We start from the raw sequence: 227,867 nt of genomic DNA on the forward strand, positions 1-227,867 counted from the left end.
ATATACGGCGGGTTTTCCGCGGAAATCTCCCGCCCGTTGATTCTCATTCCTTCTAACCCGGACATCCTTATGCTCCTAAATTGGTCATCCACTCGGACTCAAGTAGCCCGAACCCAAATGAGTCCCAGTACCGATCACCATCGAACTGTTGATCACGAAAACGTGCCTCTTCGCGGAAACCGAGTCGGCGGTGAAGCGCTAACGAGCGAGCGTTGCTGGCCAACACTTCGCCAGAGACTTTGTGAAGTGAGAGGTCCTGAAAGGCATACTCCAGCGTCCGCACACATAGCTGAAAACCTGTACCGTGCGGGGCCTCAGGCGCACGGTAAAATCCCCACTCGGCCCGCTTAGCAAGGTCGTCCTGAATACGAATGCGCGCATAACCTATCCTATCGAACCCGGATTCCAACACTAGGAGATGCTCGCGAGGCGACTCCTTCGCGCGTTCGAACCATGCCTTGTGCTCGGATAGCGATATCTCCTGCTGTGTGTACATGTGCCGCCGAATATCGGGGTGATTACGCCACCTAAGAACGACCGCAAGATCGTCCAAAACCATGGTCCGTAAGACACTAGAAGCTTGATTCAATTTCTACCCCTTCTAGGAGTGCGTCAGTGACCAGCACGGCCCCATCGCCCGTGACTAAATTTGAGGCATTCATACTCATTTGGAGCAATCGCTCCGGATCTTGGAGTTTTTTCCATGCTTCCAGGACAGAAGCAGTCAACGAGCTGGCATCGAGGATATACGCGACGTCCTGCCTTGCAAGGGCTAACACCACGTCTCGTTGATTACGCGCGAGTTCGAGCACCATGCTCGGGACTCCTAGACAGCATCGTTCCCAGCTTGTACCACCTCCAGCTCCAACGGCCACGTCCGCTAACGCCATTAGCTCAGCCATTCTGGCCGTGTTGACGTAGACCGTGGTGTCCAACTGGAGCATACGCGCTGTTCGTAGAACCGAATCCGAATGCAAGGCAGATCCACCAAGAACGATGTCAACCTTGATGTTGTTGGCCTCGGGCAGCCCGGCCAGCGCTTCGATCACGCGTGCTGTCATATTCCCTATGTCAACGCCACCGAGATTCACGAATATGCGCTCAGGGATACAGTCGGCGCGCCTACGGGCCAAGCTTTCCCCACGCAAGGCCCTAAACTCCGGCCGTAGGAGCGCGTACTGCGTCCCCAAAAGCATCGCACAATCGGGGGGAACGAGGGCGGTGTAGTCCTGGGGCCCACGGCCGAGATTCTGATCCACCAACAAGTCACAGTCATGCACTCGATCCGCAAGGTCGTCAATACACGCGACCCTAACCGCTGGACGGGCCGCTTTGAACTCCGACTCCCAATGATGGTCTATACCGTAGTGGTCTATGACCAACCAGTCGAATGTCACGTCGACCAGGACCTGCAAAGTTTCGTTCACATCGAAGTGCCATCCGCCCTCTAGCCAATCAGCGTGGTCTAAAGCGGAACCTGACTTCGTCGCAATGTCAGTGCCCACCATTCTCATCGGTATGGCGCTAAATCCCCTGCGTCGTATCTCTCCGAGTAGATCGCCCTCGTTTGCCCGGCACACGAACAAGCAATCGCCTCCTCGGATCCTCAACTCCTCTGCGAGGGTCAGACACCGCATAACGTGCCCTGAACCGATGACTGACGAGGCGTCGGCACGGAACACTGCCGTGAAATGCTGCAAGGATACGCCAATACTCCCCACATCAGTCCCAGGGATGCTCACACGTTCCACTTCCTAAATGCCTTGAACATCCATTCCGCGCGCACCCAATCCTCCAACGTATCGATATCTTGCACTCGGTGCCGCGGTAGGGCCACTGGGACGGCGCCGCTGCCGAAGATAGGAAGCTCATCACGCCACGCCCTAGCACGCCCCCAATAGAATTGGCCGGCGTCATGCCATGCTTCCTCCAAATCCTGGGAGCGAGCATTCTCGTACTCAGGGCTAAACAGTCTCAGACGTCCGTCCGCGTGAAACTTCAGCGCCCGTTGAATGGGGAAGTCGAAAGTAGTTACCGCAACGGAATATTCGGCCGCCGGAGAAGCCACTAAGGAATCTCGGCCAGCAATGAGATCCGAAGCCTGCACAAACGCCGCTGTCGCATACAAGCAACAGACCAAACCTGTATTCACGCCAAGCGCATCAATCGCATGTGCGACGACTGGGATGGTTGGGGCAAAGTCGTTTGAGTACTCCTGCGGTCTCACGAATGGAACCTCGGCACCGGCATCTCTCGCTATATCAGCAATTTCTGCATCATCCGTCGAAACGACCACGCGATCGAAGATCGCAGCGTCGCGGGCAGCTTCAATTGACCAGCACACCAACGGTTTTCCAGCGAACTCACGGATGTTCTTCCGGGGAATCCTCTTGCTACCCCCGCGAGCCGGAATTACGCATGTACTCATGAGATCTCCAGTGCAGCACCGCTGGGTGCGCTATAGCGAGAACTTTTGGTGATCCGCTTCATTCAGACTCCAATTCGAGGTGAGCAGGGTGGTGATGGCTCCAGGATGCCCGAGGAAAAGTCAAGGCTGCAAGAGGGGTTCGATTACGATGGCAGCCCTTACCGACTCAAGTGCACGTCTACTAATCATTTCAAGCTCTTGATCGAAACCCTCGAAGCGCTTGAAATTATCGATATAGTCCTGTTCTACCATACTCAGAAGCTGCTGAGGCGGTGACACCGATGCGCGACTCATCAGGAGTCGTTTATCGTCGTTCGCGCGAACTAATTGTAAATAGTTCGGAACGCTTATTTTTCGAGACAGGGTCAATCCGTAGTCAGCCCCACGCCCATCTTGCTCCAGCAGATATGAGACTTTCCGTAGTTTCAGAGCGGCGACATGACCATGAACCCTATACCCGACGTGCAAATCGCATCCCTCATAAATGGATAGCCCAGTCGCAGGATTCTCGTAAATCAAAGTAATATCCAGGCCTAGCACACTGCAAGCAGCCTCCACTTCCTGATTTCTGCCATGCAACGCGACCATCACGCTCGCCTGCGGAAAGAGCTTCTTTAACCCTGCTATCAAGCAGACAAAAGAATCCATGTACTGTGTCGCACGATGGGGGTCAGATACAACTATATTTCTCACGGAGGTTAAGGCTTTGAACTCGATACCGTACATTTCGGGCGCATAGAACGCTACGTCACCCGAAAACTGGGCAGCAGTAATCCCGGACAAACGGCAAAACGCCTGAGTCAAGACACCGCGGGTAGTGAATACTTTGGCACGCAGGGCAAGATCTTTCAAAAAAGTCAGGCTTGCCTCATCCATCATCTCAAGAATAGAAATATCATCCTTGACACGTAAGTCAGTGCCGGCAGCGTGAATAGAATAGCTTACGCTACTCTCCATAACCTTCCTCGCAAATGGGTAGACAACGCTCTCCATTTCCGGCCGGATAGCTAGACAAGCGAAAAAGACATGATCGGCTCCTAGAACAACCTCGGACACTTCCTCCCAAGGTGCGGCACGCCAGATAACATCGACATGTGCCTCGTGCCCGGCTGTCGCTTCGATCATCGAGATCAGCGACTGCGTGATGAGGTAGTCTCCGATGTTACGCGACCCATGAGCCGGGTAAGTAGTGACCACCAGGTATCGCTTCATGCAGGACCCAACGAGCTCTCCAGCGCATCGACAACAGCGGCTACAGTGCCGGCGCCCATAGTCGGAAACATCGGAAGCGAGATGGCTCGGCCATAGTACGCCTCAGACTCGGGGAAATCCCCCCACTTAAATCCCCTTTGGCGATAATACGGCTGTGTATGCACTGGTTTATAGTGCACGTTGACTCCCACTCCCAGCTCACGCATACGTCCAAAAACTACACGCCGCTGGTCAGACGATTCGACTTGTATCGGGTAAAGGTGAAGCGCAGAGTAGCTGTTGCCTCGCCTGTGTGGGGTCACAACGGGCAACGCAGCGAGTAACTCGTCATATCGGTCCGCGAGCGAATGTCTCTTACTAACGTATTCATCGAGACGCGCCAGCTGGGATACACCCAACGCAGCTTGGATCTCCGTCATGCGATAGTTGAAACCAAGATCAACTTGCTCATAATACCAGGGACCGTCGGGATCATTCCCCATGAGTCGTTCGTCTCGAGTCACCCCGTGACTTCCCAGCAGTCTCATCCGGCCAGCGAGATACGCACTATTTGTGACTGCCAAACCACCCTCGGCTGTCGTGATTATCTTTACCGGGTGAAAACTGAAGACGGTGATGTCACTGTATTGCCCACTCCCGATGTATTCATCACCATACCGCGCTCCGATGGCGTGTGACGCGTCCTCGAGGATTTTCACTCCAAATTCATCAGCCAGACTCTTTATCGCTACTAGGTCACAGGGCTGACCCGCGAAATGCACGACAACGAGAATCTTGGGAAGACGCCCGCTGATTGAGGACTTCCGAAGTTTCTCCTCGAGTGCTTCGACAGACATGTTATAGGTCACCGGATCAATGTCGACGAAATCCACATCGGCGCCGCAGTACAAAGCACAATTCGCTGACGCTACAAACGTGTTGGGAGTTGTCCATAGGGTGTCGCCGGCCCCGAGCCCCAGCGCGAGACACGCCAGGTGGAGAGCGGATGTCGCACTGTTCGCTGCGACTCCGTGTTTCGCCCCGACTCTTTCTGCCACTGCTCTCTCGAAGGACGGCACCACTGCGCCTTGGGTAAGAAAGTCTGAATTAAGCACCGAGACGACTGCTGCAACATCCTCGGCACGGATGTCCTGCCGCCCGTAGGGAATCATCAGATGGTTCCAATCTTGCCCCGGTTGGAGTCCATCCAATCGCGCAGTGCTTCGGCTGACATCCACTCTGGGTTGCTATCACTGGCGTACGTGAAGTCCGGGGCGACAAGTCGGCCGTCCTTGATCCGGTTGGCGTCCCTATCCCAGCTGTTTATTGCCGGCAGGACCTTAAAATGCTCATCGTACTCATAGGTGTATGCCGCATCCTCGGAGCCGATCATTTGTTCATGAAGCTTCTCTCCGGGTCGAATGCCAACGATCTCTTGCTCAACATCAGGAGCTACCACACTGCCCAAGTCTGTCACCCTCATGGAAGGGATTTTCTTGACGTAGATCTCACCACCCTCCATATCAGCCAAAGCGTGCCAAACCAGCTCCACGCCCTGCTCTAGAGAGATCATGAACCGGGTCATCTCCGGATGCGTTATTGGCAGTACGCCACGGTCACGCTCGGAGAGGAAGAATGGGATCACCGACCCCCGTGATCCCATGACGTTTCCATACCGCACTACTGAAAACCGCGTGTTGTGGCCTCCGGCATACGAATTTCCCGCGACAAAAAGCTTGTCAGACGTAAGCTTGGTGGCTCCGTAAAGATTCACTGGGCTGCTAGCCTTGTCGGTCGAAAGCGCGACGACTCGCTTGACCCCTTTATCGATGCAGGCGTCGATCAAATTCATCGCACCCATCACATTCGTTTTGACACATTCAAAGGGGTTGTACTCGGCTGTAGGAACGATCTTCGTCGCAGCGGCGTGTACGACGTAGTCGACGCCGTCCAGAGCCCGGTACATACGATCCTTATCACGAACGTCTCCAAGGAAGAACCGCACTCGGTCATCATCCTTGAACAGCTTTGCCATTTCCCACTGCTTCATCTCATCCCTAGAAAAAACAACAATTCTCCGGGGATTAAACTTATCTAGCGTCATTGGTATAAACGTATTACCAAAAGACCCCGTGCCGCCGGTAACGAGCATTGTGGAACCTTGTATCATCTTGAGTCTCCTCTTATCTAAAAAAGCGAATGAATGCCGGCTTTAAGCAACTGATCCATAGCGCTGCCTATGTCAAGCCCGACGCAACCTTCTCGTCTTGCAGTTCTTACAAACACCTTCCCCGCCACGCCAGCACCGACCAAGACCAGGTCTCCAGCACTCGCGACGCTAGCGAGCTGCTCATCAATCTCCTGATAAACGAAGGGCAATGGACGGCCCCCATGTTGGTACTTCGGATTCGACCGAGTCTTGTTATGCGTAGGCACAGGTATATGGAGCATTCCAGGGCAATCACCAAATACCTCAAACACGGATTCCCGTGAACCACTGGACACAACAATAAGACGATTCGCCAAGGCGGAGAGCTGGCGAATCGTCTCCACATCATTAAATAGTACGATGTTTGCTTTATCGTCAGTATACAGCTTCTTGCCATCATCGAAGTGCCGAATGCCCTGAAGGACAGATATCAGCCCCCTGCCCTGAATAGTCTGTGAAAGTGATTTCGTGCGATGCGAATGATCGCGAAGAAATCGGTAAACGCTAGGAATCCCCAGCATATCGGCCTCGCGCACACTATCCTGGAGATCAGATACGAGTCGATTCAATGTGCCGCTAGGAATCTCCTGTCCCCACCAGTGTCTTTGCCTATTCCGAGAGTCCTGGAGTGTGAAGAACGGGGAGAACTCGCGAAATATTATTCCTTCACCGTCACTCAGCCGAACAAAAGAAAAGCCCTCTCTATTTGCTAATTTCTCGATAATAAGCGCGAGGACTTCAGATCGCTGCTGGGAATCACGCTCAACATCCATAAATTCCGCACGGTGACCTACAGACCCATAGACCGATTGGACCAATTCCTGATACTCAACGGAGATCACAGGATGGGCCCGAAGGAATTCTTCCTCGACCGTCCGGTAGTCGTCGTACTCAAGCTCTCCACCAATACGACGTAGGCCCTGTACAGACACTTTCAACCTGTCCAGACTGGACTCAAGATGGGATTCTGGATCGTGCAGGGATCTGAGTTGCTGGTGCCACTCAGGGTGCTGGTTCATGTACCTGTAGAAGGCTACACTCTTGTTCGCGCGAATCGGATTCGTCGCTATATAGCTCGCCCGGCCCATAAAATCGATAAGTTCACCGGGACTGGCAAACCTCATCAGCAGGTCCAACATTTTCGATTCGAGCCACTTTTTTGCTTTAATATTCGAGTTATACGACAAAGCGAATTCGGTCAGGTGGCGCATACCTGCAAGGCTTGGAGTTCGTCCCGTCCACTCGATTGCTTTCGCCACCAGCCAAAACTCAACCACCGAATCAGCTGAGTCAACACTGACTCGATCATAAGCACCGGGTAAGTTCACATCTCTGCGGTCGAAGGCCGAATTCAGCACTCCGATGATCCACCAGTCGTCACCATACAGGTTGTCACGGCTCTTGCTGAGCTCTAAGAGTGATAGAGGATAGCAATAGACGTCGCGAAGAAAGCTCTCTTCGTTCCTCATCCGATGCTCATCTCTAACTTCAATTGGACCTTTTGTAGTATTCTCAAGGAGGAGTCGCTTGCTTCTGAGGTTGTCGATAACGCTCTCGGCGCTCTTGGGGTTCGGAAGATAGTCCTCTAACGCAGGCACTACTGCTGATGCATCCTTCCCTGGCCGCCAATCTGCTAATGAAATCTCCGCGCCCGTAATACTCTGAACTAATCCTCGCTGCACGAACCCGTAGTAGTCGGGAGTAATACGGTCAAGATCAAAACACTGGTATACGAGGCTTCCTGAAGCCAGAAGCTCAATCACGACCGAGGAGTTTCCACAGACTGCAAGATGAGCGAATGTCGGTGTCAACTTCTCGATCCGCATCCCCCTCTGCAAGTAAAGGCCCTCATCGTTGACGGACGGATGAAGTTTTACTGCAGTTCGCGAGACGTGCGGATTTGCGTCCAGCGACTCATAGAGCTTCGAAATCTCATCGATACTACTTACACTTGTGGGGTAAATATACGCAGGAACCGTGCCAGAACCTATTAAAGAAGCTCGCACCGTGGCAACTTCCGCTGGATCAAAAGATGACTGAGATCGCGGACTAATTAAGATCTTGCCACTCGGTGAGCCGACACTACTGTAGATTTCTTTGGAAAGACGATTACGCAATATTGAGAGATCAAAATCAAGGGCAGGAAAGTTTTTAGTTACCTCGGCATGCTGAATGTATATAACCCTCTTTTTGAAGTGGCTTGCCACCTTCGCGTAGGCCACTGGTGCCGGCGAGTGGTCATTCGCAACTATGAAGCCTTCGCTAGTGCTTTTTCTAAGAGTTTCATAAGCGGCCAAAAAGAAGCGACCGAAGTTTAGCAGTTGGTGCAGGAGACCTCTTGTTATGCATGTACGGGATGAAATGAATTCGTCGAACGCGAGACAAATCGCCCCACGAACTTCAAAGAGCTCCGCGTCGGACCTTACGTACTCAAGATCGCAAAGATTTGGAACCCTGAAAGGGAGCTCATTTCTTTCCAACAAATCTTCGAAATGCAAAATTTCCCGGCGGTTGTTTGCCGTCGAAGCGAACGCAAGCAAACGACTGCTGAGAAGCGCTTTCGAAGCCTTAAAGACCTTGGGACGGTGAGAATAGATGCTTTTGGCAAACAGCTCTACCATCGCGGGCTTATCGACTAACGCCCCCGAACTGTCCGTGGCAATGGTGAGATACTCCAATTTATCAAGCCGGCTCCCCAGAATGTCATCGTATCCAGCATTCGACTCAATGACGGAGGCAACCTTGTTCATGCCTGCGGCGATCGTCCCTAGCAGATCAGTCATATTTTCCCTCATTTTGCTTTTCGCCGAGTAACCGCGTGGAAGTCACCATTCTCAAAGAAGTATTGGTTTTCAGGTCTACTTGTATATTAAAATGGGTCGGCGCGAGAGCTAGTGACACGGACGAAACGATCCCATAATTTTTTGTCGATCGCACCACGGAACTCGGAAAAGACACCCCATGCTTTCAATTAGCCGTCGTTGCTTCCCGTAGACTATGGCTCCTGTTCGGGGAATCCCCTACTGGTGTTTGCGCTGCAGCACTCGACTCCAGGTCGGTTCGAATTTTAGGGCGTGCTTGCTTCAACTGACTGTCAAGGTCAGAAATGTGTCTTGACATCTTTTGAACTTCGAGCTCCAGTTCAGCCACTTTCGCTTTTCGGTAACGTCGGCCTCGCCGGAATGCCACCAGCTTTTCTTCTTGGGCACGATTGGCAGCTATGTAGTTGTTTAGTTCGATTTGTATTTCGTGCAGCTGGTGGAGCATAGCAACGTTTTCGTTCATGAGGTCCTGAGCCATCCCCGAGACGGGCACGTGGTCGGCGTGCATCGCCGATTGCGCAGCTGAATCTGTAGATACCACAGTTGTCAGAGGCGATTTCGCTAAGCGCTGCTGCATTATTTTGAAAGCTTCCCTGCGGTGACTTGCTTCCTTTCCGGGTATCCAAGACATACCCGTGGCGGCAATTCGATTGGTCACCGCAACTTCGTCAACCAGGAAGTTGGCAGCCAATGTGGCATTGCTGTCGCGCTTTGCTGTAGGACCGGAAGAGTAGTTTGACAGGATCAGTTCTGCCACCGCTCGATCGAGGCTGGGAACCGCCCGCTTCTGCAAATGGGCTGCCAGGATTTCCGGGTCTGAAGTCTGCTCCACTACTGAGACGCGCTCACCGAACTCTCGTCCCATACGTTCCAGGGTCTCGACCAGGACTTCGCACTCACGAATAGCTACCTCTGGTACGGCCCCAGTAGACATGGCGTGGGCTACAGTATCAACTAGGGGTTCAATGACCGCCACCGCATGCACATCTCGGTGATCTTTGAGAAGATCACTGAATACGCGGAGGTCATCCGCGACCAGTAAATGCAGACCGGCCTCTCCCCAATCACTATCGAAACGAGTTTCACGAAGCTTGCCGGTCAGGTTAATGAGGACGACTCCCCTTTGAGTTGCAAAGTTCTGGTCCAGGGTCATATTTTTCCTTTCAGTTTCCGCGGCGCCATCATAATCAAGGTTCCAAGCTTTTTTTAATTCCAGGAAACATGCGCTTCTGCGAAGACTTTGGCATCGGGGCCGACGGAAGCACCAAAACTTCCAGCTTGCTGAGAACGCTCTAATCCAAGACATGGCCAGCTTGGTCCGCGCTTCGTAACTGAGACACTCGGGCACGTCTCGAGCCAGTTGATCAGAGATTGGGAGACTTGAACCGCGGAGCTAATTGATGAGGGTCAGTATCTCGTCGAAAGTCTCTTGGTTTTCTGCTCCAGCATGACCTGACGCATCCGAAAAGATACGGCCTATGAGCTTATCCCCGTGACCTGCGGACTCAACGAACTCTTTGAATGGCAGGAAGTGATTCTCGTAGTGATCTGTATCCTGTTCGTTCTGTGCCAGGAATATGCTCCGAGCGTTGCGCGTCACCTCGGAATCAAGTGCCGAAAACTTATACCAATGTTTCTCTGGGACTGCGCCCAGCTTGGCAGCGCCGTAGGCTGCCCGCGACATGCGGTTGGTCCACTTGACGGGGTACTTCCGAAGGTCAGTCTGGGGGTTAATCGCAATCACTCGCACTCCCTCGTAGTACCGGGCGAATCGCAGAGCTGCGAATCCGCCGCCACTGGATCCGTAAGAGAACACCCGGTCCTCAGCAATGCGCGCCTTCTCAGCCACGGACCTTACGATCTGCGAGATGTGTTCCAGGTAGTCTCCCTGGCTGTTCCCGGCATACCAGGCGAGCCCGAGATTACTGTCGTGGTAGAGCGCCGGGTCTGAAAAGTACAGGCAGCTGGCAGGGAACTTACTCGCCCAACTCCAGCGCTGGAATACTGGCGGCTCAAACATGCTTCGTCTCGCGTCTCCCGAGAAAAAGACGATCAGGCGCCCCGTCTCGGGCTTGGGGGCGAAGAGGAAGTCGTACTGCTCACCCTCGAAACGCTCGGTGTAGAGGCCCCGCCCCTGGACGACGAGGTCTGCCGGTCCCGCCCAGTTATGGCGCGGAACGCTCTCCAGATGCTTGATCGATGTCTTCTTAGCCTTCATGCTGCTCAACTTCCACGCCTAGACCGGACAAGCGCCTCAAGTAGGCCTCCGGAGTACATTCCTGCTCGATGAAACGGACTGCACGCTGCTGCTGTTGTGCATAGCGCTGCGAATCCCACAACTCGTTGACGACATTCCTGACCTGGTCGGGCTCTGCATATACCGCCGCATCTTTGAACACGGGTTCAAAATGGCGTGGCAGAACACAGACCACTCCGTAGCTCATGGCCTCAAGGATGGCCATACCGAAGGCTTCGAGCCAACCGTCGCTGTGAAAGTAGACGAAGAAGTCGATCTTCTCCGACAGGTACTCCTCCACGCTGATCTCATTGAAGGCATAGATCTCCCAAGCGGGCGGGTTCCGCGAGAGGAAGCCTTTCTGCACAGGCACCTTGGTGCCGCCAAGAATGCAGACTCGCGTTGAGCCATCTGCCGGATAGACGTGCTTGAAAACCTTTCGGTCCGAGGGCCATTTTGCAGCGTCGTCGCGCGCGTGCCGGCCAATGGTTGGCCCCCCTGCCCGGTAGCGGTTTCGGCTCGCCTGCTCTTTGAGCTCGATGATGCCCTTCCAAGAGAAGCTTGTCAGATCTGACGCGGGCATTAGTGGTGCGATCATGGCCCCGATCTGCTCACTCTGCGGGGCCCAGAGCGGCCGCACGCCGAAGAGGCTCTCGATATTGCGGGTGACGACGCCGATGTCATAGCTGCGCCGCTCTCCGCTCGGTTCGAACGGCGGATGGTTGGAGACTATGACAGCCTTCTTGGTCTTCAATCCGGCTTTCACATCCGGCACAACCTGCACCGCTGTGGGCCACCGCACGACGAGAAGGTCACTCTCAGCTGCGGTGTCCAGAGACAGCCGGTCCACCTGACCAGTAAGTACCAAGTCATCAATTTTACGGCTGAACTGCCGTTTGGAAGCCGAAGGGATCAGACCGTTCTGAAACGGGATCACACCTACCCGGAGGCCCGCGTTTAGACAGACCGAGATCTCATTAAAGAGTGACGTAGAGTTTCCGGCGAGGAAGCCGAACTCGGAAGCGAAGACAACGTCATACCGGGCTGGGCCTTCGGGCCGGGATCCTGGCAGGTATGCGGCCGGAGCGACAAAGCGACGTTCTTCCAACGTCTTAGGCATATAAGGGGATTCGCCCGATTCCCGAATTTCGCGATGCCAACTCTTGTAGCCACGCAGGTACGCCCGGCGTTCCGGTGCGAGATAGCCGACACCCATGTCATCACGGGTGAGGTTTGCTCCATCCATGAGAGCGAACGCCATGGGTACTCTAGTGATCGGCTCCACGGTGATCCCGTAGTAATTCTCGATGCGGCTCTTGAACTCTGAGTCTCCAGATTTGCGGATCGTGTCCCAGTAACCGAGGTCCTTCATCACCGGATCACGTCGGAACATCAACGAAGCCATGGAGGGGTAGAATACCCGTCCCGTTGCGGACCGCAGCATCAAGGTCAGCTGCTCGTCCACGCGTACCCAGTTGGTCATATTCGCAATGCGTTCAGGACCCGCCATGAAGTCGCGAACCTGCAACTCGATCTGCTGGGGGTGGTGCCAATCGTCCTTATCCGCCACGGTGATCAGGTCGCCTGTGGCCAGGTCGAGGGCATCGTTGCGCACAGAGTAGGAGCCACGGTTTACGTCGTTGAGCACCAAACGGATGCGAGGGTCACGTGCCGCAAGTTCCTGTAGCTGTTGCCTGAATGGCGTCGGGTGACCCTCAGCGTCCTGCTCAGGTGAGCAGTCGTCGATCATGATGATCTCAAGCCTGCGCCAGGTCTGCCGCAACAGGGAATCCACGGCCATGTTGGTGGCGGCGCTGGGTTCGTATATTGGCATGATCACCGTCACCAGCGGGGCTCCCGGATCCTCCGGGGCTGGGGGCAGGTCCGTGGTGACGTTGTAGAAACCGATCTGGTCTCGCTGCATCGAGATCGGAGCGATGCCGTCTCCTTCGAGCATCTCGTTGAATCCTGCCAACCAGGCTCCCGAGTAGCTGGGGTTGCCCGTCACGTGCGGGTTAATCGCGTTGAGCGCCAGCAGGTTCTGCGAGAAGTCATGATCAGAATCAGGATCTTCCGCGATGAGCACCCGGGCGGATTCTGCGAATTCCCCGCGCCACCGAAGGAGGTCCCCATAGAAGGCGCGGTCGGCGGCGGTGATGGCCTCCAGCCCCCTCCACGCCTCGAGCATGGAGTACAGAGTCAGCGCATCAAGCTTATCAGTCTCGTCCCGAGGCGCGGCGAAGAGAAACCGGGCCAAGGCGAGCACACCGGATTTCCAATGCTCGTCTACCAACATCTCGGCAGCGGACTCTCGAAAGAGCTCTGTCCGGTAGGACTCGAGAATCCCATGAAGCTGGCCAAAGTCATAGCGTCCCTTGGACGCGGCATATGCCAGCACGTCGCGGGCGCCACCGTTGCGGTTGCGAATCGCGTTGGTGGTGAACCACTGGAGACGACCTGGATTCGCACGCAACTCCTGAACCCAGTACCAGATTGCGCCGCGAGCTGGTTCGAGCGTCGCGCCCGCGCGCTGCTTCTGCGAGGCTATGGCAGCTTCCAACTTCTCTAAGCTGATTTGAGCCCGGGAGTGCTTATACGTCCCTAGGAACGCCTCGACGAAGTTCTTACGTCCGGCCCGGCGTGCGCTTCCCAGAAGGTCCAGGGCGCGGGATGACGAGGAGGCCTGGAGTGCCTGTGCGAGCAGGAACTGGTCGGTGGCGCAGAAGGACCGATCCTCCCAGAGCACCCTCTCCCCCCGGGCGTGGACGGCGAGCAGTCGCAAATGCGCGCTTCCGGGCACTAGAACAGAGGAAGGCAGAGCGAGAGAGTATCCCGCGCGCGGGATGCCGTGCAGCAGTTTCGCTTGATTGTTCTCAAGGGTCGCGCGGGCCCGGCGGATCTCGGCTGGCCCTGTCTCGGTGACCTCACAGAGGACCAGCTCCACAGGAAAGTCGAGTCCCGCCGTGTGGAAAGCCCACCCGGTGAAAGCCCCCCCATCAAGGGCGGTCTCGGAGAGCAGGAACTCTCCTTCGTTGTCCTGCACGATGAGCTCGGGCAAGCCCTCGGGCCGACGACCGGTAAAGTCTCCCAAACGGAGATCATAGGTGGCGCCGACTTCGGCTCCCGGCGTATGCAGGGCGATAGAGTCGGTGAACCTGCCCTCGAGCGGGATTGCCCCGGCATACCGCTGGGTCCCCGCGGCCCCGGGGTCGCTCTCAGGTGGCCCAGTCCGTGCCGTTAGGATCAGCTCGGCCTCGCCCACACGCAGGACCAGCCGACGGTACTGGGACTCCCCCGTCAAAGCGATCGAGGCATAGCTATCCGTCAGTGCCATGTGAGCAACGCGGATCTCGGAGCGAATCCGGGCAGGCTTGAGCCACGTGGAGGAGGTATCGGGTGCATCATGTTGCAGCCGCTGCGCTTCGCGACCGGCGGCCTCCCTGTACTCCGCCGCTAGCTCCAGCATTTCGTCCAGCACCAGCACCGGCGCGGACGGCTCGCCACCGGCGAACACCTGGACCCGGTGGACCTGTCCGTCGAAAAAATCCGAAGGAATCTGGGTGCCGTGCATGTAGCCCATGGGGGCGTTGAGCTTCACCGCCTCACGCTTCCACGGAAGGACTCGTCGGCCGGTTCTCCCTTGGTCGATGACCTGGCCGTCCACGGCCACCCGCGCGTATGCCGGCCGGTTTTCGGCGCTGGCCCATCCGGCCACTTGGCCAAGCGGTGTAACCATGAAGCCGGCGCTAAGATCCTCCGTGCCCGCGATCCGGAAATCAGTGGTAGTGATACCCTTCTGGCCAAGAATATCGCCCGTGCCGCGGTGAATGAGGGCCACGTCGTGCTCATCCCCGGTCCAAAACTGGGGAGGCAAGCTGCCAAGGAAACCCACGTTTCGGGTGCTGAACTCCTCAGCCGAGAGCTCATCTCGGAATATGTTGCAAGTAAGCGAAGTGACTGTTTCCCCGTTGACCACGATATCGAGCACAGCCGTTTCGTGACCGGCGTCGGGCTCGTACACCCAGCCGCTGATCCGGTGGGCCTGGTAATTGACAATCTTGAACTTCATAGACCTGCGATCTCGTGAGGAGCCATAAGCGGCAAAGGAACCACGGGCGGGAGGTGCCACACGGGGGCAAGACCACAAGCGCGAGGTGCCAAAGGGCGAGGGAACCACGGCTATGATACCAAAGCCGGATGGACCCGAGAGCATCACCCGAAATTCTGTGCGTTTCCTCAGCTGACCGTACTGAGCCTGTCTCACATTCTTTAGATTGCCCAAAGGGGCTTTATTCTTGGTTTCTTCAATTGCAATTCTTGAAGCCTCCGGTGTCACCACCCACGCCTAGACGCGCAACCTCCCAATGGCTCAGTTTCCGCCCTAACCGACAGCCAAGCGTTGATTCAATGGCATCTAGTTCGTGTAGGTAAGAGCCAAGATCAAAATTGCGCTATTCCTGCGCCGGATCATGTGTTGGCCTGATCCAGCCGTGCTAACTTGTCACACGACCTATCCGTCTCCGTGTAAAGCAGCACCGGAGATCTACCGACGCTTTCTGGGCCAAACTTGACCAGCTGCCAACTATTCCTGAAAGGTCGTTATGGAACGCCGCAAGTTTCTCTCGATCCCCCTCGCTGCAATGGCGGCGCCCGGTGCTCTCTTGGCAATCAACGCTGGCCCCGCGGGCGCCTCCGGTACGCAGCCTAACGTGGCCCTGGCTCCGTCAGTGTTACCGGCAGTCAAGGCACTGAAGGGCGTGAGCCACGCCGGTACTGATGCGCTGGCACTCCAACAAATCAAGGCTCTGAACCTCGGCTGGTACTACTCTTGGGGCTCCAAATACACCGTGACAACGACGCCCGGCTTCGTACCAATGATTCGAAGCGCCAAGGCGCTGGACCAAGGCGCCATTAACTACGTGGCTAGCCAACTAGCGCTGACCAAAGCCAAGAACCTCCTGGGTTTCAACGAGCCTGATGTCAGCGCTCAAGCCAATATGACGGTGGACCAAGCAATCAGCCTTTGGCCAAAGCTTCAAGCAACCGGGTTGAGGCTGGGTTCACCCGCTACTGCGAAGCCCTCTAGCCTGTGGCTCGAGGAGTTTATGGCAAAAGCCAACAAGCGCGGACTCCGCGTGGACTTCGTCACCATGCATTGCTACGCGTGGCCAAACGTACAGGACTTCCTTGATAAGGTATCCGCCTTGCACGAAAAGTACGGCAAGCCTGTTTGGGTGACTGAATATGCAGTGGCCGACTGGAACGCATCCTCGACCCGGCCCAGCCGTTACAGCAGGTCGCAGACCAATGACTTTATGCGCGCCAGTGTAGCGGGTATGCGGCAAATGCCATTTGTTGAGCGCTTTGCCTGGAAGACCCGGTCCATCAGCGACCCAGTCATGGGCTCGTCTGCCTTATACAACGCTGACGGAACCCTGACGAGCACCGGCCGGCTCTACGCGTCGCTCTAAGCGAGGCGAGACCCTTGGCCTAAGACTCGAGGGCCTTCAAGGCCGGTGCCAGCCGCAGGGTGGCCTCTTCGAAGGCCGCCCTGCTGGCCCTAGCGTCCTGCGGCAGGGCCATAAACGTCTTGTAGAGGTTTCGGGAGTTGTATCCCACCATCGACGGCATTGCCAAGTCAGCCTCCGACATCGACACACTCCCCCACGTCCCCATCCGGTGTTCCCAGTAGAAAATGTCATTTGGGTCGTAGCCCATGACGGATTCGGAGGTCAACGACACCCGCTCCATCATCTCTGCGAAGAAGTTTCGGGTGATATGAGAACCGGCGTTCACGTCGTAAGCGTTGGAGAACTGCTGTACGTTGACCTCGCTAATCCTCTTGTCTTGGCTTTGGTAGAAGCCGCGCATTATTTCACCGCCGAAGCCACGGATGAAGATGCCGCCTTTTACCTTGTCCCCGGTCAGGGCAAGGCGTCCGAGCCACGGCGAGCCGGGCCCGCGGTAGTAGGCGGTGGAGCGCCGGAACGCCTCAGACAGGGCGTCATTCGTTTGGTTGAGTGTCAGGCGGTTGTGGATAGGCCAGACCTGCGATTCCAGTCCGTAGGCCCCTGCGATCTCGGACGCCTTCCGAGCGTCCCCGGAACCGGTCATATTTGCCGATTCGCTGCGCACGTAGGTGAAGATGACCGGGTTATTGTCCTTGGTAGCGGCGAAGACGCCGCGGCTGTCCGTGCCGGCCGTCAAGCCCAGCACCGGGCGCCGTGCATTGATGGCCAGATACCAGCGAAGCCCGTGCAGATGGGCCTCTAGGGCCGCCGCCGCCTGGTCATTGGTTGCCTCGCCCCCTCGCTCTTCGCGCGGCCAGAACCTTTCCACAGTCTGTTCCGGCATGATCAATTTGGTGTTCGGTGTCAGCTGCACCACGTGGTCGTACGGCGTTGCCACGCCCGGCAAATACTTCACGTCCCGCTGCAGGTAGTTGCGGGAGGTTATGAAGGGTACAAAATAGTCGGCGAAGCTTGTTCCTATGAGGTGGGCCACGATTTCCGCGTGTGAAGCGGCGACGGCAGCGCCGGCGGTGGAGTAGAAGACGGACCTTGATCCGATTGCGTCCTGGTATATCTCGGTTTTGCCCTGGCGGTGCACAATTAGTGCAAATCGTCCCGCCAGACGGTCGAGCGCTTCGTAGAATTCGTGTTGGCTGGCGGACGCGGCCACGAGCTCCGCCAGGACCTCGTCCTCCTGGTAGATTCCTCTTTCGGGGTCGAAGGCCAGGCCCACCAGAGCCATGTGGCCTCCGTGGGCCGCGGCAATAACGCACTTGGTTTCAGGGTGCAGCGTGAGGATGACGCCACCCAGTACTGAAGACCTCCAGCCAGCCAGCACGCCGGCCGTCAATGGGGAATCGGACACGACGAAGCCGTTCCTATACAGCAGCCGGTCCAGGTCTGGGCGTCGAGGAGGCTCGGGCAGTAACGTCATCGGGGTCCTAGTTCTGCTTCGCGCACCGGATCGGACGGCAACAGAGGGAGCTCCCGGCCGTAAACGTTCCAGTGTGCCTGTTGAATGTGGGAGACAAAATAACCCCTCGAGGGGGGCGCATGTTCGTTCTCGTAGCGTTCGGCCACGAAGTTAATCTTCCGGCGTCGGATGAACCCGCCTTTATCCGGGTCGGCACCATTGGCTAGCGCAAAAGGTACGTAGTGGGCTTCGAAGTGGTATTGGTCACCCGTGTTTTGGACGAAGTGGACGAAATTAACCGGGCGGAGTGCCTGGTAGAGCTTGCGCAAGTTGACTCTCGTTCCAAACTCAGCCTCGACACGCTCATACGACTTGTACCCGGGAAATGCCGCGGCCGCTAAGGCCTTTCGTTGGCTCAAGTGGTATCCACTGATCGTGGTTTGGGGCGAGAAGACGACGGCGACCGAGTTGGGAATGAGCCGGGACAGGGCCAGCGCGCCAAATCCTCCGGCACTGCTCCCGACGCAGACGACGTTCGAGTACCCGCCGGCAGCAACGACCTGGCGCACCACGGACGCATACTCAGCAATGAGGTCTTGACCTTCCCGGCCGATGTACCAGCCGATTTCGAGAGATTCGTTGATCTCAAGGGTGCTATCGGAAAGATAGAGCCGAGCCGCGTGCAGCCGGTTAAGGGTTCGGCGCCACTCGAACCGGGGCACCCGAAACCTAGTGCGGTCCATCGCACCGTGCAGGGAAATGAGCAGAGTGTCGCTGTCATTCGGCTCGAACAACATCCGTAGCGGCAACCGATCGGGCGAAGCCGACTCAAAGACCACGTGCGTGTCCTGTGCCGGGAGCGAGGTGATGGAGGAACCTGACGCCACGGCGAGCTTCGCTACGCCGTTGTCTGGATCCCACCCGACATTTTGGTTCCAGTCGATGGGGAGAGACGTCGTCGCATCGGCGTCGCGCGGCTCTGGGCCCGTAGCCTCCCGGCTAGTCCCGCCCGGCAGCGGCCACCAGCGCCAGCCCTTCATTGTCAACGGACGGCGCCTCGGCCGGGCTGGTGAGCGTCCGTTCCAGGACGGCGGCCACGTCAGGGTCCTCCGACGCCCACTGGACCACTCCGCCAAAAATCGCACCAAGGTGTTGGGCGACAGTCGTGACGGCATATGCGTGTTCTCCAGTTAGCGGGTGGATGGGCGGCTCGGAAGCTCGAACCATTATAGTGTCCGCGGTGTGCCCACTCGGCAGTGCGCGGGTGAACTGGAAACTTGTGGGATCGTACACCCGGACGATTCGCGAACGGACGTCGTCGGTCACCTCCACCCGTGTGAGACTTCCCGCTGCGAATTCGTCCATGACTTCGTCAGCAAAGGACGACTGAAACGAGACGGAGCGGAGGATGCTCGGAACATGCATCAGCCCGATGCGGCGTCCCGCGGATCGGGCTTGCTCGATGTCGCGCCACATGGTGGGATCGTTCTCCTTGGCGGCACCGAAATCTCCAACGAAAAGCTCGTCGATTTCGCGCGGTTCGGACCGTGCGGGCAGAAAATTGGCGGGAGCCGGGAAGGCGCGGGAGCCTTCCAAACGGAAATCCAGGTGGCCGGTGTGGCGACCGGCCTTGATCTGCCGGTGCCAATGTTCGTAGGCGGCCCGGTAGGCCACACGGTCCGGCGAGCGGTATCCCATCCTGAAGTCCTCCATGGACAGGTTGGTTGAAGTCACCAGCGACAACGTCAAGGGTGCCTGGGTGACTTCCAGCACTTCCTTGTCGTTCACCAAGAGCTGGTATCTAAGGATGAACTCGGTGTCAGCTGCCTTTCGGACCGTGTCCCAGTAGCCGAGGCGCTCCCTAATAATTTGCACAGGAAACAGGGTGGAGACGTGAGCAGGGGTCACGTATGCTCCTCTCCAGCCCCGGTAGTGGAACATCAAATCTTCGCCGACGCGTGACCACGGGGCTGAAACCAGTCGGTGGTCTTCCTGCTGACCCGCGAGAGCAACCAGCATCTCGACTTTCTGGGGGTGTTGCCAATCGTCCCCATCGAAAATGGTGATGAACTGGCCGGTCGCGAGCGAATACCCGATATTGCGGGACGTATAGGCACCGGAGTTTCGCTCGTTGCGCACGACCCTGACGCGGGGATCCGCAACTTCCCACTTGTCCAGCCGGCCCGCATAGGCGTCCCCGGATCCGTCGTCGACGATAATGACTTCGATGTTCCGGTAGCTTTGAGCCAGCGCAGATTGAATAGCGAGGTCCGTAAATGCGTCAGGTCGGAAAACCGGCATCACGATTGTGACCAGAGGCCCGTCGGTCACGGCGGGCACGGCATCCGTGGCTAGACGAAGAAAAGCCGGTTCCGCGCCGTCATTGAGGCGAATGAGCGCCAGCCCAGCGGCCTGGTACAGGGCATTGATCTCATCCATCCACTCTTCCTGAGAACGGGTCGGGTAGCGGAAGGGGTTCTTCGCGTTGGCCCTGTACAGGTGCAGATCGTTGGGGTTCCTGGCCTCGCTGTCGTATAGCCCCTGCAGCCTCAGCATTTGGTCTCCGCGGCCCGTCTGCGCCAAGGCATCCAGAAAATACTCGCCGCGACGTTTGCTCTGGAAACTCTTCGGACCTAACCTGCCGTAGACGTACTGATAGATCGTCGCAGCGTTGAGGATGTCATGCTTGCGGAGATTCTGCCGGTAGCAGGTATCCGCCAGAAGGAGCAGTCGGTTTTGAATGGTGGAGTCAAAGACTCGAAGGATCGGTTCCTGTGCACCGCCGCCTATCCGCACCAGCTCGAGAGCATGTTCCATTTGATACCAGTCCCAGCGGCCTGACGTCGCATTGCGGGTAAGTATGTCGCGGCCGTCTACCGAGCGGAATTGAGTCAGCCGCTGGACAAGTCTTGCGGCCGGAATGTTTCCTTTCGTGCCCCACCAGTAGGCCGGCCCTAACGCCCCCGATTCCGGCCCTTGCAAGGCGGAGAAAGTGGACGGCGCCAGCGCCTTGGCCCCGATACGGGCTCGCATGAGAGCAGCGTCAATCTTTGCCAGCCCCGCCAGCCCGGCGGCAACCATCAGCAGCAGAGCCGCTAGAAAAACGTAAACGGCTTGGAAGTAGGCTGATGCAAGGACTCCGAAAAACAGCACGCTAAAGGCAGTAGCGGCCACCTTTTTCTGTAATGAGAGCCTCCGGAACCTGCGGATTAGACGTGTGAGGGGCAAGATATTCCTAGGGCGATCGAGTTGTTCATTGGCGTGGCAGTGCCTCCTTGTCGAAGGCACTCGAAAAGTGGCTGCGGAAAGCCTCCCCGCGGGCGCCGCCAGCGTCCGTGGTCGCATTGAGTTGCGGGGGTGGCTGGAAGCCGTCCCATTGCTCGGCCACGCTTTGCAGGAAGATGCTGTCCTCCGGGTTCCAGGTATGGCCGCCGTGCGAATCGGTCCCAGTGTGGCGCTGCATCATGTAGTTTTGGCCGTGCGACCGGTAAATCAATCCGCCCGCGGCCTGGACTGCCTGCAGGAGGCAGCGGTCCACGGCGCGGTGGACCGGACGCCATCCGCCGAGCTGACGAAGCTCGTCCCGGCCGAGCATCATGGTGCCACCTGCCACGTGGTCCGAGTACTGTTCGCCGAGCGGCGGCCTGCGGGTGGTGATATCCAGGGTCTCTAGATACACGAATTCAACTTGTGCCCCCACTAGGGTGGCGCCGCTGAAGTCCTTGGCATGGACCAGGTCGCGCAGGTGGTGCGGGCCGTACCAGTCATCGTCGTCCATCTTGCAGACAAGATCCCCGCTGGTGGCTCGGATGCCAGCGTTCAGCACGTCGCCGAAAACCATGTCAGCAGGCACCGAGAGGACCTGCAATTCGCCGGCGTAGGACTCAACGGCGCGCCGGACCTCGGGCAGGTCGGCGTCAAAACCGTGCAGCACCACCACCACTTCAAGTGCTGGCCAGCTTTGGCGCGAGAGCTGGTGCAGCGCGAAGGCCAGCTTCTCGGGCCGGCGGGTCGCTAAGACCACACTCACTGAGGATAGCGGGAGCAGCGGTTTCCCCAGCCCGCCCAGTAGTTTGTTCCACCGGGGCCTGGGGCTGTAAAGATCCAGAGCCGTCCGCCGCATCCCGATCGACTTTGCTTCCCGCAGCACCGGAGGGTCACCGGCGTCGAACGAATCAATCTGTTGCAGGAGCTCATCACCGAGCAGGGAGCGCGCCTCGGTGGGCAAAGCCCGCACCAGGAGCGGGACCCCGGCAACGGCCAGTTGGCTGAGGCGGCGCGCCAAGTCCCAGTGCAAACCCTCAAATCGTGCGCCGTCCACCTCGAGGTAGCTGTGTTCACGGAGCGCCGCGAGGTCCGCTTCGTGCAGGAGGCCGCCGGTGCCGAGCTCGGCTGGCTCGAGCGTCCACACCTGTTTGGCCGGGTACGGGAGAAAACCCATGGGCGAGATGACGGTGGTGTCAACAGGAGGCAGCACTGTTCCCCGAGATGTCCAGACAGGCGGCGTCGCCCGGGCCGGGTTGACCGATGCCTGTTCGCCGAGCTCCACGGCGAGCTCACGGCGTCCGATCAGCACATCCACCGGGTAGATGTCGTCCGGCTCCGGGTGCAGGAGCTGCACCGTCATGAAACTGCCCAGAGCGTCCCCCGCCAACCAGCAGCTGTCCGCAGCGTCGGTGAAACCGACCCGCAAGCCTCCGAGCACGGGCGGGCGCGCAGCAGGCGCGGCGCACGCCAAGGCAGCGACAGCCGCAGCGTGCACGTTCACCCACTTGCCTCCGGTCACTTCCACCGCGAAGCCAACGCCCGGGGCTGTCAATGCCGCATCGAGCGCCTTGACCTGCAGAGCACGCGGCGTCCACACCGGAAGATCCGCCCGTGGAAGGAACCCGCGGATGACGAGCACAACACGTTCCGCCCGTCCTTCGCTGCGAAGCAGCGGAAGCAGGGCCCGGGCCTCGGCCAGCGATTCTGCCTTTACCACGTAGTTGCCCCACCACAACTGTTCCGCCGGAACGCCGTGATCCCAGTCCGCACCGCGGGAAGGATCGCGGTGCTCCCAGTCGGTGCGGGCGTAGTCCAGTCCCAGATCCAAGGCCAGCTGGGCTATGCGGTTCGCCGCGGCGCCCACGGCCACGCTCTTAAGATGCATGCCGCTAGCTCCTGCTCCGGCCGGCGCGGGCCTTGAGCCGGACCAGGATGTAGGCGGGGCCCTTGCGGGCAATCGCCCTGGCGCGGGACAGCCCGCGGTTGGGGGCGAGTCCCATTTCCAGCCGGCGGCGCTCAACTTCGGATTTCCTCAACCGTGACTCGAGGTGCCGGATGCGCTGCTCATAGTCCACGCGGGTCGCCCTGTCTGACAGATCCCTGACCACGATGTTGAGGTCAAGGGCGGCCGCGGCGCCCTTGCGCAGGTGCAGCTTCGGCTTCGGGCGCCGAAAGTGATGCAGGCCGAGGGCGTTGCCCGAAACCCACCGTTCGCCGCCCGCGCTGCGTGCGGCCCGTTCCGGATCCCCGGTTTCGGAGAGCTCTCTTAGGGTGGCCGTCGGCCACAGCTCAATCGCGCCGGGCTGGCCATCGACCAGCGCCCGCAGAACCAGTGCCTGCGTCTGTTGCAGGCTGTCGATCATCGCCTCGAGCGAGTGCTGCCCTAGAGCCGTTCCCGCGCTCAGCACCAAGGTGAAAACGGCGTCGCCAATCTGCTGGGTGTTCTTTCCAGCGAAGGAAAAACGCTCGTCGGTGGCGAGCCACTCCTGTAGCCTGGGCCGGCTGCCGGCCTCCGCCAAGATCTCGACGGCAAAGTCTTGGCCGGCCGAGCCGAACAAGGACCCAACGGTCGCGGCAACCTCCAGATCCGAGGCCTTCTCGGTCCGAATCAAAATCCGGACCAAGGGGGTCTTCCGCCGCGGCCTGTGCAGGCTTTTCAGGGTGAGGCCGGCCGATCGAAGTTCCGCTTCTATGGCCCCCGGCAGGGTGCGGCTGTCCTCACCCACCGACGCCGGCCCCCACGGGGTGCAGCAGGCTGGCGTCCGCAGGGAGCTGGCGGGTCCAGACGCCCTTGGTGTCGATGACGTGCTTGCCCTCGAGGGATTGCGGATCGAGGGTCAGGAATTCATCGTGGTCCACCAAGAGCATGACGAGGTCTGCCGCGGCTACGGCCTCTTCCATGCCATGGAGCCGGGCAAGTCCCGAGTCTGCCAAGGTCGCGGGGATCTTCTCGACGTTCGGGTCCACCACCAGAATCGCGCTGTCCGGCAGCTGCCGTGCCAGTTCCTGCACGATCGTCACCGCGGGCGATTCACGTACGTCGTCGATGTTGGCTTTAAAGGCGAGGCCCAGGACCGCCACAGTGGCGCCCGGCTGGTCAGCGAGTGCCTTCACCGCCTGACGGACCACGTGATGTGGCTTGGAATCGTTGACTTCTCGGGCGGTGCGGATCAGGGCGGAGTGTTCCGGCGCCGCGTCCACAATGAACCAGGGGTCCACTGCAATGCAGTGGCCGCCGACACCCGGTCCGGGACGGAGGACGTTGACGCGGGGGTGGTGGTTCGCCAACTCGATCAGCTTCCACACGTCGATGCCGAGGTTGTCGCAGATCAGCGAGAGTTCATTGGCAAATGCAATATTGACGTCGCGGAAGGTGTTTTCCACCAGCTTGGTCATCTCCGCCGTGGTCGCGTCCGTCAGCAGGATTTCGCCTTGGCAGATCACCTCGTACAGCCCTTTGGCCAACTGGGCGCCCTCCTCCGTAAGGCCGCCAATCACACGGTCGTTGGTGAGCATTTCGATCATGATCCGGCCGGGAAGGACGCGCTCGGGAGAGTGCACCACGTGCACTTGGCCGCGTCCGGGGGCAGCATGGAGAGTCAGGTCCGGCCTGAGGCCCATCAGGAAGGCGCCAAGGCGTGCCGTGGTCCCAGGCGGCGAGGTGGATTCCAGGACCACCAATTCACCGCCCCGAAGCATGGGCGCGACGGCCTCCGCCGCGCTGCGCAGGAACGAGAGGTCTGCACCTTTGCCCTCGGCCAGCGGCGTGGGCACAGCGATGATGTAGGCGTCAGCCGTCGGCACCGTGGTCATCGCCACCAGATTGCCCAAACTTACGGCCCCGGAGACCACCACACCCATATCGGGTTCCACAAACGGAACCTCACCCCGGTTTACAGCGTCAACAGTAGACTGCTTCACGTCGACCCCGGCAACGCGCTTGCCTTTCGCGGCGAAGCTGGCCGCCGTCGGCAAACCGATGTATCCGAGTCCGATGACCGCAACGTCGAAAGCCGTCTCGTCCATGTCTCCCCCTAAACTAAAATGTGGTCTTCGGGCGAACCGAAGAACTGGATCTTCGAAGAAGCCATGAGCTCTTCATTTGTTATGGACCAGGTGTGCGAAGCAGCATCCGCGTCGCGCATCTGGCAGTAATTGAAGCGGTCAGCCGAGTAGATGCGGCCACCAGACTCTCTAACGGCCGCTAAGAACCTCGAGTCTTCGCCGCGCGCCAGCGGCTGAAAAGGAATGCCGCGGAACGTTGTGGTTTCGGCGAAGATGGTAGGCCCGGCGACGGCATCAACGTAACGGTGCTCGAGCTGCGGGTTGCGAAGAATGGTCGCGTCCGGTCCGGCCAGGTGCATGTAATGGGCCCGCTTTCCGACCACCACGGCCTCCGAATACATCATGGCGTGCACTTGGTCTCCCAAGTACAGCGGACTGTACATATCATCGTCATCCCACTTGGTGGCGAACTCGCCGTCGGCTCGCGCCACGAGGCGGTTCAGGCACTCCCCCAACGGTGTCCCCTGCGGTTCCTGGAGGAGAACGACGTCGGCAATCCCGGCGTCGTGGCACCGTTGCCGGAATGTTCTGTCGTCCAGCCCAAAACCGTGGGCAAGAAACACCAGCTGGACGTCCACGCCCTGTTGGGCGGCAACGCCGGCCAGGACGTGGTCGACTTGCTGCGGGCGGAAGCTGGACACCAGCACCGAAACCTGGGCCCGGCGTGGCTTCACCGCGAGTGCCGGCTGGGCCACTTCGACTATGGACCGTGCCCGGTGGCTGTAAGTGTGCTCCGCCCAGATCTTGCGTTGAGCCCGGTGGACGAGGCGTTGGGCGTAGTCCGGGTTGGCGGTCAGGGCCCTCAACAGGCTTGCCGCCTCCATGCGGGTGTCCGCGGTGGGGATCTCACCATCGGGAAAAAAGGCCTCGATGGCGGCGCTGGGCGTTGAAACCACGCAGGTACCGGCCGCCGTGATCTCAAAAATCCGCCGGGCGCACATGGACGGCGAGTCGGTCACGGAATTGACGTTCAAAAACACTTTGTAGGCTTTGTAGGCGGTCAGCATCTGTTTGTAGGACAACGAGCCCACCACGTGCTTTTTGAGGCCGTCCGGGAACTGGTACTGAGGCTGCTTGCCCAGCTGTCGGGAGAAAATTTCGAAGCCGGGGCGCTTCCCCGCGGTGGCGTCGACTGCAGCGCCCAGCAGGTACTCCATTTGACGGCGGCGGTCCTCGTACTTGTGGGCAAAGTACATGCCGGCGAATGCGATGTCACGCGCGTGCCAGCCGTGCCGCGGTCTGGCCGGGTTGTGGATGCGGGGCTGGGCCGCGAAAGGCAGCACGGAAACCCTGCTGTGGCCGAGATCCGCGTGGTAGCGCGGCAGCATGTTGGCGTCAGTGGTGAAGACGTGGTCGAACAGCCGCGCGGCGGGGAGAAAGTCCTCGTAATGCGGCGGGTCCTCTTTGTTCCAAAAGACCGCGGGGATTCCGGCGGCGCGGCAGCCCTCGATCAGCTCGCGGAAGGCTGCCGATGGCCCCGCGGGCCCGGTAATTTTCCCGCGCCAGCGGCCCCCGTTGCCGGCCCAGGCGGACTCGACAACCACGAAGTCCAAGGGCTCTTCCCGCAGTTGCCGGTACCAGCTGTCAGGGTTGAGAACCACAACAGTCCATTCGGCGGCAAAGGCCGCCGCGGAAAAATCGTCCATGATGATGCCGACGCGCAGCTGCGGAATGCGTGGCTGCGCAATGTCTACTGCGGCTTCCCGGAAGATCAGGTGGCGACCGCGGCCGAGCCCTCGCCACGCGCCTTCCGCTCCACGGACGCCGGACAGGCTGGCCTCGTCGCGCTCGGTGGTGCTGCGGCTCAGGTAGCTTCTAACCTGCTTCATGCCACCCTGGCGAACGTGCCACAGTGCCCGGCGCCAGTAAGCTGCCTTATCTCGTAATCCCATCTGCTACCGGGACCGCTTCCAACCGTTAGGCAGCAACGTAGTCCGCATCTCCGGAAGGCTGGCCATCAGCTCAGCGCGGATCTTGCGGCCATAATCCGCGTTGCCCTCGTTGATACGCCAGATGAAGTTTTTGTACTCCTTGGCTACGTCTGCAGGGGTGCCGTCCATGATGAAGTCGCCCTTGTCGATCCAGATGGCGCGGTTGCACATGTCAGTAATCGTCCCGAGGCTGTGGCTGACCACAAAGACCGTACCGGCTTGCTCGGTGACCTGCTCCATCCGCTTCTTGGAGCGGTCCTTGAACTGGGCATCTCCCGTGTTAAGGGCCTCATCAATCAGGAGGATCTCGGGGTCCACGGCAGCTGCGATCGCAAAGCGCAAGCGTGCCGCCATTCCGGAGGAATACGACTTCATCGGGTGGTATATCTCGTGTTCCAGGCCCGACATCTCCACGATGTCATCAAACTTTGCGTCCACCTCCGCGTGGCTCATGCCCATTGCCAGGCAGCCTAGACGGATGTTCTGGGCGCCCGACATCGATGAGATCAGGGCAGCGTTGACACCGAGCAGAATCGGGTTGCTCGCGGCATAGACGCTGCCTTGGTCCGGGATGATCAAACCGGCGAGCACCTTCATTAGCGTGCTCTTACCAGAGCCGTTGCGGCCGATGACGCCGATGGAGTCGCCCTGATTGGCTACGAAGGACACCTTATTCAGCGCCGTGGTGCGCACGGCGCTGTCGCCCCGGCGCGACGCCCGCCACGCCTTGAGGGCCGACGTCGGGGCATTAGTCCTGCCGCCAGCGTGGTTTTTGGTGCGGTAGACCACCGAAATGTCGTCCACAACAACGGTGGGATCGGACAAGGCTGCTTCTGACACCCGATAAACCTCAGACACGTCCATACCGTTCCTCCCCACGCCAGAAGATGACGAGTCCCGCCGCGACCGAGGCCAGGGCCCAAATGGACAGCACGGCCCAGCTACGGAACGAAGGTGTGGTGTCATAAAGGACCGAATCTCGAATGATTTTGATGACCAGGAATACCGGATTGAAATCCATAATCGAGCGGAGCACCGGATAGTTGTCGAAGCGGTGCTCCGAGAAGAACACAGCGGAGGCATACATCCACAGGCGCGTGACGAATGAGAGCAGCATGCCAACGTCCGGAATCCTGAGAATTAACGGCGCCAGCACCATCCCGATGCCGAGATTGAACAGGAACTGCAGCAGGATCGCCGGGATGATGAGCAACCATTTCCACGAGATTACCTCGGCGGGGGCCGTGAAGATGATCAGAAGCAACATCACGATGGTCACCGGGATGTTGGACAACAGTTCCCGCACATTGACGGAAATAGGGAGCGCCGCGCGGGGAAACTGGAACGCCCTGATCATGGACGTGTTGCTGGAGAGGGATTTTGCCCCACCGACGACGGACCGCGTAGTCATCTGGAATGTGAACACTCCGATGATCAGGTATCCGATGAAGTTCTCGATGCCCTTACTGGTGTTCAGGAGCAGCCCAAAAATGAGGTAGAAACTCAAGCCGTTCAACACCGGGGTCAGTACCAGCCATGCGATGCCAAGGTTGGTGTTGTCATGGCCGCTTTGAACACGAGACCTAGCGTCAAAGTAGATGAAGCTGCGACGGTCCCAGAGTTGAACCAGGTAGTCGAGCAAGTCGGGACGCTGACCCACCTTATTGAGCCGGGTGAGGTTCACAGGTACCGAGACAGCGTGGGCCTCGGCTCGTTCCTTGATGCTCATCAGATTCTTACTCCCAGCTTTTCCAAGCGTGCTGCCCAGGCCGCCGTGTTGGCGGCCCATGTTCGTTCTTGTAATACCCGGCCCCTCCCGGCCCTTCCCATCTCCTGCGCCAGCCCGGGGTTGGACAAGAGTTGGCCGATAGCCTTGGCGACCATTGCCGGATCGTCCGCCGGAGCCAGCAACCCGTTGATGCCGTCAGTGACAATCTCCTTCAAAGCTGGCAGCCTGCTTGCCACTACCGGCCGCGCGCTGGCAAGAGCCTCCACCGGTTTGAGCGGCGTCACTGAACGAGTCACGTCCAAGTCCTTCCGCGGCACCACAAAGACGTCCAAGGCTTGGTGGTAGCGTGCGGCTTGTTCCCGTGGAACTCGCCCGGTGAAGATGATCCGATCAGCGTAACCGGACCGGCGGGCTTGATCTTCGAGGGCGGGGCGGGAAACGCCGTCGCCTACGATCAGCATGGTGAGCGTCGGGAAGCGGGGCGCCAGCAACTCAAACGCCTCGATCAGACAGTCGAGGCCCTCATAGGCTACCAAACTGCTGACCGTACCGATGTACGGGCCGGCCCCACTGAGGCCAAGCTCACGGCGGGCCGCGGCCGGCTCCATCGGTTCCTCGAGGAAGGCGCCGCCCACGGCGTTGGGAGCGACCAGCACCTTGTTTTCCGGGATGGCGGCAGCGACGATGTTCGTGCGCATCGCAGTCCCCAGGGTGACCACCAGGTCCGCGTCACGCATGACCTCGGCTTCGCGTTGCTGGAATAGTCGGTAGTACTCGCTGCTCTTCGCATCGGCACCCCGGGTAGAAGCCCAGGTGTCTGCCAATTGCCCGCGTACCTCGTACACCCAGGGAATGCCAACAGCTTCCGCCACTGCCCTGACCACCAGTCCGTTGACGTAGTGCGTTGTGGTGTGCAGCACGCTGGGCCGGAATTCCAGCACGATCGCCAGAAGTTCTTCGGCCTGCTGCTGCAGCCGCGCGTCGAGGGTAGAGGCGAGCTTGGCCGGAAGGAGCCGACGGTAACGAACCCCGTCCACCACATCCTCAGACTTCGCAAAGATCTTGCCCACTTGGACTGGATAGCCGAGCCGGGTTACGGCCAGGACGTCCCAGCCGGCTGCCTGCTGGGCGGTCAGGATGGAATGGGTCCGCTGCGCATAACCGCTTGCGGTGTGCGGCAACGAATTGGTGAGCAGGTGCAAGACCCGGCCCGGCAACGCCTGGTAGCTCCTGCGCTCCAGCACGGGCGATGCGGCGCCGATGAGGACGCGCAGCTCGGCTGCCAGCCGCGACCGCTGCCCCCGGTTTCCCCGGTTACCTCGCTTCTCCGCGTCGAGGACGGCGACGGCGGCGCTTACGGCACCCTCGAACCACCGCCGGCGGGCCTGGGTGCGGGCCACGCCTGACGCGTCGCCGGCATGGGCCAGGAAAGCGTCGGCTACTGCCGGCAGTTGGGCGGCCAGGCCGAGGTCTGCCAGGCGCCGCGCCCGTTCTCCATCCACCCCGCGGCCGGCGGCCCACGCCAGCCGCCGCCGCAAACCGTCCTCATCGCCGGCCACCAAGGCAGCCAGCAGAACCGGGATAGCCCACGAGTTGCTCGGCGCAAAACTCAGCACCGCCGTCGAGAGCGGACGGGTCAGCCGTGCCGGCAGCCTCCGGCTGAGCTGGAGCAGCAGGAGGAAAGGGTCGTCCGTGAGGTGGCGCGCGGCTACCCCCGCGGTCAGTCGAACATTGCGGAGGAGCTGGGTCATCGCGCGGAGACCGGCTCCCGGCCCAGCAGCTCGGTGATCAGCCCCATGTAGCGCTCCGCCAGCTGGGCGTAGTCGGCGTTTTCCTTTACCCACTGCCGGCTGCTGCCGTCACGGATCAACCGCGTCCGGTCTGCGGCCAGTTCCCGCCATAGCTCGGCGACTGCTTCCGGGCCGCTGGCCACGATGTCTCCGGCTTCCGCGTCCTCGATGATGCGTGCAGCCTCGCCGATCACGATCGCCGTGACGTGGCGGCCTAGGGACAAGACTTCGTAGGTCTTGGAGGGGATGGTGGTTTCAAAGGACTTCCAGTCATCCCGCAGCGAGATGATGCAGGTGTCCGCCGACGCGTAGCGGTCCAGGACGTCCTGGCCGTGCTGGGGCGGGTGGAACGTGACCGGAGCGTCGAGCTCGGCGGCCAGCTTCTGCAAAGCCGGCAGCCGCGTCCCGTGTCCCACCAGGTGAAGGTGCATGCTATCCCCCACCAGGGCGCTGGCGCGGATCACGACTTCGAGACGCTGGCTGGCCCCGTGGTTGCCGAGGTAGAGCGCTTCAAACACCTCACGCTCCGGTTCCGGCGGGGGAAGGAACGGAATGCTGTCCACATGCAAGCCATTGCTCACGGTCGCCACGTTTTTCAAGCCGCGGGAGCGCAGGGTCTCGGCGAAACCTTCCGTTACGGTCACCACCAGGTCGGCATGGCGTTGGATGAAGTCAACGGCTAGCTCAATTACGCTCTTGAAGCTGCCCTTGACCATCCGGGAGTCGCGGGCCAGGTCCGGCCAGGCGTCCCGCATCTCAACAATCAGGGGAACCCTGCGCGCCTTCGCCAACAGGTAGCCAGCAGCGAGAATCGGGAGGCTGGGCGCCGTCGCGAGAACGACGTCGGGCTTGCGGGTCAGTAGCCCGAGCGGCACGCTCATGGCCGCCGAGAAACAGTGGTCGAGGAACTTTGCCAACTGGGAGTTCCCGTGCGGCAGATACGGGACGCGGCGGATTTGTTCGGTGAACTGGCCCTTTTGCCGCCTGAAAGCACGTCCGGCACGCTCGGCGGGAAGCTCACGCCGGCCCGATGGGGCATGGGCCACCGGGGTGACGACGTCAATTCCCCAGCCCGAGGCGCAAAACTCCTTCAACAGCGCGGTCCACCGGCGCTGCGGCGGGCTGCTCTCCGGCCAGTACGAGTGCACCAGGAGGCTTACCCGGATGGGCCGGCCCTCCACGAAGGCGCCGGTGGAGGGATCCGGAGTGGTTTTCCGGGCCATGCTACTTTCCGGCCTTCGGCGTGGTGTGGGTACCCTTCGCCCCTAGGACGCGGAAGTAGGCAAAGCCTGCGCCCAGCAGGATCAGAACGGTGACTAGCTGGACGGCGAAGGGGCTGCCGGTTGCGGCAACCACTGCAGCCTGGATGACCGGCGCGGCTTGCCCTATGGGACCGGCCAAGGTCGGCTCAGGTGCGGGCGTGCTGGCGGGCGCCGCAGCCGCGGTGCTTTCCGAGGGTGTCGGCTCTGGCGACGGCTCGTTAAACGGCTCTGCGGGCGCTACCGGAACAGCCGGTACCACTGCCTGGTTCGGGGCCGGGTTAACACCCGCCGGCGCAGCCGGGACGGGCAGCGGCGCCGCGGGCGCTGCCGGAACCACGGCGCCGTCTGAGGGGCCGGCGGGCGCTGCGGGCGGAGCTGCCGGGAAGGTCGGTATCGTCGGCTCCTGGACGGGGGGCAGCTGCGTTCCGGGGTCCGGCGTTCCTGGCAAGGTTCCGCTGTCGGATCCGTCACCGGGACCTGGGGTTGTCGGCGTCGGTGCGGAAGGCGCGTCCCCGGGCAGTGGCGGGAGCCCAATGCTCACACCGGGACTGGGCGTCGGCGTAGCGTCGCCCTCCGCTCGAGCCGGCGCAGCACCGAGGCTGAGGGCGAGGATCGTAGCGGCGCCGAGTGCCGCCGTCGTGCGTCGAATCATGGCCGTGCGGCCGGCGCAGCGTGACGAGTCCAAGTGTTCCCCCAAAAGCGAGTTCTAAGTCCTGCGCGTCGTTTGGTTCTCCGCCGCACGGTCAGTTGCCGCCCATTTTCGCGGCAGCACTGAGAGTATTCTACTGGTTTACTCCCAATTCCCTGAACATTGATCGGTCAGTTCCCAGCGGCCAAGGACTTGATGATATCTGCCAGCGTGTCGTCGCGCAGGGCAGCACCCACTTTTGCAATGGCAGCATCATCGCGCAGAACGATGGACTGGCCGTCCGTGGAAGTCCCGATCCCCTGGGTGGGGAGGGTGAAGCTGCTGACGTCCGCCGAGCGGACGTCCCGCAGCCCGATGGCAAGGCCGGCCACGGCTCCGGCATCCAGGGACTTGTCCACGGTCAGGTAGGGCGAGACCTCGTTCACCAGGCCGCTAATCCGTGCCGGATTGGTCAGCGTCTCCGCAGTGAGGAACTTGGACATGAGTGCCTTGAGAAATAGCTGCTGGTTTTTGACCCGCTGGTAGTCGCCGTCGCTGAACGCCTTCCGTTCGCGGACAAAAGCCAGCGCTTCGTCGCCGCTGAGCTGCTGCTTGCCGGCCGGGAAGGAGAACTCATGGGTGTTGAACGCCATGGGCACGTCGACGCTGACACCACCCAGGGCGTTGGTCATCGCCTTGAATCCCTCAAAATCGACGACGGCGACGTGGTCCAGCCTGGTGCCAAACATCCCCTCTAGGGTCTGCACGGTGAGCGGGATGCCGCCGAACGCCATGGCGGCGTTCATCTTCGCCTCGCCGTGGCCCGGGATCTGCACCCACGTGTCGCGCATGATGGACATCATGTAGATCTTCTTCCGGTCCGCCGGGAAGTGCACCCACATCATGGTGTCCGAGCGCTGGTCCGATGCGGCTCCGGCTTCGGCCGAGTCCACGGCGGCGCCACGGCTGTCGCTGCCCAGCAGCAGCAGGTTGGTGGCGCCGGTAGTGGTCACTGCCGGCCGGGCCGCCTCGTCCGGGAAGGCCTGTTCGATTTTCTGGGACTTGGACGTGAAGCTGTTGGCCAGGTTGAAGGCGAAGACGCCGGCCACTGCAGCCGCGGCCAGGAAGAACGCCAGGACGCTCAGGAGCACCTTGCGGCCGGTCCGCTTCGTCTTCGCCCGGGACCGCAGGTGTTCCTCGCTGTGTGCATCGAAAACGGTGTCAATCGGCATGTGCTTCGGTCCCAACTCTTGTAGTGGCCAACGGAAATCGCTCGGCTCATTGTTTCATGCGGGCCCGGCGCCGCCGGTTCGGGTCCGCCGCGAGGCCCGGGATAGGCTGGATGGATGCAACAGCTCCGCCGGCCCGGTTCCCTACGTTCGCTTCGCCTTCTTGCCACCGCAGCCGCCGCCGGGCTAGTGCTCAGCGCCTGCTCCCCCACCGTCGACGTCGCTCCCGCGAAGGACGCCGCCAACGCCGGCTGCGCACCCATGATGGTCGCCCTGCCGGACAGCATCGGGGACGCGAAGCTGCGCAAGACCAACAGCCAGGCCACCGCGGCGTGGGGCGATCCGTCCCTGGTGATCCTGCGCTGCGGCGTCAACGTCCCCGGCCCTACGACAGACCGCTGCGTGAGCGTCAACGGCGTGGACTGGGTGATGAAGGAGGGCAACCCGGTGTGGACGCTGAGCACCTTCGGGCGCGACCCCGCCACGGAGATCCTGATGGACCCGAACAAGATCAGCTCGGCCACCGTCCTGGCGGAGCTTTCCGCGTCGGCTTCGAAGATCAAGGCCACCCGGAACTGCGTGGGCCAGGCCGACCTGAAGAACCTGCCGACCGGACAGTAGCGAGGTTAGCGCAGGCCGGTCCTGCGCTGCAGGGCCAGCTGGATCAGTTCATCGATCAGGTCCGCGTAGTCCAGCCCGGAAGCCTTCCACATCTGCGGGTACATGCTCTTGGGCGTGAAACCCGGCATGGTGTTGATCTCGTTGATGATCAGCTCGCCCTCGGGCGTGTAGAAGAAGTCCACCCGGCTCAGGCCCTCGGCGCCCACCGCGTCGAAGGCGACGGCGGCAAGCTCGCGGACCCGGGTGATCGCCTCGTCCGGGAGGTCGGCCGGGCAGCTGAGCGCGGCGGCGTCGTCCTCCACGTACTTGGCGTTGAAGTCGTAGAAGATGTGGCCACCGCCGGCGACGGAGATCTCCCCCGGCATCGAGGTCCGCGGCGCGTCCGTGCCGCGGCCTTCGAGCACGGCGCATTCGATTTCGCGGCCCACGATTCCGGCCTCGATCACCAGCTTCGGGTCGTGTTCGCGGGCGGCCTCAATCGCGGCGTCCAGCTCCTCCAGCGACTCCACCCGGGAAATACCCATGGAGGACCCGGCCCGGGCAGGCTTGACGAACACCGGGAAGCCCAGGGCGTCCACGCGCTTGCGGACCTGCTCCGGGTCCGTCAGCCACTGCCGGTCGGTGACGGCGATGTACGGCCCCACCCGCAGACCGGCGGACTCGAAGACCACCTTCATGTAGTGCTTGTCCATGCCGACGGCGGACGCCAGGACCCCGGCGCCCACGTAGCGGGTATCGGAGAGCTCCAGCAGTCCCTGGATGGTGCCGTCCTCGCCGAACGGGCCATGCAGCAGCGGGAAGACCACGTCCACCGAGCCCAGCTCCTGCGGGACCTCGTTGGGCGCGGCCACGATCAGCTGGTGCTCCCCGCCGATCTCGGCAAGTGTCACGGTCTTCTCCGACGGCGCCACCTCAGGCAGCGCGGCGGCGGACAACGACCAGGCCGCAGTGTCGCCGGAGGCCAGGACCCACTGCCCGGTCTTGGCGATGCCGATCGGGATGACCTCGTACTTGGCCTGGTCGATCGCACCGAGCACCCCGGCCGCCGTGACACAGCTGACCGCGTGCTCGCTGGAGCGGCCGCCGAAGAGCACGGCCACCCTGGGACGGGAGCGGGCGGAGTGGGCCTCTGGAGTCATGTGTTGTTCGGACACTCTTAGTAATCGCCTTCGGGTTTAAGGTCCCGGGACAGCAGCAACGGCCCCAGTTCGTCTACGGAAAGTTTTCCGGCCAGCACCGCGACGACGGCGGCGGTGATCGGCATCTCGACGCCCCGCTTTCCGGCGAGCTCGTGCACGGCCTGCGCGGACTTGATGCCCTCCGCGGTCTGCGTCATCTCCGCGGTGACCTGGTCCAGGCTGAGGCCGGTGCCAAGGAGCCTTCCGGCCGTGTGGTTGCGGGACAGCGCCGAGGAACACGTGGCCACCAGGTCACCAAGGCCCGCGAGGCCGGCCATGGTCCGGGCCTGGCCGCCGAGCGCAAGCGTCAGCCGCGAGGTTTCGGCGAGCCCGCGGGTGATGACCGAGGCCTTGGTGTTGTCACCCATCTGCTTGCCCTCGCAGATACCCACGGCCAGGGCGATGATGTTCTTGACGATGCCGCCGATCTCGACGCCGACGACGTCCGACGTCGTATACGGCCGGAAGTAGGGCGCCGTGCAGGTCCGGGCGATCCAGCCGGCAGCCTCGGCGTCGGAGCACGCGACCACCGAGGCCGTCGGCTCCCCCCGGGCGATTTCCATCGCGAGGTTGGGCCCGGACACCACGGCGATGCGTTCCGCAGGGATGCCGAGTTCCTGGCAGATGACTTCGCTCATCCGGCAGTCCGTGTGCAGCTCCAGGCCCTTCATCAGCGACACCACCAGCGCCCCCGGCCCGACCAGGTGCTTCCACTCGCGCAGCTGCGGGCGCAGGGTCTGGGCCGGCACTGCCAGCACCACCAGCTCGGCGCCGTCGAGGACCTCGGCGACGTCGGTGGAGGCGGTGATGCTGGCCGGCAGGGCAATGTCCTTGAGGTACTGCTCGTTGCGGTGCTCGCTGTTGATCTGGTCCACGACGGCGGCGCGGCGCCCCCACACCCGGATGCTGCGGTCGACGCCGGACGCTGCGGCGGCGTCGGCCAGGACCTTGGCGAAGGTCGTCCCCCAGGAGCCGGCACCAAGCACGGCAACGCGCAGGGCCGAGCCCCCGCCGTCGCCGGGGAGCTGGTCTGTCACTTGGTGCCCTCCGTGGCGCTGGGTGTCCCGGCGTCGCCGTCGTCGGTAAACCGGCCGTGGCTGGATTGGTTGTGCTCCGCCGGGTCCCACCGGACCAGCGGCGGCTGCCCGCCGCGCAGGGTGGCCAGCAGCCCGGTGATGGCGTCCATGATCACGTTCGTGGCCTCGGTCAGGGTTGCCTTGTCCAGTGGACGGCCGGTGAAGGCGCTGAGGTCCACCGGGTCGCCGATGAGCACGCGGGAGGTCTTCCGCGGGAAGACGTGGAACCGCTTGGCGTAGCGCGGAAAGACCTCATGCGCCCCCCAGTGGGCCATCGGCACCACCGGGATGCCGCTCTGTAGCGCCATCCGTGCGGCGCCGGTGTGGCCCTTCATCGGCCAGAGCTCCGGATCCCGGGTCAGGGTGCCCTCGGGGTAGATCACGATGGCACCGCCCTCGTCCACGATTTCCTTGGCGAGCTGCAGCGAACGGTTGGCTCCTGCCGTCGAGCGCTCCACCGGGACCTGCTTGGTGTTGCGCAACACGGCGCGCAGCACCGGGACCTTGAAGAGGCTGCCCTTGGCGAGGAAATGCGGCATCCGTTTCTGGTTGTAGAGCATGTGGCCGATCACCAGCGGATCTATTTCCGTGCAGTGGTTGGGCGCGGCGATGAAGCCCCCGGCGGGCAGCTTCTCCAGGCCCTCCCACTTCTTGTTCATCAGCAGGTTCATCACCGGCCGGACAATTCCGGCGGCAATGACGAAGGTGATGTGGCTCTTGGCCGTTTCCTTCACGTGGTGCCTCTACCCGGCCGTGGTGATGTCGAAGTCGGCGCCGAGGCCTGCAAGCTTCTCGGTGAACCGCTCGTACCCGCGGTTGATGATGTCGATTCCGGTGACCCGGGAGGTGCCGGTCGCGGCCAGGGCAGCGATCAGGTGGCTGAAGCCGCCACGCAGGTCCGGCACGTCGATGTCGGTGCCCTTGAGCTGGGTGGGGCCGGAGATGACGGCCGAGTGCAGGAAGTTCCGCTGGCCGAACCGGCACGGGACGCTGCCCAGGCACTCGCGGTGCACCTGGATGTTGGCGCCCATCCGGATGAGGGCATCGGTGAAGCCGAAGCGGTTTTCGTACACGGTCTCGTGCACGATCGACACGCCTTCGGCCTGCGTCAGGGCGACCACCAGCGGCTGCTGCCAGTCGGTCATGAACCCGGGATGCACATCGGTTTCCAGCACCAGCGGGTTCAGTTTGCCACCGGGGTGGTAGAAGCGGATGCCGTCGTCCGCGATGTCCATGCCGCCGCCGACCTTGCGGTAGGTGTTGAGGAACGTCATCATGTCCCGCTGGGTGGCGCCTTCGACGAAGATGTCCCCGCGGGTCACGAGGGCGGCGGAGGCCCAGGACGCGGATTCGTTGCGGTCCGACAGGGCCCGGTGGTTGTAGCCGCCCAGGTCCTGGACACCCTCAATCCGGATGGTGCGGTCGGTCTGGACGCTGATGATGGCGCCCATCTTCTGCAGCACGGCAATCAGGTCCACGATCTCCGGTTCGGTGGCCGCGCCGGTCAGCTCGGTGATGCCCTCGGCGCGGGTGGCGCTGAGCAGGACCTGCTCGGTGGCGCCCACGGACGGGTAGGGCAGCGCGATCTTGGCGCCCTTAAGCCCGTTGGGGGCGGAGATGTGGATGCCGCCCGGGCGCTTCTCCACGACGGCGCCAAACTGGCGCAGCACGTTCAGGTGGTAGTCGATGGGGCGGTCGCCGATCTTGCAGCCGCCGAGGTCCGGGATGAAGGCCTCGCCGATCGCATGGATCAGGGGCCCGCACAGCAGGATCGGGATCCGCGAGTCCCCGGCGTGGGCGTCGATGGCGGTGTGAGACGCCGTCTTCGCACTGGTCGGGTCCAGCGTGAGGTCACCGCTGATCGGGTCCTTCTCCACCGTCACGCCGTGGAGCTGAAGCAGGCTGGTGACAACCTCGACGTCCTTGATTTCGGGGACGTTCCGCAACACCGAGGGTTCATTGCCCAGCAGGGCAGCAACCATCGCCTTGGGGACAAGATTCTTGGCCCCGCGGACGGTGACGCGGCCGGTCAACGGGACGCCACCACGGATTGTCAGAACACTACTCATATACCGGTTTCCTCACGACTACTCGCCCCCACATCCTTAAAAAGGCTCCAGCTAAGCATAGGAGCAAGCGTTACCGATCTGAAATGCGGGGGTCGCGAAACGCGGGCCCGGCCGGCGTCACGCCCGCCCCGCCACACAGATCCTGCTGTGCTGGGAAGCCTGCCAGATCCGGCGCGGCGGCGGTAGTGTGGCCGCATGGAGATGCGTCTGGAAGTCGTGCAAGTGCCCGTGGCCGACGTCGATCGGTCAAAGTCGTTTTATATCGAGAAAATGGGTTTCGTCCTGGATCACGACGTCGAGTACATCCCCGGGATGCGGGTGGTGCAGCTGACGCCGCCCGGCTCGACCGCCTCGATTGTCATCGGCACCGGAATGACCACGATGGCGCCCGGCAGTCTCGAGGGCCTGCAGCTCGTCGTCCCGGACATGGAGGCCACCCGATCCGAGCTGCTGGGCCGAGACGCGGAGATCAGCGAAGTCCAGGACATGGGCGGGGTGCAGTTCGCGTATTTCGCCGATCCGGACGGCAACCGCTGGGTCATCCAGGGCGCGACGGCACCGGCGGTCAAGGAAGCCCACACCGGGGCGTAGGTGTGAGTCAACGCGAGCTACCTGTTGCCTCATGTCAATACCTCCGGGAAGGTGCAGTCGTTGCCTCAGATGAAAACCTCCGGTTGTCGCGGTGGTTCCATCGTTCGTTCACGGCGGGTTTGATCGGGGCCGGTTGTTTGGCGGTAGCGAGGGTTTCGAGCCGGCCGGTGAGGGCCAGGATCTGCCGGGAGAGGGCGGCGGGGCGGATCTTCTTGTACTGGGCGTTCATCCGGATCACGGGCATCCGTGACAGGGCCGGGTGGGCGGCTGCGCGCCGGTGCGGGGTGGCTGCCCGGTCATGGGTTTTGCTGACTTTGGCTCCGTGGCGGACCTTGGCGATGAGTTTTTGCTGGGGCAGCAGGTAGTTGGTGAAGATCCGGTCCAGCTCCCAGATCTGGTTGAGCAGATCCAGTTCCGCGGCGGTGTCATAGCGGAGGTAGCCGACCAGCTCACGGACCCGGGACCAGTTCTTCTGCTCCACGTGCGCGCCGTCGTTCTTGTTGCCCGGACGGGACCGGGTGAAGGTGATGCGCTGCTGCAGGCAGAACTCGAAGAGCTCGTTGTTGATGAACTCGCTGCCGTTGTCCGAATCGATCCCGGCCACGGGAAACGGGAAGACCGCCAGGACATGCTGCAGGGCTGCGAAGACGTGCTTCTGCGCCTTGTTCGGCACGGACCGGTTCACGGTCCAGCCGGTCGCGATATCCGTGACCGTGAGGGTGAAGCAGAACTGGCCGGAACTGTTCGCTCCGTCGTGGCCGACCAGATCGATTTCCACGAAACCCGGCACCGCGCCGTCCCACTGGGCCCAGGTCCGGACCGGGATCTGGGACTTCAGCAGCGATCCGGGCTTGGTATGGGACCGGCCGTGGGGCAGCAGTTTCGCCCGCTGGCCCGCCAGCCGCCGGTCGATGGTCGCCGCGCTCATCCGGGACAGCAGCGCCGCCTGCGCGTCGGTGATGTCCAGGGCCTTCTCAGCCCGCAGCATCGGGACGAGATCGGGCAGCATCGGTGCCAGCAGCTTGCCCGCCGGCCCCCGCAACACAGCCCAGCACACCACGAGCCCGGCCTGCAGGTCCGCCCCGTACACCGGGGCGCGCCCGGGCCTGACCGGCCGTGGCCGCGGCGGATCGAGCGCATGCCGCAAGACCGCCCGCGCATGGTCCCGATGCCAGCCGGTCAACTCGACCAGTTCATCCAGGATCCGCCCCTTCCTGGCACGGTCACCGGCCCGGTAAGACTCAGCCAAATGCTTCGTCACCGCCTTGCGCTCACCCATCGTCAATCCCATCCCTCAAGGATCTCCGCCCCAGCCCGCCCCTGCCGGAGGTTTTCTCCTGAGGCAACGTATCCGGCTACGCGGAGGTTATTTGTGAGTCAACGCGAGCTATGGACAGGCGAAGAAGGGGAGCCTACGCTCGCAGCATTGGGGGTCGATAACCGATGGTCTGAGGAGAAGAAGCCATGACCGACGCCGACCAGCACGAGACCCATCACACTGTCGCCGAGCACGAACACGGCCCTGGATGCGGTCACGACACCGTCCAGCATGGAGATCACGTTGACTACCTCCACGACGGGCACCGCCACGCCGTCCACAGCGACCACTACGACGAGCACACCGACTGAACCCGTCAGGGCGCCCTAAATCAACAAACGAAAGAAGCAGATCATGTCTGACGACAAGGTTGAAAGCAATCTCAAAGGCATGGATGACCTTGACTTCCAGGGCTGGAACGGCGCCGACTGGAACGGCGTCTTCGCCCACCACCACACCGACGACGTCCTCGTGGACTGGAAAGGCCAGCCGCCGACGCACGGGATCCAGGAACACATCGACGCGATGAAGGCCTACGTCGAGTCCGCCGGCGGGACCCCACCGCAGATCACCTCACACCCGATCAGGTTCGGTTCCGGCGACTGGACCTGCGTCATCGGGGAGTTCGAAGGCGGCGGCCGCATGGTGACCGTGGCCAAGTGGAAGGACGGGGCCATCGCCGAGGAATACATCTGGGCGTAACCGCCGTCCGAGCAGGCGACCGGCGGTCAGGGCGGGTCAGCTACGCGGTCACGTTTGCGCTGTCGCCGGCCGTTGCGGCAAACGACGTGCCACTGACCATGCGGGCTTCATCGGATGCCAGAAAGACCACCAGCGGAGCTACGTCTGCCGGGTCAATCCAGGGCAGGCCCAGCGGGCTTTTCGCCCTTAATAGCTTTTTGGCTGCCGCCTCGTCTTTCGCCTCGTCCCCCGTGGCCTTGCTGCCGCCGGTCGTGATTGCCTGCGCGTAGCGGTCCTCGTGGCGGGTGAGCGCGGTGTCCACCAGACCGGGGATGACTGCGTTGACGGTGATGCCGTGCTCCCCCAGTTCCAGGGCGGCGGACTTCATGAGTCCGATGATGCCCCACTTCGAGGCGGAGTACGAGGACCCCCACTTCGTCCCGTGTTGGCCCTGCGTGGAGGAGGTGACGATAATCCGGCCACCGCCACGACGCACCAGGAGCGGCGCAAAGACGCGCAGCACGTTGGCGGTGCCGTTGAGGTTGTTCTCGATCTGGTCGAACCAGTCAGCGTCGTTCATCTCCAGCAAGGGTTTGAAGGCCTGGATGCCGGCGTTGGCGAAAACGATGTCGACACCGCCCCATTCCGTTTCCAGCCGCGCACTGATTTCCCGCAGCCCGGTGATGTCCCTATGATCGGCGATGAACTGCCGCCAGCGCGCGCCACTGGCAGCCACCTGCTCACCGGTCTCGGCCAGCTCGGCCGGCGAGGCCGGGGCGAAAGTGTCGATCGGGCTGACTTCGGCCGCGATGTCGAGGCCCACTACGTCTGCCCCGGCCCGGGCGAGAGCGACAGCGCTGGCCCGTCCGATGCCGCGTGCGGCACCCGTGACCACTGCGATCTTCCCGTCCAGACGGCCGGTCGTCCACCTCTTCTTCTCGGCCACAGCGGATGCTCCTCTCCCGATCCAGCAGATGAACGCCTGGCGATGGTGACCCAGCCCAGCCTACGCCGGATCCGGTCGAATACGCCCGGGCGACGGTGTCGCACGAGCACCTGAAAGGGACCCCCTTGCGGGTTGCCAGCTGACAACTGGCGCTGCGAAAAGACCGCCAGTTATCGCTGCGAGTCGCACGCGACGGTACCGACGGTCGAGCAGAATGCCCTCCCTCGGACAGGCATCAACTGCGGAAGTTAAATTGTCAGTGGTCCACGCCACACTTGAACCATGGACGATTACCAGGGAGCCAGCCAGAAAGGCAACCAGAAAAGCAACAGTGCCGAGGCGGACCCGGGGATGGCGCATACCGTGACCATCGCTGACCTGCCCCGACTGCTGGCCGGCCTCTCGGCTCCGGCGAATTCAGCCGCCCTGATCACCGAAATCCGGGACCTGGAGGACCTGAAATCGGCCCTCGCTGCCCGGCAGGCCCGGCTCGCCGTCGCGTTCGACCTTGCCCAGCGCCGTGAACAGGCCGACGCCGGGATCCCCGCCGACCAGCTCGGCACCGGCGTCGCGGCGCAGATCGCGCTGGCCCGGCACGAATCCCCCGCCACCGGCAGCCGGCTCCTCGGCCTCGCCAAGGCCCTCGTCACCGAAATGCCGCACACCCTCACGGCGCTGGAAACCGGGCAGCTGAACGAATGGCGCGCCACCCTCCTGGTCCGCGAAACCGCCTGCCTGGCCGCCGCCGACCGGACCGCCGTCGACGAAGAACTCGCCCCCGACACCGGAACCCTGAACGGCGCCGGCGACCGCGCCCTTGTGGCCGCGGCCCGGGCCGCCGCCTACCGCCGCGACCCCCGGTCCGTCACCCAGCGCGCCGCGCACGCCGAAACCGAACGCCACGTCAGCCTCCGCCCCGCCCCCGACACCATGTGCTACCTCACCGCCCTGCTCCCCGTCGCGGCCGGCGTCGCCATGCACGCGGCCCTCACCCGGCACGCCGACACCCTGCGCTCCGCCGGAGACACCCGGTCCCGGGGACAACTGATGGCCGACGCCCTCGTCGAACGCACCACCGGCACCCCCGGCGGGATCAGCAGCATCGAAATCCAGCTCGTCATGACCGACCGCACCCTCTTCCAGGCCGACAGCGAACCCGCCCGCCTCCCCGGCTACGGCACCATCCCCGCCGGCTGGGCCCGGACCCTGCTCCGTCCCGAGCGCGCGCAGCCCCTGAACGTCTGGCTCCGCCGGCTCTACACCGCCCCGGGCACCGGCGACCTCATCGCGATGGACTCCCGCGCCCGGATCTTCCCACCCGGGCTCCGCCGCTTCATCCAGGCCCGCGACCACACCTGCCGCACCCCGTACTGCGACGCCCCCATCCGGCACATGGACCACATCGTGCCCTGGCGCCAGGGCGGCACCACCAGCAGCGGCAACGGCGCCGGACTCTGCGAAGCCTGCAACCACACCAAAGAAGTACCCGGCTGGACCAGCAAACCCCGCACTGGACCAGGACCCCGGCCCGGAAGCCCGCCCGGCAGACACACCCTCCAACTCACCACCCCCACCGGCCACACCTACCACTCCACCGCACCACCCCTGCCCGGAACGGGCCCGGCGCCAGGAACACCTCACCGTGCGGGACCGGAACCTGACCCCGCCTACGCGGATGCTCCCCAGGGACCAAACCACAGCAAAGACCTTCGCCACCAGGCACGACTCAGCAAACGCCAGCGCCGTGTTGAACTGCCTGCCGCCTAGGCCAGAACGGGCCCCGGTTAAGGTGGGCCGCGTCTGCCCTGGCCCGCGCCGCCGGAGACGGGGAGGTGGATCCGGCGTCCGCGGGGACCGGCACCGCTTAGGGTTCGACGTCGGCCTCGGCAATCGCCTTGTCGGTGAGGATGGGCATCAGGCCGAGGAGCGCGAGCGTCAGCACACCCATGATGCCGAACATGACCTGCAGGCCCAACCATTGCGCCAGCAGGCCGCCGGCCGCCGCGCCCAGCGGCATGGTGCCCCAGGCCAGCAACCTGTAGGCGCTGTTGACCCGGCCCAGCAGGCGGTTGGGCGTAATGCGCTGGCGCAGCGAAACCGTAATGACATTCCACAACACGATCAGGACCCCTCCTACAAAGAACGCAGGCCCCAGCACGTACGGGTTGTCGGTCAGGGCCGGCGCCCCGACGAACAATGCCCCACCGAAGACGGTCAGCGCCAGGGACTTGGACCGGCCCAGCCAGGCTTCCGCGCGTTCGGCGACGAATGAACCCACCAGCGCGCCCAGGGCCGAGGTGGTCAGCAGCACGCCGAAGCCTACTTCGGAGAGCTTCATCTGCGACGTCGGCCCTACGGCAAAGAGCACCAGCAGCGCGAAGGCCGCACTGGAGGCGAAGTTGAAAGTCCCCGTCATGAGGGCCAGCGTCCGCAGGATCTTCTGGTTCCAGAGGAACCGCAGCCCTTCGCCGATGTCGTACCGCAGCGTAGTTTTCTGCTCCCGCTCGACGGCGAACGCCCCCGGCACTAAAAGCAGAACTCCGACGGCGGCAAGCCAGAGCGCCGCCGGAACGGCAAAACCCGCCACAACGCCGGCCGCGACCAGGAGACCGCCCAGTGGTGGCCCGACAAACTGGTTGGTGGTGAGCTCCACCGCGTAGAGCCGGCCGTTGGCGCGTGAAAGCTGGTCCCGGAGTACCACCTGCGGCATGATCGACTGCGCCGACGTGTCGTACAGCGTTTCCGCCACCCCCACCGCCAGTGCGACAAGGTAGAGCACCCAGATCGACCCCAGATCGAGCAGGATCAGCGCCACGAGCACGGCCGGCAGTACCGCCCGGCTGACGTTTGCCCAGACCATGAGCTTGCGCCGGTCCAGCCGGTCCGCCAGCGCGCCGGCCGTCAGGGCGAAGAGGAGCCAGGGAAGTGTCGCGGCGACACTGATTCCGGCTACCAGCGTGGGTGATTGCGTCAGCTGCACGGCCAGCAACGGCAGCGCAATTTTGAAGACCCCGTCCGCCAGATTCGACAGCCCTGAGGAAGACCAAAGCTTCCAATAGGAGGCGCCCAGCGGCGCACGGTTTACGTCCTGCAGCCGCGTGGATTGTCCCGTCATAGCTGGACCCTGCCACAGCGGTGAAGCGTTCGTCTATCCGGACACGCGCAAAGGCGCCCAGCCAGGCCCGGCCCGGCCAGGCTTAGGAGGAAAGCTTGGCCGGAAGCGTGGTGGGCTTGAACGCCGGCCGGGTGGCCTCGTAGGCGGTGATGTCTTCCTCATGCTGCAGGGTCAGGCCGATGTCATCCAGGCCTTCGAGCAGGCGCCAGCGGGTGTAGTCGTCAATCTCGAACGGCGCCACCACGTTGCCGCACTCCACCGTCTTGGACACCAGATCCACCCTGACTTCGGTGCCCGGCGCGTTCTCCAGCACCTTCCAGATCAGTTCGATGTCGTCCTGCGCCAGTTCGGCGGCCAGCAGGCCCTGCTTGCCCGAGTTGCCGCGGAAGATGTCGGCGAAACGGGAGGAGAGCACCGCCTTGAAGCCGTAGTCCTTGAGCGCCCAGACGGCGTGCTCGCGCGAGGAGCCGGTCCCGAAGTCCGGTCCGGCAACCAGCACGGAGCCGGCGCTGAAGGGGTCCTGGTTCAGGATGAAGGCCGGATCCTTGCGCCAGGCCGAGAACAGGGCGTCCTCGAACCCTGTCCGGGTGATGCGCTTGAGGTAAACGGCGGGGATGATCTGGTCGGTGTCGACGTTGCTCTGGCGCAGCGGGACACCGATTCCGGTGTGGGTGGTGAACTTTTCCATGATGTGTCCTAGGCTGCGTGGCTTGCGGATGGGGTTTCGACAGGCTCAACCACCGGTTCGGGGGCCGGTTCCAGGTCCGACGGCGAACTCAGGGTGCCGCGCACCGCCGTCGCCGCGGCCACGACCGGGGAGACGAGGTGGGTGCGGCCGCCCTTGCCCTGCCGGCCCTCAAAGTTGCGGTTTGACGTTGAGGCGCAACGCTCCCCCACCTCGAGCTGGTCCGGGTTCATGCCGAGGCACATCGAGCACCCGGCGAAGCGCCATTCGGCGCCAAAGTCGGTGAAGACCTTGTCCAGGCCTTCCGCCTCTGCTTCCAGCCGCACCCGGGCGGACCCGGGCACCACGAGCATCCGCACCTTCGGGTCCTTGGTCCGCCCGCGGATGATGTCCGCGGCGGCCCGCAGGTCCTCCATCCGGGAGTTGGTGCAGGAACCCAGGAAGACGGTGTCGACGCGGATGTCCTTCATCGGCGTGCCGGCCTCAAGTCCCATGTACTGCAGTGCGCGTTCCGCGGCAGCCTTGGCGTTCTCGTCGCCGAAGTCGGCCGGCGCGGGCACCTTCGCGGACAGCGAGACGCCCTGGCCCGGGTTGGTCCCCCAGGTCACGAACGGTTCCAGCGTGTCGGCGTCGAGGTCCACCTCGGCGTCGAAGCGGGCGCCGTCGTCGGTGCGCAGCGTGTTCCAGTACTCGACGGCGGCCTCCCAGTCGGCGCCCTGCGGGGCGTGCGGACGGCCCTCCATGTAGTCGTAGGTGATCTGGTCCGGCGCCACCAGGCCGGCGCGGGCACCGGCCTCGATGGACATGTTGCAGATGGTCATCCGGGCTTCCATGGACAGTGCCCGGATGGCCGAGCCACGGTACTCGAGCACGTAGCCCTGGCCACCGCCGGTGCCGATCTTGGCAATGACGGCCAGAATGATGTCTTTGGCGGAGACCCCGGGGCGCAGCGTGCCTTCGACGTTGATCGCCATGGTCTTGAACGGCTTCAGGGACAGCGTCTGGGTGGCCATGACGTGTTCAACCTCGGAGGTGCCGATGCCCATCGCCAGCGCACCGAACGCGCCGTGCGTGGAGGTGTGCGAGTCGCCGCAGACCACCGTCATGCCGGGCTGGGTGAGGCCGAGCTGCGGGCCGACCACGTGCACAATGCCCTGTTCGGCGTCGCCCAGGGAGTGCAGCCGGACGCCGAACTCCTTGCAGTTGTTGCGCAGCGTCTCGATCTGGGTGCGGCTGGTCAGGTCCGCGATGGGCTTGTCGATGGCCAGCGTGGGCGTGTTGTGGTCCTCGGTGGCGATCGTCAGGTCCGGGCGGCGCAGCTTCCGGCCGGCCAGCCGCAGGCCCTCGAACGCCTGCGGAGAGGTCACCTCATGCACCAGGTGCAGGTCGATAAAGAGGAGGTCGGGCTGGGCATTGGCTCCTTCGCCGTCGCCCTTGCGCACCACGTGCGCATCCCAGACTTTCTCGGCCAATGTCTTCGCCACGGCCTGCTCCCTTCACTGCTGTCTTCACTGCGTGTCTGTTGTCGCCACTCAGCGGCCGGTCCGCTGTGCCGGGCCGATGGTCCCACTGAACCAGCAGGGCCGCCATCTGCGCCAGCGTAATGATTTGCATCTCAGATACTGAGACGGCAATATCATTACATGGACAATTCTAGTGGCGTCGGCGTCATCGATAAAGCGGCGCACGTACTCGACGCGCTCGAGGCTGGGCCCACCACGCTGGCCCAGCTGGTGGCTGCTACCGGCCTGGCCCGGCCCACGGTCCACCGCCTGGCCCTGGCACTGGTCCACCACCGCCTGGTGAGCCGCGACATCCAGGGCCGCTTTGTGCTGGGCAGCCGCCTGGTGGAGCTGGCCTCCGCCGCGGGTGAGGACCGGTTGATCGCCTCCGCCGGGCCGGTGCTGATGCAGCTGCGCGACGCCACCGGCGAGAGCGCACAGATCTTCCGCCGGCAGGGCGAATGGCGGGTCTGCGTGGCCTCCGCCGAACGGCCCATCGGCCTCCGCGACACCATCCCGGTCGGCACCCAGCTGTCCATGAAGGCCGGCTCGGCAGCGCAGGTGCTGCTGGCCTGGGAGGACCACGACCGCCTGCTGGAGGGCCTCCAGTCGGCCCGCTTCACACCCACCGTCCTGGCCGGTGTACGACGCCGCGGCTGGGCCCAGAGCCTGGGCGAACGCGAGCCGGGGGTCGCCTCGGTTTCGGCGCCGGTCCGCGGCCCGTCCGGCCGGGTGATCGCCGCGGTCTCGATTTCCGGCCCGATCGAACGGCTCACCCGCCAGCCCGGGCGGTTGCACGCCGAGGTGGTGTGCAACGCCGCACGGACGCTGACCGAGGCGTTGCGCAAGACCAACGACTAAACCCGTCGCACCGGTCCGGCGTTGCGGCGCACGGCACCAGGGCAGGGCACGGTTAGGCTGTGCGCATGAACTGCTATGCGGTCTTCCTGCGCGGGATCAACCTCGGCGGCATCAACATCAAGATGGCCGCGCTCAAGGAGGCGCTGACGTCGCGTCCCTTTTCGAACGTGAAAACCCTGCTCGCCAGCGGCAACGTGGTGCTGACCAGCGAACTGCCGGCCGCCGAAGTGAAATCCGAGTTCGAGTCCTGCCTGCGGGAGGCGTTCGGCTATGACGCCTGGGTGGTGGTACTGACCGACGACCGGGTGGCAGCCCTGGTGGACGCCTGCCCCTATCCCGCCGATGACGCCGCCACCCACAGCTACGTGACGCTGTCCTCCGACCCCGCGGTCCTGACCGAACTGTACGACGGCGGCGCCGCCCTGGGCGGGGTGGAACTGACCCGGCTTGGCCCCGAAGCCATGGCCTGGCTGGCTCCCGCCGGCGGCACCCTGGAGAGCCCGTTCAGCAAGCTCTCCGCCAAGGCGCGCTACAAGGCCGCTACCACCACCCGGAACCTGCGGACCATGATCAAGGTCCGGGACGCCGCGGCGCAGCTGGGCTGACGACGGCGGGCCCTGGCTGCGTGTCAGCGCGCCGCCTGCAGCGCGGCGTTGAAGGATGCCAGCCTGCTGACTTCGAGTTCCACCGGCTCGACCACCAGGTCCTCCGCGACGACGGCCACCGCCGCCCGCAGCCGCTTCCGGGCGGCCGCGGCACGGGACCGGGCTGCGGCAGCTGCGATGAACTTCGCCGCCAGGGCCAGCACCACGCCCAGCAGCGCCCCGCCCGCCACCAGCACGGTAGGGACCGGCCAGCCCTCCACCCAGGGCGCCTCGGGCACCGGCAACTGGAAGTAGCCCAGGGCAGCCAGCACGCCAAGCCAGGCCAGGCCGCCGAGGGCAAGGAGCAGGCCCAGCCATTGGAGCACATTGAACGCCGTCCACCACCAGGATCCCCGTCCTGCCTTGAGGTCGGTGCCGGCAATCGCCTGGTCCAGGGCGTCGGGCAGCCTGTCCCGTCCCTCGCGGGCGGCGCCCCGGATGGCCGCGCGCCAGGGCCCGGGAGCGCCGTCGGACGCGGCGTCGGCAAACTCCCGCACCGCGGCGTCGGTCCGGGCCCGCTCCGGCGCGCCCGCGGGCGGCAGCGAGGTCCGGTTCAGCTCGGGCCGCTCCCCTGCCCAGCGCAAGTTGAGCCGCCGCAGCGGATCGGGACGGAACCTGACCAGCCAGCGGGTCACCGGCCAGCCGGTCCGCCGGCTGGCTTCCTGCCGATAGGAGCGCCGCACGGCATCCACCACCAGCGGGACATTCGCTGCCGCGGCCAGCTCCGCGGCCAGCCGGTCCTTCGTTCCGGCCCGGACTCCGGCGGCTTTCCCTGGCCCGGAGGCGGCCTGCAGCCGCTCGGTGGCCCGGTCGACGTCGGCTGCCAGCCGCTGGGAGAGCGCACGACGGCGGGTGGCAACCTGCCGGAACGCAGCCCGGACCTTGTCCACACCGGTGCCAGCCACCGCCGAAGCACCCAGGACCTGCACGGCGCCGAGGCCGTCGCGGGCCAGGATGGCCTTCAGTGACTCCAGCACCGGCCCGATATCGCGCTCCGGCAGCCGGTCCACCTGGTTAAGCACCACCAGGGTGACGGCTGCGTGCGAGGCGAGCGGGGCCAGGAAGTCGTTGTGCACCGCGGCGTCGGCATACTTCTGCGGGTCCAGCACCCACACCAGCACATCCACCAGCCCCACCAGCCGCTGCACGATCTCGCGGTTTTCCAGCCTGGTTGAGTCGAAGTCGGGCAGATCCAGCAGGATCAGTCCGGTACTCTCGTCCGCGAAGCCCGGAACCGGTAGGGCGTGGTGCCGGTTGCTCACGTCCAGCCAGTCCAGCAGCGCTTCGCTGCCGTCGGCGCCCCACACACCGGCGAGCGGTTCCGACGTCGTCGGGCGGCGTGCGGCCGCCGTCGCGATCTCGGCGCCGCTGACCGCGTTGAAGAGGGACGATTTCCCGCTGCCCGTCGCGCCGAAAAAGCCCACAACGGTGTGGTCCGCGGAGAGCGACCGGCGCGAGCTGGCGCGTTCCAGCACCTCGAGCACCTCGGTCAGGGCGTCGTCGGGCAGCACGCCCTCAGCCAGCTCCCGGGCGTCGTACAGGGCCTCCAGCCGGCGCTGCAGCTGGGAGCTTTCCGCGGTGGCGCCGTGGCGGTTCACGCTGACGCCGCCAGCCGGCCCAGGGCCGCGGCCCGGCCGGTGAGGTCAGCCGGTGCCGTCCCGGGCCCGTTCGGCCCGCCCGGCCCGGCCGCGCCGTTCGACCCGTCCGGCCCGTTCACGCGGTCCAGCCGGTCCAGCCGGTCCAGGAAACGCTGCCGTTCCGAGGCCAGCAACCGTTCGCAGCGGGCCTGCAGGTCCTCCCGCGCCGTCTTGGCCAGCCGGCGCACCGCGTCCTCGCCGAAGACGGCCTCAAGCACCCGCTGGCCGACGACGGCGGTCCCGCCGGCGACCCCGATCTCCAGGCCGGTGAGGCCGGCGGTCATCGAGAAGACCACGATCATCAGGGCGGCCCCGAGACCGTTGATGCCGAAGGACAGCCAGCGGGCCTGGCTGCGTTTGTCCTGGCCCTCGGTCCGGATGAGTTCCATCAGGGCGCCCTGCCAGGCCCGGATCTCGGCCGCGGCGGCATCAGCGAAGCCCTCGCCGACGCCGGACAGGTCATCGGTGCCGAGCAGTTGCCGGCCGGCCGGGTCGGAGCGCCAGTGCTGGTCTGCTTGCTCGGCCGCATTTGCCGCTTCATCCAGGATGACGGCCTGCAGCCCGGTCTCGATCGCGGTCTCCACCCGGACGGCCGGCGTCGGTTCACCGCGGAAGAACGCCCCCAGCCGGTCCCGCAGCCTGCCGATGTTTTGTTCCATGGCCCGGAAGAACTCCCCGGTGCCCACAAAGTCCTGCCAGCGGGCCAGCACCTCGCCGCGGAGCAGGGCGCCGTCGCGGGTGGCGTCCAAAATCCTCACAGCGGCCTCCCGGTAGGCGTCGGTGACGTCCGCAGCCAGCAGCTCGCCCGCGTGCTGCTGGGCGGCCACCGCAGCCGCGACCGCCTCCACCCGGCCGCCCAGGGCCCTGACCGTGCCGTTGAGGGTGCGGCGGGCTATGGCGGCCCGGCCGGCGGCGTCGGCGGCCAGGTCGTTCAGCCATGCCCGCAGCGGGGCCACGGCGGCTGCCGGCAGCATCCCCTGCCCGCCCAGCGCGAGCTCCGGAATGACGAAAACCCTCGCGGAGCCCAGGCCTTCCCTGGCCAGCATCGACCGGAGGTCCGCGACAACTTCGTCCTCGGCCGCCGGCGGGACCCGGTCCAGCACCACCGCCACCGTGATGTCGCGGCCGGCGGCGTCCACCAGCAGCCGCCAGGGGACGGCGTCGGCGTAGCGGTTCGCCGTGGTGACAAAGATCCACAGGTCGGCGGCGGCCAGCAGTTGCCCGGCCAGCCTGCGGTTGTGATCGGAAATGGAATCGACGTCGGGGGCATCCAGCAGCGCAATGCCCTGCGGCACGGCGGGGTCGGCGGCCAGGACCAGGGACGTGACGGCTCCGGGCTCGGCTCCCGGGTGGGCGGCCGACGCCGGCTGCCGGGCGGGCAGCGGGGGCGTTGCCACCGTACCGCGGATCCGGCTCAGGCTCGGCAGCACCCGCTGGTCTTCAAACCAGGCGGCGTCGGCCGGATGGTGCAGCAGGACGGGCTGCCGGGTGGTGGGGCGGATCGCCCCGGCCCGGGTCACTGCGTGCCCCACGAGCCCGTTGACCAGCGTGGACTTGCCCGCGCCGGTGGAACCGCCGACGACGGCGAGCAGCGGCGCGTCCAGGCTGCGGTAACGGGGCAGGATGTAATCGTCCAACTGGGCCAGCGCCTGCCGGATGTCGGTCCGGGCAGATTCGGCGCCGGGCAGTTCCAGCGGCAGCGACACGGCGCGAAGGTCGTCCCGCACCGCTTCGAGCAGCGCGACGGCGGCTCCCGGGCGTTCGGCGGGCTGCTGCTGGTCGGCGGGGCCGGCACTTTCCTCGGTGCTCACAGCATCATCATGCCAGTTCGAGGGCGCCTCACCTTGCTTTCGGCGGCCTCACAGCTTGCGTCAAGGTGAGCCTGTCAAAGTTTTTCGGTGACAACAGAACTTAGCCCTCGGACGGGCGACAAGCTCGCCGACATCCACGCCTATGCGGTCGCGCTCATGGACTCAGACGTCCGGGAAGAGGCCACAGTGGGCCACAACCTGCTGCTGATCCTCAAGGGAAAGAACCGGTAGCTGGACGTCGGGCAGGCTGCCCGGGCAAACAAAAAGTCCCCCGGAAACCGTGGTTGCCGGGGGACGTTCGTGACCCCAGCGGGATTCGAACCCGCGTTACCGCCGTGAGAGGGCAGCGTACTAGGCCGCTATACGATGGGGCCGCGTACTTTCCAAACGGCACTTCTGCCGTTCAAGCTCAGAAAGTATTTCACAGACTGAACTCGTGTTCCAAATCGGCGGACCGCTTCGGAACGGCTGAATCCCCGCGGAAAACCGCGGCTTTTCAGAGCTGGGATACCAGGACTCGAACCTAGAATGACGGTACCAGAAACCGTTGTGTTGCCAATTACACCATATCCCAATGAACTTTCGGGCCGGTTCTGCGGGTTCAAACCCGCGCTCCCAGCGCCTCAGCACGAGTAATTACTTTACCGGAGACTTTTGCTGCGCACAAATCGGGAACCGGCTGCCGCGGCTCCGGCGCTCGCCCCCCACCCTTCGAGGGCTTCCGGCGGGGCGACCGCGCCGAAACCCTGCTATTCCGGGCAAGAGCGGCCGTCCGCCTACGCCCGGCCACCCGTGAGCGGCATCCTTTCCGCGTTGGCCGCGAGGAAAGCAGCGGCGATTTCGCAGTGTTGGCTGCATCACGGTTGGCTGCATCACGCCGGGGCGCGGCCTGGGTCAGGCCAGCAACTCCAGCAGCGAGGCAACCTCGCGGCCGACAAATCCCGGCGCCGGGTCGCCGCTTCGGTTCAGCCACACGCCCCGCAGGCCGGCCGCCGTCGAGCCTTCAGCGTCGAGGAGGCGGTTATCCCCCACGTAGAGCGTGTCGCCGGCGCCGGTGCCGAGCCGGCGCACCCCTTCGAGGTAGATCGCCGGGTCCGGCTTGGGCACGCCGACGGTGTCGGTCCCGACAAGGACACCGATCCGTTCGAGGCCGGCGGAATCCAGCTTCACCCGCTGGTAGTCGTGCACGTTGTTGCTGACCGCCCCGTACGGGATTCCGGCGTCGTCCAGCGCATCCAGCAACGGGACGACGTCGTCGAAGGCACGGATGTAGGTGTGCTGCAGGCTGGCGTAGGAGCTCACCCAGTGGTGGGCCGCGTCGCCGTCGTCGAGCTCGACGCCGAAGTGTCCCAGCGCAGCCCGGCCGCGCAACAGCCGTTGTTCGTTGAAGGTCAGCTCGCCGGAGAGGTAGCGGTCATAAAAGTGCGTGGTTTCCCGGGTGAAGATCCGGCCGAACTTCTCCCAGTCATCCTCGGCGAGCTGCGGCAGCAGATGTTCGCTGACGCCGCGCAGCGCGGTCGTCATCGCGAACTCCAGATCCACCAGGGTGTCGTCGATATCGAACAGGACCCCGCGGATCCCGTCGAATCCGGCGGCGAGAACCCCGGTGCTGGGGCCGGCTCCGCTGCTCATTCGCCGCGGAAGGCGCGCAGGCGTGCCAGGGAAGAATCCTTGCCCAGGATCACCATGGATTCGAACAGCGGCGGGGAAATCCGCCGGCCGGAGACAGCGGTGCGGACCGGGCCGAATGCGAGCCGGGGCTTGACGCCGAGGCCTTCCACCAGCGCCTCCTTCAGCGCGGCCTGGATGTTCTCCGCGGTCCACTCGCTCACCGGTTCAAGGGCGGCCAGGGCGACGTCGAGCACCTCGGTGAGGTTTTCCGGCAGGCCCTTGCGGGCGTCGGCAGCGACGTCGATCGCGTCGTCGTCCTTGAACAGGAAGGCGAGCATCTCCGGGGCTTCGCCGAGCAGCGAGATGCGCTCCTGGATCAGCGGTGCCGCCTCGGCGAGGATTTCTTCGTCGCGGCCGGTGAGGCTCTCCCCCACCAGGCCGGCTGCCTGCAGGTACGGAACCAGGCGGCCCCGGAAATCTTCGGGGTCGAGCATGCGGATATGCGTGCCGTTGATGGCCTCGGCCTTTTTGATGTCGAAGCGGGCCGGGTTGGCCAGCACGTCGTGGACATCGAAGTTCTCGATCAGCTGGTCCACCGTGAAGATGTCCTCGTCGGCGGAGAGGCTCCAGCCCAGCAGGGACAGGTAGTTCAGCAGGCCCTCGGGGATGAAGCCACGGTCCCGGAGCAGGAACAGGTTGGACTCCGGGTCGCGCTTGGAGAGCTTTTTGTTGCCCTCGCCCATCACGTACGGCAGGTGGCCGAACTCCGGCAGGTAGCTGGCCACGCCAATGTCCATCAGGGCGCGGAACAGCACCACCTGGCGGGGGGTTGAGGAGAGCAGGTCCTCGCCGCGCAGCACGTGCGTGATGCCCATCAGGGCGTCGTCCACCGGGTTGACCAGGGTGTAGAGCGGTGAACCGTCGGCGCGGACAATCACGTAGTCGGGGATGCTGCCGGCCTTGAACGTGATGTCGCCGCGGACCATGTCGGTGAAGGTGACGTCCGTATCCGGCATCCGCACCCGCAGCACGGGCTTGCGGCCCTCGGCCTCGAACGCGGCGACCTGCTCCGCCGAAAGGTTCCGGTCGAAGTTGTCGTAGCCCAGCTTGGGGTCGCGGCCGGCAGCCCGGTGGCGGGCCTCGACCTCTTCCGGCGAGGAGTAGCACTCGTAGGCGTAGCCTGCGGCAAGGAGCTTGGCGACCACGTCCTTGTAGAGGTCCAGCCGCTGCGACTGCCGGTACGGCTCATGCGGGCCGCCCACCTCGACGCCTTCCTCCCACGTGATGCCGAGCCACTTGAGCGCCTCCAACAGCTGCTGGTAGCTCTCCTCCGAGTCACGCGCCGCGTCGGTGTCCTCGATCCGGAACACGAAAGTGCCCTTGGTGTGCTTGGCGTGGGCCCAGTTGAAGAGCGCGGTGCGGATCAGTCCAACGTGCGGGGTTCCGGTCGGGGACGGGCAGAAGCGGACCCGGACCGGCGTTTGCTCGGTCACTTCGCGGGATACTTCACGGGTCAGTTCCGTGGTGGCGGTGCTGGAGACGGCGTCGGGCGCGGTGGGAGTAGTCATAGTGGTACCAACTTTACCGCGCGCCCGGCGTTGGCTTAGCGGCGGACCACCGCCCGCGCGAGGTAGTACGCAGCCAAGGCGAGGCCGGCCCCGAGGAACGCCAGGGCCAGCCAATCCGGACCGGCCAGCCATCGGACGGCGCGCGCCGCCATCGCAAACGTGCCGATCGAACCCAGGGCAAAGAGTAGGAACGACCGGCTACGTCGGGAACCCTGCCGGGGACCACGCCACCAGCCGTTGTTCATTGTCTGGGCCCGGAACCCTTAGCGGCGGACCACCGGGTTGGAGAGCCGGCCGATGCCCTCGATCTCCACCTCGTAGCGGTCGCCGGCCTGGACGAGACCCACGCCGGCCGGGGTGCCGGTCATGATCACGTCGCCGGGCAGCAGGGTAAAGGCCCGCGAGACGATGGAGACGAGCTCGCGGACGCCTCGGATCATCTGGTTCGTGTTGCCGTCCTGGCGGAGTTCACCGTTGAGCCGGCCCTGGATCTGAAGGTCCTCGGTGTCCAGTTCGGTCTCGATCCAGGGGCCCAGCGGCGCGGAGGTGTCGAAGCCTTTGGCGCGGGCCCACTGCAGGTCGGTCTTTTGCACGTCCCGGGCGGTGAGGTCGTTGCCGCAGGTGTAGCCGAAGACGACGTCGTCGACCCGCTCTTCCGGAACGTCCTTGCAGATCCGGCCGATCACCACGCACAGCTCGGCTTCGAAGGAGACTTCCTCGGAGAACTCCGGGAGGACGATCGGATCGTTGGGCCCCACCACCGAGGTGTTGGGCTTGAGGAAGAGCAGCGGCTGGGCGGGCACCTCGTTGCCAAGTTCGTGGGCGTGCTCCACGAAGTTGCGGCCCACGCCGATGACCTTGCTGCGCGGAATGATCGGCGCGAGGAGGCGCACGTCGTCCAGCTGGTGCTTGACGGCCGTCCGCTCCACTCCGTGGAAGAAGGGGTCGCCATTGATGACAGTGATTTCCTCACTGCCGGGCTGGCCCTCAACAATGCCGTACATGGGATCAGAATCGACTACAAACCGGGCGATACGCATGGTCCCAAGCGTACCGTCTCGGGTGGCGCGCCTTCGGACGGCTCAGCGTGCAGAGCGCAGGTAGTCCAGCTGCGCCGCGACGGACAGCTCGGCAGCCGGGCGGACCGACGGGTCGACGGCGGCATAGACCGCGTCCGCCACGTCCTGCACCCCGGCGTCCCCGCCCAGGCCTTCGAGCGCGGTGCGGATCTGCGCGAGGCGGTCCTGCCGGTGGTCGCGGTAGGCGCGCACGATCCTGTCCAGCGCCGGCAGCATGGGCCCGTGCGCCGGTAGGACCGTGGCCGCACCGAGCCGCTCCAACCGGTCCAGCGAGTCGAGATAGTCCGCCAGTGTCCCGTCGGGGTAGTCCAGCACCGTGGTCCCGACGCCCAGGATGGTGTCGCCGGTGAGGACCGAGCCGCGCGGCCCGTCCTCCGGCAGCAGAAAACAGACCGAGTCCGAGGTGTGGCCCGGCGTCGCCAGCACACGGATCCGGACACCGGCCGCCTGCAGCTCCTCGCCGTCCCGGAGCGGCTCCCCGCCGTGGCAGTGCGCCGGGTCCAGCGCGCGGACCGGGGCGCCGGTGAGTTCGGCGAAGCGGCCGGCGGCGGCGGTGTGGTCCGCATGCCGGTGCGTGATCAGGATCAGCTCCACGTCGCCATACCGGGCTAATTCCTGCAGGTGCTCTTCATCGAGCGGCCCCGGGTCCACCACCACGACACTGGCGGAGTCCGGGGCGGCGAGCAGGTAGGAGTTGGTGCCGTGCAGGCTCATGGGGCCCGGGTTGGGGGCCAGGCGGAAGCGTGTCAGCTCGGTGCTGCGGACCAGGGCGCGGGCATCATCGGGGATCACCCTTCCATCTTGCCATCGACGGGCTGGGACAGCCTAGGCGAGACGGGTCAGCCAGCCGTGCTTGTCTTCGACAGTGCCCGTCTGGATGCCGAGCAGCTGTTCGCGGATCGCCATGGTGGTCTCCCCTGCCTTGGCGTCTTCGGAGCCGATGAATTCGGTCTCGTCCTTAAGGACGCCGATCGGGGTGATGACCGCGGCGGTACCGCACGCGAAGACCTCGGCGATCTCGCCGGAAGCGACGCCGTCGCGCCATTCGTCCAGGGTGACCGTGCGTTCGCGCACCTCACGGCCCATGTCCCGCGCCACCTGCATCACGGAGGAGCGGGTGACCCCTTCGAGGATGGTGCCGGACAGCGCCGGGGTGGCCAGTGAGCCGTCCTTCATGACGAAGAAGACGTTCATGCCGCCGAGCTCCTCGACGGCGTTGTCGTTGAACGGGTCCAGGAACAGGACCTGCTTGCAGCCGTGGGCTTCGGCCTCCTGCTGGGCAATCAGCGACGCCGCGTAGTTGCCGCCGCATTTCGCGGCGCCGGTGCCGCCGCGGCCGGCACGGGCGTATTCGCGCGAGATCCAGATCGAGATCGGCTTCAGCTCGCCGCCGAAGTAGTTGCCGGCCGGCGAGGCGATGACGCGGAAAGACACCTCCCGGGCGGCCCGGACGCCCAGGAACGCCTCGGTGGCGATCATGAAGGGACGCAGGTACAGGGCCTCGCCGTCGCCGGCGGGGACCCATTCGCGGTCCACGGACACCAGTTCGCGGATGGCGGTGAGGAAGTACTCCTCCGGAAGTTCAGGCAGGGCGAGCCGCCGGGCGGATTTGTTCAGGCGGGCCGCGTTGGCTTCGGGCCGGAACGTCCAGACGGAACCGTCGGCGTGCCGGTAGGCCTTGAGCCCTTCGAAGATCTCCTGGCCGTAATGGAGCACCGCGGCGGAGGGGTCCAGGGCAATGGGACCGTAGGGTTCAATCCGCGCATCGTGCCAGCCGCCCTTGCCCTCGCCGTCGACGCTGTAGTCGATGACGGCGGTGTGGTCGGTGAAGTAGTCACCGAATCCCGGGTTCGCCAGGATGTCAGCTCGCTCTTGGGCGGACTTGGGTGCATCCGAGAGCCGCTGGGTGAATTCGACGCCGTGGGCAGTCTGGGTCATGGTTCCTCCACAGTCGGCTGCCTGAGGTGGACGCGGAAACCGGCGGTCCATGGCAGCATGTTGGTGATTCGACACAAGCTTACGCCCGCGCCGCGTCCGCCGGGCTGGCGGATCCGGCAGCTAGAGAGCGGCCGCGATCGCGTCGCCGATGGCGGCGGTGCTGCGGACGCTGCCGTTCCGGCCTTCGACGTCGGCAGCTACAGCGGCTTCGATCTTCCGGGCGGCCGCGGCGTGGCCCAGGTGGTCCAGCAGCAGCGCTGCGGACAGAATCGCCGCGCTGGGGTCGGCCTTCTGCTGGCCGGCGATGTCCGGAGCGGAGCCGTGGACCGGTTCGAACATGGACGGCGCGGTGCGGTCCATGTTGATGTTGCCCGACGCGGCGAGGCCGATACCGCCGGTGACGGCGGCGGCAAGGTCAGTGAGGATGTCGCCGAAGAGGTTGTCGGTGACGATCACGTCAAAGCGGGCGGGGTCGGTCACCACGAAGATCGTTGCTGCGTCGACGTGCAGATAGTCGTGGCTGACCTCGGGGAACTCCTGGGCGACGGCCTCGACGGTCCGCTTCCAGAGGTGTCCGGCGTAGACCAGGACGTTGTGCTTGTGGACCAGGGTCAGCTTCTTGCGCGGGCGTTCATTCGCGCGGCGGAAGGCGTCACGGACCACGCGTTCGACGCCGTGGGCGGTGTTCAGCGACACCTCGGTGGCCACCTCGTGCGGTGTGCCGGCGCGCAGGTTGCCGCCATTGCCGACGTAGGGTCCTTCGGTACCCTCACGGACCACGATGAAGTCGATCTCGCCGGGGTTTGCGAGCGGGCTGCCGACGCCGGGGTAGAGTCGGGCGGGCCGCAGATTGACGTAGTGGTCCAGGCTGAAGCGGAGCTTGAGCAGCAGCTCACGTTCGATGATGCCGGAGGGGATGCGCGTATCGCCGGGCGCGGCCCCGACCGCGCCGAAGAGGATCGCGTCCCGGCCGCGGAGATCGGCGAGGGTGTGCTCGGGCAGGGTCTCCCCGGTCGCCAGCCAGTGCGCGGCGCCCAGCTCATAGTGCGTCTGCTGCAGCACGATGCCCTCGGCCGCGGCGGCCTTTTCGAGGACCTTCAGGGCTTCGGCGATGACCTCGGGACCAATGCCGTCGCCCGGGATTACGGCCAGGTCAATCGTGGATGCGCTCATGGTTTTTAGCCTAGCCAAAGCATCCGCATGCTGGGCAACATGTCTCAGCATGCGGACACCACGTTTCTAGGGTGCCGTGGCCGGCGATGCGACGACGGCTACGTTCTTGCCCCACAGGTCGCCCGTGTAGCAGGAAATCAGCACGAGCCTGTTCGGCACCACGGCCCAGATGGGGCTGTCTTTCAAGGTTGACTTCTCATAGGTGGTGACGGAATCGACGGTGTACTTTACCGTGCCGTTTTCCGTTTGGACCGTCAGTTCGTCACCGGGCGCGGCCCTGGTGCTGAGGTGGTTGAAGGGGGCATCAGCACCTTCCCAGCTGTGGCCCACGACGTACGTGGTATTGGTTGACCCCGTGCCGGGGATACCGAACGGCGCCAACCAGTAGCCGTCCATCGTCTCGGGAGGCACGATGCTGCGCGTGGCGGCTTCGCCCTGGCTTGGCTGCAGCGGGTGCACCACGACATCCATTCCCGCCGCCGGGTACACGATGCGCTGCGGTACCGCTGCAGCGGGGCCCTGCACGACCGGCGCTTTTGGAGGCAATTGCGTTGGCGTTGCCGTCCCGGGCGTTGCTGGCGTTGCCGTTGCGGCGGGTGCTGCTGGCGTTGCCGTTGGGGCGGGCGCCGGTACTGTCGCGGGGTCTGTGGCGCCACCTGCGCCAAAAGCCGCGTAGAAGAACCAAGCGACCAGGAGTCCCACGGTGCAGGCCAGCAGCAGGAGCTTGTCGCGCCGGGCCAGAAGCAGTCCCTGCCGGGTGGACACGACCGGCTGCCTGTCCCGACGGGAAGTTTCCACGGATGCTCCTAAGAAGGTCCTAGGTTGAGCAAGGTGCTGCGGGCCGGCCACCTTGGGCGGCCGGCCCGCAGCGATCTCTAGCTGTCAGCGTTTTTTGCCCTGCCCACGCCGTGCAGGAGCACTGCTGCGGCACCGACCGTAAAAAGCCCGGTCAGAAGAGACAACCACAGTGGAAGACCTGCACTTGCATTCCCAGCCGCCGCCGTCTGCACGTTGAAGCCGGCATTGACCGTCGGCGTCGGCGATGCGATGGCGGCGCCGACAGGCGGCGTCACCGGCTGCTCGACCGGCGGCGTCACCGGCTTCTCAACCGGCGGCGTCACAGGCTTCTCAACCGGCGGCGTCACAGGCTTCTCAACCGGCGGCTTTTCGGGACACCCACAGTCCCCCTTGTCGCCGTGGTCACCCTTGTCGCCGTGCTCGCCCTTGTCGCCGTGGTCACCGTAGTTGCCATGGTCGCCCTTGTCGCCGTGGTCGCCATGGTTACCCTGGTCGCCATGGTTACCCTTGTCGCCATGGTTGCCCTGGTCGCCGTGGTCACCCTTGTCGCCATGGTTGCCCTGGTCGCCGTAGTTACCGTGATCGCCCGGGCTGCCGTTCCCGCCGTTGCCCCACCCAGGCCCATGGTCCGGCTCGCCCCCGGTGCCCGGCTGCGTCACCGGAACCTCCGGAGTCTCGGGCTTATTCGAATTGTCCGGCTGCGTCACCGGAACGGTCGGAGTGTACGGCGAGGTAGCGGCAACTGAGCCGCCCTCGTGCACTTCAGCACCGCTGCTCGGCGGCGATGCGCTTGCTGTTCCTGCGGTTCCCAGCAGGGCGAGGCCTAAAATTCCCACCGTCGCGATAGTTCGTCTCATTTTGATCGCTCCATCGAGAGTCGTTTTCCGACCTGACGTAGCCGCGTGGAGTAACGGTCTTTAGGGCCCAAGCGCACTGCGCTAGCCGTAGGGAAGCGAAACGAGTGATGACAGTTACTCCCCAGCAGATTGGTCAGTCCGCTAACGGTGCCAGGCTAGCGCGGGTAACAGTCCTCGTCCCGAGTGGTGGCTGCCCGATTTCAGGAGCGAAAATACCCGTTCTTCAGGAGTGGCTACTTGGCCCGCGGTGCCGCGGGGCACGGTTAACGACCGCGCTCCCGCACCTGAGCGTTGGTGCGGGAGCGTTGGTGCGGGAGCGTCGGTGGTTAGGCGTCGGCGGGTTCTTCGTACTTCGGGAACACCGGTGCCGGAGCGGGCAGCGCCGTTCCGGCCTCGATCGGCGTGCCCAGGGCCGCAAAATCGCGGGCCTCCCCTGCCGGCTGGCCCAGGCTGTCGAGGATGGCGGACGCGGCTGTCGGCATCACCGGCTGGACCAGGATGGCGACCGTGCGGAGCACCTCCAGCGTGACGTAGAGAACCGTGTTCATCCGTTCGACGTCGGTCTTGCGCAGCACCCAGGGGGCCTGTTCCGCGAAGTAGGCGTTGGTGTCGCCCAGCACGGTCCAGATCGCTTCGAGCGCCCGGTTGAACTCCTGCTTCTCGAACGCGGCGCGGGCGATCTCCAGCAGGCCCTTGGCCTGGCCGAGCAGCGCGGCGTCCTCGGCGCTGAAGCCGGCCGGGGTCGGGACCTTGCCGTCGCAGTTCTTGGCCACCATGGACAGGGAGCGCTGGGCGAGGTTGCCGAAGTTGTTCGCCAGGTCCGAGTTCATCCGGCCCACGATCGCGTCGTGGCTGTAGTTGCCGTCCGCACCGAAGGGCACTTCGCGCAGCAGGAAGAACCGGACCTGGTCCAGGCCGTACTGGGCCACGAAGTCGGCGGGAGCCACCACGTTGCCGAGCGACTTGGACATCTTGACGCCGTTGTTCTGCAGGAAGCCGTGGATCATGACCCGTTTGGGCAGCTCCAGGCCGGCGCTCATCAGGAAGGCGGGCCAGTAAATGGCGTGGAAGCGCGAGATGTCCTTGCCGATGATGTGGACGTCCGCAGGCCAAAACTTCTTGAAGGACGCGGACTCCACGTCCGGGTAGCCGACGCCGGTCAGGTAGTTGGTCAGCGCATCCACCCAGACGTACATCACGTGCTGGTCGTTGCCGGGCACCGGCACGCCCCAATCGAAGCTGGTGCGGCTGATCGAGAGGTCCTCGAGCCCGCCCCGGACGAAGCTGATGACCTCGTTGAAGCGGTACTGCGGGGCACCGAATTCCGGATGTGCCTCGTACATCGCCAGCAGCTTGTCCTGGTAGGCGGAGAGCCTGAAGAAGTAGCTTTCCTCGGCGGTCCAGGTCACCTCGGTGTCCGTTTCGCGCGAGTAGCGGACGCCGTCGTCCTTCACCACGGTCTCGTCCTCGACGTAGTAGGCCTCGTCACGCACCGAATACCAGCCCTCGTACTTGGACAGGTAGATGTCGCCGTTGGCTTCCATCTTCTGCCAGATGGCCTGCGAGGCGGCGTAGTGGTCGGCGTCGGTGGTGCGGATGAACCGGTCATAGGAGATGCCCAGGGCCGCGTGGGTGGCCTTGTAGACCTCGGCGTTGCGGTCCACCAACTCCTTGGGCGTGATGCCCTCCTTCTCCGCCGTCTGCGCAACCTTCATGCCGTGTTCATCGGTGCCGGTCAGGAAGTAGACGTCGTAGCCGTCCAGCCGCTTGAACCGGGCCATCGCGTCGGTGGCGATGTACTCGTAGGCATGCCCGATGTGCGGCACGCCGTTGGGGTACGTGATGGCCGTGGTGATGTAGAACGGGGTTTTCGCTGAAGACGACACTCTTTGAATTTACCTTTTTCTGAAGCGGTGCAGGCCGGTGGAACGGGGAGGCTGCCCGGGAGCTAGATCAGCTCGGTCAGGGTATCGCTCTGGCGGACAAGTTCGTGGTCGTGCGAGGCGACCAGCACGGCGATGCCGTCCGACGTCGTGTCCTTGAGGATGCTGATGATCCGGTTGGCCGAGGTGCGGTCCAGGCTGGCGGTGGGCTCGTCCACCACCAGCACCCGGGTGCCGAGGATCAGCGCACGGGCGATGGCGACGCGCTGGCGTTCGCCGCCGGAGAGCTGGGCGGGACGGTGGCGCATCCGCCGGCCCAGGCCCACCAGGTCCAGCAGGTCCTTGGCCATGTCGCGGCGCTGTTCGACTTCGCCGTCGGGCACTGCCGGCAGCAGCACGTTTTCCAGCGCGCTCATTCCGTCGATCAGGGCACCGCCCTGGTCCACGTAGCCGATCAGCGCCCGACGGCGGTCCGCGATTTCGTCGTCGCCCATGGTTTCGAGCGAGTCGCCTTCCCAGAACACCCGGCCCGAGGTCGGCAGGGTGAGGCCGGCGCCGACCGTGAGGATGCTGGTCTTGCCGGAGCCGGAGCGGCCGGCCACGCAGTGCATTTCGCCGGCGTGCAGGGTCATGTTGAAGTCATCGACCACGTGCACGGCATCCGCACCGCCCTTGCCGCCGCCGTAGTGGATGGTGATGTTGCTCAGTTCCAGCGGCGTGGCGTGGTCCGTTGCCTTCACGATCGTGTTGGCGCGGGTCTTGTGGCCGGTTCCGGTGCTCTCCGGCATCCGGTTCCGGGCCGCCCTGGTCAGGTTCAGCTCGTTAGTCATTGGACCACTTTCGTTGCAATCGGAATCCAGCAAAGTACCGCGACGAGTCCGGCGAGCCCGGCCCAGAGTGCGGCGTAAGGGGCGAGGAGCAGGCCGATGCCGAGGGCGCCAAGGACGCCCAGCGGCAGTGCGATGGTCCCCACCATGGCATTTTCGAAGAAGCGGACCTGGCCCAGCATGTCCGGGTTCCAGCCCATGGCCCGCAGCGTGCCCAGGTATTCGCGTTTGGCGCCGAGTTCGAACCGGCCCGTGACCATGGTCAGGAGCAGGCCGACGGCGACCCCGGACAGGGCCAGGATCAGGCTCGGCAGTGCGATGCTGGCGGCGGCCAGGCCGCTGAGGGCGCTGGCGCCGGCAGCGCGCGGGATGTCGATCAGCAGCGCGGCCAGGCCGCCGACGGCCGCGCCGAAGACGCCAACCGCCACGGCCAGGGAGCCGGTGTTGAACTTGTTGGTGCTCAGCTGCCGGCTGGCGAACGTCAGCGGCGAGTCGACCGGGATGAGCCGCTCGTCGTGCTGCGGTTCCTGGTCGATGATTTCGCGGTGGCGCAACTGCTGGGCCGCGAAGTACGCAGCACCGCAGTACAGGACCAGCACGGCGGCGGACACGATCGCGGTGGCGGGGTTCCAGCTGAGCAGGCTCAGCGCCAGCCCGGCCACGGCCAGCAGGCCGGCCCCGACGCCGAACTCGGCCAGCACCCAGGAGCGGATCTTCCGCTGCGTCCAGCCCATGGCCCGCAGCGTGCCGGCCTCGCGGCGGCGCTTGCGGACGTAGCTGACGGTGGCGGCGCCGGTGAGCAGCGCCGCACCGCACAGGGTGAGGAACAGCAGGGTCAGGTTGGTGCCGGTCAGCGAGCCGGACACCGCGTCGGCGGCGTTCTGCCGGACCCACGACTGCTGCACGGTCCCCAGCGGCGATTCCTTGCCGGCGTCGTCCTTGGAGTAGCCGGGCACAAAGATGCTGGCGTCCTCGCGGGCGGAACCGGCCACGACGGTGGCTTCCAAGCCCATGTCGCGGATCTCGTTGGCCAGCTTCTCGACCTCCGGCTGCGCCTGCTTCCAGCTGCCGGGAACGTTGGCGCGGACGCGCACGGCGTCAATGACGGAAGCGTTGGTCTCGTAGCCGCGGGCGGCGGCCAGGCCGTAGTAGTCGGTGATCGCGCCGGCCGACTGGCTGACCAGGCCGGTGCCGCTAAGGCCGGGCTTGAGCACGGTCTGCTCGACGTCCTTGCCGGCGGCGTCCTTGGTCAGGGTGAACGGGGTGGGATCGTAGCCGCCCAGCGGGAGGCGGTTGACGTCGCCGGCCGCCTCCTCGACCTTGGCCGGGTCGAAGGTGCCGTACACCATGGCCAGCGGGGTGGCTGGTTTCTTGCCGGTCGCGAGGTTCTCCCGGTAGGCGCGCTCATCCACCGGAGTGCGTTGGGTCTGGTCGACGGGGGCACCGTTGACGCCCTTCTCCGGCAGCCGGTTGACGGTGACCCAGTCGCCGGGCAGCGCCGACTTGTCGACGGCGCCGTTGCCCGCGGACTTACCGTCCGCGTACTTGGGCGCGGCGGCAAAGTCGGTGCTCCAGGTCGCGGGGTTGTACAGACCCTGGCCGAAACTGCCGGTGTCCCCCATCAGGGAAGTGAAGTCTTTGGACCCGGGCCAGGCGAGGGCGAACGGCGACTTGGAAACGAACGGCAGGTAATCCTTGTCTAGTGAGCGTGAGACGGTGCCGACGTCCTTGGTGACGTTGCCGGCGTCGTCGATTTCCTCGATCTTGACCGAGTACTTCAGGTCCAGGGAGGTGCCCGAGCGGACGATCAGCGGGATCGCCTGCGAGTCGGCGGTCAGCTGGCCGGCCCGCTTGGCCTGCTGGTACTGGGTCATCAGCGGCGCCCAGTACTTAAGCTTGACGCCGAGGAAGTCGGGGCCTTCCTTGAGCTGGTCCATGCTGATGCCGCTGGTGAAGAGGCTTTCGAAGTGTTTGCCGACCGCGTTGGCGTTGCGGGCGTCGGCCGGGGGTGCTTTCTCCAGCGGAGCCAGGAAGTCGCCCGCACCGCCGAGCAGCGCGCGTTCCGAGACGGGGTCGACGGCGACCACGGACTCGGTGACCTGGGGCGCGGTGGGCAGCGAGACGGAGAGGTTGAACAGGTTGTGCTCGGACCCGCCGGCGGGGGCCGGGAACTTGATGCCGGTTTCCCCGGCCGGTCCGGCGATCCGGACGTTCTTGCCGCCGGCCACCTGCTCCTCGACGAGTTTGGCCTTGCCGAGGGAGCCTTCGGCGGTGGTCTTGAAGAGGGTTTGCTCGGAGGCGCCGTCGGAGCTCACGGCGCTGGCCGTCAGGCGGTATTTCTTGGCGGTGTCGCTGAGGACGGATTCGGCGGCGGGCCACTTGGACGGATTCGTCGCGGTCGGGTCCCCTGCGGTGCCGGCCAGGCCGGCGTTGTAGCCGAGGTAGTCGGTGGCGTCCAGCCGCGGGGCTTCGAGGTTCTGCGAGACCCGGGAGACCAGGCTGATCGGCGCCGCCACGGAGGTGCCGGCGAGCTTGCGGATGGCGTCGAGCTGTTCGAAGCTGATGCCGCCCTGGCCCGAGGCGATTTCGGGCTGCATCAGGACGCCGTTGCCGTCGGCCTTGGCCTGCACCAGGACGTCGTAGAGCCCGCGGGAGTTCTGGTCCACGGTCCGGTTCAGCGCTGCCTGCGAGCGGCCCTGGACCAGGACAGACAGGCACATGGCGACGATCAAGATGGACGCGGTCACCAAAAGCACTCTGCTTCTGATGAACCTCTGGACGGCGTTCATTAGGCTCCTGAAAGCTGGATTGCGTGCGCACACCGCTATTCAGTCCACGCGGAAAGAAAGGCGTCCCCGGCCGGGCGTGCAAAATTAAAGGCCGGTCTGCCGGCCAGCTCCGATAATTCGGACCTAGTCATTGTACCCAGACCGGCCGCGCGTTGGTGGCCGCCCGCGGCGTGGTGCCGCCGCGGGCGCGCCCACGGGACCTCAGTCCGCCAGGTCGACCTCGCGGACCATGTCGGCCCCGATTCCGGCCTTGATCGCGTCCAGCACCTGCTGCGGGACGGAGCTGTCAACGGTGAGGAGGGCCAGGACCTCGCCGCTCTCGGTCTGCCGCGCCACCTGCATGCCGCCGATGTTGATGTTGTTCATACCCAGGATGTGGCCGATCGTGCCGATCACGCCGGGCCGGTCGGAATAGGAGACCACCACGAGGTGCTCGCTGATCGGGATTTCCAATTCGAAGCCGTTGATGCCCACGAGTTTCTGGACCTGCTTGGGCCCGGTCAGCGTGCCCGCCACGGAAATCTGGGCCCCGTCGCTCAGTGCCCCGCGCAGCGTCAGGACATTGCGGTAGGACTCGGTGTCCGGGGTGGTGATCAGGCGGACGTTGATGCCGCGCTGTTCGGCGATCACCGGCGCGTTGACGTAGGAGACCTGCTCGGTCACGACGTCGGCGAAGACGCCCTTGAGCGCGGCCAGTTCCAGGACCTTGACGTCCAGCGAGGAGATTTCGCCAGCGACTTCGACGTCGAACTGGGTGAGCGAGGCGTGGGTCATGGCGGTGAAGATCCGGCCCAGCTTCTCGACCAGCGCGATGCCGGGGCGCACGTCCGGGGCGATCACGCCGCCGGCGACGTTCACGGCGTCGGGCACCAGTTCGCCGGCGAGGGCCTGCCGGACGGACTTCGCGACAGAGACGCCGGCCTTTTCCTGCGCCTCGTCCGTGGAGGCACCCAGGTGCGGAGTCACCACGACGTTGTCGAGTTTGAAGAACGGCAGGTCGGTGCTGGGTTCCTTGACGAAGACGTCGACGCCGGCACCGGCGATCTCGCCGGCCTCGAGGGCGGCGTAGAGGGCTTCCTCATCGACCAGTCCGCCGCGGGCAACGTTGACGACGTAGGCGGTGCTCTTCATCTTTTTGAACGCGTCGGCGCCGAGCATGCCGACCGTCTCGGGCGTCTTGGGCATGTGGATGGTAATGAAATCCGCCTGGGCCAGGAGCTCGTCGAGGGTCACCAGCTGCACGCCGAGCTGCGCGGCGCGGGCGGACGTGACGTAGGGGTCATAAGCCAGGATCTTGGTGTCGAAGCCCTTCAGCCGGGCCGCGACGAGGGCGCCGATCCGGCCCAGGCCGATGATGCCGATCTTCTTTTCGAACAGCTCGGTGCCGGTGTACTTGGAGCGCTTCCATTCGCCGTCCTTGAGCGCGGCGGAGGCCTGCGGGATGTGCCGGGCGAGGCTGAGGATATGGCCGACGGTCAGTTCCGCGGCGGAGACGATGTTCGACGTCGGGGCGTTGACCACCATGACACCGGCCCGCGTGGCTGCCTTGATGTCCACGTTGTCCAGTCCCACACCGGCGCGGGCGATCACCTTGAGGTTCTTCGCGGCTGCGATCGCCTCGGCGTCCACCTGGGTGGCGGAGCGGATCAGGATCGCGTCGACGTCGGCGATCGCGGAGAGCAGCAGGGAACGGTCGGCACCGTCGGTCTGGCGGATTTCAAAGTCCGGGCCAAGGGCCTCGACTGTGGCGGGCGAAAGTTCCTCAGCGAGGAGTACGACAGGTTTGGTGCTTGTCACCGGTGACCTCTTTAGCTCTCTTGTTCAGGTGGGGATTTTGGTGAAACGTGCGTGGGAATTTTGGTGAAACCAGCGTTGCCGCGAAAAGCCGGGCTCCCCCTATACCGAAGGAACCCGGCTTCGTCGCCGAACAGGACGCGGAGCGCGCCGGTGCCTTAGCGGGCTACGGAGCCTTCGGTGTAGTCGTCCTCGTTCTGGATCCAGGAGAAGAGCTTGCGCAGCTCGCGGCCGGTGGCCTCGATCGGGTGGTCCTCGCCCTTCTTGCGCAGGGCCTTGAACTCGGGAGCGCCGGCGTCCTGGTCGTCGATGAAGCGCTTGGCGAAGGTGCCGTCCTGGATGTCTTTGAGGACGGCCTTCATGTTTTCCTTCACCTCGGGGGTGATGACGCGCGGGCCGGAGACGTAGTCGCCGTATTCCGCGGTGTCAGAAACACTCCAGCGCTGCTTGGCGATGCCGCCTTCGACCATCAGGTCGACGATCAGCTTGAGCTCGTGCAGCACCTCGAAGTAGGCCACCTCGGGCTTGTAGCCGGCCTCGGTGAGGGTCTCGAAGCCGTACATGATCAGCTGCGAGGCGCCGCCGCACAGCACGGCCTGCTCGCCGAAGAGGTCGGTTTCGGTCTCTTCGGTGAAGGTGGTCTCGATGACGCCGGCACGGGTGCCGCCGATCGCCTTGGCGTAGGACAGGGCCAGTTCCTTGGCCTTGCCGGAGGGGTTCTGCTCGACGGCGATCAGGTCCGGCACGCCGCGGCCGGCCTCGAACTCGCGGCGCACGATGTGGCCCGGCCCCTTGGGGGCGACGAGCGCGACGTCGACGTCGGCCGGCGGCTGGATGTAGCCGTAGCGGATGTTGAAGCCGTGGCCGAAGAACAGGGCGTCGCCGGCCTGCAGGTTCGGGGCGATGTCCTCGGCGTAGACGTGGCGCTGGACCTGGTCCGGGGTCAGGACCATGATCAGGTCGGCCTCGGCGACGGCATCCGCGACGTTGAGCACCCGAAGGCCCTCGGCCTCGGCCTTGGCGCGGGACTTGGAGCCTTCCTTCAGGCCGACGCGGACGTCGACGCCGGAGTCGCGCAGGCTGAGGGCGTGGGCGTGGCCCTGGGAGCCGTAACCGATAACGGCGACGGTGCGGCCCTGGATGATCGACAGGTCGGCGTCGTCGTCGTAAAACATTTCAGTCACTGGGGTGTCTCCTTATGAATGGATTTCGATGGTGTGTTGTCTGGGGAAAATGTGGGTGGGGTGGACCGATTAGGCCGAGCGGAGCGCCCGGTCGCTCATGGAGCGCGACCCGCGGCCGACGGCCAGGGTGCCGGACTGCACGATTTCACGCACTCCGAAGGGCTCAAGCACCGAAAGCAGCGCGCTGAGCTTGTCGGGGTGGCCGGTGGCCTCAATGACGACCGACTCTGTGGAGACGTCGACCACCGAGGCGCGGAACAGGTCCGCCGCTTGGGTTACCTGCAGCCGGGTTGCGGCGTCCGCCCGTACCTTGACCAGGATGTGGTCGCGCTGTACGGAAGATTCGGGGGTGAGCTCAACGATCTTGATCACGTTCACCAGCTTGTTCAGCTGCTTGGTGACCTGTTCGATCAGCTCGCCGTCGGCGTCGACGACGACGGTCATCCGGGAGATGCCGGTTACCTCGGTCGGGCCCACGGCCAGGGAGTTGATGTTGAAGGCGCGCCGGGCGAAGAGGCTGGCGACGCGGGTCAGCACACCGGGTTTGTCTTCAACCAGAACGGAAAGCGTGTGGCGGGTCATGTTCAGTCCTCTTCTTCCCATTCCGGGGTCAGGTTGCGGGCAACCTGGATCTGGTCGTTACTGACTCCGGCGGGGACCATCGGCCACACCATGGAGTTGGGGCTGACGACGAAGTCGATGACCACCGGGCGGTCGTTGATGGCCAGCGCCTGCTCGATGGTGGCGTCGATGTCCTCGTCGCGTTCGCAGCGGAACGCGGCGCAGCCGTACGCGTCGGCAAGCTTGACGAAGTCCGGGATCCGGACCGTGTCGTGGCCGGTGTTCAGGTCGGTGTTGGAGTAGCGGCCCTCGTAGAACAGGGTCTGCCACTGCCGCACCATGCCCAGGGACGAGTTGTTGATGATGGCGACCTTGATCGGGATCTTGTTGATCGCGCAGGTGGCCAGTTCCTGGTTGGTCATCTGGAAGCAGCCGTCGCCGTCGATCGCCCAGACCACCCGGTCCGGCTCCCCCACCTTGGCGCCCATCGCGGCCGGCACGGCGTAGCCCATGGTGCCGGCGCCGCCGGAGTTCAGCCAGGCGTGCGGGCGCTCGTACTTGATGAACTGGGAGGCCCACATCTGGTGCTGGCCGACGCCCGCGACGTAGACGCCCTCGGGACCGGTGAGCGCACCGATCCGTTCGATCACGCGCTGCGGTGCGCTGAGGCCGTCCTCGGGCTCGGTCCAGCCCAGCGGGTAGGTCTCCTTGAGGTTGTTCAGGAAGGCCCACCAGTTGCTGAGGTCCGGGGTGCCGGAGGACTCGAACGCCTGGCGCACGGCCTCACTGAGTTCGGGGATGATCTCCTTGACCGAGCCCACGATCGGCACGTCCGCCGTGCGGTTCTTGGAGATTTCGGCCGGATCGATGTCCGCGTGGATGACCTTGGCGTTCGGGGCGAAGGACCGCAGGATGCCGGTGACCCGGTCGTCGAAGCGCGCGCCGAGGGTGATCAGCAGGTCGGACTGTTGCAGCGCGGTCACCGCGGACACCGTGCCGTGCATGCCGGGCATCCCGACATGCTGGGGGTGCGAGTCCGGGAAGACACCGCGGGCCATCAGGGTGGTGACCACGGGCGCGCCGGTCAGTTCGGCCAGTTCGCGCAGTTCAGCGGACGCGTGGGCCTTGACCGTGCCGCCGCCGACGTACAGGACCGGCTTCTGGGCGGCAGCGATCAGCCGGGCCGCCTCACGGACCTGCTTGTTGTGGCCGCGGACCACCGGGCGGTACCCCGGCAGGTCCACTTTGGGCGGCCACGAGAACGTCATCTGGCCCTGCTGGGCGTCCTTGGCCACGTCCACGAGGACCGGTCCGGGACGGCCGGTGGAGGCGAGGTGGAACGCCTCCGCCATGACGTGCGGGATGTCGTTGGGGTCGGTGACCAGGAACGAGTGCTTGGTGATCGGCATGGTGATGCCGACGATGTCCGCCTCCTGGAAGGCATCGGTGCCGATGACTCCGCTGGAGACCTGGCCGGTGATGGCGACCATCGGCACGGAGTCCATGTGGGCATCCATGATGGCGGTAACGAGGTTGGTGGCACCCGGGCCCGAGGTGGCGATGCAGACGCCAACCCGTCCGGTGACCATGGCATAGCCTTGCGCGGCGTGGCCGGCTCCCTGTTCGTGACGGACCAAAACGTGGTTCATTGTGGAAGCCATCAAGGGGTCATAGGTGGGCAGGATTGCGCCACCGGGCAAACCGAAGATGTCCTGGACGCCGAGTTCTTCGAGCGCACGGACAATTGCTTGCGAGCCGGTCATCAGCGTCGGGGGTACGACGTTGTTCGGCCCAAGGACGGGAGAGGCAGCAGCATGCTCGACGCCGGCGTCGGCCGGACGTTCGATGCGTTCCGGAGCCTTGTGGGCGCCAGCGGACTTCGTGGCCATCAGCGAGGGGCTGATCGGCGATCCTTTGCTCATCGGACTCTTCCTTTGGTGGATCTTCAGTGATCGTGGAACTGCGGGTAATAAAAAAACCCCTCAGCCCTGGAGGGCTCTTCGAGGGGTTGCGCGTGACGGTTCGTTACCAGTGGAGGCTCTGGAGCCACGCGCTAGCTAAGGACGACGGATACACCAAGAGCGGCGCCGACGGTAACGAATGCAGTCATGCGTTCAGTTTTCCCTCTGCGTGAGACAGTGTCAACGAGCCCGCGCCCTGTCTCACTATTTGGACGCCATTGTCCACCTGCTGAACGTTCTTCTCCCCTCCGCGACCCGACCGCGATAGGCGAAAGGCTTAATAAGGGGGATTCCGAGGGCCCCTGGGGTTCCGGCGCCCAGCGCCGGAACCCCAGGGTAGGAATCACCCGCAGTAGGCGCCGGTGGAGGCGCTGTGCACGAGCTTGGCGTACTTGGCCAGGACACCCTTGGTGTACCGGGCGGGCAGCGGCTCCCAGCCGACCTTGCGCTCCTCCAGCTCCGCGGGCTCAACCAGCAGGTCGAACGTGCGGGCGGCGATGTCCACCCGGATCCGGTCGCCGTTCCTGACGAAGGCGATCGGGCCGCCGTCGACCGCTTCGGGCGCAACGTGCCCGATGCACAGGCCCGTGGTGCCGCCGGAGAAGCGCCCGTCGGTAAGGAGCAGGACGTCCTTGCCGAGGCCTGCGCCCTTGATGGCGCCGGTGATGGCCAGCATTTCGCGCATGCCGGGACCGCCCTTGGGGCCTTCGTAGCGGATCACGACGACGTCGCCGGCCTTGATCTCGCCCTTGCCCAGCGCGTCGAGGGCGCCCTGTTCGCGTTCAAAGACGCGCGCGGTTCCCTCGAAGACGTCGGCGTCGAAGCCGGCGCTCTTGACCACAGCGCCTTCGGGCGCCATCGAGCCGTGCAGGATGGTGATGCCGCCGGTCTTGTGGATCGGGTTGTCCATGGCGCGGAGCACCTTGCCGTCCGGGTCCGGCGGGTTGATCGAAGCCAGGTTCTCGGCCACCGTTTTGCCGGTGACGGTGAGGCAGTCGCCGTGGATCAGGCCGGCGTCGAGCAGCGCCTTCATGATCACCGGAACACCGCCGATCTTGTCGACGTCGTACATCACGTAACGGCCAAACGGCTTCAGGTCGCCCAGGTGCGGGATCTTGTCGCCGATCCGGTTGAAGTCATCGAGGGTCAGCTCGACCTCGGCTTCACGGGCGATGGCCAGCAGGTGCAGCACCGCGTTGGTGGAACCGCCGAACGCCATGGTCACGGCGATCGCGTTCTCGAACGCCTTCTTGGTCATGATGTCGCGGGCGGTGATGCCGAGGCGCAGCAGGTTGACGACAGCTTCGCCGGACTTGTGGGCGAACACGTCGCGGCGGCGGTCGGCCGAGGGCGGGGCAGCGGAACCCGGCAGGGACATGCCGAGGGCTTCGCCGATGCACGCCATGGTGTTGGCGGTGTACATGCCGCCGCAGGCACCTTCACCCGGGCAGATGGCCTTTTCGATGCGGGTCAGGTCTTCCATGCTCATTTTGCCCGCAGCGCAGGCACCCACGGCCTCGAAGGCGTCGATGAGGGTGACTTCCTTTTCGGAGCCGTCCTCCAGCTTGACCCAGCCCGGCATGATGGAGCCCGCGTAGAGGAAGACGCTGGAGAGGTCCAGCCGGGCTGCTGCCATCAGCATGCCCGGCAGCGACTTGTCGCAACCGGCCAGCAGCACGGAGCCGTCGATCCGCTCGGCCTGCATCACGGTTTCCACCGAGTCGGCAATGACCTCGCGCGAGACCAGGGAGAAGTGCATGCCCTCGTGGCCCATCGAGATGCCGTCGGAAACCGAGATGGTGCCGAACTGCATCGGGAACCCGCCGCCGGCGAAGACGCCTTCCTTGGCGCCCTGGGCCAGACGGTTCAGGGAGAGGTTGCAGGGGGTGATCTCGTTCCACGAGCTGGCCACGCCGACCTGGGGCTTGGCGAAGTCGTCGTCGCCCATGCCGACCGCCCGGAACATGCCGCGCGCGGGCGCCGCCTGAATTCCGTCGGTGACAACCCGGCTGCGTGGTTTGATGTCCGGTTTGGTGTCTGTCGCTATCTGGGTGTCCTGACTCATGGCTCAAAGTCTAGGTCCCCGTCGGCGGCCGCCACGAGCCGGGCAGGCTCATTAAGCCTAAATGAGGGAATATTTCGCCCGAATGCTGGACAGCCGTCTCAATTTTTGGACAGCACGGCCCGGGGAGGGGGCACTCTCCGCGGCTGGCGGGCGTCTCCCGTCAGCCGGCATGAGCCGCATCGCGCACTTCGGGTGCATTGGCCACCGCCCGCGCCTCCGCCTGGAGCATGCCAAGCACCTGCCGGATGGTGGTGCGTTCGGCGGCTTCGGGCCGGGCCAGCGCAACGACGCTCCGGCTGGCCTTGACGCCCCGCAGCGGGCGCAAAACGAACCCGCTTCCCTGGTTCTTCAAGGCCGTGTAGCGGGGCAGCAGGCTAATGCCATGGCCGGCGCTGACCAGCGCCTCCAGGACGCGAAGGTCGGGAAACAGTTGTGCGCGCCAGGCCGGCGAGCCGGTCTGGCTTTCGAGCTGGCGGAGTACGGCGTCGAAGGGGAAGCCGTCCGGCACCCCCATCCAGGGAAACCCCACCAGGTCCGCGGCGCTGAGCGACTCCTTCTCGGCAAGGGCGTGGGCCGCCGGCACGGCCACGTCCAGCGGCTCGTCCAGGAGGGGGATCACCTGCAGGCCCTGGCGGGAGAACACCTCGGGTCCATCGACGCTGTGCGCCAGGACTATGTCGTAATCTGCCGCCAGCGCGGCGAAGCCGGCCACGCCGGGGTCCTCGAAGTGCGCTTCGAACCGCAATCCGTCGATTTCCTTGACCCGGTGCAACAGCCCGGGCAGGAACATTTCGGCCGCGCTGGGAAAGAATGCCGCCTTGATCCTGGTCTGCCAGCCGAGCCGGTAAGTATCGATGGTCGCCTCGGCGCGCGCCATGGCAGTGGACACCTCGGCGGCAGCGCCGGCCATTGCCTGGCCGGCCTCGGTCAGCCGGACTCCCCTGCCGGACTTTTCGATCAGGACCACGCCGAGTTCTTCCTGGAGGGTCTTGAGCTGCTGCGAAACCGCCGACGGCGTCACCTGCAGTGCCGTCGCAGTGGCCCCCACCGTGCCCCGGTCAGCCAGCTCACGGAGAATCCGCAACCTCTTGAAGTCCATGAGGCGAGGCTACACGGCAGCCTGTCCCGGCTCTGGACAGCGCTGTTGAGCCGGACGTAACGTCAAGCAGCGGCAACCCTGCCGTCTGACCTTAAGGACTCGGTATGGATTGGCTTATCTGGCTTATCGTCATTGTGGTGATTGTCGCCGTCGTGTGGTGGCTGCTGAGCCGTAATAACTCCCGCGCCGGCGCGGGAACCTCAGCCAGTGGAACCTCCGCCACCGGAACGTCGGCCAGCGGGGCTACAGCCACCGGGACGGGAACAGCGCCGCAGGCTTCCGTTGCCCCGGAAAAGTCCGACGGCGTGCTGCCTGCCGAGCCGACTGCGGCCGCCGCCACCGGCGAGCCCTCCGGCGGCGAATGGGAAACCCAGTGGTCTGAGTCGGCGTCGGCCGCCGAGCATGCCCCGACCCGCCGCGAGGGAACGCGCGGGGCGCACGCTGCGCCGGGCGCCACCGAGGCCACTCCCGGCGGGGGCACCCCCGGCGCGGGCACCGCGCAGCCCGCGGCCGAACACGCGCCCCAGCACCATCCCGAGTACACGGAGGCGCACGCCCCCACCCTGCCTGGCGCCGAGTCAGCCGCCGCGGACGCAGCGGAAGCGGAGACCCTGCAGGCCGCGGCGTCGTCCGCTGCTACCGAGGGCGCCGCGAGCCACACCGCCGCCCCGACCGGCCACCTGGCCATGGAGCAGCCGTATGGTGAGGGATCCGCCGCGCCGGCCGCCGATGGCAGTGGCCCGGACGGATTTACCGTCAAGGGTGATGCCTCGTCAATGACCTACTACGAGGACACGAGTACCGCCTTCGCACAGACCCGGGCCGAAGTGTGGTTCCTGTCCGCAGCGCACGCCGAGGCGGCAGGCTTCCGGCCCCCGCGCCGATCCCGGCAGTAGCCGTGACCCGGCGGCAGCCCCTGCGGACGGCGTGGGCTGCTGCTGCGGCTTCCGTCATGCTGGCTGCGGCGGCGTGTACCGGCAACACGGGGACGCCGCCGGCAACGGTCAGCCCCGCCGCCCCGCACGCACCCACGGTGGTGGAGCGCCTCGACGTCGGCCTGACGCTGCCTTGGTCGACAGTGTTCCTGCCGGACGGCACCGCCGTCATTTCCGAACGGGACAGCGCCCTGCTTAAAGCCGTGCCGGCTAAAGCACTGCCGGCCGGCGCCGGCGGGCCGGCGGAAACGATCGGCAAGGTCCCCGGCGTCGTTCCGGGAGGCGAGGGCGGTCTGCTGGGCCTGGCGCTCTCCCCCGGGTTCGCAACGGACCGGTACCTCTACGCGTACTTCACCGCTCAGGCCGACAACCGCGTAGCCCGCATCCGTCTGAATGAAAGCAACGGCAGGCTGTCCCTGGGCACTCCGGACGTGGTGTTCAGCGGGATCCCGAAAGCCTCCACGCACAACGGCGGACGGATCCGCTTCGGCCCGGACGGGTTCCTGTATGTGGGCACCGGCGACTCGCAGCGGCGGGACCAGCCCCAAGACCCGAAGGCACTCGGCGGAAAGATCCTGCGGCTCACCCCGGAAGGACAACCCGCCCCCGGCAACCCCTTCGGCAACAATCCCGTCTACAGCCTCGGACACCGCAACGTGCAGGGCCTGGACTGGGACAGCGCCGGCCGGCTGTGGGCGAGCGAGTTCGGGCCGGACGTGGACGACGAACTGAACCTGATCGTTCCCGGCGGCAATTACGGCTGGCCGATGGCCACCGGAGCCCCGCACATGGCCGGGTTTCTGGATGCCAAGGTGGTCTGGCCGTCGACGGCGGATTCCTCACCCAGCGGCCTCACAATCGTAGGGACCACGGCCTACCTGGGGGCGCTCCGTGGCCAGCGGATCTGGACCGTGCCGCTGCAGGGCGAATTTGCCGGCCCTCCTGTGGCTTATTTCACAAATCAGTATGGCCGCATCCGCGACATCTCCCGCGCCCCGGACGGACGCCTGTGGGCCCTCACGAACGGCCAGAACCCTGATTTTGTGCTGGTTCTGAGCGTGGCCGACTAGTCCGGACGGGGCTCCGCACTCCGATTTCACACCACGGCCAAGTTCGTGTAGAGTTTCATGTCGTTGCGGAGAACACCGCGGGAAATAAAAAGCCCCGCGAGAACAAAAACAACAGCTGCACCTCTAGCTCAACTGGCAGAGCAATTGACTCTTAATCAATGGGTTCCGGGTTCGAGTCCCGGGGGGTGCACCAAAAATCCCCGTCTTTACTGGTCACAAACCGTAAAGGCGGGGTATTTTTTTGCTCCCCTACCCTGCCGAGGGCTGCACGATTGACGCCTTACCCTACCTGGGCGCTGCTAGTATTCGACCCGGAGTTGGGGACTCCAGCCCCGTCGACCTACCGAGGACTGCTTCACCATGAATTACGCCGCGGCACGGGCCAGTGCAAAGGAAGCCGAGGAACAGCTTCGCCTGCCCAACCCTGTGTCCCTCGGTTCGGTCCACCGGCACCTGGAAAAGTTGCGGTCCCGCAGGATCATCATCCAGCCAATGCCGAACGCGCCGGCGGACAAGGTTTGCGGGCTCTGGTTCGGCCTCGACGACCGGGATCTGATCCTCCACGCCACTGCCGCCTCCGCTGTCCACCGCCAGCAGATCGTCCTGCACGAGTTCGCCCATATGATCCTGCGCCACGAGCAGGAGGTCATCTCCCCCGAGTACGCCGGCACCTTCTTCCCGGACCTGACGGCGGACCGCGTCATCAGTGCACTGAAGCGATCGGCCTTCATGGACGAGTTCGAGGCCGCCGCCGAGCTGCTGGCCGACCGGCTGGCCGCAAGGATCCGTGCCTCCCAAGCCGAGGCCGCGGGACAGCCAGGCAACTTCGGAGCTGTCTTCGGATGACCCAGGTACTCATGGCCGCAGCGCTGTTCATCCTGGCAGCGGCCCGCATTCCCGCAATGCGCCGCCGCGGCAAAGATCCCGTCTTCCTGGCCGCCGTGTTCGCCGGAGCTTCTGCTTTCCTGATGGAGCCGAACATCTACGCGCATGTCGACGCCGCCCTCGGCGGGATCAACATCGTCAAACTGGCGCTGAACTCGTTCATGGTCGTCGGGCTGTGGCACCTGCGCGCCGCCGTCCTCCGCGCCGTCTCCCCGGATCCGGACCCGCGCCCTGACTGGCTCCGGCGGATGCCCCTGACGGCAGCCCTGGTGCTGCAGGTCCTGTTCTTCATCCTGACCGGCCCCACCTCGACGACGACGGAGTGGGGTTTCCGGTACCACGACCGGCTCCCCGGCGCCCTGTTCTCAACCACGATGATCGCCTTCATCGCCTGGTCCTGCGGTGAGATCGCCCTGATGTGCTTCCGGTACGTGCCCCGGATGCGCCGGGCGTTCAAGGCCGGCTTCACCATGGTTGGGGTCGGCTGTGTCTTCAGTGCCGTCATCATGGTCAAGATGGTCCAGGAGGTGCTGTCCTACTTCGTTCCGGCCCTCTCCGCGTTCGGGGTACGGAATTTCCCGTTCGCCCCGGCTGAGATGGTCGCCGTTGTCCTCGTCGGGGTTGGGCTCACTATTCCCGCGATCGCCGGCCGTACCGGCCGGGCAAGGGCCGAAGGCGCTGACCGCCGCACCCTGGAAAAGGTCGCGCCCATCTGGGCCCGCGTCGTGGCCGGCGCAGCTCCGGACCGCCGGCTGGGGGTGGACGACCACTCCAGCGCTTCGGGGCAACTGCACCGGATGCTCATCGATATCTGGGACGCCGACCTTGCCGCCGGACCGGGCCACTCGACGCTGACCCCGGAGGAGCGCGAGTATCTGCTCTCCGTGGAGACGTCCCTAGACACCCCTGCCGAGGCCAAATGATCTCCCTGCACCCGACCCGCCGCGCAGTACCTTCAGGCGATGACTTGTTCGGCATTTACCGGACGATGGTGCTCTTCGATTTTCAGAAAGAAATCCACGCAGGCTTCTTCGTCTCCTACTACCGGAACTTCGCAATCCCCTCGATCGCGCAGACCCTGGCCGGCCGCGGCGAGATGGCCGCCCGGCCCCTGAAGCGCTCCTACGACACCGGCATCGTCATCCATGAGATCATCGCCAACGGCTTCGACAGTGAACGCGGCGCCGCCATGGTGGAATTGCTGCGCCGGGTCCACAAGGGAGTCCCGGGAACAGGCGAGGATTTCCTCTACGTGCTCATGACTCTGCTGGTCCTGCCACTGCGCTGGGTGGATCGGCACGGCTGGCGGAAACTGACCGCCCAGGAAGAGGAAGCCGCCGTGGCTTTTTACGCCGAACTGGGCGCCAGGATGGGCCTGGAACCGGCCCCTGCCACTCTCGCCGAGGCGGGGGCGTTCCTGGATGACTACGAGGCCCGGAACCTGGGCCACAGCCCTGAAGGTGCCCAGCTGCTGGCCGCGACCGTGGCAGCCCTGGAGAACCGTCTCCCGGCACCGCTGCGTCCGCTGACCGGAACCGTGCTGGCCCTGATGATGGACAAGCCCGAGGTCGCCACCGCACTGGGCCTGAAGCCTTCCCCCGTCTGGCTGCGGATCCCGTTCAACGCCGTCCTCCGGGTCCGCGCGCTGCAGGCGCGAACGAAGCCGCTGCCGACAAACCCATCATTCACGCCCGGCTCCGTCATGTCGGCCTATCCGGACGGGTACACCCTGGACATGATCGGGCCCGGGGCCTAGAACTCCTTGGGCTTGAGCGCAGCGCTGGGCGACTCGAACTGGGCGACTCGAAATTGCTTCCGGCGAATCCGCGGCGAAGACGAGCTTCGGCCGGTAGACTCATAGTGGTTCTCCAGTTCCCCCCAGCTTGGAGGACCGGGAGCCTCTGCGCTTGAGTCCCTGACTCGCGCGGAGGCTTTTCCCATGGCGGCCAAGCCATAACCCCAGCGAAAACGACGGACCGCGGTCCGGCCACCCCCCACGGATATATCTGGCCGGAACGCGGTCCCGTTTTCCCGGATGCGGCGCCTCGCCTACGATAAAATTAGACGTGTCCGATTTCCTTCCGCCGAGACTACCTGCAAAGATTAGACATGTCCAACTTTTCGGGCTTCATGAACACCACCACTCCTGCCGTTGAAAGGACCGCTGTGACCGACGCAACGTCGATCCCGGACCGCTCTGGTTCACCGCTCGCCCGCAAGCTGAACCTTCTGTTGGGTGCGGCAGAAGCCGAAGGCCGCAGGATCGGGTACAACGACATCCGCGACGCCATGGCCACGGCTGGCACCCCGGTCTCCCGGGCACGCTGGCACTACATGCGCAGCGGAACGGGTCCGGAGGTCAAGAAGACCGAACTCCTGCGGAACTTGGCGATGTTCTTTGGTGTGAACCCGGACTACCTCACCGAGGAAGGCGACGAGCTGCCGGCAAACGTCGAAGCGCAACTGGAGCTTCTCGCCACCATGCGGGCCAACAAAGTCCGAAATTTCGCCGCCCGCCAGCTGGACGGACTGCCGGCAGAGACGCTGCTGCAGATCCGCGACATCATCGACCAGCAACTGGCAGACGGCGGCGACGGTGCCGGCGCAGGCCACTAAAGACAGCACGGCACTGCTAGGCTCTGACTCGGAGTGGGCACTCCAGATCACTGCCACCTAACGAGGACCATCCCACGTCATGATCTACGCAACGGCGCGAGCCAGGGCCCAGGAGGCCGAGGAATCTCTGGGCCTTCCGGACCCCGTCTCGCTGGTGTCCATCCATCGGCATCTCGAAAAGCTCCGCGCCCGCACCATCATCATCAAACCCATCCAGGGAGCTCCGACCGACAAGGTCTGCGGGCTTTGGTTTGGCCTCGACGACCTGGACCTGATTCTGCATGCCCCGGCCGCGTCAACAGTGCACCGGCAGCAAATCATCCTGCACGAGTTTGCGCACATGATCCTGCGGCACGAGCAGCAGGCCGTCTCCCCCGACTATGCCAAGGTGTTCTTCCCTGACCTGGACCCGGACCGCGTCGTCTCTGCCCTGAAACGCACCGACTTCATGGACGAGTCCGAGGTCATCGCCGAATTGCTCGCCGACCGCCTGGCCGCCCGGATCCGGCGCTCGCAGCGGCGTGACGTCCAGCCGGCCAACTTCAGGACCGTCTTCGGGTGATCCCGTACATCATGGCCGGTGCGCTGTTCGCCCTCGCAGCAGCACGGGTCCCTTCATTGCGCCGCAATGGCCGGGATACTGTCTTCATGGCCGGTCTTTTCGCCGGAGCCTCATGCCTGCTGTTGTCCCCGCCCGTCTACCTTGCCGTTGACCAGGCTCTGGGCGGCATCAACATTGCCAAGCTGGCCATCAATTCGTTCATGATCATCGGGCTGTGGTACCTGCACGGCGCCGTCCTCAGCGCGGTCTCCTCAAATCCTGGCAGCCGGCCCGGCTGGCCGCGAACGCTCCCGCTGGTCATGGGCCTGGTGTTACAGACCGTCTTCTTCGTCATGGCCGGCCTGGTCCCGACCACCACCGCTTGGGGCGGCGACCACAACAACCCCACCGCCACATCCTTGTTTGCCCTCATCATGCTGTGCTTCAGCGCGTGGACCTGCGGGCACATCGCATGGGCCTGCTACCGCTTCGTTCCGCAGATGCGGCAGTCGTTCCGGGTCGGGTTTTCCCTGGTGGGCCTCGGCTGCATCTTCGGCGTCATCGTCATGTCCGACATGATCCTTGGAGAACTCAAGGGTCCATTCCCCTCCCTTGGCCTGAACCTTGGCGTCCCGGTCCGTGCGTTTGAGCTGGCCGCAATCGTCCTGGTGGGCGTGGGATTGACCATCCCGGCCCTGGCGGGCAGGGCCGAGCGCCGGCAGACGGAACGGCATCTGCAACGGACCATGGCCAGGGTGGCAGCGATCCGGGAGAAGGCGCTCCGCAGCGCGCCCAAGGACCGGATGCTGCTGGCCACGACGTTCGCAACACCGCAGGAGCACCTGCACCGGATGATCGTAGAGATCTGGGACGCCGAGCTGGCTGCCGGCCCGCACCGGTCGGTCCTGAGTCCGGAAGAACGGGACTACATGATCGGCGTCGAGTCCGACTTCGACCTCGGGCAAACCGCCTAAAGCCGCTGCCGGGCGGATCGGCTGTTGGCTAGCCGCCCGACTGCTCAAGCGGTGCCGGCCTCGGTCCGCGCCATGTCTTGATGATGGTCCATCCGACGGCGGTCAGCGGAACGGCCAGGAGCGCACCCACCACGCCCGCCAGGATTGTTCCGGCGGCCAGCGCAAGCAGGATCGCCAGTCCGTGGATTTTGAGCACCCTGCCCATCAAGACCGGCTGGAGGAAGTGGTGCTCAAGCTGGTTGACCCCGATCACCACGGCAAGGACCACAATGGCCGTTACCGGCCCGTTGGAGATCAGCGCCACCGCCACGGCCAGAGTGCCGGCCGACGTCGCGCCCACAATCGGGATGAATCCGCCGATGAAGATAAATACGCCCAGCGGCAGCGCGAGCGGAACTCCCATGACGGCCAGGACGATCCCGACCACGAATCCGTCGATGGCGGCGATCAGCGCCGTGCCCCGCACATACCCGCCGAGGACCACGGCGCTGCGGTCCGCCGCGAGGAGCGCCTTGCCACGCTGCGGCGCGGGCAGGAAACCGATAACAAAGGCACGGATCCTGGCGCCGTCCTTGAGGAAAAAGAACAAGGTAACGGCCATCAAGACCAAACCTGCGAGGATCTCCCCCACCGTACGTGCCCCGGTGAGCGCTTCGGTGCCGAAGGAGCTGGAGGTGAAAAACCTCTGGACCGTCTCACGGACGCCGTTGATCTGCGCATCACTGACCGGGATCGGCCCGCTGTTCAGGAACGCATGCAGCCGGTCGATGCCCACCGTGAACTTCGCGGCCAGGTCCCGGGACTGTGCGCGCACGAGAAACACGATGCCGGTCAGGACGCCGCCGAACACGGCCAGGATTCCCAGGAAGGACGCCACGACGGCGAGTGCGCGCGGCCAGGAGTGCAGCGAGAGCCATTGGACCAGCGGCGCGATGGCGGCGGCAAGGATCAGCGCAATCAGAACCGGGATGAGGACCAGCGGCACCCTGGTCGCGGTCCAGAGGATGGCCCAGGCCAGGGCGGCGACGGTCAGGACCTGCATGGAACGAATGCTTGTACGGCCTAATCCGTCCGCCCAAATGGGCGGCAGGCCGTTCCGGATGTCGGGCATCGAGGTTTCTCCTTCAGGGTACCGGGCGGAGCCGTACGGCCGCCCGGGTCTGCTCAGGCGAGGCGGTCCCGGCTGCGGCTCAATCCCAGCATGGCAGAGGCGGACAGCAGAACACCGCCGACGGCGACCAGGGCAGCACCCGCGGGCACCAGCCCCCCAGCCCCGCCGCCGGTCTCACCGGCTTCGGCTGACTCTGCTTCCGGCGGCGCGGCCGGGGCCGAACTGGTCGCCCGCACCGCCGTCGTCGGCGTGCTGGCGGGCTGGTCCCGGGGGCCGGAGACTGCGGGGGCGGGACTGTCGGAAGCTGCCGGGACCACGGCGGGAACCTGTGAAGCGCGCGGCGCCGGATTCGGGCCGCGGGAGGGCTGAGCCGGTGGCGGCGTCGGGCCGGCAACCGACGTCGGGGCTGCGGACGCTGTCGGGGCTGCGGGGCCGGGCGTCACGCGCCGGCCGCCGCCGGTGGGCGTCGGCGTCGGCGTGGACGGGCGCTGGCACAGGCCCACCGGGACCAGCACCACCGGACCGCAGGGTTCGGCGGCGGCGGGACCAGCGACGGTGAGCGCGGTGACGGCCAGAGCGGAGGTGGCGAGTGCGGTGACGGCGAGCGCGGCCAGCGCCGTTGCGGCGCCCCGGGCTTTCCTACGCGGCATCATCCTAGAAATCCTACGTCCCGGGAGCCTGAACCCAGTGGATTCGCCGGCCCCGGGCAGGGCGTACGCGCCGAGCTGCTTACCGGCGGCGTGCCCCCGGCGCCTGGAAATAGAGGGGCAAGGCAAGCTGGATCGGGGTGGCCGCGACCGGTTCGTCGAGCAGCTCGTTGATCGAGGTCTGTCCCTCGAGCTCGGGAGGCGGCACGGTTTCCATACCAAAACCTTAGGTGAGCAGGCCGCCGGTCGCCCGGTATGACACGGGCCGCGCCCGCGGGGCCACGAAAACCCCGACGGGTCCTAATTGCTGCTGTTAACCTCGACCGAGAGGGACTCGTTGGCCTCGGTCACCAGGGTGGCTTCGGGCGAAGAGATCCGGTTAGCCAGTTCCCGCACCACCGATTGCAGTTCGTGCCGGAGGGAGTCGGGGTCGATCGACGCGGCGGCAAGGACGGAACGTTCCATGTCCGCGGCTTCCAGTACGGCTTCGCGGCCGCGGTCTGTCAGCGTGACGACATGGCTGCGGCGGTCCGAGACGCTGCGGGTGCGGGAGATGTGGCCGTGGGCCTCGAGCCGGCTCAGCGTCTTGCCCATCGTCTGGGCCTGGACCCGGACCAGTTGCGCCAAATGCGCTTGGGTCATGGGTCCTTGTACGGAGAGCACTTCCATCGCAATGACCCCCGCATGGGTGAGGCCGATGGCCCCAAGCTTCTCGTTCCAGGAGTGTTCTACAAGGCGTGCTGCCGTGGACAGTAGGCGGCCCGTGGGCCAGCGATCCATATCAGGCATACCCAAGAGTATAACGACTGTCTGATTCGTCGGCCGACCGGCGGCCTAATTAGAGTGGTAAACGTCAATTTGTCAAGGAGACCAGATGCCAGAACGACTCGTACCCTGGGACGCCGCGCCCGACTTCACGCTGCAGGATTCGGCTGGCCGCGAGGTGGCCCTGCGTGACTTCCGCGGCCGCAACACCGTGGTTTACTTCTATCCTGCCGCCGCCACACCCGGCTGCACCAAGCAGGCCTGCGACTTCCGCGACTCGCTGGCTTCCCTGCAGGCCGGCGGCTATGAGGTCATCGGCATCTCGCCCGATCCGGTCGATAAGCTCGCCAGCTTCGCGGCCGCCGAGGGCCTGACCTTTCCGCTCCTGTCCGATCCGGACCATGCGGTGGCGGAGCAGTATGCGGCGTGGGGTGAAAAGAAGAACTACGGACGCAGCTATGACGGCCTGATCCGGTCCACCGTGGTGGTCGACTCCGAGGGCAGGGTCGCCCTTGCGCAGTACAACGTGCGTGCCACCGGCCACGTCGCCAAGCTGCGCCGCGACCTCAAGCTCGAGGCCTGAGGCCGGACGCCTGACGCCTGACGCCTGACGCATGACGCCACCCTCCCCTCAGCAGAACGTTCCGCCGTCCACCCCGTCCCCGGCGGCGGAACCGATCTGTAGAATGATGTCTGGCATCCGCCCTCGAGGGTCCGTTGGTCCCGCGAGGCGGCGCCGCGCGCGAGTGGTGGAATTGGCAGACACGCAGGATTTAGGTTCCTGTGCCTTCGGGCGTGGGGGTTCAAGTCCCCCCTTGCGCACTGTCCGGAACCCCGGTCTTCGGACCGGGGTTCCGCTATTGGGCCCTAGATTCCGCGCTCCACCAGATACCGCCTCGACACCAGGAGTCCTCCGTGAGCACCCAGCAGCTGATCATTATCGGGTCCGGCCCCGCCGGCTACACCGCCGCCATCTACGCCGCCCGGGCCGGGCTGGCACCCCTGGTCCTCGCCGGGGCCGTCACCGCGGGAGGTGCCCTGATGAACACCACCGAGGTGGAAAACTTCCCCGGCTTCCCCGCCGGCGTCCAGGGGCCGGAACTGATGGACGGCCTGCAGCAGCAGGCCGAGAAGTTCGGCGCCCAGGTGGTGTTCGACGACGTCACCGAGGTCCGGCTGACCGGCCACCTCAAGCGCGTGGTCACCGCCGCCGGGGAAACCCACGAAGCGCCCGCCGTGATCCTCGCTACCGGCTCCGCCTACAAGGAACTCGGGCTGCCGGAGGAAAAGAAGTTCAGCGGCCACGGCGTGTCCTGGTGTGCCACCTGCGACGGGTTTTTCTTCCGCGAGCAGGACATCATCGTGGTCGGCGGCGGCGATTCCGCGATGGAGGAAGCCACGTTCCTGACGCGCTTCGGCAAGACGGTGACCGTCGTCGTGCGCAAGAACGAACTGCGTGCCTCCCGGATCATGGCGCAGCGGGCCAAGGACAATCCCAAGATCCGGTTTGCCTGGAATTCAGCCGTCACCGCCATCCACGGCGACGGCAAGGTCACCGGGGTCACGCTCACGGACACCATCACCGGAGCCACGCGGGAACAGGCCGCCACCGGAATCTTCGTGGCGATCGGCCACGTGCCGCGCACCGAACTGCTGCACGGCCAGGTGGACCTGGACGCCGAAGGCTACATCAAGGTGGACTCCCCCACCACGGTCACCAACCTGACCGGCGTCTTTGCCTGCGGCGACGCCGTGGACCACCGCTACCGCCAGGCCATCACTGCCGCCGGGACCGGCTGCGCCGCCGCGCTCGACGCCGAACGCTACCTGGCTGCCCTGGAGGATGCAGACAGCATCGCCACGGCCCTGGTCGAGGACCCGACGCACGCCTGACCACCGCGCCCGGGCACTGGGCGGCCGCCCCGGCACCCCGCCGGCCGCCCAAAAAAGAATTTTGAATCCCACCCATCCCTTGCCGCTGACCCGGCGAATATCCAGTGAGACACCAACCAAGGGTCGGTGCCCACCAGTCGGATAAGGGCCGGCAGCGGCAAATGAGTCCGCTGCCGGCAAGGAATCGGCACAACAAGGGAGATTCGAAATGCAGACCATCAAGCGCACGACTTTCGCCGTTGCAGGTATCGCTGCTGCAGCCATGCTCAGCCTCACAGCCTGCGGCGGTTCCAGCACGGGGTCGGGCTCCAGCTCCTCGGCTCCGGCCGCCGCCCCGTCGGCTTCCAGCATGGCGCCGTCGCCGTCCATGAGCACCTCCGCCGCGGCGATGGACCCGGCGGCAGACCTGGTGGGCCCCGGCTGCGCCGCCTACGCCGCCCAGGTCCCCAGCGGTAAGGGATCCGTCTCCGGCATGGCGCTGGACCCGGTGGCCGTGGCCGCCTCCAACAACCCCATCCTGACCACCCTGACCGCCGCGGTCTCCGGGAAGCTGAACCCCAAGGTCAATCTGGTGGACACGCTCAATGGCAGCGAATTCACCGTCTTCGCCCCGACAGATGACGCGTTCAAGAAGATCGACGCCGCCACCATTGAGAAGCTGAAGACGGACGATGCCCTGCTGAGCAAGATCCTGACCTACCACGTGGTTCCCGGCAAGATCAGCCCCGACAAGATCGTCGGCATGCACAAGACGGTCGAGGGCGGCACTGTCACCGTGGGTGGCACCAAGGACGCGCTCACGGTCGACGGCGCCAACGTGGTCTGCGGCGGCGTCAAGACCGCCAACGCCACGGTCTACATGGTCGACTCCGTGCTCATGCCCAAGTAATCCCCACCGGCTCCCCCGGCCCCTGAAGGTCCCGGGGAACGAAGGCCCGCACCGCCTGGTGCGGGCCTTCACGGTTGCCGGCGGGCGGTCCACTAGACTGGGGCTGGTCCGCAGCCGGCGGCTCTAACGTTCCCCCGAGGTGATCCCTTCCGTGCCCAGCAGTTCCGCGCCGACCCGTTCCGGCCCCCGCAGGACGGTCCGCCGCAGGACGGTCCGCCGCATTGCCGCCGCTGTGGGTGCGGCCCTGCTCCTGACACCGCTGGCTGCGTGCACCGGAGCCCCGGGCCCGGCTCCCGCCTCTTCCACCGCATCCGGCACCACGCCCACCGCCACCTTTAACTTCGGCACCGCGTCCCGGCCGCTTGGCCTGGACCCGGCCCTGGTCTCCGACGCGGACTCCTACCGCATCACCCGCCAGGTGCTCGAGGGCCTGGTCGGCGTCGACGAAACCAGCGGCAAGCCCACCCCGTTGCTGGCCACGGAATGGACCGACAGCAACGACGGCCGGTCCTACACGTTCAAGCTGCGCGAGAAGGTATCGTTCCAGGACGGCACGCCGTTCGACGCCGTGGCGGTGTGCACCAACTTCAACCGCTGGTTCAACTTTCCGGCAGCGCTCCGGAAGCAGGCTCCGGGCACCACGTTCAAGTCCGTCTTCCGGGCGCACGCGGACCAGGCAGCGCTCTCCGTCTACAAGGGCTGCACGGCGCTGGCAGCGGACAACGTCCGGATCGACCTGACCGAGCCGTTCACTGGATTCATCCAGGCACTCACCCTGCCCGCATTCGCGATCTCCTCCCCGCAGGCCCTCACCCAACGCTCCGCCGACGTGCTCAACCAGAGCCGGGAGGGCCAGCCGGTGTCCGCCTATGCCCTGCATCCGGTGGGCACCGGGCCCTACGTCTTCGGAGCCTGGGACAACAACACCGTCACGCTGAACAGCAACGCGGGCTACTGGGGCGACAAGGGCCAGATCGGCACCGTCAACTTCATCAGCTACGACCATCCGCAGACCAGGATGCAGGCCCTGCTGGATGGCAAAATCGACGCCTACGATTCCGTCACGGTCGGAAATTTCGACCAACTGGTCAAGCGCGGCAAGCAGATCGTCCAGCGCGATCCGTTCTCGGTCATGTACCTGGGCATCAACCAGCAGGTGCCGATCCTGCAAAACCTCAAGGTCCGGCAGGCGATCGAGATGGCCCTGGACAAGGACACGCTGATCCGCAAGTTCTTCATTGACAACACCACGTCGGCTTCACAGTTTGTCCCGCCCAAACTCAGCGGCTTCAACAACAACGCTCCCGCACTCGGTTACGATCCCGCCAAGGCCAAGCAATTCCTCACCGACGCCGGCTACAAGGGCGAAGAACTGAAGTTCTACTACCCGCTCAATGTGGCCCGGCCGTATCTGCCGACCCCTGAAAAGGTGTACGCGGAGATCAGCCGCCAGCTGACCGCCGTCGGCTTTAACGTCAAGCCCGTCCCGGTGGACTGGGCCGATGGCTACCTGCAGAAAGTCACCTCGCCGGGTGACCACGCCCTGCACCTGCTCGGCTGGAACGGTTCCTACTCGGACCCGGACAACTTCGTTGGCCCGCTCTTCGGGCAGACCAACGGCGAGTTCGCGTACCAGGACCCGCAGGTGTTCTCCAAGATTGCGCGCGCCCGCGGCCTGCCGGACGGCAAGGAGCGCACCGACCAGTACCAGACCATCAACGCGCAGATCGCGGCGACGGTCCCGGCCGTGCCGATTGCGTTCCCGATTTCGGCCCTGGCCCTGTCCGACCGGGTGCTGAAATACCCGGCGTCGCCGGTCCTGAACGAAGTTTTCACCAAGGTCCTGCTAAAGCCTTGACGGCGGGGCCCAATTTCAGTTAGTGGGCCGTGCGGGGATATTCTGTGACAGCCAGAGCCGCTGCTATCGGAGACTGATCGTGACTTTCATTTCCAAGACCCAACATGCCGACGTTGTCCTGATTGGCGGCGGCATCATGAGCGCCACGCTGGGCGCCTTCCTCAAGCAGCTGGAACCGAACTGGACCATTTCGCTGTTCGAGCGGCTCGACCAGCCGGGCCTGGAAAGCTCCGGACCGTGGAACAATGCCGGCACCGGCCACGCCGCCCTGTGTGAGTTGAACTACTCCCCCGCAGCCAAAGACGGCTCGGTCAGCCCGGCCAAGGCCCTGCACATCAACGAACAGTTCCAGCTGTCCCGCCAGTTCTGGTCCCACCTGGTCACCAACTCGCTGATCGGCTCGCCCAAGGGCTTCATCAACACCGTGCCGCACATGAGCTTCGTGGTGGGCGACGCAAACACCAAGTTCCTCCGGACCCGTTTCGAAGCGCTCAAGCCGAACCCGCTGTTCCGCTCGATGGAGTACTCCGAGGACCATGCCCAGATCGCCAAATGGGCGCCGCTGATCATCAAGGGCCGGGACCCGAAGCAGCACATCGCCGCGACCCGCGCCGCGGAGGGCACCGACGTCGACTTCGGTGCCCTGACCCGCGAGCTGACCGGGTACCTGGGCAACAACGGCGTGGAAATCAACTACGGGCACGACGTCACCGGCATTTCCAGGGCGTCCGACGGCGGCTGGGACCTCGCGCTGAAGCACCCGCGTTCGGGTGAGCGCGGCTCGATCCACGCCAAGTTCGTCTTTGTCGGCGCGGGCGGCGGGGCACTGCACCTGCTGCAGGCCTCCGGCATCCCGGAGAGCAAGGGCTACGGCGGGTTCCCGGTCTCGGGCCAGTTCTTCCGCTGCACCGACGAGAAGCTGGCCGCCCAGCACAGCGCCAAGGTCTACGGCCAGGCCTCCGTGGGTGCCCCGCCGATGTCCGTGCCGCACCTGGACACCCGGTACGTCGACGGCAAGCGTTCGCTGCTGTTCGGGCCCTACGCCGGCTTCTCCACCAACTTCCTGAAGAACGGCTCCTACCTGGACCTTCCGTTGTCCATCCGGCCCTCCAACATCATCCCGATGCTGGCCGTGGCGAAGGACAACATGGACCTGACCGCCTACCTGGTCAAAGAGGTCGCCAAACGGCACGGCGCCAAGGTCGAGGCCCTGCGGGAGTACTACCCGGAGGCGCAGGACGGCGACTGGGAGCTCATCACGGCCGGCCAGCGGGTCCAGATCATCAAGAAGGACCCGAAAAAGGGCGGCGTGCTGCAGTTCGGCACGGAGGTCATCGCCGGCCGCGACGGCACGATCGGCGCCCTGCTGGGTGCCTCGCCGGGCGCGTCCACTGCGGTCCCGATCATGATCGAGCTGCTGCAGAAGTCCTTCCCGAAGAGTTTCAAGGGCTGGCAGTCCAAGCTCAAGGAAATGATGCCCGGCTACGGGGTCAAGCTCAACGAGAACCCGGAGCTCGCTGCCCGGCTTGAGGCCGAGACCGCTGCGGCGCTCCAGCTGGCGCCGGTCAGTGCCAGCCAGGGCTGACACTTTTTCGGGTGGCGGCGCGTTCTTATCCTTACCGCGGCATGCCGTGACGTCCGTCCGCCGAACCACCAGGAGACCATGAGATGTTCCGGCTGGCCCAGCTCTCGCTAGCAAACCGGGCGCTGATTGCGCTGATCACCGTTTTCGCCTCGGTCTTCGGTGTGATCACGATGTCCTCGCTGAAGCAGGAGCTCATCCCGTCCATCGAGTTCCCGCAGATCACGGTCATCACCTCGATGCCGGGTGCTTCCCCCGAAGTGGTGGACAAGCAGGTGAGCGGGCCGCTGGAGAAAGCACTGAACGGCGTCGAGGGCCTGGAATCGACGTCGTCGACCTCGCGCAACGGCATCTCGCAGATCACCCTCGCGTTCACCTACGGCTCCAACCTGGACCGCGCCCGCAACCAGATCGACCGGGCCATCTCCAACGCCAAGCAGGCGCTGCCCAAGGACGTCCAGCCGCAGGCGATCGCCGGCAGCATCAGCGACTTTCCGATCGTCTATCTCGCGGTCTCCTCGGACAAGCCGCTGAGCGAGCTCAACACGGACCTGGCCCGGCTGAGCGTGCCCCGGTTGCAGAAAATCGACGGAGTCCGCGGCGCCGACGTCACCGGCGGGGCGACCCAGCACATCCAGATCCAGCCGAGGCCGGATGCGCTGGCCGCCGCCGGCGCGGGCATCCAGTCGATTACCGACGCCCTGAAGAACAACGGCTCCCTGGTGCCTGCCGGCAGCATCGAGGAGCAGGGCAAGACCCTGTCGCTGCAGATCGGCAGCCCGGTGGATTCTTTGGACGCGGTGAAGTCCCTTCCGCTGGGCGGCGCCCGCAACGCCGCCACGATCGGCAGCGTAGCGGACGTCAGCATCGCCGAGGACGCCCGCACCTCGATCACCCGGACCAACGGCAAAGAGACCCTGGCCGTGTCGGTCACCAAGAAGCCCGAGGGCGACACCGTGGGGATCTCGCATGCGGTCAAGGCTGCCATCCCGCAGCTTGAGGCCGAGCTGGGCTCCAACGCCAAGTTCACTCCGGTCTTCGACCAGGCACCGTTCATTGAGAAGTCCATCAAGGACCTGACCACCGAGGGCCTGCTGGGCCTGGGCTTCGCCGTCGGCGTCATCCTGCTGTTCCTGCTCTCGGTGCGCTCCACGCTGGTGACGGCGGTATCCATCCCGCTGTCCCTGCTGATCACCTTCATCGGGCTCACCGCGACCGGCTATTCGCTGAACATCCTGACCCTCGGCGCGCTGACGATTGCGATCGGCCGCGTGGTGGATGACTCCATCGTGGTGATCGAGAACATCAAGCGGCACCTCAGTTACGGCGAAGAAAAGATCACCGCCATCCTGACGTCCATCCGCGAAGTCGCGGGCGCGATCACCGCCTCCACCCTCACCACGGTGGCGGTCTTCCTGCCGATCGCCTTCGTGGCAGGGCTGGCCGGCGAACTCTTCCGGCCGTTCGCGCTGACCGTCACGATCGCCCTGGTCTCCTCCCTGCTGGTCTCGCTGACCATCGTGCCGGTGCTCGCCTACTGGTTCCTCCGGACGCCGGCCGACAAGGCCGCCGCCGCCGAAGGGTCCGCCCGGGAAACCGCCGCGCGGGCGCATGAGGCCGAGCAGCGCGGTTTCCTGCAGCGCGGCTACCTTCCGATCCTGACCAAGACCCAGCGGCACCCCGTCATCACGCTGGTGGCCGCCGTCCTGGTCCTGGGCGGGACCGCGGCGATGTCGCCGCTGCTCGCCACCGATCTGCTGGGCCGTTCCGGCGAGAACAGCATGACGGTTAAGCAGGCCCTCCCGGCCGGCACCAGCCTGGCCGAGGGCAGTGCCGCCGCGGTCAAGGTCGAAAACGTGCTGCGCGGCATCGACGGCGTCAAGGACGTCCAGGTCACCACCGGCAACGCCCAGTCCGGCTTCTCCGCGCTGCAGTCCACCGGAGCGGCCAACTCCAGCTTCACCGTGGTCACCGACGACAAGGCCAACCAGGGCAAGCTGCAGGACACGGTTCGCACCGAGCTGGCCAAGGTCAGCGGCGCCGGGAAGATCACCGTGGGCTCGCAGCAGGGCGGCTTCGGCACCACGTCGACCGTGGACATCACCCTCAAGGCCGCGAACTCGCCCGACCTCCAGTCCGCCAGCGACACGATGGTCCAGGCGATGGACGGCGTTCCCGGCTCCTCCGGGGTCAGCACCAACCTGGCCGCGAGCCAGCCGGTGGTCCAGGTCAAGGTGGACCGCGCCAAGGCCGTCGCCGCGGGCCTGAACGAGCAGCAGGTCGCCGGCGTGCTGGCCGCCACCATCAGTCCGGTTCCGGCGGGCACGGTGCGCATCGGCACCACCGACTTCCCGGTCCGGATCGGCGAGGGCACCCGCTTCACCAGCATCGCCGCGGTCCGCGACCTCCCGCTGCCGACGGCGCGCGGACCGGTTCCGCTGTCCGCCATCGCCTCGGTGGAGCAGGCCGACGTGCCCGTGTCCATCACCGCGAGCAACGGCCAGCGGACCGCGCGCGTGTCCGTCACGCCGTCGGGCGGTAACCTCGGAGCCGTCAGCACCGAGGTGCAGGCCCGGCTCAAGACGGTCCAGCTGCCGCCGGGCGTCACCGCTGAGATTGGCGGTGCCACGACGCAGCAGGCCGAGTCCTTCGGCCAGCTCGGTCTGGCGCTGCTGGCCGCCATCGCCATCGTTTATGTGATCATGGTGGCCGCGTTCAAGTCACTGGTGCAGCCGCTGATCCTGCTGGTCTCGATCCCGTTTGCCGCCACCGGTGCCATCGCACTGCTGCTGCTCACCGGCGTGCCGCTCGGGCTGCCGTCGCTGATCGGCATGCTGATGCTGGTGGGCATCGTGGTCACCAACGCGATTGTGCTGATTGACCTGATCAACCAATACCGCCGGCCCCGGAACGGCGAACCGGGCATGAACGTCGCGGACGCCATCACCCACGGCGCCCGGCAGCGCCTGCGGCCGATCCTGATGACCGCCCTGGCAACCATCTTCGCGCTGACCCCGATGGGGCTGGGCCTCACCGGCGGCGGCGGGTTCATCTCCCAGCCGCTGGCCATCGTGGTGATCGGCGGCCTCATCTCCTCCACGGCCTTGACGCTGGTCCTGGTTCCGGTGCTGTACCGGCTTGTCGAGGGCCGGCGCGAACGTCGGGCGCTGCAGAAGGCCGGCGCCGGCAAGCCCGCGCACGGCCGCCGGGCCTCGGCCGCCCCGGCCGCCTCGGCCGATGCCGCCGATGGCGCCAGCGAGGATGACATCACCGACGAACCGGATGCTGCCCCGGCCCTCCGGCGCTGAGTTTCACGGTCCGATCGAAGGCCCCGTCCATCTGGACGGGGCCTTCCGTCGTTTCAGGACGCTGCCCGCGGGGGTCCCACGGCACCGTGCCATGGCACCGTGCCATCGGGTGTCCCCGGGTGTCACCGGGGTGAATTTTAGCCCTCGGTTCAGTGAAGGCCGGCGCCGAGGCCTTACAGATATCACTTTCAATCCGATAGGTACACCTGTTATGCGCAGGTGCCCAGCCAACTACACTTGCGCAGAAGTCAAGGAGTTTCAGATGTTTAAGATCAAGCGGCTTCGCGTCATTGCCACCACCCTTGCGCTCTCTGTGGGTGCCGGCGCTGCAGCCACCCCGGCCATCGCCGCACAGCTGACTCTGGCACCGGCCGCTTCTTCGGCGACCATCGGCGGCTACACAGTCGACGGCTTGACTTACACCAAGTGGAACGCCAACCGCGACAAGCTCGGTGACCCCGTTGAGTGGAAGACCTGCAACGGCGTCGGCTGCACGCAGCGCTTCCAGAAAGGGTGGGTTCTCTGGACCCAGCGGACCGGCGCGCAGATTGTGTCCGGCGGCCCCATGGCCACAAGGTACTCGGCCAACGGCTGGACCAAGAGCTGGATGGGATACCCGACCAGCGACCCCATCGGCCTCCGCAGCGGACAATACCAAATCTTCCAAAACGGCGTCATGTACTGGTCGGATACCGCCGGCGCCCATGTCGTTCACGGCGGCGTCCGGGGCTTCTACGCGTCCCACGGACCCAGCGAGAACGGCTTCCTGGGCTATCCGACGTCCGAAGAAACCGCAGTTCCCGGCGGTTTCAGGCAGGACTTCGAGGGCGGCAAGATCTACTGGTCCAGCTCCACCGGTGCGACATCTGCCACCCGAAACGGCGAAATCCAGAATTACTACGCCGCTTCCAACGGCTGGGTGGGCCTGCCCGACAGCGATCTTTACAACCTCGCGGTCCGCGGCGGGAAATTCCAGTCCTTTCAGAGGGCCGCCGTGTACTGGTCCCAGCTGAGCGGAACCCACGCGGTGTTCGGTGGCATCCGCGCCTACTACGCCGCGCACGGTCCGAGCGAGAACGGCTTCCTGGGCTACCCGACCTCCGATGAAATCGGTGTCACCGGCGGTGTCCGCCAGGACTTCGAAGGCGGAAGGATCTACTGGGCCAACTCCGGAACCGGCACTTTCTCCACCACCCTGGGCGACATCCAGGCCTACTTCGACGCCAAGGGCGGCCCGAGCTCCTCCCTGGGCCTGCCGATCAGCGACGAAATCTCCTGGAACGGCGGCTACTACCAGCGCTTCAAGGGTGGTGTGATCACCTGGGGTCCGGGTGTCGGGCCGAAGCTGATCACCGCGGCCGACTTCAACCGGATGGCAGGCAACTTCGCCGCGTACGGCTGGCCGATCGCGGATTCCTGGACGGACGCCACGGGCTCGCACACCCAGTTCCAGAAGACCGTCCTCGACACCGCGGGTCCGGTGAAGGCTCCGGCCTACCCGTTCACCAACGTGCTGGCCACGACCCAGTCTGTGGTGCTGTACGGTGACTCGCAGCTCGACGACGACTCGTGGAGCGAGCAGGGTGCCCGTGCCATGGGATTCACGGACCAGGCCACGCAACTTGCCTACGGCGGCATGGGTTACTCGACCCGTAACGCCTGGGCCGGCGGCACCGGGTGGACCGCGGTCCAGAACAAGCTGATCCCGCTCCCGGGCGGGACTCCCGGCCTCGTGCTGGTCTCGCTGGGCGGAAACGACGCGTCCTCGGGGCAGTCCGATGCCCAGGTGATCGCCGACAGCACCGCCCTCTGGGCGAAGCTGAAGGAGATCTACCCGAACAGCAAGATCGTGATCAACGGGGTCATGTCCCGCAGCGATGCAAGCCACACCCAGCGCCGCCACATCGACGCCGTGCTTGGCGCAAACGCTAAGCGGCTGGGAGTCACCTACATCTCCGTCGCCGGTCTCGCCAGCAGGGCCGGTGCGCAGTACCGGGACAACGTCCACCTGACGCAGAACGGGCACAACGCCGTATCCAAGTTGTACATCCCGATGCTGAAGACCGCACTCGGAAAGTAGTCGGCCACTCGGGACGACCCCCACGAGGAGCCGGTGGGCCTGTGACCGTGGCGACTGACGGTGGCCTCTGAGTACACTCGGACGCAGTGAACCCTCCCGTCGCGAGGTGCGCTCTCTATGGCGTCGGCCCGTGCAAGGGACGGCTGGGAGTGAACGGAGGGGCGGCGATGAATCGAAACAGACAGCTGCAGATCTGCAACACCGCCGCCAGCGCCTATAACGTCGGCCTGGTCCTGATGGTCCAGCTGGGATGGCGTCTGTGGCGCCATGTGGGACGGGAAGAGTTTCCTGCCTACCACCGGGCCTGGTGGTTCGGCGCGGGCGGCATCCAACCAATACTGTGGCCCGGCGTAGGCATCCATGCCCTCGGCTCTCTGGCCCAGTTGCGCTGGAGATCCCCGGCCGTGCCGAAACAGCTTCCGTGGCTAATACTGGGGCTCCAGGCAACCAGCGGCGTGCTGACGGCCACCTGGTGGGGAACCCAACAGGCCAGAACCGACCAGATCCGCGCCGGCGACGGATCGCTGACGCCCCAATACCGCAGATTGATGGCGACCCACTGGCTCCGCGTCGGCCTCATCACGGCTGCGGCCGCTTGCCAGGCTTGGATGGCCTCACGCACCATCGAAGAACACGATACCTGAGTCCTTGCCTGCATCCGCTTCGCCGGTGCACACCTCCAGAATCGTGACGCACTCCTCGGCAATGACCCTGGCCGCCACGTTCTGAGCCGCCCGAACCAGGTGTCCCGCGGACAATCCTGGATGCGCACTGCTGCGTGCCCGTAAAGGGGTGCTGAAGCGGCCGGAATAATCCTGCGCGGGTGACGTTGAAGCAGGTGATAGATGCAAATGCATGTAAAGCGGCTATACTGGAACCAGCAACCGGAAGTCTCCGGCTCGGAAAGGAACACCATGCAGATCGGCGTATTTAGCGTCAGCGACATCACCACCGACCCCACCACCGGCCACACGCCGTCGGAGAACGAGCGCATCAAGGCGTCCGTGGCCATCGCCAAGAAGGTCGAAGAGATCGGCATGGATGTCTACGCCATCGGCGAGCACCACAACCGGCCGTTCTTCTCCTCCTCCCCCACCACCACGTTGGGCTACATTGCGGCGCAGACGGAGCGGATCATGCTCTCGACTGCCACCACGCTGATCACCACTAATGATCCGGTGAAAATCGCCGAGGACTTCGCGATGCTCCAGCACCTCGCCGACGGGCGGGTGGACCTGGTCCTGGGCCGCGGCAACACTGCCCCGGTTTACCCCTGGTTCGGCAAGAACATCCAGGACGGCGTGGAACTGGCGATCGAAAACTACAGCCTCCTGCGCCGGCTCTGGGACGAGGACACGGTCAACTGGTCCGGCAAGTTCCGCACCCCGCTGCAGAACTTCACCTCCACGCCGCGCCCGCTCGACGGCGTCGCCCCCTTTGTCTGGCACGGCTCGATCCGCACGCCGCAGATCGCCGAAGTGGCCGCATACTACGGCGACGGCTTCTTCGCCAACAACATTTTCTGGCCCAAGGAGCACTACCAGCAGCTGATCGGCCTCTACCGCGAACGCTACGAGCACTACGGCCACGGCAAGGCAGACCAGGCCATCGTGGGCCTCGGCGGACAGTTCTACATGAGCAAGAACTCGCAGGACGCCGTCAAGGAGTTCCGCCCGTACTTCGACAACGCCCCCGTCTACGGCCACGGCCCCTCCCTGGAGGACTTCACCTCGCAGACCCCGCTGACGGTCGGCAGCCCGCAGGAAGTCATCGAGAAGACCCTGACGTTCCGCGAGTACTTTGGCGACTACCAGCGCCAGCTGTTCCTGATCGACCACGCCGGCCTGCCGCTGAAGACGGTGCTGAACCAGCTGGACCTGTTCGGCGAGGAAGTCCTGCCTGTACTCCGCAAGGAGTACGCCGAGAAGACCCCGGCCCATGTGCCGGCGCCGCCGACGCACGCCGACCGGGTTGCAGCTTCACTGGCCGCCCGCGATGCGGCCCCGCAGGACGCCTGATGCGCGGCAAACCGGGGGCGCCGGCCGCGCCGGGCACGGCGCTGGCCGGGGCCACCGCCCCCGCGCCGGCCGCCACCGTCTCACCGGTCCGGCTGGCGGCGCAGACATGGGAGTCGTTGTTCCGCGCCCAGGTCTCCGTGATGCGCCGGCTGCAGGCCGGTCCCGCGTTCAAGACCCTGGCCCTGAATGAGTACGACGTGTTGTTCACGTTGTCCGGCTGCCCGACCGGCTGGTTGCGGCAGAATGAGCTGAACGACAACGTGCTGCTGAGTCAGTCGAGCCTGAGCCGGCTGGTGGAGCGGTTGGAAAAGCGGGGCCTCGTGGAGCGACAGCCTGCGCCCGACGACGGCCGGGGCGTCCTGGTCCGGCTCACCGACGCCGGCCGGGAACTGCAAAAGCAGATCGGCCGTGAACACGTCCGAGACATCGTTTCGCTGGTCTCCCCGGCACTGACCGCCGAGGAACAGCGTGAACTGCTGCGGCTGACGGACAAGCTCCGCGCCTCGGTCCAGGACGCTAGGCGATAGCGACCAGCGCCGCCGGGTCCTCGGCCGGCAGATCGCCCGTCACGGTGGCGGTAACCTTCAGCTCCCGCAGTGAAAGGCTGCCGCCCACCGTGGACAGGAACGCCGTGTCCGCGGAGTCCCGGCCAGCGGTGATCCGGAGCATGCTCCCGCGCGGTGCCAGGCCGGTCGGGTCGATCACATGCCACGCACCCTCGACGTGGGCTTCGGCCACGGCGTGGAAGTCCATTGGACTGAGCCCGGGCGCGTACACGGCGGCGAGCCGCGCGGGGACGTTCTTCGAACGCAGCAGCGAAATGGCAAGGTGTGCAAAGTCCCGGCACACGCCGCGCCGGTGCAGCAGGGTCTCAACTGCTCCGTCGGTGCCCCGCGATGAGCCGCTGACGTAGCGCAGTTCATTGAAGACCCAGTCGCGCACGGCGTGCAGCAGCTCCGCACCCTGCAGGCCGCCGAACTCGGCGTAGGACGTGGGAAGCAGCCGGTCCGACTCGGCGTAGCGGCTGGGCCGGACATAACGGATCAGTTCCATCAGGCCCGGCTGCTCCGGCGCGGCGGACCCCGTGACGGTGGCGTCGTATTCGACCAGGACCTCGGTGGATTCGGCAAACTCCATGTAGTGGAAGCGCCCGCCGTGGTGGTCCGAGAGTTCGGTCAGGGGCACGTCCTCCCCCGCGGCCGTGATGGAGAGCGTTTCATCGAACCCGCTGTAGCCGGGGTTGCGGGCAACTGCCACGGCCAGCGCGACCTTGGTGTCCGCCACGGTCTTGAAGGCCAGGCGTGCGGATACGATGCGTTCCATGATTCTCCGGCAGGGCTAGTTTTTGATCTTCAGCGACATTAGCATCCGCTGGACGTTGGCAAATTCCGAGCCCTCGTTGACGTATTTGTCGGCCTGCGCGAGCGTGTCAAAGGCTTTGGCAGGGGCAACCTTCTGGTCCGCGGCGAAAGCCCTGAGCTCGGCCACGTCGCCGAAGGAGTAGTCGCCCTTGCCCTCGGGGCCGCGAACGAGGTTCTGCAGGGCGCAGGACTTTCCGTCCGCGCCGCCGACCATGTTGGTGATGCCGTAGGAACCGAAATACTTGTAACCCTGGATTACCCGGAACACGACATGCGGGTCGATGGTGCCGTCCCCGCCGCGGTGCGGCAATTCCACCGGAACGCTGCTGACCACCACATAGGGCTTCGCGGCATCGGCGGCGCACGCACCGGCGGGTTGCGGCGGAAGGCCGGTCTGCAGGGCGGCCAGGTACCGGCCGGCGGCGTCCCTGACCTCGATCCGGAGGGCCCCCGGCAGCGTGCCCTTCTCCGGCGCAACGGACTGGGCAATCCATTCCTGGGGAAGGTCGAAACTGACACTTTTACCGGGATCGGAAAAGGTCTTCCAGGCGGCGGCCGTCGCCCCGGCAGTCGCCGTCGCGGTCCCGCCCGGGGACGCCGTGCCCGACGCCGACGCCCCCGCGGTGCCCGACGCCCCGGGGGTCGTGGTCCCGACGGACGGCGCCGCCGTCGTCCCGCTGGAGGGAGCACCGGCCGTCCATGCCGCCGTGCCCTTTCCCTCGGTGCTGCAGCCCGCGAGTACCCCGGCAGCGAGCGCCAGCGCGGCGGCAGCCCGCAACCCGTGCAACATAGCCGTCCCAGTCATGCTGCCAGCGTAGCCGCAGGGCCGTGCGGAAACACGGCTAGGCTGTGGGGATGGCTGAACAGTACCCTGAAGCAGCGGACCTTGGCGGTCCGGACGGTGCGGCGCGGATGTCCGCCGTCGACATCGCCGACTGGCGGCTCCGGACCTTTGCGCTGTACGCGGCGGTGCGGAAGATCGCTGCCGACAGCCCGTCGGAGGCCCACGCGTACTGGCGGCACGAACGTGACCGGATGTTCGGCACGCACCCCGCGTCGGCACTGACGGATGCGGCCAAGGCAGCGTTTGCCGGCCTCAAGACGGCCGATTACGACCCGACCTACCGCTTCCACGTCCCCCTCACCCTGGAAGGCGCCGGACGCGAAATGAAGGTCGAAACCGGCACGGACGGCCTTGTCCGGTTCGTCCGGCTGGGCACCTTCGACCTGCCCGAAATGGGGCAGTTGGCGGTGTGGAAGCTCCAGGGTTACGGCGGCGGCATCTTCGTTCCGTTCCGGGACGCCACCGCCGGCCACCCCGGCGGCAGCTACGGCGCCGGACGCTACCTGCTGGACACCATCAAGGGCGCCTTCCACGGCGTTTCCGGGCCGGGACCGGACGCCCGGTTCGTCCTCGATTTCAACTTCGCCTACAACCCATCCTGCGCCTACAACGAGGCCTGGGCCTGCCCGCTGGCGGGTCCGGCCAACCGGGTCGCCGTGGAGATCCCGGTCGGAGAGCTCTACTAGCGGGATGGAGCCGCAGCTACCAGGCTCGCCGCACCGCGGCCCGTTCGCCACCGCCACACTGGCGCCGCCGCCGCCGCCGCGCCGGCGCCCCCGCGGCATCCTCCGCTATCCGGTGGCGCGGCAGCTCCTGCGGTTTACCGGCGTCGGCGCGATCTGCACTGTGACCTCGCTGGCGCTGTACGCATTCCTCCGGCCGTGGATCGGCCCGCAGCCGGCCAACGCGGCGGCGCTGATCCTGACCTCGCTGATGAACACTGCGTTGAACCGCCGGCTGACGTTCAAAATCACCGAGCGGCACCGGATGAAACGCGACCACCTCAACGGCCTGATCGTGATTGCCGTGGCGCTGTTGATTACCGGTGGCAGCCTGGGCATCCTGCACTGGATCAACCCGGACGCCACCGTGGCGGCAGAGCTCTGGACCACCACGCTGTCCGGCTTCCTCGCCACCGCCGTGCGTTTCACCATGCTCCGGCACTGGATTTTCCGCCGCGCCCGGCACCGCTAGCTCGTTGGGCCGAGCGACCGGATACTCCCGACGGCGGCACGCACGGCGGCTGCGGCTTCTTGGAGTTCTGCGGCTGTGACCGTCGCGTCGAAGCTGAAACGGACCGCGGTCTGGGCCACCTGGGCCTCGACGCCCATTGCCAGCAGCACCGGGGAGGGGTCGTCCGAGCCTGCGGCGCAGGCCGAGCCGCTGGAACAGATCACTCCTTGCCGTTCGAGCTCCAGCAGCACCGACTCCCCGCTGGTGCCCGGGAAGCAGAAGGACGCAACCGAGGGAAGCCTGTCCGCCGGATGGCCCGTGAGGAAGGCGCCGGGCACCCCGGCCAGGACCTCGGCAATGAAGCCGTCCCGCAGGGCGGCGACCCGGGCCGAGGCCTCACGCTGCGACGGCCCGGCGAGGCCCAGCGCCGTCGCCAGGGCCACGGCGCCGGCCACGTTTTCGGTGCCCGAGCGGCGGCCGCGTTCCTGTCCGCCGCCGTGGATCAGCGGCTCCACCCTGGTCCCGCCCCGGACAAACAGCGCCCCGCAGCCTTTCGGGGCGCCCAGCTTGTGGCCGGAGAGGCTCAGCGCGTCGACCCCTAGCCCGCGCACGTCCAGCGGCAGCCAGCCGGCGGCCTGCACGGCGTCGGTGTGGAACGGAATTCCGAGCCCCCGAGCCAGTGCCGCCAGCCGGGCCACCGGCTGGACCGTGCCCACCTCGTTGTTGGCGTACATCACGCTGGCCAGCGCGGTTTCCGGCCGAAGTACGGCATCGAGGGCTTCCTCGCTCACCTGCCCGTAGCGGTCCACCGGGACCACGTCCACGGCGAAACCATGGACACGTTCCAGATACCTGGCGGATTCTTCCACCGCCGGGTGTTCGACGGCGCTGATCGCGACCCGGTCCAGGCGCGGATCGGCCGCGCGCCGGGCCAGGGCAATGCCCTTGACGGCGAGGTTGTCCGCCTCCGTGCCGCCGGAGGTGAACACGATTTCGCCCGGGCGGCAGCCCAGGGCCTTCGCCGCCGCTTCCCGGGCCCCCGCAAGCGCCGCGGCGGCGGCGTCGCCGAGCGAATGGTGGCTGGAAGGGTTGCCGAAGTCCCCGCTGAGGTACGGCCACATGGCCTCAAGGACCTCGCGGCGGACCGGCGTCGTGGCGGCGGCGTCCAGGAAGATCACGGCGCGCCTCAGCCGGCCGGTTCCAGCTCGACGTCGAGCTCGACATCCAGCCCCAGGTCCAGGGCGGTGACACTGTGCGTGAGGGCCCCAATCGAGATGATATCCACGCCGGTGGCGGCAATGCCGGCCACTGTCGCGAGGCTGACGTTGCCGCTGGCCTCAACCCGGGCCCGGCCGGCGACCTGGCGGACCCCGTCTGCCAGGTCGGCCAGCGAAAAGTTATCCAGCATGATGGTGTCCACGCCCGCGGCGAGCACGGGTTCGATCTGCTCCCTCCGGTCCACCTCCACCTCGAAGTGCGTGGTGTGCCCCAGCCGGGCCCTGGCGCCGCGCAGCACCGCGGTGAGCTTCGCCGGGTCTCCCCCGGTCAGCACCGCAAGGTGGTTGTCCTTGGCCAGGACCGCGTCGGACAGTCCGAACCTGTGGTTTGAGCCGCCCCCGCAGCGCACGGCGTAACGCTCGAGTACCCGCAGCCCCGGCGTCGTCTTCCGGGTATCGGCGATCCGGGCGCGGGTGCCGGCCACCAGCGCGACGAACTCGGCGGTCCGGGTGGCGATCGCGCTCATCCGCTGGACCAGGTTCAGGGCAACCCGCTCGGCGAGCAGCACGCCGCGGGCGTTGCCCGTCACCCGGGCCAGCGCCGTGCCGGCGGCAAAGCTCTCGCCGTCGGCCACAAGCAGGTCGACGACGGCGCCGGTGTCGGCGAGTTTCATGGCCGCGGCAAAGACCTCGCCGCCGCTGAAGACGCCCGGCACCCGGGCCGCGAGCACCGCGGTGGCGCGGGCCTCTGCCGGGATCAGCGCCTGCGAGGTGATGTCCCCGGAGGGTGCGTCTTCCTGCAACGCCGCCCGGAGAACGGCGTCGACAGCGGCGGCCGGCAGGGTCCCGGCGAGCGCCGGCACGGGCAAGGCTGCGGGGCGGGCGGCGGCGGGTGCGGTCATGAGGTGATCCTTTGCGTGGAGCGGATTGGGGCGGTGGCGGGGTCCGTGTCCGCCCGGTAGTGGGCACCGAGCGAACCCGTTCTGGCGAGCGCGGCCTCCACCAACAGACGCGCGGCCAACAGCAAGTTCCGGTCCTCGTGCACCCGCGGGTCCCCCGCGTCCGTCACGGTCTCCGGCCGGACGACGGCAGCCCACGCAGCGAGCTGCGCTGCCGCCGCATCAAGTTCATGCTCGGAGCGCAGCACCCCAGCATGCGTAGTCATCAACCGCCCCAGAGCATCCCGCGAAAACGGCCCGGGCCCAGGCCCGGTCTCCCCAACACCCTCGGGCAAAGCGGACGGGTGATATTCCCCAGCGAGACCCCGGGCGGGCTGGCCACCGTCGTTCGATGGCGTTCCGGAAGCGTGCGTCAAGGGGAGGCCGCTTGCGGCCGAGACAGCACGCGGAGGAACGGCGTCGGACGACGCCCCAACTGACGTCCAGCCCGGCCCGCCAGACAGGAAGTCCTCCACGGCCCGCCGCCCGAACACCAACCCTTCGAGCAGTGAATTGCTGGCCAGCCGGTTGGCCCCCTGCGCGCCGGTGCAGGCCGCCTCCCCCGCGGCGTAGAGCCCCGGCACCGAAGTGCGCCCCTGCAGGTCGGTGGCCACCCCGCCCATCCAGTAGTGCGCTGCCGGGGACACCGGCAGCGGCTCGGTGGTCCAGTCGTAACCGGCGGCCCTGGTCCGCGCGCTGATGGTGGGGAACCGGCGGGCCAGGAAACCGGACCCGCGGCGGGACTCGATGTCGCTGGCGTCGAGGTAGACGGGGTGGTCGGGCGGCAGCCCGAGCGCCGCCAGATGCAGGGCGATGCTGCGGGAGACGGCGTCGCGGGGGGCAAGCTCGGCGTCGGGGTGATAATCGGGCATGAAGCGGTGCCCGGCCGCGTCGAGCAGCACGGCGCCCTCGCCGCGCACCGCCTCGGAAATCAGCAGCGCGGGCGGACCGCCCGGTTGTTCCGCTGCCGCGAGGGTGGTGGGGTGGAACTGGAAGAACTCCAGGTCACGGACGGCGGCACCGGCACGCCAGGCCAGGGCAAGGCCATCGGCGGTGGCCACGGCGGGATTGCTGGTGCGGCCGAACAGCCGCCCGGCACCGCCGGTGGCGAGCAGCACGGCGTCGGCGTCCAACCGCCGCGGTTCGCCGCCGGCAAGATAGGCGACGCCGGTGACCGGCCGCGCGCTGCCGGCAGGTGCGCCGGGCTCGCCGCCGGTCAGCAACTCGGTCGCGAAGGCGCCGGTCTCGACCCTGAGCCTGCCTTGGACCGCGCGCTCCAGCACGGCGGCCACCAGGCCCCGTGCAATCCCGGCGCCGGTGGCGTCGCCGCCGGCGTGCAGGATCCGCGCGGCCGAATGGGCGGCTTCGAGGCCCAGCGCCGGCGTGCCTCCGGCACCGGCGTCGAACCGCACCCCGTAGCGGCACAGGGCGGCGATGTCGTGGGCCGCCTCGGTGCACAGGACACGCACGGCCTCCGGGTCGTTGTGTCCGGCTCCGGCGGAAAGGGTATCGGCGATGTGCGCGGCGACGGAGTCACCAGGGGCGGCTTCTCCGGGTGCGAGCACTGCGGAGACCCCGCCCTGGGCGTAGAAGGTGTTGCTGTCCTCAAGCGTGCCCTTGGTCAGCAGGACCACCTCGGCGGCCGGTTCGCCGCCGGAGCGGGAGACCGGTTCGGCGGCGAGCAGCGCCGCGTACAGCCCGGCGATGCCGCTGCCGACGACGACCAGCCGCCTGGTCACGGCCGCGCCGCCAGCATGCGTTCCAGGGCGACCCGGGCGGGGGCCGCGACGTCGTCCGCCACCGTGATCCGGTTGACCACCTCGCCGCGGACCAGGGCCTCCAGCACCCAGGCCAGGTAGCCGGGATGGATGCGGTACATCGTGGAGCAGGGGCAGATGACCGGGTCCAGGCAGAAGATCGTGTGTTGCGGGTAGTCGGCGGCCAGCCGGTTGACCAGGTTGATTTCGGTGCCGACGGCGAAGGTGCTGGGTTCGGTGGCGGCGGCGATGGCTTTGCGGATGAAGTCGGTGGAACCGGCGGAGTCCGCGGCGTCGACGACCTCCATCGGGCACTCCGGGTGCACGATGACCTGCACGCCCGGGAAGTCGGCGCGCGCCTTCTCGATCTGGGCCACGTTGAAGCGCTTGTGCACGGAGCAGAAGCCGTGCCAGAGGATCACCCGTGAGTCCTGCAACGTCTGCTCATTGTTGCCGCCGAGCTCCTTGCGCGGGTTCCACATCGGCATCTGCTCCAGCGGCACGCCCAAGGCCTTGGCGGTGTTGCGGCCCAGGTGCTGGTCCGGGAAAAACAGCACCCGCTGGCCCCGCTCGAAGGCCCACTCCAGCACGGTGGCGGCGTTCGAAGACGTGCAGACGATGCCGCCGTGGTCGCCGCAGAAGCCCTTGAGCGCAGCCGAGGAGTTCATGTACGTGACCGGGATGACCGGGACCCTGCCGTCCGCGTCGGGCTCCGTACCGAACAGCTCCTCGAGCTGTTCCCAGCATTCGGTGACCGAGTCGATGTCCGCCATGTCCGCCATCGAGCAGCCGGCCGCGAGGTTGGGCAGGATCACGGCCTGCTCCGGGGCGGAGAGGATGTCCGCGGTCTCCGCCATGAAATGCACCCCGCAGAAGATGATGGCTTCGGCGTCCGGCCGGGTCAGGGCCGCGTTGGCGAGCTGGAAGGAGTCGCCGACGAAGTCCGCGTACTTGATCACCTCGTCGCGCTGGTAGAAGTGCCCCAGGATGACGGCCCGGTCACCCAGGACTTCCTTGGCTGCACGGATCCGCGCGTCCAGCTCCGCGTCGCCGGCCAGCCGGTATTCCTCCGGCAGCTGCCCCTGCCGGGGCGTCGACGGCGGGGCGACGTCGGCAGCGGATGCCCCGGGGCCGTAGCCGGGCGTGCCCGCGAGCGCTTCGGCGAGGTCGAAGTCCCAGGGTCCCCGGGCCAGCGCCGGGCTGCAGGTCGACGCCGCCGCGGCGCCCGGGGCGCTGCTGGCGGCCTGCTCGCGGGTGATCAGCTGGATCGCCGTGTTGACGCTGCTCATGGTGTGCTCCTGTTGTCTGGATCAAGGCCGGGCCGGCCGGTGAAGCGGTAAAGGCGGGGCGGCCGGTGCCGGCCGCCCTGCAGGTAGTCGTCGGTTTCCTCAATTTCCGGGGTTGCCTTGACCTGGCGGCGGAAGTTGGCCGGGTCCAGGCGGCGGTCCAGGACCGCCTCGTAGACCTCGCGGACCTGGGCGAGGGTGAAGTACTCGCCCAGCAGGTGGTACGCGATCGATCCGTACGCCAGCTTGTTCCGCAGCCGCCAGAGCGCATAGTCGATGATCGCGTTGTGGTCGAAGGCCAGCTCGCCTAGGCGGTCGGCCCGGAACCAGCGGACGTTCTCGGATTCGTCCGCGAGCGCCGCTTCGGTCGGCTGCACCAGCGCCCAGTAGACAATCGAGACCACCCGCTGGGTGGGCGAGCGGTGCAGCCCGCCGAAGGCGTAAAGCTGTTCCAGGTAGCTCGGCGCCAGGCCGGTGGTCTCCCGCAGGTTGCGGGATGCTGCGTCCTGCAGTGACTCGGCGTGTGTCAGCGGGCCACCGGGCAGCGCCCACAAGCCGTTGAAGGGCTCGCGGATCCTGCGGACCAGCGGGATCCAGAGCGTGGGCCGGCCTGAACTCTCGCTTGGGCGGAGGGCGAAGATCACCGTGGAGATGGCCAGCGACGGCGGGGCGAGCCGCCGCTCCGAGACATTGGCTGGCGAGGTGTAGATGGTGACCGACCCCCGTTCCGGGTGCCGCAGCGGTCTGGGAGACCCTGCGGGAAGCTCCGGCCGGACCGCCGGAGTAGTTATAGTCATGTTGACTAGAACTAATTCTACGACCGCGGCGGCCCGGATGGGAAATATTGCGTCCGGACCGGTGATAATCGGCGGTATGGAGACCACTACCGATGCCATCCGGTCCTGTTACCTCGGCGCGGCCGAGGCGTTCCTGCACCTGGTCGAGCAGATCCCCGCCGAGGCCTGGACTCGGCCCGCACTGGGCGAATGGGACGTCCGCGCACTCACCGGCCATGCCAGCCGGGCCCTCACCACGGTGGCCGCCTACCTCGCCGCGCCAGCCGGCGGCGACCCGGTGCAGGGGCCGGCGGCCTACTTCCTGGCTGTCCGAAGCTCCATGGCGCCGGACGCGGTGGCCCAGCGCGGCCGGGATTCCGGGGCCGCGCTGGGCGAGGACCCGGCAGCAGCGGTCAAGGACCTCGTCCTGGGGGTGGCGGCGCTGCTGGCCCGGACCGCCGACGACGCCGTGCTGGCCTCGCCCGCGGGCGCCATGACCTTGATCGACTACCTGCCCACCCGGACCTTCGAACTGGCCGTGCACAGCCTTGACCTCGCCCGCGCCACGGGTTTGCCGGTGCCCGCCGGACTTGGCCCGGCGGTTGCGGCCTCCCTGCGGCTCGCGGCCGAGATCGGCGCACAGTCACCGGCGGCGCCGGATCTCCTGTTGCTGCTCACCGGCCGGACCGGACTGCCCGGAAACCTCACCGTGCTGTAGCCCGGCGCCGGGCCTGGGGGGCCGGTTAGCCGCCCGCGGCGGCTGGCGGCTGGCCGCCCGCGGCGGCCTCGAGCAAGGGCAGCGTCCGGCCCTGGAAGTGGGTGTTCAGGACGATCACCGAGGACGATCGCAGCACGGTTTTCGTGCCGATCATGGCATCCAGCACGCGCTGCAGGTCCGAATTGGAGCGGGCAGCAATGCGGGCCATCAGGTCCGAGCTGCCGGAGACCGTGTGGATCTCGATCAGCTCCGGGATCCGGGCGAGCGCCTCGACGACGGCGTCGTGCCCCAAGTCCTGGTTGATCGTCAGGGAGCAGAACGCCACCACCGGATAGCCAAAACGCGCCGGGTCCGGCTGCGGCACCCAGGAACCAATGACGCCGGCGTCCTGCATCCGGTCCAGCCGTGACTGCACGGTGGCACGCGCAACCTTCAGCACCCGGGATGCCTCCAGGACCGAGGCGCGGGGGGAATCGGTGAAGAATCGGACAATTTTGGCGTCCAGCGGGTCGACGATCATCTGGTTTCCTTGCCTCCAGCGGCTTGGGCGGCGCAAATCGTCACGATCCGCCCTTTGGCATGTCACAAACTGCAACCATGCTCTCACGCCGCGCGTGCCGGATGTGCCGCTGAATGGCGGTAAATTCATTAGGTCCCAAAAGGACCACCCCGCCACTTAAGAAGGTTCGCCAGCATGACAACGAAGTCCGCCGCGCCACGCCCGGCCCTGAAGCTCGGCCACAGCATGAAACCGCGCCAGCTCACCATGATGGGACTCGGCAGTGCCATCGGCGCGGGCCTGTTCCTTGGCTCGGGGGCCGGGATCCAGGCGGCGGGGCCCGCCGTGCTGATCTCCTACCTCGTTGCCGGCACCCTGATCATCCTGGTCATGTGGGCCCTCGGCGAGATGGCAGCGGCCAACCCCAACAGCGGCGCCTTCTCCGTTTACGCCCAGCGGGCGATGGGAAAGACCGCCGGCGCCACCGTGGGCTGGCTGTGGTGGCTGCAACTGGTCGTGGTGATCGCCGCCGAAGCCCTGGGCGCATCCGCCCTGCTGTTCACCGTCTGGCCGGTGCTGCCGGTCTGGGCGCTGTCACTAATTTCCATGGCACTCTTCACCGGCATCAACCTTGCCGGGGTAAAGAACTTCGGTGAGTTCGAATTCTGGTTCGCCATCCTGAAGGTGGCTGCGATCCTGCTCTTCCTGGCCATCGGCGCCGCGCTGCTGCTGGGCTGGCTGCCGGACGTCGCCTCCCCCGGGCTGGCAAACATTACCTCGGACTTTGCCCCGGCCGGACTGGGCGGCATCGCCACCGCGTTGTTCGTGGTCATCTTCGCCTTCGGCGGCACCGAAATCGTCAGCGTGGCTGCCGCAGAGACCGAGAACCCGGAACGCAGCGTGGGCCTGGCCATCCGCACCGTCGTGTGGCGGATCCTGGTGTTCTACATCGGCTCCGTCTTCGTCATTGCCGCGATCCTGCCGTCGACGTCGGCGGCGCTTAAGTCGCCGTTCGCTGGAGTCCTGGACGCGGCCCGCATCCCTGGGGCCGCCACCGCCATCACGCTGGTGGCTGTCGTCGCCCTCCTTTCGGCCCTCAACGCAAACCTGTACGGCGCTTCGCGGATGGTGTACTCCCTGTCCCAGCGCGGTGAGGCTCCGCGCTTCCTGTCGCGGCTCAACGTTTCCCGGGTCCCGGTGGCTGCCGTAGGCGTCTCCGTGGCGTTTGGCTTCCTCGCCGCCGTGCTGGAACTGCTCTTTCCGGACCGGATCCTGCCGGCACTGTTCCAGCTGGTGGGGTCCACCTGCCTGGTGGTGTGGGGCTCGGCGCTGGTGTCACAGCTGGTCCTGCGCCGCCGGGCCGACCGCGCAGGCACGCCGCTGCCGCTGCGGATGAAGGGCTTCCCCGGGCTGACCATCTTCGGGTTGGTCCTGCTGGCGCTCATTTTCGCGGTCGGCTTCAGCAGCCCGGAAAGCAGCGCCCAGCTCTTCGGCACCATGGCCCTGGTTGCAGGCATCGCCGCCGCGTGCTGGCTCGGCGCCCGGCTGAGCGTGCCCCGCGGGGCCGCCCACCCCGACTGACCCACCCCGCCGGCTGCCGCGCCCTATCGCGCGCCACGGGTGTACAAACTGCAACCCCCCAGCGAGGTCTTCGCGGCAGCTTTGAACAGAGTGGTCAGTGTCCGCTGAGCTGTTTGCCCAGTGACCCATCGGGTGATTAGGGTCACAGCATGGACCTACTCCCCCTCGCGGCACCGGACGACGGCGCCGCTCCGCTCACCCCCGCCGAACTCCGCGAGCTCTACACGCTGATGGCGGCTGTCCGGCACCTGGACAGCTCCGCGATTGCCTGGCAGCGGCAGGGCATCATTCCCGGTTACGCCCCCGAGCTCGGCCAGGAGGCGGCCCAGGTCGGCAGCGGCTACGCCGTGGACACCACCCGTGACTTCGTCTTCCCCACCTACCGGGAAATGGGCGTTGCCCGGGCCATGGGCGTGGACATGGTCGGTTACATGGCCACCCATAAGGCCACCTGGCACGGCGGCCTGTACAACCCGGCGGAGTCCCGGCTCGCCCCGATCCAGGCTGTAGTGGCGGGGTCCGTGCTGCACGCCGTCGGCTGGGCGCACGGGCAGACCCTGGCCGCGGCCGCCGGGGAAGCCGGCGACGGGCTCGGCGTCGCCTTGACCTACTTCGGTGACGGCGCCTCCTCGCAGGGCGACGTGCACGAGGCAATGAACTTCGCCGCCGTGATGAAGGCGCCCGTGGTCTTCTTCGTGCAGAACAACGGCTGGGCGATTTCGGTGCCCACCGAACGCCAGGTGGCCGGCGGCTCGGTTGCCGCCCGCGCGGCCGGTTACGGGATGCCGGCGCTGCAGGTTGACGGCAACGATGTGGTCGCCGTCGTCGAGGCCACCCGCCGGGCCTTTGCCCATGCCCGCTCCGGGAACGGCCCGGTGCTGATCGAGGCCATGACCTACCGGCGCGGACCGCATTCCACCTCGGATGACCCCGGCCGGTACCGGACCCTCGATCAGGAGCGCGACGGCGCCGGCGAGGACCCGCTGGAGCGCCTCCGCCGCCGGCTGCTGGCGGACGGGACCGCCGACGAGGCGTTCTTCGCCGCGGCCCTGGCAGCGGCCAAGGCCGAGGAGGAACAGATCCGCGCGGGGATCGAGGCGCTGGCTTCCCGGCCGGGCACCGAAATGTTTGACCTGGTCTTCCAGGAAACCACCCCTGCGCTGCAGGCCCAGGCCGCCAACTGGCGCGAGGAGTCCGAACATGTCTAACTCAATCCTTGAAAGCAGCGCCGGCGCGGGCACGGACCCGGGTGCCCCCGGCTCCCGCATGGTGCTCTCCATGCAGCAGGCGCTCAACCGGGCCCTCGACGAAGTGCTCGCCGACAACCCCAAGGCCGTGATCTTCGGCGAGGACTGCGGCCGGCTCGGCGGCGTCTTCCGGGTCACCGACGGGCTGCAGGCCAAGCACGGCGCGGAGCGGGTCTTCGACACTCCGCTGGCGGAATCCGGCATTCTTGGCATGTCCGTGGGCCTGGCGATGGCCGGCTTCCACCCGATCCCCGAAGTCCAGTTCGACGGCTTCGCCTACCCGGCGATCAACCAGATCGTCTGCCAGATCGCCCGGATGAACTACCGCAGCCGCGGCACGCTGCCGATGCCGATCACGCTGCGGGTGCCCAGCTTCGGCGGCATCCGCGCCCCCGAACACCACGGCGAAAGCCTCGAGGCACTGTTCGCCCACGTGCCGGGGCTCAAGGTGGTGTCGCCGTCGAACCCGCACGAGGCCTACCATCTGCTCAAGTACGCCGCTACCCGGCCGGATCCGGTGATCTTCATGGAACCGAAGTCGCGCTACTGGCAAAAAGGCGACGTCGACCCCACCGCCGCCGACCCCTCCGGCGGCAACCCTGAGGGCGCGAAGGTGATGCGCGCCGGCCGGCACCTGACCCTCGTGGCGTGGGGCGCCATGGTGGCCCGCTGCCTCCAGGTGGCAGAACTCGCCGCCGAGGACGGCATCGAGGTCGAGGTGCTGGACCTGCGCTGGCTCAAGCCAATCGACGCCGCCGGCCTCTCCGCGTCCGTGCGCAAGACCCGGCGCGCCGTCGTCGTGCACGAGGCGCCGCTGACCTCCGGGCTCGGCGCCGAGGTGGCCCAGCTGATCACGCAGAGCTGCTTCGATACGCTCAGGGCACCGGTGGAACGGGTCACCGGTTTCGACGTCCCGTACCCGTCAGGCGACCTCGAAGACGAATACATCCCGAACATTGACCGCATTCTTTTTGGCATCCAGCGAGTATTGGAGTACAAACGTGGCTGAAATTTCCTTTCCCCTGCCGGACCTGGGCGAAGGCCTGATCGAGGCGACCGTGCTGGAATGGCTGGTGTCCCCGGGCGAGCAGGTGGAGCGAAACCAGCCCCTCGTGGAGGTCGAGACCACCAAGTCCGCGGTGGAACTGCCCAGCCCGCAGGCAGGTAAGGTAGTGCGTATCCACGGCGGCCCGGGCGACAAAATCAACGTCGGCGAGCCGCTGATCGTGTTCGAGGTGCCGGACAACACCGCCGGCATCGTGGGCACGGTCCCGAAGGAAGAGGCACCGAAGCGCCGGGTCCGCCTGAGCGCCGTACTTGATGAGGACTGACAGCATGAGCGGCAGGCACACCGGCGAGCAGCATTCCCACACCGTGGAGGGCACCGACCCGCAGCTGTACGTGGGCGTGCATGACCCGGAGGACGACGCCGGGCTCCGGCCGGTGCTGCTGCTGCACGGGTTTTCCTCCTCCGCCAAGCTCAACTGGGAGGACAGCGGCTGGATCGCGGCCCTCCGCCAGGCCGGCCGCCGCGTCATCACCGTGGACCTGCCCGGCCATGGCCGCAGCGCCGCGCCCGAGGACCGGGATTCCTACTCGCCGAGCCGGATCCGCGCGGACCTGCTCCAGATAGCCGTCGACGCCGGGGCGCGGCCGCTGCGCGACGGTGATCCGGCCAGCGGGCTGGACGTGGTCGGCTACTCGCTGGGAGCCCGGCTCGCCTGGGAGTTCGGCGCCACCCAGCATGAGCTGGTGCACCGGCTGGTACTGGGCGGTCCCAATGTGGCCGATCCGCTGGCGGCCTTCGACTTGGCAGCGGCGCAACGGTACCTGGCCGACGGCACACCGATTGCCGATGCCTCCACGGCCGGGCTGTTGAAGATGGCCCAGCTGCTGCCGAGCAACAACATCTTCGCGCTGCTCTCGCTGATCGAGGCGATCAAGGACGAACCCTTCGACCCCGCCGAGGCCGTCCCGGTGATGCCGATGCTGCTGGTGGCCGGAGACCAGGACGAGCGGGCCGCCTCCATGCCCGAGCTCGCCGCGCTGGGCACCAAGGCTGGCTCGCTGGTGGAACAGCTCACCCTGCCGGGCCGGAACCACACCAACGCGGTCACCAGCCGGGCGTTCAAGCAGGCGGCCATCAGCTTCCTGGCTGTCTAGCAGCTCCCTCAACAACCAGCCAACAACCAACGCGGGGTCCCTCCGCGCCGGTCCGGAGCGTTCCGGATGGGCGCGGAGGGACCCCGCTTCGCTGTTGTGAGGCTTAGTGCTTGCTGACGCCCAGCGGAAGGCCGCGGGTTTCCTTGGCCAGGACGACGCCGACGGCAGAGATGACGCAGAGGATCATGATGTAGATACCGATCGATCCGGTCCAGTGCGTGCCCTGCAGCAGGGCCTCGGCGATGGTGGCAGCGAACGCGCCGCCGAGGATGGCGCCGAAGGCGTACCCGATGGAGATGCCCGAGTACCGGACGTTCGCCGGGAACATCTCGGCGTACATCGCGGACATCGGCCCGTAGGACAGGCCCAGGCCGACGGTCAGGACGAACAGCGCAACCCCGTAGAGCACGATGTCCTTGGTGTCGATCAGCGCGAACATCGGAATCATCCAGGCGAAGACGATCGCGTAACCGATCAGGAACGTCTTGACCCGGCCGATCTTGTCCGAGAGCCAGCCGCCGACCAGGGTGAAGATGAGCCAGCCGAAGGAGGCCAGCGTGGTGGCCAGCAGGATCTGCGGGGTGGGCATCTTCAGGGTCTTGGTCGCGTAGGAGATGAAGAAGGCGATCAGCAGGTAACCGGCGGCGTTGTTGCCGATGAAGATCATGGTCGAGTAGAGAACGGCCTTCTTGTGCTTGCGGATCAGCTCGCCCAGCGGGGCCCGGCTTTCCGCCTTGCGCTCCTGCATCTCCTGGAACACCGGGCTCTCGGCCACGGCGCGGCGGATCAGGTAGCCGACCAGGATCAGCACGATCGAGAGCAGGAACGGCATCCGCCAGCCCCAGGACGCGAAGTCTTCCTTGGACATGCCGGTGTTGAGGAAGTAGAGCAGCCCGGTGGCGAGGATCATGCCGACCGGAACGCCGATCTGCGGGTAGGCACCGAACAGGCCGCGCTTGCTCATCGGAGCGTGCTCCACGGCCATCAGGGCGGCGCCGCCCCATTCGCCGCCGGCGGAGAAGCCCTGGACGACGCGGAGCAGGATCAGCAGGACCGGGGCCCAGAAGCCGATCTGGGCGTACGTCGGCAGCACGCCGATCAGCGCCGTCGCGGCACCCATCATGACGAGCGTGAAGACCAGCATCGCCTTGCGGCCGAGGCGGTCGCCGAGGTGCCCGGCAATGATCGCGCCCAGCGGGCGGAACAGGAAGCTGATGCCGATCAGCGCGAAGGAGAGGATCTGCGCCAGGCCCGGGTTGGAGGCGTTCAGGGGCGCGAGGAAGAGCGGCGACAGCAGGGTCGCGGTGAGCTGGGCGAAGATGAAGAAGTCGTACCACTCGATGGTGGTGCCGACCAGGGTCCCGGCAAGGACCTTGCGTTCCTCATGTTTGCTGCTGGGACCCGCCTCGGAATCGACGGTTGAAGTTGCGGTCATTGAAACTCCAGAGCTGGGGGCAGAGGTACTGCCCGGTGGGTGCGAGATAAATAACTGAGTGCCTCGTAGATTACTGATCGAACGGTCAGTAAGTAACCGAGATCATACTAGATAAGTTGTGATAAATCACACATCTGCCGGCAATGTGTCATCGGGCGGGTCGCCCGCGGACGACGGCGGTTGCCGCGCCCAGCAGGAACAGGGCCGCTGCCGCGCAGACCGGCACCACGAATGCTGCGGAGTAGCCAGCGTTCTGCGCCAGCTGACCGGCGATGGAGGACCCGACGGCGGTGCCGGCGACCAGTCCGCTGGCCAGTGCCGTCATGACTGTGCCGAGTTTTCCTTCCGGGGCCACATCGCCGCCGATCGCGAAGACCGTCACCATCAGGGGTCCCACCGGCAGGCCCAGCACCAACAGCACAAAGATCATCGGCAGCGCGGTCGAGGGCAGCAGCAGCAGCACGGCGAGGCCGGTCATCAGCGCCGCGGACGCCAGCCAGCGGGCACGGACAGTGAAGCCGCGCGGCCAGTACGCGACCGAGAGCGCAGCGGCGGCCGAGCTCAGGCCCATCACCGCGTAGAGCAGGCCCGCCAGTTCCGGACCCGCGAAGCCAGCCGAGAAGGAACTCAGGGAGGTCTGCGTGGCGCCGAAGAAGGTCCCCATGCACAGCATGGCCAGCACGGGCAGGCCGACGACGGCGGTCGCGGCGGCGCGCTGCCGCAGGGGCCGGCGGCGGCCGGCTCCCGTGGACGCGTGGCCGATCCCGGCGGAGCTGCCGCCGGGACCCCTGGACGGGTTGCCGTGTCCCGGGCTGCGCGGGACGGCCCGGTGCGTGGGGTGCACGGCGAAGGCCGGAACCAGGGTCAGGGTGAGCGCCGCGGCCAGGGCGAGCGGCAGCCAGGGGGTGACCAGGCTGGCAAGGATTCCAACCAGGGCGGGACCGAGGACGAAGGTCAGTTCGTCGGCCGTACTCTCGTAGGACAAGGCGGTGTCGAGGTCGCCGGGCCGGCCGCCGTTGCCGCGGGCGCTCAGCGCCATCCAGCGCACCCGGGCCAGTGGACCGACCTGCGGGCAGCTGGCCCCGGCCGCAAACGCGGCAGCGAGCACCGGCAGCGCGCCGGCCAGCTCGCGCGCGTCCGGGGTCAGGTAGGCGGTGAGGATGAGTCCGGTGACAGCCACCGCGTTGAGCACGGCGGCGACGAGCAGGACGGGCCGCTGGCCCAGACGGTCAGCGAGCGCTCCCAGCACGGGAGCGCCCAACGCCGACCCGATTCCAACGGCACCCGCGGCTGCTCCGCCCACCGCGTAGGAACCGCTGACGGCGGTGACCAGCGTCAGGGCGCCGACTGTCAGCATGGCGAGCGGCAGGCGGGCGAAGAGTCCCAGCGGGATAAAGCCTGGACCGGCCAGCAGGGGCAGCCGCGCGAAACGGCCGCGGGGTGCCGCGGGTGCGGGATCGGCAGGGGACGTCGTGGACGACAAAGAGGGGTTCATGTTTCCGGGTTCGTTCAAGAATGCGCATCGTCCCTCCTCCCGATGCGCGCGACCCGGGTAACCCCTCCATTGTAGCCGAACAGCGGCTGTCAGGCGTGGGCGTCGTCAGCGATGTGCAGGCTGGAACCGTCCCGGCCCTTGACCACCTGAAGCTGGGTGGTGATCCGCTGCTTCATTTCGGCCACGTGGCTGACCAGTCCCACCACCCGTCCGCCGTCGCGCAGTCCCTCGAGCGCGTCCATGACCTGTTCCAGGGACTGCTCGTCGAGGCTTCCGAAGCCCTCGTCAACGAACAGCGTTTCGATATCGACGCCGCCGGATTCCATCTGGACCACGTCGGCGAGGCCAAGGGCCAGCGCCAGGGAGGCCATGAAGGACTCCCCGCCGGAAAGCGTCGAGGTGTCCCGGCGTTGGCCGGTCCACTGGTCCACGACCTCCAGGCCCAGCCCTGATTTCTGCCCGCGGGCCGCCTTGGCATCGCTGTGCTGCAGGGTGTACCTGCCGTCGCTCATGCCAATCAGCCGCTCGGATGCGGCGGCTGCCACCTGTTCGAGGCGGGCGGCAAGCACATAGCTGTTCAGGCTCATGCGGTAGGTATTGTCCCCGCCGCCCCGCGCCGCGTCGGCCACGGAGGTCAACAGGGCAGCGCGCTCCCGGGGCTCCCGGCCCGCGGCGGCCTGCTCCGTGTAATCGGCGGCGATCCGGCCCAGGGTCCGCACCGAGGTGCCGGCGAGCCCGGCGGCAAGCGCAGCCTCGCGGGCACTGCGCTCCGCCGCGTCCAGGTCGGCACGCAGTTGCTTCAGAAGCCCCGGGTCCACCGGCCCCTCAGTGGCCAGCTCCGCGGCAGCCAGGGTGAGTTCCTCGCCGGCAAAGAGTTCTTCAAGCCGGGCTGTTTCATCCTGTCCGGCGCGGACTGCCGCTTCCAGGCCGGCCGAGGCCGGCGCCGGGAGCAGCACCTTGCGGGCCGCGGCCGCGGTCTCGAAGCCGGCGGCCGGCAGTGCCAGCTCCAGTTGGGCGGCGGCCTCGGCGGTCCGCGCACGTGCCTGTTCGAGGTGGCGCACGGCAGCGTCTGCACGCTCCAGGACGGCCGTGGTGTGCTGGACGGCTTCCAGCCGCGCGGCCAGCGTCTGATGGCCGGAACGCAGGCCCAGCAGGGCGGCCTCAAGGTCCTCGGACTGCGCCCGGACCTCGGCCAGGGCTGATCCGGTCTGGGCAATCCCGGTGGCTGCTGCCGTTTGCGCTTGTTCCGCGTCCCGGATCTGGTCCTCGAGCAGGGCGCGCCGGTCCCGGCTGGCCTTCAGTTCTGCTGCCGCACGGGTGGCCTCGGCGGCGCGGGCCCTGGCGAGTTCGGCCTCGTTGCGGGCCAGGTCGGGCGGGGTGTCGCCGCCCTGGGCCGCCAGCACGGCGAGGTCCTGCCGGGCTTCGGCAAGTTCGCGCTCCAGCCCCAGGAGCACCTTTTCGGCTGCTTCGGCTTCCTGCTGGGCTGATTTTTCGGCCTCGGCGATGGCCAGCGCGGAGGCCGCGGCCGGAGCGGGGGCCGGGTGCTCGGCACTGCCGCAGACCGGGCACGGCACGTCCGGGCGCAGCTGGGCGGCCAGTTCCGCGGCGGCGTTGGCAAGCCGCTCCTCCCGGAGGTCGAGCCAGCGCTGCCGGTGGCCCTGGTACGCGTCCCGGGCGAGGCTGTGGCGCTCGGCGGTTTCCGCGCAGCCCAACTCCGCTGCGGCGTAGCGGCCCACGATGCCCACCAGTTCGTCGGCGGAGGCGGCTTCCTTGGTCCGCAGCTGGGCTTCGGCGGCGAGCGCTTCCAGCGGGGCGACGCCCGAGAGGAGGGCCGTGCATTCGGCGCGCAGCAGGTCCAGGGCGGACGCGCCGGCCCGCTCGGCGGCGTGCAACCGGTCCAGGGTGCGTTGAAGGTCGGCGCCGCGGAGCGTCAGGGCAGCCAGCCGGTCCTCATCCGGCAGCCGCTCTTCGAGCACGGCCCGTACCGAGCGGAGCCGCGCCAGGCCGTTCCGGAGTGCGGCGGCGTCCGGCGCCGCGCCGGCGCTTCCGCCGTCGTCGTCCGGCACCGCGTCGGGTGCCCGGTCCGGGAGGAGGTCCGGCAGGCCGGTGAGCTCGGGGTCGGTGAGTGCCGCCGCCCGGAGCTCGCCGGCCGCGGCCGACGCGGCGGCCGCGGCGCGGCCTTCGGCGTCGACGGCGCTGTCCACGGCCTGCAGCTGCCCGCCGAGCACTTCGGCTTTCCGGTGCTGTTCCAGCCGCCCGGCGGCTGCCTGCAACTCCGGGGCGGCTGCCTCGGCCTCGGCGCGGCGTTCCTGCGCCGACGCAAGTTTGGCCAGCCGCGCGGCGCGGGCTGAGGTCCGGTCGAGCCGGGCGGACAGTTCCGTCCGACGGCTCTCGGCGTCCTCCGCCGAGTCCCGCCGCCCGTCGGCAGCCGTGGTGGCGGCGACCTCAAGCCAGGCGAGCAGCCGGTCGGGGTCCTGGCGGTCCGGGGCGCCTTCCAGATCGAGGCCCAGGCCCGTGGTTTCCGCTTCGGCCTGCACCAGCAGCAGCTCCAGCTGGTTGTTGAGGCTTTCCACCTCGGCACGGGCCGCGACGGCGCGCCGGCCCAGTTCCTGTTCCACGGCCTCGAACCGCTGGGTGCCGAAGAGGCTTTGCAGCAGGACCAGGCGGTCTGCGGCCTTGGATCGCAGGAACGCCGCAAAGTCACCCTGCGGCAGCATCACGACGCGGGTGAACTGTTCCCGGTCCATGCCCAGCAGCGCGGTGATTTCCGCGCCGGCTTCATCATTGCGGCCCGACTTTTCCACCCAGCTGCCGGCCACCCGCTCGCGCAGCAGGGTGCTGGCCTTCTGCTCGGTGAAGCCGTTCTTGCCGCGGGCGCTGGGCTTGTTCCAGGCCGGTGTCCGGGACACTTCGAAATGCCGTCCCCGGGCGGAAAACTCGCAGGTGACGCGGGGTTCCGCGGCGGCAGCGGCGTGGTCGCTGCGCAGCCTTTTCCCGTCCTGGCGGGCACCGGGAACCGAGCCGTAGAGTGCGAAGCAGATGGCGTCCAGCACGCTGGTCTTCCCGGCGCCGGTGGCCCCGTTGAGCAGGAAGAGACCGTGCGCGCTGAGCCGGTCGAAGTCGATCTCCTCGGTGCCGGCAAACGGCCCGAACGCGGAAATTTCCAGGCGGTGGATCCTCACCGGGACACCTCTTCCAGCCGCACGGCCTCCAGCGCTTCGGCCAGGACAGCGGATTCGGCCGGCTCGGCGGCGCGGCCCCGGACGTGCTCCAGGAAACCGCAGCAGACCGCCAGGTCGTCGCCGGCCTGGGCGAGCCGGCTGCTGTAGCTGGTCCTGGCGGACGCCGCAGCGCCCTCCGGCTCGAAGCCCAGCACCAGGGTGTCCGGGAAGCGCGCCCGCAGCCGTTCCATGGCCTGGGCGGGCCGTTGCGGGTCGGTCAGGGTGATCTGGCAGTAGGCGTCCTCGGCCCAGGCGTAGGCCTCGTCCTCGAGCAGGTCGGCCAGTTTTCCGCGCAGGACGGCGAGCGCGCGGGGGGCCTGCCAGGTCACCTCGCTGACGGCGGTCACCCCGGCAGCCTCCACGTCGATCAGCCAGCCGCCCTTGCGGTGTTTGGCTTCGGAGAAGGAGTAGGCCAGCGGGGAACCGGAATAGCGCACCTCGGGCGAGAGCACCTGGCGGCCGTGCAGGTGGCCCAGTGCCGTGTAGCTGAAGCCGTCGAAGAGGTCCAGCGGAACGGCGCCAACGCCGCCGATGCTCAGGTCCCGTTCGCTGTCCGAGCTGATCCCGCCGCTGGCGAAGGTGTGCGCCAGCACCACGGAGTGCACGGTCCTGGCCTGCGACCGGGCGGCGATGTCGGCGCGGACCAGTGCGGTGGCGGCGCGGGTCACCTCGAAGTGGCTGGCCGTGTCGACGCCGAGCTGGGCGGCGACCAGGCGTGGTTCCAGCCAGGGGATGCCGTAGATCGCAAGGACCGGGCCTTTGGCTGCGTCCTCGGTGAGCGGGAGCAGCAGCGGGCTGTCCAGCTCGGCGGCGCGGGTCCGCAGGTGCACTCCCCCGCGTTCCAGCAGCCGGGAAGCGAACCCGAGCCGGATGGCGGAATCGTGGTTGCCGCTGGTCAGCACCACCTTCGCGCCGGCTTCGCTCAGCCGCACCAGGGCGTCGTCGAGCAACCCGACGACGTCGACGCTGGGCAGCGCGCGGTCGTACACGTCGCCGGCAATCAGGACGACGTCCACGGCCTGCTCCCGGACGACGTCGACAAGCTGGTCCACGAAGCCGCGCTGCGCGTCGAGCATGCCGACGCCGTGGAACGACCGGCCCAAATGCCAGTCCGAGGTGTGCAATAACCGCATGCAACTACGCTATCGGCTGCCACTGACAGGATTGCGCAGCGGCCCGCCGGGGCGGGCCCGCGCCTCCTAGGGGGTGGGCTTGTCGAAGAAGTCGCGGGCCTCGTCGTCGGCGGCTGGCCGTTCCGCGGCGCGGTGGCCGCGTGCGGGCGCGGTGCGGGCGGCGCTGCCGCGGTCTGCGGCGCCGCCGTGATCGCCGGAGTAGTCCCTGTCTTCGGGCTCAGAGTCGAGGCCTGGCTGGTCCGCGAGGGTGGCTTCCGGGCCGCCGGCGGCCGCGCCGGAGCGACCTGCGGTGTGGTCAAAACCACGGAAGGCCAGTCCTGCCACGGCCGCGCCCACCAACGGCGCGACCCAGAACAGCCAAAGCTGGCCAAGCGCCTCGGGACTGCTGAACAGTGCGGAGGCCGTGGCCCGTGCCGGGTTGAACGGGGCGTTGCCCACGCTTTGGCCCAGCTGCAGCAGCACGGCCATGCCCAGGCCGACGGCGAACGGCGCCGCCGCCCGGGCAGGGTTGCGCCGGGCGGTGGTACCCAGGTACAGGGCGACGAGCAGGGCCGTGCCCAATACCTCGATCAACAGGACACCTGCCAGCGGCGCCTGGATGACCGAGCGCGCGTCGAAGCCGGCCGCGACCGTGTCAAAGGCGGCCCGGGTGCCGTTCAGCTTCGGAACGGTGCGCAGCACGCCGAAAAGTACGAGGGCCCCGAGCAGTGCGCCGGCGAGTTGGGCGGCGAGGTACCCGGCAGCCTCGGCAGGCCTGATCCGGCCGGCGATCGCGTTGCCCAACGTCACCGCCGGATTGAAATGTCCGCCGGAGACGTAGCCGAAGGCCAGCATGGCTGCGGTGAGGGCCAGGCCGGCCGCCAGCGACGCCGGAGTCGGGTTGTACTGCGGAATGGCGAACAGCGGCACGCCCAGGCCGACGGCCACGACGAACAGGGTTCCCAGGGCCTCGGCCGAGAGCCGGGCGATGAGGCGGGGCCCGCCCTCGTCCCGGACGGCGTCGCTGCCCGCGTCGCGGGAACCGGCGAGGACACCGGACGGACGGCCGACACCCGGTTCGGCGGCTGGCACAGGCATGGTCATGGTCTCGGGGTTCCTTCGCTCGGGGCTGGTTGCCGCGAAAAGTCTGCCAGCCGGGGCTGGGCATTCGCTGGGACCGAGCTTAGTGGCCCGGCGCGCCGGCGGCGACCGTGCCCAGGCCCGAGGTCAGCACAGGCCCGCGGTAAGCACAGGCCCGCGGTAAGTTGGGATCATGAGCACTGAACCCGCTGCCCCGGCCTCCCCCGCCCCCACGCCAGGGTCCCGCATCCACGGCTGCCTGCTCGGCGGTGCGCTCGGCGACTCGCTGGGTTACGCGGTGGAATTCGAGCAGATCGACGGGATCCGCGCCCAGTTTGGACCCCAGGGGCTGCAGGATTTCGCGGCCCTGGACGGTGCCAGCCACTTCTCTGACGACACCCAGATGACGCTGTACACCGTGGACGGCCTGCTCGAGGCGCTGGAGTGGGCCAACTCGGGCGTGGCAGCGGACACGAACGCTTGCCTTTGGCTGGCCTACCTGCGCTGGCTCGGAACCCAGGGCGTGCCCTTGCCGGCGTCCGCGCCGTTCCAGCCACCGCGCTGGATCGACAGCCACGAGGTGCTCAGGCGCCGGCGCGCCCCGGGCAATGCCTGCCTCAGCGGCCTGGCCACGGGCGAAATGGGAACCGTGTACCGGCCGGTCAACCCGGACTCGAAGGGCTGCGGCACGGTGATGCGGTCCGCCCCGTTCGGATTGATCCCGCATATCGAACCCGACGCGGTCTACAAGCTGAGCGCCGACGCCGCGGCACTGACGCACGGGCACCCTGCGGCCCGGCAGGGCGCCGGCGTGTTCAGCCTCCTGATCCACGCCCTCGCCAACGGCCGAAGCCTCGATGCGGCGGCCGCCGTCGCACTGGCCCAGCTGCAGCCGGGCCGGCTGCCGCGGTCCGAGGAACCCGACGCGGCGCTGCTGCAGCGGCTGCACGCCGCCCGGCGCCTCGGCGGCGAGGCCGCGGCCACCGGCAGCCCGCTCGGCCCCGAGGAACTCGTGCGCGAACTGGGTGCGGGCTGGGTGGCTGAGGAAGCACTCGCCGTCGGGCTCTATGCCGTGCTCGCTACCGCGCCGGCGGCGACGGCGGACACCGGGCCGGAGGAGCACTTCCGTTCCGCCATCGCTGTGGCCGTCAACCACAGCGGGGACAGCGATTCAACCGCATCGATCGCCGGGAACATCCTGGGCGCCTACTACGGGGAGGCGTGCCTGCCGGCCGCGTGGCTGGCCGAGCTGGAGGCCCCCGAGGTCATCCGGGGCATGGCCGCGCGGCTGGTGGAGGTCACCGGAGCCTGAGCGCCGCGCCTTGGGCCGCCGCGCCCTAGCCGGCAGCGAATGCCGGCGCCACGTGGCCGCCCAGCATCTGCAGGAACTCCCCCTCGGAGAGCACTTCAATCCGCTGGCCGCGCTCATGCAGTTCCAGCACCCGGCGGGCTTTGCCGGTCAAGCGCCCGGACCGCAGATCCGCCGCGACGAAGCCGTCGCCCACGACCAGGACGGTGGTGCGGGCCGTGACGCGGCTTTCCGGCCGGGCACCGAGCTCGGCCGACCGCAGCTTCGCTTCCGGCCGCGGGATCCCCAGCTCCCCGGTGAACACCACGGTCTGCCCGAACAGCGGGTGGCCGGGCTCAGCCGCCGGATTGGGCGCGGGATTCTCGCCCTCCTGGGGCCAGCCGGGCCGGAACGGCCGGCCGGCCGGGACCGGCCCTGCTGCCAGTGCGGCCAGGGCCGCGCGCGTGGCCTTGGAGAGCGGGTCCCGGCGCGGGTCGAAGGCCGGCTGGCGGGACACCGCCAGCCCCAGCGAAAGGTACAGCTCGGCGATGCTGGCGGCCCCATTGCGCGCGGCAATGTCAATCAGGATGCCCGCGCAGGCCCTGGCGTCCTCGGCGGCGTCATGGTGGTTGAGCAGCGGAACGCCCGCTTCCTCCGCGGCGTACGGCAACGAGTTGGACACCAGCGCATAACAGCGCCGGGACAGCATCACCGTGCAGACGTAGTCGTAGGCCGGACCGGGCAGCCCGGAAACCTCCAGGCCGGAGCGGATCACGCCCAGATCGAACGCGGCGTTGTGGGCCGCCAGCACGTCGTTGCCAATAAAGGCGCCGATCTCGGGGAAGAGCTCGCCAAAGCGCGGCAGGCCTGCCACCTGATCGGGCCGGATGCCATGGATCCGGACGTTGTGGTGGTCGAACGCATCATGGTTTTCCGGTGGCCGCATCAGCCAGGAGGCCTCCTCCACCACCACGCCGCCGCGCACCTTGCTGAGCCCGACGGCGCAGGGCGACCCGCGGAAGCCGTTCGCGGTCTCGAAGTCGATCGCCGTAAAGTCCAAACTCACGGGTGCCACCTTACCGCCGGATCCGGGACAGCCAGGTCAAGTAACCTAGACGGGTGAACCCATACAGCCTGCACGATTTTGCCGTGACCACCCTCGGGGGCGCCGGCCCTGTCCAACCGCACCTGGCCTCGTTCCTGCCCGACTGGCTCAACCCCCAGGTCTTCCTGGCCGACCCGGCCCTCGCGCCGTGGGTTGTCCTGCTGGTCTGCGGCATCATCTTCGCCGAGACCGGGCTGCTGATCGGTTTCTTCCTGCCGGGCGACTCCATGCTGTTCACGGCCGGCCTGCTCGTCGCGACCGGCACGATCAAGTTCAATATCTGGGCGTTCGCCGCGCTGATCGTGGTGGCGGCGATCATCGGCAACCAGGCCGGCTACCTCATCGGCTCCAAAGCCGGGCCGGCCATCTTCAACAAGCCCAATTCAAGGCTGTTCAAACGCGAAAACGTCGAAAGCGCCCACGCCTTCTTCGAAAAGCACGGCGGCAAGGCCCTGATCCTAGCCCGCTTCGTCCCCATCATCCGCACCTTTGTCCCGGTGATCGTCGGCGTCGCGCAGATGAGCAAGCGCAAGTTCTTTTTGTACAACGTGATCGGTGCCGTGCTCTGGGGCGGCGGCGTGACCATGCTGGGCTACCTGCTGGGCGACAAGGTGCCGTGGGTCCGGGACAACCTGGACATCATCTTCATCGCGATCGTGCTGGTCTCGGTCATCCCGATCGGCATCGAGGTGGTCCGCGGCCTCGTCGCCAAGCGCCAGGCCGAGAAGTACGGCACCGGAGTGGTCGAGGAGTTCATCGAGGAGCACGAACCCGAGGACGAGCGCAAGACGCCGTAGCGGAGGCTATTTTCCGGCCAGCGCGGCCACGATCGCCGGCAGCAGTGCCCGGAAGGCGTGGCCGCGGTGGCTGATGGTGTTTTTCTCCTCGGGGCTCAGTTCCGCGCAGCTGCGGTCCAGGCCGTTGGGCAGGAGCACCGGGTCGTAGCCGAAGCCGCCCGCTCCGCGCGGCTCGCGCAGCAGCGTGCCTTCCAGCTGGCCGTACTCCACCACGTCGCGGGCCTCCTCGCCGTTTGCGGCCGGCACCGCAAGCGCAGCGGCGCAGACAAACGCTGCGCCGCGGAAGGCGTCCGGCACGTCCGAGAGCTGGTCGAGCAGCAGCTGCAGGTTGGCGGCGTCGTCACCGTGCCGGCCGGACCAGCGCGCGGAAAAAATGCCGGGCGCGCCGCCCAGGACGTCCACGGCCAGGCCGGAGTCGTCGGCAATCGCCACCAGGCCGGTGGCGGCGGCCACGGCCCGGGCCTTGAGCAGCGAGTTCTCCGCGAAGGTCACCCCGGTCTCGACGACGTCGGGGGCGCCGACGGCGCCGGCGTCGACCACCTGGGTGTCGACGTCGATCCCGGGAAGCTGCCCGCGCAGCAGCTCACGCAGTTCGCGGAGCTTGCCCTGGTTGTGGGTGGCCAGCACCAGCACGGGCGCCGGCGAGCGGGTCCCGTCCGCTGCGCCGGGGACGCTCACAGGGCTTCGGCCAGCGTGTCGCGCTGGATGGCGGCCAGCTGTTCGGTGCCCAGCAGGGCCAGATCCAGCAGCTTGTTCAGCTCGTCGCGGTCGAACGGGGCCCCCTCCGCGGTGCCCTGGACCTCGACGAATTTGCCCGACCCCGTCACCACCACGTTCATGTCCGTCTCGGCCCGGACGTCCTCCACGTAGGGCAGGTCCAGCATCGGCACGCCGTCGATGATGCCCACCGAGACGGCGGCGATCGTGTCAATCAGGGGCTGGGCGTTGCGGGCGATCAGCTTGTTCTCCCGGGCGAAGCGGATGGCCTCGGCGAGCGCCACGTAGGCGCCGGTGATCGCCGCGGTGCGGGTGCCGCCGTCGGCCTGCAGTACATCGCAGTCCAGCACGATGGTGTTTTCGCCGAGGGCCTTGGTGTCGATGATGGAGCGCAGTGAGCGGCCGATCAGGCGCGAAATCTCGTGCGTCCGGCCGCCGATCTTGCCTTTGACGGACTCGCGGGCGGACCTGGTGTTCGTGGCACGCGGCAGCATGGCGTACTCGGCGGTGACCCAGCCGCGGCCCTCGCCCTTGAGCCAGCGCGGCACGCCCTCGGTCAGCGAGGCGGTGCAGAGCACCCGGGTGTTGCCGAACTCGATCAGTGCCGAACCTTCGGCCTGCTTGGACCAGCCCCGGGTGATGCTGATCGGGCGGAGCTGGTCCGGGGTGCGGCCGTCGGCGCGGAGGACGGGGGCGGTGAGTGCTTCGGAAGTCATGCCTTCCAGCTTATCGACTCACGGCCGCGGTTTCCGCCCTCAGACGGTGTAGTGCACGCCGGCGACGGCAACGGCCACATGCTGGCCGAACACGGCCTTGGCCTCGGCCATCACGGTGGTCGGCGAGGTCCACACCGGGATGTGCGTCAGCAGCAGCCGCCGGGCCCCGGCGGCCACCGCGGCCTCGCCGGCCCGCTTGCCGGTCAGGTGCACGTCCTTGATCGCGTCGTCGCGGCCTTCCTCGAAGGCGGCCTCGCAGAGAAACAGGTCCGCGTCCCGGGCGGCGTCCTCGAGGCCGGAGCAGGCGTCGGTGTCCCCCGAGTAGCTCAGGACCCGGGTGACCGGGTTGCCGTCCTTGTCCGGTTCGGTGACCTCCACGCGCAGCGCGTAGGCCTCCTCGACGGGGTGGTTCACCGCGTACGGGGTGATGGTGAAGGGGCCCATGACGACCGGTTTGCGCTCGGACCAGTTGCTGAAGTCGAATTCCTCGTGCATGCCGGGATCCAGGTCCAGGCCGTAGGCGGTGGCCATCCGGTCCGCGGTGGCGGCGGGCCCCCAGACCGGCACGCGGCCGCGGCCCCAGCCGCCCGGTTTCCAGCGCACGGCCACGTGCAGGCCGCACAGGTCCATGCAGTGGTCCGGGTGCAGGTGGGTCAAAAAGATCCCGTCGATGTCCTCAAGGTCGGTGTAGCGCTGGATCGCGCCGAGAGCACCGCTGCCCAGGTCCAGCACGATCTTCCAGCGGCGCTCACCATCGTGCGCGGTCAGCAGGTAGCACGAGGCCGGCGAGCCGGGCCCTGGAAAGGAACCGGTGCAGCCGACGATGGTCAGCTTCACAGGCCGGACCGGCGGATGCCGCCCGGCGGTGCGGACGAGACAAAGTTGGAGATCCTCGGGCGTCCGGCGGCGGCCCGGGCGGCAGCGACCATTTCCGGGGTGACCCGGGCGAGGCTGCCGGTGGGATACTGCGCGGCGACGTGGTCCACCTGGCGGACGCTCAGCACTTCGGGGCCGAGGAAGCGGCGGGCCAGGTGCTCGAACTGCGCGGCGTCGCCGGTGGCGATGAAATTATGCTCCGGAGCGGCCGCGCCGGTGCGTTCCAGGCCGCGGGAGGCGAGCGCACGGTAGACGTCCTTGGCGGTTTCCTCGGCGCTGGACACCAGCGTGACATCCTCGCCCATGACGTAGGAGATCACCCCGGTGAGCAGCGGGTAGTGGGTGCAGCCGAGCACCACGGTGTCCACCCCGGCAGCCTTCAGCGGCTCAAGGTATTCGCGGGCGACGGCGAGCAACTCCGGGCCCGTGGTGATGCCCGCCTCCACATAGGGCACGAAGGCAGGGCAGGCCACCGAGGTGATCAACAGGTCCGGCGCCGCCGCGAAGGTGTCCTCGTAGGCGCGGGAGCCGATGGTGGCGGAGGTTCCGAGCACGCCGATCCGGCCGCTGCGGGTGGCCGAGACCGCGCGCCGGACGGCCGGCTGGATCACCTCGATCACGGGGATGCCGTACCGCGCGGTGTAGCGTTCCCGGGCGTCGCGGAGCACGGCGGCGGACGCGGAGTTGCAGGCGATCGTGAGCAGCTTGACCCCCGAGTCCACCAGCTCGTCCATCACGCCCAGCGCGTTCGCCCGGACCTCGGCGATGGGCAGCGGCCCGTAGGGGCCGTGTGCGGTGTCGCCGACGTAGAGGATGGATTCGTTGGGCAGCTGGTCGATGATCGACCGGGCCACGGTAAGGCCGCCGACGCCGGAATCGAAGACGCCGATCGGGCGCTCTCCGAGCTCGGAGTTCCCGGCGGATGCTGCGGTCTCCGCCGCAGCGTCCGCTGCCGGATCCGTGCTCGATGCTGAAGTCATGGTTATTCGAGGATAGGGCTTCGCTCCGGGCCCGGCCATCACATTGTGGCGCGCAACTCGTGTCTATTGGGTCACAGGCGCGGACGCCGACGCCGGGGCTGACTCAGCCTATCCGCTCGGCCAACGCCACGATGATTCCTTCCGGGCCGCGGACATACGCCATGCGCCAGGCGTCCTCGTACCGGCCCACGCCTCCCACTAGCCCGTACCCCTCCGCGGCCATCCGGTCGACATGGGCCTGAAGGCCGTCGACTTCAAAAGAGAGGCTCCGCAGCCCCAGTTCATTGGCCATCGCCGCCGGAGATCCCGGCACGGGATCCGGCCGCACAAAGCTGGACAGTTCGACGGCGGTGCCCCCGCCGGGCGCCCGCAACATCACGATCTGCGTGCGGGAGTCCGGGATAGCCGTTACCGTGTCGATGAACTCGCCTTCGACAAAGGTCCGGCCCTCGACTTCGAGTCCGAGTCCTAGGAAGAACGACGTCACCAAGTCCAGGTCCCGGACGGTGACACCTACATGATCGAACCGCAGAACTGGCACGGGCGCCACCTCCACCTGAGTCGTTACTGCAGGCTCCGCGGCGAAGCCCTCGCCGCACTCTACGGCTGATGCGCGACACGGGGAAGACCTTGAGCGGCCGGGTCGCAGCCGGCGGCGGCGCGCCCGCTAAGCTTTTGCCGGCGTCGAGATACCAGCGGCGGCGGTCGTGCCCACGACGGATCTACCCAGCGAGAGGACCCCGGATGGCCTGTGAAGGCTGCACGACCCCAGCGAAGCTCGACGTTGACTTCAGCATGGCCTTCCAGCCAATCTACGACGCCGTCGCCGGCCGGGTCTGGGGCTACGAGGCGCTGGTCCGGGGCTTGTCGGGCGGCGGGGCTTTCGACGTCCTGTCGCGGATCTCCCCCGAACAGAAGTACCGCTTCGACCAGGACTGCCGGGTCAAGGCGATCGAACTGGCGGCCCGGCTGTTTCCTCCGGGTGAAGAGCTGATGCTGTCCATCAATTTCATGCCGAATGCGGTCTACGAGCCCGCCGCCTGCCTCCGCGCCACGTTGCTCGCCGCCCGCCGCTGCAGCTTTCCGACGTCCTCCATCATGTTCGAGTTCACGGAGAACGAGGAGGTCTCCGACCCGGCGCACCTGACGAACATCATCACCGAATACCGCAAGCACGGCTTCACCACCGCCATCGACGACTTTGGTGCCGGCCATGCCGGGCTGGGGCTCCTGGCCGACTTCCAACCGGACCTGATCAAAATCGACATGAAGCTGATCCGCGGGATCGACACGAGCCCGGCCCGCCGGGCGGTCGTTGGCGGCGTCATCGGCATTGCCCGGGAGCTCGGACTCACGGTGCTTGCCGAAGGCATCGAGACGGAAGCGGAGTTCCTGGTCCTTAAAGCGGCCGGCATCCGCCTGTTCCAGGGTTACTGGTTCGGCAAGCCTGCGTTCGAAGAGCTCCCGCAACTGCTTCCCGGGGCCATCCTGCGCCGCGCCGCGGAGCCTTCCCCGCATCCCGCCCCGGCGTAAGCTCCGGCCCTGACGTCCGGCCCTAGGTCTCGAGCGAGGCCAGCATCGCCTGGACCAGGGACTCCTGCAGCCAGGTAGTGAAGTTGTAGACCAGCGCCAGGTAGCTCTCCACGTCCTCGGCCTGGGACCAGTCCTGCATCCGGTGGACGTGTTCGGCGTCGGCATCGTCCCGGATGTCCAGGCGTTCGGCGAGCACCAGGCGGACGTCGTTCAGTGCGGTGGACCAGTGCCGGGCGTCGGCCGGGCTCAGCACCAGCTCGGCCTTGTCCAGCCCGAGGGCTGCTGCCTTCAGCGCGCCGATCTTGCTTTCCCGCAGCGAGCGCTCGGTGTACCGGCGGAACTCGAGGGAGGCCTCGTCGTCGTCCTTCATGACGTTGGGCAGCAGGCGCCGGAGGGCGCGGTCGGCCGGTTCGCGGGCGTCGCTGTCGAGGCCCACCAAGGCCGCCAGCGGATCCTGGTTTGCCCGTTCCGCCGGCTCCAGCATCGAGATCACGTCCTCGAAGAGGCTGCGCAGCAGGTCACGTTCGGCAGGCTCCAGGTAGCCGGAGATGCCCTTGAGCCCGTATTTGAATGCCTTAGCCACGTTTCCCCTTGCCCTTGCCCGACCCGCTGCCGCCGGGACCGCTGCTCGCCTTCTCCACGGTGGCCCAGAGGCCGTAGCCGTGCATGGCCACCGCGTGCTGCTCTACCTGCTCCTTGCTGCCGTGCGCCACGATGGAACGGCCCTTTTTGTGGACCTCAAGCATGAGCTTGTTGGCCTTCGCCTCGGAATAGCCGAAGTAGCTGCGGAACACGTAGCTCACGTAGCTCATCAGGTTCACCGGGTCGTTCCAGATCACGAGGTTCCAGGGGATGTCCGGGGCGGTCAGGACGTCGGTGGACGCCGCTGTTCCGGTCTGGGTGCTCTCCCGGGTGTCCGGGCCGAGCGCAATGCTGAGGGTCATCTGTCCATTCTATGGGGCGGCCCAGTAGAGTGAATCCGTGAGTACCTCTGCTGGCTGGGACCATCCCCGCACGTCCTTGTACACCGACCACTACGAGTTGACGATGCTGCAAGCTGCCCTCCATTCCGGGGCCGCGCACCGCAAATCCGTGTTCGAAGCCTTTGCCCGGCGCCTGCCCGACGGGCGGCGCTACGGGATCGTGGCGGGCACGGGCCGCCTGCTGGAAGGCATCGCCGACTTCCGCTACGGCGAGGCCGAGCTCGACTTCCTGCGCCGCACCAGCGTGGTCAATGACGAGACGCTGGACTATCTGGCCAATTTCTCCTTCACCGGCGACATCTGGGGATACGCCGAGGGCGATGCCTACTTCCCGCACTCCCCCATCATGATCGTCGAATCGACCTTCGCCGAGGCCTGCATCCTCGAGACCTACATCCTTTCGATCCTGAACCACGACAGCGCCATCGCCTCGGCCGCCTCGCGCATGATCACCGCCGCGGGCACCCGGCCGTGCATCGAGATGGGTTCCCGGCGCACGCACGAGGAATCCGCTGTCGCTGCGGCCCGGGCCGCCGTCATCGCCGGCTTCGCGAGCACTTCCAACCTCGAGGCCGGCCGGCGGTACGGCATCAAGACGGTGGGCACGGCCGCGCACTCCTTCACCCTGCTGCACGACACCGAACGGGAAGCCTTCGAGGCGCAGATCGCCTCGATGGGTGCCGGCACCGCGCTGCTCGTGGACACGTACGACGTCGAGGCCGCCGTCCGGACCGCCGTCGAACTGGCCGGCCCCAAGCTCGGGGCGGTCCGGCTGGACTCGGGCGACCTGGTCGCGCAGGCGCAGTGGGTCCGGCAGCTGCTCGACGAGCTGGGCAACGAGAACACCCGGATCATGGTCACCTCCGACCTGGACGAGTACGCCATTGCCGCCCTGCAGTCCGCCCCGGTGGACTCCTACGGCGTCGGCACCTCGCTGGTGACCGGCTCCGGCGCGCCGACGGCGAGCCTGGTCTACAAACTGGTCAGCCGCACCGACGACGCCGGCAGCTTCATTCCGGTGGCCAAGACGGCAAAAAACAAGGCCAGCAAGGGCGGCCGCAAATACGCGCTGCGCAGGCTCGATGACCGCGGCACCGCCACCCAGGAAATCGTCGGGATCGGCCACCGACCGGACGACGACGGCAACGACCGGCAGCTGCTGCAGCAGTTCATCAAGAACGGCGAGCTGCTGCCCGGCTGGACCGGGCCCGAGGGCGTGGACCGGGCCCGCAAACGGCATGCCGAGAGCATGGCGGAGCTGCCGGCTGCGGTCAACCGCTTGCAGCGCGGCGACGCGGCCATCCCCACCGTCTATGAGGAGGACTGAATGTCACGGGCCTTGATCATCGTTGACGTGCAGAACGATTTCTGCGAGGGCGGGACGCTCCCGGTCCAGGGCGGGGCGGCGCTGGCCGCCGACATCAGCGAGTACCTCGACGCCCGCCACGGGCAGTTCGACCACATTCTCGCCACCCAGGACTGGCACGTGGACCCCGGCCCGCATTTTTCCGAGCAGCCGGACTTCGTCGAGAGCTGGCCGCGGCACTGCGTGGCGGGCACCCGTGGCGCCGAGCTGCACCCGGACCTGGACACCGAGTATGTGCAGGCCTACTTCCGGAAGGGACAGTTCACCGCCGCCTACTCCGGTTTTGAAGGGCTGCTGGCCCCGGACGATGCCGTCCCGGCCGGTGACCGGCAGCCGGGTGCTGCCGGGGCCAGCAGCGACGCCTTCGCCCTGGACGAGGACGCCATCGGCCTGGACGACTGGCTGCAGAGCCACGACGTCGAAGAGCTGGTGGTCGTGGGAATCGCCGCCGACTTCTGCGTCAAGGCTACGGCCCTGGATGGGGTCCAGGCCGGCTACTCGGTGGCGGTGCTGCGCGGCCTCACGGTGGGCATCGCCGAGGACCTCGACGACGCGTTCGCCGAGATGGAGCTTGGCGGCGTCGACATCACCTGAACTCGTGGCACCCCCGGCCCGCACAGTAGACTCAGAATCCTTGCCAGTAACGTCGCACCCGTAAATTCCCGGAGTACACCATGAAGAAGACCCTGACCGTCCTGCTCGCTGCCGGGACCCTGCTCGGCGCAGCCGCCTGCTCGGCACCGAAGATGACCAGCGAGGAAACCTGCGCCCGCATCAAGACCATCACCGCCTCGCCGACCTCCGGTTCGGACAAGTTCGGCATGACCCGGCTCGCCAACCAGATCCGGCCGATCGAGGCCACCGCCTCGGCCGAGCTGCAGGCTCCGCTGCATTCCATCGTGGAGTACCTCGACGAATCCGCCAAGAAGGACCCCGACACGGCCAAGCTGGATGAACTGAAGGCCAAATATGCCTCCGCCGGCCAGGCGTTCTCGCAGGCCTGCGGCGCCTCCCAGTAGCGGCGGGGCGTACCAGCGCACGGAATAGGGACCGGTCACCCGGTCCCTTTTTCATGCCTGCGTTCTGCGCTGGCCGCTACTTGCGGCCGATGAACCAGTCCTGCAGCTTCCGGAGCCGGGCCTGCAGCTGCTCCTCGTTCGCCTGGGCCACCGCCGGGCCGCCGCAGACCGTCCGCAGCTTGGTGTGGACCACGCCGTGCGGGGTGCCGGTCCGGGCTGACCAGGCGGCGACGTTCTTGGCCAGTTCGGTCCGCAGGTCCATCAGCATCCGGTGATCCGGTACCGCCGGCGGCTCCGCGGCAGCCGCGGCCCCGGCCTGCGCACCCCGCTTGTTCTTGCGGTTGAGCTGCTCGTGCTGGCGCTGGCGCAGCAGCGTGCCCACCTGTTCGGCGTCGAGCAGGCCGGGGATGCCGAGGAAGTCGAGCTCGTCCTCGGACCCCACCTCGCCCCCGGTTCCGAACTCGCCGCCGTCGAACAGCACCCGGTCAAAGGAGGCCTGCGAGTCAAGCGCCTCGAACTTGCCCTTCATCAGGGTGTCCGAGGCCTTCTCTTCGCGGTTCGCGTCGTCCAGCAGCGAGTCCTCCGGGTTGAACAGGCCGTCCGGGTCATCCTTGTCAGGCCGGTCCAGGGCGTGGTCGCGCTCGGCCTCCATGGAGTTGGCCAGCGATGTCAGTTGCGGGACCGATGGCAGGAACACCGACGCCGTCTCGCCGCGCTTGCGGGCACGCACGAAGCGGCCGACGGCCTGGGCAAAGAAGAGTGGCGTCGCGGTGGACGTCGCGTACACACCGACGGAGAGCCGCGGGACGTCCACGCCTTCGGACACCATCCGCACCGCAACCATCCAGCGCTTGTCGCCGGCGGCGAACTCCTCGATCTTGTTCGAGGCCTTGGCATCGTCGGAGAGGATGACGGTGGGGGACTCGCCGGTGATCTTTTTCAACTGGCCGGCGTAGGCCCGCGCGTCCTCGTGGTCGGTGGCAATGACCAGGCCGCCGGCGTCGGGCACGCTCCGCCGCACCTCGCTGAGTCGCTTGTCGGCCCCGGCCAGCACGGCGGGGATCCATTCGCCGGCGGGGTTCAGCGCGGTCCGCCAGGCCTGGGCGGTGACGTCCTTCGTGACGGCGGCCTCGCCGAGCGAGGCCGCCATTTCCTCGCCGCCACTGGTACGCCAGCGCATCTGGCCGGAATAGGCCATAAACATCACCGGCCGGACCACGTGGTCGCGAAGCGCCTTCCCGTAGCCATAGGTGTAGTCGGCCTTGGACCGGCGGATCCCGTCGCGGTCCTCGGTGTATTCAACAAAGGGAATGGGCGACGTGTCGGACCGGAACGGAGTACCGGTCAGGGACAACCGGCGGGCAGCCGGGTCGAAGGCCTCGCGCAGGCCGTCACCCCAGGACAGCGCTTCGCCGCCGTGGTGGATTTCGTCGAGGATCACCAGGGTGCGCGCCGCTTCGGTTTTGGCCCGGTGCAGCATCGGTTTGCTGGCCACCTGGGCATACGTGACGGCGACGCCGATAAAGCCGCGCCCGTGCTGGCCGTCGGCGTTTTTGAAGTTCGGATCGATCGCGATGCCAACCTTTGCGGCCGCGTCGGCCCACTGCCTCTTGAGGTGGTCCGTGGGCGCCACGATGGTCACCCGGTTCACCACGCCGGATTCGATCAGCAGGGAGGCGACGCGCAGCGCGAAGGTGGTCTTGCCGGCGCCGGGGGTGGCGACGGCCAGGAAGTCCTTCGGGTGGGTGCTGAAATAGGCGTCCAGGGCTTCCTGCTGCCAGGCACGCAGCTTCGGAGCGGTTCCCCAGGCGGCGCGTTCGGGATACGCCGGGGGCAGCACCGGTCCGCCGAAGAGTGTCTCTGTCACCTACAGGTCCCCCCATCCGCGTACGCCAGCCGGTTCCGGAGAAACCCAATTAAGCACAAAAACACCAATCTTTTTCGGATGAACCGGACAGCACAAAGCGGCCCGGTCGCAGCAGCGGACCGGGCCGCCGGGCGAGGGCCTTACTTTCCGGAGTCTCCGCCGTCGTTGCCCGGGCGGAGGCCTTCATAAACCTCTTTGCACTCGGGGCAGACCGGGAACTTCTTCGGATCCCTGCCGGGGGTCCACACTTTGCCGCAGAGGGCAATCACGGGCTCGCCGGACAGCGCGGATTCCATGATCTTTTCCTTGCGCACGTAGTGCGAGAAACGCTCCCGGTCGCCCGGTTCCACTTCCTGGCGCAGTTCCTCGCGCTCAATCGTGGCCGTCGACGTCCCTGCTCCGGAGAGCTCGCGCATCGGGTCGTTGTCGAGGGGATCCGTCATGCTCGTCATGACACCTATCTTAGCGGCTGGATCGGACCCGGGCGTGACGGCGCCCGGCGGTTGACAGCCGGGTCAGCGGTTGACGGCCAGCTGCGCGAGCAGTTCCGGTCCCCGCGCGTCCAGCCACTTGCCCCCGATCCGCACACCGGCGGTGAACAGCGTCACGCCCAGGAGCGGACCGAGGACCAGGCAGATCCAGCCGGGCACCGGGCTGCCGCCGGCCAGCTGCATGGCCACGAGCACCAGCTCGGGGCTGACCAGGACCAGCAGCACCGCCATTCCGCCGAACTGCACGGCCAGGGTCTGACCCACGTTGCCCGGCGGCTTTTTGAATGGACTTTCGCCGGGCAGCGGCACCGGCATGGTGTAGCGGGCCGAGACCACCGAGGACAGCCCCAGGCCGGTGAACAGCATGCCCACGGAGAGGCCAAGGATCCCGGGCAGCAAGGCCCAGTCACCGGAGAGGAACATCGGCCCCACACTGAACAGCAGCACCACGGGCAGCGCGAAGCTTAGGCAGGCCATGGCCCGGCCCAGCCGGTCGTGGACGCCCCTCACCCCGGCCGCGATGTGCAGGGCGAAGGCCGTGCTGTCGTAGGAGACGTCCGAGGAAACGGACCAGGCCAGCAGGAAGGCGGCCAGCGGCCCGACGAACTGGAGCAGGCCGTAGAACCCGGACTGGCTGGCCTGGAACCAGAGCAGTACCGGCAGCAGCGGCACCACCACCAGCGCCCCGGCGTAGCGCGGATCGCGGAGCCAGTAAGTCAGCGAACGGGCCGCGACGGCGCCTGCGGGGGTGGCCGGAACGACGCCGAACAGGCCCAGTCCCGAGGACTTCTTTCGCGCCGTGCCGGCGTAGGGCGGCGAGACGAGGGCACGCTGCAGCAGCACCTTCCAGCACAGCGCGAGGACGGCCAGCGTCACCAGCGCGATCAGCAGCTTCAGGGCAGCCGGGCCGTAGCGGCCCGCGGCGAGTTCGCCGCCCAGTGACCAGGGAGCTCCGGCCGGCGTCCACTCCAGGACGCGGGCCAGGTCGGCCAGGAAGCCCGCCGACCCCGCGACCCCTCGGACCACGCCCGCCACAATCGGCCCCATCAGCACGAGCGGGATCAGGACGGCAATAGCGCTGACGTCCTTGAAGCGGCGCGATCCGGCCAGGCCGGCCGTGGCCGTCGTCACCACCTTGGAGAGCACCACGCAGGTAAGCACGCCGACCACCGCCCCGACGAGGGCGCCGGCCGCGGCGGGAACACTGCGAGACCAGGTGCCCACGGTGGCCAGCGCCACCAAGGTGGTCGCCAGCCCGGGAATACCGATCAGCCCGGCCAGCGCCAGGCCGGCCAGCAGTTGCGGCATGGGCACGGCGAAGGTAGTGAACCTGGCCGGGTCCAGCGTCATGTCGACTGCGGAGGCCACAACCGGGATGATCGCCCAGCCGAGCAGCGCGGCCGAGCCGCCGAGCACCACGACCGTTTGCGCCGTCGCGACGTCGGCCTGGCGCAGGAGCAGCAGCCCGAGGATCCCGAACCCGACGATGCCGAGGGCGTACAAGGCCCCGATGCCAAGGCCCACCAGCTGCCAGGGGCTGCGGCGCAGGCCGTTGCGCAGCAGGGTCAGCTTGAGCCTTAGAAGGTGCGCAACCATTCCAGCCCTTCCGCGTGGCTGCGGCCGCCCACCAGCTGGACGAAGCGGTCCTCCAGCGATTCACCGGCCCGGACGTCCTCTACGGTTCCGGCGGCCAGCACCCGGCCACCCGCGACCACGGCGACGTGGTCGCACATGCGCTGCACCAGGTCCATGACATGGCTGGAGACAATGACCGTTCCGCCGGAGGCGACGTAGCGGTCCAGGATGTCGCGGATGTTGGCGGCCGAGACCGGGTCGACCGATTCGAACGGTTCATCCAGCACCAGCAGCCGTGGGGCATGGATCAGGGCCGAGGCCAGCGCGATCTTTTTCGTCATGCCCGCGGAGTAGTCCACCACGAGGGTGCCGCCGTCCTGGCCCAGGTCCAGGGCCGAGAGCAGCTCGGCGACCCGGGTGGCTACGACGGCCCGGTCCATGCCGCGCAAGAGGCCGGCGTAGCTGACCAACTGCTCACCGGTCAGCCGGTCGAAGAGCCGGACGCCGTCCGGCAACACGCCCATCATCTTTTTGGCCTGCAGCGGGTGCTGCCAGACGTCCACCCCGTGGACCAGGGCGGTACCGAAATCCGGACGAAGCAGGCCGGTGGCCATGGACAGCGTGGTGGTCTTGCCGGCGCCGTTGGGACCAACGATCCCGTAGAAGGAACCGGCCGGGACGTCCAGGCTGATGCCGTCCACGGCAATCTTAGTGCCGAAGCGTTTGGCCAGCCCGCGCAGGGCCAATGCCGGGACCGGCGCCCCCGGCGCCCCCGGCGCCGCCGGCTGGGTCGGCGCCGCCGCAGCAGGCGGGTGTGGTTGCTCGAAAGTCATGTCGACAGACTAACTGCCGCCGGCCGCGGATCGGGTCCTCCGGAAGGGGTAACTTACCGCTCAGCACTTCGGACTACCCGCGCGCCGCCGTTCTGGAGTAGGTGCCGTGCCTAGAAGGTGCGGCGCGGGACCGCCCGTTCGTACTGTGGCGGCCAGGCGAGTTCGTGGCCCAGCTCGAACGCGGCGCGCAGCCACCAGTGCGGATCCCGCAGGGCGGCCCGGGCAATGAAGACCCCGTCCGCCTGCCCGGTGGCGATGGCGTGCTCGGCCTGGCCGGCGGACGTCAGCAGGCCCACCGTGCCGGTCCGGACCTTGGCTTCCCGCCGGATCCGGGCACTGAACCCGGTCTGGTACCCGGGGCCAACCGGAATGGACTGGTGCGCCACGGCGCCGCCGCTGGAGACGTCGACGAGGTCCACGCCGTGCTCCCCCGCGGCGCGGGCGAGCCGGACGGATGCCTCGGCGTCGATCCCGCCCTCGGCCCAGTCGCTGGCGGAGATCCGCAGCAGCAGCGGCATCGAGTCCGGGATGACGTTCCGGACAGCGTCGACGACGGCCAGGGTCAAGCGGTTCCGACCCTGTTCGTCCCCGCCCCAGGCGTCGGTGCGGTCGTTGACCAGCGGGCTCTGGAACTGGTGCAGCAGGTAGCCGTGCGCGCCGTGGATCTCGATCGTGTCGAAGCCGGCGTCCACGGCCCGGACGGCGGAGGCGGAGAAGTCGGCGATCACGCCCTGGATGTCGTCCTCGGTCATGGCCGACGGCGGCGCGTAGCCGTCGAAGGCGCCGCTGCCAGGGCCGACGGTGTCCCACCCGCCGTCGGAGGCGGGCACTGTGCCGCTCTTGCCGGAGAACGGCCAGTAGGTGGAGGCCTTGCGCCCGGCGTGCGCCAGCTGCGTGCCGATCTTGGCCTGGGCCGAGCCGTTCCGGTGGACGAAGGTGACGATCCGTTCCCACGCTTCGGCCTGGGCGTCGTTGTAGAGGCCGGCGTCCCGGGGGCTGATCCGGCCGGCCGCGTTGACGGCGGCCGCCTCGGTCAGTATCAGGGCCGCTCCCCCGGTGGCGAAGGAACCCAGGTGCATCAGGTGCCAGTCGTTGGGCACCCCCTCGCCGGTCTCCGGGTCGCAGCTGTACTGGCACATCGGCGACACCCAGCCGCGGTGTTCGAGCCGCAGCGACCGCAGCTCCAGCGGGCTAAACAGTGCGGACGCCATTAAAACAGCACCCTGGCGAGGTTCTGCCGGGCTTTCGCGACCCGTTCGTCGGAGCTTCCCACCACGTCGAAGAGCTCCAGCAGCCGCACCCGGGCCGTTTCGCGTTCCGGCCCGAAGTTCCGGCCGATGAAGCTGACGACTCTGCCGAGCCCGTCTTCCACGTGGCCGCCGGCGATGTCCAGGTCTGCGACGGCCAGCTGGGCGTCAAGGTCGTCGGGTTCCTCGGCGGCCCTGCCGCGAAGGGCCTCGGTGTCCGCGGCTGAGTGGCCCTGGAGGCGTTCCATCAGCTCCACCTGCGCCAGGCCCGCTTTGGCCTCGGCGTCGGCGGGCATCTCGCTCAGGGCCTGCCGGTAGGCTGCTGCGGCACCGGCGTAATCCCCGGCCTCGATGGCGTCAAACGCCTTTTGGTGCAGCGGCGGCAGCGGCGGAGCCTCCGGCTCGGTGGCGCCCGGTCCGCCGGCCCCGATCCGGCCGGTCACGCCGTTGGCGCCGGCCACCTTCAGGAGTTCGTCAAAGAGGGCCCGAACCTGCTGCTCATCGGCGCCGCCCTGGAAGAGTGGAACCGGCTGGCCCTTGACGAGGGCGACGGCGGTCGGGACGGCTTGGACCTGGAAGGCCTGCGCCAGCTGCGGGAAGGCGTCAATGTCTGCGGCGCCGAGGACCAGGCGCCCGTCGTAACTTTCGATGATCTGTTCGAGCTCGTCAACCAGCTGGGCGGACCCGGGCGAGTACGCGGCCCAGAGGGCGACCACCACCGGGACCTGCGCGGAGAGGTCCACGAGCTCCTGGAAGTTGGGCTCGCTTACGTCTACGCGGAGCGGCGTCCCGCCGGCGGGATCAGTCCCGCCCGGCCCGCCGGCCGCGGGACGGGCTGCACCGGTTCCCGGCGCGGCCGCCGGCCGTGGCTTCAACGAGGACAGATCGACCGCGCCGCGCAGGTTGAGCGGGCTGGCAGCCGGAGGGACCGGACGGGAGGCTGGCGAAGTCATGACTCCACTCTATCCACTAGGCAGCGGACGCGGCTTATTTGAAGCTTGCCCCGACCAGGCCGCGGGTGGCGGCGACCAGCTTCATCGGATCCTTCGACCCGGCCGGCGGGACATAGACGGCCACGGATTCGGCAAAGCTCAGGACCATGCCCGTGCTCGTTTCCTTGCCGCCGGCCAGGGCTGCAGCGTCGTCGCCGATGGTCAGCTTGTCCCCGGAGTTCTTCGGGGTGCCGTCGAAGCCGAAGTTCAGCCGGCCGAGGACCAGCGCTCCGCCGTCAGCCGTGCGGAACACCACGGTGTTTTCCGGCGCCACCTTGTGGGTAAAGGCAAAGTTTCCGTTCGCGCCGGACTTCACGACGTCGTTCTGGTACGCCAGGGTGTCCGCAATATACGGCGAGGACTGGCCTTCGGTCAGTTTGTCCTTGAAGGAGGAATCGGCGGTGGTGAGCCGGTCGCCGAGCCCGGCCAGCGCCTCCTGGCCCGAGTAAAGCAGCCCGGACTTATCCGAGGCCGCGAGCGTTTCGGTACCGCCGCGGTTGATCGCCGGGAACGTGGTCCCGGGCTGCAGCGGGGTGGCGCCGACCAGCTTGTAGTTCTCCCGCGGCGAGGTCTGCACCAGGGTCAGCAGCTGGGGGACGACGTTGCCGTCGCCCTGGGTCACGGCCAGGACTGACCGCGGCCAGGCGCGTTCCTTGCTCACCACGGTGGTCAGCAGCTTGGTGGCGCGCACCGGCATCCGCGGCTCGTAGCCGGCCACCTGGGAGCGGATCTTGTAGTTCTTGGTGCGCACGTCGAGTTCGGTCGCGGCAACCCGGGGGGCCAGCTTCGCCGCGTCCTTGGCCGCGTCGCCGGCGTCGACGGCGCTGGAGACCTGCTCCAGGATGCGGCGGAACTGCACGTCGAGCAGGACCGGTGCGGTAGCGGCGGCAGGCGCCGCCGTGGACCCGCTCGGCGACGGCGTCTGGCTCGCCTGGGCGGCGACGCCGGTGCCGGCGACTGCGGCGGCGGTCAGCAGGGCGACGGCCGCACCGGAGGCACGGCGTACGGACGGGCGGGCTGCAACCTGCTTGGCGCTGCCCTCGGCTGCAGAGGATCCGCCGGCCGCGGGTCCAGCACGGCGGGCGCGTGCCGCAGACTTGGCGCGGCGTGCGAACGGGCTGCCCTTGGCGGCGGTCTTGGCACCGTCCCCGGACTTGTCGCCGGAATCGCCGGCTTCGTCCTTTGGCCCGTCGGTGTTGGGTGTGCCCGGCTTGCCCCGCTTGGGCTTCAGGACCAGCAACGCTGCGCCGGCGATGACCAGCAGTGCACCGATCACCATCAGGGGGATGGCCCACGGGGTTGACGTGTCATTCGGGAAGGTCATTGAGATCGCGGACGGCGCAGGCTTGGTGCCATCGGCGGCCAGCAACAGCGACCAGTCGCCGTCCGCCGGCGGGGTCCAGTTGTAGTCGAGCTCACCGTTCGCGTTCTCCGAGGTGACCCAGAGGTCCGAGCCGGCCGGATTGGGGGACGTGGCTTCGCCGTCGGCATGGTCCAGCTTCAGTGCCTTGCCGTCGTCGGACACACCGGACACCGTGGTGTGGGCGGTCTTGCCGACCCACGCCCCGACGTCGTCCGGCCGGCCGGCGGCCAGCAGGAAGTTGCCCTCGCCCTTGACGTGGATTTTCACCGTGCCGCCGTGCAGGGTGCGCAGCTGGTTGTCGAAGACTGTCAGCGGCGCCGCGGCTCCGCCTGCGGGTGCGCTGGCGGTGATGGTTGCCGGCGGAGCCCAGAAGGTTTTCTGGCCGATTCCGGCCAGCAAGGTAAGGAGGCCGAGCAGCACGAGTGCGACTGCAGTCTTGAAACGCAAAATAATACCCATCATCGGCGGACACGTAGCTTTAACAGTAACCGTTTTGTTACCTCCGAGTCAGATCGAGGCCCGGCCGGCACGGATTTTGGGTCCCGCCGGGGCGCTGCGGTCCCGGCTGCACCGCCTGCTGGCAAGGCTGCTGATAGTGTTTGCGGTGATCGTCACACCCGCGCCCGCGAGCGCGTCCGGCCGGGAACACGGCAGGAAACAGCGCGGGGAACACTTAGAGAAAACCAGAGAAAAAGGGCATCCAACGCAGTGACTGAACCCTCGGATCCGCTCCGGACAGGACACGTAGCCAGCCAGGAACCCGGTTCCCAGCCGCCCGGCCCGCAGGAGGCTCCGCAGCGCTCAACACCGCGCGCCGCCGCCGCCGGCCTCCTGATTTCCCTCGGACGCCGCCTGCGCCAGCCCTTGCCGGGCGCACAGCCGCGGCTGCGGTTCGAGATGCCGCCGGAGCAGGAGATCGAGGTCGATCTCACCGGCGCCTCCGACGAGGACGATACGGCCCGCTTCGGCAGGCCCGGTCCCCGGATGTCGGCCCAGCATCCCCTTTACGTGGGCTTCATGGGCACCGTCGGCGTCGGTGCCGCCCTCCTGGTCTATTGGATCGGCTCGAACACCACCCAGTTGCTGCTCTGGATTGTCACGGCACTGTTCATTGCCCTCGGCCTGGATCCGGTGGTGCGCTGGCTCGAAGGCAAGAAGGTGCCGCGGCCGGCCGGGATCGTGGTCTCCGTGGCGACGCTGGCCCTCGCCGTCGGCGGCTTCTTCGCCACCCTCATCCCCACGATCGTCCAGCAGGTCACCCAGATCGTGCAGGAGGCGCCGCACTGGATCCAGGATTTCGTGGATTCCGACTTCTTCCACACCGTGGACAACCAGTTCGGCGTCCGCGACCGGATCACGCAGGAGCTCGGCAAGTTCGTCAACAACCCGGAAGCCATGGGCGGCATTTTCGGCGGCGTGGTGGGCTTCGGCTCGACCGTGGCGAACGGCCTGTTCGGGGCGCTGATCGTCCTGGTGCTCAGCCTGTACTTCCTGTCGGCCATGCCCGCCATGAAACGCTGGGGCTACCGGCTGGCGCCGCGCTCGCGCCGTGCCCGGGTCCAGGCGCTGTCCGAAGAAATCACCGGCTCGGTGGGTAACTACGTCATCGGCCAGGCCTGCGTGGCGCTGCTGAACGCGACCTTTGCCTTCATCGTGATGTCCATCCTCGGGGTCCCGTTCGCCGTGCTGATGGCGTTCGTGGTGGCCCTGCTCGCGTTCATCCCCCTGGTGGGCGGCATGATCGCTGGCGTCCTGGTCACGCTCATCTCGCTCACCCTGGGCTGGCAGACCGCGGCGGTCTACGCGGTCTGCTACTTCGCGTATCTGCAGTTCGAGGCGTACTTCATTTCCCCGCGCATCATGCAGAAGGCGGTCGCGGTTCCCGGCGCGGTCGCGGTGATCTCGGTCATCGCCGGCGGCAGTCTGCTGGGCGTGCTCGGCGCCCTGATCGCCATCCCGACGGCAGCGGCGATCATGCTGCTGGTCAAGGAAATCTTCATCGCCCGCCAGGACAAGCACTAGGCCGGTTACCGCGCACTGGAGCGGTTGTCCGGAAACTGCGCGCTCAGGCGTGCGCGCTGGCGACCGGCCCGTCCCAGGTTTCCGGCAGGGCCGCCGGTCCTCCCGCCGGCAGGACCTCGGCGGCGATCTCGTTCAGCACCCGGCCGGAGTGCTTCTCCCCCACCCAAAGGTGCTTGGCGCCGTCGACCCCCACGAGCTGGGCCTGCGGCACGAGGCGGAAGCGTTCCGCGGCGGCCGCCGGCTGGAGGTAGTCGTCGTGCTCCGGGACCAGGACCTTCAGCGGCTTGCCGGCGGCGGCCCACTCCTTGAGATGAACGTCGGTGGCGCGGTGCAGCGGGGGCGAGAGCAGGATGGCCCCTTCGATCGAGGAGGCCACCGGTTCGGTCGCGCCGTACATCAGGGCCAGCTCGGTGCCGAAGGACCAGCCGACCAGCCAGCGGTTGGGCAGGCCGCGCTCGACGGCGAACCGGACCGCGGCCTCGACGTCGAGCCGCTCACCGATGCCTTCCGCGAAGGAACCCTGGCTGGTCCCGCGCGGCGAGGAGGTCCCCCGGGTGTTGAAGCGGAGTACTGCAATGCCGGCGAGGGCGGGCAGCCGGTAGGAGGCCTTGCGGAAGACGTGGGAGTCCATGAAGCCGCCGTGGGTGGGCAGCGGATGCAGCGTGATCAGGGTGGCCTTGACCTCGCCGGATTCCGGTAGCGCCAGTTCGCCGACCAGCCGGTGGCCGTCCCCGGTACGGAGTTCGACGTTCTCACGCCGCGCCGGCAGGACGGTCGAGGCACGGATGGCGGTGGGCTCGGAAGGCTGGCTGAACTGATAGGACGCCGGGTCAAAAGTCATGCCCTCCAGCTTAGCGAAGCGGCAGCTCCGGCACCGAGACGCCGGTCAGCGGTAGCGGTAGCTGCGCGAGGTCCAGCAGTTGGAGTGCCAGTGCCGGCGCTCGGCGAGACCGGCCGCCGCGCCGAAGATGTGGTCCTCGGACCAGACCACCAGGTGCGCGGTCCCCGGAAGCACGGCGGTAAAACAGCCCGGGCAGACATAGGTCTTCCCGGCGCGGCTGGCAGAGATGGACCGGACCATCCACTCACCGTCGGGCGCGGTTTCCCGGCGCGCGATCCCGCTGCGGGCCCGTTCCAGATCGAGTTCCGGCGCTGGGCCGGCTGCGTGCTTGCCGCCGGCCCCGCGGCCGGCGCCGCGTCCCGCGGTAGGCTTCCCGCTCGCGGCGCGGCGTGGTCGGTTGGAACGGGGCATGGTTCCATTCTGCCCCAGCCTGCACTCCGCGGCCCGCGTGCCGTCCGCGCGTACCGGCGCCGAGCCCCTGGCCGGTAGTGTTGACCGGGTGCGTTTAGTCATAGCCCGTTGCTCCGTTGATTATGTCGGCCGGCTCAAGGCCCACCTCCCCCTCGCCACCAGGCTGCTGCTGGTCAAGGCGGACGGTTCCGTGCTGGTCCATTCGGACGGCGGCTCCTACAAACCGTTGAACTGGATGAGTCCGCCGGCGCGCCTGCGGGTCTCCACCCCGGACGAGGTCGATGTCGAGAGCGGCGTGATCGAGCAGTGGACCGTGCAGTCGGTGAAGACCGACGACCGGCTGATCATCAATATCCATGAGCAGCTGCACGACACCTCGCACGAGCTGGGGCAGGACCCGGGCCTGATCAAGGATGGGGTGGAGGCTGACCTGCAGCGGCTGCTCGCGGATCAGATCGAGACCCTGGGCGCCGGCTTCTCGCTGATCCGGCGCGAGTACTTCACCGCGATCGGCCCGGTGGACATCCTGGCGCGCGACGCGGACGGGGGCACCGTGGCGATCGAACTCAAGCGGCGCGGCGATATCGACGGCGTCGAACAGTTGACCCGCTACCTCGAGCTTTTGAACCGCGACCCGTTGCTGGCGCCGGTCCGCGGCATCTTCGCCGCCCAGCAGATCAAACCGCAGGCCAAAGTGCTCGCCCAGGATCGCGGCATTGCCTGCGTCACGTTGGATTACGACGCCATGCGCGGGGTCGATGACAGCGAGTCCCGGCTTTTCTAACCCGCGCCGGTGCCGGGCCAAATCCGCAGCAGAGCGCTGTTCATGCACGCTTTAGCTAAAATTTCCACAAATCCCGCGCCGTGCCCGTTGACCTTATCCGAGTCACATGGAATTCTTATAGCAGTCTTTGTGTAGGTGTTTTTCATGCTCGCAAGACATGTTGCGAGCGCGAAGCTCCTGCAGCCCAGTCCGGTCAGTCCGGATGAAGGCCAAGGTTCTTCTCGCAGAGTGACCAAGCCCGGCGCACGGTGCGCCGGACTTCTTCAAGATCCACAATGAGGAGAATTAAATGGCACAGGGAACCGTCAAGTGGTTTAACGCTGAAAAGGGCTTCGGCTTCATTACCCCGGATGACTCCGACGGCGATGTCTTCGTTCACTACTCCGAGATCCAGACCGGTGGCTTCAAGACCCTCGATGAGAACCAGCGCGTTCAGTTCGAAATCGGCCAGGGCGCCAAGGGCCCCCAGGCCACCGGCGTCACGCTGGTCTAGTTTCCCCGGGCTGGCCCGCCGCGGTCAGCGCTAAAGAATGGTCTTCGGCATAGTGCCGGGGACCATTCTTTTTTAGCGGACGAGCTTCCGCAGCAACCGGGCGCTCTGGCGCACGGAAAGGTCCGGCAGATAAGCCCGGCTGAGGGCCCGGCCGATGGCGGGCAATTGCAGGGGGTCCTGATAGTACAAATACAGGGTGCTGTACTCGGGTTTGAACCGTGATTTAAAGGCGGCCAGGGAACGGAATCCGTACATGGGTTCCAGGGTGCGCCCCACGACCTCGAGAATTCGCTCGAGGCCTTCGCCGGGCCCGGCATTGTCGGCGGGATCCTCCGGCAGTTCGGGGGCCAGCGGGGAACCGGACAACGAAATGACATCCACCGAATCCCGTAACTCCTGGACGGCGGAGGCAATGAGGAATTCCATCACCCCGGGAAATGCGTCGCCCCGCCGGCGCATGAAATCGAGCGTCCAGCTGACCACCGTCCCGCCGTCGTACACCGGAAGCCAGCTGGTGGCGCCGTGCACCCTGCCGGCAGCATCGACGGCAAGGCAGCAGAGCACCTCCTGGTCCTCGAGTTCGTCCAGACCGCCAAGGGTGAAGCCCATTTCCGGAACGGCTTTGCGGGCCGCCCACTCTTCGGAGAGCTCGCTGAGCTGGGCGCGCAGCGAGGGAGGCAGCTCACTGTAACGGCCCCAGCGGGCATGCACGCCCGTCTTGGCGGCCCGGTTCTGCGCGGTCCGCACGTTCTGCCATTCCTTGCCCTGGAAGGTGAGCTCACGAAGCCGGAGACGGGTCTCCTGGGCCACGGCCAGCCGCCGGAAACCGCGTGCCTGCAGCATTGGCCAGAGCTCATCGGTGCAGGAGTAGAAACACGGGATCAGGGCGTGCTCGGCGCAATACTGCAGGAACTGCGCCGCGGTCTCCGCGCGCCGTCCGGCCGGACCGAGCGGGCCGCCGAGCGTCAACGCAACGTTGCCGTGCTGCTGGTAGGCCACTCCCCCGGCCCGCCCGGGACCAAACCAGTACTTGTTGGGCTCCCAGAGCGCCATCCAGGACAGCGAGTCGCCGCCCTGCCGGACCAGCCGGCGCGCCACGTCCCGGTCGGCGGTTCCCGCTCCCGCGCCGTGGTGCCGGCGCAGCAGCACCAGCCACACGCCTGCCAGTGCCACCACCCAGAAGAAGACGCCGGAGTACGCGAACAGGAAGGCCTCGACGTCGTTGCGGTGCTGGAACACGCGGTTGTAGCTGCCGGGAATCGGCAGCGGCAGGTACTGCCGGGCGAGCTCGGCGGCGAACCCCAGCCAGCCGCCGTCGCGCTCAAGGCCGCCGGCGGCGAGCCATGCCCCGGCGTACCCTGCCGCGAGCACCAAGAAGGTGCCGCCCACCGTGAGCCCAAGGATGCGGCGCGCCCGGCGCGTGGTTTCGACCCGGAACAGCCGGCGGTTCGCGAACAGCAGCAGCGACAGGGCCAGCGGAACGGCCACCAGCGGCAGGACGTGCACAAAGCCGGAGCCCATCACGGCGGTGTGCGGCCGGATCGGGTAGTGCGGGATCCGGGCGAACAGGGCCAGGTAGACAGCCGCCAGGCCGGTGACGCCCAGCTGGACCAGGATGGCGGTGCGAAGCGCAAGCCGCCGGCCGTGCCGCATGCCGTCGGCGCAGATCAGCAGCAGCGCCACCGGCACAACGGCCAACGCCAGGCCCAGCGGCCCGGCGAAGCCCGCCCGGCCGGCCTCGAGGCAGTTCACGTCAACGGTGCCGCCGCAGTTCTGCTCCAGCTGGGTGAGGGTCGGCAGCGGGTTCAGCACGACGTCGCGCAGCAGCGCCAGCGGGCCGGTCGGGGTCCGCACCGTGGCCGTCAGGAGCGGGCCCGCGGCGAAGATCGCGACAGTCAGGGCCAGCAGGTTGCGGGTCTCACGGCCGGTGGACCGGTGCCGGTGCAGCGTCCCGCCCTCGCCCTGCAGCCACCAGCCGGCCATCAGCCCCGCCAGCGCCCCGGCCAGGCCCACCACGGTTTCAGGATGGCCGACGTAGAGGACCAGCAGCAGGGCGGCGGATAGAGCGGCCGTGCGCAGCCGCCGCTGCCACAGCGTCGGCAGCAGCCCGCAAACGGCCAGGGTGACGGCCAGGAGGGCCGCATAGGGCCCGATCAGCTGCGCCTCCACCAGCGGCCCCAGCCACTCGTCCCCGGCGTAGCGGGCCAGCTGGGTGGCGAGCAGGAACAAGGACACCGCGGCGAACTGGCCCGCGAAGAAGAACACGGCGGTCCGCAGCGCCCCCAGCTGCCGTTCCGCCACGCCCAGCAGGATGAGGATCATGACCGCGGCCGCCAGGTAGGCCAGCGGGTTGGTCGCGAAGAACAGGGACGTAAACATCGTCCACCAACGGCCGGCCCGGAGCGCCGGGCCGCTGACGGCGGCAACGTCCAGCAGCGGCCCGGACGGGCCGGCCAGGAAGCTGCCGGTGCCAACCGCGGTCAGGAGCAGGATCGCGAGCACGGAGAGCGTGAACGGAATCCGGCGCAGCTGGCTCCCGAGTCCCCGGGGCCCCGTCATGTGAGCCCCCAGCGGGCGGCCAGGAAGTCCAGTCCGCCGGGCAGGCCCCTCGACGCGGTTTCCCAGGAGTGTCCGGCGTTGGGGATCCGGTGCGCTTCCACGGTGAAACCGGCAGAGCGTGCCGCGCCCGAGAGGACAGCCATGTAGCCGACGAATTCCGGGTCCCGCTCGCCCGCCGCGAAGTAGATCCCGTGCCCGTCGAACCGGTGCTGCCGCAGGAGCTCCAAGGGCGTCTGGCGATCAAACGCCGCGGCGTCGCCACCGAAGGAACCGTGGATGGTCTTCTCGCGTTCCTTGGCGAGGGCCGGCTCCTTTTCGCTGGCAAAGGCCAGGGCGGCGCTGTAGACCTCGGGGTGCCGGGTCACCATCTGCATGGCGCAGGTGGCCCCGTAGGAGAAGCCACCCACCGCCCACTGGCCGTGGTCGGTGTCGACGCCCAGCGTGGTGGCAATCCACTCCGGGACGTCGCGGGACAGGTAGGTGTCCGCCTGCGCGATCCGGCTGTCCATACACAGGGTGTTGCCGCCGGCGGTTCCGTTCGGGTCCACCACGACCGTGACCGGTGCAAGCCCGCGGTGGGCCGCGGCGAAGCGGTCCAGCCTGCTCCGGAGGGCGCCCCCGGCGAGCCAGTCCGCCGGGCCGCCCGGCTGGCCGGAAAAGAGGACCAGAACCGGAAGCGCCGGGCGCGGCGACTGCCGGTAGGCGGGCGGAAGGTAGATGTAGGCCTCGCGCGCCGCGAACCCGGACACCGGTCCGGGGATGGCGGCCTTGCGGAGGATTCCGTCCCCGGTCGCGCCGCCGCCAGGCGCCCAGGCGGCCAGGCCGTCGGCGGAAACCTCGGCGGGCCGGCGCTTAAGCGCGTCTTCCAAATCCGGGATACGGGCGACGGCGGTCCCGGTCAGGTCGCTGACGGTGTGGTTCAGACCGAAGTAGGCATTGATCTGGACGCCGGAAAGGGCCACCGCGCCCAGCAGGGCCGCCGTGGCGGCGGCACTGGACCGTAGGCGGTGCGGCAACGGCCGGGCTGGAGGCCGGACGCTGGCAAGGAAGGGCGTCCGAGCCCACAGTCCGTGCAGCCGGAGCCCCCACAGCAGCAGCGCTGCCACCGCCGGAACACTCCAGGCAAGCGTCTCCCAGGGCAATTCCTCCGGGAAGACGGAGAGGACGTAGATCAGCAGGAGGTGGACCCCGCCCACGAGTCCGGCCGCAAGCAGGAGGGCTGCGGCGATCACCGCTGCGGAGGCACCCAGTGAAGGCCGCCGGCCGCTGCGCCACAGCAGGTAACCCAGTCCGGCCGCACCGGCCGCCCAGGCCAGCCACAGCACGGGCCCATCGACGAGCCGAAGGTCCTCGATGAAGTCCACCGGAGCTAGCGCCAGGTGCCGACGCCGATGACCGGCCCGGCTTCCAGCCAGGAGGATAGACCCGTATAGGCGTCGAACCTCATGGCGAGCAGCACGTCCTGGCCTTCATAGCGAAGCTCCACGATTACCGTTTCGGGCTGCACCTTGACCAGTTCGGTCTCGGTGGGCGCCCGCCGGCCGGTCAGCTCAAGCGAGCTGCGCCGGAAGGTGTGCTTGGGCCGGACGCTGAGCGAGGCGAGCCGGAACCACTCCAGGTCGTTGTCCTGATAACGACAAACCCCCATCTGCCAGCTGTTTCCAGCCACGCAGATGGAGGCGTCCACCGTGCCGAGGGCGCGCCGCAGAGTGAAGCGGCGCACCCCCGAGAGGCACAGTGCGAATACCAGCAACGCGAAGACGGTTGCCAGGGTGATGAACGGAAAACCAGTTACGTTCATCAAGGTAGGGCTAGCGGATCCCCGCAGTAGCCGCGTCACCCAGTTGGGCGTTGTCAGCAACAATGACGACCCTGTTGTTGTCCACGGAGAAGAATCCGCCGTCGACAACTACAGCAATACGGTCACCGGACACCGGCTCGATGGCCAGTTCACCTTCGGCCAGAATCGCCAGCAGGGGCGAGTGGCCGGGCAGGATACCGATTTCACCATCGCTGGTGCGGGCCTTGACCATCTTGGCCGCTCCGGACCACACAAAGTGGTCCGCTGCGACAATCTCAACCTCAAGCTCAGCCATATTACTTGGTCTGTTCCTGGATCTTGGCCCACTGGCGCTCGACGTCGTCCAGGCCGCCGACGTTGAAGAACGCCTGCTCTGCGATGTGGTCGAGGTCGCCGTCGCAGATCGCGGTGAAGCCTTCCACGGTGTCCTTGATGGACACGGTGGAGCCTTCGACGCCGGTGAACTGCTTGGCGGTGTAGGTGTTCTGCGAGAGGAACTGCTGGATGCGGCGTGCACGGGACACGACGATCTTGTCTTCTTCGGAGAGTTCATCGACACCGAGGATGGCGATGATGTCCTGGAGTTCCTTATTCTTCTGCAGGATCTGCTTCACGCGCACTGCAGTGTTGTAGTGGTCCTGGCCGATGTACTGCGGGTCCAGGATGCGGGAGGTCGAGGACAGCGGGTCCACGGCCGGGTACAGACCACGGGAAGCGATTTCACGGGACAGTTCCGTGGTCGCGTCCAGGTGCGCGAAGGTGGTGGCCGGGGCCGGGTCGGTGTAGTCATCCGCGGGAACGTAGATGGCCTGCATCGAGGTGATGGAGTGGCCCTTGGTGGAGGTGATGCGCTCCTGCAGGAGGCCCATCTCGTCCGCCAGGTTGGGCTGGTAGCCCACGGCCGAAGGCATGCGGCCGAGGAGGGTGGAAACCTCGGAGCCTGCCTGCGTGAAGCGGAAGATGTTGTCGATGAAGAGCAGCACGTCCTGGTTCTGCACATCGCGGAAGTACTCCGCCATGGTCAGGGCGGACAGCGCCACGCGCAGGCGCGTTCCCGGCGGCTCATCCATCTGGCCGAAGACAAGGGCGGTGTCCTTCAGGACGCCGGCTTCTTCCATTTCGACCCACAGGTCGTTGCCTTCACGGGTACGCTCGCCCACGCCGGCGAACACCGAGGTGCCGCCGAAGTTGCGGGCCACACGGGTGATCATTTCCTGGATCAGCACGGTCTTGCCGACACCGGCACCGCCGAACAGGCCGATCTTGCCACCCTTGATGTACGGGGTGAGGAGGTCGATGACCTTGATGCCGGTTTCCATCATCTCGGTGGAGCCCTCAAGCGTCGCGAAGGCGGGAGCCTTGCGGTGGATCGGCCAGCGCTCGGTGATCTCGAGTTCCGACACGGGAACGTCCAGGGGCTGGCCCAGCACGTTGAAGATGTGTCCCTTGACGACGTCGCCGACGGGCACGGAGATAGGAGCTCCGGTGTCAACCACGGCGCTGCCGCGGACGAGTCCGTCGGTGGCCTGCAGGGAAATGGCGCGAACGAGGTTGTCGCCGAGGTGCAGCGCAACTTCGAACGTGATGGTTCGCGTTTGACCGTTGAGAGTAATCTCGGCGGTAAGGGCGTGGTAAATCGCGGGGATTGCGTCAGCCGGGAATTCGACGTCGACAACCGGGCCAATAACACGTGCAATACGGCCGGTAGCACCGGTCGTCGCGGCTACGTGTTCGGTAGCTGTGGCAGTCATCTCTCTCACTTCACTCAGTAGATGGCGTGGGGGTTAGTTAATTCTTTGCTGCAGGTACAGCTGGTTCGGGGCTCGTACTGGCTAAGACGCGTTCAACGCGTCGGCACCGGCCACGATTTCGGAAAGCTCCTGCGTAATTTCAGCCTGGCGGGCAGTGTTGCGCAGACGCGTGAATTTCTTGATGAGGTCCGTGGCGTTGTCGCCGGCGGACTTCATGGCCCGCTGGCGTGCTGCGAGCTCCGAAGCGGCTGCCTGCAACATGGCGGCGAAGATCCGTGATTCGATGTAGCGCGGCAGCAGGGCATCGAGTACCTGCTCCGTCTCCGGCTCGAACTCGTAAAGCGGCAGGAGCTCCGACTCGGAGGCGGCCTGCTCTTCCACGACCTCAAGCGGGAGCAGGCGGATGACCGTCGGCTCCTGCGTCACCATGGACTTGAAGCGGGTGTAGACGACGTGGATCTCGTCGACGCCGCCCTCTTCATAGGCCGTGGCGAAGTCGGCCAGCAGAGCTTCCCCGACCTCCCGCGCCGTCTCGAAGTGCGGCGCGTCCGTGTTTCCGGTCCACACCCGTTCGTAGGGGCGGTTCCGGAAGTCGAAGTATGCCTGTGCCTTGCGGCCCATGACGTACGTCTTGACTTCCTTGCCTTCCTCGACGAGCAGCTCCGCCAGGCCCTCGGCCTGCTTGAGGACGGTTGCCGAGTAAGACCCTGCAAGGCCGCGGTCGGAGGTGATGACCAGGACGGCGGCGCGGCGGATCTGCTCCGGCTCGGTGACCAGCGGGTGGTCGATCTCGCTCTGGCTTGCGACAGCAGAAACGGCACGCGTGATCGCGTTTGCGTAAGGCAGTGAAGCCGCTACGCGGGCGCGGGCCTTGCCGATGCGCGAGGTAGCGATCAGTTCCATCGCCTTGAAGATCTTGCGCATCGACGTCGTCGAGCTGATCTTCTGGCGGTAGACCCGAATCTGGGCTCCCATACTTATCCTTTCCTAAGATCCCGGTGGCCGGGACTGCCGGACCCCGTGGGGTACCGGCCGTCCCCGCCAGCGGAACTAGCGCTTCTGCTTGACGATTTTTTCCTGATCGACCTGGTCCTCGCCGATCGCGGCGTGTTCCTCATGGCCTGCACCGACCAGGTAGCTGTCGCCCTCGCCGAAGAAGCCCTTCTTGAAGTCCACAATCGCGGTCTTCAACGCTTCAGCCGTGTCGTCATCCATAACGTTGGTCTGCGCCAGCGTGGTCAGGATCGAGGACTTGTGCTTGAGGTGCTCCAGGAACTCGGTCTCGAACCGGCTGATGTCTTCCACCGGGACGTCGTCGAGGTGGCCGTTGGTGCCGGCCCAGATGGAGACGACCTGATCCTCGACCGGGAACGGCGAGTACTGGCCCTGCTTGAGCAGTTCCATCAGGCGGGCGCCACGCGTCAGCTGCTGGCGCGACGCGGCGTCGAGGTCCGAGGCGAACATGGCGAACGCCTGCATGTCGCGGTACTGGGCCAGTTCCAGCTTCAAGGTACCGGAGACCTTCTTCATGGACTTGACCTGCGCGGCACCGCCCACACGGGAGACCGACACGCCGACGTCGACGGCCGGACGCTGGTTGGCGTTGAACAGGTCCGACTGCAGGAAGATCTGGCCGTCGGTGATCGAGATGACGTTGGTCGGGATGTAGGCGGACACATCGTTCGCCTTGGTCTCGATCAGCGGCAGGCCGGTCATGGAACCCGCGCCGAGCTCGTCGGAGAGCTTGGCACAACGCTCCAGCAGACGGGAGTGCAGGTAGAACACGTCGCCGGGGTAGGCTTCGCGTCCCGGCGGGCGGCGCAGCAGCAGCGACACCGCACGGTAGGCCTCGGCCTGCTTGGAGAGGTCATCGAAGACGATGAGGACGTGCTTGCCGCCGTACATCCAGTGCTGGCCGATGGCCGAACCGGCGTACGGTGCCAGGTACTTGAAGCCTGCGGGGTCAGAGGCAGGGGAAGCCACGATGGTCGTGTATTCCAGTGCGCCGTTGTCCTCGAGGGTCTGGCGGACGGCAGCGATGGTCGACGCCTTCTGGCCGATCGCGACGTAGATGCAGCGCACCTGCTTGGTCACGTCGCCGGAAGCCCAGTTGGCCTTCTGGTTGATGATGGTGTCGATGGCGATCGCCGACTTGCCGGTCTGGCGGTCACCGATGATCAGCTGGCGCTGGCCGCGGCCGATCGGGATCATGGCGTCGATAGCCTTGAGCCCGGTCTGCATCGGCTCGTGGACCGACTTTCGCTGGGTTACGCCGGGCGCCTGGAGTTCCAGGGCGCGGGTCGCTTCGGCCTTGATGTCGCCGAGGTCGTCGATGGGCTGGCCCAGCGGGTCAACTACGCGGCCGAGGAAGGCGTCGCCGACCGGAACGGACAGAACCTGTCCGGTGCGGTGCACTTCCTGGCCTTCTTCGATGCCGGTGAAGTCACCGAGCACGATCACGCCGATCTCGCGGACGTCGAGGTTCTGGGCCAGGCCCAGCGTGCCGTCTTCGAAGCGAAGCAGCTCGTTCGCCATGACCGAGGGAAGGCCCTCAACACGGGCGATGCCGTCACCTGCGGTCGTTACACGGCCAACCTCTACGCGCTCTGCGTTTCCGGGTTCGTAGGACGCCGCGAACTCGTTCAACGCATTACGGACGTCGTCGGCGTTGATGGTCAATTCGGCCATCTGCAGTCCCTGCTCTCCTGTTTTCGTGATCATCGTTGCTCACGATGACCGGGGTTTCTTGTCGGTAAGTTGTGCTTGTCCGGCTAGCTAAGCAAGCTGACGCTGGAGCTGGCCCAGGCGGGCGAGCACCGAAGCGTCAACCACTTCGTCGCCAATCTGGATCCGGATTCCACCGATCAGTGCCGGGTCGACGTTCATGTTGATCTTGAGCTCGCGGCCGTACAGGGCGTTAAGCCCTGTCTGCAAACGGCTGGCCTGGGCCTCCGTCAGCGGACGGGTGACGCTGACCGTGGCGATCCAGCGCTGCTGGCGCTTGGCGGCAAGCTCGGCAAAACGGCTGACCAGCTTGGTGACCTTGAGCCCGCGGGGCTGCGACACTGCCTGTCCAATAAGGACCTTCGCTTCCTCGCTGGCACCGGGCACGAGCTTGCCGGCGAGGGCAATCTTGGCTGCCTGGCTCGCCTGCGGCTCGGACAGGGCACGCTGAACCTCGTGGCTGGAATCGACGGCCTGGTTGAAGGAGAACAGATCGTTCTCCAGGGCTTCCAGTCCGGTGACGCCCGAGGCAGAGACTGCCGACTTGTTTTCAGCAACGGCAATTACTACCGAAGCGGCAAGAGTCTCGAGTGCATCGCCGATGTCGCGTGCCGACGCCCAGCGTGAGCTGGCCAGCCCGCCCACAATCTCTACAGCTTCCGCGGAAACTTTTCCGCCGAAGAGCTGCTTGACCAGCGCAGACTTTTCATCCCCGCTGCGGGACGGGTCAGTCAGCGCGCGGCGCAAGCCGGCCGAGCTGTCCACCGTGCCCAGGATGGCGAAGAGTTCCGTAGCCAACTGCAGCGACGCGTTGGGAAGCTTGGCCTCCAACGCGACGAGTGCCGCGGTCAGCGATTCGCTCGATACACCTGCCATTACTTAGCTGCACCTGCGTTCTGGTTCTCCAGATCTGCCAGGAAGCGGTCAACCACGCGGGCCGACCGTGCGTCGTCGGTAAGTGCTTCGCCAACGATGCGCCCAGCCAGCGTGGTAGCCAGCGTGCCAACCTCGGCGCGGAGCGACACTACGGCCGCCTGGCGCTCTGATTCGATCTGTGCCTGCGCCTGGCCGGTGATACGGGCAGATTCAGCAGCTGCCTTCTCCTTCAGATCCGCCAGGATCTGAGCGCCTTCGGCGCGGGCTTCCTCACGGATGCGGTTGGCCTCGGTGCGGGCGTCGGTGAGCTGCTGCTTGTACTCTTCGAGTGCGGCAGATGCCTCGGCCTGCGCCTTCTCGGCCTTGGCAATGCCGCCTTCAATGGCCTCGGCACGCTCTGCGAAGCTCTTCTCGAACATCGGGACGACGTACTTCGTCACGATGAAGAGGAGGACAGCAAAGCCTACGAGGACGACAAACATTTCCCAGATGTTGGGAACGAGGGGGTTGGTGTCACCCTCGGTGGCGGCTGAGATGATCAGCTGCTTCATATTTCACCCGTCCTTATCTACTCGGTTCTGGATGTTCGCTGGGTTCTGAAGGTTTACTTGAGAACGAATGCGAAGACCAGGCCGAGGATGGCGAGGGCTTCAGTCAGCGCAAGGCCGAGGAATGCGATCGGCTGCAGGACGCGCTGGGCTTCCGGCTGACGTGCAACACCGTTGATGTAAGCAGCGAACACGAGACCCACACCGATACCACCGCCGATGGCGGAGAGGCCGTAGCCGATGAGGTTGAGGGAGCCGTTGATGGAGCCGTTCATGGTTTTCCTTTCAAGATGCCATCCAGGTGGCAGGTTGTTTGGGTTGCTTCATCCCCAAGGGGAAGTTTGTGGGTGCCTTAGTGGCTGTCGGCGTGCAGTGCGCCTTCGATGTAGATCGCGGTCAGCAGCGTGAAGACGTACGCCTGCAGCGCCATGATCAGCGCCTCCAGCATGTACATCGCCAGCGAGCCGGCGAGGACCAGCGCCGAGGCGCCCTTGAGCAGGACGTTCTCCTGCATGACCAGGAACTCGATGCCGGAGCCCGCGATCATGACGATCAGGTGGCCGGACAGCATGGTGGCGAACAGACGGAGGCTGTGCGTGACGGGCCGGACCAGGAAGTTGGAGATGATCTCGATCGGGACGACGATCGGCAGGATGTAGATCGGCACGCCGCTCGGCACGGTGGCCAGCTTGAAGTACTTCAGGCCGTTCTTCTTGACGCCGATGACGATCCAGGTGAAGTATGCGATCGCGGCGAGCACGTAGGCGCCGCCGACATGCGAGAAGCTCGGCAGCTGGATGACCGGGATGGCGCCGTAGATGTTGTTCACCAGGATGAAGAAGAACAGGGTGAACAGCAGCGGGACGTACTTCATGAAGTCTTTGCCGCCGATGATGTCCTTGGCGATGCCGTTGCGGACGAAGCCGTAGGCGGCCTCGCCGGCGAACTGCAGCTTGCCGGGGACGAGCTGCTGCTTACGCGCAGCGATCACGAAAAAGGTGGCGATAATGACGACCGAGAGGATCACCAGCAGCATCTGCTTGGAGAATCCTTCGGCCGCACCCCAGGGCAGGATAGCCGGCAGGTGCATTTGTTCAATACCAGGAGGAGTGAACTCTCCTGAATCTTGGGCCGGGAGCGCAAGCGCGATCAACGCGTTTCCTCTCTGCAGTGTCCATCATTGGGCGTTGGGCGGGGAGCGGAGACATTTCTGTCAGACAATCCCCGTGTGAAATTATTTGGCATTACTGTTCCGCGTCCTTGGACGGGCCACCTGCAGCGCTGTTCCCGCCAGTCGAATCTCGGTGACTGGTGAGGCCGTGCATATGAGAAAGATAGAACCCTCCCGCGGCTCCAAGCAGGGCGCCTGCGAGCACAATCCAGCGGGTTCCCCACAGATTATCCAGACCCCACCCTATCAAACTCCAGACGATGATTCCGCCAACGATGTAGCTGAAGACGGCAATGCCGGCGTTGTAACCGCCGTCGTTGCCGTCCTGCGACACGCCGGGGGCTCCACCAGTCCTGCGGGGGGTCCGTGACTCGTCTGTGGACGCGTTCCTGCGGCTAAACATGAGGGCCGCCTTCCGGTGTTTCGGGGTCGTCGTAGATTTGCAGCCGTGCCTTGGCGAAGCCGATGATCTCCGCCGCCTGCCAGGCGACCACGCCCACGACGGCGCCGATCAGGAACCAGCGTTCGTGCAGCCAGGCCGGTTCGCCGATGACAAAAAGCACGACCCCAAAGCCGACAACCTTAACGAAGTAGGTGGCGACGAACATGCCGATCGCACCGGAGGGGTTGTTCCGTCCGACAAAATGGCCGATCGCCAGGCTGATCGCGAAGAACACCATCACCACCGCGCCGCCGAAGAGGCTGGACAGGGCGCCGAAGCCGCCGTTGAACACATAGGCGATGACGGCGGTCAGCAGCAGGGCGCCCGCGGCGGCCGCCGAACTGAGGGCCAGCAGTCCCAGCCACAGCGACTTGGTGGGGCCAGAGGCGCCAACGGATCCGGTGCCGGACGCAGGTCCGGACTCGGCGTCGGAGCTCATGGGATCCCAATCTTAGAAGCTGTCAGGGGCAGGAAAGCGGCGATATGCCGCACCTAAATTCTACACGAGATAGAACACGGCCCGGCCACGGCTACGTTACCGGCAGGCGCGTGACCTTGGATCGGCGCCGGAACCTGCGGATCAGGTCCGGGGACGCCAGGTACAGCCCGAGCACCAGCACTGTGCCGGCCACGCAGAGCGCTACGGCCGGCAGCGGTGCGGTGGCGGCGGTGAAGCCCAGGACGACGACGACGACGGTACAGGCAGTCACCGCGGCAACGGACTGCAGGTGCGAGAAGCCGACGTCGGTGAGCCGTTGGTAGACGTGTTCGCGGTGCGAGGCGTACCAGCGCTCCCCCGCCTTGATCCGGCGGAGCAGGGTGTAGCCGGTGTCCGCGGCGTAGACCAGGATCGGGGAAAGGACATATTCGACGTAGACACCGCTGAGGAAACCGGCCACGGCCAGGGCGGCGATGGAGGCCCCCAGCAGGTAGCTGCCGACGTCGCCCAGGAAGACCGAGCCCCGGCCCAGGTTCCAGGGCAGGAAGCCGAGGAAGGACATCGCCAGCACCGCACCGCCGGCGGTCAGCCACGGCTGGTCAGCCAGCATCCCGGCCGCCGCGTAGGCGCCCCCCGCCGCGACGCCGTGCAGGCCGGAAATGCCGTTGACGCCGTCCATGAAGTTGGCGATGTTGACGTAGGCGGCGATCGCCACGGTGGCCAGCGGCAGCCACCAGAAGGACTGGCCTGTCAGCGCAATCAGGACCGCGGAGCCGACGGCGCCGATCCCCAACTGGGCAGCTGCCCGGCCGCGGATGGACAGGCCGCGCAGGTCCTCGACCCAGCCCACGGCCGCGCACGCACCGATGATGGCCAGTACGACGGCGAACACCGAGCGGTCCACCGTGACGACCTCGAGGAGCACCGCGGCGACATAGCCGACGGCGGTGGCCAGCGCGGCGGCCATGCCCATGCCGCGGATCGTTGCTTTGTCGTGCGAGGAACGCACGGAGGGGATGTCCACCACACCCAGGCGTACCAGCCACGGCTTCACCGCCAGCGGAAGCAGCAGGCTTGCCAGCAGCGTGATGGAAGCCAGCAGGAGCAGCGGAATCATGACGCCACCCGGATCGGTCCCGTCTCGTCCGATTCGTCGTCAGGGATCTCGGCGATGTTGGCGCCCTGTTCGGCCTCACAGCGGGCCAGCCAGACGTTGAGGTCGAGCTTGTCCGGGTTCTGCTGGTTGGCGCGGGTATGCGAAATTTTCGGGTGCAGGGGCCGCTGGTCCAGTTCGCCGGCGCCCACCAGCTCTTCGTGCAGCTTCTCCCCCGGCCGGAGGCCCGTGTAGATGATCTCAACCTGCTTTCCGGACATGGCGATCATCCGCTGGGCCACGTCAAGGATGCGCACCGGTTCGCCCATGTCCAGGATCATGACGTCGCCGCCGGAACCGATCGCTCCGGCCTGGATCACCAGCTGGCACGCCTCGGGAATTGTCATAAAGAAACGGGTGACGTCGGGGTCGGTCACGGTCACCGGTCCGCCCACGCGGATCTGCTCGGTAAAGAGCGGCAGCATGGAGCCGCGGCTGCCCATGACGTTACCGAAGCGGACCGACACGAACTTGCTGCCGGTCTGGCCGGCCATCCAGGCGGTCAGCTTCTCGGCGACGCGCTTGGAGTGGCCCAGGGCGGTGGTGGGGTTGGCAGCCTTGTCGGTGGAGATGTTCACGAAGTGGGAGACGCCCGCCTGCTCGGCCGCCCTCAGCACATTGAGCGTGCCGCAGACGTTCGTTTTCCAGGCCTCGACAGGGTACTGCTGCAGCAGCGGCGCATGCTTCAGCGCCGCCGCGTGGAACACCACTTCCGGCCGGCGGTCCTCGAAGATCTCCAGCAGGGCCTCATCGTCGCGGATATTGGCCAGCACCGTGTCGCGTCCGGCCAGCAGGCCGCGCCCGGTGATGGAGATCTGGGTGTGCTGCAGGCCGGTCTCGTCGTGGTCCAGCATGATCAGCTCGGCCGGGGCGAACTGGACGATCTGGCGGCACAGTTCCGAGCCGATCGATCCGCCCGCACCGGTTACGAGGACGCGCTTGCCCTTGATGTAGCCGGCGATTTCGTCGACTTTGATGTCGACCGGCCGGCGGCCGATCAGGTCCTCGACGGCCACGTCGCGGAAGTCGGAAAAGCCGTCGGGGGCCCCGCCGCCGAGCATGTCCCGCAGCGGCGGCAGCACCAGCACACGGATGTTCAGGCCGGCCACGGCGTCGGAGATCCGGCGGACCACCGAGGCTTCGACGTGGGCGAAGGCGAGCACCAGGACCCGTGCCCGGGTGCGGCGGATGACCGCCGGAAGGTCGTCGCCGCGGCCCAGGACCTGGACCCCGGAGAGGCGGAGGTGTTTTTTGGCCGGGTCGTCGTCGATCAACCCGACCGGGAAGTACGGCGACTCGGGGTCCTGCAGCATCCGGGTCAGCAACGAGTTTCCGAGGAAGCCGGCGCCGTAGATCAGGGTGTTTTGCGCTTCGTCGCCGGGCCGCGTCTTGCCCTCGACGTAGAGGCGCTTGGCGTAGCGGGCCGCGCCCATGAAGAGGCAGGCGAACGGGAAAGCGATCAGGCCAACGCTGCGCCCGATGTTGATGGCCTCGTAGAGCACGAGCAGGCTGGCGGTGATCGAGGCCGCCACAATCACGGTGACGAAAACGAGGGCCCGCGCTTCCTGGAAACTGCCGAAGGGGTAGCGGCCGCGGTACAGGGCCAGGGCGTAGCCGGCGAGCATCTGCGCGACGACGGCGATCGCGGCGATGACGAACGCGCCGGCGAACTGCTCCGCCCGGATGCCCATCTCGTAGCGCAGCAGCAGCGCAAGGATGATCGCCACAACCCACGACACGGAGTCGAGGAACAGCTGGATCCAGATCCAGAGGGCGGGCTTTTCATCCCGGGATGCCGCGGATTCCCGCGATTCAGATTTCGTAGTCAACAGAGATTGCAACCGACTTTCACTACCACGGCGGCATGCGCCTGTTTCAAAAAATTCCCCGCCGCAAAGTGTCGGACAGTGCGGGGCCTAGAACGATACTAATCTCTTTCGGTGCCGCTTCCGGGGGATGCGGCCACCGGCGGCATCGGTTTCCAGCCCGCGTCCGCGAGGATGGCGCGTGACTCCCGCCAGCCTTGCCAGAGCGCAGCGGTGCCCTTCAGGGTCCGTTCGACCAGGACCAGGCGCGCGAGTTCCTTCAGGAAGGTCAGGGCCGTCCCGGCGGCGAACCCGGCCCGGTGGTACCTGCCGTGCGCCCGCAAATACTGGGCGACATGCCCCCGGTTCCGCATCACGTACCGCCGGCTGAGGTCGGACGAATCGTTGAGGTGCCGCACGCCCAGGTCCACCTGGCGCTGCGCCCGGACCTTTTTAATCACGAAGGCATTGACGTATGCCACCGGTGTCTGCAGCGAGGCCAGCCAGCCGTAGATCAGGTCATCCCAGGTGATGAAGAACCGCGGATCCGGCAGGCCGATGGTCCGGGCCAGCGGCGCCTTGATCAGCATGCCTTCGAAGTTCCCCACGTTCGTGTGGAAGACGTCCGAGTGGCGGAACACGTCGCGGGACACCGGCAGGAAGACGCCGAGTGCTTCGACGAAGTGGTGCTGCCAGAAGAAGGGTTTGCCGTTGGCGTCGTAGCGGCGGCCAATGAGGCAGGAGTAGTCCGGCGTGAACCTGCCGAGCGCCTCGACCGCCCCGGGGAGCACCTCGACGTCGTCGTCCATCAGCCACAGCCATTCGGCGCCCGAGGCCAGTGCCAGTTCCACGCCGCGGGAGAATCCGCCCGCCCCGCCGATGTTCTCCGGCAGCCGATGATAGGCGGTCGGCAGCCCTGCGGCGGCCGCGCGGGACACGACCTCGGCGGTGTGGTCGGTGCTGGCGTTGTCGACCACGATGATGCGCGCCGGGCGGGTGTCCAGGCGGCCAAAGGATTCGAGCAGGTTGTGCAGGAAGTCGGCCCGGTTGTAGGTGACGACGACGGCGTACAGGTTTTCCACGCCGGCCTAGCTGTTGGCGGCCATCAGTTCCGCGGGCGAGCCGAAGCCCTTGCCGCGGATGCCGGTGGAGTAGGCCCGGAACCAGCGGGCCAGGCCGTTAAGGTCTCCGGTTTTCACGAAGTAGTAGGGAAAGCCGATGATGTCCGCACCGAACCAGCGCAGGTTGCGGTACTTGCGCGTCAGGTAGCCCCGGTTCCGGAAGTAGCAGTAGCGCTTGAATTCGCCGTCCGGGATGACGGGGGTGATGAATCCGCCGAAGACCGGCTTCATTTCGGTCCAGGTGGCGGGATGCTGCACCGCCACGGTGGCGAGCGTGCCGTATTTCAGGCCGGCTTTCTTCACCCGCGAGAGGAAGTCCACCTCGTCGCCGCGGATGAAGAACTTCACGTCCGGGATCCCGATCGTGTAGAACACCTCGGTGCGGATCAACGCGCCGTTGAAGAAGTGCACCATGTCGGGCAGATACCCCATCGGCGCCAGTCTCGAGCGGTCGTTGGTCAGCAGTCCGTTGATCCTGAAGTTGAAGGACAGCCGGTTCGGGTCGGCCGTGGCGGCGACGAGCGGGCTGACGATATCCAGCCCGTGCTCCTCGGCTGCCGTGAGCAGTTCGGCGAGGCAGCTGGCGTCCTCGGGGTGGCCGTCGTCGTCCATCATCCAGATCCATTCGGCGCCGCTGGCCATCGCCGCGAGGATCGCGTAGGCAAAGCCGCCGGCCCCGCCGAGGTTCGCCTCGGACCGCAGGTAGTTGATGTTGCCGGTGTCTGCAGCGGCAACCACATCGGTCGCCGGCTGGGTGCCGGAGTCCACCAGCGCGATGGAGTGGATCGGGGCGGTCTGCGCGGCGAGGCCTGTCAGCAGGAGGGCCAGCTCATCGTGCCGGTCAAAAGTTACGGCCGCGACGGCGACTTTGGGCTGCATGTCAGTTCCTCGGGGAATCATCGGCGTCGACGGCGGCGCTGCTGTCGGCGGGGTCGCTGCTCTCGACGGCCGGCGCTGCTTCGCCGGCACCGAGTACGCCCGGCACCACCTCGCGCAGCCGTTCCAGGCTGATGGCGCCCTGCCGGACGACGCGCAGCGGCAGCGACGTCGCATCGACGATCGTCGACGGGTCCGAACCGGTGCCCTCGACCGGCCGGTGGCCGCCTTCGAGGTAGACCTCCACCGATTCCGCCAGCTGGGTTTCGGCCTCGGCGGCGCTCTGCGCCGCATTCTGGCCGGTGCGGTTGGCGGAGGAAACGGCCAGCGGCCCGGTGAGCGTGAGCAGGTCCTGGGCTAGGTCGTCGGCCGGGATCCGCAGTGCCACGGTGCCCTTCGTCTCGCCAAGGTCCCAGTCCAGCGACGGCTGGGCGTGCAGGATCAGGGTCAGTCCCCCGGGCCAGAACGCTTCCGCCAGGCGGCGGGCCTCCGCCGGGACGTCGGTGGCGAGCCCGTCGAGGGCGTTCAGCCGCGGAATCAGCACCGGCGGCGGCATCTTGCGGCTGCGCCCCTTGGCGGCCAGCAACAGCGTCACGGCCTGCGGGGAAAAGGCGTCGGCGGCGATGCCGTACACGGTGTCGGTCGGGATCACCACGCACTTCTGGTCGCGGATGGCCCGCTGGGCGTGTTCGAGTCCTGCGGCGCGCTGCTCGGCGTCCGCGCAATCGTAGCTAGTGGTCACTGGCCTATCCTTTCATCAGTGCGGGTCAGGCCGGTCCGCACCGCGCTGGTCGCGCGTTCCCGGCCGTTGAGGTCCAGGTGGGTGGCCACCGAGGTCCATAGTCCTGAGCCGTTCAGCATGGCGGCGATCCGGCCGGCCTGCACCTCGGCGTGCTCCATCACGAAGTAGCCCCCGGCGGCCAGCAGCCGCGCTGCCGACGCGGCCGCCGCAGCCGGCAGGTCCATGCCGTCCGCTCCCCCGCCGTAGAGGGCTTCGGGCGGGTCGTGCAACGCCACTTCGGGCTCGTTGGGCACCGCTTCAGCGGGGATATACGGCGGGTTGGACACGACGACGTCGAAGCTGCCGTTGTGTTCGGGCAGCGCGTCCCGCAGGTCGCCGCGCACCAGGTGCACGCCCAACGGGAGCAGGTTCCTGGCCGCCCAGGCATGCGCGAACTCGCTGTACTCGACGGCGTGGACTTCTGCGGCCGGGACCTCATGCGCGATCGAACCGGCAATCGCCCCCGATCCGGTGCCCAGGTCCACGACTTTGGGCCGTTCCGCCGCCCGCTCCCGGAGCCAGTCAATGACCAGCTGCACCACGGATTCAGTTTCCGGCCGGGGAATGAAGACGCCGGGGCCGACGGCGAGTTCCAGGTAGCGGAAATGCGCCACTCCGGTGATGTGCTGCAGCGGAACCCGCCGCGCCCGCTCGGCGACCAGGTCGGCGTAGCCGGCCGGCGCTTCGGCGGAGCCCAGCGCCAGGGCGCGGAGCCTGCCGGGCCCGACGCCAAGCAGATGTCCGGCGAGCAGCTCGGCGTCGTTGCGGGGACTCGGCACGCCGGCCGCGGCAAGTACGGCCGTCGCTTCGCGGAGCGCGTCCGCGAGGCTCGGCCCCGTCTCAGGTGTCATTGTCCGGCGTTTTCCCGGCGGAGCTTGCCCACTAGTCGCCGATGGCGTCGAGTCGGGCCTGCTCGTCCATTTCGATGGCGGACTGGATGACCGGTTCCAGGTCCCCGTTCATGACCTGGTCCAGGTTGTAGGCCTTGTAGCCGGTGCGGTGGTCGGCGATCCGGTTTTCCGGATAGTTGTACGTGCGGATCCGCTCGGAGCGGTCCATGGTGCGGATCTGCGACTTGCGCTGGGCCGAGTTCTCCGCATCGATCTGCTCCTGCTGGTGCGCCAGGATGCGGGCGCGCAGCACGCGCATGCCGGCCTCGCGGTTCTGCAGCTGGGACTTCTCGTTCTGCATTGCCACCACGATGCCGGTGGGCAGGTGGGTGATGCGGACGGCCGAGTCGGTCGTGTTCACGGACTGCCCGCCCGGGCCGGAGGAACGGTACACGTCGATCTTCAGGTCGTTCTGGCTAATCTCGAGTTCCTCGGGCTCGTCGACTTCGGGAAGCACCAGCACGCCGGCGGCCGAGGTGTGGATACGGCCCTGGGATTCGGTCACGGGCACCCGCTGGACGCGGTGCACGCCGCCTTCGAACTTCAACCGCGCGTAGACGCCCTCTGCCGGATCGTTGGAGTTGCCCTTGACGGCCATCTGGACGTCCTTGTACCCGCCGAGGTCCGATTCGGTGGCGGAGATGAGCTCGGTCTTCCAGCCGCGGGATTCCGCGTAACGGCTGTACATCCGCAGTAGGTCCGCGGCGAACAGGGCAGCCTCATCGCCGCCTTCACCGCCCTTGACCTCAAGGATCACGTTGCGCGCGTCGTCCGGGTCGCGCGGGATCAGCAGCCGGCGCAGCTTGGCCGACGCGGTGTCCAGGGCGGCCTCCAGCTCGGGCACCTCGGCGGCAAACTCCGGATCCTCGTCCGCCATTTCCTTCGCCGCCGCGAGGTCATCATTGATGCTCTCCCAGCGGTGGTAAGCCTCGACAATGCCGTTCAGCTGGGCCGACCGCCGCCCCAGCTTCCGGGCCAGCTTCTGGTCAGCATAAACAGCAGGATCCCCAAGCTGCGCCTGGATAGCAGCATGCTCATCCAGCAACCCCTGTACGGACTCAAACATTTCAAACCTCTTTCGACTTGAGACCAAGTCTAGTGATGCACGAAGCGGCAGGTGACCCGGTGGCCGGCGTCGCATATTTTTTGCCGGCCCGGGAGTGGCATCGGGCCTGTCGGAGCGTTGCGGCTGGCGTACGCAGTACGTCAGCCGCAACGCGAAGGGGCGGGGCCGGCAAAAAATATGCGACGGCCCCGCCCCTCAACTCAGCTACTTGTCGTTATCGGACTTCGCACCAAGCGTCGTCTTCTGCACCTGCATGAGGAACTCGACGTTGCTCTGGGTCTCCCTGATCTTGTTGGTCAGCAGCTCAAGGCTCTGCTGCGTTTCGAGTCCGGAGAGGACACGGCGCAGCTTCCACATGATCTTGACTTCCTCGGGCGAGAGCAGGTTCTCTTCGCGGCGCGTGCCGGACGCGTTGACGTCCACGGCCGGGAAGATCCGCTTGTCCGCCAGCTGGCGGGACAGGCGCAGCTCCATGTTGCCGGTGCCCTTGAACTCTTCGAAGATGACCTCGTCCATCTTGGACCCGGTTTCGACGAGCGCCGTGGCCAGGATGGTCAGCGAGCCGCCGTTTTCGATGTTGCGGGCTGCACCGAAGAAGCGCTTCGGCGGGTACAGCGCGGCGGAGTCGACGCCACCGGAGAGGATGCGGCCCGACGCCGGGGCGGCCAGGTTGTAGGCGCGGCCCAGGCGGGTCATCGAGTCCAGCAGCACGACGACGTCCATGCCCATTTCCACCAGGCGCTTGGCGCGCTCGATGGAGAGCTCGGCCACGGTGGTGTGGTCGTCGGCGGGACGGTCGAAGGTCGAGGCGATGACCTCGCCCTTGACGGTGCGCTGCATATCCGTGACTTCTTCGGGACGTTCGTCAACGAGCACCATCATGAGGTGGACCTCAGGGTTGTTGGTCGTGATGGCGTTGGCGATCGACTGCAGGATGAGCGTCTTGCCGGCCTTCGGCGGCGAAACGATCAGGCCGCGCTGGCCCTTGCCGATCGGGGCGACCAGGTCGATGACGCGCGGGCCGATCTTCTTGGGGTCGGTCTCGAGGCGCAGGCGCTCGGAGGGGTACAGCGGGACCAGCTTCGCGAACTCGACGCGGTCCTTGAGCTCCTCCGGGGTCTTGCCGTTGACCGAGGTGACGCGGACCAGGGCGTTGAACTTCTGGCGGGCGGACTGCTGCTGATTGCTCTGCTGGGCTTCGCCTTCACGCGGAGCGCGGATGGCGCCGACGACGGCGTCGCCCTTGCGCAGGTTGTACTTCTTGACCTGGGCGAGGGAGACGTAGACGTCGTTCGGGCCCGGCAGGTAACCGGAGGTACGGATGAACGCGTAGTTCTCCAGCACGTCCAGGATGCCGGCGACCGGCAGCAGGACGTCGTCCTCGGTGACCTCGACGTCGTCGACGTCGGGGCCCTGGGAGCGGCCGCGGCGGCGTTCGTTGCGGTCGCGGAACCGGTCGTTGCGCGAGTTGTTGTCGCGGTGGCTGTCCTGGCCCGAGCGGTCGTTCCGGTCACGGCGGTTGCGGCGGTTACGGCGGCTGCCGCCGTCGTTGTCGTCGTTATTGTCGCGGTTGTCGCGGTTGTTGTCGCGGTTGTCGCGGTTGTTGTCGCGGTTTCCGGACGTGTTGTCGCGGTTTCCGGACGTGTTGTCGCGGTTTCCGGACGTGTTGTCGCGGTTTCCGGACGCGTTGTCGCGGCCGCGGGTGTTCTCGTGGCGCTGCTCGCCGGAAGCCTGCTCGGCGGCCTGGCGCTCGTGGCGCTGCTCGCCGGAAGCCTGCTCGGCCTGCGGCTCTGCTGCGGCAGCAGGCTGTGCGTCACCCTGGCCCGCGGTCTGGGCGGCTGCCTCGCCGCGGCGGCGGTTCCGGGTGCGCGGCTGGCGGGCACGGTCGGTACCCTCCGTCGGCTGCTCGGCCGGAGCTGATTCGGCGGGGGCAGCGGGCGCCTCCACCGGGGCTGCGGCCGGGACCTCGCCGGCCGCGGTGACCACGCCGTCGCTGCCGGCGCGGCGGCTGCGGCCGCGGGTCCGGGCACGGGGGTTTTCCTGCGCCGGGGCCTCGGTCGCGGCGGCGGCGGCCGGGGCGGACGAGACCGCCGTTCCGTTGTCGGTCGCCTTTTCGGCGGCGCGGGCGGGTGCCTTGCTGACCGGGGTTCCCGCGCGGTGGGCGGAAATGGCGGTCACCAGATCACCCTTGCGCATCCGGGAACCCCCGGAGATCCCCAACTGGCTGGCCAGGGCCTGGAGCTGGGCGAGCTTAAGGCCGGCGAGGCCGCTGCTCTTGGCGGGTGCTGCCGGTTCGGCAGCAGAAGATGGTGTTTCCACAGCTGAAGACAGCTCAGTGGTTTCGGTCACGAAGGATCCTTCCCCCTCGACGGCGCCCAGGCTAGGAGCTGGACGCGGTGATTTGATCTGGGCTGCAGTTCAGATCTGCAGCCGGGATTTCGGCCTGCCGGTTCGATTTCAGCCGGCAGGGCCGGATACTGCTACACCAGGACACGTCCCGAAAATGAGGAACGGCCGGCTGACAAGTCAGGGGTACAGAGAAATTCTGCAGGGTCCTGCGTCAGTCCGAAAGCAGGCGGCACCGGAAAATATTGCGCAGTGAAAGATGAGAGAGGGCAACATGGCCGACATCGCGGTCTTTTGAGAAAGCTTGCGTGATTACCGCCGGTGCACTTCCACTTTAGCACCTTCCGTGTCCACAGCCAGCTTCATCACACGCCACCCGGTCTCCGGCGTGTTGGCCGCAGTGAAGTCACCGATGAAAGCGACGACGTCGGCAGCTTCGCGTTCCCCCGCCGCCAGCACCAGCACCGTGGGTCCGGCCCCGGAAACGACGGCGGCGTGCCCGGCCCCGCGCAGGGCCGCGATCAACGCGGCGCTCGGCTGCATCGCCTGGGCACGGTAATTCTGGTGCAGGTAATCCTCGGTGCCCGGCAGCAGGAACTCGGGCTGCTGCGTCAGGGCATGGATCAGCAGCGCTGCCCGGCCGGAATTCATGGCCGCCGCATGGTGTCCGACGGAGGCTGGCAGCAACGCCCGCGCCGCCTCCGTGGAGAGCTCGAAGTCAGGCACCGCGACGACCGGAATGACCAAGGGATCCACCTTGGCGCAGGTGCTGCTGTACTGGTCACTGTCCTGCCAGGACAGCGCCAGTCCGCCGAAAATGGCCGGTGCAACGTTGTCCGGATGCCCCTCCATCTTGGATGTCAGCTGGAGGATCCATTCCCGGCTCCGCCTCGACTCGGCGGGCACCAGGGCGTTGGCGGCGGTGACCGCGGCCACCACCGCCGCAGCCGAGGACCCCAGTCCGCGGCCGTGCGGGTTGATGTTGTCCGCGGTGATCCGCAGCCCCTCGTGGCGGAAACCCAGCAGGTGCAGCGCCTCGGTCAGGGCACGGGCCACCAGATGGCTGGCATCCCGGGGCAGGGTGTCGGCCCCCTCGCCGCTGAGGTCGAACTCGAGTTCACCGCTGGCAAGGGTTTCCACCGTCAGGGTGTCGTGCAGGGAGAGGGCCAGGCCCAGGCTGTCGTAGCCGGGGCCAAGGTTCGCGCTGGTCGCCGGCACGCGGACGGTGACCGCTTGCCCGGCCTGCACCGCCGGCGTACCGGCGGCAGATTCGGCCGGGACGGTGAGGGTCGTTTCCAAGGCTACTTTTCTTCCAGTCCCAGTTCGGCGGCGACGGTGACGACGTCGTTGGCTACCTTGACCGGCTGCACGTCGCTGCCGTCTTCGGTGCGGAGCGCCCACTGCGGGTCCTTGAGGCCGTGCCCGGTGACGGTGATGACGATGGTCTTGCCCGCCGGCACCTCGCCCGCGGCGTGCTTCTTGAGCAGCCCGGCGACGCCGGCGGCGGAGCCCGGTTCCACAAACACTCCTTCACGGGCCGAGAGCCAGCGGTGCGCGGCAAGGATTTCCTCGTCCGTGACGGCCTCAATGACGCCGCCCGATTCATCGCGCGCCGCGACGGCGGTGTCCCACGAGGCCGGGTTGCCGATCCGGATGGCGGTGGCAATGGTGTCCGGCTCGGTGATCGGGTGGCCGGCGACGAACGGCGCCGCACCCGCGGCCTGGAAGCCCCACATCACCGGCGTCTTCGTGGCGACGGCGGGCAGGTTCCCGGCCGTGGCGGAGGTGAAGGGCGCCGCGTACTCCTTGTAGCCCTTCCAGTAGGCGCTGATGTTGCCGGCGTTCCCGACCGGAAGCACGTGGATGTCCGGGGCGTCGCCGAGGGCGTCAACCACCTCGAACGCACCGGTTTTCTGGCCCTCGATCCGGGCCGGGTTGACCGAATTGACCAGGAACACGGGGTAGGACTCCCCCAGTTTCCGGGCAATCTCCAGGCAGTCGTCGAAGTTGCCGTCCACCTGCAGCAGGGTGGCGCCGTGCGCGATCGCCTGGCTGAGCTTCCCCATCGAAATCTTGCCTTCGGGAACCAGCACGGCGCACTGCAGGCCGGCCGACGTCGCATAGGCGGCGGCGGAGGCGGAGGTGTTGCCGGTGGAGGCACAGACGACTGCCCTGGCGCCGGAGGCTACCGCCGCCGTCATGGCCATGGTCATGCCGCGGTCCTTGAAGGACCCGGTGGGGTTCATGCCCTCCACCTTGAGGTAGACGGTGCACCCGGTGAGCTCGGAGAGCTTTTGCGCGGGCACCAGCGGGGTGCCGCCCTCGCCCAGGGTGATGACCTTGGTGGCCTCGGTGACCGGCAGTCGTTCAGCGTATTCGCGGATGACCCCGCGCCATTGGTGAGCCACTTAGACCCCTTCTACCCGCAGTACGGATGTGACGGAATTGATGACGTCCAGGTCCTTGACGGCCTGCACGGTTGCAGCCAGGGCGGCTTCGCTCGCGCGGTGCGTGACGATCCGCAGTTCGGCCGACTCTGCCTTGGCGGCGGACTCCCGGTGGACGGTCTGCCGCATGATCTCGATGGAAACGCCGTGCTCGGCGAAGAGTTGCGCGATCCGGGCCAGGACGCCGGGCTGGTCCGCGACATCCAGGCCGATGTAGTAGCTGGTGACGGCCGCATCGATGGGCAGTGCCGGCACGTGCCCGGTGGTCGTTTCGGTGCGTCCCGGGCCGCCGAGGACCACGCGTCGGGCCGCCGAGACCAGGTCTCCCAGCACTGCCGACGCCGTGGGGGTGCCGCCGGCGCCCTGGCCGTAGAACATCAGCTCGCCGGCGTTCTCGGCTTCGATGAAGACGGCGTTGAACGCACCGTGCACCGCGGCCAGCGGGTGCTCGCGGGGCAGCAGGGTCGGGTGGACGCGGACGGAGACGCCTTCGGTGCCGTCTGCTGCCCCGGTGTCCAGCTTCTCGGCAATGGCCAGCAGTTTGATCACGAAGCCGGCGTCCTTCGCCGCGGCGATGTCCGCGGCCGTCACGCCGGAGATGCCCTCGCAGAAGACATCCTCGAGCGCGAACCGGGTATGGAAGGACAGCGAGGCGAGGATGGCGGCCTTCGCGGCGGCGTCGTGGCCCTCGATGTCGGCAGTCGGGTCGGCCTCCGCGTAGCCCAGCCGCTGCGCCTCGGCGAGGGCGTCGGTGAACTGCGCGCCGGTGGTGTCCATCTGGTCGAGGATGAAGTTGGTGGTGCCGTTGACGATGCCCAGCACCCTGGTGATCCGGTCACCGGAGAGGCTGTCGCGGATCGGGCGCAGGATCGGGATGGCGCCGGCGACGGCGGCCTCGTAAGAGAGCTGCACACCGGCCTTGTCCGCCTCTTCGTAGAGCGTGGGGCCGTCCTGGGCGAGCAGCGCCTTGTTGCCGGTCACGACGCAGGCGCCGTGGCGTACCGCGGTCAGGATCAGGCTGCGGGCCGGCTCAATGCCGCCCATCAGTTCGATCACCAGGTCGGCGTCCTTGACGAGCGCCTCGGCGTCGGTGGTGAACAGCTCCCGCGGCAGCTCCACGTCGCGGCGCGCCTCGAGGTTGCGCACGGCGATGCCGCTGAGCTGCAGGCGGGCGCCGGCACGGGAGGCGAGGGTCTCGGCGTCGTCGATCAGAATCCGCGCAACCTGGGCTCCGACGTTGCCACAGCCCAGCAGGGCCACTTTCAGGGTTCGCATTTCCGTCATTCAGACTCCCATGTCGCGGTTGAGCAAATCGTGTTCGGTTTCGCCGCGGACAATGAGCCGGACTGATCCATCGCGCACCGCGACAACGCCCGGCCGGGCCAGATAGTTGTAGTTGCTTGACAGGGCCCAGCAGTAGGCGCCGGTCCCCGGTACAGCGAGCAGATCACCGGCTGCCACGTCCTCGGGCAGATATACATCTCTAACAACTATGTCGCCGCTCTCGCAATGTTTGCCCACCACGCGGGACAGCTGGGGCGCGGCGGCGGAGGCGCGGGAGGCGAGAATCGCGGAATAATCCGCGTCGTACAGCACCGGGCGGGCGTTGTCGCTCATGCCGCCGTCCACCGACACATAGCGCCGGGGGTACGTAACGTTTTCCGCGGTGCTGTCCTGGCTTCCGGCCGGCGCCCCGGCCGGGGCCGGCGCGTCGACCCGGACGGTTTTCACGGTGCCGGCTTCGTACAGCGTGAACGTGCTGGTGCCGACGATCGCGCGGCCGGGTTCGATCGAGATCCGCGGCGCGGTGATGCCCAGTTCGGCCACCTTGGCGCGGACGACGGCGGCCATCGCGCGGGCGATTTCTGCCGGCGGGCGCGGGGTGTCCACGGGCGTGTAGGCGATGCCGTAGCCGCCGCCGAGGTCCAGTTCCGGCAGCGCGACGGAGTATTTGGCCCGCATCGCGGCGAGGAAGTCGAGCAGCTTCTGCGCGGCGAGGGCGAAGCCGTCGGGTTCGAAAATTTGCGAGCCGATGTGGCAGTGCAGGCCCAGCAGTTCGATGCTGGCGTGGCCGGCCGCGGCCGCCACAGATTCTTCGGCCGCGGACAGGCCGGCCTGCTCGGTCGAATCGCCGGCCATCGAGAGCCCGAATTTCTGGTCCTCGTGGGCGGTGGCAATGAACTCGTGGGTGTGCGCGTGCACGCCGGGCGTCAGCCGCAGCATGACCTTGGCCGTGTCGCCACGGCTCGCGGCGATCTTGGCGACCCGTTCCAGCTCCACGAGGCTGTCGACCACAATCCGGCCCAGCTGCATGTCGAGCGCGCGGTGGATTTCGGCGTCGGATTTGTTGTTGCCGTGCAAGGCAACTGCCGCGCCCGGAATGCCGGCACTGGCCGCGACGGCGAGTTCCCCGCCGGAAGCGGTGTCCAGCCGGAGGCCTTCCTCCTCGATCCAGCGGACGACGGCGGTGCACAGGAAGGATTTGCCGGCGTAGTAGACATCCACTCCCCCGCAGATGTCCGCGAAGGCTTCGTTGAAGGCGTCCTGGAAGGCGCGGGCGCGGGCCCGGAAATCGCTCTCGCTCATGACGAACAAGGGCGTGCCGAACTGCCGCTGCAGCTCACTGACCGGGACGCCGTCGATGGCGAGCTCACCGCCGTCGTTGCGGGCGACGCCGGCCGCCCACATCGGTGCATGCAGGGCATTCAGGTCCGCCGGGACAGCCAGCCAGTCCGGGGCGAGCGGGGAGGCGGCGGTGTTGTTCTGCGGGTTGGCGGTCATCGCGTCACATCCGTTCCGGCGCCGAAACGCCCAGCAGGTCCAAGCCGTTGGCCAGCACCTGGCTGGTGGCGTCATTGAGCCACAGCCGGGTCCGGTTCACGTCGGTGATTTCTTCGCCGCCCAGGGGCGCCACGCGGCAGGCGTCGTACCAGCGGTGGTAGGCCCCGGCGATGACTTCCAGGTGCCGGGCCACCCGGTGCGGTTCGCGCAGTTCGGCGGCCTTGGCCACGATCGAGGGGTAGCTGCCCAGGTGCGAGAGCAGCTCGTTTTCGGTCGGGTGGTCCAGCAGCGCGGCGTCGAAGGCCGCTTTCCCGTCGACCATGCGCTCGACGCCGGCGGCGACGGCGTTGCGGGCCGCGCCGCGGGACCGGGCGTGCGCGTACTGGACGTAGAACACCGGGTTCTCGTTGCTGTGTTTCTTGAGCAGTTCCGGGTCCAGGGTCAGCGGGGAGTCGGCCGGGAATCGCGCCAGGGAGTACCGGACGGCGTCCTTGCCCAGCCAGGCGATCAGGTCTTTGAGCTCGATGATGTTGCCGGCGCGCTTGGAGAGCTTGGCGCCGTTGACCGAGACCAGCTGGCCGATCAGTACCTCGATGTTGACCTCGGGATCATCGCCGGCCGCGGCCGCGATCGCCTTGAGCCGGTTGATGTAGCCGTGGTGGTCGGCACCGAGCAGGTAAATCTTCTCGGTAAAGCCGCGGTCCTTCTTGGAGAGGTAGTAGGCGGCGTCGGCGGCGAAGTACGTCGGCTCCCCGTTCGCACGGATCATCACGCGGTCCTTGTCATCGCCGAAGTCGGTGGTACGCAACCACACCGCGCCGCCGTCGTCGAACACGTGGCCCTGTTCGCGGAGCCGGGCGACCGCATCCGCGATGGCGCCGGCGTCGTGCAGTTCCTGCTCGGAGAAGAACACGTCGAATTCGACGCCGAACTCCGCGAGGGTCTGCTTGATGTCCTGCAGCTGCGCCTTGTAGGCAGCAGCGCGGATCACCGGCAGCGCGGCCACGTCGGTCAGTTCCCGGATGCCGGGGTGCCGCGTCAGAACCTCGTGGCCGAGGTCCGCGATGTATTCGCCGGGATAGCCCCCTTCCGGGACGCCGCGGCCGTGCAGCCGGGAGAGCACGGAGTGGGCGAAGACATCCATCTGCGACCCGGCGTCGTTGATGTAGTACTCGGCGGTGACATCCGCGCCGGAGGCCCGCAGGACCCGGGCGATGGAGTCGCCGAGGGCAGCCCACCGGGTGTGCCCGATGTGCAGCGGGCCGGTCGGGTTTGCGGAGACGAACTCCATGTTGACGGTGTGGCCCGCGAGTGCGGTGTTGGTGCCGTAGCTGGCTCCGGCCTCGACGATCGCCTTGGCCAGCGCGCCGGCGGCGGCAGCGTCGACGGTGATGTTCAGGAAGCCCGGTCCGGCGACGTCGACGGCGGAGACTCCGCCGATGGCGGCCAGCCGGCCGCTCAGCAGGGTGGCCAGCTGGCGGGGATTGGTCCCGGCCGGCTTCGCCAGCTGGAGGGCGATGTTGGTGGCCCAGTCCCCGTGCTCCCTGTTCTTGGGCCGCTCCACGCGCACCGAATCCGGGATCTCGGCGGCGCCGAGGGCAATGTCACCGGCGGCGACGGCGTCCTTCAGGCAGGCGGATATGGCGAGGGAGAGTTCTTCTGGGGTCACGCTTCTAGCCTACCGGCGGCCCGCAGCAGCGCGGAATTCGGTTGCGCTGAGGTGGTGCGGCGCGTCTCCGGGAGGTTTTGGGGGGCAGTTCCGGGCATCGCTGACGGGCGATTTTCCGTTGGGGCCCACCTTCCTGCTAAGCTCTAGGACGTCCCGCCGGTCACGGCAGGATCCCTGAATGCCCTCGTAGCTCAGGGGATAGAGCGTCTGCCTCCGGAGCAGAAGGTCGTAGGTTCGAATCCTATCGAGGGCACCACGAAAACCCCGCCGTTTCAGCGAAACGGCGGGGTTTTCTTGTTGCCGGGTCCCGACCCGGAAGCACGGGTCAGGCACCGTCCCGGCCGGGTCCGGGCTCGAAGCTGAGGGCAGCTTCATCCGGCGTGGCCAGGGTCAACACGGCTTCCTCCACGGTCTCGTGGTCCTCGAGTTCGCGCTCAATCCGGCGCAGGACCACGGCGACCTCGTGTTCGGGGTGGTCGCCCTGCAGGTCCACGGCCGCGACGAGGTACAGCTTGCGGGGACCGACGAACTCCAGGTGCAGGTAGGTGAGCCGGGCAATCTCGCCGTGGGCCAGGACCCGGCGCGCCATCGACCGTTCGATGTCCGCGGTGACGCCCTGGCCCACCAGGAAACGCCGGTTGCGGTCGATCAGGACCACCGCGACAACCGCCAGCAGGACGCCGACGACGATCGATCCTACGGCGTCCGGAATCGGCGAACCCGTGACTTGGTGCAGGAAAACACCGGCGAAGGCGACGGCCAGGCCGACCAGGGCGGCGGCATCTTCGGCGAACACGGCCCGCAGGGTGGGATCGGAGCTGATCAGCACCTGCTCCAGGGTGTGGCGTTCCAGCTCGTGCGCGGCTTTCCGGGTCTGGCGGAAGGCCTGCGCGAAGGAGATCGACTCCAGGACGAAGGCGGCGGCCAGGACCACATAGGCCACGGCGAAGTCGGCCGCCGGCTCCGGTGCGATGATCTGCTGGATGCCGTGCATGATGGAGACCACCGCTCCGGCAGTGAACAGTCCGAACGCCGCAAACATCGACCAGACGTATGCTTCCCGCCCGTAACCCATGGGGTGGGCGCTGTCCCGCGGCTTGGCGGACCGCAGCTCGGCAAAAAACAGGAAAACCTGGTTGCCGGTATCCGCCCAGGAGTGCGCCGCCTCGGCGGTCATGGAGGCCGATCCGGTGATGAACGCGGCGACGGACTTCGCCGCGGCGACGAGCACGTTCGCGCCGAAGGCAACGATGACCGTCATCAGGGTGGGGCTGGATTCCGTGCGCTTTTCCGGGGACGCCATTGGCCCACCGTAGCAACCCGGCGCCTCCCGCATGCCGCTTCGGCGCCGTTCCTGCCAAATGTCGGGGCCCCCTCGTAGGCTGTTCGCATCCGCTGAAGCGAAGGGGTCTCACATGTACTGCTCCATCATCCCTCCCTACCTGTTGCGCCGGCTGGCGGCGCTCCAACAGGAGCCGGGCCTGAACATCGCTGCCCGGGCCGCCAGGGAAGCCCTGCAGCATGTCCGGAGTTTCCAGGCCTCCCGGCTGGCCCCGGGCCCGGCCGTGGCCCCCGGCCTGCGGCAGCTCACCCCTGGTCCGCCGCAGCGCAGCGTGTACGACGCGAAGGCCTCGGAAAACCTGCCCGGCGTGCTGGTCCGCAAGGAAGGCGAAACCTCGACCGGTGACCCGGCGGCGGATGAAGCCTACGACGGGCTCGGCAGCACGCACCGCCTCTATGCGGAGGCCTTTGGCCGCAACTCGATCGACGGCAACGGCCTCCCGCTGGATGCCACGGTGCATTTCGGCCAGCGCTACGACAACGCGTTCTGGAACGGCAGCCAAATGGTTTTCGGCGACGGCGACGGGCAGGTCTTCAACCGGTTCACGGCCTCCCTGAGCGTCATCGGCCACGAGCTCACCCACGGCGTCACCCAGTTCACCGCCGGGCTTGCCTATCGCAACCAGGCCGGGGCGCTCAACGAGTCGCTGTCCGACGTCTTCGGCGCCCTCGTGGAACAGTACGTCAGGCAGCAGACCGCGGCGGAGGCGAGCTGGCTGATCGGCGAGGGCCTGTTCACGGACCAGGTCCAGGGCACCGCGCTGCGTTCCATGAAGGCACCCGGGACGGCGTACGACGACGATGTGCTCGGCAAGGATCCGCAGCCGGACTCGATGGATTCCTACATCCGCACCAGCGCAGACAACGGCGGGGTGCACCTGAACTCGGGCATTCCCAACCGGGCCTTCTGTCTGCTGGCGACAAGCCTCGGCGGCAGGGCCTGGGAGACGCCCGGCCGTATCTGGTACGACACAATGACCGGCGGGACGCTTGCCCCCGCCGCGACCTTCAGCAGCTTCGCCAAGGCCACCGTGGCGTCCGCCAAAGAGCTCTACGGGACCGATTCTGCCGAACATGACGCAGTCCGGCAGGCGTGGGAAACTGTCAAGGTGAGGCTGTAGCCGGCCCTCGAAGAACACCTGCCTGAGGAACCCACGTCTAAGGAATCCTGTGAAGATCTCTGTCCAGCGCAGCGGCGGCATTGCCGGGATGGAGCGCGTCTGGAGCGTGCAGGCGGTCACCCCGGATGACCGGGCGCAGTGGCAACCCCTCATCGAGGCGTGCCCGTGGGACGACGATCCCGCAGCCGGCGGCAGCGTGAGCCCCGCCCAGCCGGACCGCTTCATCTACCGCATCCGGGCCGGCGAGCGCCGGGCCACGCTGCCGGAACGGGACCTGGTCGGGCCCTGGCGGGTCCTCGTCGATACGATGCGCGCCGCCGTCGAAAACGAACAACAGGACTAACGAGCAACGGGACTAAACGGCCAACGGGACCACACCGGGAGCCGGGACCAAGGAGCCGGGGCTAAACCGCCGCCAAGTGCCCGCGGAAGGCGCGCCGGTAGGACTGCGGGCTGGTGTCCAGCACCTTGGCGAAGTGGTGGCGCAGCAGTACCGAGTGGCCGAAGCCGGCCTCCCGGGCAACTTCGTTGATGTTGAGGTCGGTTGTTTCAAGCAGCTCCTGCGCCCGGAGGACACGCTGCGAGTTCAGCCAGGCTGCAGGCGTGGCGCCGGTTTCGGCCCGGAACCGCCGGGCGAAGGTCCGCGGCGACATGTGAACCCGGGCCGCCAGTTCGTTGACCGAGTGCTCGTCATCGAGGTTGCGGACCATCCAGCGCAGGAGTTCTTCCATCGGCTGGGATCCGCACCGCGGCATCGGCCGGTCGATGAACTGGGCCTGGCCGCCGTCGCGGTGCGGCGGTACCACCATGTCGCGGGCAATGCTCGCCGCCACGTTGGCGCCAAGCTCCACCCGCACCAGGTGCAGGCTCGCGTCGATTCCCGCGGCGGTGCCGGCGCTGGTGATGATCCGCCCGTCTTCGACGTACAGCACGTTTTCGTCCACCAGCGCGGACGGGAAACGGGCGGCGAGTTCTTCCGAGTAGTGCCAGTGCGTGGTGCACCTGCGGCCGTCGAGCAGGCCGGCGCGGGCCAGCGCAAACGCGCCCGAACAGATCGACATGACCCATGCCCCGCGCGCATGCGCCGCCCGCAGCGCCTCGAGGACGGACTCGGGAACGTCCGCGTCCTTGCCGAACGGCGTCATAATCACCAGGTCGGCGTCCGCCGCCGCCTCCAGCCCGAGTTCCACGTGCATGGACGGGCCCGACTTCATCGGAATATCGCCGGGCTCCGGCGTGCAAACGCGGAAATCGAAGGCCGGCACGCCGGCGTCGCGGTCCGACCTGTCGATGCCGAACACCTCAAAGGCCGTGCCGAACTCGAAGATCGAGAAGTTGGGGACCACAATGACTGCCACCGAATTGATCATGGTTTAAGTGTGGCAGAAATTGCTCACTTTTGGGCTTTTCTGCCACTTTTTCTCGGTGTTGGTCAGGAGAAGCATGGAGCTATGGAACTCATCGGAATCGCTCTCATCGTCCTGATCCTCGCCGCCGTCGCCGCTACCCTGCGCAGCCTCACGAAAGACGGGCTCGGCCACAATCCCCCCGTCCGCTCGCATGAGTACTGGATGGCCCGCGACCTTCCCAGTACCAGCTACACCCTGCGGATTTTCTGAACCACGCCACCCCACACGCTGCCCGGCCCCGCACAGGGACCGGGCAACCCTATGACCTGCCGTGCGGCCCGTAGACTGTTTTCAGCCATGACACTGCATATTTCGTATCCCGCCGAGCTGCCGGTCTCCGAGCGCCGCGAGGACCTGATGGCCGCGATCGCTGCAAACCAGGTGACCATCATCGCCGGCGAGACCGGTTCCGGTAAGACCACCCAGATTCCCAAGATGTGCCTGGAACTGGGCCTTGGGGAGACGGGCCTGATCGGCCATACCCAGCCGCGCCGGCTCGCCGCGCGTACCGTCGCCGAACGGATCGCCGAGGAACTCGGCGTCGAGATCGGCGAGGAAGTGGGCTTCCAGGTCCGCTTCACCGGCCAGGTCAGCCGCTCCACCAAGGTCAAGCTGATGACCGATGGCATCCTGTTAGCCGAGATCCAGCGCGACAAGCTGCTGCGCAAATACAACGTCATCATCATCGACGAGGCCCACGAGCGCAGCCTCAACATCGACTTCATCCTTGGCTACCTGAAACGGATCCTGCCCCAGCGGCCGGACCTGAAGATCATCATCACCTCGGCCACGATCGACCCGGAGCGGTTCGCGAAGCACTTCGGCAGCCCGGAAGAGCCGGCCCCCATCATCGAGGTGTCCGGCCGGACTTACCCGGTGGAGATCCGCTTCCGTCCGCTCTCCCAGCCCGCCGGCGGCGGCGATGACGACGGGGAAGGTGCGGCCGCAGACGACGAACTCGAGGAGGACCGCGACCCGCTGGACGCGGTCTGCGACGCCGTGGACGAGCTTGCCCAGGAGGCCCCCGGCGACATCCTCATCTTCTTCTCCGGCGAACGCGAAATCCGTGACGCCGCGGAAGCCCTGAATGCGCGGATCCAATCCAACCGCCGGCTGGCCGGGACCGAGGTACTCCCCCTCTTCGCCCGCCTGAGCCTGCAGGAGCAGCACAAGGTCTTCCACCCCGGCAGCAAGCGCCGGATCGTGCTGGCCACCAACGTCGCCGAGACCTCACTCACGGTGCCCGGGATCAAGTACGTGATCGATACCGGAACCGCCCGCATCTCCCGCTATTCGCACCGGACCAAGGTCCAGCGGCTGCCGATCGAGCGGGTCTCGCAGGCCTCCGCCAACCAGCGTTCCGGCCGCTGCGGGCGCGTCTCCGACGGCATCGCGATCAGGCTCTACTCGGAGGAGGACTTCGAGTCCCGGCCGTTGTTCACGGATCCGGAGATCCTGCGGACCAACCTGGCCGCCGTGATCCTGCAGATGACGGCGATGGGTGTGGCGCGCAATCCGAAGGACATTGAAAACTTTCCGTTCGTGGAGCCGCCGGATTCCCGGGCCATCAACGACGGCGTCAGCCTGCTGCGCGAACTCGGCGCGCTCAGCGCCGCCCGCGCCCCGGAAGCGGACGACGACGGCGGGTCGCGCCGCGGCGGTCAGCGGCGGCCGGGCGGCAGAAACGGCGGCGGCCTCACCGCCGTCGGGCAGCAGCTGGCCCAGCTCCCGGTGGACCCCCGGCTTGGCCGGATGATCGTCGAATCCGGCAAACGCGGCTGTGTCCGCGAAGTCATGATTCTCGCGGCGGCGCTGACCATCCAGGACCCGCGGGAGCGTCCGACCGATAAACAGCAGCTCGCGGCGGAGAAGCACGCCCGATTCCGGGACGAGAACTCGGATTTCACCGGGTACCTGAACCTCTGGAACTACCTGCAGGAGAAGCAGCAGGAGCTCTCCTCCACCGCCTTCCGCCGGCTCTGCCGCAACGAGTTCATCAACTACCTGCGGGTCCGGGAATGGCAGGACCTCTTCGCCCAGCTGCGCCAGCTGGCCCGGCCGCTGGGCATCAGCCTGGACAACAAGCGCCTGACGGACCCGGTGGGCAACCACGAGGGCATCCACATCAGCCTGCTCTCCGGACTGCTGAGCCACATCGGCATCCTGGACGAACGCAAGCGCGAGTACGCCGGCGCCCGCGGCAGCCGCTTCGCGATCTTCCCGGGCTCGGCGCTGTTCAAGAAGTCCCCCACCTTCGTGATGGCCGCCGAACTGGTCGAAACCAGCCGGCTCTGGGCCCGCGTCGCCGCGAAGTTCGACCCGCTCTGGGCCGAGCAGGTGGCCCCGGACCTCATCAAGCGCAGCTACAGCGAGCCGCACTGGTCCAAGAAGATGGGCTCGGTGATGGCCCATGAGAAGGTCACACTCTACGGCGTGCCCATCATTCCCAACCGGCGGGTCAACTACGGCCGGGTGGACCCGGAGCTCTGCCGCGAACTGTTCATCCGGCACGCCCTCGTGGAGGGCGACTGGCAGACCCACCACAAGTTCTTCCACCGCAACCGGGCCCTGCTCCAGGAGATCGAGGAGCTTGAGGCGCGGATGCGCCGCCGCGACATCCTGGTCGACGACGAGGCCCTGTTCGAGTTCTACGACGCCCGGGTTGGCCAGGATGTCGTTTCAGAACGCCACTTCGACAAGTGGTGGAAGGAGGCCCGGCAGCAGGACCCGTCCCTCCTGGACTTCGAAAAGTCACTGTTGATCAGCGAGGACGCCGACGCCCTGGACGATTCGGCCTACCCCAAAACGTGGAAGCACAAGGGCTTTGAACTGCCGTTGAGCTACGAGTTCAGCCCGGTGGCTCCTGGGTCGGCACCGAATCCGGCCGACGGCGTCACCGCCGAAGTCCCGGTCCTGTTCCTGAACCAGCTGGACGACGCCGCCTTCCGGTGGCTGATTCCCGGGCAGCGCGTGGAACTCGTGACGGCCCTGATCAAGTCGCTGCCCAAGCAGGTCCGCAAGAACTTCGTCCCTGCCCCGGACGTGGCCCGCCAGGCCGTCGCGGCGCTGGAGGCGGACTTCGACCCTGCCGAGGACGAACTCGAGCCGTCGCTGGAACTGGTGCTGCGGCGGCTGCGCGGGCAGGTCATCCCACCGGGGTCCTGGAACTGGGACGCCGTGCCGCCGCACCTGCGGGTCAGCTTCCGCGTGGTCGATTCCCGCGGCAAGGTCCTCGACGAAGGCAAGGATCTCGCGGCGTTGCAGGAAAAGCTCGCGCCCGCCACCCGCCGCGCCATCGCCGAGTCCCTCGGCGCCACCCCGTCAACAACTGCGCCGAAGGCTGGCGGCAAGGCTACCGGCCGCGCGAACGGCACAGCCGCCGGGCCTACCGCCGCGCCGTCGCAGCCCGCGGCCGCCTCGGCCGGGTTCACCGAACTGTCCGGCCTGAAGGACTGGACCTTCGGCACCGTGCAGCGCCAGGTCCAGGGCACCGTGAAGGGCCACACCGTCACCGGCTACCCGGCCCTGGTCGACGACGGCGGCTCGGTGTCGCTGCGGCTGTTCCAGACCGCCACCGAACAGGCCGCGGCGATGCGCGGCGGAGTCATCAGGCTGCTGGCCCTCAGAGTGCCGCCGCCGGACCGCTACGTCCTGGAGCATCTGAACAACACCGAAAAGCTCACCTTCAGCCAGAACCCGCACGGCTCGGTCTCCGCGCTGATCGCGGATTGCGCCCTGGCAGCGATCGACAAGCTCACCCCGGCCGAGCTGCCATGGGACGAGCCTGCCTTCAAGGCGCTCTACGAGCAGGTCCGGGCGGAACTGATCGATACCGTCTTCACGGTGACCGCCGTCGTCGAACGCATCCTCGCCAGCACGCGGCGGATCGAGAAGCAGCTCAAGGGCACCACCAGCCTGTCCCTGATCAGCGCCCTCAACGACGTCAAGAGCCAGCTGGAGCAGCTGGTCTTCCCCGGTTTCGTGGCACGGACGGGCTACGCCCAGCTCAGCCAGCTGCCGCGCTACCTCGCCGCCATCGAGAGGCGGCTCGAAAAGCTCCCCGGCAACGTCCAGCGGGACGGCCAGCAGATGGCGGCGGTTCAGGCGCTGGAGGACGACTACGACGACGCGGTCGCCGCGCTGCTGCCCGGCCGCCGCGTGGGAACGGAGTTAACCCAGGTCCGCTGGATGATCGAGGAACTCAGGGTCAGCCTGTTCGCCGTCGAACTGGGCACCGCCTATTCCGTGTCCGAGAAGCGGATCCGGACCGCGCTGAACAAGGCCCTCGCGCCGGCCTAGCCCTGCCCGGCGGCGGCCATGTCCCCGACCCCGGGGGTACCGTCGGCGAGGGCGTAGCGCTGCATCACCGCGCCGCGCGGCGATGCCACGACCGGTTCGATAAGGGTGAGGTTGGTCGGCACCACCCCGTCGGCGAAAACCTTCTTTCCGCCGCCCAGCATGATCGGGTAGACCCAGAGCGTGAGACGGTCGAAGAGCCGCTCGGCGAACAGCGTCTGGACAAAGTCGAGGCTGCCGATGACGTGGACGTGCTCGTGCCGGTTCCGCAGTTCGCGGACCGCGTCCGCCGCGTCGCGGCCCAGCAGACTCGATCCCTCCCAGCCGAGGTCCGGTGACCGGCGCGAGGCCACGTACTTGGGGATGCGGTTGAACAGGTCCGCAATGGTCCCTTCGGCCGTCGGCCAGTAGCCCGCGAAGATCTCGTAGGTCCGGCGGCCAAGCAGCAGGGCGTCCATCCCCGCCATTCCCGCTTGGACCTGGCCGCCGACGACGTCGTCGATCAGCGGCGCCTGCCAGCCGCCAAAGGCGAAGCCGCCCGCGGCGTCCTCCTCCGGGCCGCCGGGCGCCTGGGCGACGCCGTCGAGCGTGGTGAACAGGTCGATGTGGATCAGTCCCATGCCGTGCTCCCTCTCCTGTGGCCGGCCGTCCGGCGACGGTTGCCTGTGGCGGTTGCGCCTTAGGCCGCCGGAACGTGCTCCGCGTGGCCGGCTTTCCGCAGGCCGTCGCGCAACCTTTCTGCGTTGGCGTCGAGCCTGGCGGGGTCCGGGTTCTGGTCCGCCGAGCCGAAATCAAAGTCGGCCATGGAACGGGACGGCCAGACATGCACGTGCAGGTGGTTGACCTCGTAGCCGGCCACGATCAGTCCGGCCCGGGCCGCGTCGAAGACGTCGACCTGGACGGCGCCGATCTTGCGCGCCACTTCCATGACCCGTCCGAGCACCTCCGGCGGCGCGTCAGTCCAGCGGTCCACCTCTTCGGTGGGGACCACCAGGGTGTGCCCGTCGGCCAGCGGCCCGGTCGTTAGGAAGGCCGCGACGTCATCCTCCCGCCAGACGAAACGGCCCGGGATCTCGCCGTTGATGATCTTGGTAAACAGGGTGCTCATACATCCGCCTTTTCTGCCGGGGACCCCAGGGTGCTGACGTCCAGGACAAAACGGTACTTCACGTCACCGGCCACCATGCGGTCATACGCCTCGTTCAACTGGTCCGCACCGACCACCTCGACGTCCGAGACCACGCCGTGCGCCGCGCAAAAATCGAGCATCTCCTGGGTCTCGGCGATCCCGCCGATCAGCGAGCCGGCGTAGGCAATCCGGCGCCGGATCAGGGAACCCGGATTGACCGGCGGCATGGCGTCGGAGGGCAGCCCCAGCTGGAACAACGCCCCGTCCACCCGCAGCGTCCGGAAATACGGGTTGAGGTCGTGCGGGGCGGCGACGGTGTCAATAATGACGTCGATGCTGCGGTCCGCTGCCTCCATCGCCGCTGGATCGGTGGAGCGGACCACCCGGTCCGCGCCGAGCTCCCGGGCCGCCTCAAACTTGCGCTCCGACGTCGTGAAGACGGTGACCTCGGCGCCCATGGCCTTGGCGATCTTGACGGCCATGTGGCCAAGTCCGCCCAGCCCCACGACGCCGACGGCGTCGCCCGGCTCGACCTCGAAGTGGTTCAGTGGCGAGTAGGTGGTGATGCCGGCGCACAGCAGCGGCGCAGCGGCGGCCGGGTCCATGCTTTCCGGTACCCGGAGCACAAAGTTGCGGTCCACCACGATTGAGGTGGAGTAGCCGCCCTGCGTGACGGCGCCGTCGTTCCGGGCGTCCCGGGCCCCGTAGGTACCGACATTGCCGTTTTCGCAGTACTGCTCCAGGCCGTCGAGGCAGCTGTCGCATTCCCGGCAGGAATCGACCAGGCAGCCGACGCCGACGCGGTCACCGACGGTAAAGTCGTCAACGGCCGCGCCGGTCCGGGTGACCCGGCCGACGATTTCGTGCCCCGGCACGAGAGGATAGTTTTGCGCGCCCCATTCGCCGCGGGTGGCGTGGACATCGGAGTGGCAGAGGCCGCAGAACTCAATCGCAATCTCGACGTCGTCGTCCTTGGGCGCACGACGCGACACCTTCAGCGGGACGAGCCCGCTCCGGCTGGAGGTGGCGCCGTAGCCCGCGACGAGGGCGGGACCCGCGGCGGAGGTGTCGGCGTCGCCGGCGGCGTTAAGGTCCGGCAGCGGCTTGGCGAGGGGCGGTGGTACGGGGCGTCCTGGAGTCATGGTCCGACGCTACCCCCGGGCCGGTTTCCGTGCCACTTTCAGCGCCGGGGCGCCCGTCGCCCGCCGCGCCAGGCGGGGTCCTGCCGGTCATATCCTTGGAGGGTGACCATCGCCCAGGCCTTATTGTCGTTTGCCGTCGTCGCCGGTCTGCTGACCCTGGTGCCGGGCCTGGACACCGCACTGGTGCTGCGGTCCGCTATCTCCCGTTCCCGCGGCTACGCTTTCGCTACCGCGCTGGGCATCAACACCGGGGCCCTCGTGTGGGGCGTCGCCGCCGCGGTGGGCGTGTCGGCTCTGCTGGCGGCGTCCGAATTCGCCTACCGGCTCCTGACGCTCACCGGCGCGGCCTACATGGTTTGGCTGGGGCTGTCGCTGCTGTGGAAGAGCTGGCGCCGGTCTGCGCCAACGGCACCGGCGCCGGGTGCGGAAGCCTTGCCGGCGGCCGGGCGCCCCTGGCTTCGGGGCTGGCTGACGGGTACCGGGACCAACTTCCTCAATCCGAAGGTCGGTGTCTTCTACATCGCCACCATTCCGCAGTTCATTCCGTCCGGCGCCTCGCCCCTGCTGATGGGGGTGCTGCTGGCCGGCGTCCACTGCCTGCTGGCCATGCTGTGGTTCACCCTGCTGATTTCCGCCACCGGCTTCGCGACCAGGTGGCTGAAAGGTCCCAGCACGGTCCGGACAATTGACCGGATCACCGGGACGGTCCTGGTGGGTTTCGGCCTGAAACTCGCCATGGAGCCGGGGCACTAGCGGGCGCCGGTCCCCTGCCGTGCTGCACCTGCACCCTGGCAATCTGAATTGTCTGACCCCTTTGGTTCACTTGAATCATGGACGGCAAGCAAGGGCCTGACGTGGTTCAAGGAGCGGGGCCGGGGGTTACGGACCTCGCCCGGTCGTTCGCCCGCGTGCCGGTCCCGGCCGGTTCAGCCGCCCTGATCACCGAAATCCGGGAGCTGGAGGACCTGAAATCGGCCCTTGCCGCCCGGCAGGCCCGGCTCGCCGTCGCGTTCGACCTGGCCCAGCGCCGGGAACAGGCCGACGCCGGGATCCCCGCCGACCAGCTCGGCACCGGGATCGGGGCGCAGATCGCGTTGGCCCGGCGCGAATCCCCCGCCACCGGCAGCCGGCTCCTCGGCCTCGCCAAGGCCCTCGTCACCGAAATGCCGCACACCCTTGCGGCGCTGGAAACCGGGCAGCTCAACGAATGGCGCGCCACCCTCCTGGTCCGCGAAACCGCCTGCCTGGCCGCCGCCGACCGGACCGCCGTCGACGAAGAACTCGCCCCCGACACCGGAACCCTCAACGGCGCCGGCGACCGGGCCCTTGTGGCCGCGGCCCGCGCCGCCGCCTACCGCCGCGATCCCCGCTCCGTCACCCAACGCGCCGCGCACGCCGAAACCGAACGCCACGTCAGCCTCCGCCCCGCCCCCGACACCATGTGCTACCTCACCGCCCTGCTCCCGGTCGCGGCCGGCGTCGCCATGCACGCGGCCCTCACCCGGCACGCCGACACCCTGCGCTCTGCCGGGGACACCCGGTCCCGGGGACAACTGATGGCCGACGCCCTGGTCGAACGCACCACCGGCACCCCCGGCGGGATCAGCAGCATCGAAATCCAGCTCGTCATGACCGACCGCACCCTCTTCCAGGCCGACAGCGAACCCGCCCGCCTCCCCGGCTACGGCACCATCCCCGCCGGCTGGGCCCGGGCCCTGGTCCGTCCCGAGCGCGCGCAGCCCCTGGACGTCTGGCTCCGCCGGCTCTACACCGCCCCGGGCACCGGCGACCTCATCGCGATGGACTCCCGCGCCCGGATCTTCCCACCCGGGCTCCGCCGCTTCATCCAGGCCCGCGACCACACCTGCCGCACCCCGTACTGCGACGCCCCCATCCGGCACCTGGACCACATCGTGCCCTGGCGCCAGGGCGGCACCACCAGCCACACCAACGGCGCCGGACTCTGCGAAGCCTGCAACCACACCAAAGAAACCCCCGGCTGGACCAGCAAACCCCTCCCAGAAGAGACGCACAGGTACCAACGGCATAGCCTCGAGCTCACCACCCCCACCGGCCACACCTACCACTCCACCGCACCGCCCCTGCCCGGAACCAGCGCTCCACCCGGAACAACACCGCAACGGGCGGCACCGGACAACCCCGGTCTGCGCTTGTTGAGGGCCTGTCCGCGCTAGTCCGCCGCTACCGCGTCCCCGCCGGGGGCGGTGCCGGTGACGACGTCGTTCGACGGGTCGTTGGACCACTCGGAGAACGAGCCGGGGAACAGGGCGGCCGGGAAGCCGGCAATCTCCAGGGCCGCGATTTCGTGGGCCGCCGTCACGCCGGAGCCGCAATACACGGCCGTGGGCAAGCCCGCCTGCACGCCAAGGCCGGCGAAGCGTTCGCGCAGCGCCGCGGCCGGAAGGAACCGCCCGTCGGCGGCCAGGTTGGCACTGGTCGGCGCGCTGATGGCCCCCGGAATGTGCCCGGCGCGGGGATCAACGGGCTCGACGTCGCCGCGGTACCGCTCCCCCGCCCTGGCATCAAGCAGCAGCCCGCGCCCGGACCAGGAAGCGGCTTCGCGGGCGCCGATGGCCGGCATGGCCCCGTCAGCCAGTTCGACGTCGCCCGGTTCCGTGTCGCCGGCGCCGGTTTCGACTTCGAAGCCGGCGCCGCGCCAGGCCGCCAGTCCGCCGTCCAGCAGACGGACCGTCGGGAACCCTGCATTGCGCAGCATCCACCAGAGGCGGGCGGCCGCGAGGTTGCCGCTGTCGTCGTAGGCCACCACCAGATCACCCTGGCGGATGCCCCAGGAACGGGCAGAACGCTGGAACTGCTCAGGCGGCGGCAGCGGGTGGCGGCCGCGGCTCGGATCTGGCGGACCGGCCAGCTCGGTGGCGAGGTCGACGAAGACCGCGCCGGGCAGGTGCCCCGCCAGGTAGTGGTCCCTGCCGTGCGGGTCGCCGAGCGCCCAGCGGACGTCCAGCAGCACAGTCCGTGCGCCGGAATCCAGCCGGTCCTTGAGTTCTTCCACAACAATCAGGGTTTCCATCCGCCCACTCTAATCCTGGCCGTCGCCGCCGCCGGTAGGCTGGTGCGGTGACGACAGCGCGCCAGCACCAACGGCTTTGGGCCGACGAAGCCATCCGCCGGATCGACGCGGAAAACAACAGGTCCGCCGACACCCACCTGCTTTCGGTGCCGTTGCCGGAGCACTGGGGCATCCAGCTGTACCTCAAAGACGAATCGACCCATCGCACCGGCAGCCTCAAGCACCGGCTGGCCCGCTCACTGTTCCTGTTCGGGATCGTCAACGGCTGGATCCGGGAAGGCACCACCATCGTGGAGGCATCCAGCGGCAGCACCGCCGTATCCGAGGCGTATTTCGCCCGGTTGCTGGGGTTGCCGTTCATCGCGGTGATGACCCGGACCACCAGCCGGGAAAAAATCGCCTTGATCGAGCAGTACGGCGGCGCCTGCCACCTGGTGGACCATGCTTCGGAGGTCTACTCCGCGGCCGAAGACCTGGCGCGCAGCACCGGCGGCCATTACATGGACCAGTTCACCTATGCGGAGCGCGCCACCGACTGGCGGGGCAACAACAACATCGCCGAATCCATTTTCGGCCAGTTGGCGCTTGAGGAGCAGCCGGTCCCGGACTGGATCGTGGTGGGAGCAGGCACGGGCGGAACCAGCGCGACCATCGGCCGCTACCTCCGCTACCGGCGCCACTCCACCCGGCTCGCCGTCGTCGACCCGGAAAATTCCGCCTTCTTCCCCGCCTGGCTGGCCGACCGCGACGGTAACGCCGGGCCCGCCGAGGCGGGCCGTCCGTCCCGGATCGAGGGGATCGGCCGGCCACGGCTGGAACCAAGCTTTGTGCCGGCCGTCATCGACCACATGATCCAGGTGCCCGACGCCGGTTCGGTGGCCGCCATGCGCCACCTGCGCGACCACGCGGGAATTCACGCCGGCCCGTCCACCGGGACCAACCTGTGGGGCGTGTGGCAGCTCATTGCCGGCATGATCGCCGAGGACCGCCGCGGCAGTGTGGTCTCGTTGATGTGCGACGCCGGTGACCGGTACTCCGGTAATTACTACAGCCCCGAGTGGCTCCGCGCCCAGGGACTGGACCCGGAACCGTACGAGGCAGTGATCCGCGAGTTCATCGCCAGCGGGACCTGGTCCGGCTAGCTACACGTCCACGGATTCGCCGCTGGCAAGATGCCGGTACTCCGTCCCGTATCTGGCGCCGATCCGGGTCACGTGCGCTTCGATCATCCCCCGTCCGGTGTCGTTCAGCAGGGCGTCGTGGACCGGGAAGGCCCGCGGCGCCCGGACCCCAATCACAAAGTCGACCACTTCGCCGACCTTGTTCCACGGTGCATGGATCGGCACCAGGAGGGTCTGCACGTCGACACCATCGGGAACCGTAAAGGAGTCCCCCGGGTGGTACACGTTGGAGTCCACCAGATAGCCGAGGTTGGCGACCACCGGGATCTGCGGGTGGATGAGGGCATGCTGGCCGCCGAAACTCCGGACATCGAACCCGGCCGCCTCGAAGCTCTCGCCGCCCGCAACCGTGTGGATCCGGTCCGCAGCCCCCGACGCCGCCGCACGCAGCTGCGTTGCCACAGCCTCGGGTGCGAAGAGCTGCAGCTGTTGGTCGGCAAGCAACGCAGCGGACACGGCGTCCACGTCGAGGTGGTCCGGGTGTTCGTGGGTGATCAGCACCGCGGCCGCACCGTCGAGAGCCTGCTCCGTCTCGGAGAACGTCCCGGGGTCCAGCACCAGCACCCGGCCCTCCTGCTCGAGCCGGACGCAGGCGTGGGTGAATTTCGTCAGCTTCATCCGGCCAGCCTAGGGGGCCTTCCGACGCGGTGTCCACGGTACCCGGCTGGTAATCTGGAAGCTGCCCGTCCCGCAGCACAACCCCCAGCGAAGCGAGTTTCATCATGTCCCAGGGTGCCCCCACCGGCGGCAACCGGGCCCCGGCCGTGGCAGTCGCCGGCGCCAAGGAGCAGGCCGCCAAGGAGCAGGCCGGCAAGGAACAGCGCGTGACCAAGCAGCGGGTTGCCGTGGGCGCTGCACTGGATTCCCTGGACGACTTTGTCAGCACGCAGGAACTGCACCGCATCCTGCGGGAGCGTGGCAGTGCCGTCTCCCTCGCCACCTCCTACCGGATCCTGCAGTCGCTCGCCGACGAGGGGCTGGTCGATGTCCTGCGCAACGCCGACGGCGAGGTCGTGTACCGCCGCTGCGCCGTGACCGGGCACCACCACCACCTGCTGTGCCGCAACTGCGGCAAAGCCGTCGAGGTCGAGGCGCCGGCGGTCGAGGCCTGGGCGGCCCGGATCGCGAAAGAGCACGGCTTCACCGCCGTCGAGCACACCGTCGAAATCTTCGGACTGTGCCCCGAGTGCACGGCGCTGGAGGGTGGACAGTAGCGGCACCCGCCGCTCAGTCCTGCCTGAACCGGACCTGGCCGAGCTGGCTGGTGAGCACCAGCTCCGAGGAGTCGAGGTGGCACACCACGGGTTCCTTAAAATAGGCGCTGGCCCAGGATCGGTGGTCCGCCTCCGGGCCGGCGCAGCCGTCCGCCGACTCCGTCATCCTGGCCGGGTCGGGAGACATCCCGAAATCGTCCACCGCGACCGGCACGTTCAGCACGCCGCACGGCATCCGGACCACCATGGTCAACGCGCCGTTCATCCGGTCGAAGCCCAGGTGGAGCGGCGTGGCCGTCAGCCAGTACATGTTTTGGCCGCGCACAGTGCCCCACGTTGAGGTAAAGGTGCGGCAGCTCAGTGCAACGGCCCCGTACACGGGTCCAGGCGCTACCCCCGCTCCAGCCATGCTGGCCGGACACACCGAGGGGGCCGGGGTCGACGTCGTCGGCAGGCTGGACGCCCCCGCCACAATTTTCGGGTCGGCGCCGGGGCCGGTGGGCTGCGCGCCCGGGCCGATGGGTTTCGCGCCGCCGCTCGGCGGGTTCTTCGGCTTGCCCATCACCAGGGTCCAGCGCTCATCGATCCACGAGATTTGGTAGCGGACAGTGCGGGCTTGCCCGTTCTGCGAGGCGGTGACGTTGGCTACCTGCGGAAAGTCGGTGCTGAGGTCGACCTGCCAGGAACCCGGGACCCAGCCGCGGGTGGCGTCCACCAACTGCTCGGCCTCGGGCCGGGCATTGCTGAACACGGGACTGACCAGGCCCTCGATGCGCTCCACTGAGCCTGACACGGCCGCGGCCATGACACTCCGGGCAAACTCCTTCCGGGTGGACAGGTCCGGTTGACGCGGTTCGACACCGCAGGCAGACGCGGCCAAGAGCAGCATCACGACTGCCGCCGCGCGCACGCCGCACCGCAGCATGTTCCGGACCTGATCCCCCATGGCAGCACTGTACGGCATCCCAGCGGCCGGCAGCCGGCGCCCCGAAAGCGGATCGGCCGACGCTCGGGCGGCTGACTCAGGCGGCTGACTCAGGCGGCAGGGGTCAAAGGCCGCAGCACCCGTCCGTTCAGGCCGCGCCGTGCACGGACGCCGCCAATTAAGCGGCACACCACGTAAATCAGGAACGACAGCGTCGTCACGTACGGGCTGATCGGAAGCCTGCCGCCGAGAGCCAGCAGAATGCCGCCCACCGTGGCCGTCACGGCGAAGGTCACGCTGAGCACCACGACCAGCCGGGGCGACGACGTCACCCGCAGGGCCGCGGCAGCCGGCGTGATCAGCAGCGCCAGGACCAGCAGCGCTCCGACGATTTGGATGGAAAGGGCCACGCCGAACCCCAGCAGCAGCATGAAGCCCAGCGCGAGGCCCCTGACCGGCACGCCGCGCGCAGCGGCCACGGCGGGGTCGACGCTCGCGAACGTCAGCGGCCGCCAGATGGCCACGAGCGCCAGCATCACCACGACGGCGGCTCCCGCCAAAACCTGCAGTTGCACGGTCCCGACCGAGACGATCTGGCCGGTCAACAGGCCGAACTTGTTCGCCGCCCGGCCCTCGTAGAGCGAGAGGAACAGGATGCCCAGGCCCAGACCAAACGGCATGATCACGCCGATCGTCGAGTTCTTGTCCCGGGCCCGGACGCCCATGAGGCCCAGCAGGAGCGCCGCGACCACGGACCCGGCCAGCGAACCGAGCACGACGTCGGCGCCGACCAGCAGTGCGAACGCAGCACCGGCGAAGGAAAGCTCGGAAATGCCGTGGACGGCGAAGGCCAGGTCGCGCTTCATCACGAAAGTGCCCACCAGGCCACCGAGCAGGCCCAGCACCGCGCCGGCCCAGATGGAGTTTTGCACCAGGGCCAGCAGTTCGCCGTAGTTTTCGAAGTTGAAAATGGAGTGCAGCACGTTGTCCAGGTCCATTCAGCCCACCTCTCCGGCGACGGCGTGCGCGTCCTCATGGTGGTGGGTGACGGCATCCGGGATGCCCGCCACGATCATCCGTCCGTTGGCGCGGATCACCTCGACCCGGCTGCCGTAAAGCTTGGAGAGCACCTCGGTGGTCATGACTTCCTCCGGGGTGCCGATCCGGAAGCGGCCGCCGGCAAGGTACAGGACCCGGTCAACGTAGTCCATCACCGGGTTGATTTCGTGGGTCACGAACACAACGGCGCTGTCCTGTTCCCGGCATTGGTCGTTGATCAGGGAGCTGACGGCCTGCTGGTGCTGGAGATCCAGCGACAACAGCGGCTCGTCGCAGAGCAGGACCTTCGGGTCCGTGGCCAGGGCCTGCGCCACCCTCAGCCGCTGCTGTTCCCCGCCGGACAGCTGGCCCACCGGGACTTTGGCGTAGTCCAGGGCCCCGACCTGGTCCAGCAGCGTGTCGATCCTGCGGTTGACCTTGGCCCCGTTGAGGCGGATCCCCCACCGGTGGCCGTCGACGCCGAGGCCCACGAGGTCCCGTGCGCGCAGCGGCGTGTCCGGGTCAAAGGATTCCTGTTGCGGGACATAGCCGATCCGCCGGTTGCCCCGGGCGATCGGCTGGCCGTCCAGCAGGGCCGTGCCGGCACTGAGCTCCTGCAGTCCGAGCAGGACTTTGAGGAAGGTCGTCTTGCCGCTGCCGTTGGGGCCGAGCACGGCAAAGAACTCGCCGGGGTTGATGTCCAGGTCCAGGTTCTCCCACAGGGTCCGTTGGCCGAATTTCAGCCCGGCTCCACGGAGGCTGACAACCGGCGTCACGGAGTCTTCGCGCCCTGGTCAAGGGCCTTGGCCAGGTTCTCAACGTTGTCGGACATCCACTGCAGGTAGCTCTTGCCGTCCGGCAGCGTTTCGGCGAAATCGACGACGGGGACGCCGGCGGCTACGGCCGCCGCCTTCAGCGCCTGGGTCTGCGGGCCCTCCGTCTGCGGGTTGTAGGCCAGCAGGCGGATCTTGCCGGACTTGACGACGTCGATCGCGGACCGGAGCACCGCCGGCGGCACGTCCGAGCCTGCTTCGATCGCCGAACTGTATTCCGGCGGGGTCAGGTTCTCGAGGCCGGCGGCTTCCAGCAGGTACAGCGGCACCGGTTCGGTGACGGCCACCCCGCCGTGGTCAGCGGCAGCATGCAAGGCCGCCAGCTTCGTGTCCAGTCCGGTCAGATCCCGCTTCAGGGCGGCGGCGTTGGTCTTGAAATCGGCGGCCGAGGCGGGCTCCAGCGCGGCCAGCCGGTCCGCCAAGGCGTCGGCAAAGCGGCTCATGGCGGCGGTGCTGTACCAGACATGTTCGTTGACCCCGTCGGCGGCGTGGCTGTGGCCGTCGTGGCTGGGGTCCCCGGTAGCGCTGGCGGCCGGCTCCGAGGTAGCGCTGGCGGCCGGCTCCGAGGCGCCGGCCGCTAACCCCGAGACCTCGACCGCGTTAAGCAGGTTTGCCGGGTCCAGCCCGGTGTCACCGGCCAGCTTGGCGAGGAAGTCGTCGTAGCCGCCGCCGTTTTCGACGACCAGTTGGGCCTTGGAAACGGCCAGCTTGTCCTGGCTGGTGGCCTCGTAGGAGTGCGGGTCCTGGCTGGTCCGGCTGATGATCGAAGTGACCCGGACCTTGTCGCCGCCAATGGTCCGGACGATGTCGCCGTACACGCTGGTGGAGGCGACAACGTCCACCACTCCGTCGCCGGAGCCTGCCCGGGCGCTGCCCGGCGTCGGGCCGCAGGCGGTCAGCAGCAGGCTGCTAAGGCCGGCGAGGAACACTGCGGCGGCGGTACGGCGCACGGGAAGACCTCGGATCTGTTATTGAGAAGCGTTAGCAATACAGCAAGTCTACCCCAGATGGGAATGATTCCCATTAGGGCAGACCGCTGCCGGGCCTACTTCTGCCCAAGCCTCCGGTAGTCAGTGGCCTGGGTGGCATCCCGGATCTCCCCGACGAGTTGCTCAATGACATCCTCCAGGAACAGCACTCCCTGGGTATGCCCGTCCGGGCCGATCACCCGGGCGAGGTGGGAGCCGGTGCGCTGCATGACCGACATGGCCTCTTCGATCTCGTCGTCCATCGCGAGGTTGGCCAGCGAACGGATGCGGCTCTCCGCTATCGGGTGCGAGTACCCGGCCTCCGGGATGGGCAGCACGTCCTTAATGTGGAGGTAACCGGCGAGCATCCCGTCCTCGTCCAGCATGGGGAAGCGGGAGAAACCGGTCCGGCTCACCGCCTTCTCGAACTCCTCCGGTGTCGTGGCGGCCTTGAGCATCACCAGTTTTTCCAGCGGGACCATGACCTGGGATGCGGTGTACTCGGAGAACTCCAGGGCACCCGTGATCAGCCCCGCGTCGTCGTCCACCAGTCCGTGCCGGGTGGACTCCTGCACGATGGACTGCACTTCCTCCAGGGTGAAGGAGGACGTCACCTCGGCCTTCGGCTCGATCCGCATCAGCCGCAGAATGTGGTTCGCGGACCAGTTCAGCGCCACAATCGCCGGCTTGACGGCACGGGCAATGTAAATCAGCGGCGGCGCCAGCAGCAGCGCGGCCTTGTCCGCGACGGACACCGAAATGTTTTTCGGCACCATTTCGCCGAACGTCACGTGCAGGAAGGTGACGGCCAGCAACGCCATGGCGAACGCCGCGACGGCGGCAATCTCCACCGGCACGCCCGCCGCTCGCAGCGGGACCGCCAACAGGTGGTGGATTGCGGGCTCCGCGACCTGCAGGATCAGCAGGGAACAGACGGTGATGCCCAACTGGGCGCACGCCAGCATGAGGGAGACGTTTTCCATCGCCCGCAGCGTGGTCTGGGCACGCTTGGAGCCCGCGTCGGCCAGCGGTTCAATCTGGCTGCGGCGCGCGGACATGACGGCAAATTCGGCAGCCACGAAGAAGGCGTTGCCCACCAGGAGTACGGCGAGCCAGAGGAGTCCCAGCCAGTCGCTCATGCTGCACCGGCCGTTCCGGCCGCGTCAATGCGACCTTCGACGCCGCCGTGGCGCTCCGGCGGCGCCGGTTTGAAGCAGATCCGGTCAATCCGGCGTCCGTCCATCCGGGTCACGCTGAGCGTGCCGCCCCCGACGTCGACGGTGTCACCGACGGAGGCGATGCGGCCGAGCTCGCTCATGACATAGCCGCCCACGGTTTCGTAGGCTGACTCGTCCGGCACTCTCAGCCCCGGGATCTGTTCGGAGAGCTCGTCCGGCCGGAGCAGTCCCGGGAAGTACCAGTCCCCCGAGGCGCTTTGCAGCAGCCCCGGCCGGACGCGGTCGTGTTCATCGGCGACTTCCCCGACGATTTCCTCCACGAGGTCCTCCAGCGTGGTGATTCCTGCGGTGCCGCCGTATTCGTCCAGCACCACCGCCAGTTGCAGGTTTCCCTCGCGCAGTTCGGCGAGCAGGCCGTCCAGATGGATAGTTTCGGGCACCCGGAGCACGTCGGTCATGATGGCGCCGGCTTCCAGTTTGTGCCGCCGGTCCGGCGGGACCGCGATGGCCTTTTTGATGTGCACCAGCCCGCGGATGTCGTCCGAGGATTCGCCGATGATGGGAAAGCGGGAGTAGCCCGTGCGCTTGGCCGCCTCCACAATGTCCGAGACCGGCTGGTGGCTGTCGATCGTTTCCACCCGGATCCGGGGCGTCATCACGTCCGCGGCCGTCCGGCCGGAGAACTTCAGCGTGCGGGAGACGAAGTTCGCGGTGCGTTCGTCCAGGGTTCCCATCGCGGCCGAGCGGCGTACCAGGGAAGCCAGCTCCGCCGGAGTGCGGGCCCCGGAAATCTCCTCTTTCGCTTCGAGGCCGAAGACGTTCAGCACCTTGTTGGAGAAGCCGTTGAGCACAATGATGGCCGGCCTGAAGATGGCGGTGAAGACCAGCTGCGGGCGCGCCACGGCCTTGCCCACCGTGAATGACAACGCGATGGCGGCGTTCTTGGGGACCAGCTCGCCAAGCAGCATCGAAAGCAGGGTCGCCAGGGCCATGGCAATGACTAGCGAGACCGAGGTGGCCGCGGCTTCGGGCAGGCCGACGGCACTCAGCGGGCCCTGCAGCAGTTTGCCCACCGACGGCTCCATCACATAACCGGTGAGAAGCGTGGTCAAGGTGATGCCGAGCTGGCAGCTGGAGAGCTGGGTGGAGAGGGACTTGAGGCACTTGAGCAGCGGCGCGGCGGCAGCGTCGCCGTTATCCACGGCCCGTTGAACAGTGGCCTGGTCGAGCGCGACGAGGGAGAATTCCACGGCGACGAAGAAGCCGGTGCCGAGGATGAGGAGCAGTCCTGCTCCGAGCAGGAGCCATTCCACTTAGCGCTCCGCTTTGGACGGCGGGAGCGCGGGCAGGAAAGTTCGTTCCGGCGGAGGATGGTCCGACGTGGCGGACCCTGCTTCGTGGAGGCTGCCGCACTGCTCGGCGGCGGGGAGGTGATGGGCGCGTGAACGGGGTTTGCCGGCTCTGCGGGTGGACTGGGCGGGAACGGGTCGTGTTCCGCGCTGACAGCCCCCAGGCCGGCACCTAGATTTACTGTCCATAAGAATGTCAGTCTACAGGAGCAAGCATCACCAGCTCTGCGGCACGGGCCGTCCTTCCTCGTAGCCCGCCGCGGACTGGATGCCGGCGACGGCCCGCTCGCGGAAGGCTGCCAGATCGGCGGCGCCGGCGTAGCTCATCGAACTCCGGAGCCCGGCGGTGATCATGTCCAGCAGGTCTTCGACCCCGGGGCGGGCGGGATCGATGTACATCCGCGAGGTGGAGATACCCTCCTCGAAGAGCGCCTTGCGGTCCTTTTCGAAGGCCCCTTCGCGCTGGTTGCGGTTCTGCACCGCCCGTGCGGAGGCCATGCCAAAGCTCTCCTTGAAGTGCCGTCCGTTCGCATCGAGCTGCAGGTCACCCGGGCTCTCGTGCGTGCCGGCAAACCAGGAACCGATCATGACCTGGCTCGCACCCGCAGCGAGGGCCAGGGCCACGTCCCGGGGATACCGGACCCCGCCGTCCGCCCAGACCCGGCCGCCGGCGGCGCGCGCCGCGGCCGAGCATTCCAGCACGGCAGAGAACTGCGGGCGGCCCACTGCTGTCATCATCCGCGTGGTGCACATGGCGCCGGGCCCGACGCCGACCTTGACGATGTCCGCGCCGGCCTGGATCAGTTCACGGGTCGCCTCGGCCGTGACGACGTTGCCAGCCACGACGGGGACGCCCGGGCCCAGGCTCCGGACCGCGGCCAGGGCATCGAACATCTTCTGCTGATGGCCGTGGGCGGTGTCCAGTACCAGCACGTCGACGCCGGCGGCGAGCAGCGCCGCGGCCCTCCCGGCGACGTCGCCGTTGATGCCGACAGCCGCGGCGACCTTCAGTGCACCGTCCGCGTCGAGCGAGGGCCGGTACAGCGTGGACCGCAGGGCGCCCTTCCGGGTCAGCACCCCGGCCAACACACCGTCGCGCTGGACGGGGGCGAAATCGGTGCCGGCGGATTCCATCGCGTCGAAAGCCCGCCGGAGCGGCGCCGTCACGGCACCCGCCTCGGTGCCGGCGTCGAACTCGGCGGCATCCAGCACCAGCGGCTGCTGGCGCAGCACCGAGGCAAGCGACGCGAAGCGGTCCTGGCCCTCAAAGTCCGCCGCCCGCACGACGCCGGCGACGGCACCGGCGTCGTCCAGCACCACCACGGCGCCGTGCGGCCGCTTGCCCATCAGGTGCAGCGCGTCGATGACCGTGTCCGAGGCTGACAGGCTGACCGGCGTCTCGATCACGGCGTGGCGTCCTTTAATCCAGGCGGTGACGTCGCGCAGCACCTCCAGGGGCACATCCTGCGGCAGGACGGCCAGTCCGCCGCGGCGCGCCAGCGTCTCCGCCATCCGTTTTCCGGTCACCGCCGTCATGTTGGCCGCCACCAGCGGGATTGTTGAACCGGTGCCGTCATCCGCCGAGAGGTCCACATCGTGCCGGGAGATGACGTCGGAGCGGGACGGCACCAGGAAAATGTCGGAGTAGGTCAGGTCGGTGGTTGGCTCATTCAGAAAACGCACGGCAGCTCCTCGCTGGAAGGGGGATCCCACCGGTGATTCTAGGCGAGCCCGGCGCCCTCCCGGGGACGGCTCCCGCGGCCCGGACTCGGCCTCCCCGGCACGGCCCGATGATTTGAGTCACCCTTATTGGCAGTTTGGTTGGAATCGTCACTAGACTGGCAAAGGTCTGGGTTCACTGGACGCGGAGAACTGGTTCGATTGACGTGCTGCGGCACTGTGGAAACCAGCGGGATTCAAACTCATGGAAGAGGCGTATTTCAAGTGCCAGAGCAGCCTAGCCACCGTCTACCCGAGGAATTTGGCGGAAACGAGTGGCTCGTTGACGAACTGTACGAGCGGTACCAGCAGGACAAGAACACGGTAGACGCCAAATGGTGGCCGCTTTTCGAGTCCTTCGACGCCAGCGACGGTTCTTCGGCCAACGGCGCCTCGGCCACCGCCGTCGCGCACCCCTCAACCCGTGAGCTTCCCGTCGTCCCCCCGGCGGCCGCCGCCCCGCAGGAACCCGCCGCGGCGCCGGCAGCTGCGGCTCCGGCCCCCGCCCAGGCAGCTCCCGCGGCAGCCCCGGCCGGCGAGAAGGCACCCGCCACCGTGGCACGGGACGGCTCCAAGAACGCCGAGCCGGGCGCCGGCACGCAGCCCATCCCGGCCCAGCTGCCCAAGAACATCAAGGCTCCGACCGCCCCGGAGCAGGACGTCGTGTCCGTGCTGCGCGGACCGGCCAAGGCGATCGCCGCCAACATGGTGACCAGCCTGGAAGTCCCCACCGCCACCAGCGTCCGGGCCATCCCGGCCAAGCTGCTGATCGACAACCGTGTGGTCATCAACTCCAACCTGGCCCGCGCCCGCGGCGGCAAGGTCTCCTTCACCCACCTGATCGGCTACGCCGTCATCCGGGCGCTGGCGCAGTTCCCCTCGATGAACGTCTACTACGACGTCATCGACGGCAAGCCCGTGGCCGTCCAGCCCGCGCACGTGAACTTCGGCATCGCCATCGACATGCCCAAGCCGGACGGCAGCCGCCTGCTCATAGTCCCGAACATCAAGAAGGCGGAGACGCTCAACTTCTCCGAGTTCTGGCACACCTACGAGGACCTGATCAAGCGCGCCCGCGCCGGCAAGCTGACCGCGGACGACCACTCCGGCACCACCGTGTCCCTGACCAACCCCGGCGGCATCGGTACCGTACACTCGGTCCCCCGCCTCTCCAAGGGCCAGGCTGCCATCATCGGCGTCGGCGCCCTTGACTACCCGGCCGAGTTCCAGGGCGCCAGCGAAAAGATCATCGCGCAGAACGCCATCAGCAAGGTGCTGACGCTGACCTCCACCTATGACCACCGCGTCATCCAGGGTGCCGGCAGCGGCGAGTTCCTCAAGCTGGTGCACCGGCTCCTGCTCGGCGAGCAGAACTTCTACGACGAGATCTTCGAATCCCTGCGCATCCCCTACGAACCCGTACGGTGGAGCCTCGACCTGCAGGTGGACCCGGCGGACGAGATCAACAAGGTCGCCCGGATCCAGCAGCTGATCCACTCCTTCCGGGTCCGTGGCCACCTGATGGCGGACACCAACCCGCTCGAGTACGTCCAGCGCAAGCACCCTGACCTCGACGTCCTGACCTACGGCCTCACGCTCTGGGATCTCGACCGTGAGTGGCCCACCGGCGGCTTCGGCGGCGCGCCGATGCTCAAATTCCGCGACATCCTGGGCGTGCTGCGCGACGCGTACTGCCGCACCACCGGCATCGAGTACATGCACATCCAGGACCCCGCCGAGCGCAAGTGGTTCCAGGACCAGCTCGAGCACCCCTACTCCAAGCCGAGCCGTGACGAACAGCTCCGGATTGTCTCCAAGCTGAACGCCGCGGAGGCGTTCGAGACGTTCCTGCAGACGAAGTTCGTGGGCCAGAAGCGCTTCTCGCTCGAGGGCGGCGAATCGCTGATTCCGCTGCTCGACGCCATCATCTCCGACGCCGCCGACGACGGGCTCGACGAGGTCGCCATCGGCATGGCGCACCGGGGCCGGCTCAACGTCCTCACCAACATCGCCGGCAAGACCTACGCCCAGGTGTTCCGCGAATTCGAGGGCACCCAGGACCCCCGGTCGGTCCAGGGCTCGGGCGACGTCAAGTACCACCTCGGCACCGAGGGCACCTTCACCTCGGACAGCGGCAAGGAGACCAAGGTCTACCTCGCCGCGAACCCCTCCCACCTGGAGGCCGTCGACTCGGTCCTCGAGGGCATCGTCCGGGCCAAGCAGGACCGCCTGGACCAGGGCGAGTCCTTCCCCGTGCTGCCGATCATGGTGCACGGCGATGCAGCCTTCGCCGGCCAGGGCGTCGTCGCGGAAACCCTGAACCTCTCGCAGCTGCGCGGTTACCGCACCGGCGGCACGATCCACGTCGTGGTCAACAACCAGGTCGGCTTCACCACGGCGCCGTCCTCCTCGCGGTCGTCCACCTACTCCACGGACGTCGCCAAGATGATCCAGGCGCCGGTGTTCCACGTGAACGGCGACGACCCGGAGGCCGTGGTCCGGATCGGCCAGCTCGCCTATGAGTTCCGCCAGCGCTTCCACAAGGACGTCGTCATCGACATGGTCTGCTACCGCCGTCGGGGCCACAACGAGGGCGACGACCCCTCGATGACGCAGCCGCTGATGTACAACCTGATCGAGGCCAAGCGGTCCGTCCGCAAGCTGTACACCGAGTCGCTGATCGGCCGCGGCGACATCACCGAGGAAGAAGCCGAGCAGCTGCTCCGCGACTACCAGGAACGGCTCGAGCGGGTCTTCGCCGAAACACATGCCGCCCAGACCTCACCGATTCCGATCATTACCGCCGACTCCGCTGCCATTTCCGATCTGGAGCGGCCCTCGGCCCAGCAGTCGGATACGGGGATCCGGGTGCCGGAATCGACCGCCATCAGCGCCGAGACGCTGGCACGGATCGGCAAGGCCCACGTCGAGTTCCCGGAGGGCTTCACGGTCCACGCAAAGCTCAAGCAGCTGCTCGAGAAGCGTGAACTGATGTCCCGCGAGGGCGGCATCGACTGGGGCTTCGGCGAACTCGCCGCGTTCGGGTCGCTCACCATGGAGGGTGTGCCGGTCCGGCTGGCCGGCCAGGACTCGCGCCGCGGCACCTTCGTGCAGCGCCACGCCGTTTTCCACGACCGCGCCAACGGAGACGAGTGGACTCCGCTCGCCAACCTTTCGGACGACCAGGCGAAGCTGTGGATCTACGACTCGCTGTTGTCCGAATACGCGGCGATGGGCTTCGAGTACGGCTACTCGGTCGAGCGGCCCGACGCCCTGGTGCTCTGGGAAGCGCAGTTCGGCGACTTCGTCAACGGTGCGCAGACCATCATCGACGAGTTCATCTCCTCGGCCGAGCAGAAATGGGGCCAGCGCTCCTCGCTGGTGCTGATGCTGCCGCACGGCTACGAAGGCCAGGGCCCGGACCACTCCTCGGCCCGGATTGAGCGCTTCCTGCAGCTTTGCGCCGAGGACAACATGATCGTGGCGAACCCGACCACGCCGGCGTCGCATTTCCACCTGCTCCGCCGCCAGGCGTACAGCAGGCCGCGCAAGCCGCTGATCATCTTCACGCCGAAGCAGCTGCTGCGCCTCAAGGCGGCGGCGTCCTCGGTGGAAGATTTCACCACGGGTGCGTTCCGTCCGGTGATCCCGGAGCATGAGCAGCTGAACAACGACGCCGTCGACCGTGTCCTGCTGGTGTCGGGCCGGCTCTACTACGACCTGCTGTCCACCCGGCAGAAGACCGGCGACACCACGACCGCGCTGATCCGGGTCGAGCAGCTTTACCCGCTGCCCGCGGCCGAGATCGCCGCCGAACTCGCGAAGTACCCGAACGCCGAAGTGGTGTGGGCGCAGGACGAGCCGGCCAACCAGGGACCGTGGCCGTTCATCGGCCTGAACCTGCCGGACGCCCTGGACCGCCGCGTGCGGCTCGTGGCACGGCCGGCGTCGGCGGCCACCGCCGCCGGGTCCATGAAGCGCCATGCCGCCGAGCAGGATACCCTGCTCAAACAGGCCTTCGCACGTAAGTAACAACGGGCTGCCCGGCCGGCGTCGAACCCACGACTCCGGCCGGGCAGCGTCGTTTAAGCCACCAGCCGGGCCGAACCCGGGCCTGATCCGGCAATGGAATGAAGAGGTAGTCGTGGAAGATCGGAAGCTGCGCATCGCAGCCGTTGGAGATGAGTTGCTGGCCGGCCTGGGCGACCCGCGGGCGCTGGGCTGGCTGGGCCGGGTCCTGGCCCGCACCCCGCAGGACGGGCTGACCCTTGAGAGCTACTCGCTGCCCTGCCCGCAGGAAGGCACCGAGGGACTCGCGGACCGCTGGCTGGAAGAGGCGGGGCGGCGGTTCGGCGCGCAGTACGAGAACCGGCTCGTCATCGGGCTGTCCGGCCGGGACATCGAGTTCGGGCTCTCCACCGCCCGGAGCCGGCTCAACCTCGCGAACATCCTCGATTCGGCGACGCAGAACCGCATCGAGGTCTTCGTGGTCGGTCCGCCGCCCACCCTGGATCCTGCCCAGAACCGCCGGCTCGGCGAGCTGAACACCGCCTTCGCCGATGTCACCACGCGGCGCAAGCACCTGTACGTGGACACCTTCTCCCCGCTGCTCAACCACGAACAGTGGCGGCAGGACCTTGCCGCCAACGGCGGCACTCCGGGTCAGGCGGGCTATGGCCTGATGGCGTGGCTCGTGCTGCACCGCGGCTGGTTCCAGTGGCTCGGGATGGACGCCCCGGCCTGACCCCAGCTGTTCTTCACGATATATCTTGACCTCGGCCGCGCCGCGTTATAGCGTGTCTGCATAGTCGCGATATATCGCAGGCGGCGGCCGCCGGTGCGATCGATCGCTCCGTCCGCCCCGGAGGAACCATGGAACAGAACGAATGGACCGTCACCGGTCCGCAGACCATCGACGTCGACGGCGTCCGCTCGCTCAAGCTCGGCATCGTCCGCGGACGCTTCGACGTCGTCAGCCACGACGAGGACGTGGTCCGGCTGGAGATCTCCGAGATCGAGGGCGACCCGCTGGCGGTCAGCCTGACCGACGGCCGCCTTGAGGTGCGGCACCAGCTGCACGGCCCGCAAGGCTGGTTCAAGAACCTGATGGGTACGGTCAGCAACAACTCGACCAACTCGGTGGTGATCAGCATCGCCGTTCCGGCCGGCGTCGACGTCGAAACCGGCAGCGTCAGCGGTGACGGGATGGTTTCCGGCGTCGCCGGCCACACCCGGCTGAACACCGTCTCCGGTTCAGTCCTGGCGGACGGGACATCCGGCGAACTCGCAGTGAGCACCGTCAGCGGCGAGGTGATCGCCCGCAACCACCACGGCGTCCTGACGGCCAAGAGCGTCTCCGGCGAGGTCACGGCCTCGGGTGAGTTCAGCAATATCCGCGCCAACACCGTCAGCGGCGACCTCAGCTTCGACCTGCACGGCTTTACCCAGGACTTCGGCGCGAACTCGGTGTCCGGCGATGTCACCATCCGGTTGCCGCACGATGTCGGAGTGGACATCATCGCGAAATCGGCCAGCGGCGCCGTCGTGATCGACGACCAGAAATACGCCCAGCCCGGCGGAACCGTGCAGACCATCGCCGGGCCGGACGCGAAACTGATGCTGGTGCGGACCAACTCCGTCTCCGGCAAGACCTCGATCTTCCACGCCCGGCCTGCTGCGGACAACGAAGCGGGGCTCTGATGCCTGCGGTCTTCGCCCACGGCGCGCTGCGCCTGTATCTGCTGGCGCTGCTGGAGTCGGGCCCAAAGCACGGCTACGAACTGATCAAGGCGCTCAGCGAACGCTTCGGCGGCACGTACTCCCCCAGCGCCGGCACCATCTACCCGAGGCTGGCTAAACTCGAGGAGGAGGGCCTTGTGGCCACCCAGACCGAGGGCCGGCGCACCAACTACAGCATCACGGCGGCCGGCCTGGTGGAGCTCGAGAACCGGCGGGAAGAACTCGCCGGCGTCGAGAACGACATATCGGCCTCAGTCCGGCGGCTCGCGGACCAGCTGCGACAGGACATCCGGGTCAACATGCAGGGACTGCGGGCGGACCTGGCGGCGACGGCGGAGGCCGCCCGGGCCACGGCCCGCAACACCACGGTGCCCGCGGGGGCCCGCTACTCGAAGGAGAGCGACCGCAGGCTTCGTGAGGCGGAGATGCTGGTGCAGTCCTTCCGGGACGACGTCCGGATCGAACTCCGGCGTCACGCCGGGGCCGCACCTATCACCCCGGTCACCCTGGAGACCGTCAAAACAGTCCTTAACCAGGCCCGGATCTCGATCCGGAACTCGCTGGAGGGATGAGCGTCCCCGCCCGCAGGCCGCCTCCCGGTTCGCGGCCGGTCCCCCGATGTGCGAAACTTGAGGGCAGCTCTTTTGAGTACCACAATTAAGGAGGCCAACTATGAGCAAGCGTGCACGCAAACGTCGTGACCGTAAGCGTGGCGGCGCGAACCACGGTAAGCGCCCCAACACCTAAGCTACGGTTTGGATTACCAGCTTTAAGCGGAAGACCCCGGCAGCCTCACGGCTCCCGGGGTCTTTCGCTGTCCTGCCTGTAGCGCTGGCTCGGTCGCGGTCAGGCGTCGGCTTCGACTGGCCGGATCGAATGGATGCGGTCCAGGATCGAGTTCTTGAGGTTCTCCGGGGCCGCCTCCGTGCAGGACCGCTTGACCATCACCCGGATGAGGCACTCAAGGTCATACTCATCGTGGCATTCGGGGCACCCGTCGAGGTGCTCCTTGATTTCGGCGATATCGTCGTGCGTGAGGGCGCCGTCGAGGTACTCATAGATGCGCTGCATCCGGGTGTCGTCGCAGTCGCCCAGTCCCTGGCAGTCGCTCATTTCCTGTTCTCCTGATGGTTGCTGTCGGCCGCTGCGGCGGTACTCCGCGCGGCCCTGAATCCCCGCTCGGCCGCATAGTCGGCCAGCATGTCCCGCAGCATCTTCCGGCCGCGGTGCAACCGGGACATGACGGTCCCGATCGGGGTGTTCATGATGTCTGAGATTTCCTTGTAGGCGAAGCCCTCCACGTCGGCGAAATACACAGCCAGCCGGAATTCCTCCGGAATCGACTGCAGGGCCCGCTTGACGTCCGAATCGGGCAGGTGGTCCAGCGCTTCGGCCTCGGCAGAGCGCAACCCCATGGAGGTGTGCGACCCGGCCCGGGCAAGCTGCCAGTCCTCGATGGTGTCCGAGTTCGATTGCAGCGGCTCACGCTGCCGCTTGCGGTACAGGTTGATGTACGTGTTCGTGAGGATCCGGTACAGCCAGGCCTTGAGGTTGGTCCCCGGCTTGTACTGATGGAACGCGGAGAACGCCTTGGTGTACGCCTCCTGGACCAGGTCCTCGGCATCGGCAGGGTTGCGGGCCATCCGCATGGCAGCCGAGTACAGCTGGTCCACGTACTGCATCGCGTCGCGCTCGAAGCGGATGCGCCGCTCGTCCGGGGTTTCGGCTGCGGTGTCCAGCGGGTTGCCGGTGCCGTCCGCGGCCACGGTTTCCTCCGCGGCCCGGTCCGCGCCGGCACTGCCGGCTGCTGGCTGGTCGCTCTTGGCGTCGTCGTTTCCGGCAACATCGTGCGTGGCCGCGAGGGCCGGATCCTTGGTGCTCATCGCGCCCAAGTCTACTGGCAGTCGCGGGCCGGCGCTCAAAACCCCGCTCAGAGCGAGGGCCAAGGGATCCGCGGGGACTGCGTCAAGCAGCCCGGGTTCTTTTAGCAAAACCAAACCTCCGCCTTCCTGCACCGCGCGCACCGACCGCCGTGCCGTTGATTTCCTGCGTTTGACCTGCCATTCACAACCGCGCGCGACGGGCAAATATTCCGTAAAAGTGCAAGACTAGAACCGGTTCTCCCGCACAGCACCCGCGGTTCGTCCATCCAGGAGGAAACTCATGTCGCTTGTCCGCTTTCTCGCCCGCCCCATGCTCGCCTCCAGTTTCGTGCTCGCCGGCCTGGACAAGCTTCGGAACGCGGATGACACTGCGACCCAGCTGTCTCCCCTGCTGCGCCGCGCCGCCGAGTCCCTGCCGTTCCAAACCGACGAAAAGGTCCTGGCCCGCGTGATCGGTGGCACCCAGGTGGGCGCCGGCGTCTGCTTCGCGCTGGGCAAGTCCGCCCGGCTCGCTGCCACGGTGCTCGCCGTGATCTCCGCGCTCAACGGCTTCGTTGAATGGCGCAGCGCGGACATCTCCTCCAAGGAAGGCCGCGACGCCCGCCGCAAGCAGCTGCTGAAGAACGTCTCACTGACCGGCGGGGTGCTGCTGGCTTCGGTGGACACGGCCGGCCGGCCGAGCCTGGCCTGGCGCGCCGAGCACCTGGCCTCGGATGCCCGCAAGACCACCGCGCACCTGGCCTCGGATGCCCGCAGGGTGACCAACAAGAAGCTCAAGAAGGCCGACAAGGCCGTCCGCAAGGCCGTCGATCACGCGGTAGGAGCCTAAACCCGTAATGACTGGCACCACCCCCGCCGCAGCGGTCCGCTCCGTTCCCGCCAGCGGCGGTCAGCTGTGGCCCGCGCCGTTCGCGGACCGGCCCGTTGACGCCACCGTCACGGTTCCGGCGTCCAAATCCCTGACCAACCGCTACCTGGTTCTGGCCGCTCTCGCGGACGGACCCTCACGGCTGCGCGCTCCCCTGCACTCGCGGGACTCGGCACTGATGATCGAGGCCTTGCGGCACCTCGGCGCCACCGTCACGGAACTGCCCGGCGACGGCGACGGCGGCCCGGACCTGCAGATCACCCCCATCAGCCCTGATGCGGGCGGCGCGGACACCGCGATCGACTGCGGCCTGGCCGGGACCGTCATGCGCTTCGTGCCGCCGCTGGCGGCGTTGCGCCGGGGCACGGCCGTCTTCGACGGCGACCCGCATGCCCGCCTGCGGCCGATGGGCGCGATCATCGAGGCCCTCGCCGGCCTCGGCGTAGCGGTCGGCGCCCCCGACGGCGGGCCGGCGTCGTCCCTGCCGTTCACGGTCACAGGTAGCGGAACAGTCCCCGGAGGGCATCTGGTCATCGATGCCAGCGCCTCCTCCCAGTTCGTCTCCGCCCTGCTGCTCGTCGGCGCCCGCTTCACCCAAGGGCTGCACCTCGAACACCGCAGCCGCGAGCACCCCGGCGCACCGGTCCCGAGCCTGGACCACATCAGCATGACCGTGGCCGTGCTGCGCAGCGTCGGCGTCGGCGTGGACGACTCCGTGGCCAACCACTGGATCGTCGCACCGGGGCCGATCCGCGCCTTCGACCGGCGGATCGAGCAGGACCTGTCCAACGCCGGCCCGTTCCTCGCCGCCGCGCTCGCCACCCGCGGCACCGTCCGGATCCCCGGCTGGCCCGCGGAGACCACCCAGGTGGGCGACCTGTGGCGCAGCATCCTCGCGGCCATGGGCGCCACGGTCACGCTGGCGGACGGCACCCTGACCGTCACCGGCGGCCAGGAGATCAAGGGCGGCACCTTTGCCGACACCAGCGAGCTGGCACCCACCGTCGCCGCGCTGTGCGCCCTCGCCGGCAGCCCCTCCACCCTCACCGGCATCGCGCACCTGCGCGGGCATGAGACCGACCGGCTGGCGGCCCTGGTGGCGGAGATCAACCGCCTCGGCGGTGATGCCGAGGAAACCGCCGACGGGCTCGTGATCCGCCCGGCCCGGCTGCACGGCGGCGTGGTGCGCAGCTACGCGGACCACCGGATGGCCACCGCCGGCGCCATCCTGGGCCTCGCCGTCCCCGGCGTGGAAATCGAAGACATCGCCACCACGGCCAAGACCATGCCGAACTTCCCGCAGTTGTGGACCGCCATGCTCGGCCGGGACACCACCGCAGACAGCGAAGCCGCCAGTGGCCCGCAGCACTGACTCGTGGGATGAGTCGGATGTCCGGATCCGGCCGAACAAGAAGGGCTCGCGGCCGCGCACGAAGGACCGGCCCAGCCACGACGACGCCGTCACCGGCCGGATCGTCACGGTGGACCGCGGACGCTACACCGCCGTCGTGGGCGAAGGGACCGGGAGCGAGCGTACGGTCATCGCGGCACGCGCCCGGGAACTTCGCCGCAACCCGGTCGTCGCAGGCGATTTTGTCTCGCTCGTGGGTGACGTCACCGGCGAGCCCCACACCCTCGCCCGGCTGGTCAAAATCCAGGACCGGATCACCCTGCTGCGGCGCAGCGCGGACGACACCGACCCGATCGAACGCGCCGTCGTCGCCAATGCCGACCAGTTGGTCATCGTGGTCGCGGCCGCAAACCCGGAGCCGCGCACCGGTTTCATTGACCGGGCCCTGGTCGCCGCCTTCGACGCCGGCATCGACCCGCTGCTCCTCGTCACCAAGGCGGACGTCAAGGATCCTGCCGAGCTGCTGGCGAACTACAAACACCTGGATTTCCCGGTGATCATCTCGCGGACCGCGGATTCGGCCGCTTCCGGTATTGACGCGCGTTCCGACGACGGCCTGTCCGCCCGGCTGGACAGGGCCGCGGTGTCCCAGCTGCGGGCCCGGCTGGACGGCAAGGTCACCGTGATGCTCGGCCACTCCGGCGTCGGCAAGTCCACCATGGTGAACGCCCTCACCGGCGCCGAGCGGGCCACCGGCGGCGTGAACGCGGTCACCGGCAGGGGCCGGCACACCTCGTCCTCCGCGTTGGCTCTTAAAGTCAGTGATGCGCCCGCCGGCAGCTGGATCATTGACACCCCCGGGATCCGTTCCTTCGGCCTGGCCCACGTGGACCCGGACCGGATCCTGCGTTCCTTCCCGGACCTGTCCCCCGGCACCGAAGACTGCGAACGGGGCTGCAAGCACGACGCGGCCGCCGTCAACTGCGGCGTGGATGCCTGGGTGCAGGGCGGGCACGCCGGCCCGTCCGGACCCGCACGGCTCGCCTCGCTCCGCCGGCTGCTGGGCAGCGATCCGCGGCTGGAAGCGCAGGAATCGAAGGAACTCGGCAGCGTCTCCTGAGCGTTTCTCCCCGGCACCCTGCGACGTGGCCTCCCGGCCCGCCGCGCCTTTTGGCGGTAGCTTTGAACCATGAGTCAACCCGCTTCGAGCTACAACGATGACCTGCGCCTTGCCCATGTACTGGCAGATTCCGTGGATTCACAGACCATGAGCCGGTTCAAAGCGCTCGACCTGCGGATCGAAACGAAGCCGGACCTGACCCCCGTCACCGATGCTGACAAGTCCGCCGAGGAAGCCATCCGCGGCCAGCTGTCCCGCTCCCGGCCACGCGATGCTGTCCTCGGCGAGGAGTTCGGCAGCTCCGGCCACGGTTCGCGCCGCTGGATCATCGACCCGATCGACGGCACGAAAAACTTTGTCCGCGGCGTCCCCGTCTGGGCCACCTTGATCGCCCTCGTGGACGAAGGCGAACCCGTCGTCGGCGTCGTCAGCGCCCCGGCGCTGGGCAAACGCTGGTGGGCGGCCAAGGGAGCGGGTGCCTACACGGGCCGTTCACTGGCGGCCGCCACCCGCCTGAAGGTCTCCAACGTCTCCCAGCTCGCGGACGCCTCGCTGTCCTATTCCAGCCTTGGCGGCTGGAAGCAGCGCGGCAACCTGGACGAGTTCCTGGGCCTGACCGAGGAAGTGTGGCGAACCCGAGCCTTCGGTGATTTCTGGTCCTACTGCCTGCTGGCCGAAGGCGCCGTCGACATCGCCTGTGAGCCGGAGCTCAACCTCTATGACATGGCCGCCCTGGTGCCGATCGTGACGGAGGCCGGCGGCCGGTTCACCTCGCTCGAGGGCGAGGATGGTCCGTTCGGCGGCAACGCCCTGGCCACCAACTCAATCCTGCACTCCGAGGTCCTCAAGCGCCTCAACCCGGGCCTCGACGACCTGCTCTGACGGTACATTCACAGGGTACATTCCGGAGTCAGCGAAGGAGAGCAGCGCACGTGGCACGCGGCGGTCCCAAAATGCGTCACGCCCGGCGGCAGGAGCTGGGCGGAAGCTTCCAGGACGGCGGCGAACATTACGACCGCGTGCGTCCGGGCTACCCTGCTGAATCCGCGGACTGGCTGATCCCTGCCGGGGCCCGGGACGCCGTGGACATCGGCGCCGGCACCGGCAAGTTCACGGCCCTACTGGTGGCACGGGGGCTGCGCACCGTGGCCGTGGACCCGTCCCCGGACATGTTGGAACAGCTCCGCCGCGCCCTGCCGGGGGTTGCCGCCGTCGAGGGGACCGGGGAACACACCGGGCTTGTCTCCGAGTCTTTTGACCTGGTGACCGTGGCCCAGGCCTGGCACTGGTTCGATCCCCTGCTCGCCTCCTCCGAGGCGGCCAGGCTCCTGCGCCCCCATGGGACCCTGGGCCTGATCTGGAACCAGCTGGACACGTCGGTTCCCTGGGTGCACCGGCTGTCCCGGATCATGCACGCCGGCGACGTCCACAAGCCGGACTTCACCCCGCCCCTGGGCCCCGAGTTCGCCGGGCTGCAGAGCCACGTCACCCGCTGGGAAGACCAGCTGAGCACGCAGGACATCATGGAACTGGCCAAGTCCCGCAGCTACTACCTGCGCGCCGGCGAAGCCACCAGGGCCAAGGTGCTCGGCAACCTGGACTGGTACCTCCACGAGCACCTGGCCCACGCCGCCGGGGAGGTCGTGCCGCTGCCCTACCTGACGCAGAGTTGGCGGGCGAACAAGACATAGTGCCGGTAGCCGTTTGCACGCGGCGCCGGCCGGTCCTAGAATTTCGGTGTGCCTAACTCTTGGATGTAGGCGACGGAAACTTTTTGGGAGCCCCAGTGCTGGACATCGCCGGACACGAACCGCGGCCCGCGGGGCAGCCGCCTGCCCGCGGGAAACGCGGCCGCCGGCGGGCGCTGCTCGGTTTGCTCGGGCCTGCTTTCGTTGCCGCCATCGCCTACGTGGATCCCGGCAACGTCGCTGCCAACCTGACCGCCGGGGCCAGATACGGCTACCTGCTCGTCTGGGTCCTCGTGGTGGCCAACGTCATTGCGGTCCTGGTCCAGTACCAGTCAGCCAAGCTCGGCATCGTCACCGGCAGGAGCCTGCCGGAAATCCTCGGTGAACGGCTCACTCCGGGCTGGCGCCGCGCCTTCTGGGTCCAGGCCGAGATCGTGGCCGCGGCCACCGACCTCGCCGAGGTGGTGGGCGGCGCGGTCGCCCTCTATCTCCTCTTCGGCCTGCCCCTCCCGCTCGGCGCGGTGGTGGTGGGCGGCATGTCGATGGCTCTGCTCGCGGTGCAGGGCCGGAACCGGCAGCGGCCCTTCGAACTGGTCATCATCTTCCTGCTGGGCATCATCACCGTCGGGTTCCTGGCCGGCCTCTTCATCCGGCCGCCGGACCCGGGTGGCGTCCTGGCCGGGCTCGTCCCCGGCTTCCAGGGCGCGGACACGGTCCTGCTGGCCGCGAGCATGCTGGGCGCCACGGTCATGCCGCACGCCATTTACGTCCATTCCGCACTGTCCAGGGACCGGCACCGCCCCAACCCGCACCTGCATGTTCCGGCGCACGCCGTCGCGCGGCTGGTCAAGGCGACCCGGTGGGACGTTGTGGTGGCGCTGGCCGTAGCCGGCATCGTCAACATCGGCATGCTGCTGCTGGCGGCGTCCACCCTCGCCGGCCAGGAGGGCACGGACACGATAGAGGGCGCGCATGGCGCCATCGCCGCCAGCCTCGGTCCCGTCGTCGGCGTCGTGTTTGCTGTCGGGCTGCTCGCCTCGGGGCTGGCCTCCACCTCGGTGGGCTGCTACGCCGGCGGCACGATCATGCAGGGACTGCTCAAGATCCGGATTCCTTTGTTGCTGCGGCGGCTGCTCACGCTGGTCCCCGCCGTCGTGCTGCTGGGCGTGGGCTTCGACCCCACCCTGGGACTGGTCCTCAGCCAGGTGGTGCTCAGCTTCGGGATACCCTTCGTGCTGGTCCCGCTGGTGGTGCTGACCAGCAGCAAGCCGCTGATGGGGCGGTTCGCGGACGGGCCGGCGCTGCGAACCGCGGCAATCGTCAGTGTGATCCTGGTTGTTGCGTTGAACCTGGTCCTGCTGTGGCTCACGTTTTCGGGTGCCGCCGGACGGTAGGCTGGGGCTGTGAAGACCAGTCCGCCATCCTCCTCCATCGAGGACTACGTCAAGGTCATCTACTCCTTCACGGAGTGGCAGGACAAGCCCATCACCTCCACACAGCTCGCCCAGCGGCTGGGCGTGGCCAACTCGTCGGTTTCGGAGATGGTGCGCAAGCTGAAGGACCAGGGCCTGGTGGACCACAAGCCCTACAGCGCCGTCACCCTGACCGACGCCGGTGAACAGCTGGCGCTTTCGATGGTCCGGCGGCATCGGCTGATCGAAACCTTCCTCGTCCAGGAGCTCGGCTACCGCTGGGACGAGGTCCACGACGAGGCCGAACTCCTTGAGCACGCAGTGTCGGACACTTTCATTGAGCGGATGGCCGCCAAGCTGGGGAACCCGGTGCGGGACCCGCACGGCGACCCGATCCCCGCCGCCGATGGCACGGTGCTGATGCCTCCGGCGCACCGGATGAGCGAACTCGACGAAGGCCACATTGGCCGGATCACCCGGATCAGCGACGAGAATCCGGAATTGCTGCGGTACCTCGCCGCCGGACAGATAGGCCTCGACGCCGACGTGGAGGTCCTGGGGCGCAAACCGTTCGGCGGGCCCCTCGTGGTCCGCATCGGCGCACGCGGCAGCCGGCGGGACGTCGACCTCGCCGACGAGGTGGCATCGGCGCTCTGGGTGCACAGCGACGCGCCGCATCGGGGATGCCGCCTCCAGGGCGCTGAATGAGGGACTCCCCGGGGGCACGCTCCGCGCGGACTGCGGGCCTTCCTGGCTGGCGGGCGTGGGCCGCGGTCGCGGCCGGCGGACTAATTGGCACGGAGTTGCGGTACGGCGCCGGGCTGGTTTTCCCGGAGGCGGCCGGGACCGTCCCCTGGACCACGCTGGCCATCAATGTTCTGGGCAGCTTCGTCCTGGCCACGCTGACCACCCTCTGGCTGGCGCGGCCCCGGACGGCATTCTGGCTCCGGGCTGGCCTGGGGCCGGGACTGCTTGGTTCCTTCACCACGTTTTCGGCGCTTGCCCTGACCGTGGACCAGCAGATCCGCGGCGGCTTTCACTCCATCTGGCTGGCCTACCTCGCGTTGTCGCTGGTGCTGGGTCTCGGAGCGGCGGCAGCCGGCTGGAGCTCGGGCCGGGTGCTGGCCGGCCGCGGCAGGACGCAATGATCACGGCGCTGCTGGTGGGCGTGTTCGGCGTGGCCGGAGCGCTGCTGCGGTTTGCGGTTGATTCCTGGTTCGCCCACCGGCACCGCGCGCATCCGCACTGGCCCTGGGCAACGTTGACGGTCAATGTGGCCGGGTCCTTCATCATCGGTTGGTCGCTGGGCCTCAGTACGCAGCTGGACATCGGCCCCGAGTGGCAGACCGCCGTCGCCAGTGGGCTGGCCGGAGGGTTGACGACCTTCAGCTCGTGGACGACGGCCACCATCCGGCTGGCCCGTGAGTCGCGGTATCGGGCGGCAGCGCTCAATCTGGCCGCTAACCTGGCGGCCGGCTGCGGCGCGGCAGCGCTGGGGATCCTGCTCGCCGGCTAAACCGCCGGAGGTTCCGGCGTTTTCTGTGCGGGCGGGTTCCGGATTCCGACGGCGGACGCCACCGCACCGGCGAGGAACAGCGCGGCGGTGACCGCCGCGGTCGCGTGCAGCCCCGACGTCGTGATGGCAGGGCCCGTGATGAGCCCGGCGAAGGCAATGGTCACCAGCCCGGCGATGCGGGAGACCGCGTTGTTCACGGCGGATCCGATGCCTGCCTCCTCCGGAGCCACGGCGCCCAGGATCGCCGCGGTCAACGGCGCGACCGTGACGGCCAGCCCGACCCCGAAAACCACCAGACCGGGGAAGACCTGGCCGAAGTACTGGAGCGGCAGCCCGATGCCCAGCAGCATCAGGAACCCGACCGCGCACAGCAGCGGACCCGCAGTCATGAACCAGCGCGGACCGAAGCGGCCCGAGAGCGTCCCGATCCGTGCGGATAGCAGGAGCAGGATCAGGGTGGAGGGCAACAAGGCAAAGCCCGCTGCCGTCGCGCCGAGCCCGGCGACCTGCTGGAGGAAGAGTCCCAGCACGAAGAAGCCGAGGTTCAGTGCCCCATAGATCAGGGCGGTGGCGACGTTGCCCCAGCCGAAGTTTCGGATCGTGAAGAGCCGCAGCGGCATCATTGGGGCCGGGGCGTGGCGCTCATACAGCAGGAACCCGGCGAGGCCGGCAGCGCCGATGACCAGCGGCAGCCAGACCTGCGGCGAGCCCCAGCCCAGCGCACCCCGCTCAATGAACGCGTACACCACCCCGCCCAGGCCGATCACGGCCAGGACGGTTCCGGTGACGTCAATGATGCTGCCGGGGACACGGTCGAGGTCGTGCCGGCGCAACCGGCGCAGGGCGGGCCAGACCGCAACTGCCGGGACGATGTTCAGGAAAAAGATCAGGCGCCAGCTGAAGACGTCCACAGAAATGCCGCCGAGCAGCGGAGCGGCAATGATGGCTCCCGAGGTCCATGCGGACCATTTGCCGATCGCCGCGGACTGGGCCTGGCCGCTGAACACGGTCACGATCAGCGCCAGCGAACTGGGGACCAGCATCGCTCCGGCGATGCCCTGCAGGCCGCGCGCCACGATCAGCGACTCCCCGCTCCAGGCCAGCCCGCAGAGCATGGACGTGGCGGTGAAGCCGGCGAGGCCCCACTGCAGGATCCGAACCCGGCCAAACTGGTCCGAGAGCGAACCGGCCACCAGGATCAGGGCGCCGAGGGTCAGCAGGTAGGCGTCCACCACCCATTGCTGGACCACCAGGCCCCCGCCCAGTTCGCGGCCGATCGCCGGAAGGGCAAGATTGACCACGGAGCCGTCCAGAAAAGCGATGAAGGACGCGACAATCGCCACGTACAGCACGCGTTTCTCGAGGCCGGAGAGCGCTTCGGCGCGGGTGCCGGACATCGGTTTAGCCTTCCTCGCTGCCTGCTTCTGTGCCTGCTGATGGCCGGGCAGCGGGTGTGGATCGAGCCTAGCACCGGCCGGTGCGGGCACCGAGGGGCGGCAGGTGCCATCGCCCGGTGCCGTAAAGTTGAGGGATGGTTACGAGACGTGAAGCTGCCCAAATCCTTGATATTCCACTGGAGATGGCCAACCGTCACGGCATACCGTCCCGCTTGTCAGAGGCGGAACTTGGCGAACTGCTGGACAGCCCGCCGTCCTGGCTGGCCCAGTCCAGAGCCAACCGGACCGGCAAACGCCCGGTCTGGGTTCAGCTCAGCTGCGCCGTCTGCGGCTTTGCCGAAACGGCCAGGCCGAAGAAGTGGTGGCCCGAGTTCACCTACGTCTGCTGCGCCAACCACGCGCCGTTCGAACTGCCGCCTCTCGACGGCGGCCTGGTCCGAAGCGAGTACGAGGGAGTCGGGAACCGCTTCATCGGCATCGTGGACGTCGCAGTACCCGAGGCGTAGCCTTAAAAGCACGGGCTCATCCCGGGCCCCCACCTTTGAGGGAGCGCGCAATGCCTGACAAGTCCCCGCACCGGCATCTCACGAAAAAGCCGGTCAAAACCATCAAGGAAAAACGGGCCGACAAAAAAGCCAAGAACAGCCTGGACGAGCACACCGATCCAGTGGCCCATATGAAGAAGCGCTGAGAGTTGCCGCGCGGCGACGTGGCCGCACAATCTCGGCCGGGCGGTTGAACGCAGCTGTGTAGCACGAAAGGCCGGAAGCTCACGCTTCCGGCCTTTCGTGCTACGGGGTGGAACGCCGTTGCCGGGTCCCGTTGTTTTGTGGAGATGGGGGGAATTGAACCCCCGTCCGATGTCGTGTTGTCAGGGCTTCTCCGGGCGCAGTTTGCGTCGGATTTTCTCGGCCCCAGCCATCCTGCAAACAGGTGGCTGATCCGGGCCCAGTCATCAAAGAGTCCCGTTCACTCCGATGACGGGAGTAAACAGCAGTGGCTATTTAAATGACGCCAGGATCCGGGGCAATAGCAACCTCGGGCTGACGGACTGTTCTTACTGCTTAGGCAGCGAGAGCGAAGTCAGTGCGTTTTGATTCGGCACTTATTGGTTTGCAGAAAGCGTTTACGAGATAATTCTGCATCCTCGGCCCGCTTCACCTGTCGCGACTAACATCGTCGAAACCGATCATCCCCGTATTTTTTTATCAAGGTACTTCATCCTGCGATGTCCCACCGGCCCGGGAACCGGATTCCTTGCGGTCCCTCCCCGGACTACCCAGCATAACGCATACCTGCCTGGAATCATTCCCCAGACGCGCGCCCCCGGGCTAGTTCCGGTTGCGCTCGCGCAGAACGCGCAGGGCTTCCCGCTTGTCCTGCTGCTCGCGCAGGGTCTGCCGCTTGTCGTATTCCTTCTTGCCGCGGGCCACACCGATCTCCACTTTGGCGCGGCCATCGACGAAGTACAGCTGCAGCGGCACGATCGTAAAGCCCGATTCGCGGATCTTGTGCGAGATCCGGGTCAGCTCCTCGCGGTGCAGGAGGAGCTTCCGACGCCGGCGCGCGGCGTGGTTGGTCCAGCTGCCCTGGTGGTATTCGGGGATGTGGATCCCCTCCATCCACAACTCGTCGTTGTAGAAGGTACAGAAGCCGTCCACCATCGAAGCGTGGCCTTCGCGCAGGGACTTCACTTCGGTCCCCATCAGCGCGATCCCTGCCTCGTAGGTGTCCAGGATGTGGTAGTCGTGCCGGGCCTTGCGGTTGGTGGCCACCGCCTTCCGGCCACTTTCTTTCGGCACGGTAGAACTCCTCGGATCGTTTGTTGACTGGCCCCGGCCGGATGTTCCGGAGTCATTTCCAGTCTAGAGCAGGTTCATCGGGTCCACTGCCCTGCCGTTGACCCAGGTCTCGAAGTGCGAGTGGCAGCCGGTGGAGTTGCCGGTCGTCCCCGAGTAGGCGATCAGCTGGCCCTGGCTGACCTGCTGCCCGGACGAAACCACGACGGAGGAGTTGTGGTAGAAGATCGTGGTCAGCGAGTTGCCCTGCACGACGCCGTGGGAGATCTTGACGTGGTTGCCGCCGCCGTCGTTGCCCCAGCCCGCGGAGTACACGGTGCCCGCAGCCGGGGCGTAGACCGGAGTGCCGCACGGTGCGCCGAAGTCGATGCCGGTATGCATGTAACCACCCTGGCCATAAAAGTCGATGGTGCCCGGCGGCGTCGCCCGCCACCCGAAACCCGAGGTGATCGGGATGCCGTTGAACGGGCTGCGCAGGCCGAAGGCCGAGACCGGGCCGGCCGGCGCGGGCACGTAGGGCCGCGGCTGGGCGGGCGTCTGGCCCTGCGCGCGGGCTGCCGCGGCGGCCGCAGCAGCCGCGGCTTCGGCGATCCGGCGCTGTTCGGCTTCCCAGGCCTCGCGGAGCTTGCGGTCACGCTCGACGATCTCAGCGGCCACGGCGTCCTGCTGGGCCTTGACCTGACTGAGTTGATTTTGGATGCCGGGCTTGGCCGCCTGCAGCTCGCCGTTCAGGCGCGTGGTGTCGGCGATCAGCTGGTCCACCTTGGCCTTTTTGCTTTCGGCTTCATCGCGGGCGGCCTTCTCGCGGGCGAGCGCGGCGTCAGCCTTGGCTTTGAGGTCGGTGATTTCGGCTTCAACGGCCTGCAGGCGGGCCTGCGAGTTCACGTTGGTGGCGTTCTGCTGGGTGAGCTTGTCCATCGCCGAGTTCTGGCTGCGCAGGGCCTGATCCGCCAGGTCGATGGTGTCGGTGAGGCTGCCGCCCTTGTTCGAGCCGAAGAAGAGCGCGAGGTTTGACGGGACGCCGCCGGATTTGTAGGCCTGGGTGGCGATCTGCCCGATCAGTTTCTTCGTGTCGGTGATTTTCTGCTGATCGGTTGCCAGCTGCTGGGTGATCTTGGCCTTGTTCTGCTGCGCCAGATCGACGCGCGCGGCGAGGGCCTCGACCTCCTTGACGGCGCCGGCCACGCGGCCCTGCGCATCGAGCAGCGCCTGCTGGGCGCCGGGCAGCTGTCCCTGGTAGAGCACCAGGTCGCCCGCGGCCTTGGCAATCTTCGCATCGACGAACTCGAGTGACTGCTGGACCCGCGCTGCTTCGGCATTCAGGGACGCCTGCTGGTCCTCGAGGCTGTCCGCGAAGGCCATAGGCGTCGACGCGCCGAGGTTCGCAGCCAGCACCAAGGCTACGGCGGCACTGACCAGGCGGCTGCGCCGGAGGGCGTGGCCTGCCAACCCTGGCTGCCGTGCTGAGCGTCGGACCATCGGTGTCATGTACATTCCTCTTCGTTGCGCCACGCTAAACCCGCAGATAACGGCGGAGGGTCAGCAATGATGATGTCCCGGCGAGCAGGACGCCCAGGCCGATAAGGGCCGGAGCCAGGATCAGTGTCTGGGCCGGGGAGATGAAGGCGGTATCCGGATACTGCTGGGACAGGACCTGTCCGAGGAAGAAGTGCGCCACCGCCCACAGCGTACCGGACGCCAGCGCAGCTCCGATTACGGCCGCAATGACTCCCTCCAGGATGAAGGGCAGCTGGATCACCGTTTTAGAAGCCCCCACCAGCCGCATGATTCCGGTTTCCCGGCGACGACTGAACGCGGAGAGCCGGATGGTCGTGGCGATCAGCAGGATGGCGCAGACAATCATCACGCCGGCGACGCTGACGGCGACCAGGGACGCGGCGTTCATGGCGGAGAAGAGCCGTTCCAGCAGCTGGCGCTGGTCGATGACCGATTCCACCCCGGCCTGGGAGGAGAAGTTCTCGCTGATCACCTGGTACTTCTCCGGGTCCTTCAGGTTGATGCGGAAGGAGGCCGGGAGCTGGTCCGGGGTGACCGAGTCGACGATCGGTGAGTTGGAGAACTGCTCCTTGAAGTGCTTATAGGCCTCGTCCTTCGACTCAAATTGGAAGTCGTTGACGTATTGGGCCACGGACGGGGACTGCAGAAGCTTGCGCAGGTTGTCCTGCTGCTCCGGCGTCGCCGGTCCCGTGGCGCAACCCGGCGCCGTCGACCCGTCGCTGCAGAGGAAAATGGCGACCTGGACCTTGTCGTACCAGTAGCCCTTCATCTGGTTGATCTGCAGCTGCAGCATGCCCGCTGCGCCGACGAAGGTCAGGGACACGAAGGTGACCAGGATGACCGAAACCACCATGGACAGGTTGCGGCGCAGGCCGCTGCCGATCTCGGACAGGACAAAGGCGAGCCTCACAGCTGGTCCTCCCCGGCGGTCGCCGCGGCCGGGTTACCGGCGTTGTCGCGGCCGCTGGCGTCGCGGAGCCGGCGGGACTGGCCCACCACGGGGATCATCGAGGTGTAGAGGGCTCGGGCTTCATCGCGGATCACGACGCCATTGCGCAGTTCCACCACGCGCTTGCGCATCTCGTTGACGATGTCGTCGTCGTGCGTGGCCATCACGACGGTGGTGCCGTTCTGGTTGATCTTGTCCAGGACTCCCATGATGCCCATGGAGGTGGTGGGGTCGAGGTTGCCGGTGGGTTCGTCGGCGAGCAGGATGCCGGGCCGGTTGACGACGGCGCGGGCGATCGCCACACGCTGCTGCTCGCCGCCGGACAACTCGTGCGGCAGGCGGTTCTCCTTGCCTTCCAGGCCGACGGTCTTGAGGACTTCGGGGACGGTTTCGCGGATGACGCTGCGGCTTTTGCCGATCACCTGCATGGCGAAGGCGACGTTGGCAAACACGGTTTTTTGCGGCAGCAGCCGGAAGTCCTGGAAGACGACGCCGATCCCCCGGCGCAGCCGCGGGACCCGCCAGCTGGAAATTCTGGCCACGTTCTGGCCGGCGACGTAGACGGCGCCGGAGGAGGCGCGGTCTTCCTTCAGCACCAGTCGGAGGAACGTCGACTTGCCGGAGCCGGAGGCTCCCACCAGGAAGGCGAATTCGCCGCGGTCGATCTCAAGGTTGATCGAATCCAGCGCCGGCCGCGCCTTCTGGTCGTAGACCTTGGTGACATTTTCGAAACGGATCATGGCCCTAATGCCCTGCAGGAGCCAGGCGTTGTGATGACCAGTTCTGCTGCCGGGGCGCGGGCTTTCAGGTGGGGGAAGTAGGGCACCGGCCCCTCGACTATACGCACGGGTAACAACCGGAAGGCCCCAAGCCGGGGGTGTGTCGCGGGATTTGAGCCTTACTTCTCGGCGTTCCGGTTGTCGGTCCGCCAGCGGATGCCGGCGTCGATGAAATCGTCGATCTCGCCGTCGAACACCGCGGAGGTGTTGCCCACCTCGTGCTCGGTGCGGAGGTCCTTGACCATCTGGTAGGGGTTCAGGACGTAGGACCGCATCTGGTCGCCCCAGGATGCCTTGACGTCGCCCGCGAAGGCCTTCTTCTCGGCGTCCTCCTGCTCCTTCTTCAGCAGCAGCAGGCGGGACTGCAGTACCCGGAGGGCGGCGGCCCTGTTTTGCAGCTGCGACTTTTCGTTCTGCATGGATACCACCGTGCCGGTAGGGAGGTGAGTCAGGCGGACGGCGGAGTCCGTGGTGTTCACCGACTGGCCGCCCGGGCCGGAGGAACGGAAAACGTCGACGCGGATCTCGTTGTCCGGAATCTCGATGGAGTCGGTCTGCTCGATCAGCGGAATAACCTCGACGGCGGCGAACGACGTCTGGCGTCGGCCCTGGTTGTCGAAGGGGCTGATCCGCACCAGCCGGTGGGTGCCCGCCTCGACGCTCAACGTACCAAACGCGTACGGCGCCTTAACCTCGAACGTTGCGGACTTGAGTCCCGCTTCTTCGGCGTAGGAGGTGTCCATGATGGTCGTCGGGTAGCCGTGGCGTTCGGCCCAGCGCAGGTACATGCGCAACAGCATTTCCGCGAAGTCCGCCGCGTCCACGCCGCCCGCGCCGGCACGGATGGTGACCACCGCTTCGCGCTCGTCGAACTCGCCGGAAAGCAGCGTGACGACCTCCAGGTCCGCCAGCGACTTGCGGACCGATTCGAGCTCGGTGGCGGCCTCTCCCATGGAATCTGCGTCGTCCTCGTCCTGGCCCAGCTCGACGAGGACTTCCAGGTCATCGATGCGGGCGGCGAGCGTGTTCAAGCGCTCCAGTTCCGACTGCCGGTGCGAGAGCCGCGAGGTGATGACCTGCGCCGCGGCGGGGTCGTCCCAGAGGTTCGGCTCGCCCGCGCGCTCGCTCAATTCGGCGATCTCCTCCTTGAGCGCTTCGACGTTGGAGACGTTCTCGATCGAGGCGTAGGTGGCGCGCAGCGCGCGGATTTCTGCGGAAAAATCAATGTTAGCCATGGTTTTTCAAGACTACCCCGGTTGCGCTAGCACTTGTGGCTGCGCCCGGACCGGGGCTCCGGCCACACCGGTGGAACATCCGCCGGTGTTGAGCGGTCAGCGCGTCAGCCGCGACCTCGCCGTCGACGTCGCCTCAATCCGGATGCCGTCCGGGACCAGGAAATTCACCACGGGCGGGTGGACGGCAGCGCTGAGGACCACGACGGCGGTGGAACCATCCGGGCTGCCCGTCGCCGACCCCATCGCCAGGCCGCTGAACCGGGCGAAGGCTCCGTTTCGGTTCAGGTAGTCGGCGGCGGTACTGCGCACCCGGCCGGAGCTGAGCCTGGCCGTAGGGCTGCCGGAAGCGCTCTGCAGCTGTCCGAGGGTGAAGCTGTCGGCGGCAGCCACGGATGCCCCGTCGGCCAGGGACAGCAATTTCTTGTGTTCGAGGTACACGCCGGACGCCGCCGTGACGACTGCTGCCACCAGCAGGGCGATCAGCACATAGCCAATAATCAGGACCATCAGCTGGCCCTGCTCATCCGTGCCGCCGTCGCTGTGGCTGCCGTCGCTGTCGCGGCTGCCGGGGCCGCCGGGGCTGCGGCGGCGTGCCCGGGCGGTCACCGGAACCGCCCAACGGTCTGGATGGCGGTGGCAGTCAGGTGTCCGGCGTCGAGCCGCAGCGCGTCACCGAATGGCACGAACGGTAGCGGCACCCTGAGGTGCACGGTGACGGTGACGGCGGTCCCGGCCGCGGAACAATCGGCGGGATTGCAGCTGGCCTCCATGCTGGCGTTCTCCGCCGGGTGCCCGTGGTCGGCGAGCGCCAGCCGTACGGCCTGTTCGGCAGCGGCACGGCCGCTGGCCGGGTCCGGCTGCGCCACGTAGACCTTGGCCGCCTGTTCCGCGGCGCCTACCACCGCGAAGGAACCGCCCTGGAGCTGGCCAACAGTGATGATGAAGTAGACCACCGGCACCATCAACAGGAGTGAAAGGAAGGTGAACTCGACGACAGCGCTTCCCCGGTCGGGGTCGTCGCCGCCGGAGCGGCCGGCCCCGCGTACCGGGCCGGCGCCGCTAGGGCTGAAGGGCTGCATGGCCCTTCACTTCCAGCAGCTCGCGCGGTCCGATCAGGCCGATGACCGGCAGCGGCGCGCGGACCGTCACCTCCAGCGTTCGGATTCCCTGATAGGCGGTCTCGGTGGTGCTGACGTCAGTTGCGAACTCCGAGGTGAGGGCGACAGTGATCAGTTGCGCAGTGCGCTCCCTAGCGTCCGCGGCGCCGCGGTCCGCGAGAGTGCCGTACCGGGCACCCGACGCGGCGGCGTCGATGAGCGTATTGCGGACGTGCAGGACGAGGGCGAGCTGGATGATCGCCAGGAAGAAGACGGTCAGCAGGGCGCCGACCAGGACGAAATCGACGACCGCTGAACCGGCCTCCCTGCCGGAACCCGACGCCTGCGTGCCCCGGCCGGAGCCCGCTCCTGCCACCTCCTACTGCCCCACTTTTTGCATGGCCTGATTGAAGAGCCCTTCCAGGGCCGGACCGGCGAGCGCCAGCAGCGCGGCAACCAGGACTGCGGACATCAGGGTGATCATCACCCAGCCGGGCACGTCGCCTCGTTCACGCGCATCCTGCTGGTGCCGCGGAGGCCCTGCCTTATGCGCGGGCGTGGCCGGTCCCCACAGGAGCAGGCCCAGCAGGCGCGCCAGTATCACCGTGTGGCTAGCTATGGTCTTCATCGCTTCCCCTTTTTTAGTTTTTGCGTGCTAAGAGTTGCTGCGGTCCAGCGCGGTCACAGTCCGAGACTGATCGCCGCAAGCCCCGGAAAGACGGCGAACACCACCGTCAGGGGCAGGACACCGAACACCAGCGGGACCATCATGCCGATCTCTTTCTTACCCGCGGCCTCCATGAGTTGACGCTTGGCCGTGTCCCGAACATCCTGGGCCTGGGCCCGCAGGACCTCCGCCAGCGGTGTACCCCGCTCCACTGCCACGACGAGGCCGTCAACGAAGCGGATGAGCGGCCCCAGATCGGTGCGGGACGAAAACTCCTGCAAGGCCTCAGCCAGGGGCATGCCCGCGCGGGTGTCGGCCATAACCCTCGCAAACTCCTTGGACAACTCCCCGTGAGTCCGTCGGCAGACGCGGTCCAGTGCCCCTGCGGCGTTCTCCCCCGCGCTGACTGCTAGGGCCATGAGCTCGGCAATACTGGGGAACTCCGCCATCAGGCGTGCTTCACGTTTCCGGATCTGCACTCCCAGCACGTAATCGCGCAGCAGGAACCCCGCCACGCCCGCGCCGACCACAATCAGGACGGCCAACAGCGGGTTGAAACGGCCCGTAGCTCCGCCCAGCAGCACGAGGACCGACGCGGCCACGAACCCTCCGGCAGCCCACAGGAGCTGCTCAGCACGGTAATCAACCGCAGTCTTGCTGCTCCCGGCCCGGATGAGGCGGCGGTTGAGCGCCGACGAGCCCGGGTTCAGCCGGCTGAAGACCCGGGCCCAGTCATGGAGCACCGGACGCAGGATCCGCTCGAGCGGGCCGAACGGGGTGACCGGTCCCGGAACCGCGCGCAGCAGCCGGGATTCCAGGTTGTGCGAGCGCAATTGCGGTGCGATCCGCTCCGCGAAGCTGAGCGGCCGCAGGAAGGGCAGCCGCACCAGCACCAGCCAGAGACCCACACCGAGGACGGCACCACAGACCCCCGCGCCGGCCGTCAGCCCGCTCACCGGAGCACCCGCTCGTCCTGCGGCAGGGCACCGATCCGCAGCATGATGGCGTACGAGAACAAGGACACCAGGAGGCCGCCGAGCAACACCGCGGCGCCGAGAGCCGAGTTGTAGGCGGCCACAGCTTCGGGCCTGCTGGCCAGCAGTACCAGAACCACCCATGGTGCCGCCACGGCGAGCCGAGCGGCGTTCACCGTCCAGGACTGCCGGGCCTCCAGTTCGCTGCGGGTCCGCGCGTTCTCGCGCAAAAACTCGGCGAGCGTACCCAGGAGCCGGCCCAGGTCGGACCCGCCGACTTCCCGGGTCAGCCGAATGGCCTCGACAAGCCGGTCCGCCACAGGGTCCGCAAGGCGCTCCTTTAGCCGGGTGAGGGCAGGGTCGAACTGGCCGCCGGCACGATAATCGGCGCCAAAGTCACGGAAGAACCCCCGCAGCTCCGTTGGGCCCTTCTCTGCCAATTGGATCAGGGCCTCCGGCAAAGACAGGCCCGCTCGAATGGCCGACCGCAAATGGTCGACGACATCCGGCCACAGTTCGCGGAGCAGGGCCATGCGCTTTCGCGCCCGCCACCTCACCAGACCTAGCGGCAACCAGCCGCCAAAGAGCCCGAAGCAGCCAGCCATGGGCCACGATCCGGTCCCAGCGAAGAACAGGAGGGTCACGAACGAGCCGACGCCGCAGCAGGTCGCCAGCAAACCCGCGCGGCTGACCTTTTCGATCCCGGCAGAACGCAGCAGGTCCTCAAGCCGGCTGACCCGCTGCCGGCGTGCCTGGCCCTCCGGCTTTGGCCACGCCGACCACCAAATCAGGAATAATCCGGCCCCGCCCAGCACCCCCAGCAGCGGTGCCACTAGCGCGCCTCCAGCAGCGCCGCGACGTCGTACCCGGCGCGCGTGAACTTCTCGGCGGCAGGCATCGCATTGGGCCGCGGTTCCAGCTGCCCCGCCGAGGCATCGAAAACCATGGACGATTCGATGATGCCGTTCTCCACCCGACGCCCGAGCGAAAGGATCTCCGTGACCTGGCGGCGGCCGTTTTGGTGCCGGCTGCAGTGCACCACCAGGTCGATGCAGGAGGCCACGGTCGGAACGACGAAGGCACTAGAAATGTTTTCGCCGGCCAGCAACGGGAGCGTGCAGATTTTGGTCACCGCGTCGTGGGCGGAGTTCGCATGGACGGTACACATGCCGGGGAGGCCGGAGTTCAAGGCGATCAGCATATCCAGGCTCTCCGCTTCCCGGACCTCACCGACCACCAGCCGGTCCGGGCGCATCCGCAAGGCTTCCTTTACCAGCCGGCGGAGCGGGATTTCGCCTTCCCCCTCGAGGTTTGGCTGCCGGCACTGCAAGCCGACGACGTCGCGAAGCGGAAACTGCAGTTCAAAGATTTCCTCGACCGTGACAACCCGCTCCCGGCTGCCAATGCTGGCGGCCAGGCAGTTCAGCATGGTGGTCTTGCCGGCCTGGGTGGCTCCCGAGACGAGGATGTTCAGCCCGCTGGCCACCGCTGCGCCGAGGAACCTGGCTGCCTGGGGAGTGAGGGTACCCAGCTCCACCAGATGCTCCAGCCTGCTGGCTTTGACCACAAATTTGCGGATGTTGACGGCCCAGTGCCGACGCGTCACATCCGGAATCACAACGTGCAGGCGTGAGCCGTCCGGAAGCGCGGCGTCCACGAAGGGTGAGGAGAGGTCAAGCCGGCGGCCGGAGCTTTTGAGCATCCGCTCCACAAGGTCGCGGACCTGC

At 67.0% G+C, this 227,867-nt stretch carries 210 protein-coding genes, 5 tRNA genes and 1 other RNA gene (2 of these 216 cut by a window edge); 71 read left to right on the forward strand and 145 right to left on the reverse strand.

The genetic code is table 11. The annotated features are described in order from the left end of the window. The 11 genes from pseI to AC3ANP_RS16190 form a co-directional block, all read right to left on the reverse strand. Positions 1-65 carry the start of a pseudaminic acid synthase gene (gene pseI, locus AC3ANP_RS16140; RefSeq protein ID WP_488331132.1) on the reverse strand. Its footprint begins 1,015 nt before the window's first position, so only the first 65 of its 1,080 coding nucleotides appear in the window; it begins with the start codon at positions 63-65; its stop codon lies beyond the left edge, outside the window. A gap of 2 nt (positions 66-67) precedes the next feature. Then, a complete protein-coding gene (gene pseH / locus AC3ANP_RS16145; RefSeq protein ID WP_488331133.1) occupies positions 68-559 on the reverse strand; it encodes a UDP-4-amino-4,6-dideoxy-N-acetyl-beta-L-altrosamine N-acetyltransferase in 492 nt (163 codons plus the stop codon). Positions 560-572: 13 nt separating this feature from the next. Then, on the reverse strand, positions 573-1,637 hold the full coding sequence (pseG, locus tag AC3ANP_RS16150; protein ID WP_488333092.1) for a UDP-2,4-diacetamido-2,4,6-trideoxy-beta-L-altropyranose hydrolase: 1,065 nt from the start codon (positions 1,635-1,637) through the stop codon (positions 573-575). Between the two features lie 101 nt (positions 1,638-1,738). Continuing rightward, positions 1,739-2,428, reverse strand: coding sequence for a pseudaminic acid cytidylyltransferase (gene pseF, locus AC3ANP_RS16155; RefSeq protein ID WP_488331134.1), 690 nt, complete (start codon positions 2,426-2,428; stop codon positions 1,739-1,741). A gap of 120 nt (positions 2,429-2,548) precedes the next feature. Next, the gene (locus tag AC3ANP_RS16160; protein ID WP_488331135.1) at positions 2,549-3,640 is read right to left on the reverse strand and encodes a polysaccharide pyruvyl transferase family protein; all 1,092 of its coding nucleotides are present in this window, start codon (positions 3,638-3,640) and stop codon (positions 2,549-2,551) included. Beyond that, positions 3,637-4,791: a UDP-4-amino-4,6-dideoxy-N-acetyl-beta-L-altrosamine transaminase gene (gene pseC / locus AC3ANP_RS16165; protein ID WP_488331136.1), complete on the reverse strand. Its 1,155-nt coding sequence runs from the start codon at positions 4,789-4,791 to the stop codon at positions 3,637-3,639. The genes AC3ANP_RS16160 and pseC overlap by 4 nt, the downstream gene beginning before the upstream one ends. Further along, on the reverse strand, positions 4,791-5,771 hold the full coding sequence (gene pseB / locus AC3ANP_RS16170) for a UDP-N-acetylglucosamine 4,6-dehydratase (inverting) (RefSeq protein ID WP_488331137.1): 981 nt from the start codon (positions 5,769-5,771) through the stop codon (positions 4,791-4,793). Before pseB ends, pseC begins: the two co-directional genes overlap by 1 nt. A gap of 35 nt (positions 5,772-5,806) precedes the next feature. Then, positions 5,807-8,611: a hypothetical protein gene (locus tag AC3ANP_RS16175; RefSeq protein WP_488331138.1), complete on the reverse strand. Its 2,805-nt coding sequence runs from the start codon at positions 8,609-8,611 to the stop codon at positions 5,807-5,809. A 184-nt stretch (positions 8,612-8,795) separates the two neighbouring features. After that, entirely contained in the window at positions 8,796-9,803 is a 1,008-nt protein-coding gene (locus tag AC3ANP_RS16180) for a hypothetical protein (protein WP_488331139.1), read from the reverse strand. 240 nt (positions 9,804-10,043) lie between these two features. Further along, on the reverse strand, positions 10,044-10,877 hold the full coding sequence (locus tag AC3ANP_RS16185; protein WP_488331140.1) for an alpha/beta hydrolase: 834 nt from the start codon (positions 10,875-10,877) through the stop codon (positions 10,044-10,046). Beyond that, positions 10,858-14,955 (reverse strand): glycosyltransferase, encoded by a 4,098-nt coding sequence (locus tag AC3ANP_RS16190; protein ID WP_488331141.1) that lies wholly within the window; start codon positions 14,953-14,955, stop codon positions 10,858-10,860. Before AC3ANP_RS16190 ends, AC3ANP_RS16185 begins: the two co-directional genes overlap by 20 nt. Positions 14,956-15,487: 532 nt before the next feature. On the opposite strand from AC3ANP_RS16190, the gene AC3ANP_RS16195 reads away from it, so the two are divergent. Next, complete coding sequence (locus AC3ANP_RS16195) at positions 15,488-16,357, forward strand: glycosyl hydrolase (RefSeq protein ID WP_488331142.1); 870 nt, start codon at positions 15,488-15,490, stop codon at positions 16,355-16,357. A 19-nt stretch (positions 16,358-16,376) separates the two neighbouring features. Here AC3ANP_RS16195 and AC3ANP_RS16200 read toward each other — a convergent pair whose 3' ends face one another. The 13 genes from AC3ANP_RS16200 to AC3ANP_RS16260 form a co-directional block, all read right to left on the reverse strand. Next, positions 16,377-17,831, reverse strand: a complete 1,455-nt coding sequence (locus tag AC3ANP_RS16200; RefSeq protein ID WP_488331143.1) for a hypothetical protein — start codon at positions 17,829-17,831, stop codon at positions 16,377-16,379. Continuing rightward, positions 17,828-18,649: a hypothetical protein gene (locus AC3ANP_RS16205; RefSeq protein ID WP_488331144.1), complete on the reverse strand. Its 822-nt coding sequence runs from the start codon at positions 18,647-18,649 to the stop codon at positions 17,828-17,830. The genes AC3ANP_RS16200 and AC3ANP_RS16205 overlap by 4 nt, the downstream gene beginning before the upstream one ends. A gap of 160 nt (positions 18,650-18,809) precedes the next feature. Then, entirely contained in the window at positions 18,810-20,984 is a 2,175-nt protein-coding gene (locus AC3ANP_RS16210) for a glycosyltransferase family 2 protein (protein ID WP_488331145.1), read from the reverse strand. A 79-nt stretch (positions 20,985-21,063) separates the two neighbouring features. Further along, positions 21,064-22,962 carry a glycosyltransferase family 2 protein gene (locus AC3ANP_RS16215; RefSeq protein WP_488331146.1) on the reverse strand — a complete coding sequence of 633 codons (1,899 nt, stop codon included), beginning with the start codon at positions 22,960-22,962 and terminating at the stop codon, positions 21,064-21,066. A gap of 4 nt (positions 22,963-22,966) precedes the next feature. Continuing rightward, on the reverse strand, positions 22,967-23,689 hold the full coding sequence (locus tag AC3ANP_RS16220; RefSeq protein WP_488331147.1) for a hypothetical protein: 723 nt from the start codon (positions 23,687-23,689) through the stop codon (positions 22,967-22,969). Positions 23,690-23,795: 106 nt separating this feature from the next. After that, positions 23,796-25,103, reverse strand: a complete 1,308-nt coding sequence (gene wecC, locus AC3ANP_RS16225; protein ID WP_488331148.1) for a UDP-N-acetyl-D-mannosamine dehydrogenase — start codon at positions 25,101-25,103, stop codon at positions 23,796-23,798. A gap of 8 nt (positions 25,104-25,111) precedes the next feature. Next, positions 25,112-26,971 (reverse strand): glycosyltransferase family protein, encoded by a 1,860-nt coding sequence (locus AC3ANP_RS16230; RefSeq protein WP_488331149.1) that lies wholly within the window; start codon positions 26,969-26,971, stop codon positions 25,112-25,114. 66 nt (positions 26,972-27,037) lie between these two features. Beyond that, positions 27,038-27,913, reverse strand: a complete 876-nt coding sequence (locus AC3ANP_RS16235) for an ABC transporter ATP-binding protein (protein WP_488331150.1) — start codon at positions 27,911-27,913, stop codon at positions 27,038-27,040. Positions 27,914-27,923: 10 nt separating this feature from the next. Next, complete coding sequence (locus AC3ANP_RS16240) at positions 27,924-28,802, reverse strand: ABC transporter permease (protein WP_488331151.1); 879 nt, start codon at positions 28,800-28,802, stop codon at positions 27,924-27,926. Beyond that, a complete protein-coding gene (locus AC3ANP_RS16245; protein WP_488331152.1) occupies positions 28,802-30,553 on the reverse strand; it encodes a glycosyltransferase family 4 protein in 1,752 nt (583 codons plus the stop codon). Before AC3ANP_RS16245 ends, AC3ANP_RS16240 begins: the two co-directional genes overlap by 1 nt. Continuing rightward, the gene (locus AC3ANP_RS16250; protein WP_488331153.1) at positions 30,550-31,815 is read right to left on the reverse strand and encodes a glycosyltransferase family 4 protein; all 1,266 of its coding nucleotides are present in this window, start codon (positions 31,813-31,815) and stop codon (positions 30,550-30,552) included. The genes AC3ANP_RS16245 and AC3ANP_RS16250 overlap by 4 nt, the downstream gene beginning before the upstream one ends. Before the next feature lies 1 nt (position 31,816). Beyond that, positions 31,817-31,948, reverse strand: coding sequence for a hypothetical protein (locus tag AC3ANP_RS16255; protein ID WP_488331154.1), 132 nt, complete (start codon positions 31,946-31,948; stop codon positions 31,817-31,819). A gap of 725 nt (positions 31,949-32,673) precedes the next feature. Next, a complete protein-coding gene (locus tag AC3ANP_RS16260; protein ID WP_488331155.1) occupies positions 32,674-33,714 on the reverse strand; it encodes an LCP family protein in 1,041 nt (346 codons plus the stop codon). A 114-nt stretch (positions 33,715-33,828) separates the two neighbouring features. On the opposite strand from AC3ANP_RS16260, the gene AC3ANP_RS16265 reads away from it, so the two are divergent. Continuing rightward, on the forward strand, positions 33,829-34,332 hold the full coding sequence (locus AC3ANP_RS16265; protein WP_488331156.1) for a DUF3515 domain-containing protein: 504 nt from the start codon (positions 33,829-33,831) through the stop codon (positions 34,330-34,332). Positions 34,333-34,337: 5 nt separating this feature from the next. Here AC3ANP_RS16265 and AC3ANP_RS16270 read toward each other — a convergent pair whose 3' ends face one another. The 4 genes from AC3ANP_RS16270 to murA are packed head-to-tail and all read right to left on the reverse strand — an operon-like array spanning position 34,338 to position 38,655. Further along, positions 34,338-35,471 (reverse strand): D-alanine--D-alanine ligase family protein, encoded by a 1,134-nt coding sequence (locus tag AC3ANP_RS16270; protein WP_488331157.1) that lies wholly within the window; start codon positions 35,469-35,471, stop codon positions 34,338-34,340. Between the two features lie 17 nt (positions 35,472-35,488). After that, positions 35,489-36,547, reverse strand: coding sequence for an NAD(P)H-dependent glycerol-3-phosphate dehydrogenase (locus AC3ANP_RS16275; RefSeq protein ID WP_488331158.1), 1,059 nt, complete (start codon positions 36,545-36,547; stop codon positions 35,489-35,491). Next, positions 36,544-37,320, reverse strand: coding sequence for a lysophospholipid acyltransferase family protein (locus tag AC3ANP_RS16280; RefSeq protein WP_488331159.1), 777 nt, complete (start codon positions 37,318-37,320; stop codon positions 36,544-36,546). The genes AC3ANP_RS16275 and AC3ANP_RS16280 overlap by 4 nt, the downstream gene beginning before the upstream one ends. Positions 37,321-37,329: 9 nt before the next feature. Beyond that, entirely contained in the window at positions 37,330-38,655 is a 1,326-nt protein-coding gene (murA, locus tag AC3ANP_RS16285; protein WP_488331160.1) for a UDP-N-acetylglucosamine 1-carboxyvinyltransferase, read from the reverse strand. Positions 38,656-38,850: 195 nt separating this feature from the next. Here murA and AC3ANP_RS16290 point away from each other — a divergent pair, with 195 nt between their 5' ends. Beyond that, positions 38,851-39,246: a VOC family protein gene (locus tag AC3ANP_RS16290; RefSeq protein ID WP_488331161.1), complete on the forward strand. Its 396-nt coding sequence runs from the start codon at positions 38,851-38,853 to the stop codon at positions 39,244-39,246. Positions 39,247-39,280: 34 nt separating this feature from the next. On the opposite strand, the gene AC3ANP_RS16295 is transcribed toward AC3ANP_RS16290, so the two are convergent. Further along, entirely contained in the window at positions 39,281-40,537 is a 1,257-nt protein-coding gene (locus tag AC3ANP_RS16295; protein ID WP_488331162.1) for an integrase catalytic domain-containing protein, read from the reverse strand. A 173-nt stretch (positions 40,538-40,710) separates the two neighbouring features. Between AC3ANP_RS16295 and AC3ANP_RS16300 the strand changes: the two genes are divergently transcribed. Both AC3ANP_RS16300 and AC3ANP_RS16305 read left to right on the forward strand, forming a co-directional pair. Next, the gene (locus AC3ANP_RS16300) at positions 40,711-40,875 is read left to right on the forward strand and encodes a zinc transporter permease (RefSeq protein ID WP_488331163.1); all 165 of its coding nucleotides are present in this window, start codon (positions 40,711-40,713) and stop codon (positions 40,873-40,875) included. 43 nt (positions 40,876-40,918) lie between these two features. Further along, positions 40,919-41,266: a nuclear transport factor 2 family protein gene (locus AC3ANP_RS16305; RefSeq protein ID WP_488331164.1), complete on the forward strand. Its 348-nt coding sequence runs from the start codon at positions 40,919-40,921 to the stop codon at positions 41,264-41,266. A 40-nt stretch (positions 41,267-41,306) separates the two neighbouring features. On the opposite strand, the gene AC3ANP_RS16310 is transcribed toward AC3ANP_RS16305, so the two are convergent. Continuing rightward, complete coding sequence (locus AC3ANP_RS16310; protein WP_488331165.1) at positions 41,307-42,191, reverse strand: SDR family NAD(P)-dependent oxidoreductase; 885 nt, start codon at positions 42,189-42,191, stop codon at positions 41,307-41,309. 282 nt (positions 42,192-42,473) lie between these two features. Here AC3ANP_RS16310 and AC3ANP_RS16315 point away from each other — a divergent pair, with 282 nt between their 5' ends. Further along, positions 42,474-43,958 (forward strand): HNH endonuclease, encoded by a 1,485-nt coding sequence (locus tag AC3ANP_RS16315; protein WP_488331166.1) that lies wholly within the window; start codon positions 42,474-42,476, stop codon positions 43,956-43,958. Between the two features lie 97 nt (positions 43,959-44,055). Here AC3ANP_RS16315 and AC3ANP_RS16320 read toward each other — a convergent pair whose 3' ends face one another. From AC3ANP_RS16320 to leuC, 3 genes are all read right to left on the reverse strand, one after another. After that, positions 44,056-45,306 carry an MFS transporter gene (locus tag AC3ANP_RS16320; protein ID WP_488331167.1) on the reverse strand — a complete coding sequence of 417 codons (1,251 nt, stop codon included), beginning with the start codon at positions 45,304-45,306 and terminating at the stop codon, positions 44,056-44,058. An 82-nt stretch (positions 45,307-45,388) separates the two neighbouring features. Beyond that, positions 45,389-45,994 (reverse strand): 3-isopropylmalate dehydratase small subunit, encoded by a 606-nt coding sequence (gene leuD / locus AC3ANP_RS16325; RefSeq protein WP_488331168.1) that lies wholly within the window; start codon positions 45,992-45,994, stop codon positions 45,389-45,391. Positions 45,995-46,002: 8 nt separating this feature from the next. After that, the gene (gene leuC / locus AC3ANP_RS16330; RefSeq protein WP_488331169.1) at positions 46,003-47,475 is read right to left on the reverse strand and encodes a 3-isopropylmalate dehydratase large subunit; all 1,473 of its coding nucleotides are present in this window, start codon (positions 47,473-47,475) and stop codon (positions 46,003-46,005) included. A gap of 159 nt (positions 47,476-47,634) precedes the next feature. On the opposite strand from leuC, the gene AC3ANP_RS16335 reads away from it, so the two are divergent. Next, the gene (locus AC3ANP_RS16335) at positions 47,635-48,354 is read left to right on the forward strand and encodes an IclR family transcriptional regulator (RefSeq protein ID WP_488331170.1); all 720 of its coding nucleotides are present in this window, start codon (positions 47,635-47,637) and stop codon (positions 48,352-48,354) included. Between the two features lie 65 nt (positions 48,355-48,419). After that, complete coding sequence (locus AC3ANP_RS16340; protein WP_488331171.1) at positions 48,420-48,959, forward strand: DUF1697 domain-containing protein; 540 nt, start codon at positions 48,420-48,422, stop codon at positions 48,957-48,959. Between the two features lie 23 nt (positions 48,960-48,982). Here AC3ANP_RS16340 and AC3ANP_RS16345 read toward each other — a convergent pair whose 3' ends face one another. Beyond that, positions 48,983-50,596 (reverse strand): GTPase, encoded by a 1,614-nt coding sequence (locus AC3ANP_RS16345; protein WP_488331172.1) that lies wholly within the window; start codon positions 50,594-50,596, stop codon positions 48,983-48,985. Then, positions 50,593-52,446, reverse strand: a complete 1,854-nt coding sequence (locus AC3ANP_RS16350; protein WP_488331173.1) for a dynamin family protein — start codon at positions 52,444-52,446, stop codon at positions 50,593-50,595. Before AC3ANP_RS16350 ends, AC3ANP_RS16345 begins: the two co-directional genes overlap by 4 nt. An 87-nt stretch (positions 52,447-52,533) precedes the next feature. Here AC3ANP_RS16350 and AC3ANP_RS16355 point away from each other — a divergent pair, with 87 nt between their 5' ends. Further along, a complete protein-coding gene (locus AC3ANP_RS16355) occupies positions 52,534-52,677 on the forward strand; it encodes a hypothetical protein (RefSeq protein WP_488331174.1) in 144 nt (47 codons plus the stop codon). A 70-nt stretch (positions 52,678-52,747) separates the two neighbouring features. Here AC3ANP_RS16355 and AC3ANP_RS16360 read toward each other — a convergent pair. The 20 genes from AC3ANP_RS16360 to AC3ANP_RS16455 form a co-directional block, all read right to left on the reverse strand. Continuing rightward, a tRNA-Glu gene (locus AC3ANP_RS16360) sits at positions 52,748-52,820 on the reverse strand. A 128-nt stretch (positions 52,821-52,948) separates the two neighbouring features. Continuing rightward, a tRNA-Gln gene (locus tag AC3ANP_RS16365) sits at positions 52,949-53,020 on the reverse strand. 320 nt (positions 53,021-53,340) lie between these two features. Further along, positions 53,341-54,078: an HAD family hydrolase gene (locus AC3ANP_RS16370; protein WP_488331175.1), complete on the reverse strand. Its 738-nt coding sequence runs from the start codon at positions 54,076-54,078 to the stop codon at positions 53,341-53,343. Beyond that, positions 54,075-55,625: a glutamate--tRNA ligase gene (gene gltX / locus AC3ANP_RS16375; RefSeq protein WP_488331176.1), complete on the reverse strand. Its 1,551-nt coding sequence runs from the start codon at positions 55,623-55,625 to the stop codon at positions 54,075-54,077. Before gltX ends, AC3ANP_RS16370 begins: the two co-directional genes overlap by 4 nt. A gap of 35 nt (positions 55,626-55,660) precedes the next feature. After that, positions 55,661-55,870, reverse strand: a complete 210-nt coding sequence (locus AC3ANP_RS16380; protein WP_488331177.1) for a hypothetical protein — start codon at positions 55,868-55,870, stop codon at positions 55,661-55,663. Between the two features lie 18 nt (positions 55,871-55,888). Beyond that, a complete protein-coding gene (locus AC3ANP_RS16385; RefSeq protein ID WP_488331178.1) occupies positions 55,889-56,665 on the reverse strand; it encodes a fumarylacetoacetate hydrolase family protein in 777 nt (258 codons plus the stop codon). A 42-nt stretch (positions 56,666-56,707) separates the two neighbouring features. Then, on the reverse strand, positions 56,708-57,496 hold the full coding sequence (locus AC3ANP_RS16390; protein ID WP_488331179.1) for an MBL fold metallo-hydrolase: 789 nt from the start codon (positions 57,494-57,496) through the stop codon (positions 56,708-56,710). Between the two features lie 33 nt (positions 57,497-57,529). After that, entirely contained in the window at positions 57,530-58,642 is a 1,113-nt protein-coding gene (locus AC3ANP_RS16395; protein WP_488331180.1) for a branched-chain amino acid aminotransferase, read from the reverse strand. A 120-nt stretch (positions 58,643-58,762) separates the two neighbouring features. Continuing rightward, positions 58,763-59,815 (reverse strand): 3-isopropylmalate dehydrogenase, encoded by a 1,053-nt coding sequence (locus tag AC3ANP_RS16400; protein WP_488331181.1) that lies wholly within the window; start codon positions 59,813-59,815, stop codon positions 58,763-58,765. A 66-nt stretch (positions 59,816-59,881) separates the two neighbouring features. After that, positions 59,882-60,613 carry a class F sortase gene (locus AC3ANP_RS16405; protein ID WP_488331182.1) on the reverse strand — a complete coding sequence of 244 codons (732 nt, stop codon included), beginning with the start codon at positions 60,611-60,613 and terminating at the stop codon, positions 59,882-59,884. Between the two features lie 77 nt (positions 60,614-60,690). Further along, positions 60,691-61,320 carry a hypothetical protein gene (locus AC3ANP_RS16410; RefSeq protein WP_488331183.1) on the reverse strand — a complete coding sequence of 210 codons (630 nt, stop codon included), beginning with the start codon at positions 61,318-61,320 and terminating at the stop codon, positions 60,691-60,693. Positions 61,321-61,796: 476 nt separating this feature from the next. After that, complete coding sequence (gene metG, locus AC3ANP_RS16415) at positions 61,797-63,356, reverse strand: methionine--tRNA ligase (RefSeq protein ID WP_488331184.1); 1,560 nt, start codon at positions 63,354-63,356, stop codon at positions 61,797-61,799. 62 nt (positions 63,357-63,418) lie between these two features. Continuing rightward, positions 63,419-64,183, reverse strand: coding sequence for an ABC transporter ATP-binding protein (locus tag AC3ANP_RS16420; protein WP_488331185.1), 765 nt, complete (start codon positions 64,181-64,183; stop codon positions 63,419-63,421). Continuing rightward, positions 64,180-66,969 (reverse strand): FtsX-like permease family protein, encoded by a 2,790-nt coding sequence (locus AC3ANP_RS16425; protein WP_488331186.1) that lies wholly within the window; start codon positions 66,967-66,969, stop codon positions 64,180-64,182. The genes AC3ANP_RS16420 and AC3ANP_RS16425 overlap by 4 nt, the downstream gene beginning before the upstream one ends. A gap of 201 nt (positions 66,970-67,170) precedes the next feature. Then, positions 67,171-68,766, reverse strand: a complete 1,596-nt coding sequence (gene serA / locus AC3ANP_RS16430) for a phosphoglycerate dehydrogenase (protein WP_488331187.1) — start codon at positions 68,764-68,766, stop codon at positions 67,171-67,173. 155 nt (positions 68,767-68,921) lie between these two features. Beyond that, complete coding sequence (gene ilvC / locus AC3ANP_RS16435; RefSeq protein ID WP_488331188.1) at positions 68,922-69,947, reverse strand: ketol-acid reductoisomerase; 1,026 nt, start codon at positions 69,945-69,947, stop codon at positions 68,922-68,924. A gap of 69 nt (positions 69,948-70,016) precedes the next feature. Beyond that, positions 70,017-70,529, reverse strand: coding sequence for an acetolactate synthase small subunit (gene ilvN / locus AC3ANP_RS16440; RefSeq protein ID WP_488331189.1), 513 nt, complete (start codon positions 70,527-70,529; stop codon positions 70,017-70,019). A gap of 2 nt (positions 70,530-70,531) precedes the next feature. Further along, positions 70,532-72,430, reverse strand: coding sequence for an acetolactate synthase large subunit (locus tag AC3ANP_RS16445; RefSeq protein WP_488331190.1), 1,899 nt, complete (start codon positions 72,428-72,430; stop codon positions 70,532-70,534). A 382-nt stretch (positions 72,431-72,812) separates the two neighbouring features. Continuing rightward, positions 72,813-74,534 carry a dihydroxy-acid dehydratase gene (gene ilvD, locus AC3ANP_RS16450; RefSeq protein WP_488331191.1) on the reverse strand — a complete coding sequence of 574 codons (1,722 nt, stop codon included), beginning with the start codon at positions 74,532-74,534 and terminating at the stop codon, positions 72,813-72,815. 160 nt (positions 74,535-74,694) lie between these two features. Further along, entirely contained in the window at positions 74,695-75,633 is a 939-nt protein-coding gene (locus tag AC3ANP_RS16455; RefSeq protein ID WP_488331192.1) for a LysR family transcriptional regulator, read from the reverse strand. 104 nt (positions 75,634-75,737) lie between these two features. Here AC3ANP_RS16455 and AC3ANP_RS16460 point away from each other — a divergent pair, with 104 nt between their 5' ends. From AC3ANP_RS16460 to AC3ANP_RS16500, 9 genes are all read left to right on the forward strand, one after another. Beyond that, positions 75,738-76,529, forward strand: a complete 792-nt coding sequence (locus AC3ANP_RS16460; protein WP_488331193.1) for a sunset domain-containing protein — start codon at positions 75,738-75,740, stop codon at positions 76,527-76,529. Between the two features lie 56 nt (positions 76,530-76,585). Beyond that, on the forward strand, positions 76,586-77,638 hold the full coding sequence (locus tag AC3ANP_RS16465) for a PQQ-dependent sugar dehydrogenase (RefSeq protein WP_488333093.1): 1,053 nt from the start codon (positions 76,586-76,588) through the stop codon (positions 77,636-77,638). Positions 77,639-77,755: 117 nt separating this feature from the next. Next, a tRNA-Lys gene (locus tag AC3ANP_RS16470) sits at positions 77,756-77,831 on the forward strand. Positions 77,832-77,998: 167 nt separating this feature from the next. Continuing rightward, positions 77,999-78,484 carry a hypothetical protein gene (locus AC3ANP_RS16475; RefSeq protein WP_488331194.1) on the forward strand — a complete coding sequence of 162 codons (486 nt, stop codon included), beginning with the start codon at positions 77,999-78,001 and terminating at the stop codon, positions 78,482-78,484. Continuing rightward, a complete protein-coding gene (locus AC3ANP_RS16480; protein ID WP_488331195.1) occupies positions 78,481-79,446 on the forward strand; it encodes a hypothetical protein in 966 nt (321 codons plus the stop codon). The genes AC3ANP_RS16475 and AC3ANP_RS16480 overlap by 4 nt, the downstream gene beginning before the upstream one ends. After that, a complete protein-coding gene (locus AC3ANP_RS16485; protein ID WP_488331196.1) occupies positions 79,443-80,279 on the forward strand; it encodes an oxygenase MpaB family protein in 837 nt (278 codons plus the stop codon). The genes AC3ANP_RS16480 and AC3ANP_RS16485 overlap by 4 nt, the downstream gene beginning before the upstream one ends. Before the next feature lie 353 nt (positions 80,280-80,632). After that, entirely contained in the window at positions 80,633-81,139 is a 507-nt protein-coding gene (locus AC3ANP_RS16490) for a hypothetical protein (RefSeq protein ID WP_488331197.1), read from the forward strand. Positions 81,140-81,218: 79 nt separating this feature from the next. Next, positions 81,219-81,701: a hypothetical protein gene (locus AC3ANP_RS16495; protein WP_488331198.1), complete on the forward strand. Its 483-nt coding sequence runs from the start codon at positions 81,219-81,221 to the stop codon at positions 81,699-81,701. After that, on the forward strand, positions 81,698-82,654 hold the full coding sequence (locus AC3ANP_RS16500) for a hypothetical protein (protein WP_488331199.1): 957 nt from the start codon (positions 81,698-81,700) through the stop codon (positions 82,652-82,654). The genes AC3ANP_RS16495 and AC3ANP_RS16500 overlap by 4 nt, the downstream gene beginning before the upstream one ends. 28 nt (positions 82,655-82,682) lie before the next feature. Here AC3ANP_RS16500 and AC3ANP_RS16505 read toward each other — a convergent pair whose 3' ends face one another. The 4 genes from AC3ANP_RS16505 to AC3ANP_RS16520 form a co-directional block, all read right to left on the reverse strand. Beyond that, positions 82,683-83,696 (reverse strand): AI-2E family transporter, encoded by a 1,014-nt coding sequence (locus AC3ANP_RS16505; protein ID WP_488331200.1) that lies wholly within the window; start codon positions 83,694-83,696, stop codon positions 82,683-82,685. Positions 83,697-83,818: 122 nt separating this feature from the next. Then, positions 83,819-84,418, reverse strand: a complete 600-nt coding sequence (locus AC3ANP_RS16510; RefSeq protein WP_488331201.1) for a hypothetical protein — start codon at positions 84,416-84,418, stop codon at positions 83,819-83,821. 76 nt (positions 84,419-84,494) lie between these two features. Further along, positions 84,495-84,620, reverse strand: a complete 126-nt coding sequence (locus tag AC3ANP_RS16515; protein ID WP_488331202.1) for a hypothetical protein — start codon at positions 84,618-84,620, stop codon at positions 84,495-84,497. Between the two features lie 92 nt (positions 84,621-84,712). Continuing rightward, positions 84,713-85,192 (reverse strand): MarR family winged helix-turn-helix transcriptional regulator, encoded by a 480-nt coding sequence (locus AC3ANP_RS16520; protein WP_488333094.1) that lies wholly within the window; start codon positions 85,190-85,192, stop codon positions 84,713-84,715. Positions 85,193-85,286: 94 nt separating this feature from the next. Between AC3ANP_RS16520 and bcp the strand changes: the two genes are divergently transcribed. The 11 genes from bcp (at position 85,287) to AC3ANP_RS16575 (ending at position 99,332) form a co-directional block, all read left to right on the forward strand. Then, positions 85,287-85,760, forward strand: coding sequence for a thioredoxin-dependent thiol peroxidase (gene bcp / locus AC3ANP_RS16525; RefSeq protein ID WP_488331203.1), 474 nt, complete (start codon positions 85,287-85,289; stop codon positions 85,758-85,760). Positions 85,761-85,917: 157 nt separating this feature from the next. Further along, a tRNA-Leu gene (locus AC3ANP_RS16530) sits at positions 85,918-85,999 on the forward strand. 93 nt (positions 86,000-86,092) lie between these two features. Further along, a complete protein-coding gene (trxB, locus tag AC3ANP_RS16535) occupies positions 86,093-87,070 on the forward strand; it encodes a thioredoxin-disulfide reductase (protein WP_488331204.1) in 978 nt (325 codons plus the stop codon). Positions 87,071-87,278: 208 nt separating this feature from the next. Continuing rightward, a complete protein-coding gene (locus tag AC3ANP_RS16540) occupies positions 87,279-87,959 on the forward strand; it encodes a fasciclin domain-containing protein (RefSeq protein ID WP_488331205.1) in 681 nt (226 codons plus the stop codon). Positions 87,960-88,191: 232 nt separating this feature from the next. Further along, positions 88,192-89,817 (forward strand): ABC transporter substrate-binding protein, encoded by a 1,626-nt coding sequence (locus AC3ANP_RS16545; protein ID WP_488333095.1) that lies wholly within the window; start codon positions 88,192-88,194, stop codon positions 89,815-89,817. Between the two features lie 79 nt (positions 89,818-89,896). Further along, on the forward strand, positions 89,897-91,402 hold the full coding sequence (locus tag AC3ANP_RS16550; RefSeq protein WP_488331206.1) for a malate:quinone oxidoreductase: 1,506 nt from the start codon (positions 89,897-89,899) through the stop codon (positions 91,400-91,402). 83 nt (positions 91,403-91,485) lie between these two features. Then, complete coding sequence (locus AC3ANP_RS16555; protein ID WP_488331207.1) at positions 91,486-94,707, forward strand: efflux RND transporter permease subunit; 3,222 nt, start codon at positions 91,486-91,488, stop codon at positions 94,705-94,707. Positions 94,708-94,969: 262 nt separating this feature from the next. Then, complete coding sequence (locus AC3ANP_RS16560) at positions 94,970-96,787, forward strand: GDSL-type esterase/lipase family protein (RefSeq protein WP_488331208.1); 1,818 nt, start codon at positions 94,970-94,972, stop codon at positions 96,785-96,787. Positions 96,788-96,954: 167 nt separating this feature from the next. Then, positions 96,955-97,431 carry a hypothetical protein gene (locus AC3ANP_RS16565; protein ID WP_488331209.1) on the forward strand — a complete coding sequence of 159 codons (477 nt, stop codon included), beginning with the start codon at positions 96,955-96,957 and terminating at the stop codon, positions 97,429-97,431. Between the two features lie 270 nt (positions 97,432-97,701). Further along, complete coding sequence (locus AC3ANP_RS16570; protein ID WP_488331210.1) at positions 97,702-98,805, forward strand: LLM class flavin-dependent oxidoreductase; 1,104 nt, start codon at positions 97,702-97,704, stop codon at positions 98,803-98,805. After that, positions 98,805-99,332, forward strand: a complete 528-nt coding sequence (locus AC3ANP_RS16575; protein WP_488331211.1) for a MarR family winged helix-turn-helix transcriptional regulator — start codon at positions 98,805-98,807, stop codon at positions 99,330-99,332. Before AC3ANP_RS16570 ends, AC3ANP_RS16575 begins: the two co-directional genes overlap by 1 nt. On the opposite strand, the gene AC3ANP_RS16580 is transcribed toward AC3ANP_RS16575, so the two are convergent. Then, positions 99,322-100,128 (reverse strand): transglutaminase-like domain-containing protein, encoded by an 807-nt coding sequence (locus AC3ANP_RS16580; protein WP_488331212.1) that lies wholly within the window; start codon positions 100,126-100,128, stop codon positions 99,322-99,324. The genes AC3ANP_RS16575 and AC3ANP_RS16580 overlap by 11 nt on opposite strands. Positions 100,129-100,143: 15 nt before the next feature. After that, positions 100,144-100,971 carry a hypothetical protein gene (locus tag AC3ANP_RS16585; RefSeq protein ID WP_488331213.1) on the reverse strand — a complete coding sequence of 276 codons (828 nt, stop codon included), beginning with the start codon at positions 100,969-100,971 and terminating at the stop codon, positions 100,144-100,146. Positions 100,972-101,021: 50 nt separating this feature from the next. Between AC3ANP_RS16585 and AC3ANP_RS16590 the strand changes: the two genes are divergently transcribed. Both AC3ANP_RS16590 and AC3ANP_RS16595 read left to right on the forward strand, forming a co-directional pair. Beyond that, positions 101,022-101,696, forward strand: coding sequence for a DUF1684 domain-containing protein (locus tag AC3ANP_RS16590; protein ID WP_488331214.1), 675 nt, complete (start codon positions 101,022-101,024; stop codon positions 101,694-101,696). 4 nt (positions 101,697-101,700) lie between these two features. Continuing rightward, on the forward strand, positions 101,701-102,204 hold the full coding sequence (locus AC3ANP_RS16595; protein ID WP_488331215.1) for a GtrA family protein: 504 nt from the start codon (positions 101,701-101,703) through the stop codon (positions 102,202-102,204). On the opposite strand, the gene AC3ANP_RS16600 is transcribed toward AC3ANP_RS16595, so the two are convergent. From AC3ANP_RS16600 to AC3ANP_RS16620, 5 genes are read right to left on the reverse strand one after another with little or no spacing between them, the layout of a single operon-like run. Further along, entirely contained in the window at positions 102,201-103,361 is a 1,161-nt protein-coding gene (locus AC3ANP_RS16600) for a cysteine desulfurase family protein (RefSeq protein WP_488331216.1), read from the reverse strand. The genes AC3ANP_RS16595 and AC3ANP_RS16600 overlap by 4 nt on opposite strands. A gap of 8 nt (positions 103,362-103,369) precedes the next feature. Then, positions 103,370-104,302: a carboxylating nicotinate-nucleotide diphosphorylase gene (gene nadC, locus AC3ANP_RS16605; protein ID WP_488331217.1), complete on the reverse strand. Its 933-nt coding sequence runs from the start codon at positions 104,300-104,302 to the stop codon at positions 103,370-103,372. Next, entirely contained in the window at positions 104,299-106,077 is a 1,779-nt protein-coding gene (locus AC3ANP_RS16610) for an L-aspartate oxidase (protein ID WP_488331218.1), read from the reverse strand. The genes nadC and AC3ANP_RS16610 overlap by 4 nt, the downstream gene beginning before the upstream one ends. Further along, on the reverse strand, positions 106,074-107,384 hold the full coding sequence (gene nadA, locus AC3ANP_RS16615) for a quinolinate synthase NadA (protein ID WP_488331219.1): 1,311 nt from the start codon (positions 107,382-107,384) through the stop codon (positions 106,074-106,076). The genes AC3ANP_RS16610 and nadA overlap by 4 nt, the downstream gene beginning before the upstream one ends. Continuing rightward, a complete protein-coding gene (locus AC3ANP_RS16620) occupies positions 107,381-108,091 on the reverse strand; it encodes an NUDIX hydrolase (protein ID WP_488333096.1) in 711 nt (236 codons plus the stop codon). The genes nadA and AC3ANP_RS16620 overlap by 4 nt, the downstream gene beginning before the upstream one ends. 163 nt (positions 108,092-108,254) lie before the next feature. On the opposite strand from AC3ANP_RS16620, the gene AC3ANP_RS16625 reads away from it, so the two are divergent. Next, complete coding sequence (locus AC3ANP_RS16625) at positions 108,255-108,875, forward strand: maleylpyruvate isomerase family mycothiol-dependent enzyme (protein ID WP_488331220.1); 621 nt, start codon at positions 108,255-108,257, stop codon at positions 108,873-108,875. Positions 108,876-108,900: 25 nt separating this feature from the next. Here AC3ANP_RS16625 and AC3ANP_RS16630 read toward each other — a convergent pair whose 3' ends face one another. Then, positions 108,901-109,395 carry an Lrp/AsnC family transcriptional regulator gene (locus AC3ANP_RS16630; protein ID WP_488331221.1) on the reverse strand — a complete coding sequence of 165 codons (495 nt, stop codon included), beginning with the start codon at positions 109,393-109,395 and terminating at the stop codon, positions 108,901-108,903. A 174-nt stretch (positions 109,396-109,569) separates the two neighbouring features. Between AC3ANP_RS16630 and AC3ANP_RS16635 the strand changes: the two genes are divergently transcribed. From AC3ANP_RS16635 to AC3ANP_RS16655, 5 genes are all read left to right on the forward strand, one after another. Continuing rightward, the gene (locus tag AC3ANP_RS16635; RefSeq protein ID WP_488331222.1) at positions 109,570-110,955 is read left to right on the forward strand and encodes an amino acid permease; all 1,386 of its coding nucleotides are present in this window, start codon (positions 109,570-109,572) and stop codon (positions 110,953-110,955) included. Positions 110,956-111,104: 149 nt separating this feature from the next. Next, positions 111,105-112,163, forward strand: a complete 1,059-nt coding sequence (locus AC3ANP_RS16640; protein WP_488331223.1) for a thiamine pyrophosphate-dependent enzyme — start codon at positions 111,105-111,107, stop codon at positions 112,161-112,163. Next, on the forward strand, positions 112,156-113,211 hold the full coding sequence (locus tag AC3ANP_RS16645; RefSeq protein WP_488331224.1) for an alpha-ketoacid dehydrogenase subunit beta: 1,056 nt from the start codon (positions 112,156-112,158) through the stop codon (positions 113,209-113,211). Before AC3ANP_RS16640 ends, AC3ANP_RS16645 begins: the two co-directional genes overlap by 8 nt. Next, a complete protein-coding gene (locus tag AC3ANP_RS16650) occupies positions 113,204-113,533 on the forward strand; it encodes a biotin/lipoyl-containing protein (RefSeq protein ID WP_223979734.1) in 330 nt (109 codons plus the stop codon). The genes AC3ANP_RS16645 and AC3ANP_RS16650 overlap by 8 nt, the downstream gene beginning before the upstream one ends. 4 nt (positions 113,534-113,537) lie before the next feature. Continuing rightward, complete coding sequence (locus AC3ANP_RS16655; protein WP_488331225.1) at positions 113,538-114,365, forward strand: alpha/beta fold hydrolase; 828 nt, start codon at positions 113,538-113,540, stop codon at positions 114,363-114,365. A gap of 103 nt (positions 114,366-114,468) precedes the next feature. Here the strand turns inward: AC3ANP_RS16655 and AC3ANP_RS16660 are convergent, their stop codons facing one another. From AC3ANP_RS16660 to AC3ANP_RS16680, 5 genes are all read right to left on the reverse strand, one after another. Further along, a complete protein-coding gene (locus AC3ANP_RS16660; RefSeq protein WP_488331226.1) occupies positions 114,469-115,800 on the reverse strand; it encodes an MFS transporter in 1,332 nt (443 codons plus the stop codon). A gap of 148 nt (positions 115,801-115,948) precedes the next feature. Then, positions 115,949-117,295 carry an MFS transporter gene (locus AC3ANP_RS16665; RefSeq protein WP_488331227.1) on the reverse strand — a complete coding sequence of 449 codons (1,347 nt, stop codon included), beginning with the start codon at positions 117,293-117,295 and terminating at the stop codon, positions 115,949-115,951. A gap of 89 nt (positions 117,296-117,384) precedes the next feature. After that, positions 117,385-120,477, reverse strand: coding sequence for an AAA family ATPase (locus tag AC3ANP_RS16670; RefSeq protein WP_488331228.1), 3,093 nt, complete (start codon positions 120,475-120,477; stop codon positions 117,385-117,387). Further along, on the reverse strand, positions 120,474-121,649 hold the full coding sequence (locus tag AC3ANP_RS16675) for an exonuclease SbcCD subunit D (RefSeq protein WP_488331229.1): 1,176 nt from the start codon (positions 121,647-121,649) through the stop codon (positions 120,474-120,476). The genes AC3ANP_RS16670 and AC3ANP_RS16675 overlap by 4 nt, the downstream gene beginning before the upstream one ends. A gap of 66 nt (positions 121,650-121,715) precedes the next feature. Next, entirely contained in the window at positions 121,716-122,732 is a 1,017-nt protein-coding gene (locus tag AC3ANP_RS16680) for an MIP/aquaporin family protein (RefSeq protein WP_488331230.1), read from the reverse strand. Positions 122,733-122,901: 169 nt separating this feature from the next. On the opposite strand from AC3ANP_RS16680, the gene AC3ANP_RS16685 reads away from it, so the two are divergent. Then, on the forward strand, positions 122,902-124,020 hold the full coding sequence (locus AC3ANP_RS16685; RefSeq protein ID WP_488331231.1) for an ADP-ribosylglycohydrolase family protein: 1,119 nt from the start codon (positions 122,902-122,904) through the stop codon (positions 124,018-124,020). 25 nt (positions 124,021-124,045) lie between these two features. Here the strand turns inward: AC3ANP_RS16685 and AC3ANP_RS16690 are convergent, their stop codons facing one another. Next, positions 124,046-125,062 carry a 3'-5' exonuclease gene (locus AC3ANP_RS16690; RefSeq protein ID WP_488331232.1) on the reverse strand — a complete coding sequence of 339 codons (1,017 nt, stop codon included), beginning with the start codon at positions 125,060-125,062 and terminating at the stop codon, positions 124,046-124,048. 68 nt (positions 125,063-125,130) lie between these two features. Here AC3ANP_RS16690 and AC3ANP_RS16695 point away from each other — a divergent pair, with 68 nt between their 5' ends. Next, the gene (locus AC3ANP_RS16695) at positions 125,131-125,898 is read left to right on the forward strand and encodes a VTT domain-containing protein (protein ID WP_488333097.1); all 768 of its coding nucleotides are present in this window, start codon (positions 125,131-125,133) and stop codon (positions 125,896-125,898) included. Positions 125,899-125,904: 6 nt separating this feature from the next. On the opposite strand, the gene rdgB is transcribed toward AC3ANP_RS16695, so the two are convergent. The 5 genes from rdgB to AC3ANP_RS16720 form a co-directional block, all read right to left on the reverse strand. Then, complete coding sequence (gene rdgB, locus AC3ANP_RS16700) at positions 125,905-126,576, reverse strand: RdgB/HAM1 family non-canonical purine NTP pyrophosphatase (RefSeq protein WP_488331233.1); 672 nt, start codon at positions 126,574-126,576, stop codon at positions 125,905-125,907. Next, positions 126,573-127,331 carry a ribonuclease PH gene (gene rph, locus AC3ANP_RS16705; protein ID WP_488331234.1) on the reverse strand — a complete coding sequence of 253 codons (759 nt, stop codon included), beginning with the start codon at positions 127,329-127,331 and terminating at the stop codon, positions 126,573-126,575. Before rph ends, rdgB begins: the two co-directional genes overlap by 4 nt. A 39-nt stretch (positions 127,332-127,370) precedes the next feature. Continuing rightward, positions 127,371-128,168 (reverse strand): MBL fold metallo-hydrolase, encoded by a 798-nt coding sequence (locus tag AC3ANP_RS16710; protein WP_488331235.1) that lies wholly within the window; start codon positions 128,166-128,168, stop codon positions 127,371-127,373. Further along, a complete protein-coding gene (murI, locus tag AC3ANP_RS16715; RefSeq protein ID WP_488331236.1) occupies positions 128,165-129,226 on the reverse strand; it encodes a glutamate racemase in 1,062 nt (353 codons plus the stop codon). The genes AC3ANP_RS16710 and murI overlap by 4 nt, the downstream gene beginning before the upstream one ends. A 64-nt stretch (positions 129,227-129,290) precedes the next feature. Then, positions 129,291-129,728 (reverse strand): VOC family protein, encoded by a 438-nt coding sequence (locus AC3ANP_RS16720; protein WP_488331237.1) that lies wholly within the window; start codon positions 129,726-129,728, stop codon positions 129,291-129,293. A 254-nt stretch (positions 129,729-129,982) separates the two neighbouring features. Here AC3ANP_RS16720 and AC3ANP_RS16725 point away from each other — a divergent pair, with 254 nt between their 5' ends. Then, a complete protein-coding gene (locus tag AC3ANP_RS16725) occupies positions 129,983-130,720 on the forward strand; it encodes an EAL domain-containing protein (RefSeq protein ID WP_488331238.1) in 738 nt (245 codons plus the stop codon). Between the two features lie 22 nt (positions 130,721-130,742). Here AC3ANP_RS16725 and AC3ANP_RS16730 read toward each other — a convergent pair whose 3' ends face one another. Beyond that, a complete protein-coding gene (locus tag AC3ANP_RS16730) occupies positions 130,743-131,303 on the reverse strand; it encodes a DUF2017 domain-containing protein (RefSeq protein WP_488331239.1) in 561 nt (186 codons plus the stop codon). Further along, complete coding sequence (gene clpS / locus AC3ANP_RS16735; protein ID WP_488331240.1) at positions 131,296-131,664, reverse strand: ATP-dependent Clp protease adapter ClpS; 369 nt, start codon at positions 131,662-131,664, stop codon at positions 131,296-131,298. Before clpS ends, AC3ANP_RS16730 begins: the two co-directional genes overlap by 8 nt. A gap of 37 nt (positions 131,665-131,701) precedes the next feature. Between clpS and AC3ANP_RS16740 the strand changes: the two genes are divergently transcribed. From AC3ANP_RS16740 to AC3ANP_RS16750, 3 genes are all read left to right on the forward strand, one after another. Further along, positions 131,702-133,030, forward strand: coding sequence for a nicotinate phosphoribosyltransferase (locus AC3ANP_RS16740; RefSeq protein WP_488331241.1), 1,329 nt, complete (start codon positions 131,702-131,704; stop codon positions 133,028-133,030). Next, positions 133,031-133,663, forward strand: coding sequence for an isochorismatase family protein (locus AC3ANP_RS16745; protein WP_488331242.1), 633 nt, complete (start codon positions 133,031-133,033; stop codon positions 133,661-133,663). A gap of 80 nt (positions 133,664-133,743) precedes the next feature. After that, the gene (locus tag AC3ANP_RS16750) at positions 133,744-134,088 is read left to right on the forward strand and encodes a hypothetical protein (protein ID WP_488331243.1); all 345 of its coding nucleotides are present in this window, start codon (positions 133,744-133,746) and stop codon (positions 134,086-134,088) included. Positions 134,089-134,164: 76 nt separating this feature from the next. Here AC3ANP_RS16750 and AC3ANP_RS16755 read toward each other — a convergent pair whose 3' ends face one another. The 7 genes from AC3ANP_RS16755 to AC3ANP_RS16785 all read right to left on the reverse strand — a co-directional run bounded on the left by AC3ANP_RS16755 (position 134,165) and on the right by AC3ANP_RS16785 (position 142,918). Then, on the reverse strand, positions 134,165-135,955 hold the full coding sequence (locus tag AC3ANP_RS16755) for a DEAD/DEAH box helicase (RefSeq protein ID WP_488331244.1): 1,791 nt from the start codon (positions 135,953-135,955) through the stop codon (positions 134,165-134,167). A 140-nt stretch (positions 135,956-136,095) separates the two neighbouring features. Then, positions 136,096-136,407: a DUF3039 domain-containing protein gene (locus tag AC3ANP_RS16760; protein WP_488331245.1), complete on the reverse strand. Its 312-nt coding sequence runs from the start codon at positions 136,405-136,407 to the stop codon at positions 136,096-136,098. 63 nt (positions 136,408-136,470) lie between these two features. Then, complete coding sequence (locus tag AC3ANP_RS16765) at positions 136,471-138,042, reverse strand: transporter (protein ID WP_488331246.1); 1,572 nt, start codon at positions 138,040-138,042, stop codon at positions 136,471-136,473. After that, entirely contained in the window at positions 138,024-138,854 is an 831-nt protein-coding gene (locus tag AC3ANP_RS16770) for an ABC transporter ATP-binding protein (RefSeq protein ID WP_488331247.1), read from the reverse strand. Before AC3ANP_RS16770 ends, AC3ANP_RS16765 begins: the two co-directional genes overlap by 19 nt. Before the next feature lie 110 nt (positions 138,855-138,964). Next, positions 138,965-140,065: an NADH:flavin oxidoreductase/NADH oxidase gene (locus AC3ANP_RS16775; protein ID WP_488331248.1), complete on the reverse strand. Its 1,101-nt coding sequence runs from the start codon at positions 140,063-140,065 to the stop codon at positions 138,965-138,967. Continuing rightward, a complete protein-coding gene (locus AC3ANP_RS16780) occupies positions 140,065-141,054 on the reverse strand; it encodes a co-chaperone YbbN (RefSeq protein ID WP_488331249.1) in 990 nt (329 codons plus the stop codon). The genes AC3ANP_RS16775 and AC3ANP_RS16780 overlap by 1 nt, the downstream gene beginning before the upstream one ends. A gap of 34 nt (positions 141,055-141,088) precedes the next feature. Further along, positions 141,089-142,918, reverse strand: coding sequence for a hypothetical protein (locus tag AC3ANP_RS16785; protein WP_488331250.1), 1,830 nt, complete (start codon positions 142,916-142,918; stop codon positions 141,089-141,091). A gap of 246 nt (positions 142,919-143,164) precedes the next feature. On the opposite strand from AC3ANP_RS16785, the gene AC3ANP_RS16790 reads away from it, so the two are divergent. Further along, on the forward strand, positions 143,165-144,478 hold the full coding sequence (locus AC3ANP_RS16790) for an AI-2E family transporter (RefSeq protein ID WP_488331251.1): 1,314 nt from the start codon (positions 143,165-143,167) through the stop codon (positions 144,476-144,478). Between the two features lie 43 nt (positions 144,479-144,521). Here AC3ANP_RS16790 and AC3ANP_RS16795 read toward each other — a convergent pair whose 3' ends face one another. Both AC3ANP_RS16795 and AC3ANP_RS16800 read right to left on the reverse strand, forming a co-directional pair. Then, positions 144,522-145,319: an alpha/beta hydrolase gene (locus AC3ANP_RS16795; protein WP_488331252.1), complete on the reverse strand. Its 798-nt coding sequence runs from the start codon at positions 145,317-145,319 to the stop codon at positions 144,522-144,524. A gap of 45 nt (positions 145,320-145,364) precedes the next feature. After that, positions 145,365-145,730: an ATP/GTP-binding protein gene (locus AC3ANP_RS16800; RefSeq protein ID WP_488331253.1), complete on the reverse strand. Its 366-nt coding sequence runs from the start codon at positions 145,728-145,730 to the stop codon at positions 145,365-145,367. Positions 145,731-145,818: 88 nt separating this feature from the next. Here AC3ANP_RS16800 and nucS point away from each other — a divergent pair, with 88 nt between their 5' ends. Both nucS and AC3ANP_RS16810 read left to right on the forward strand, forming a co-directional pair. Continuing rightward, a complete protein-coding gene (gene nucS / locus AC3ANP_RS16805) occupies positions 145,819-146,514 on the forward strand; it encodes an endonuclease NucS (RefSeq protein WP_488333098.1) in 696 nt (231 codons plus the stop codon). A 289-nt stretch (positions 146,515-146,803) separates the two neighbouring features. After that, on the forward strand, positions 146,804-147,007 hold the full coding sequence (locus tag AC3ANP_RS16810; RefSeq protein ID WP_011692441.1) for a cold-shock protein: 204 nt from the start codon (positions 146,804-146,806) through the stop codon (positions 147,005-147,007). Between the two features lie 72 nt (positions 147,008-147,079). Here AC3ANP_RS16810 and AC3ANP_RS16815 read toward each other — a convergent pair whose 3' ends face one another. The 26 genes from AC3ANP_RS16815 to argS all read right to left on the reverse strand — a co-directional run bounded on the left by AC3ANP_RS16815 (position 147,080) and on the right by argS (position 176,253). Continuing rightward, positions 147,080-149,566: a phosphatidylglycerol lysyltransferase domain-containing protein gene (locus AC3ANP_RS16815; protein ID WP_488331254.1), complete on the reverse strand. Its 2,487-nt coding sequence runs from the start codon at positions 149,564-149,566 to the stop codon at positions 147,080-147,082. Further along, positions 149,563-150,930: an alpha/beta hydrolase gene (locus tag AC3ANP_RS16820; protein ID WP_488331255.1), complete on the reverse strand. Its 1,368-nt coding sequence runs from the start codon at positions 150,928-150,930 to the stop codon at positions 149,563-149,565. The genes AC3ANP_RS16815 and AC3ANP_RS16820 overlap by 4 nt, the downstream gene beginning before the upstream one ends. Before the next feature lie 5 nt (positions 150,931-150,935). Continuing rightward, positions 150,936-151,367, reverse strand: coding sequence for a DUF2550 domain-containing protein (locus AC3ANP_RS16825; protein WP_488331256.1), 432 nt, complete (start codon positions 151,365-151,367; stop codon positions 150,936-150,938). Positions 151,368-151,377: 10 nt separating this feature from the next. Further along, a complete protein-coding gene (locus AC3ANP_RS16830; RefSeq protein ID WP_190989724.1) occupies positions 151,378-151,662 on the reverse strand; it encodes a F0F1 ATP synthase subunit epsilon in 285 nt (94 codons plus the stop codon). A 1-nt stretch (position 151,663) separates the two neighbouring features. Then, positions 151,664-153,118, reverse strand: coding sequence for a F0F1 ATP synthase subunit beta (gene atpD, locus AC3ANP_RS16835; protein ID WP_488331257.1), 1,455 nt, complete (start codon positions 153,116-153,118; stop codon positions 151,664-151,666). Positions 153,119-153,199: 81 nt separating this feature from the next. Beyond that, positions 153,200-154,093 (reverse strand): F0F1 ATP synthase subunit gamma, encoded by an 894-nt coding sequence (locus AC3ANP_RS16840; protein ID WP_488331258.1) that lies wholly within the window; start codon positions 154,091-154,093, stop codon positions 153,200-153,202. Positions 154,094-154,168: 75 nt separating this feature from the next. Further along, positions 154,169-155,806: a F0F1 ATP synthase subunit alpha gene (gene atpA, locus AC3ANP_RS16845; protein ID WP_488333099.1), complete on the reverse strand. Its 1,638-nt coding sequence runs from the start codon at positions 155,804-155,806 to the stop codon at positions 154,169-154,171. Positions 155,807-155,893: 87 nt separating this feature from the next. Continuing rightward, positions 155,894-156,718: a F0F1 ATP synthase subunit delta gene (locus AC3ANP_RS16850; RefSeq protein ID WP_488331259.1), complete on the reverse strand. Its 825-nt coding sequence runs from the start codon at positions 156,716-156,718 to the stop codon at positions 155,894-155,896. Next, positions 156,718-157,269, reverse strand: coding sequence for a F0F1 ATP synthase subunit B (locus AC3ANP_RS16855; RefSeq protein ID WP_488331260.1), 552 nt, complete (start codon positions 157,267-157,269; stop codon positions 156,718-156,720). The genes AC3ANP_RS16850 and AC3ANP_RS16855 overlap by 1 nt, the downstream gene beginning before the upstream one ends. 53 nt (positions 157,270-157,322) lie before the next feature. Beyond that, on the reverse strand, positions 157,323-157,541 hold the full coding sequence (gene atpE, locus AC3ANP_RS16860) for an ATP synthase F0 subunit C (protein WP_211882710.1): 219 nt from the start codon (positions 157,539-157,541) through the stop codon (positions 157,323-157,325). 77 nt (positions 157,542-157,618) lie between these two features. Next, positions 157,619-158,419 carry a F0F1 ATP synthase subunit A gene (gene atpB, locus AC3ANP_RS16865; protein ID WP_488331261.1) on the reverse strand — a complete coding sequence of 267 codons (801 nt, stop codon included), beginning with the start codon at positions 158,417-158,419 and terminating at the stop codon, positions 157,619-157,621. Positions 158,420-158,510: 91 nt separating this feature from the next. After that, on the reverse strand, positions 158,511-158,771 hold the full coding sequence (locus AC3ANP_RS16870) for a hypothetical protein (RefSeq protein WP_488331262.1): 261 nt from the start codon (positions 158,769-158,771) through the stop codon (positions 158,511-158,513). Positions 158,772-158,832: 61 nt separating this feature from the next. Continuing rightward, the gene (locus AC3ANP_RS16875; RefSeq protein WP_488331263.1) at positions 158,833-159,318 is read right to left on the reverse strand and encodes a Cg1360 family ATP-synthase-associated protein; all 486 of its coding nucleotides are present in this window, start codon (positions 159,316-159,318) and stop codon (positions 158,833-158,835) included. Between the two features lie 91 nt (positions 159,319-159,409). Continuing rightward, positions 159,410-160,435, reverse strand: coding sequence for an MraY family glycosyltransferase (locus AC3ANP_RS16880; RefSeq protein WP_488331264.1), 1,026 nt, complete (start codon positions 160,433-160,435; stop codon positions 159,410-159,412). Then, the gene (locus tag AC3ANP_RS16885) at positions 160,432-162,300 is read right to left on the reverse strand and encodes a polysaccharide biosynthesis protein (protein ID WP_488331265.1); all 1,869 of its coding nucleotides are present in this window, start codon (positions 162,298-162,300) and stop codon (positions 160,432-160,434) included. The genes AC3ANP_RS16880 and AC3ANP_RS16885 overlap by 4 nt, the downstream gene beginning before the upstream one ends. A gap of 98 nt (positions 162,301-162,398) precedes the next feature. Beyond that, positions 162,399-163,358, reverse strand: coding sequence for a glycosyltransferase (locus AC3ANP_RS16890; protein WP_488331266.1), 960 nt, complete (start codon positions 163,356-163,358; stop codon positions 162,399-162,401). A 6-nt stretch (positions 163,359-163,364) separates the two neighbouring features. After that, a complete protein-coding gene (locus tag AC3ANP_RS16895) occupies positions 163,365-164,276 on the reverse strand; it encodes a glycosyltransferase (RefSeq protein ID WP_488331267.1) in 912 nt (303 codons plus the stop codon). A 1-nt stretch (position 164,277) separates the two neighbouring features. Then, positions 164,278-165,015 (reverse strand): L-threonylcarbamoyladenylate synthase, encoded by a 738-nt coding sequence (locus AC3ANP_RS16900; protein WP_488331268.1) that lies wholly within the window; start codon positions 165,013-165,015, stop codon positions 164,278-164,280. Next, positions 165,012-165,905: a peptide chain release factor N(5)-glutamine methyltransferase gene (gene prmC / locus AC3ANP_RS16905; RefSeq protein WP_488331269.1), complete on the reverse strand. Its 894-nt coding sequence runs from the start codon at positions 165,903-165,905 to the stop codon at positions 165,012-165,014. Before prmC ends, AC3ANP_RS16900 begins: the two co-directional genes overlap by 4 nt. 31 nt (positions 165,906-165,936) lie before the next feature. Then, positions 165,937-167,010, reverse strand: coding sequence for a peptide chain release factor 1 (gene prfA, locus AC3ANP_RS16910; protein ID WP_488331270.1), 1,074 nt, complete (start codon positions 167,008-167,010; stop codon positions 165,937-165,939). Positions 167,011-167,214: 204 nt separating this feature from the next. Further along, complete coding sequence (gene rho, locus AC3ANP_RS16915) at positions 167,215-169,359, reverse strand: transcription termination factor Rho (protein WP_488331271.1); 2,145 nt, start codon at positions 169,357-169,359, stop codon at positions 167,215-167,217. 309 nt (positions 169,360-169,668) lie between these two features. Continuing rightward, positions 169,669-170,655, reverse strand: a complete 987-nt coding sequence (gene thrB, locus AC3ANP_RS16920; RefSeq protein ID WP_488331272.1) for a homoserine kinase — start codon at positions 170,653-170,655, stop codon at positions 169,669-169,671. A 2-nt stretch (positions 170,656-170,657) separates the two neighbouring features. Beyond that, positions 170,658-171,764 (reverse strand): threonine synthase, encoded by a 1,107-nt coding sequence (gene thrC / locus AC3ANP_RS16925; protein WP_488331273.1) that lies wholly within the window; start codon positions 171,762-171,764, stop codon positions 170,658-170,660. Further along, positions 171,765-173,087, reverse strand: coding sequence for a homoserine dehydrogenase (locus AC3ANP_RS16930; RefSeq protein ID WP_488331274.1), 1,323 nt, complete (start codon positions 173,085-173,087; stop codon positions 171,765-171,767). After that, entirely contained in the window at positions 173,088-174,584 is a 1,497-nt protein-coding gene (lysA, locus tag AC3ANP_RS16935; RefSeq protein ID WP_488331275.1) for a diaminopimelate decarboxylase, read from the reverse strand. A 4-nt stretch (positions 174,585-174,588) separates the two neighbouring features. Then, positions 174,589-176,253, reverse strand: coding sequence for an arginine--tRNA ligase (argS, locus tag AC3ANP_RS16940; protein ID WP_488331276.1), 1,665 nt, complete (start codon positions 176,251-176,253; stop codon positions 174,589-174,591). Between the two features lie 180 nt (positions 176,254-176,433). Here argS and AC3ANP_RS16945 point away from each other — a divergent pair. After that, positions 176,434-176,509: transfer RNA gene (locus AC3ANP_RS16945), tRNA-Arg, on the forward strand. A 69-nt stretch (positions 176,510-176,578) separates the two neighbouring features. Here the strand turns inward: AC3ANP_RS16945 and AC3ANP_RS16950 are convergent. Beyond that, positions 176,579-177,556: a cation diffusion facilitator family transporter gene (locus tag AC3ANP_RS16950; RefSeq protein WP_488331277.1), complete on the reverse strand. Its 978-nt coding sequence runs from the start codon at positions 177,554-177,556 to the stop codon at positions 176,579-176,581. Between the two features lie 112 nt (positions 177,557-177,668). On the opposite strand from AC3ANP_RS16950, the gene AC3ANP_RS16955 reads away from it, so the two are divergent. Next, the gene (locus AC3ANP_RS16955) at positions 177,669-178,715 is read left to right on the forward strand and encodes a M4 family metallopeptidase (RefSeq protein WP_488331278.1); all 1,047 of its coding nucleotides are present in this window, start codon (positions 177,669-177,671) and stop codon (positions 178,713-178,715) included. 49 nt (positions 178,716-178,764) lie between these two features. Beyond that, positions 178,765-179,058 (forward strand): protealysin inhibitor emfourin, encoded by a 294-nt coding sequence (locus tag AC3ANP_RS16960; RefSeq protein WP_488331279.1) that lies wholly within the window; start codon positions 178,765-178,767, stop codon positions 179,056-179,058. A 61-nt stretch (positions 179,059-179,119) separates the two neighbouring features. On the opposite strand, the gene AC3ANP_RS16965 is transcribed toward AC3ANP_RS16960, so the two are convergent. Further along, positions 179,120-180,085, reverse strand: a complete 966-nt coding sequence (locus tag AC3ANP_RS16965) for a GlxA family transcriptional regulator (RefSeq protein ID WP_488331280.1) — start codon at positions 180,083-180,085, stop codon at positions 179,120-179,122. 81 nt (positions 180,086-180,166) lie between these two features. Here AC3ANP_RS16965 and AC3ANP_RS16970 point away from each other — a divergent pair, with 81 nt between their 5' ends. Both AC3ANP_RS16970 and hrpA read left to right on the forward strand, forming a co-directional pair. Further along, positions 180,167-180,334 (forward strand): hypothetical protein, encoded by a 168-nt coding sequence (locus AC3ANP_RS16970; protein WP_488331281.1) that lies wholly within the window; start codon positions 180,167-180,169, stop codon positions 180,332-180,334. An 87-nt stretch (positions 180,335-180,421) separates the two neighbouring features. Then, positions 180,422-184,423 carry an ATP-dependent RNA helicase HrpA gene (gene hrpA, locus AC3ANP_RS16975; protein WP_488331282.1) on the forward strand — a complete coding sequence of 1,334 codons (4,002 nt, stop codon included), beginning with the start codon at positions 180,422-180,424 and terminating at the stop codon, positions 184,421-184,423. On the opposite strand, the gene AC3ANP_RS16980 is transcribed toward hrpA, so the two are convergent. The 3 genes from AC3ANP_RS16980 to AC3ANP_RS16990 are packed head-to-tail and all read right to left on the reverse strand — an operon-like array spanning position 184,420 to position 186,691. Then, complete coding sequence (locus AC3ANP_RS16980; protein ID WP_488331283.1) at positions 184,420-185,040, reverse strand: dihydrofolate reductase family protein; 621 nt, start codon at positions 185,038-185,040, stop codon at positions 184,420-184,422. The genes hrpA and AC3ANP_RS16980 overlap by 4 nt on opposite strands. Before the next feature lie 59 nt (positions 185,041-185,099). Continuing rightward, positions 185,100-185,528, reverse strand: coding sequence for an HIT family protein (locus AC3ANP_RS16985; RefSeq protein WP_488331284.1), 429 nt, complete (start codon positions 185,526-185,528; stop codon positions 185,100-185,102). Further along, positions 185,525-186,691, reverse strand: a complete 1,167-nt coding sequence (locus tag AC3ANP_RS16990; protein WP_488331285.1) for an NAD(P)-dependent alcohol dehydrogenase — start codon at positions 186,689-186,691, stop codon at positions 185,525-185,527. Before AC3ANP_RS16990 ends, AC3ANP_RS16985 begins: the two co-directional genes overlap by 4 nt. Positions 186,692-186,793: 102 nt before the next feature. On the opposite strand from AC3ANP_RS16990, the gene AC3ANP_RS16995 reads away from it, so the two are divergent. Beyond that, positions 186,794-187,444, forward strand: coding sequence for a LysE family translocator (locus tag AC3ANP_RS16995; RefSeq protein ID WP_488331286.1), 651 nt, complete (start codon positions 186,794-186,796; stop codon positions 187,442-187,444). A gap of 77 nt (positions 187,445-187,521) precedes the next feature. Continuing rightward, the gene (locus AC3ANP_RS17000; protein ID WP_488331287.1) at positions 187,522-188,886 is read left to right on the forward strand and encodes an HNH endonuclease; all 1,365 of its coding nucleotides are present in this window, start codon (positions 187,522-187,524) and stop codon (positions 188,884-188,886) included. Here AC3ANP_RS17000 and AC3ANP_RS17005 read toward each other — a convergent pair. Then, positions 188,883-189,743: a sulfurtransferase gene (locus AC3ANP_RS17005; protein WP_488331288.1), complete on the reverse strand. Its 861-nt coding sequence runs from the start codon at positions 189,741-189,743 to the stop codon at positions 188,883-188,885. The two genes, AC3ANP_RS17000 and AC3ANP_RS17005, sit on opposite strands and share 4 nt — an antisense overlap. A 47-nt stretch (positions 189,744-189,790) precedes the next feature. Here AC3ANP_RS17005 and AC3ANP_RS17010 point away from each other — a divergent pair, with 47 nt between their 5' ends. Further along, positions 189,791-190,885 (forward strand): PLP-dependent cysteine synthase family protein, encoded by a 1,095-nt coding sequence (locus tag AC3ANP_RS17010; protein ID WP_488331289.1) that lies wholly within the window; start codon positions 189,791-189,793, stop codon positions 190,883-190,885. Here the strand turns inward: AC3ANP_RS17010 and AC3ANP_RS17015 are convergent, their stop codons facing one another. After that, positions 190,886-191,542 carry an MBL fold metallo-hydrolase gene (locus AC3ANP_RS17015; protein WP_488331290.1) on the reverse strand — a complete coding sequence of 219 codons (657 nt, stop codon included), beginning with the start codon at positions 191,540-191,542 and terminating at the stop codon, positions 190,886-190,888. 104 nt (positions 191,543-191,646) lie between these two features. Here AC3ANP_RS17015 and AC3ANP_RS17020 point away from each other — a divergent pair, with 104 nt between their 5' ends. Beyond that, positions 191,647-192,138, forward strand: a complete 492-nt coding sequence (locus tag AC3ANP_RS17020; protein WP_488331291.1) for a Fur family transcriptional regulator — start codon at positions 191,647-191,649, stop codon at positions 192,136-192,138. A 13-nt stretch (positions 192,139-192,151) separates the two neighbouring features. Here AC3ANP_RS17020 and AC3ANP_RS17025 read toward each other — a convergent pair whose 3' ends face one another. The 7 genes from AC3ANP_RS17025 to guaB1 all read right to left on the reverse strand — a co-directional run bounded on the left by AC3ANP_RS17025 (position 192,152) and on the right by guaB1 (position 200,112). Further along, on the reverse strand, positions 192,152-193,084 hold the full coding sequence (locus AC3ANP_RS17025; protein WP_488331292.1) for a hypothetical protein: 933 nt from the start codon (positions 193,082-193,084) through the stop codon (positions 192,152-192,154). A gap of 89 nt (positions 193,085-193,173) precedes the next feature. Next, positions 193,174-194,061 (reverse strand): metal ABC transporter permease, encoded by an 888-nt coding sequence (locus AC3ANP_RS17030; protein WP_488331293.1) that lies wholly within the window; start codon positions 194,059-194,061, stop codon positions 193,174-193,176. Next, positions 194,062-194,877, reverse strand: coding sequence for a metal ABC transporter ATP-binding protein (locus AC3ANP_RS17035; protein ID WP_488331294.1), 816 nt, complete (start codon positions 194,875-194,877; stop codon positions 194,062-194,064). It lies immediately after the preceding gene. Continuing rightward, the gene (locus AC3ANP_RS17040; protein WP_488331295.1) at positions 194,874-195,884 is read right to left on the reverse strand and encodes a metal ABC transporter solute-binding protein, Zn/Mn family; all 1,011 of its coding nucleotides are present in this window, start codon (positions 195,882-195,884) and stop codon (positions 194,874-194,876) included. The genes AC3ANP_RS17035 and AC3ANP_RS17040 overlap by 4 nt, the downstream gene beginning before the upstream one ends. A 95-nt stretch (positions 195,885-195,979) precedes the next feature. Then, positions 195,980-197,041, reverse strand: a complete 1,062-nt coding sequence (locus AC3ANP_RS17045; protein ID WP_488331296.1) for a hemolysin family protein — start codon at positions 197,039-197,041, stop codon at positions 195,980-195,982. Beyond that, the gene (locus AC3ANP_RS17050) at positions 197,038-198,393 is read right to left on the reverse strand and encodes a hemolysin family protein (protein ID WP_488331297.1); all 1,356 of its coding nucleotides are present in this window, start codon (positions 198,391-198,393) and stop codon (positions 197,038-197,040) included. The genes AC3ANP_RS17045 and AC3ANP_RS17050 overlap by 4 nt, the downstream gene beginning before the upstream one ends. A gap of 252 nt (positions 198,394-198,645) precedes the next feature. Beyond that, complete coding sequence (guaB1, locus tag AC3ANP_RS17055) at positions 198,646-200,112, reverse strand: GMP reductase (protein WP_488331298.1); 1,467 nt, start codon at positions 200,110-200,112, stop codon at positions 198,646-198,648. Between the two features lie 261 nt (positions 200,113-200,373). Here guaB1 and AC3ANP_RS17060 point away from each other — a divergent pair, with 261 nt between their 5' ends. The 5 genes from AC3ANP_RS17060 (at position 200,374) to AC3ANP_RS17080 (ending at position 206,634) form a co-directional block, all read left to right on the forward strand. After that, positions 200,374-204,180 (forward strand): multifunctional oxoglutarate decarboxylase/oxoglutarate dehydrogenase thiamine pyrophosphate-binding subunit/dihydrolipoyllysine-residue succinyltransferase subunit, encoded by a 3,807-nt coding sequence (locus AC3ANP_RS17060; protein WP_488331299.1) that lies wholly within the window; start codon positions 200,374-200,376, stop codon positions 204,178-204,180. 112 nt (positions 204,181-204,292) lie between these two features. After that, positions 204,293-204,892, forward strand: a complete 600-nt coding sequence (locus AC3ANP_RS17065; protein WP_488331300.1) for a GDSL-type esterase/lipase family protein — start codon at positions 204,293-204,295, stop codon at positions 204,890-204,892. Positions 204,893-205,020: 128 nt separating this feature from the next. Beyond that, positions 205,021-205,848, forward strand: coding sequence for a DUF4097 family beta strand repeat-containing protein (locus AC3ANP_RS17070; RefSeq protein ID WP_488331301.1), 828 nt, complete (start codon positions 205,021-205,023; stop codon positions 205,846-205,848). After that, on the forward strand, positions 205,848-206,459 hold the full coding sequence (locus AC3ANP_RS17075; protein ID WP_488331302.1) for a PadR family transcriptional regulator: 612 nt from the start codon (positions 205,848-205,850) through the stop codon (positions 206,457-206,459). The genes AC3ANP_RS17070 and AC3ANP_RS17075 overlap by 1 nt, the downstream gene beginning before the upstream one ends. Positions 206,460-206,559: 100 nt before the next feature. Further along, a complete protein-coding gene (locus AC3ANP_RS17080) occupies positions 206,560-206,634 on the forward strand; it encodes a 50S ribosomal protein bL37 (RefSeq protein WP_369299106.1) in 75 nt (24 codons plus the stop codon). Between the two features lie 99 nt (positions 206,635-206,733). On the opposite strand, the gene rsrA is transcribed toward AC3ANP_RS17080, so the two are convergent. Together rsrA and AC3ANP_RS17090 are read right to left on the reverse strand one after the other, a co-directional pair. Next, positions 206,734-207,000, reverse strand: coding sequence for a mycothiol system anti-sigma-R factor (rsrA, locus tag AC3ANP_RS17085; protein WP_488331303.1), 267 nt, complete (start codon positions 206,998-207,000; stop codon positions 206,734-206,736). Next, positions 206,997-207,833 (reverse strand): sigma-70 family RNA polymerase sigma factor, encoded by an 837-nt coding sequence (locus AC3ANP_RS17090; RefSeq protein WP_488333100.1) that lies wholly within the window; start codon positions 207,831-207,833, stop codon positions 206,997-206,999. The genes rsrA and AC3ANP_RS17090 overlap by 4 nt, the downstream gene beginning before the upstream one ends. Positions 207,834-208,050: 217 nt before the next feature. Here AC3ANP_RS17090 and AC3ANP_RS17095 point away from each other — a divergent pair, with 217 nt between their 5' ends. The 9 genes from AC3ANP_RS17095 (at position 208,051) to AC3ANP_RS17135 (ending at position 215,725) form a co-directional block, all read left to right on the forward strand. After that, complete coding sequence (locus AC3ANP_RS17095) at positions 208,051-208,599, forward strand: DoxX family protein (RefSeq protein ID WP_488331304.1); 549 nt, start codon at positions 208,051-208,053, stop codon at positions 208,597-208,599. 7 nt (positions 208,600-208,606) lie between these two features. Further along, positions 208,607-210,010, forward strand: a complete 1,404-nt coding sequence (gene aroA, locus AC3ANP_RS17100; RefSeq protein ID WP_488331305.1) for a 3-phosphoshikimate 1-carboxyvinyltransferase — start codon at positions 208,607-208,609, stop codon at positions 210,008-210,010. After that, positions 209,994-211,109, forward strand: a complete 1,116-nt coding sequence (gene rsgA / locus AC3ANP_RS17105) for a ribosome small subunit-dependent GTPase A (RefSeq protein ID WP_488331306.1) — start codon at positions 209,994-209,996, stop codon at positions 211,107-211,109. The genes aroA and rsgA overlap by 17 nt, the downstream gene beginning before the upstream one ends. Before the next feature lie 69 nt (positions 211,110-211,178). Continuing rightward, entirely contained in the window at positions 211,179-211,991 is an 813-nt protein-coding gene (hisN, locus tag AC3ANP_RS17110) for a histidinol-phosphatase (RefSeq protein WP_488331307.1), read from the forward strand. 50 nt (positions 211,992-212,041) lie between these two features. Next, entirely contained in the window at positions 212,042-212,800 is a 759-nt protein-coding gene (locus AC3ANP_RS17115) for a class I SAM-dependent methyltransferase (RefSeq protein ID WP_488331308.1), read from the forward strand. A gap of 98 nt (positions 212,801-212,898) precedes the next feature. Beyond that, entirely contained in the window at positions 212,899-214,191 is a 1,293-nt protein-coding gene (locus AC3ANP_RS17120) for an Nramp family divalent metal transporter (RefSeq protein ID WP_488333101.1), read from the forward strand. Between the two features lie 9 nt (positions 214,192-214,200). After that, positions 214,201-214,917: a metal-dependent transcriptional regulator gene (locus AC3ANP_RS17125; RefSeq protein ID WP_488331309.1), complete on the forward strand. Its 717-nt coding sequence runs from the start codon at positions 214,201-214,203 to the stop codon at positions 214,915-214,917. Beyond that, positions 214,914-215,357, forward strand: a complete 444-nt coding sequence (locus AC3ANP_RS17130; protein ID WP_488331310.1) for a fluoride efflux transporter FluC — start codon at positions 214,914-214,916, stop codon at positions 215,355-215,357. Before AC3ANP_RS17125 ends, AC3ANP_RS17130 begins: the two co-directional genes overlap by 4 nt. After that, on the forward strand, positions 215,354-215,725 hold the full coding sequence (locus AC3ANP_RS17135; RefSeq protein WP_488331311.1) for a fluoride efflux transporter FluC: 372 nt from the start codon (positions 215,354-215,356) through the stop codon (positions 215,723-215,725). The genes AC3ANP_RS17130 and AC3ANP_RS17135 overlap by 4 nt, the downstream gene beginning before the upstream one ends. Here the strand turns inward: AC3ANP_RS17135 and AC3ANP_RS17140 are convergent. Continuing rightward, positions 215,722-217,122 (reverse strand): MFS transporter, encoded by a 1,401-nt coding sequence (locus AC3ANP_RS17140; RefSeq protein ID WP_488331312.1) that lies wholly within the window; start codon positions 217,120-217,122, stop codon positions 215,722-215,724. The genes AC3ANP_RS17135 and AC3ANP_RS17140 overlap by 4 nt on opposite strands. A 134-nt stretch (positions 217,123-217,256) precedes the next feature. Here AC3ANP_RS17140 and AC3ANP_RS17145 point away from each other — a divergent pair, with 134 nt between their 5' ends. Then, positions 217,257-217,628 carry a hypothetical protein gene (locus tag AC3ANP_RS17145; RefSeq protein ID WP_488331313.1) on the forward strand — a complete coding sequence of 124 codons (372 nt, stop codon included), beginning with the start codon at positions 217,257-217,259 and terminating at the stop codon, positions 217,626-217,628. A 50-nt stretch (positions 217,629-217,678) separates the two neighbouring features. After that, entirely contained in the window at positions 217,679-217,813 is a 135-nt protein-coding gene (locus AC3ANP_RS17150; RefSeq protein WP_488331314.1) for a hypothetical protein, read from the forward strand. 136 nt (positions 217,814-217,949) lie between these two features. On the opposite strand, the gene ssrA is transcribed toward AC3ANP_RS17150, so the two are convergent. The 13 genes from ssrA to AC3ANP_RS17215 form a co-directional block, all read right to left on the reverse strand. After that, positions 217,950-218,319: a transfer-messenger RNA gene (gene ssrA, locus AC3ANP_RS17155) on the reverse strand. A 134-nt stretch (positions 218,320-218,453) separates the two neighbouring features. Further along, positions 218,454-218,924, reverse strand: a complete 471-nt coding sequence (gene smpB / locus AC3ANP_RS17160) for an SsrA-binding protein SmpB (protein WP_488331315.1) — start codon at positions 218,922-218,924, stop codon at positions 218,454-218,456. A gap of 63 nt (positions 218,925-218,987) precedes the next feature. Then, positions 218,988-220,409 carry a peptidoglycan DD-metalloendopeptidase family protein gene (locus tag AC3ANP_RS17165; RefSeq protein ID WP_488331316.1) on the reverse strand — a complete coding sequence of 474 codons (1,422 nt, stop codon included), beginning with the start codon at positions 220,407-220,409 and terminating at the stop codon, positions 218,988-218,990. Between the two features lie 25 nt (positions 220,410-220,434). Beyond that, positions 220,435-221,349 (reverse strand): permease-like cell division protein FtsX, encoded by a 915-nt coding sequence (gene ftsX / locus AC3ANP_RS17170; RefSeq protein WP_488331317.1) that lies wholly within the window; start codon positions 221,347-221,349, stop codon positions 220,435-220,437. Next, the gene (ftsE, locus tag AC3ANP_RS17175; RefSeq protein ID WP_488331318.1) at positions 221,346-222,128 is read right to left on the reverse strand and encodes a cell division ATP-binding protein FtsE; all 783 of its coding nucleotides are present in this window, start codon (positions 222,126-222,128) and stop codon (positions 221,346-221,348) included. Before ftsE ends, ftsX begins: the two co-directional genes overlap by 4 nt. Positions 222,129-222,286: 158 nt before the next feature. Then, positions 222,287-223,402 carry a peptide chain release factor 2 gene (gene prfB, locus AC3ANP_RS17180; RefSeq protein WP_488331319.1) on the reverse strand — a complete coding sequence of 372 codons (1,116 nt, stop codon included), beginning with the start codon at positions 223,400-223,402 and terminating at the stop codon, positions 222,287-222,289. 96 nt (positions 223,403-223,498) lie between these two features. Further along, entirely contained in the window at positions 223,499-223,909 is a 411-nt protein-coding gene (locus AC3ANP_RS17185; protein ID WP_488333102.1) for a pilus assembly protein TadG-related protein, read from the reverse strand. 95 nt (positions 223,910-224,004) lie between these two features. Beyond that, positions 224,005-224,481, reverse strand: a complete 477-nt coding sequence (locus tag AC3ANP_RS17190; protein ID WP_488331320.1) for a hypothetical protein — start codon at positions 224,479-224,481, stop codon at positions 224,005-224,007. Then, entirely contained in the window at positions 224,462-224,875 is a 414-nt protein-coding gene (locus tag AC3ANP_RS17195; protein WP_488331321.1) for a TadE/TadG family type IV pilus assembly protein, read from the reverse strand. Before AC3ANP_RS17195 ends, AC3ANP_RS17190 begins: the two co-directional genes overlap by 20 nt. A gap of 3 nt (positions 224,876-224,878) precedes the next feature. Further along, entirely contained in the window at positions 224,879-225,127 is a 249-nt protein-coding gene (locus AC3ANP_RS17200; protein ID WP_488331322.1) for a hypothetical protein, read from the reverse strand. 53 nt (positions 225,128-225,180) lie between these two features. Then, entirely contained in the window at positions 225,181-226,122 is a 942-nt protein-coding gene (locus AC3ANP_RS17205) for a type II secretion system F family protein (RefSeq protein WP_488331323.1), read from the reverse strand. After that, positions 226,119-226,973, reverse strand: a complete 855-nt coding sequence (locus tag AC3ANP_RS17210) for a type II secretion system F family protein (RefSeq protein ID WP_488331324.1) — start codon at positions 226,971-226,973, stop codon at positions 226,119-226,121. The genes AC3ANP_RS17205 and AC3ANP_RS17210 overlap by 4 nt, the downstream gene beginning before the upstream one ends. Then, on the reverse strand, positions 226,973-227,867 hold the 3' portion of the coding sequence (locus tag AC3ANP_RS17215; protein ID WP_488331325.1) for a TadA family conjugal transfer-associated ATPase. It continues 329 nt past the right edge of the window; the window shows 895 of its 1,224 coding nt (coding positions 330-1,224); its start codon lies beyond the right edge, outside the window — the gene reads right to left on this strand; the stop codon is at positions 226,973-226,975. Before AC3ANP_RS17215 ends, AC3ANP_RS17210 begins: the two co-directional genes overlap by 1 nt.

It is taken from the genome of Arthrobacter sp. JB02-1C, from assembly GCF_057748045.1.

What these genes read in the sequence shown, in the direction of transcription:
- pseH (WP_488331133.1), bottom strand. Translation starts at nt 559, where the DNA reads ATGGTTTTGGACGATCTTGCGGTCGTTCTTAGGTGGCGTAATCACCCC.
- pseG (WP_488333092.1), bottom strand. Translation starts at nt 1,637, where the DNA reads ATGCGGTGTCTGACCCTCGCAGAGGAGTTGAGGATCCGAGGAGGCGAT.
- pseF (WP_488331134.1), bottom strand. Translation starts at nt 2,428, where the DNA reads ATGAGTACATGCGTAATTCCGGCTCGCGGGGGTAGCAAGAGGATTCCC.
- AC3ANP_RS16160 (WP_488331135.1), bottom strand. Translation starts at nt 3,640, where the DNA reads ATGAAGCGATACCTGGTGGTCACTACTTACCCGGCTCATGGGTCGCGT.
- pseC (WP_488331136.1), bottom strand. Translation starts at nt 4,791, where the DNA reads ATGATTCCCTACGGGCGGCAGGACATCCGTGCCGAGGATGTTGCAGCA.
- pseB (WP_488331137.1), bottom strand. Translation starts at nt 5,771, where the DNA reads ATGCTCGTTACCGGCGGCACGGGGTCTTTTGGTAATACGTTTATACCA.
- AC3ANP_RS16175 (WP_488331138.1), bottom strand. Translation starts at nt 8,611, where the DNA reads ATGACTGATCTGCTAGGGACGATCGCCGCAGGCATGAACAAGGTTGCC.
- AC3ANP_RS16180 (WP_488331139.1), bottom strand. Translation starts at nt 9,803, where the DNA reads ATGACCCTGGACCAGAACTTTGCAACTCAAAGGGGAGTCGTCCTCATT.
- AC3ANP_RS16190 (WP_488331141.1), bottom strand. Translation starts at nt 14,955, where the DNA reads ATGAAGTTCAAGATTGTCAATTACCAGGCCCACCGGATCAGCGGCTGG.
- AC3ANP_RS16195 (WP_488331142.1), top strand. Translation starts at nt 15,488, where the DNA reads ATGGAACGCCGCAAGTTTCTCTCGATCCCCCTCGCTGCAATGGCGGCG.
- AC3ANP_RS16200 (WP_488331143.1), bottom strand. Translation starts at nt 17,831, where the DNA reads ATGACGTTACTGCCCGAGCCTCCTCGACGCCCAGACCTGGACCGGCTG.
- AC3ANP_RS16215 (WP_488331146.1), bottom strand. Translation starts at nt 22,962, where the DNA reads ATGCATCTTAAGAGCGTGGCCGTGGGCGCCGCGGCGAACCGCATAGCC.
- wecC (WP_488331148.1), bottom strand. Translation starts at nt 25,103, where the DNA reads ATGGACGAGACGGCTTTCGACGTTGCGGTCATCGGACTCGGATACATC.
- AC3ANP_RS16230 (WP_488331149.1), bottom strand. Translation starts at nt 26,971, where the DNA reads ATGAAGCAGGTTAGAAGCTACCTGAGCCGCAGCACCACCGAGCGCGAC.
- AC3ANP_RS16240 (WP_488331151.1), bottom strand. Translation starts at nt 28,802, where the DNA reads ATGAGCATCAAGGAACGAGCCGAGGCCCACGCTGTCTCGGTACCTGTG.
- AC3ANP_RS16245 (WP_488331152.1), bottom strand. Translation starts at nt 30,553, where the DNA reads ATGACCCAGCTCCTCCGCAATGTTCGACTGACCGCGGGGGTAGCCGCG.
- AC3ANP_RS16250 (WP_488331153.1), bottom strand. Translation starts at nt 31,815, where the DNA reads ATGGCCCGGAAAACCACTCCGGATCCCTCCACCGGCGCCTTCGTGGAG.
- AC3ANP_RS16260 (WP_488331155.1), bottom strand. Translation starts at nt 33,714, where the DNA reads ATGCCGATTGACACCGTTTTCGATGCACACAGCGAGGAACACCTGCGG.
- AC3ANP_RS16265 (WP_488331156.1), top strand. Translation starts at nt 33,829, where the DNA reads ATGCAACAGCTCCGCCGGCCCGGTTCCCTACGTTCGCTTCGCCTTCTT.
- AC3ANP_RS16270 (WP_488331157.1), bottom strand. Translation starts at nt 35,471, where the DNA reads ATGACTCCAGAGGCCCACTCCGCCCGCTCCCGTCCCAGGGTGGCCGTG.
- murA (WP_488331160.1), bottom strand. Translation starts at nt 38,655, where the DNA reads ATGAGTAGTGTTCTGACAATCCGTGGTGGCGTCCCGTTGACCGGCCGC.
- AC3ANP_RS16290 (WP_488331161.1), top strand. Translation starts at nt 38,851, where the DNA reads ATGGAGATGCGTCTGGAAGTCGTGCAAGTGCCCGTGGCCGACGTCGAT.
- AC3ANP_RS16295 (WP_488331162.1), bottom strand. Translation starts at nt 40,537, where the DNA reads ATGGGATTGACGATGGGTGAGCGCAAGGCGGTGACGAAGCATTTGGCT.
- AC3ANP_RS16300 (WP_488331163.1), top strand. Translation starts at nt 40,711, where the DNA reads ATGACCGACGCCGACCAGCACGAGACCCATCACACTGTCGCCGAGCAC.
- AC3ANP_RS16305 (WP_488331164.1), top strand. Translation starts at nt 40,919, where the DNA reads ATGTCTGACGACAAGGTTGAAAGCAATCTCAAAGGCATGGATGACCTT.
- AC3ANP_RS16315 (WP_488331166.1), top strand. Translation starts at nt 42,474, where the DNA reads ATGGACGATTACCAGGGAGCCAGCCAGAAAGGCAACCAGAAAAGCAAC.
- AC3ANP_RS16320 (WP_488331167.1), bottom strand. Translation starts at nt 45,306, where the DNA reads ATGACGGGACAATCCACGCGGCTGCAGGACGTAAACCGTGCGCCGCTG.
- leuD (WP_488331168.1), bottom strand. Translation starts at nt 45,994, where the DNA reads ATGGAAAAGTTCACCACCCACACCGGAATCGGTGTCCCGCTGCGCCAG.
- AC3ANP_RS16335 (WP_488331170.1), top strand. Translation starts at nt 47,635, where the DNA reads ATGGACAATTCTAGTGGCGTCGGCGTCATCGATAAAGCGGCGCACGTA.
- AC3ANP_RS16340 (WP_488331171.1), top strand. Translation starts at nt 48,420, where the DNA reads ATGAACTGCTATGCGGTCTTCCTGCGCGGGATCAACCTCGGCGGCATC.
- AC3ANP_RS16370 (WP_488331175.1), bottom strand. Translation starts at nt 54,078, where the DNA reads ATGAGCAGCGGAGCCGGCCCCAGCACCGGGGTTCTCGCCGCCGGATTC.
- gltX (WP_488331176.1), bottom strand. Translation starts at nt 55,625, where the DNA reads ATGACTACTCCCACCGCGCCCGACGCCGTCTCCAGCACCGCCACCACG.
- AC3ANP_RS16380 (WP_488331177.1), bottom strand. Translation starts at nt 55,870, where the DNA reads ATGAACAACGGCTGGTGGCGTGGTCCCCGGCAGGGTTCCCGACGTAGC.
- AC3ANP_RS16385 (WP_488331178.1), bottom strand. Translation starts at nt 56,665, where the DNA reads ATGCGTATCGCCCGGTTTGTAGTCGATTCTGATCCCATGTACGGCATT.
- AC3ANP_RS16395 (WP_488331180.1), bottom strand. Translation starts at nt 58,642, where the DNA reads ATGACCCAGACTGCCCACGGCGTCGAATTCACCCAGCGGCTCTCGGAT.
- AC3ANP_RS16400 (WP_488331181.1), bottom strand. Translation starts at nt 59,815, where the DNA reads ATGAGCGCATCCACGATTGACCTGGCCGTAATCCCGGGCGACGGCATT.
- AC3ANP_RS16420 (WP_488331185.1), bottom strand. Translation starts at nt 64,183, where the DNA reads ATGACTAACGAGCTGAACCTGACCAGGGCGGCCCGGAACCGGATGCCG.
- AC3ANP_RS16425 (WP_488331186.1), bottom strand. Translation starts at nt 66,969, where the DNA reads ATGAACGCCGTCCAGAGGTTCATCAGAAGCAGAGTGCTTTTGGTGACC.
- ilvN (WP_488331189.1), bottom strand. Translation starts at nt 70,529, where the DNA reads ATGACCCGCCACACGCTTTCCGTTCTGGTTGAAGACAAACCCGGTGTG.
- AC3ANP_RS16445 (WP_488331190.1), bottom strand. Translation starts at nt 72,430, where the DNA reads ATGAGCAAAGGATCGCCGATCAGCCCCTCGCTGATGGCCACGAAGTCC.
- ilvD (WP_488331191.1), bottom strand. Translation starts at nt 74,534, where the DNA reads ATGAGTCAGGACACCCAGATAGCGACAGACACCAAACCGGACATCAAA.
- AC3ANP_RS16455 (WP_488331192.1), bottom strand. Translation starts at nt 75,633, where the DNA reads ATGGACTTCAAGAGGTTGCGGATTCTCCGTGAGCTGGCTGACCGGGGC.
- AC3ANP_RS16460 (WP_488331193.1), top strand. Translation starts at nt 75,738, where the DNA reads ATGGATTGGCTTATCTGGCTTATCGTCATTGTGGTGATTGTCGCCGTC.
- AC3ANP_RS16465 (WP_488333093.1), top strand. Translation starts at nt 76,586, where the DNA reads ATGCTGGCTGCGGCGGCGTGTACCGGCAACACGGGGACGCCGCCGGCA.
- AC3ANP_RS16475 (WP_488331194.1), top strand. Translation starts at nt 77,999, where the DNA reads ATGAATTACGCCGCGGCACGGGCCAGTGCAAAGGAAGCCGAGGAACAG.
- AC3ANP_RS16480 (WP_488331195.1), top strand. Translation starts at nt 78,481, where the DNA reads ATGACCCAGGTACTCATGGCCGCAGCGCTGTTCATCCTGGCAGCGGCC.
- AC3ANP_RS16485 (WP_488331196.1), top strand. Translation starts at nt 79,443, where the DNA reads ATGATCTCCCTGCACCCGACCCGCCGCGCAGTACCTTCAGGCGATGAC.
- AC3ANP_RS16490 (WP_488331197.1), top strand. Translation starts at nt 80,633, where the DNA reads ATGTCCAACTTTTCGGGCTTCATGAACACCACCACTCCTGCCGTTGAA.
- AC3ANP_RS16495 (WP_488331198.1), top strand. Translation starts at nt 81,219, where the DNA reads ATGATCTACGCAACGGCGCGAGCCAGGGCCCAGGAGGCCGAGGAATCT.
- AC3ANP_RS16505 (WP_488331200.1), bottom strand. Translation starts at nt 83,696, where the DNA reads ATGCAGGTCCTGACCGTCGCCGCCCTGGCCTGGGCCATCCTCTGGACC.
- AC3ANP_RS16510 (WP_488331201.1), bottom strand. Translation starts at nt 84,418, where the DNA reads ATGATGCCGCGTAGGAAAGCCCGGGGCGCCGCAACGGCGCTGGCCGCG.
- AC3ANP_RS16520 (WP_488333094.1), bottom strand. Translation starts at nt 85,192, where the DNA reads ATGGATCGCTGGCCCACGGGCCGCCTACTGTCCACGGCAGCACGCCTT.
- bcp (WP_488331203.1), top strand. Translation starts at nt 85,287, where the DNA reads ATGCCAGAACGACTCGTACCCTGGGACGCCGCGCCCGACTTCACGCTG.
- AC3ANP_RS16540 (WP_488331205.1), top strand. Translation starts at nt 87,279, where the DNA reads ATGCAGACCATCAAGCGCACGACTTTCGCCGTTGCAGGTATCGCTGCT.
- AC3ANP_RS16555 (WP_488331207.1), top strand. Translation starts at nt 91,486, where the DNA reads ATGTTCCGGCTGGCCCAGCTCTCGCTAGCAAACCGGGCGCTGATTGCG.
- AC3ANP_RS16560 (WP_488331208.1), top strand. Translation starts at nt 94,970, where the DNA reads ATGTTTAAGATCAAGCGGCTTCGCGTCATTGCCACCACCCTTGCGCTC.
- AC3ANP_RS16565 (WP_488331209.1), top strand. Translation starts at nt 96,955, where the DNA reads ATGAATCGAAACAGACAGCTGCAGATCTGCAACACCGCCGCCAGCGCC.
- AC3ANP_RS16570 (WP_488331210.1), top strand. Translation starts at nt 97,702, where the DNA reads ATGCAGATCGGCGTATTTAGCGTCAGCGACATCACCACCGACCCCACC.
- AC3ANP_RS16575 (WP_488331211.1), top strand. Translation starts at nt 98,805, where the DNA reads ATGCGCGGCAAACCGGGGGCGCCGGCCGCGCCGGGCACGGCGCTGGCC.
- AC3ANP_RS16580 (WP_488331212.1), bottom strand. Translation starts at nt 100,128, where the DNA reads ATGGAACGCATCGTATCCGCACGCCTGGCCTTCAAGACCGTGGCGGAC.
- AC3ANP_RS16585 (WP_488331213.1), bottom strand. Translation starts at nt 100,971, where the DNA reads ATGACTGGGACGGCTATGTTGCACGGGTTGCGGGCTGCCGCCGCGCTG.
- AC3ANP_RS16590 (WP_488331214.1), top strand. Translation starts at nt 101,022, where the DNA reads ATGGCTGAACAGTACCCTGAAGCAGCGGACCTTGGCGGTCCGGACGGT.
- AC3ANP_RS16595 (WP_488331215.1), top strand. Translation starts at nt 101,701, where the DNA reads ATGGAGCCGCAGCTACCAGGCTCGCCGCACCGCGGCCCGTTCGCCACC.
- nadC (WP_488331217.1), bottom strand. Translation starts at nt 104,302, where the DNA reads ATGACCGCACCCGCCGCCGCCCGCCCCGCAGCCTTGCCCGTGCCGGCG.
- nadA (WP_488331219.1), bottom strand. Translation starts at nt 107,384, where the DNA reads ATGAGCAGCGTCAACACGGCGATCCAGCTGATCACCCGCGAGCAGGCC.
- AC3ANP_RS16625 (WP_488331220.1), top strand. Translation starts at nt 108,255, where the DNA reads ATGGAGACCACTACCGATGCCATCCGGTCCTGTTACCTCGGCGCGGCC.
- AC3ANP_RS16630 (WP_488331221.1), bottom strand. Translation starts at nt 109,395, where the DNA reads ATGATCGTCGACCCGCTGGACGCCAAAATTGTCCGATTCTTCACCGAT.
- AC3ANP_RS16635 (WP_488331222.1), top strand. Translation starts at nt 109,570, where the DNA reads ATGACAACGAAGTCCGCCGCGCCACGCCCGGCCCTGAAGCTCGGCCAC.
- AC3ANP_RS16640 (WP_488331223.1), top strand. Translation starts at nt 111,105, where the DNA reads ATGGACCTACTCCCCCTCGCGGCACCGGACGACGGCGCCGCTCCGCTC.
- AC3ANP_RS16645 (WP_488331224.1), top strand. Translation starts at nt 112,156, where the DNA reads ATGTCTAACTCAATCCTTGAAAGCAGCGCCGGCGCGGGCACGGACCCG.
- AC3ANP_RS16655 (WP_488331225.1), top strand. Translation starts at nt 113,538, where the DNA reads ATGAGCGGCAGGCACACCGGCGAGCAGCATTCCCACACCGTGGAGGGC.
- AC3ANP_RS16660 (WP_488331226.1), bottom strand. Translation starts at nt 115,800, where the DNA reads ATGACCGCAACTTCAACCGTCGATTCCGAGGCGGGTCCCAGCAGCAAA.
- AC3ANP_RS16665 (WP_488331227.1), bottom strand. Translation starts at nt 117,295, where the DNA reads ATGAACCCCTCTTTGTCGTCCACGACGTCCCCTGCCGATCCCGCACCC.
- AC3ANP_RS16675 (WP_488331229.1), bottom strand. Translation starts at nt 121,649, where the DNA reads ATGCGGTTATTGCACACCTCGGACTGGCATTTGGGCCGGTCGTTCCAC.
- AC3ANP_RS16680 (WP_488331230.1), bottom strand. Translation starts at nt 122,732, where the DNA reads ATGACCATGCCTGTGCCAGCCGCCGAACCGGGTGTCGGCCGTCCGTCC.
- AC3ANP_RS16685 (WP_488331231.1), top strand. Translation starts at nt 122,902, where the DNA reads ATGAGCACTGAACCCGCTGCCCCGGCCTCCCCCGCCCCCACGCCAGGG.
- rph (WP_488331234.1), bottom strand. Translation starts at nt 127,331, where the DNA reads ATGACTTCCGAAGCACTCACCGCCCCCGTCCTCCGCGCCGACGGCCGC.
- murI (WP_488331236.1), bottom strand. Translation starts at nt 129,226, where the DNA reads ATGGCCGGGCCCGGAGCGAAGCCCTATCCTCGAATAACCATGACTTCA.
- AC3ANP_RS16725 (WP_488331238.1), top strand. Translation starts at nt 129,983, where the DNA reads ATGGCCTTCCAGCCAATCTACGACGCCGTCGCCGGCCGGGTCTGGGGC.
- clpS (WP_488331240.1), bottom strand. Translation starts at nt 131,664, where the DNA reads ATGACCCTCAGCATTGCGCTCGGCCCGGACACCCGGGAGAGCACCCAG.
- AC3ANP_RS16745 (WP_488331242.1), top strand. Translation starts at nt 133,031, where the DNA reads ATGTCACGGGCCTTGATCATCGTTGACGTGCAGAACGATTTCTGCGAG.
- AC3ANP_RS16750 (WP_488331243.1), top strand. Translation starts at nt 133,744, where the DNA reads ATGAAGAAGACCCTGACCGTCCTGCTCGCTGCCGGGACCCTGCTCGGC.
- AC3ANP_RS16760 (WP_488331245.1), bottom strand. Translation starts at nt 136,407, where the DNA reads ATGACGAGCATGACGGATCCCCTCGACAACGACCCGATGCGCGAGCTC.
- AC3ANP_RS16765 (WP_488331246.1), bottom strand. Translation starts at nt 138,042, where the DNA reads ATGGTTGCGCACCTTCTAAGGCTCAAGCTGACCCTGCTGCGCAACGGC.
- AC3ANP_RS16770 (WP_488331247.1), bottom strand. Translation starts at nt 138,854, where the DNA reads ATGACTTTCGAGCAACCACACCCGCCTGCTGCGGCGGCGCCGACCCAG.
- AC3ANP_RS16775 (WP_488331248.1), bottom strand. Translation starts at nt 140,065, where the DNA reads ATGGCGTCCGCACTGTTTAGCCCGCTGGAGCTGCGGTCGCTGCGGCTC.
- AC3ANP_RS16780 (WP_488331249.1), bottom strand. Translation starts at nt 141,054, where the DNA reads ATGACTTCGCCAGCCTCCCGTCCGGTCCCTCCGGCTGCCAGCCCGCTC.
- AC3ANP_RS16785 (WP_488331250.1), bottom strand. Translation starts at nt 142,918, where the DNA reads ATGATGGGTATTATTTTGCGTTTCAAGACTGCAGTCGCACTCGTGCTG.
- AC3ANP_RS16795 (WP_488331252.1), bottom strand. Translation starts at nt 145,319, where the DNA reads ATGACTTTTGACCCGGCGTCCTATCAGTTCAGCCAGCCTTCCGAGCCC.
- AC3ANP_RS16800 (WP_488331253.1), bottom strand. Translation starts at nt 145,730, where the DNA reads ATGCCCCGTTCCAACCGACCACGCCGCGCCGCGAGCGGGAAGCCTACC.
- AC3ANP_RS16810 (WP_011692441.1), top strand. Translation starts at nt 146,804, where the DNA reads ATGGCACAGGGAACCGTCAAGTGGTTTAACGCTGAAAAGGGCTTCGGC.
- AC3ANP_RS16815 (WP_488331254.1), bottom strand. Translation starts at nt 149,566, where the DNA reads ATGACGGGGCCCCGGGGACTCGGGAGCCAGCTGCGCCGGATTCCGTTC.
- AC3ANP_RS16825 (WP_488331256.1), bottom strand. Translation starts at nt 151,367, where the DNA reads ATGAACGTAACTGGTTTTCCGTTCATCACCCTGGCAACCGTCTTCGCG.
- AC3ANP_RS16830 (WP_190989724.1), bottom strand. Translation starts at nt 151,662, where the DNA reads ATGGCTGAGCTTGAGGTTGAGATTGTCGCAGCGGACCACTTTGTGTGG.
- atpD (WP_488331257.1), bottom strand. Translation starts at nt 153,118, where the DNA reads ATGACTGCCACAGCTACCGAACACGTAGCCGCGACGACCGGTGCTACC.
- AC3ANP_RS16840 (WP_488331258.1), bottom strand. Translation starts at nt 154,093, where the DNA reads ATGGGAGCCCAGATTCGGGTCTACCGCCAGAAGATCAGCTCGACGACG.
- atpA (WP_488333099.1), bottom strand. Translation starts at nt 155,806, where the DNA reads ATGGCCGAATTGACCATCAACGCCGACGACGTCCGTAATGCGTTGAAC.
- AC3ANP_RS16850 (WP_488331259.1), bottom strand. Translation starts at nt 156,718, where the DNA reads ATGGCAGGTGTATCGAGCGAATCGCTGACCGCGGCACTCGTCGCGTTG.
- AC3ANP_RS16855 (WP_488331260.1), bottom strand. Translation starts at nt 157,269, where the DNA reads ATGAAGCAGCTGATCATCTCAGCCGCCACCGAGGGTGACACCAACCCC.
- atpE (WP_211882710.1), bottom strand. Translation starts at nt 157,541, where the DNA reads ATGAACGGCTCCATCAACGGCTCCCTCAACCTCATCGGCTACGGCCTC.
- AC3ANP_RS16875 (WP_488331263.1), bottom strand. Translation starts at nt 159,318, where the DNA reads ATGAGCTCCGACGCCGAGTCCGGACCTGCGTCCGGCACCGGATCCGTT.
- AC3ANP_RS16880 (WP_488331264.1), bottom strand. Translation starts at nt 160,435, where the DNA reads ATGATTCCGCTGCTCCTGCTGGCTTCCATCACGCTGCTGGCAAGCCTG.
- AC3ANP_RS16895 (WP_488331267.1), bottom strand. Translation starts at nt 164,276, where the DNA reads ATGCAGCCCAAAGTCGCCGTCGCGGCCGTAACTTTTGACCGGCACGAT.
- prmC (WP_488331269.1), bottom strand. Translation starts at nt 165,905, where the DNA reads ATGACACCTGAGACGGGGCCGAGCCTCGCGGACGCGCTCCGCGAAGCG.
- prfA (WP_488331270.1), bottom strand. Translation starts at nt 167,010, where the DNA reads ATGTTTGAGTCCGTACAGGGGTTGCTGGATGAGCATGCTGCTATCCAG.
- AC3ANP_RS16930 (WP_488331274.1), bottom strand. Translation starts at nt 173,087, where the DNA reads ATGACGGAAATGCGAACCCTGAAAGTGGCCCTGCTGGGCTGTGGCAAC.
- lysA (WP_488331275.1), bottom strand. Translation starts at nt 174,584, where the DNA reads ATGACCGCCAACCCGCAGAACAACACCGCCGCCTCCCCGCTCGCCCCG.
- AC3ANP_RS16950 (WP_488331277.1), bottom strand. Translation starts at nt 177,556, where the DNA reads ATGGCGTCCCCGGAAAAGCGCACGGAATCCAGCCCCACCCTGATGACG.
- AC3ANP_RS16955 (WP_488331278.1), top strand. Translation starts at nt 177,669, where the DNA reads ATGTACTGCTCCATCATCCCTCCCTACCTGTTGCGCCGGCTGGCGGCG.
- AC3ANP_RS16965 (WP_488331280.1), bottom strand. Translation starts at nt 180,085, where the DNA reads ATGATCAATTCGGTGGCAGTCATTGTGGTCCCCAACTTCTCGATCTTC.
- AC3ANP_RS16970 (WP_488331281.1), top strand. Translation starts at nt 180,167, where the DNA reads ATGGAACTCATCGGAATCGCTCTCATCGTCCTGATCCTCGCCGCCGTC.
- hrpA (WP_488331282.1), top strand. Translation starts at nt 180,422, where the DNA reads ATGACACTGCATATTTCGTATCCCGCCGAGCTGCCGGTCTCCGAGCGC.
- AC3ANP_RS16980 (WP_488331283.1), bottom strand. Translation starts at nt 185,040, where the DNA reads ATGGGACTGATCCACATCGACCTGTTCACCACGCTCGACGGCGTCGCC.
- AC3ANP_RS16985 (WP_488331284.1), bottom strand. Translation starts at nt 185,528, where the DNA reads ATGAGCACCCTGTTTACCAAGATCATCAACGGCGAGATCCCGGGCCGT.
- AC3ANP_RS16990 (WP_488331285.1), bottom strand. Translation starts at nt 186,691, where the DNA reads ATGACTCCAGGACGCCCCGTACCACCGCCCCTCGCCAAGCCGCTGCCG.
- AC3ANP_RS17000 (WP_488331287.1), top strand. Translation starts at nt 187,522, where the DNA reads ATGGACGGCAAGCAAGGGCCTGACGTGGTTCAAGGAGCGGGGCCGGGG.
- AC3ANP_RS17005 (WP_488331288.1), bottom strand. Translation starts at nt 189,743, where the DNA reads ATGGAAACCCTGATTGTTGTGGAAGAACTCAAGGACCGGCTGGATTCC.
- AC3ANP_RS17015 (WP_488331290.1), bottom strand. Translation starts at nt 191,542, where the DNA reads ATGAAGCTGACGAAATTCACCCACGCCTGCGTCCGGCTCGAGCAGGAG.
- AC3ANP_RS17020 (WP_488331291.1), top strand. Translation starts at nt 191,647, where the DNA reads ATGTCCCAGGGTGCCCCCACCGGCGGCAACCGGGCCCCGGCCGTGGCA.
- AC3ANP_RS17025 (WP_488331292.1), bottom strand. Translation starts at nt 193,084, where the DNA reads ATGGGGGATCAGGTCCGGAACATGCTGCGGTGCGGCGTGCGCGCGGCG.
- AC3ANP_RS17030 (WP_488331293.1), bottom strand. Translation starts at nt 194,061, where the DNA reads ATGGACCTGGACAACGTGCTGCACTCCATTTTCAACTTCGAAAACTAC.
- AC3ANP_RS17045 (WP_488331296.1), bottom strand. Translation starts at nt 197,041, where the DNA reads ATGAGCGACTGGCTGGGACTCCTCTGGCTCGCCGTACTCCTGGTGGGC.
- AC3ANP_RS17070 (WP_488331301.1), top strand. Translation starts at nt 205,021, where the DNA reads ATGGAACAGAACGAATGGACCGTCACCGGTCCGCAGACCATCGACGTC.
- AC3ANP_RS17075 (WP_488331302.1), top strand. Translation starts at nt 205,848, where the DNA reads ATGCCTGCGGTCTTCGCCCACGGCGCGCTGCGCCTGTATCTGCTGGCG.
- rsrA (WP_488331303.1), bottom strand. Translation starts at nt 207,000, where the DNA reads ATGAGCGACTGCCAGGGACTGGGCGACTGCGACGACACCCGGATGCAG.
- AC3ANP_RS17095 (WP_488331304.1), top strand. Translation starts at nt 208,051, where the DNA reads ATGTCGCTTGTCCGCTTTCTCGCCCGCCCCATGCTCGCCTCCAGTTTC.
- aroA (WP_488331305.1), top strand. Translation starts at nt 208,607, where the DNA reads ATGACTGGCACCACCCCCGCCGCAGCGGTCCGCTCCGTTCCCGCCAGC.
- hisN (WP_488331307.1), top strand. Translation starts at nt 211,179, where the DNA reads ATGAGTCAACCCGCTTCGAGCTACAACGATGACCTGCGCCTTGCCCAT.
- AC3ANP_RS17130 (WP_488331310.1), top strand. Translation starts at nt 214,914, where the DNA reads ATGAGGGACTCCCCGGGGGCACGCTCCGCGCGGACTGCGGGCCTTCCT.
- AC3ANP_RS17135 (WP_488331311.1), top strand. Translation starts at nt 215,354, where the DNA reads ATGATCACGGCGCTGCTGGTGGGCGTGTTCGGCGTGGCCGGAGCGCTG.
- AC3ANP_RS17140 (WP_488331312.1), bottom strand. Translation starts at nt 217,122, where the DNA reads ATGTCCGGCACCCGCGCCGAAGCGCTCTCCGGCCTCGAGAAACGCGTG.
- AC3ANP_RS17145 (WP_488331313.1), top strand. Translation starts at nt 217,257, where the DNA reads ATGGTTACGAGACGTGAAGCTGCCCAAATCCTTGATATTCCACTGGAG.
- AC3ANP_RS17150 (WP_488331314.1), top strand. Translation starts at nt 217,679, where the DNA reads ATGCCTGACAAGTCCCCGCACCGGCATCTCACGAAAAAGCCGGTCAAA.
- AC3ANP_RS17165 (WP_488331316.1), bottom strand. Translation starts at nt 220,409, where the DNA reads ATGACACCGATGGTCCGACGCTCAGCACGGCAGCCAGGGTTGGCAGGC.
- ftsE (WP_488331318.1), bottom strand. Translation starts at nt 222,128, where the DNA reads ATGATCCGTTTCGAAAATGTCACCAAGGTCTACGACCAGAAGGCGCGG.
- prfB (WP_488331319.1), bottom strand. Translation starts at nt 223,402, where the DNA reads ATGGCTAACATTGATTTTTCCGCAGAAATCCGCGCGCTGCGCGCCACC.
- AC3ANP_RS17185 (WP_488333102.1), bottom strand. Translation starts at nt 223,909, where the DNA reads ATGGTCCTGATTATTGGCTATGTGCTGATCGCCCTGCTGGTGGCAGCA.
- AC3ANP_RS17190 (WP_488331320.1), bottom strand. Translation starts at nt 224,481, where the DNA reads ATGCAGCCCTTCAGCCCTAGCGGCGCCGGCCCGGTACGCGGGGCCGGC.
- AC3ANP_RS17200 (WP_488331322.1), bottom strand. Translation starts at nt 225,127, where the DNA reads ATGAAGACCATAGCTAGCCACACGGTGATACTGGCGCGCCTGCTGGGC.